Source organism: Sorangium sp. KYC3313 (assembly GCF_052075895.1).
Taxonomy (GTDB): Bacteria; Myxococcota_A; Polyangia; order Polyangiales; family Polyangiaceae; genus Sorangium; species Sorangium cellulosum_B.
In genome coordinates, this window is the sequence record NZ_CP197255.1 from 629,931 (window position 1) to 860,616 (window position 230,686).

The window sequence follows — 230,686 nt, forward strand, 5'->3', positions numbered from 1 at the left end:
CGCTGTGACGCGGCCGCCCCGACCTCGACTGGTGGGGGCCCTGTGCCGGAACGCGCCCCTCAGCGCGATCTCCTCATAGGATTCTCGTCCGGCCTGTCTCAAACCCGTTGGCAACTTCCGCCGGATTCCCTTCCGCTGCATGAGGAAGTGCCATGAGTTGTGCTCAACGCCTTCCGGCATCACGGCGGTGATCGCTCGACGAGTAGCATCCGCTGCCCTTGCTGTCGACGAGGTGCTCAACGCCTTCCGGCATCACGGCGGCGATCGCGAGTCAGGCGGCCGCACACGTCCCCGGTCGGGAGACGTGCTCAACGCCTTCCGGCATCACGGCGGCGATCGCACGTGTGGGCCAATTACGACGCGAGCCGCGACGAGTGCTCAACGCCTTCCGGCATCACGGCAGGGATCGCCCGCGGCAGGCAGAGCAGGTCTAGGCCAGGGCGGTGTGCTCAACGCCTTCCGGCATCACGGCGGGGATCGGATGGGCTCGCGCGGGATGGTGGGGCTGGGCGCGTGCTTGTGCTCAACGCCTTCCGGCATCACGGCGGGGATCGGCGGATATTACGGCCCTTCGACCGCGAAGCTCAGCAAGTGCTCAACGCCTTCCGGCTTCACGGCGGGGATCGGCCACGTCGCCTCACGTAGAGCGCGTAAGGCATCGTGTGCTCAACGCCTTCCGGCATCACGGCGGGGATCGGGAAGCTCGGCAGAGCGCGCAAATGGGTTGACCAGGTGCTCAACGCCTTCCGGCATCACGGCGGGGATCGGAACCAGCAGAACCGCACGATCCAGGTCGGCGGCGAGGTGTGCTCAACGCCTTCCGGCATCACGCCGGGGATCGGGTCGCCCCGCATCCGCAGACTGGCCCGGCACCCCGGGTGCTCAACGCCTTCCGGCATCACGGCGGGGATCGGATGGTCACCGGGGCGATGGTCGGCGGGATCCCCTTGTCGCCTTCCGGCATCACGGCGGGGATCGGACGGGGGCGCGCTTGATCTTCGCCCACGCGAAGATGTGCTCAACGCCTTCCGGCATCACGCCGGGGATCGGTTGCGCAATTCCGGAAGTCGAACGTATCGGATGTTGTGCTCAACGCCTTCCGGCATCACGGCGGGGATCGGGCGAGTACGCGGACGACGCGAACCTGCGCTGGTTGTGCTCAACGCCTTCCGGCATCACGGCGGGGATCGGAGCCCTTGCCGAGGGTGGCGTCCTGCCCGACGAGCGCGTGCTCAACGCCTTCCGGCATCACGGCGGGCAGCGCCGCCGCCGCCAATCACGTTGGGACCATGGGGCAAGTAGTGCTCAACGCCTTCCGGCATCACGGCGGAGATCGCAGCGAAGCGGGCGACGCGGCCAGCGAGTTCGCGCACATGTGCTCAACGCCTTCCGGCATCACGGCGGGCAGCGCTCGGCGCCCGGCGATCAGGCCCTCGATCCCGCCCTCGAGTGCTCAACGCCTTCCGGCATCACGGCGGGCAGCGCACATCGGGCGCAGGAACCGCGGATCCTCGCCGTTGGGGTGCTCAACGCCTTCCGGCATCACGCGGGGAGCGCCGCGAGCTTGTGGGAGGATTCTGACATCGAGAGAGAAATGTGCTCAACGCCTTCCGGCATCACCGCGGGGAGCGCGTGGGATAGCTGCGGAGTTCCAGAAGCTGCCCGAGGTGCTCAACGCCTTCCGGCATCACGGCGGGCATCGCGGCATCGACCCGGGCGAGACGAGCGGCTGGTGCGAGTGCTCAACGCCTTCCGGCATCACCGCGGGGAGCGCGAGGTCGTCGGGGCGGGAAGCCCGCGCGACTGGGAGTGATCAACGCCTTCCGACATCACGGCGGGGATCACGAGGTCAACGCGCCCGACGAGCCGAACCCGGGGTGGTGCTCAACGCCTTCCGGCATCACGGCGGGGATCGGAAGGATCTCGGGGTGTTGATTCGACACCGACGCGAGGTGCTCAACGCCTTCCGGCATCACGGCGGGGATCGGCGGGGCACCTGTACGCCTGGGCAGACCAGACCGAGTTGTGCTCAACGCCTTCCGGCATCACGGCGGGGATCGGCCGACGCGACCGTTTCGGCGACGGGCGGCGGGGGCGAGTGCTCAACGCCTTCCGGCATCACGGCGGGGATCGGCGCTTCTCGTCGACGCTGGCCACGCGCTCAACGCGCTTGTGCTCAACGCCTCCCGGCATCACGGCGGGGATCGGTGGGTCGGCCGGTACACGTGGGCGAGCTTCGGCTAGTGCTCAACGCCTTCCGGCATCACGGCGGGGATCGGTCATCGTCCCGGCGGGTCTCCTCGTGGTCACGTGGTGCTCAACGCCTTCCGGCATCACGGCGGGGATCGGGTCAAGTGGCAGAGCGCCGAGAAGCTCTGGGACAAGTGCTCAACGCCTTCCGGCATCACGGCGGGGATCGCATCCGCCGAGGGACGAGCTACTCCGAGGTCCAGCGCTGCTCAACGCCTTCCGGCATCACGGCGGGGATCGCTCCTGCTGACCGACGACGGCGGCGCCCCATACGACTGCTCAACGCCTTCCGGCATCACGGCGGGGATCGCGATCGGCCTCATGGGCGGCTGGTACCCCATGGGCATCTGCTCAACGCCTTCCGGCTTCACGGCGGGGATCGGATCAGCACCACCTCGGCGCCCATCTGCAGGGTCTGGTGCTCAACGCCTTCAGGCATCACGGCGGGGGTCGGCTGAAAGACCTGGCGGAACGGTCCGGGGTCTCCCTGTGCTCAACGCCTTCCGGCGTCACGGCGGGGAGCGGCCGAAATCGGACGTTGCGGCGCCGCGCATCCCGCTCTGCTCAACGCCTTCCGGCATCACGGCGGGGAGCGGACAGGCGCGGTCGGTGCGGGTGGCGAGCGCAGTCTGGTGCTCAACGCCTTCCGGCATCACGGCGGGGAGCGGACAGGCGCGGTCGGTGCGGGTGGCGAGCGCAGTCTGGTGCTCAACGCCTTCCGGCATCACCGCGGGGATCGGACGGACTGCTTCAACGACGCGCTCTGGCGGCACCGGTGCTCAACGCCTTCCGGCATCACGGCGGGGATCGCCCCGCCCCCCACAACCCATGGATATGACTCATCAATTCCCACACTCCAGCAAGCACCTCCCTTCCCGGCCCCCGTCCACGCCCCGCTTGCGTGCGCGCTCCACGTCCAGCAGCGCCTTCCCGCGCGTCGGGGCCCATTCACGCACCTGCCCAGCCCTCATCACGACGTAAATCGTCGTAATCACTGGGTTAGAATGTCAAAGACCAGGGCGCGCGAGCCATCGCACGCCGGTGCTTGATCCTCCGCATCACACCATCCGGAACGGCGGCGGCTCCAGATCGAGCGGCGTCAGATCGTGGCCCTGAACGGTGACCCTGGTGGCGCAGTCCGTGCAAAGTCGGATGACCATCAGGCGGTCCGTCGGGGCGATGAGCCCGGTCAGCTCGAAGCGCAGGCGCGCCAGTTCGCGCGCCGTCCCGCGCACGCGGAAGACCGAGTACTGAACGGGCTTGCCCCAGGCGCTCAGCACCTTGTGCACCTTGCGCAGCGCCTTGGGCTCGGAGACGTCGTACCCGACGAGATGCCAGTGACGGGGCTCGGGCATGGGGACCTCTACCGGATTCGAAAACGGGCAAACAGACCAGGCTCGCTCAACCATTCTTTCTCCAGGAGCCGCGCTTCGAGCTCCATCGTCCGCGCACAGGAGAGAGAGAAGCCGAGCACGTCGTGGCGGTATTCCTCGTGCTTGCGGCGCTCGTACACCTCGATGAACGCACGGCGGCCAGCGTCCGACAGCCAGACCTGCCGGCCCGTGATCACGAAGTCGCGCTCCGCGTCGAACGTCCGGCGGTTGACGGCGCCGAGGGCCGCCATGTCGACCACCGGGCCCCGGAACAGCTCCGTCAGATCCAGGGCCAGCGGGAACGCTGCGGAACGTGGCTGGTGCAGCACGCCGAAGCCGGGCTCCAGCCCCACCCAGAGGATCGCGCTCAGCACGTCCCGGTAGAGCAGCGTGTAGCCGAAGGAGAGCGGCGCGTTGAAGCGATCCTCCGGCGGCCGGCGAGAGCGACCGCGCGGCCGCAGCGCGTCTCCAGCCTCCGGGTGAACGAGCGCCGCGAGCGCGCCGAAGTAGCCGCGCGCGGCGCTGCCCTCCTGACCGATGAGCGATGTACGATCGACCGCCTTCGCCGCGCGGCGAAGGCCGCCGCGCAGGATCTCGATCGGCTCCTCGATGCCCGCGCGCACCGCGCCGTCCTTGCGCGACGCTTTGAGGACATGGCGAAGCTGCATCTCGATCTTCGCCATCACCGCATCCCGTAGGTAGGCCGCGGCCTGCGGCGCCAGGAAGCAGGCGCCTTCGGCGGCTCATTCGCGACGGCCGGGGCGCGGATCCTCGATCGCCACGAAGTGCTCCGGCGGAGGCGAGGGCGCGCTCTCCTTCGGCTCTGCATCGAAGTGGAATCGACGCCAGCGCGTATCGAGGGAGCCCACGTGATCGACCCACGTGGGCAGCTCCACCTCCCCGGCCTCGTCCGGCACCAGCGACCGCCACCGCCCCTCGGGCCGCCGCACCAGCGTCACCGCGTCGACCGCGTCGTCGCTGAGGCCCAGGCACACGATGCCGCTCCGCGTGACGGTCTCCGGCGACAGCAGGGCGCGCTCCACGCGCTCCTCCAGCCGCGCGACCCCCGCGCCGTGGCGCGCCGCTCCGACCTCGCCGGAGCTGTCGATCCAGCAGAGGAAATCGAGCCCGCAGAGCGTCTCGACGAAGTCCGGCGCATTGCCGAGCTTCTCCTGCTTGGTGGCCACCCCGTACTTGTAACGGCTCAGCTTGCGGAGCGTCGTCGCGACGGCCGGCTGGCGCGCGTACGCGAACGCGAGGCGGACCCCCACGTGGCGCGCGCGCGAGCGCTCGCCCACGAGCGACAGCAGCATGCCGTAGACCGTCGCCGGCGGCGCGAACGGGTAGCTCTCCGCAAACGAGCGCGCGTACGATCGGCGAAAGCTCGCGTACGGCGCCTGGACGCGTACGGTGATCATCCCCTCGCGCCGGGCGCGGCGACCGCCGCGAACAGGCCTCCGAGCTTGGCGATGCGCGCGCGCGCCTCGGCTCCTGCCGCCGCGATCCCGGGCAGCACGGTCGCGCCGAGCTCTCTGAGCCGCGCGCCGGCGGGTGTGGCGACCAGCTCGCCGGCCACGATGAGCTCCCCCGCGGGCACGTCGCCGCTCTCCACGCGCTGGAGCAGACGATCGACCTTGTAGGTACGGCGCGCCTCGTCGTGCTCGAAGCAGTTCTGGATCCGCGGCGAGTGCGCCTGGGTGAGGCGGAGGACGATCGACGCCGGAGAGAAATCGTACGCGAAGCGCGCGTGATTCCCGGCGACCGGCGGCGGGTCGAGGATCGCATCGACGAGGTGGCCGATGTTCCTCTTGTCCACCACGTCGCCGAGGTTCAGCCCGAACGAGTACTGATACTCGGTCGTGTGCATCTCCGCGCTGTAGAGCGAGAGCTTGCCCTTCTCCTTCTCGCCGCTGACAGCGTTGTACGAGAGCTCTCCGCGGTACGGACGCAGCGACACGGCGCGACCGATCGCGAGCGGACTCGGGCGCTTCGTGGTCTTGCCCTTCACCTTCGGTTTCGCGACCTGCTTGCCCTTCTTGCCGCTGCTCCCCTTCGCGCCGGCAGCGTCCGCGTCCACCTCGCCCTCGTCGGCGTCCTCTTCCTCTCGCTCCTTGGCCGCCGCCGCCGCATCCATGAAGCCCATGAGGTCGTCGTCGACGAAGACCTCGCCGGATGGGTCCCACCCGGCCCGCTTCTCGTCCGCGTACTCCAGCCTGCCGAGGGTGCCGCTATAGCTGCGGTTGACCCGGAGCTCCTGGAGCTGAAAGCGGTAGCGGATCGCGAAGCGGATCGACTCCGCCGACACGCTCGTGTGGAGGTCGTCGTGAAGGAAGACCTTCTGCAGCGTCGTCGTGTTCCCGATGTTCTCGCCGCGGTTGTTGGCAGCAACCGCCTCACCCGTCAGCACCGTGCCATAGAGATAGTTCGTGGCCATCGTTCACGCCTCTCGCTTGATCTCACGCTTGGTGTCGTCCTTCGCGTAGCTGACGAGCGCGAAGAGGAGCAAATTCTGCAATCGACTCGCATTCCGCTCGTTGAAGAGGAACTCGCGCAGCGTCGCGGCCTCCTTCCTCGCCGCCGCCAGCGTCCCCCCTTGCGTAGCATCGGCACAGAAACGTAGGAACCAGCCAGCGAGCGCCTCGGCAGTCTTGGCGCGCAGGATCGAGTTCCGGATGCGCTCCTGCTCCCGCTCAACCGCCCACTCAAAGGGCGCCTTTTCGCTGCGCGCCCGCTCCCCGAGCGCGCCCATCTTCCTGTGCCACGCCTCGTGAAACATGTTGATGACGGCCTGATCGACGCCGTCCTTGATGACCTCCTTCATCGCCTGCAGCCCTTTCCGCGCGAAGCGCATCCTGCTGAAATCCTTCGACTCGCTCACCAGCTCGCGGAAGTGCGCCGCCCAGTGCCGGCCGGCGGCGAGGTTCGCGGCGATGACCTCCGGGATCGGGCTCTTCGGTACAGCGTAGCCGTCGCCCTTGCTCCCCGGGACGATCCTCGCCTTCCCGAGGTCCTTGTGCTTGCTCGCGCACAGGAACACATCGAGCTCGGGATAGGTCAGCCCGAGCCGGATCGACGCGCTCCGGTTGACCTGGTTCTTGTCCCACGCGACCTTCCCCATCGCGATCGCCTGGAGCCCCGCCACGGCGGGGTCCTCGCGCAGGTCGTCCGCTGTCAGATCGATGAGCAGCCGCAGCGCCGCCTCCTCGACGCCGCCGGCGACGCGCCCGAGGTAGCCGCCGCTGAGCCGCGGCCGCTCGACGTCCACGCCCGCCACCGCGCGCATCGCCCTCGAGAACGCGACGAGATCGCGCACGTCGGGCACGACGACGCACGCCTGCATCTTCTCCTTGTACGTCCGCGGACGCAGCAGGAACACCGCGCTGCCGACCATCAGGTAGAGCAGCAGGATCGCCTCCTCCGGGGTGGTCTGGAGCTGCTGCATACCCGCCACGGCGCCCGGGACTACGGACTGCGGGATCGTCGCGACCGCGGGAAATCGCCCAGCCGGCGAGCCCTTCTTCGCGGGCTCGAGCAGACCGGTCCCCTGCGCCTTCTGGTGGGCGTACGAGGTGATCGCCTTGTACGTGAACAGCCCGCGCGACTCGTCGTCCGCGCTCCTGATCTCGACGCGCCTCGGCTCCTTCTCCGACGGGCGCATCTTGTTGTGCTGCAGGAACGTCGCGCAGAGGCCGTTGTGGATGGCGACCCGCAGCGCGACGTCGTCCACGGCCACAGCCTGACCGACCAGATCGATCAGCTTGCCCTCGGTGAGCCGGAACGAGGCGTCGAGGATCCGCTGCAGCGCCTCCTGATCGGAGAGCTTGTCGCCCCACGCGAGCGTCACGCGGTCGCGCTGGACATCGTGCTCGATCCCGGCCGGAGCACTGCCCCGCTTCGATTGCCAAGCGAGCACCGTCGCCGCGAGGCCTCCGAGCGCCGCGCGATGGTAGACGGTGTAGTTCGGGTTCGTGAGCCGGTAGATCAGCTCTCTCGCCATCGCGCGCCGGTCCCTTCTCCTGTGGAGTCATCGTAGTCGTACGTGACGGCGTCCTCGGGCGCGACGGGCAGCCCGGCCACGCGCGGCCAGCTGCCCACCCCTTGGGCGATCGGGATCGACACCTCGTGCTCGCGGAGCCACTCGGCGGCCGGAACCCGCGCGCCGTGCTCCCGCCGGTGCGCGTCCATGTCGCGCTGGAGCAGCACGGTGACTGTGTACCCGACGCCGCGGGTGCTACCGGGCCGCGTGCGCCAGAGGCCGGTGCGCTCCGGGACCCCCAGAAACACGGCCGCCTCCTCGGCGGCGCTGTAGTCGAGCGAGCGCCCGGAGGCGACGAGAGCGAACTGCTCCGAGAGATCGCGCTGGTGCAGCGCGCGCCCGAGCTTCACGAGGCCGCTCCGCCAGGTGCGGCTCGCCTCGATCTCCTCCTCGCTGTAGGGGGCGATGTCTCGCTTCGCGGTGATGGGCACGATCAGCGCCCGCTTCGGGCTCCCCGGGGACTCGGGCGTGGCGCGCCGGTTCAGACGTCCAAGGCGCTGGATCAGCGCGGGGACGGACGCCTCGTCCGTGACGAGCAGGTCCGCCGAGAGATCGAGCGACATCTCTGCCACCTGCGTGGCGACCAGGAGGGCGGGCGCCCCCGGGCGCTTGAAGCGATCGATCACGCGGCGGTGCCGGTGGCTGCGATCCATGTACCGCAGGCGCGAGTGATACACGTCGACGTTCGTCTCGGGGAACCGCTCGAGCGCGCCGCGGTAGGCCGCGTTCGCCCATTCGACGCGGTTCCTCACCCAGAGCACCTTGCCGCCTCGCCGCAGGCAACCGTCGATCTCCGGCCAGCAGGCATCGAGCCCCTCGACCTCGACGAGGAGATAGCGCGGGAGCGTCTCCAGGTCGGGCGGCCCGGGCACGACGTGGAGATCGGGGCGAACCTCGGCCAGCGCCCGACGCCGCGCCTCGGGCAGCGAGGCGGTCATCAGCAGCACCGGGACACCCGGGAAGTTCCTTAAGAACACCAGCAGGTGACCGAAGAGCTGGTCGTCGAACGCATGGATCTCGTCGAAGACGATCGCCGACTGCACGATCGCCGGGAGCGCGCACAGCGCGCGGCGTGCGTTCGCCATCAGCCCGAGCACGGTGTCGGCGGTCGTCACCGCGACGCGGGCGTTCCACAGCGCGAGCGCCTCGATCTTGTCGCGCTCAGCCCTCAGCGCGCTCTCCGCCGGCGCGGCGCGATCGCGGCGCGCGGCGCCGGCTCGTGCGTCCTCGTCGTCGTCCTCCTCCTGATCGGCGGTCGTGGCCAGCGTCTGCAGATCGACGGACGCCCGCGAATGCACGAGCTCCGCCGGGACATCCGCCTCAAGGGCGTAGTCCTTGAAGTGCTCGGTGCTCGTGCCCGTGGTCGGGAGGCAGAAGAACAACCGGAACCCCGACGCGCCCGCGGCCTCGCGGCGCGCGGCCCATTCGCGCGCCCAGAGATACGCCGCGACGCTCTTTCCGGAGCCGCACCCCGCCTCGGCCAGCGTCAGGCGCGAAGGGGACGCCGCCACGCGCTCCTGAAACGGCCGGTAGCCGAAGCCGGGTGGGAGCTGCGAGAGGTCGACCGGCGCATCGCGGTCGTACGTGCGCCACGCCCAGCGATGGATCAGCGCGGTCAGGTCGCCGCGGGTGAGCGTCGTCGACAAGCTGCGGCCAATGCTCTCGGGGAGCGAGTAGCGCGCGGCGGTGACGCCGCGACGAGCCACGGCGCTCGCCACCACATCCGCGGCGATGCCGAACCCCTTGACGAGCGCGACGAAGCGGCGCGCAGGTTCGCCCTGGAACGCAGCCTCGGCGTCCCGGAAGCCGTCGACCATCTGTTGCCGCATCGGCCCAGCAGCACGGTCGGCGTCGCCCCGCCTGTTGCGGCCAATCGTGAAGTCGCGGGCGAAGCTGGGCGGCGCTGGCAGCCCGAGGTCGGCCGCCATGTCCCGGAGGATGGTCGCGAAGTCCTCGTGGGCTGCGTGCACGGTGAGCGCCGTCCCCAGGTTGATCCCAGGCTCGTCGTCGAACTTGCGGTGATGGCCGAGCGCGCCCCACGTCGCGACCAGGAGGATCTCTTCCATCGGTGCGAGCCAGCCGCGGATCGCCGGGTCCAGCCAGACGAGGAAGCCGGAGACGAGCTCATGACGAACGAGCTGCTGGATCTGCGTCTGGCCGCGCACCATCGCCTGGAAATCGCTGTTCGCCTTCCCGAGGTCCTGCATCCAGCCGCAGAGCCGCAGCGTGGAGGCGAAGCGCTCGCCCTCCCGCGCATCGAGCCCGGCGGCCTCGAGGGCGGCCGGGCCGACCACCTCGGCCAGCGAGGCACACGCTGCGGCCACATCGCGGCTGTGCTGGGTCAGGAGCGCAAAGTCGGGCGGGGCTCCCTTGAAGTCACGGTGGTCGTAGGACTTCGCGAGGAGCGGCGGGCGCATCACGCCTCGACCGGCGGCTGCGCGGCGCGCCCACCGCGACCACTCGCCACGAGCACGCCGCACCCCATCCGCTGCTTGCCTCCGAGCCCCGCGTACTGCGCCCGCAGTGACCCCTCCGCGGTCAGCTCGTGCAGCGTGGTCTCGAAGCCCACGACGGTGTATCCGTTGACGGTCATCGTGCGCCGCCGCCCGAGCTCGATGCGCGCCGCGACCTCCATGGCGTCGAGCTGCCGCCGCAGCGCGTCCCGGAACGGCTCCGGCTCGGTGAACCCTTTGATGACGACGATGCGGGCGCGGAGCGTCCTGGCAGGTTCGATGGCGTGCACCGTGGAGACGCCCACGCGCACGGAGTGCCCGTCGAGCTCGAGACGCTTGCCGGCAAGGCACAGGATGCGAGCGATCTGACCAGGCTCCAGCCGGAGGCGAAGGCCGCGGCGCGCGTCCACCGCGAGCAAGCCGTCAGGCCGTGGCACGCCGGGGAGCGGGTGCACCGCGAGCCACCCCGCGCCGTGCAGATCGCCGGCGATCCGGCAGATCGCGCCGAACAGGGCATAGCCGTGGTCGAGCGGGACGAGATTCGCAGCGAGGTGAAACGCGATATCGACGCGTGGCGCGATCTCCTGGGACACCGGCATCTCCTTGAAGAACAGGTGGGGTATTCATGCCACAAACGGCGGCTCAGCCTTGTCGACGAAGCAGAGCAGCCGCGCTCGCCTGCGTTCCTCTATTAGCAGATTACAGATGACAGAGCGCTTGTGACCATCTCTCGATTGCTGGAAGAATCAACAGCCTGCCTGTCCGCAGCTGGAAGGCATGGTGCTCGTGAGAATCCGCGCCGTGATGCCGGAATGCGCTCCTTGTCCGAGCCGCTGCTCAGCCAACCGAGCCAGCTGCCACAGCACGACCGTCGTCTCCGCATCCTGCCCCCGCCCACGAGGCTGAACCCGGGCCACGCGCCTCCCGCATCCCGGCGCCACATCCGCCGAAGCCCCGCGCACTTCCCTCGACGTCCTCCACCACCTCCGGCGAAGCCCCGCGCACTTCCCTCGACGTCCTCCACCACCTCCGGCGAAGCCCCGCGCACTTCCCTCGACGTCCTCCACCACCTCCGGCGAAGCCCCGCGCACTTCCCTCGACGTCCTCCACCACCTCCGGCGAAGCCCCGCGCACTTCCCTCGACGTCCTCCACCACTTCCGCCGAGGTCCGGCGCTCGCGCCTCATCGCCTTCGTCTCTCACGCCTCCCCGCACCACCGCGCCGCTTGGGCGCAACCGCGCGACGTTGCTCCAGAAGTGCGCTCAATTCGTGCTCCCACGCGGCATTCTTCCCTGGGCGACTTACTCCTTGTGCTTATGCCCAAACCCAAAAACCCGAACAAATCAGGGACACCCGCCGTTGAATCCACCCAGCTCCACACCGCGGAGGCGGCCTTCCAGCGCCTGCAGCCCGAGCTGGACGCCATCCCGCTCGCAGGGCTTGAGGTGCCGCGGCTCGATCTCCAGGCAGCCGCCGTGCAGGCCATCGGCGTGGCCGAGGCGCTCTCCGCGCCGCAACTCCGCCAGCGCATCGCGGCCATCGCCGCGACGGGCGCGCTCGATGCCGCGCTGCTCGGTGGGCTCGAGGGCGTCGCCTGGGCGACATGGTTCGCCCGGTACAAGTTCCTCCTGACCTCGGCCACCCACTCCGGGGCAGCGCTCCCGGCCCCCCTCGTCGAGCGGGCGTACGAGACCCGCGCGCGCATGCTGAAGACGCTCGAGTATCATCTCGACGGCGACGCGGAGGCGGTCGCGCAGCTCGCGCACCTTCGCGCGGGCAGCGGCCACCTCGACCTCGCCAACGACCTGTCCGGCGCCGCCGAGATGTACCGGAAGCACCGCGAGGCCATCCAGGACGACAAGCGGAACTTCCGCGGCGAGGACGAGCAGGAGGCCGCCGCCCTCGCGGCGCAGCTCCTCCGCCTCCTCGGCGCCACGGCGACGCCCGAGCAGACGCTCTGGAAGGGCTACCAGGCGCGCGCCGCCAAGCTGCTCTTCCGCCATTACGACGAGGCCGTCCGCGTCGGCCGCTTCCTCTTCTACTACGACGATCCCGAGGGCCGATTCCCCAACCTGTACACGGCGACGCGCTCCACACCGACGTCCCCTCGGACCGAGAAGAAGCCAGACGCCAGTCCCGTGAAGCCCGAAGCCGCCCCCGTCGATCCGCCGGTCGGCATCGCCTGATCTGATCCGGACGCTCACGCTCCCCTTCGGCGCTCCTCCGGTCGCCGCTTACCACGCCTGCGCACGCCCTGCGGCCACAGCGCTGCTGCGACCGCAGGGCGCCGGCACGGCGGTCACCTCCTCGCCCTGCGCCCGATCCCGCGCGCGTCGCGCCCGATCGGCTCGCCCAGCTCGAACGCCGGCTCGCCGGTCCTCGCCGGCGGCGCTTGCGGCTCGCCCGCCTCGAGCGGGCCGTGCGCGTTCTCGGCGTCGGCGATGGATGGATAACGCTCCACGTCGCCGTCGACCCTGAAGCCCCCCTCGCACGCCGGGCGCACCACGCGGCCGAGGACGAGCCCCTCGTCCCAGATGCCGCGGTGCTCGACCGCGATCGCGGCGCCCACGGCCACCTCGGAGAGCCGCGAGAGGGCGCCCTCCGGCCGCTTCGGCGTGGGCCGCCAGCGCAGGATCGTGTCCTCGTGAAGCACGACCACCGCGCGCTCGCCGGGTAGCTCGGAGATCCCGAGGGCAAAGCGCACGCGGTGCCCCGGGGCCTCAGAGCCCGCGCCGCGCCCGCCGCGGGCAGCGCTCTCCGCCTCGTCGATCGCGGCGAGCTGCTCCGGTTGCCGATCCTCGAGCGGAGCCATGCGCCGTGTCCTCCTCCGCGGATCTCGGACGAGGTCGCCGCGCCGTCAAGCCCGCTGCGTCGCCCGCCCCCTCGCGCGCGCCAGCTCGGACGGCGCGCGTCCTCCAGCCTCCAGCACGCACAGCGCTCGCCCCTCGCGCAGCGCGCGACGCCCACGACGCACAGCGAGGGACGCACGGCGAGGATCGGGATCGCAGGCCGCTCCAGGCGAGCACCGCTCCAGTCGAACGCCGCCCCGGACGGCGGTGGCCAGCGCCGTGTCCGACGCTTGACGTCCGCCGGACCTCCGCCCATCCCCTCGCCCGATGGTGTCGTTCGATCCGTTCCCCGTCCTGATGACGCCGCGCCTCCGCCTCCGCGCGATCGAGCCCGCCGACGCCGCGACCATCCTCCGCATCCACTCCGACCCGGAGGTGACGCGCTACTTCGGCCGCGCGCCCGACAGCTCGCTGGCCGACGCGGAGCAGCGCATCGCTACCATCCTCGCCGGGATCCGCGACGCCACATCCATCCGCTGGGGCATCACCCTCCACGAGAGCGGAGAGCTCATCGGGACCACGGGCTTCTGGCACTGGCACAAACCCCATCGCTGCGCGGAGATCGGCTACGAGCTGCTGCCCGCGCTCTGGAACCGGGGCATGATGACCGAGGCGCTGCGCGCCATGCTCCCCTTCGGATTCGACGTGATGGGCCTCCACCGCATCGAAGCGCACATCGATCCCGAGAACCGCGCCAGCATGCGCGTTCTGGAGCGGCTCGGCTTCGTGCGGGACGGGCTGCTCCGCGAGAACTGCTATTACAATGGGCGGTACACCGACACCGCGATCTGCGGGCTCCTGCGCCGCGACGCCGACGGCGCCGCGAGGTGACCCGAGATCGCCCGAGCGGCCTGCGCGCGCTCCCCTCCCGCGCTACCTCGGCGCCGGCGCGGCCTTGCTGCCCGGCGGCGCCGCGGTCCCGGCCTCGCCCTTGCGCGCCAGGTTCAGCTGGATCCGCGCGGGGGACTCCGACGTGATCTCGACCGCCTGCGAGACGCCGTCGCTCGTTCGCACGTCCACCAGGAGCGACACCCCCGGCATCGGCCGCGCGATGACCTGGCTGCCCACGCCGAGCACCACGCCGTTCAGCCGCACCACCGCGGCGCTCGGCTCGATCTGCACCACGATCGGATCCACGAGCGACCGCTGATCCCTCGGCCGACTCAGCGCGACGAACATGAGCGACGCCACCGCGACGCCCGTGGAGACCGAGGCCACGAGCCACGGCAGCGCCACCGGGCGCAGCGCGTCGCCGCCGGCGCGCATCAGCCCGCCGAGCCCCCGCCGCGGCGCAGGCCCCACGCTCCGCCGGCCCTCGGAGGACGGCCCCGCCGACAGCGTCGCGCCCGGCTTCGGCCGCCACCCCGCGCGCTGCTGCGGGGCGACGGCGGCAGCGATGCGCTGCCGCTCCTCCTCCATGCTCTCCCCGCAGCGCTCTAGGAGGAGCTCCGCCACGTGCGCGGGCGTCACCACGCCCGACCTGCGCATGAGGAAGTCCTCCAGCGCGCTCGCCATCTCGCCCGCCGTCTGGAAGCGCTGCCGCGGATCGCGCGCGAGCGCCTTCACGATGATCTCCTCCAGATCACGCGGGCAATGCGGCGCGATCAGCGTGGGCCGCGGCGGCTCCGGCACCCCGGTCTGCGGCAGCACGAGGTCGTGCAGCACCTGGAAGGGGAGCGCGCCCGTCACCGCCTCGAAGAGCACCACGCCGAGCGAGAAGATGTCCGAGCGGCGATCGACCGGCTGGCCCTGCGCCTGCTCCGGCGACATGTACTCGCCCTTGCCCTTGATCTCGCCCGTCTGCGTCGTGTCGCCCAGGCGCTCGAACGCCTTCACGATCCCGAAATCGGCCACCTTCACCGTGCCGTCGCGATCGATGAGGATGTTCTGCGGGCAGACGTCGCGGTGCACGATGCCGAGCGGCTCCCCGCGGTCGTCGTGGAGCTCGTGCGCCGCGTGCAGCCCGTGCGCCGCGTCGGCCACGATGCGCGAGGCGATCGCCGGGGAGAGCGGCATCGGACGGAGGCCCGGACGGAGCAGCTGCTGCATCGTCTGCCCGTCGATCCACTCCATCACGAGGAAGAGCACGCCGTCCGTGTCGCCGAGGTCGAGGATCTCGACCACGTTGCGGTGGTGGATCTTCGAGGCGAGGTTCGCCTCGTCGAGGAACATGCGCTGGAACTGCGGATCACGCGCGAGCGCCGGGATGAGCGTCTTCAGCGCGACGACCTTGTGAAAGCCGCGGGAGCCCTCCATGCGGGCGGCCCAGACCTGCGCCATCCCACCCTCGCCGATGAGGCGCAGAAGCTCATATCGCCCGAGACGCTGCCCCGGACCGGGGTCCTCGGAGATCCGCATGGCTCACCAGATGCTGGCGCTCGGGGAGCCGCGACCGCGGTCCCCAGGAGCAGCCCGGCCGCGGGTCGCGGCCCCTCTCTCCAGACGATCACCATAGCCAAGCGCGACCGCGCCGGAAAGGCTCGTGTGGCGCGCCCGCGCCCGCGACGCCTCGATCCAGGCGTCCGCAACGCCCGGATCCCCCGCGCCCGGCATCCGCGATGCGACGCCCCGCGTCCTCCGCGTCGTCCGCGTCGTCCGCGTCGTCCGCGTCGCCCGCGTCGCCCGCGTCGTCCGCGTCGTCCGCGCCCGCTTCCCCTCGCCCGCGATCCGCGTCGCTCCCCCGCCTCTCCCCTGCTATGGCCGGAGCACGATGACGAACGCGACAAGCGCTCCGCCCGCCCGCGCGGACCGGGCCCCCGCCTCCAAAGCCCTGTTCGACCGCGCCGCCGCCGTCCTGCCGGGCGGCGTGAACAGCCCCGTGCGCGCCTTCCGCGCCGTCGGCGGCGACCCCCTGTTCATCGCGCGCGCCCGGGGAGCGCGGCTGTTCGACGCCGACGGGGCCGAGTACATCGACTACGTCGGCTCCTGGGGGCCGGCCATCCTCGGCCACGCGGACCCCGCCGTCATCGAGGCCGTCCGCGAGGCAGCGCTCGGCGGCCTCTCGTTCGGCGCGCCGACCGAGCTCGAGGTCCGCTTCGCCGAGAAAGTCCGCGAGCTCTACCCGAGCATCGACATGCTGCGCTGCGTCTCGAGCGGCACCGAGGCCACGATGAGCGCCATCCGCGTCGCGCGCGGCTTCACGCGCCGCGACACCATCATCAAGTTCGAGGGCTGCTACCACGGCCACGCCGATCACCTGCTCGTCAAGGCGGGCAGCGGGCTCGCTACCTTCGGCGCCCCCGACTCCGCCGGCGTCCCCGAGAGCATCGCCCGCACCACGCTGTCCTTGCCCTACAACGACCCGGCCGCCCTCGAGGCCGCCTTCGCCGCCCGCGGCGGCGACATCGCCGCGGTCATCCTCGAGCCCGTGGTCGGCAACATGGGCTGCGTCCCGCCCGAGCCCGGGTTCCTCGCCCTCGTGATCGACCTCTGCCGCAAGCACGGCGCGCTCTCGATCTTCGACGAGGTGATGACCGGCTGCCGCCTCGCCCGCGGCGGCGCGCAGGAGCGCTTCGGCCTCCGGCCGGATCTGACGACGCTCGGCAAGATCGTCGGCGGCGGCATGCCCCTCGCGGCCTACGGCGGCCGCGCCGACGTGATGCGCGTCGTCTCGCCGCTCGGCCCCGTGTACCAGGCGGGCACGCTCAGCGGCAACCCGCTCGCGGTCACGGCGGGGCTCGCGACGCTCGATCGCCTCACGCCCGCTCTCTACGAGCGGCTCGAGAAGCTCGGCGCTTCCCTCGAGGCGGGCCTCCGGGCCGCCGCCGAGGGCGCCGGCGCGGCCGCGTGCGTCCAGCGGGTCGGCTCGATGATCACGCTGTTCTTCACGAAGGGCCCGGTCCGCTCCTGGGCCGACGCCGCCACGTCCGACACGAAGCGCTTCAGCGCCTTCCACGCGGCGATGCTCGCGCGAGGCGTCTACTGGCCTCCGTCGCAGTACGAGGCGGCGTTCCTGAGCGGCGCGCACTCGGAAGAGGACATCGAGCGGACGATCGCCGCCTGCCGCGAGGCGCTCGCGGCCTGAGGGCCGCGCCGGCCTCTCCCGGGAGGACCCCCGCGACGGCGAGGCCAGGACGGCGACGGGCCGACCGCCGCGGCGATCGGCCCTCCCCGAGCGTGTCAGTCCGCCGCGCGGACCCAGCCGTTTCGGTAGTAGTTGCCGCGGGCGGTCGGCCAGAGCAGGCAGTTCGTCGCCGATCCCGGCACCGTGTACACGTACGTGTTCGGCTCCGGGTCCGCCCCGTCCCACCCGATCTCGCGGAGCGACACGACGATCTCGATCGTCCCGTCGCCGTTCACGTCGGCGAGCGTCGGCACCGGCATCGCGCCGAGCCGCGGCAGCGCGATCCGGTGGAGGATCGTGCCGCCGGCGTCGAGGACGAAGAGGTGGCTCCTGTCCTCCTCGGTCGAGTAGGTGTTGAACACGACCTCCGGGATGCCGTCGCCCGACAGATCCCCGACCACGACGCCGCCCGTGAGCACCCGCGTGTCGTCCGTGTAGGTGACGTCCCAGAACTCGGTCTTGTCGGCGTAGACCGCGTGGATCCGCCCGTCCAGGCCCGCGAAGATCATCTCGGGCCCGGCGTGCGTCGCGTCGAGATCGGCCACGGTCACCTGCTGCGTCATGGCCACGATGTTGCCGCCGAGATCCTCGCCGCCGGACAGGTAGTCCGGCGCGTAGAACGGGCTCTCCCACCCCTCGATGCGGCTCGCGTCGTTGCGGACCGCCCACAGGCCGACGCCCTGGGACTGGTCATTCATGGCGACGTCCTCGGCCGCCGCGAGCATGATGATCTCCGGCGTGCCGTCGCCGTCGAGGTCCGCGATCGCAGGGGCCGAGTTCTTGAAATAGGCCTGCAGGTCGCGGCTGTCGCCGAAGCCCTGCTTCGCGAGCTCGAGATCGTGCATGTACCGCACGCCCGGCGTCTTCGGGCGGCCCTCGAACATGGGATTCGCGTCGAAGGCCTCCCCCGTGCCGTGATAGAACCCGGCATAGGAGTTATCCATCGGCGAGACGATGTCCTGCGCTCCATCGCCGTCGAGATCGCCGATGGCCAGGTTCTGGTCGTAGCCGCCCACGATCCAGCACTCGGCGTCGTCGCTGCGGCGCGCGTCGCAGCCGATCGTCTGGCTCTCGATCGGCGGGAAGCCGGCGACCGCCGACCCGCTCGCGTGGAAGGCCATCAGGATGTCGGAGTAGTCGGGGGACCTGTCGGTGCTCGCGGCGACGACGTCGAGCTGACCGTCGCCGTCGATGTCCCCCGCGGCGAGGGAGCGGATCTCGTCGTTCCAGGTGACGGGCCAGCCGCTCACCAGCCGGCCGCTCGCGTCGAGCATGTAGATCGTGGTGCGCGCCGCGAAGACCACCTCGAGCTGCCCGTCGCCGCGGAAGTCCGCGACGATCGGGCTCGCCCAGATGCGGCCGTTCTGGCGAGACTCGTCGTACCGCCACTTCTGCTCGCCGTCGGGGCCCCAGACGACGACGTTGCCGTTGTGCGTCACCAGGATCTCCTGCTCGCCGTCGCCGTCGAGATCGGCGACCACCGGCGACCCGAGCCACGCGCTCTCGTCGTCGTCGGACAGCTGGAGGAGGAGCTGGGGCTCCGCGACGTCGGAGGAACCGCTCGACGCCGGAGCGCACGACGCGGCGGCCGGCAGCGGCTTGGAGCCCCCACCGACGGGGGGGCGGTAGCCACCGGAGCCAGAGGAGCCACTGCCGCTGCCGCTGCCGCTGCCGCTGCCGGTGGTGGGAGAGGTGCCGTCGAGGTTGCCGAGCTGCCCTTCGCAGGCCGCGAGGGCGAGGATGCTGGTGAAGAGAGCGATTCTACCGGGAATTACAAAACCTCGGTTGGAGACAAGGGAGTTCATCATGCCAGGGAGCTTACCAGCGCTCCGGGCCCTACAAGGAGGTGGAAGCGGAAAATTGACGCAGTCACGCACACGCCGAACGGTACGTTACGCTCCTCCTTCTGGCGCGCAGGTGGCACACGTCATTGCAGGAGGGAGGCAAGTACACGTTCGTGACGTAGCGCGCACGCGCGCTCCACCCCCGTTCCCGTTCCCGTTCCCGTTCCCCACCTCCGCTCGCGCCCCCGCGCGACGTCGGAGACGCATGGCGGGGGTATGGGTGCGGGTAGGTGCTGTGCTAGGCTCCGCCGCCATGAACGTATCGCGACGGCTTTGGATTGCTGGCGCCGCATGTGCCCTCCTGATGGGGACGACGGCGCTTGGCTGCAGCTCGAATCCCGCGCCCAAGACGGCCAAGGTGCAAGCCGGTGACATGCCCGAAGGCGGCGACTGGACGGGGGTCTATTACAGCGAGCTCTACGGCTACCTGCACCTCGTGCAGGACAACGACGCCATCGAGGGGCGCTGGATCCGCCCCGTCAAGGATCGCTGGGGCGTGCTGCACGGGACGGTGACAGGCGACCTCATCAAGTTCACATGGACCGAGCACACCATCGGCGCGATCGGGCAGAGCGCGACCAAGGAAGGCCGGGGGTACTTCAAGTACCAGCGGCCGGAGGGCGACAACGTCGACGACCGGCTGGCGGGCGAGATCGGCCGCAACAAGGACGAGGTCGGCGAGCCCTGGGAAGCGGTCAAGCAGCGCAACATGCTCCCGGATCTGAAGTCGATCGGCGGCTCCGGCGCCTCCGACATGGGCGGCGGCGACTGGGACAGCGCCAACCAGGAGGAAGGCGCGCCCGAGCCGCCCGCCGCTCCCTCCGACGAAGCACCTGCCGAGCCCCCCGGCCTCTGACATAACAGCCCCCGATGACCCAACCGCAGCCTCGAGGCATTCAGTTCCGCGAACCCCCCATCTTCGAGCGTGGCACGCCGGGCAGGACCGGCGCGTCGCTACCCCCGCTCGACGTGCCCGAGGTCGAGCCCGCCGCTCACTACGGCGCGCTCGCCCGCAAGGAGCCAGCCGGCCTGCCGGAGGTGAGCGAGCCGGAGGCCTTCCGGCACTTCATCCGGCTCTCGCAGTGGAACTTCTGCATCGACGGGCAGATGTACCCGCTCGGGTCGTGCACGATGAAGTACAACCCGAAGATCAACGAGTGGGCCGCGCGCATCCCCGGGTTCGCGAAGCTGCACCCGATGACGCCCGACGAGCTCAGCCAGGGCTCGCTCGAGGTGATGTGGCGCCTGCAGGAGGCGCTCTGCGAGGTCAGCGGGATGGACGGCTGCTCGCTGCAGCCCTCCGCGGGCGCGCAGGGCGAGCTCGCCGGGCTGATGATGATGCGGGCGTTCCACGAGTCGAAGGGGCGCTCGCCGAGGAAGGTGTTCATCCCGGAGAGCGCCCACGGCACGAACCCGGCGAGCTGCGCGCTCAACGGGCTCGTGGCCGTCCGGATCGAGAAGACCGCCGACGGCATCACCCACCCCGAGCAGGTCCTCGCCGCGATCGAGCGCGAGGGGTCGGACGGCGACGTCTGCGGGCTGATGATCACGAACCCGAACACCCTCGGGGCCTACGAGACGCACCTGCCGGCGATCATCAAGCTCATCCACGACAAGGGCGGGCTCGTGTACGGCGACGGCGCGAACACGAACGCGATCATGGGGCACGCGCGCCCGGGCGACGTCGGCATGGACGTCATCCACATCAACCTGCACAAGACGTTCACGACCCCGCACGGCGGCGGCGGCCCCGGCTCCGGGCCGGTCTGCTTCAAGAAGCACCTGGAGCCGTTCCAGCCCTCGCCCGTCCTCGTGCGGCGCGGCGACGCGTTCGCGTGGGACCGCGACCGGCCCCAGAGCGTCGGGCGGCTCCGGGCCTTCACGGGCAACTTCGGGATGTTCATCCGGGCGTACACGTACATCCGCGAGATGGGCGGCGACGGGCTGACGGCGGCGAGCAGCCTCGCCGTGCTCAACGCGCGCTACCTGTGGGCCAAGCTGAAGGACCACTACCTCGCGCCGGTGCCGCAGCCGTGCATGCACGAGGTGGTGCTCTCCGACAGCCAGCTGGAGAAGGAGACCGGGGTCAAGACGCTCGACGTCGCCAAGCGGCTGCTCGACTACGGCTTCCACGCGCCCACGGTCTACTTCCCGCTGGTCGTGCCCGGCGCCCTGATGATCGAGCCGACGGAGACGGAGACCCGCGAGACCCTCGACGAGTTCGTGGCCGCGATGCTCAGCATCCTCAAGGAGGCGCAGGAGACGCCGGAGGTCGTGAAGCAAGCGCCCCACGGCACGGTGGTCGGCCGCCTCGACGAGGCCCGCGCCGCGCGCCAGCCGCGCCTGCGATGGTCGAAGGCCTGAGCTCCCGGAGGAGGCGGCCCGCGGTCGGCCTCCTCCGGCGGGCGGCGCCGGCCGGCTGCGCTCCAAATTCGCGAATCTCCGCCGGACGCGACTACAATGAGCGCCGAGGGGCCGCGGTGAGGCACCTCACGGGACGAGCGACGCGTGGCCGATACCGTTGAGAATGAAGGCGACATCGAGACGATCAGCCAGACCACCCCGGTCTCGGTCGGAGACGCCGTGCGCCTCGTGTTCCGTGCCTACGACGAGGCGACCCCGCCCTTCAACATCAAGATCCGCTCCCCTTCCGGGAAGATCATCATCGAGCGCGTGCTGCGCGATCTGCCCACCGGCAAGCCGCAGAGCGCCTCCCCCGTCGAGTTCAGCGCGTCGTCCCCCGGCGAGTACAAGATCGAGATCAAGCAGCTCTACGGCAAGGCGAAGGGCACGGCCGTCCTGCGCGTGAAGCCCTAGAGCGCCCGCCGGCCCCCCTCCCCTTCCCCCTACCGTCGCCGAAGCGGGTGAGCCCGCTAGAAGCCGGGGAGGAGCATCGCGGTCATCCGATCGGGGCTCACGATGCCCTGCTCGTGCATCCAGCCGTTCGCCGCCTCGACGGCGGCGCGGCCCTCGTCGCCCTTCAGCAGCTCGCCGTGGCGGCGCCGCGCCGCCGCGGCGTAGAGGGCCATGCCGGCGGCCTCGAAGCCGCGCACCGCGTCGGCGAGCTGCTGGACGGCCGCCTCCCCCTCGCCGCGCGCCGCGGCGATCGCGGCGCGCACCGCGGCCGCGAGCGGGTCGGCCCAGGGCATGTGCTCCGCGTCGATCTTGCGGGCGGCGCGCGTCGCCTCCTCGTACAGCGGCTCCGCGTCGGCCGGCGTGGACGCGGCGGCGGCGGCCAGCGCGGCGCAGGCCCGGAGGTGGGTGATGATGATGCGCACGGCCTGGATGCGCAGGACGAGCGAGCTCTCGAGGCCCGCCCGCTGCTCCGCGAAGAGGCGGTACGTCGCCTCGCCCTCGCCCCGGTACAGGCCGATGTGCGCGCGGGCGACGAGATCGAAGTAGCTCTGCAGCTGGAAGCCCGCCTTCGACCAGCTCCGGATGGCGTCCTGCGCCTGGCGCAGCGCGGAGTCGGGGTCGTCGCCGACGAGCCAGTAGGCGTTGCTCTGCGAGGAGCGGAGGCTCGTGGCGAGGTAGCGGTCGCCGCGCTCGTCGGCCGCCTGCAGGTACATCGGGACCCGGCGCATGAACTCGCGCGTCTCGCCGCCGTACCAGAGCGCCCAGACCGAGAAGGTGTGCGCCCAGCTCCGCTCCCACGTGACGCCGGTGCAGCGCTCGCGAAAGATGGTGTCCGCCCGGTCGAGATCGGCCGCGCCCTGCTGCCAGCGGCCGAACAGCGTCGCGGTGACGCCGCCGACGAAGCCGACGAGGCCGAGCGCGTGAGGCCTGCCGATGCGCGCCGCGATCGCGCTCGCCGTCGAGAGCAGGTCGGCGACGCGGGACGCGGACGGGCCGCCGTCGATCGCGAGGTAGCTCGCCTCGAAGGCGAGGGCGCGCGTCACGCGGTACGGCTCGCCCGCCTTGAGCGACAGGAGGAGGTTGCGCGCCTGGAAGTCGGCGCCGCGCGTGGGGTCGACGATGGCGAGCCCCATCGCCGCCGACCAGCAGACGTCGATGCGCATGAGGTCCTCGGGCGAGACCTCGTCGGCGGGGCGCTCGACGAAGTTGAGCCCGCGCAGGCGCACCTGCGCGCGCCGCAGCATCAGCGACGCGACCGCGAGCTCCGGCGTCTTCGGCACCTGCATGCCGACCGCGCCGAGCACCGAGCGCAGGCCCGCCATCCCGGCGTCGACGTAGCCGGCGCGGAGCAGGTTCTCCGCGGCCCGGCGGCCGAGATCGATCGCCTCGGACTCCGGGGCGCCGTCGCTCGCGGCCATGTAGGCCTCCGCTGCCTTGGCGCCGCGGCCCGCGCTGCTCAGGGCGTCGCCGAGCTTGGCGAGCACGACCCGCCGCTCCGCCGCGCCAGGCAGGTGGAGGTCGATCGCCATGCGGTAGAGGCGCGCCGCGTGGTCGAACGCGAACGCGGCCTCGGCGTGCTCGCCGGCGCGCACGGCGTAGCCGGCGGCGCGCTCGGAGTCCCCGGCGGCGCGCCAGTGCTCGGCCAGCGCCTCGAGCTCCGCGCGCCCCGAGGCCTCCAGCGCCAGCGCGAGCCGGCCGTGCCAGCTGCGCGCCGCCTGCTCGTCGAGCCGGCTCGCCACCGTCTCCCGGATGCGGTTGTGGAACGGCTCGAGGAACTCGTCCTGACCCGAGCCGCCGGTCCGCACGAGGTTCGCCGCGCGCAGGGCCGAGAGCACCCGCGTGAGCTCCCCGAAATCCGCCGCCATGGCGTGCGCGGCCACCGACGTCAGCACCGGCGCGCCGGCGCACACGACGAGCTCGAGCAGCAGGCGCGCCCGCGCGTCGAGCCGGCTGATCCGCGCCCAGAGGACGTCGTCGAGGCGCACCGGGCCGCCGTCGGCGTCCGGGGACATCATCCGGTGGCGCAGGAGCGCGTCGATGAACAGCGGGTGGCCGCCGGCCTCCTGCGCGATCGCCTCGATGCTGAGCGGGCGGCCCAGCTGGGTGCCGCGGAGGAGGAGCGCGCAGAGCTCCTGCGCCTCCGCGAGCGACAGGCGGTGGAGGATGATGTGCCCGAGCGAGTCGATCGGAACCCCGAGCTGCCGCGAGACGGGCGGCGCGGTCTCCGAGGCGGTCCGCACCGTGGCCACGAGCATCATCGCGCGCGGGCGCGAGGGGTCGATCAGCGCCCCCGAGGACACGGGCCCATCGAGGCCGGCGAACGAGCCGGGCCTGTTCGCGGCGTGGAGATCGGCCTCGGTCCACGGGCGCATCACCTCCGAGAGCAGCGCGACGCTGTCGGCGTCCGCCCACTGGAGATCGTCGATCGCGAGCACGAGCGGCCGCTCGGCCGCGAGCCGGCCCAGCAGCTCCCGGAGCGCGGCGAAGACGAGGGCGCGGATCTCGGGCGGGTCGATCGCCTTGCGCCGGGCGCGCGCCTCCGTGATCGCCGGGACGGTCCGGAACACCGGGAAGACCGTGCCGAGCAGGCCCGCGTTGGGCGGCAGCAGCGCCTTGACCTGCTCGGGGGGGCGGCGCACGAGGTGCCGGCTCAGCCCGTCGATGAGCTCGTCCACCGCCTTGTAGGGGACGGCCTCGCGCTCGTAGCAGCGCCCCGCGAGGACGAGCGCCTCCTTGTCGATGCGCTCCAGGAACCGGCGCAGGAGCGCGCTCTTGCCGACGCCCGACTCGCCCTCGATGAACCGCGTGACCGCGCGCCCGAGCTTCGCCTCCGCGAACGCGCCCTCGAGCGCGGCGAGCTCGCTGCGCCGGCCGACGAAGCCGATGCGCTGCGAGAGGACGGGCGGCTCCTCGATGAGCTCCTGCACCTGCAGCCGGCGCAGCACGTCGCGCGCCGTCGGCCGGGCGGCCGGGTCGATGCGGAGCATGTCCACGCAGAGCTCGTCGATGTCGGGGGGCAGGTCCTCGACGAGCCGGCTCGGCGGCGGAGGCTCCGCTCGCCGCATCATGTCGAGCGCCGCCCTGGGCGCCGTCTGGAACGGGTAGACGCCGGTCAGCGCGAGGTAAAGCATGACCCCGACACTGTAGATGTCCGCCTCGGGCCCGGCCGCCTTGGCCTCGGCCTGCTCGGGCGCCATGTAATGGAGCGTCCCGACGACGGCCTGCTCGCGCCCTGCGCCGCTCGCGTCGGCGACGAAGCCGAAGTCGAGGAGGACCACCCGTTCTTCCGCGGTGACGAGGACGTTGGAAGGCTTGATATCGCGGTGAACCTTGTAGGCCGCATGCACCGCCGCGAGCCCCTGGGCGAGCTGCGCCAGGGCCGAGCGGAGGCGGGCCTCGTGGAAGGGGCGCTTGATCCGGGGCTGTGGCTCCGAGGCAGGGCCCTGCACAGCAGACCACATGGGGCTCGACGGCAGGGTCGAGCGGCGCCCGACGCTCGTGGGCTCGCCCCTCGGCCCGGCGTCGCCCTCCTCGTGGAGCCGCACGTGGACCACGAAGTCGACGCCGCGGATGAGCTCCATCGTGAAGAAGAGCTGCCCTTCTTCCTCGTGAAGCTCGCCGAGGCTGACCAGGTTCGGGTGCTGGATGTCCTGGAGCGCGCGGAACTCGTTCTTGAACCGGAGGCGCGCGTCGGCGCTCAGATTCCGGAGGATCTTGAGCGCGACCCGCCCCTTGCGCTCGCGATCGAAGGCCTCGTAGACAACCCCCATCCCGCCGCGGCCCACGACGCGAACGACCTGGAAGCGACGCGTGCCTCCAAACTCGGGTCTCGCGTTCCTCAGGCCCATGCGTGGGACCAAGAAATCACCGGCGCCGAGCGGTGGCAAGCTGCGCGTGGGGACCGCGCCGGGAACGCGCGGCGAACGCGCGGCGAACGCGCCGCGAAGCGCGCCCGAACGAGCAGGGGAAGCGCGCTCCGAGCGCGCTGGGCGCGCTCCAGCGGCGCGCGAGCCCTGCGCGGCGCTGGAGCGCGCCGCGAGCAGGATCGGCAGAAAGGTGGCACGCCCAGGGGAAGGGCGGTAGCGTACGCCGCCTGCGAGCGAAAGAGCCCGGCCGGGCGCGCGCCGCTCAGCCGGTCAGCCCGGCGCGCACCCAGTTGACAACGGGAGGGCATCATGGTCTGCGTAGTACGCTCCGAGGCTTCGGAAGCGGTTCGGAAAGCGCCACGCGCAAAGGGTTTGCTGGGGTGATCCAGAGGTTGAGAGACTTCTTCTCGTCGCCGGGGCAGCGCAGCATGGCGCCCCTGACCGAGAGCGCGGCCGAGCGCAACCCGGGATGCAGCCTCGTCGTAGAGAACGTCAGCAAGAGCTTCGGTAAGACACAGATACTGAACGACGTGTCGTTCACGGCGGAGGCCGGCGAGTTCGTCACGCTGCTCGGGCCTTCCGGCTGCGGCAAGACGACGCTGCTCCGCATCATCGCGGGGCTCGATCGCGCCGATCGCGGGCAGATCCTGCTCGCGGGCAGGGCGGTTGACCACCTGCCGGCGAACCGCAGGCCGGTGAACACCGTGTTCCAGAACTATGCGCTGTTCCCGCATCTGACCGTGTTCGAGAACGTGGCCTTCGGCCTGAGGTCGCGCAGCTTCCCTGATGCCGAGGTGCGCGAGCGCGTGCGTTCGAGCCTCTCGATGCTGAAGCTCGATGAGCTCGCGGAGCGGTATCCGCACCAGATCTCGGGCGGTCAGAAGCAGCGAGTCGCGCTCGCGCGCGCGGTCGTCAACGAGCCTGAGGTGCTGCTGCTCGACGAGCCGATGTCGGCGCTCGACGCGAAGCTGCGCGCCGAGGTGCAGCTCGACCTGCGCCGGCTCCAGCGCGCGCTCGGGAAGACGTTCGTGCTCGTCACGCACGATCAGGACGAGGCGATGACCGTCTCGGACCGCATCGTGCTGATGAACAAGGGCCGCATCGAGCAGCAGGGGGCGACGGCCGCGGTGTACGAGCGGCCGCAGAGCCGCTTCGCCGCCGAGTTCTTCGGCGCGGCCAACCTCATCTCCGCGCAGCGCGTCGGCGCCACGCTCGTCTTCACGACGGTGGGCGCGCTGAGGGTGCAGACCAAGCCTCAGTGGGAGTACGGCACGCTCGCGATCCACCCCGAGTGGATCGAGCTCTGCGAGAACGAGCCGGCGGAGAACGGCGTGCGCGGCGTAGTGAAGGAGAGCTTCTACCGCGGCGATCACGTGGAGCTCATCATCGAGCCCGGGCCGCTGCGCGTGCAGCTCAGCCCCCGCTCGCGGCTCAAGCCCGGCTCCTCGGTCTGGCTCGCCCTGCCCGCCGAGCGGCTCGAGGTGCTCAGTGACTGAGCCCACGGTCTGGTATGGCCAGCTCACGACGCGGCGCAGGCTCCTCGCGCGGGGGTCCCTGTTCATCGCGGGCGGCATCTCCTGGCTGTCCGTGTTCCTCCTCTTGCCGAGCCTGGCGCTCCTCGTCGTGTCGTTCCTCAAGCGCGACGCGGACGGCGCCCTGCTCTGGGAGCTGTCGTTCGAGTCGTTCGAGCGCATCTTCGGCTCCGCGTCCGGCGAGAACGCGCGCATCCTCATCAGGAGCATCGTCCTCGCGCTGGTCGTGACGAGCGCCTCCGTGATGCTCGCCTATCCGATGGCCTTCTTCATCGCGCGCGGCTCGCGGCGCCGGCGGTTCTTCTGGCTCGCGCTCATCATCGTCCCGCTCTGCACGAACCTCGTGATCCGCACGTTCAGCTGGAAGCTCCTCCTGTCGGCGCAGCTCCTGCCCGCCAAGCTCGCCGCCTGGCTCGGGTGGATCGACCCGGGCCGCGACGTCTATCCCAGCTGGACGGCGGTCACGATCGGCCTCGTCGCGGCCTCCCTCCCGTTCGCGGTGGTCCCCCTCTACACGAGCATCGATCGTCTCGACTGGTCGCTCGTCGAGGCCGCGCAGGACCTCTATGCGTCGCGGCTTCGCATCTTCCTCGCGGCGATCCTGCCGCAGACCCTCCCCGGCCTCAGCGTCGCAGTCCTCCTCACGTACGTCCCGGCGATGAGCGTCTTCGTGGTGAGCGACATGCTCGGCGGCGCGAAGCACTGGCTGATAGGGAACCTCATCCAGCACCAGTTCGGCCCGGGGAGGAACATCCCTTACGGCGCGGCGCTCAGCCTGGTGCTCATCGTCCTGACGCTGGGCGGCGTGTCCCTCTACCGCCGGAATGGGCGCTCCGTGGAGATCCTGTGAAGCTCGGCCGGGGCCTCTGGCGCGCGCTGACGACGATCGCCGCCTTCCTCGGCTTCGCGCTCCTCTACCTGCCGCTCTTCGCGGTCGCCGTCTACTCGTTCAACGCCGCGGAGCGGGGCCTGCTCTGGACCGGCTTCTCGGTTCGCTGGTACCTCGATCTCTTCGCCGATCCCGAGATCAACCGGCGCGCCCTGGAGATCCGCGAGGTCGCCGTGAACACCCTGGTGCTCGGCGGCGCCTCGACGCTCATCGCGACGGTCCTCGGGACGCTGCTCGCCCTGGGGATGCACTTTCCGTGGCCGAGCTCCGTGAGTCGCGTGCTCGAGTCGATCGTGGACATCCCGGCGGTCGCTCCCGACATCACGTTCGCGGCGGTGCTGGTCATGGCGTTCAACGTGCTCCGCCGCGTGGTGGACCAGTGGTTCGAGCCCAGCATGACGACGATGATCATCGGTCATGTGACGTTCGAGATCGCGTTCGTGACGCTCATCGTCCGCAGTCGGCTCATCGCCATCGGGCCGACGCTGAGCGAGGCCGCGATGGACCTCTATGCGTCGCCGTGGATCCACTTCCGGAGGGTCACGCTCCCCCTCCTGTGGCCGGCGATCGTGGGGGGCGCCATGCTCGCGTTCACGCTGTCGCTCAACGACTTCGTGATCAGCTTCTTCACGTCCGGCCCACGCTCGGTCACGCTCCCGCTCTACGTCTACCAATCTCAGATGCGAGGCGTGCGGACCGACCTGTTCGCGATTTCAACGCTCCTCCTGATCGGCGTGGCGGTGTCCATCGTGCTCCTGGAGCGGCTCACCCGCTGGAGGCACAATTGAGCCGCCGGCCCGGGCTCGCGGCGGAGGCGGCGGAGCTCGGTGGAGGCGGCGCGCCGGGCGGCGGGCGGCCAAGGGGCTCGCGCGCGCCGCGCGGAGCCGGGAGGACTCCTGCGCGTCAGCGCAGCGATGCACCGCCCTTGTTCACCTTGGCGCTGGGCCTGACCAGCGCTCCACCTCGCTCTGGCTCGCGCGGCCCGGCCCCGGGGCGCCGAGCTCGAGCGCTCGCCTGACGGCGCCTCCTGCGGGGTGCCGGGCCCGGACCGCGCGCCTCGCCGGGTTCCGCTCACTCTGTGATGCGCTCCGCGCACGGCGCCTACACAGCGGCGTCCACGCCGGCGTGAGGTCCACGGCCGCCTGTGCGAACAGGTTGGATCAGCTGACGGCTTACGGTAAGCTGACCCGGCAATGCGGCTGTTTCGTCCCAAGCTCGCCGGGTCTTTGCGTGACGGCTGGACCCGGCGGACGGCGCTTTGCGCTCCACTTCGACCGTTGGGAATCGAGATCGAAAGATGAGCTTTCGTCGCTCCGCACTCCTACTCATACTCGTAGCACTCCTCACATTCTCCGGTCGGCCTGCCTGGGCGGATGATCTGGCCGATGAGGCCGATCTACACTTCAGGATCGCCACGGAGCGCTATTCGGCGCGTGACTACCGGGGCGCCCTGGAGCACTTCCTGGTGTCGAACCGGCTTGTCCCGAACCGAAACGTGATCTTCAACATCGCCCGAACTTACGAGGCTCTCCAGGAGTATCCAGACGCATTTCGCTATTACGTTCAAGCGCTCGATCTCGAGCCCAACGCCGCGCGCAGGCCGGCCATCGAGGAGGCGCTCGCGCGCATCCGGCCCAACGTCGCCGTCATCAACGTGACGACGGACCCGCCCGGAGCGACGGTGTACATCAACCGCCGCGATCTCGGCGGCCGCGGCAACACGCCCCGCCTCCTCGGCTTCCAGCCCGGCAAGCACAAGATCATCGTCGATCTCGAGGGGTACGAGCCGGCGGAGGTCGAGAACGTCGAGGCGAAGATCGGCGAGCAGACGAACGTCGCGGTCAAGCTGAAGCGCATCGTCGGGACGGTGCGCGTGGTCGGCGAGATGGCCGGCACGACGGTGCGGGTCAACGACGCGGGCGGCCCCCCGGCCTGCACCGCGCCGTGCGATCTCACGCTGCCTCCTGGCCGGCACCGCCTCTACCTCTCGCAGGAGGGGTATCAGCCGTCGGAGCAGGACGTGAACGTGGCGGCCGCGAGCACGGTGACCGCGCGTTACCGGCTCAACCCGCTCACCGGCAGCCTCGTCGTCAACGCGGATGAGCGCGACGCGCTCGTCGAGGTCGACGGAAAGCCGATGGGCTTCACGCCCGCGGTCCTCAACGTGCAGAGCGGCCAGCGCCGCGTGCGCGTCTCGCTGCGCGGCTTCCGCCCGGTCGAGCAGTCGGCCACCGTGGTGGCCGGACAGCAGACCCGGATCGACATCTCCCTCCGGCAGCTCGAGGAGGTCGAGGCCGCGTCGCGTACGGCGGAGGCCGTCGAGGACGCGCCCGGCTCGGTCACCATCATCTCGGGCCAGGAGCTCCGCGCGATGGGGTATCCGACCGTCGCCGAGGCCTTGAGGGGCATGCGCGGCGTCTACACGACGTACGACGGCACCTACTCCTGGGTTGGCATCCGCGGGATCAGCATCCCCGGCGACTACAGCAACCGCGTGCTCGTGCTGCTCAACGGGCACTCGATCAACGACACGTGGGACGGCCTCGCCTTCGCCGATCAATCGGCGCGCACCGACCTGGAGGACGTCGAGCGGATCGAGGTCGTCCGTGGCCCGGGCTCGCTGCTCTACGGTACGGGCGCGTTCGTCGGCGTCATCAACATCGTGACCAAGGGCCGCCCGACGTCGTTCGGCGCGGGCGTCGGCGTGGGCGCGGCGCAGCACGGCTTCATCCGGGGCCGCGGCCAGGTGCAGGTGCCCTTCGGGCGCGACTCCGGCATGTGGCTGTCGGTCGCCGGCGGCCACGGTCAAGGGCGAGACTACTTCCTGCCGATCCCGGAGGGACTCGAGAACAAGTGGAAGGACGGGGATGCCAACGCCCGCGGCGCGGACCACTTCAATGTCGGGACGGTCCAGGGGCGGCTCTGGTACAAGTCCCTCTCGGCGCAGGTGTCCTACAACGACCGCAAGAAGGCGCTCCCGACCGGCGCCAACTTCACCATGGTCGGCGACGACAGGACGTTTTACCGCGACAGGCGCGGGTTCGCCGAGCTCACGTTCTCGCCGCGGTTCTCGGATAGCTTCTCGATGACGACCCGCGTGGCCGTCGACATGCAGCTCTACAATGACACGCTGTGGCTGTCCGAGGCCCAGACGGCCGATGAAAGCACGATTTCTGATGTCGAGCAGTACCAGGACACGTGGCTGCTCGCGGACCAGCGCTTCGAAATCTCACCGTTCCGCGAGCTGAAGGTCACCGTCGGCGCCGAGGGCCAGGTACACCTGCTCGGCAGGATGCGCATCGAGGAGAAGGTTTGCGGTCTTCTTCCTCCGTGCACCGACACGCTCGTGCTGCCCGTCGGCGACCTCGACCCCAACGACGAGAATCTGTTCGACTCGCACCCTTACCAGATCCTCGCCGGCTACGGCGTTGTCGACTTCGTCCCGTCCGACCGCGTCCGCGTCTCCGCGGGTGCTCGTATCGATTACTACAACTATGGAGAGGACGGTCTCAGCTTCAACTCCGGGATCAGCCCGCGCATCGCGCTCGTCGTCAAGCCCTACGAAGGGGGCAACCTGAAGGTCACCGGCGGCCGCGCGTTCCGCGCTCCGCCCATCTACGAGCTCTTCCTGCAGGTGCCCTCGAGCAACTTTGCCCCGGGGTACGAACCGGAAAAGAACGCGTCGGTCGATCCCGAGAGCGTGCTCTCGGGAGAGGTCGAGTTCACGCACCGGCTCTCGTCCACGCTCTCGTTGCTCGGCGCGGGGTACGTGAACTACATGACCGACATGATCGCGCAGACCGGCGACTTCACGCCGGCGCTGCCGGGGAGGTACGACAACACCAAGGAGCCGATCCTCGTGCTGGGCGGGGAGGCCGAGCTGCGCCGCGAGTGGCGCCAGGGCTGGATGGCCTCTCTCTCCTACTCCTATTCACGGGCGCGGTACCTCGATAAAGGAGACGTCGACGATGAGCTCAAGAAGGTGCCCAACTCGCCGGAGCACATGGCCGCCGTCAAGGGAACCGTGCCGCTGTTCGGAAAGGCCCTGATGCTGTCGACGCGCCTCACCGTCGAGTCGTCGCGCATCGACAAGAACCTGACGGAGACCGACCCCGCGGTGATCTGGGACGTCGTCCTCTCCGGCCAGACGGACGTGGCCGGCCTCCGCTACAACATGGGCGTCTACAACGTCGCCGACTGGGAGTACGAGGCCCCCATCTCGCCCCAGTTCACGGCGACCAGGATGCCGCAGGCAGGCCGCACCTTCCTCCTCTCTGCCAACCTGAACTTCTGATCATCGCGCGGCCGTCCTGGCCGCGCGCTCTCCACCTCACGCCCATCACCCCTCGGCGCTCCGCCCCCGCGCCGCCCTGCTCGACCGCGGCGCAGGGCGGCCCGCGCAGCGCGTGGCCTCGCGGGCCATCGGGCGGCGTCGTCCTGGCGGCCTCATCCATTCCGGGCGTGGCGCGAGCCACAGCTGCGCCACCGTTCCACGCTGGCAGGAGCTCCACCGCTGCACGCGGTTCGCGCCACGCTCGAATTCAGCGTCTCGCGTGAACTCAGCGCCTGGACCGGCCTCGCGTGTCATGCAGCGCTCTCGTGTGTTGCGTTGCCCGACGCAAATCGTGCGCCGGGGCGCAAATCACGCACGATCCTCGGCATTCCACGATCGAGGCGCGATGGTGTGGAGCGGTGCGCTCGCCTCATGACCGTCGTCGACAAAGCGGCGATCTTGGCGATGCGCGGCCACGTAACCGTAACCGAGACCAAGTGACCACATCATCGGACGCCCGCACCTCTCGTCGCGAGCGGCGCGGTCATGATTTTGCTTGAAAGCAAAACATCGCTTGTCCATCATGGTCACTCGTGAATATCTGCTCCTCGACCTCGGATCGCGCGGCACACGGCGCGCGCGGCCCGGAGCGACGGCGGAACAACGGGCGCGCCGCTCGGCGGATCGCGCCGCGACCAGGAGCGACCAGGAGCGACCAGGAGAGCGATGGGCGCCGATCTTCGCGCCGAACCCTAGGTCACGAGAGGAGCGCGCGTCGGGTATGTCGCCCGCGGCGCGCCGCCTTGAAGGCGTTTTTGCCAACCTGACCATCGTCAGCCAGCCCGAGCAAGAGGTCCATGTTGCCCGACCGCCCGATCGATGTCCCCGAGCAGTCGTTCGCTTCCGTCTACGACCGGCGTCGCCTCGCGGCCGCAGGGGAGATGTTGCCACAGATGTGGGACACTCTACCTGAGTGGCCGAGCGTCGGCGGCGGGCGCCGTGTCATCGTGCTCGGCGGCGGGATTTCAGGGCTGTGCACCGCATGGTCGCTGCGGAAGGCCGGGTTCGACCCGATCATCCTCGAGCGGAATGACCGTGTAGGCGGCCGCTTCTACACGCTCCGGAACCACTTCGGCGACCAGTACGCGGAGCTCGGCGTCACCCGGATCGCCGACACCCACGTCCTCACGCTGGCCTATGCGCGCCACTTCGGGCTGGAGATCCTCGAGTATCCGCTCGACGCGACGCAGCTGTACTACGTCATGGGCCATCGCTTCCTGAGCACCTCGCGGGGCAAAGCGCACTATCCTGCCGACTTTCCGCTCTCTCCGGAAGAGCGGGACATCGACGCGGAGTCCCTCAACCTGCAGCTCGCGGCGAAGGCGTTCTCGGTGATCGGCGACCCGCGGGACACGCAGTGGCCACCGGCCACCGTCCGCAAGGACTTCTCGGGCGAGACGTTCTTCCGCAGCCTGGATCGGACCGGGGCCTCGCACGCCGCGAGGGAGATCTGCCGCGCGTACGAGGGGACGGAGATCGAAATGTTCAGCGGCCTCGCCTGGTCGGCGAACCAGCGGCTCGACGCCAAGTGGTTCCACACCTACGCGATCGCCGGCGGGAACGACCGGCTGACCACCGCGTTCGCCGACGATCTCGGCGATCGCATCCTCAAGGGGGCCCATGTGCAGCGGGTGATCTCCCGCGAGGACGGCGTGACCGTCGAGTTCCTCAGGAACGGAGACCCCGAGACGATCGAGGGCGACTTCGTGGTATGCGCGCTCCCCCACCGCATCCTGCTCGAGGTCGCGTTCGACCCGCCGCTCTCCGGCCCGAAGCACCGCGCCGCGTCGGAGATCCCGATGTTCACCGTCACGCGCCTCAACTTCCAGTTCTCGCACCGGTTCTGGGCGGACGAGGGCATCGTCGGGCTGCTCGCGGCCTGCACGACCACGCCCATCGAGCGTCTGTGGGACCTGACCTCGCTCCAGTCCGGCACCTCGGGCATCCTCACGGCCTACGTGCAGGACCGCAACGCCGCGGCGCTCGACGAGCTGCCCACCGCGGCCGATCGCATCGAGTTCGGGCTCAAGACGATGGAGTCGTTCTTCCCGAACGCCCGGCAGTACTTCCAGAAGGGGCTGTCGTTCTCGTGGCACCACCAGCCGTACACGCGAGGCGGCTGGCCCGCGTACCGGCCCGATCAGACCGACCTGATCGCGGATCTCCAGCGCGGCGAGGGGCGCATCGTCTTCGCGGGCGATCACACGTGTCTCTACACGGGCTGGGCGCAGGGTGCCCTCGAGTCGGCGCACTTCGCCACGGCCGAGGTGATCGCGGCGGCTCGCGGGTCGATCGAGCCGACCACCTGAGCGAGCTCGCCAGGCGCCCCCCGGCGCGACGTTCGCGACGCCCCTCGGACGCACGCCGCAGAGGGGGTGTATAACGTCGCTGGTATGGCTCGCCTCCTCCACGTCATCGGAGTCCAGTCCCGGCCCGTGCCCGGCGACCCTGCTGCGACGCTCGAGAAGCTCGAGCGCGAGGTGCAGACGCTGGGGGCCTCGTTCCCCGAGGCGCAGCTCTACCTGTTTCCCGAGCTGTGGCTCACGGGGGATCACCCGTTCCGCCACACTTCCCCGCCGCACGAGCTCGCCCAGCCGATCCCGGGACCGCTCACGAAGCGGCTCGGCGCGATCGCGCGCAGGGCCGGGAGGTGGCTCTGCGCCGGGTCGATCTACGAGCGCGCGGGCGACAAGCTGCACAATACCGCGCTCGTCTTCTCGCCGAGCGGCAAGCTCGTCGCGCGGTACCGCAAGCTCTATCCCTGGATGCCCTTCGAGACCTGTGCGCCGGGCGATGAGCCCGCGCCCGTGTTCGACATCCCGCGCGTCGGCCGGCTGGGGCTCATGGTCTGCTACGACGGCTGGTATCCCGAGGTCGCGCGCGGCCTGGCGCTGCGCGGCGCCGAGGTGATCCTGCACCCGACGCTCACCACGACGCCGGATCGCGAGGAGGAGCTCGTGCTCGCCCGCGCCCGCGCGATCGAGAACCAGTGTTATGTGGTGAACGTGAACGCCGCGGTGGAGATCGGCGGCGGGCGCTCCATCGCGGTCGATCCCGAGGGCCGCGTCCTCTTCCAGGGCGGCTCCGGGGAGGAGTACCTCGGGGAGGTGCTCGATCTCGACCGCGTCCAGACGGTCCGCGCGCACGGCACGCGCGGGCTCAACCGGGTCTTCCGCCAGTTCACCGAAGACTCGCCAGAAGCGGTCTTCGCGCCGTACCGAGCGCGCCGCCGGACACGCGCGTAGAGCCGACGCAGAGCGGCGGTCACCCGGCCGGCTCCCTTGCTTTCTGCGCCCCAGGCCGGCACGCGATGAGCCCGAGCCCCTCCTGCGCGATCGTCGCGCCAGCCAGCGCCGTGATCTCACCCACGTCGTACGCGGGCGCGACCTCCACGACGTCCATGCCGACGAGCGCGATGCCCTGGAGCCCCCGCAGGATCTCCAGCGCGACCGCGGTGGACATCCCCCCGCAGACCGGCGTGCCGGTGCCGGGCGCGAAGCTCGGGTCGAGGAAATCGATGTCGAACGTCAGGTAAACCTCGTGGTCCCCGACGATGTTACGAACGTGCTCGATCACCGCCCTCGCGCCATGGCGATGAACCCAGGGCGCGTCGAGCACCTGGAAGCCGAGCGTATCGGCGTTGTAGGTGCGGAGACCGATCTGCGCCGAGCGGCTGGGCTCCACGAGGCCCTCCCGCGCCGCGTGGAAGAACATGGTGCCGTGATCGACCCGACCCGAACCGACCTCGTCGCTCCACGTGTCGGAGTGAGCGTCGAAATGGATCAGCGAGAGCTTCCCGCGGCGCTTGGACACGGCGCGCAGGATCGGGTAGCTCACGAAGTGATCCCCCCCGATCGAGAGGGGCGTCACCCCGGCGTCGAGGATCCGGCCGATGTGCTCCTCGATGGCGACAGGGCTCTCCTCCGGACGCCCGTAATCCCAGACGCAGTCGCCATAGTCCACCACGGCGAGCCGGTCGAGCGGATCGAACTCGTAGCCGTAAGGGCGGCTCCACGCGAGGTGCGCCGAGGCCTCCCGCACCGCGCGCGGGCCGAAGCGCGTCCCTGGGCGGTTGCTGGTCGCCGTGTCGAGCGGGATGCCGGTGACCGCCACATCGACGCCGGTCAGATCGCGCGTGTACTTGCGGCGCAGGAAGGAGAGCGCGCCGCTGTAGGTCGGCTCGCGCCGGACGCCATAGAGGCCATCGGCCGTGAACGCGTTGTCTACGACCATGCCTCTCGCGCGAGACGTGGTCTTGGAGCGATGATCTTCCATAGAGGTCCTTACGTTCAGATCGACGCACTCCACCTCGTCGCGTCGGGCGCCTTGGGCGCGATGCGCTCCGGTGGCAGCGAGCTACGCCGCGCGCCAGCCGGGCTCGTCGCGCGCGCGTCGGGGACGCGCCGGCGAGACGAGCGCCGCGCCAGAGTGACAGGTCGGTGGCAACGAAGCATTCGGTCTTGCCAGCGGCTCCACGCAGCGGCCCGGACTCCAGCTCGGGCGCGCGCTCGACACCGGCGCGTCCCGCAGGATCGGCATCGGCGTGATCGGAGGCTGAGCCCCTCGTCGGCGCCATCGCCTCGAGGTCAGTTCGATTTCACGGCCGCCCAGACCTCGTCGTAGAGCTTGGCCGACTCGCCGAGATCACGATGGGCCTCCAGGCGGGTCGCCAGATCGCCCGTCGGGTAGATGAGCTGGTTCGTGCGGTCTTCGGCCGGCAGCTTCGCCTGCGCGGCGCTGTTCGGGGTCGCGTACTTCGTCATCATCGAGAGCTGCGCGCCGCCGTCGGGGGTCAGCATGTAATTGATGAACTTGTGAGCCAGCTCGGGGTGGGGCGACTTGGTCGGCACGGTCATCACGTCGACCCAGATCACGGAGCCTTCCTTCGGAATGACGAGGGCGAGGCGATCCTTGTCCTCCCAGACCACCTTCTGCGCGTCCCCGTTCCAGACGACCGCCATGTCGACGGAGCCGCCCTTCACGTCCTGCGTCGCGCCGATGCCGCCCTTGAAGCCGAGGCACTTCGGGTTGCTCTTGGCCTCCTTGAGGATGCGCCCGGCCTCCCGGATCTCTTCAGGCTTCGACGTGTTGCTGGAAAATCCCTTGTACTTCAGCGCCGCGCCGACCATGTCCCGCATCTCGTCGATCAGCACGAACGTGCCCGGCGTCTTCTGGGCGTCGAAGAGCACGCCCCACGTCGGATCCATGTTGGGGATCTTCTTCTTGTTGTAGATGATCGCGACGGTGCCCCACTGATAAGGGATAGAATACTTGTTGCCCTCGTCGAAGTTCGGGCCCGAGAACCGCGACTCGAGGTTCTTCAGGTTGGGGAGCTGGGCGTGATCCAGGGGGCGGATGAGCCCGCGCCGCGCGAGCCGCCCGCTGGCGTGAGCCGCCATCACGACGACGTCGTACTGCGCGTCGGCGCCCGCATAGGCGAGCTTGCTCTCCATCTCCTCGGTGGAGTCGTAGATCGTGAGCCGCAGACGGGCGTTGTTCTGCGTCTCGAAGTCCTTGATGCTCTTGTCGTCCAGGTAGTTCGGGAAGATGAGGACGCTGAGCTCGGAGGGCTGAGCCGCAGCTTCCTTGGTGCCCGACTCTGCACGTGCTTCAGAAGGAGCCTTATCTTTGCCGCAGGCGGCGACCGATAGGACACCCAACAGAATGGCTAGTACCATCAGGGGTCGACGTTGAGTCTTCATAAGTTGTCCTTTCTCCAGCTGCTCAAGGCGGACAGGCCTGCGGGTGTTCGCTGGCGCGATGCTGGCCTCTGGGATCTCCGGAAGCGAGAACCAGCGGAGCGCGTCTGCGGACCGAGGCCCCCATCGGCCGGTAGGACGCGCAGGATGCCGGGCAGCCCCGGCCGCAACCCTATGGACCGTGGATTGCAAGCGCGCGTCCCCTTGTCAAGGAAAATGTGGTGCGCGGTGAGCAACACAACTGGCCTTCTCATTCGGAGCGAAACCACGACTGTTCGCAAGCTTAGGCGAATCGTACATTCCGTGGCTCTGAATCCGAAAGGGATTGTCGAAATTGCATTCAAATGTGTGTTCGCCACGCATCCACGCGCATCCGGGACAGCGTCTACACGAGATTGTTCTCCCCCGGGTGAAACGGCGCGCGGCACGGCAATGCGTGTTTCGACGTTGCCGGAACACAGGACCGCAATGCTCGCGGGCTGCGCTCGATCGTCGTGCGCGTCGTGCGCGTCGTGCGCGATCGGATCTGCGGGAGCCGGGTGCTCACGCGTGCGGCATTGAAGAGCGGACACGCCGGCTCCCCGGCGCGCGGCGCGCACCGGCGGGATGGGTACTGCCGTCGCACCATGCTGCAAGCGAGTCTCCACGGGAACGCGACGCTCCAGGCCGAGCCGATCGAGTCTAGTTGAACAGCGATTTCACGGGCCCCGTCGAGTGCACGATCCTCCGGGCCAGCAGCGTGACCACGAAGTGATGGAAGGCCGCGGCCAGCTCGGGCGCCTCCTCCGTCATTCGATGCAGCGCCTCCTCCGTGAGCCGGTAGAGCGTGGACTGCCGGCTGGCGGTGACCGTCGCCGACCGCTTCTCGCCCATGTAGAGCCCGGACTCGCCGACGACCGACCCCGGCCCCATCGTGCGGAGCCGCTTCACCTTCTTCCCGTCGATCTCGAGCCAGGCCGTGAGCTCTCCGCTCTCGATGAGGTAGAGGTCCTTCGAGACATCTCCGGCCCGGAACAGATCGAACCCATCCGGGAGCTCCACGCGCTCGAGGTAGTCCTTGAAACGTAGCATTCCCTGGCGACCGCCGAATACATCCTGGAGATCGTAGAACAGCATCGGAGGCGGCAGCATGCTGGGCGGCGCATCTGCGATGATCTCCTTCTCACACGCCTCGAGGCCTCGATCCAGATCCGGGTAGATCCGGCAGACCTCGTCGTCATCGCCGACGAAGACCTCGCCCCGCTCGAGGTGATTGCGGATGTCCACACGCACCTCCGTGAAGATGAGCTTGACGCCGTGCGCCTTGGCGAGCCTGCGGAGCCGGAGGAAGCTCGCGATGGCGGACGAGTCGATGCCGTTCACGTGGCGGAAGTCGAGCAGCAGATAGCGCACCTCACCTTCTTCGCTCTGGATGCGCTGCTGGGCGGTCGAGAGGAGATTGTACGCCGTCCCGAAGAAGATATAGCCTTGGAGCTGGAGCACGTTGAGCTGCTTGGCGCGCTCCGTCAGGGTCATCTCCTCGCCGTCGCTGCGAGCGACGTTGCTGCGCAGGTAGACCCCGGAGATGGCGTTGCGCACCACCTCGATGCGGCTGTAGCTCAGCGCGAAGAGGATGAACGAGACGCCGAGCCCCACGCCGATGCCGACAAGGAAGCCCCGGACGGCGACGACAAGGAGGATCACCACGATGACGAAGTACTCGATGCGCCGCAGCCGGAACCAGCCCTCGTAGAGCGTGTTGATGAGGAAGTGGAATCCGAGATAGGCGATCAGTCCCCCGAGGACGGGGCGCGGGAAGTACAGGATGGCGTCGGCGCCGACGAAGAGCACGACGCAGCTGATCGCCGCCGCGACCAGCCCCGAGATGCGGCTGTTCGAGCCGGCCTTGTAGCTCATCGACGACTCGGCCAGCGACAGGTAGCCGACCATGCCGCCGAAGAGGCCCGTGACGATGTTGGCGACGCCCGTGGCCCGCAGCTCGCGGTCGAGATCGATCTCCTGCTCCGTCGCGAGCTCGACGCCTGACGCGCTGAGCAGCACGGTGATGGCGGCCATGATCGTGACGGCGGCCATGTTGCCCGCGCTGCCGAACAGGACCGACCAGTCCACCTTCCCGAAATCCGAAGCGCCGATCGGCGGCCAGAGCGACGCGGTCGGGAACGGACCGAGGAGCCAGCCGCTGTCGAGCACCTGCTGCACGCTGACGCCGGCGAGGCCCAGCGAGACGTAGAACACCACGATCGAGCCGCCGAGCAGCACGGGGAGGAGCAGGAGCGACGAGAACCGCCGCAGCACCAGGAGGAGCAGGACGCCGAACACGAGGCCCGGGAGGACCCGCTTCAGGAGCTCCGGATCCATCACGACGCTCGGGAAAATGTCGAGCGTCGATGGCTGGCCGGACATCACCGAGATCGAGCCCTGGAGGAGGAGCCAGCCGGCGCCGGCGATGAAGCCGCCGGCGACGGGGTACGGGATGAAGCGGACCAGGATGCCGAGCCGTAAGAGGCCGAGCAGCAGGAAGAAGCCGCCTGCGACCACGGAGGTGATCGCGATGGCGGCCACGACCGTCGGGAACGGGCTCGCCGTCGGGTCCTTCTGCGCGATGCCCGTCGTGATCGCCGCCGCCATCGAGGCGAGAATGACGGCGGCGTCCTCCTGCGGCGCGGCGATCACCGGCTTGTAGGAGCTGAGGAGCGACACGATCACGCCGACGATGACGGAGCTGATCAGGATGATGCCGATCCCTCTCGAGAGGTAACCGGCGAGCCCGTGGTTGAAGATCAGCGCGCCAAGTGAAATATCGAACGAGACGACCAGCGTCCCCGAGACCATTCCGGCGATCACGGCGGGCATGAGCTTGGAAGGCTTCGCCTTCTCAAGGAGCTCCTCGTTCAACAGCGCAGGTGACTCCTTTGTTGCCTGTCGTGTCATGCTCTTGGGAGACCTCGTGATCGATTGTCAGCGGAATTCGCAGGGCGGCGAGGGCCGGGGCGCGCCGGCGCCGCGCGGGCCGGCGGGGCCTCTGCGCCGCGATCTAGGGAACGCGCGACGACGTCGGACGACGGGGTCGCTTTCGCGCGGGCGGAGGGCACCGCAGCCTCCCCCACCGGCTCAAGAGGCCCCCAGCTCACGCTCGATGGCAGCGGCCTGCTCCTGCAGGGCCTCCGCCTCGCCGAGGTGGCCGCTCAGCCGGTGCAGCTTCGCGAACTCCCCGAGGAGCCTCGCCTCCTCGCGCCGGTTCCCGATCTGCCGCTCGACCGTGATCGCGCGCGAGTAGAGCGTCCGGGCGGCGTCGTACCGGCCCTGGACGGCGTAGGCCATCCCGAGGCTCGCGAGCGTGAGCCCTTCGGCCGGCAGGTTGCCCGCCTCGCGCGCGGCGCGCAGCCCCTCCTCCCAGTAGGTGCGCGCGTCGTCCGGCTGCTGCATCGCCCAGTGCGTGCGGCCCAGGCCGAGGAAGCCGAGCGACTCGGACCCGCGATCGCCAAGCTTCTGGGCGTCGGTGAGCACGCGGATGTGCTCCTGCCGCGCCTCCTGGTACCGCCCCCTCGCCTCGAGGACGTCGCGGGCGAACTCGTAGCGCACGACGACGCTCTCGGGCGTCGGCTCCGGCGAGAGCTTGAAGTAGACGCGGTAGAGGCGGGTCGCCTCCTCGTGGGCGTAGCGCGCCGCCGCCTTGCGGGCGCCCGCGAGGAAGTAGCGGCGCGCGTGGTCCACCTTGCCCGCGCGGCGCCAGTGGCGGCCGAGCGCGACGAGCTGGTCCTCGAGGTCGTCGCCGTAGAGGCTCTCGATCGCCTCGGCCGCGAGCCGGTGGAGCTCCTGGAGCCGCGCGCGGGACTGCATCTCGTAGGCCGCGTTGCGGAGGAGCGCGTTGCTGAACTGGAAGCGCCGCTCCGTCATCTGCGACCAGATGCACTGCGCCTCGCCGATGCGCACGTGCTCCTCGAGCACGGAGGCGTCGGGGAGCATCAGCGCGAGCACGCGCAGGTCGAACTCGCGCCCGAGGACGGCCGCGGCGACGATCGTCTGCTTCACCTTCGCGTCGAGCCGGTCGAGGCGCGAGATGAGCAGGCTGTTCACGTTCTTCGGCGGCATGAACGTGTTCGAGATCGAGATGGAGCTCGAGCTCGAGCCGTAGCGCCCGTCCTCGAGCCAGTAGGCGAGGATCTCCTGCGCGAAGAACGGGTTGCCGCCGGCCGTCTCGCAGAGGAGCGTCGCGAGCATGTCCGGCATCGGGCCGCCGAAGAACGGGACCGCGAGCGCGAGGAGCTGCTCGCGCGGCAGCGGCTTCAGCTCGATCACGTTCTCCTTGATGCCCGGGTCGAGCGGGATGCGGACGGGGGTGCCGTCGTCCTTGCGCCGCGTCGTACAGATGATCGCGATGGGCAGCCCCCGGCACGCGCGCGCGATCACGCGCACCGCCTCGAGCGAGTCCTCGTCGGCCCAGTGCGCGTCCTCGAGGTGCAGGATCACCGGCTGGAGCGACGCCTCGGCGAGGAAGACGAAGCTCAGCGCCGAGAGCGTGCTCGTGTACCGGAGCTTCGGGTGCAGGCGCTCGTACGGCGAGTCCTCCCACCGGATGCCGATGAGCGCCGCGAACACCGAGCGCGCGCGATCGAGCTCGCGCTTCAGCGCGGCCTGGCTCTCGGGCAGGCGCTCGAGGAGGTACTCGAACGCGTCGTCGAAGTTCGTGAGCTTCTCTTCCTTGCCGAGCGCGGAGGACTCCCAGAAGTACTCCTTCAGCGCGAACTCGAACGCGTTCAGCGAGCTCTGGAGCGTCTGGTCGCAGCGCGCGTCGATCCACAGGAAGGGCCGGTCGCTCTGGTGCTCCTCGCACCGGTGGCGGAAGCGCTGCACGAGGTAGCTCTTCCCGAGCCCCGGCTCGCCGTCGATGTACGTGATCCCGGCCGGCTTGCCCTCGAAGATCGGCCCGACGTAGCGCACGAGCTGCTCGATCTCCGCCTCGCGGCCGATGAGGCCGAGGTCGTAGAACTCCTTCTGGACCGAGATGCGGCGGCGCTCCAGCGAGTAGACGAGGATGGGCAGATCGAAGCCCTTGAACCGGAAGATGTTCTCCGTCGTCCACTGGTAGCTCGTCTCGCCGGCGCGGAAGACCTGCTCGTCGGCCCAGATCGCCGACCAGGGGGCCTTCGCGACGAGGCGCGCGGCGAGGTTCGTCGCGCGGCCGATGCACGCGAACTCGTGGCGCTCGGTGCCGCCGTTGAAGCCGGCGTACCGGACGTCGCGCGTGATCCCCGCGCGGAGGCGCATCTGCCGGAGGCCGCGCTTCTTCAGCTCCAGCGCGAAGTCGAGCGCGCGATCGTTGTCGTTCTCGTGGGTGATCGGGGCGCCGAAGTGGATCAGCGCGGCGATGCCGAGATCGCCCGCGTCGATGCCCGTGAAGGTGCCGCCGTAGAGCTCGGAGAGCTCGTGCAGGAGGCGCGTGAGCTCCGCGAAGCTCGGGATCTGCTCGAACGAGAGGAAGACGCTCGTGACGTTGCGGAACTCGCCCTCCGGGGGCATGTCCGCGACGCCCCTCGCCACGAACGCGGTCCCCTCGCCGCGCGGCGGGTTCCTCGGGACCTGCGGCATCCTGGGCGCCGGCACGTCGCCGAGCTTGTAGACGCCCTCGCCGTGGTACTTCGCGCTCGCGGGCGGGATGCGATCGCAGAGCGCGCGGTCGAGGAGGATGTCGCCCTTCAGCGCTTGCCGCTCGATCGCGACGCACGCGGCGAGCGCCTGCCCGTGGAAGTGGTAGTACGCGCGCTCCGGGGAGATGCGGACGATGCCCCACTCGACCGAGCCCCACGCGAGCCCCATCCGGAACGAGAACGGGAAGCTGCCGAAGGGCGTGTCGCGCTCGGGGTGCTCCGCGAACAGGTCGCGCATCGCGAGCGCCGCGCCGAGCACGTACTCGGCGACCTTGCGGTCCGGCGTGTCCTGGAACAGCGCCGTGAACGCATCACCCGCGAAGTTCGTGATGAAGCCCCCGGCGTGGTGGACCGCGGCGATGAGCGGGTCGAAGTAGTACCGGAGCGTGCCGGCGAGCGTCTCCGCGCCCGCGCGGCCGTGCTGCATCAGCTTCTCCGTGAGCTCGGTGAAGCCGGGGATGTCGATCATCAGCACCGCCCCCGTGAAGCTGCCCTCGGTGTTGCCGAGAGCGTCTTGCTGGATGATGAAGTCGGGGACGAGCGGGTTCATTTCCTTGCTCCTCAGCAACGGATCCCGCTTGGAATCGGCCTGGGAAGCGCGTCTGCGGGACGCAGAGCCTGGAGTCTACTGCCGGCGGGAACGGATGAATACCGGGATCTTCGATCGATCGTTCGGGCGGTCTGCACGGGCCGGGTTCGCCGCTGGATTTGACGTTCCTCGCGCTGCGCGGACCGGCGGGCGTGCGCGTGTTCCTGCGCGTGTTCGCGCGCGCGTTCGTGCGCGCGTTCGTGCGCGTACATTTGCGCATGTTCCGGAGGATGCGGCACATCGTCTCCTTCGCCGTCGCCGCGCTCACCGCGCGCGGGGTGCCCGCCGACGGAAAGCCTGGAACAAGGTGCCTCCACGCCGGCGAGGACATCCGCCCAGAGCGGCCGCGCGGTGAAGACAGACGGGGAGACGACGATGTGGTGTGTGGGGCGCTGGAGGGTCATCGTTCGATCTGGATATCCAGCGGCCGGGGAGAAGGAGGCGGGGGCGGCGTGTCGGGGGCGGGCGCGGGCCTGGCGGCCGGCCGGCCGGCGTACGGGCGAGGCGCCGGGGCGGCCGGGGGCGGCGTCGGCGCGGCAGGCGCGCTCGTCGGCGCCGCGGCCTGCTTCGTGAGCGTGGCGACCAGGCGCACGGACTGATCGGAGGGGCCCTGGACGATCGAGTACGGCTCGTACCCCTCGTGGCGCACGGTCAGCCGGCGCGGGTTGGCGCGCACGGAGCTGTTCGACAGCGACAGCTGGAGCGGCGTGTTCCCGAGCGGCTTGCCGTCTTCGAGCACCTCGGCGCCGGACGGCATGGACTCGACCATCAGCACGAACGACCCGACGTCGGCGGGCGGCGGCGCGACCTGCGGCTTCTCCGGTTGCGCGGCGACCGGCGCCGGCGGCGGCTCGCTGGAGCGCATCTGCGACATCGCGACCCCGATGCCCGCGACGGCGAGGACGCCCACCGCGACGAGCACGATGCCCTTGCGGCCCTGCGGCGCGGCGTCGGCCGGGCGCGAGGCGGCGCCGAGCGAGGCGTCGTCCACCTGCGAGGTCGTGCCGCCGGACGTCGACGAGGGCGACGACGAGCTGGCGGGGATCGCCGTCATCACGCGCACGGGCGGCATCGGCGTCGGCATCCTGCCGGTGCCGGTGGAGTCCATGGTCACGAGGCCCGTCGAGCCGAACGCCGGGGACAGGCCCATCGCCTGCGCGCACTCGCCGAGCCCGCGGATGAGGGCCTCCATGTTGGCCGGCCGGCCGTCCGGATCCTTCGACAGGCAGCGCAGCACGAACGCCTCGAGCGGCTCGGGCACGTCGGCCTCGGGGTTGCGCTCCTTCATCCGCGGGACGGGCTGCTGCAGGTGGGCGATCAGGATCTGGACCGAGTTCTGCGCCTCGAACGGGACCTTCCCGCAGAGCATCTGATAGAGGATCACGCCCAGCGAGTACACGTCCGTCCGCAGGTCGACCTTGCCGTGCGAGATCTGCTCCGGCGACATGAAGCGCGGGGAGCCGAGGAACGAGCCCTGCTGCGTGAGCTCCTCCGAGTCGTCCGCGAGCACCTTCACGAGGCCGAAGTCGAGGATCTTGACGAGCTCTCCGGTGTCCTCGCCGGGGACGAGCATGACGTTCGACGGCTTCAGATCGCGGTGCACGACGCCGTGCTTGTGCGCCTCGCGCAGCCCGCGGGCGATCTGCCGGGCGACGCCCATCGAGTCGGGCGCCGAGAGGCGGCCGGCCTTGCGCAGCCGCCGGAAGAGCGTCTCGCCCTCGAGGAACTCCATGGCCATGAAGTACCGCTCGGGCTCCATGTTCTCGACTCGGCCGTAGTCGAAGACCGTGACGATGTTCGGGTGCTGGAGCCTGGCGAGGATGCTCGCCTCGAGGAAGAAGCGCTTATGAAAGTTGGGGTCGATCTGATTCGATGAGTTCGTGGGCGTCAGGACCTTGATCGCGACCTGGCGCTCGAGAGCGATCTGCTCGCCGCGATAGATGACGCCCATGCCGCCCGTCGCGAGGAGGGAGTGGATCTTGAACTTCTGATTCAAGACCTTTCCCAGCAGCGGATCGGACTCACCGCTGGCCGAGGCACCGTCCGAAAGCTTCTCCGCCGTGCTCATGGCCTCTGTCTCTTTCCCCTTCCCATCCCGCTGGCCCCCACTGCTGGCAGTCGGGGAAAGCGTACCCCGAGCCCATCACGCACTGCCCAACGCTCGACTTACGTTCGACTTACATACTGGTTTACGTACTGGCTTACGTGCTGGTCAACGTTCAGGTCGACGTGCCGCCTCACGTTCCTGCTTACGTTTCGTCTCACGTTTCGTCTTACGTTTCGTCTTACGTTTCGTCTTACGTTCGGATGCAAATTCTGGTACCCGCCCCGCCGCGGTACCTCTCGCGCTCGTCGGGTTGGCTTTCGGACCGGCTGCGGCACGTTTGAGCTCAGCCTACCGTAAGCCGCGAGCCGATCCAACCCAGCTGCTGAAGATGACATGGGTTGGCTACCCAACCACACGCTGTGGGCGTGCCTCCCCAGCCGGGGCGCTCGCTCCCTGAACGAGCTTGCTGCATGGGCGGATGTACCCGTACTCTGACCGGGTCCCCGATGCCGCCGCAGCACTTCATCCGATGCCAGGCGTGCGGGTTGCCGCACCCGTCGGACACCGAGAGGTGCCCGGTGCACGGCACGGCGCTCACCCCGAGCGTCGCCCCGCCCTCCTCGACGCGGGTACCGCCGACGAGCAGGGGCGAGTCGGGGTGGCCGATGGACGGGCCGCTGCCGCCCGATATCGATCCCGATCAGCCGCGGCCGACGAAGGAAGCGCCGCTCGTCGGCCGCCTGCTGCACGACCGTTACCGCATCCTCGGCGTCATCGCCAAGGGCGGGATGGGGATGGTCTACGACGCGATCCACATCGGCCTGCGGCGCCGGGTCGCGATCAAGACGCTCCGCGGCCAGTACGCTCAGAGCAAGACGGCCATCGCGCGCTTCCACAACGAGGCCGCCGTCGCCGGCCGCTTCGGCCATCCGAACATCGTCGAGGTCTACGATCTGGGCGTGCTCGACGACGGCACGCCCTACCTCGTGATGGAGCGGCTCGAGGGCGAGACCATCACCGAGCGGCTCGCGCGCGAGCGCCCCATGCCCATTCCCGTCGTGCTGGACGTGGCCGTCCAGGTGCTCAGCGCGCTCGTCGTCACGCACACCGAGGGCATCCTCCACCGCGATCTCAAGCCGGACAACATCTGCCTCGTCGGCGGCGACCGCGGCCCGCTCACCGTGAAGGTGCTCGATTTCGGCGTCGCCGAGGCGTTCAACACGGGGGCGGCGCCGTCGATCCTCGTCTCGATGGCCGCCGCGGGGAGCCACGCGATCGCCGGCACGCCCGCGTTCATGGCGCCGGAGCAGGCGCAGGGCGTCCGCGATCTCGACGCGCGCGCGGACCTCTACTCGGTGGGCATGCTGCTCTACGTGATGCTCACCGGGCAGCTGCCGTTCAAGGCGCCGACGGCCGCCGCCCTGCTCGCGGAGATCCAGCGCGTGAAGCCGATCCGCCCGCGCATGCTGCGGCCCGAGGTGCCCCACTCGCTCGACGTCGCGACGATGCGCGCGCTCGCGCTCGATCGCGAGGAGCGCTTCCCGAGCGCGGCCTCGATGATGGACGCCCTCGAGCAGGTGCAGATCGAGGCGGCGATCGGCGGCAACGCGCCGGCCGAGCCGGAGAAGGAGCCGGCCGATCCGGACTCCGAGAAGGTGGAATACTTCTACCGGAAGAGCGTGCTCCCGCCGCCCATGGAAGAATGAACGGGGCGTGAGCGGTACATTGAAGATGCGCGCCGTCGTCATCCGCGAGCCGGGCGGGCCGGAGGTCCTCGAGGTGCGCGAGGTCGATGCGCCCGAGGTGCCCGACGGGCACGTGCGCGTCGCCGTCCGCTTCGCCGGGGTGAACCGCGCCGATCTGCTCCAGCGGCAGGGCTTTTACCCGGCGCCGCCCGGCGCGCCCCAGGACGTGCCGGGGCTCGAGTACGCCGGCGTGATCGAGGCCACGGGGAAGGGCGCGCGCCGCTTCGCGCCGGGCGATCGCGTCTTCGGCCTCCTCGCGGGCGGCGCCTACGCCGAGCGGGTCGTCGCGCACGAGCGCGAGGTCGCGCCGGTGCCGGACGGGCTCACGGACGAGGAGGCGGCCGCGGTCCCCGAGGCGTTCGTCACCGCCTACGACGCGCTCGTGACGCGCGCCCGGCTCGCGCCCGGCGAGCGGGCGCTGGTGCACGCGGTCGGCAGCGGCGTGGGCACGGCCGGCCTCCAGATCGCCCGCGCGCTCGGCTGCTTCGTCGTGGGGACGTCGCGCACGCAGGACAAGCTGGATCGCTGCCGCGAGCTCGGGCTGCACGCCGGGATCGCGACGTCGGGCGCGACGTTCGCGGACGAGGTGCTGAAGGCGACCGGAGGCGCGGGGGTCGACGTGGTCCTCGAGCTCGTCGGAGGCGCGTACGTCGGCGAGGACGTCAAGGCGTGCGCGCTGAGGGCCCGGATCGCGCTCGTCGGGCTGACGGCCGGCGCGTCCGCGGAGCTCGACCTGCGCGAGGTCCTGCGGAAGCGCGTCGAGCTCTTCGGCACCGTGCTCCGCTCGCGCCCGATCGAGGAGAAGATCGCGGCGGCGCAGGTGCTCGAGCGCAACATCTCTCCCTGGCTCGCGAGCCGCGCGGTGCGGCCGGTCGTGGACCGGGTCTTCCCGATCGGCGATGCAGCCGCGGCGCACATTTACATCGCCAGCAACGCGTCGTTCGGGAAGGTGCTGCTCCAGCTCGGCGGGTGAGCGAGCGCCGCGGTCAGGCGCCGCGGCCGGTGAGCCGCGCGAGCGCGCCGGCCTCCGCGTCGTGCGCCTCGGCCTCTTCGGACGGCGTCGGCGTCCACGACATGTCGACCTCGAGGCGGTACGAGCCCTCGAACGCGTGCGGCGGCGAGCCGCCCCACTCCTCCGGCGAGAGCATCGAGAGGTAAGGGACGCCGTCGCCGCGCCGGTACAGGTGGTAGACGTGGCCGGGCCGCTTCTTGAAGTTGCACGCCGCCCGGTGGAGCTCGCCGTCGCGCTGCGCCGCCTCGAGGACCCGCCGCGCCTCCTCCTGGAGCGACCGGATCTGCCGCGCGATCTGCGCGAGCTTGCCGCCGGTGACCGCGCCGAGCAGCGCGTCCGCCTGCTGGATCTCCCGCGCCACGTCGATGAGCTCGTGCGGCGCGGAGAGCCGGCTCAGGGGATACGGAGAGGTGCGGGAGGGCCCCTCGTGGCGGCCGCCGCCGTGCTTCGTGTAGCCGTCGTCGCTCATGCGGTCCACGTCGTCATGGATCGTCCACGGCCCGGCGTCACGGGTCAGGGCACCCGTCTTCATCCGCGACGCCGTCCTCGTCTTCCTTCTGCGTGGGGCAGCGGTCCTCGTCGTCGAAGACGCCGTCTTCGTCGTTGTCCCCTTCGGGGCACCCGTCGTCGTCCTGGAAGCCGTCGCGGTCCTCCGCGAGCTCGCGGCACTGATCGACGTCGTCCGGCACGCCGTCCTCGTCGGCGTCGTGGACGCGCGGGGTCCAGGCCACCGAGAGGACGGCGCGCAGCGGCGTGGTGCCGACGCCGCCGGCCAGCGCCGTCTCGACGCCGGCCAGGAACGAGACGTCGCCCAGCGCGTAGCGCGCGGCGAGGCCTAGCTCGAGCGCGGCCGCCTCCTGGCTCGCGAACGGCGCGATCGGCGAGAGCGGGAGGTGCCCGTGCGCCTCGAGGAAGAACGTGGCGCGCCCTTCCGGGTCGATGCCCAGGATCTGCGGCCGGAACGAGAGGCCGAGGCCGAAGGGGAGCTCGTGGCCGAACACCGTGGGGCACGGATCGCCGCCCGCGGCGGAGGCCGGGGTCGCCTGGCACCCGAAGCGGGCCTCGCCGGCGCGGAGCTTGACCCCCGCCGCGAGGTGCGCGCCGAACGCGATCAGGCGGTACTCGGCGAGGAGCCTGAGCTCGCTCGTGACGCCCCCCTCGCCCACGAACGACGCCTCGTCGCCCGTGGGCAGCGTGAAGCGCTCGTGCAGCGCGAGCGCGAGCCCGCCGAGATCGCCGCCGGTGGGCTGCACGAGCGTGAGCTTGCCGACGAGGCCGAGATCGCCGAGCGCCTGCGCCGGGAGCCACGTGTCGCCGAGCACCCGCGTGGCGTCGGACATGGGCGCGTCGCCCGTCTGGTGGAGGACCACGGGCAGCGTGAGCCCGACGAGCAAGCGCCGCGCGATGCCCACGCCGGCCGCGAAATCCGCGCTGACCTGGTGGCGGATGACGTCGAAGCGGACCTCGCCCGAGGCGGGATCGCGGAGCACGATGGGGCGGTAGGCGTACGAGGCCCAGAGGCTCGCGCTCCACTCGCCCGTGTCCGGGGTCGCGGCGGGCTCGAGGTAGACGCCGGCCCCGGGGTCGATCGAGGCGCGGAACCCGCGGAGATCGGCCGACGGCTGCGCGGCTGCGAGCGGGGCCACAGACGCGGCGAGCAGCGAGGACAGGGCGATGGCGCTCGGTCGCATGGCCGGTCGAGACTAGACGAGCGCACGGGAAGCGCACGGGAAAGTCGGCCCCGTCGCCCGCCGGCCCCGCGCGGCGCGCCGGCGGTGATCGCGCGGCGCGCGGGCGGGCCCCGAAACATCGCGTTCCGCCGCGGGTTGTGCGATAGCGGGGGCATGGACTCCATCCGGATCCGGGGCGGGAAGCCGCTCTCCGGCAAGATCCGCATCAGCGGCGCGAAGAACGCCGCGCTGCCGATCCTCTGCGCGACGCTGCTCTCCGACGGGGAGAGCTTGCTCCGCAACGTGCCCGCGCTGCGCGACATCGAGACGACCTCGGCGCTGCTCCGGTTCCTCGGGCGCAACGTCGAGACCGCGCCGCCGCTCGTGAAGGTCGGCGCCGGCGGCAACGTGCGGCCCGAGGCGCCTTACGAGCTCGTCAAGCAGATGCGCGCGAGCGTCATGGTGCTCGGCCCGCTGCTGGCGCGCTTCGGCCGCGCCAAGGTGTCGCTCCCCGGCGGCTGCCAGATCGGGACGCGCCCGGTGGATCAGCACCTCAAGGGCCTCGAGGCGCTCGGCGCGACGATCCGGCTGTCGCGCGGCTACATCGTCGCGGAGTGCAAGCGGCTGCGCGGCGCCGAGGTCGTGTTCGACCTGCCGACGGTGACCGGCACCGAGAACCTGATGATGGCCGCGGCGCTCGCGAAGGGGCGGACCACGCTCGTCAACTGCGCGCGCGAGCCCGAGGTCGAGGAGCTCGGCCGGGTGCTCAACAAGATGGGCGCGCGCGTGAGCGGCGCCGGCACGGACGTCATCCACATCGAGGGCGCGGACGAGCTGGAGCCGTTCGACCACGCGATCATCTCCGATCGGATCGAGGCCGGCACGTACATGGTCGCGGCGGCCGCGGCCGGCGGCGACGTGCTGATCGAGAACGCGCCGCTCGAGGACCTCGAGGCGGTCGCGGCCAAGCTCCGCCAGGCGGGCGTCGAGGTGGGCCGCGAGGGCGACTGCGTGCGCGTCCGCCGCGAGGGGCGGCCGCTGCGCGCCGTCGACGTCACGACGGCGCCGCACCCGGGCTTCCCGACCGACATGCAGGCGCAGTTCATGGTCCTGATGTGCCTCGCGCAGGGCACGTCGCGCATCGTCGAGACCATCTTCGAGAACCGCTTCATGCACGTCCCCGAGCTCGCGCGGATGGGGGCGCACATCGACGTGGACGGCCACACGGCGCACGTGCACGGCGGCGCGCCGCTGTCGGGCGCGACCGTGATGGCCACCGATCTGCGCGCGAGCGCGTCGCTCGTCATCGCCGGGCTCGTGGCGACCGAGGGCGAGACCGAGGTGCTGCGCGTCTACCACCTGGATCGCGGCTACGAGTTCATGGAGCGCAAGCTCGCGCAGCTCGGCGCCGACACGGCGCGCGTCGAGGGGCGGGCCGGATGACGAAGCCCCTCACCATCGCCGTCCCCAAGGGGCGGATCCTGAAGGACCTCATCCCGCTCGTGCGGCGCGCGGGCCTCGACAGCACGCCCCTCGAGGAGAACGATCGCCGCCTGGTCCGGCCGACGGCGGACGGCGCGTTCCGGTACGTGTTCCTGAAGCCGGACGACGTCCCGACCTACGTCGAGTACGGCGCCGCCGATCTCGGGGTCTCCGGCCGTGACACGCTCCTCGAGCGCCGCCACGATCTCTACACGCCGCTCGATCTCGGCATCGGCCGCTGCCGCCTCGTCGTGGCCGGGCCGGAGGACACGGAGGTGCCCGATCTGCCGCGCGTCGCCACGAAGTACCCGCGGATCGCCGGGGATCACTTCGCGAGCAAGGGCGTGGTGGCCGAGATCATCCCCGTCCACGGCTCGGTGGAGCTCGCGCCGCTCGTCGGGCTCTCCCACCTGATCGTCGATATCGTCGAGACGGGCTCGACGCTGCGCGAGAACCGCCTCGAGGTGCTCGAGACGGTCACCGAGGTGAGCACCCAGCTCATCGCGAACCGCGCATCGTACAAGCTGCGGAGCGACGTCATCCGGCCGCTGGTCGAGCGCCTGCGGGCCGCGACGGCCGGCGCGGGGCGGTGATCGCCGCGGGGGCGCTCGTCGCCGCTCACTGATCGAGGACATCCGCCGTCCGGAGACCCAGAGAGAGAGAGGAGGCCCAGCTGCTACCGCACCTCGCCGCGCTCCCGGCCGACATCGACACCTGGGTGGGAGGGGGGACCAGCGTCGTCGCGGGCGTGCACCGCGAGCAGCCCGCGGCCCTCCGCTTCGACGCGCTCGCGCAGGCCGAGGTCGGGCTCCGGCTCGCGAGCGGCTCGCTGTACTTCCGGCTCGATCTCGACGTGCAGGCGACCACGGCGCCGCTCGGCCTGCCGGCGTTCGGGCTGCCTGCGTTCGTTTACCCCGCGTGGTCCTTGCCGACGCCGGGGCTCAAGATCGGCCCGCCCGAGTGGGCGATGCTCCAGATTGGCCGCGAGGATCACCACCTCCGGCTGGGCATCATCACGCACCCGATTGGCATCGAGGACTGGGACGGCTGGAGCAACTATTTCCCGACAACCTCGACCATGATCAGCACCGTCCCGGGCCGGATGCTCGGCGTCGAGCCCGGGCTCGTCCTCGGCGAGGGATACGAGATCAACCTCTTCGGCGGCTTCGATCTCGACGTCGACGCGCCGACGTTCGGCGCCGGTCTCACCACGATGCAGCCGCTCTGGTCGACCTGGTCGGGCGTCGCGCTGTATCCGTCGATCGATTTCTACTCGGCGGTCGTCGCCCTGGAGCTCTACCCGGCCGAGGCGCTGTCCGTGTCGATCGACGGCAGCGCCGGGCTGGTCGGCGCGGCGGACGAGGCGGGAGCGATCGCGCTGAGTCCCTGGGTGGGAGGCGAGATCATCGCCAATGTCCTCCCGAAGGTGGCAATTCATCCGGTCTTTCGAATCCAGGCTCTCCACGAGCCGGAAGGCGCCCTCTCTGCCTTTCTGTTCGCGCCTCAGCCGAGCGTCTCCGCGAGCGCCGGGCTCACCTGCATGCCGTTCGACGAGCTCAAGATCAGCCTCGAAGGCAAGGTCTCCAGGGTCGAGGACGACCTCCTGCCCGGCCTGTTCGCCCTCGTGGCGCTCCGCCGGCCTGAGCCACCGCCCTACGCCGCCAAGTGAGGCGACGGAAGCGGCGCTGGGACGCCCCGCGCCGCCCGCGCCAGGGCGCAGCGCCGCGGCCTGAACGCGACGGAGGCCGACGACGTCGTGCACCACCGAGGCAGACGACGTCGAGCGCTGCGCCGCCGCATTTTTCCATGGATGGGTGAACCTGCGCGAAACACTCGAAACGTAACGTGCCGGAGCGTAACCAAACGTAACACGTAACTCACACGCGCCCGCGCCCGCACTGACGTCCGTCGACCCTGTTTTTCGAGTCTCGCGCTGGCGCGGCCTTGTGATAGGGTGGCGGCCCCTCTCATGAAAATCCACGAGTATCAAGGCAAGCAGCTCTTCGCTCGCTACGGAGTGCCGGTACCGAAAGGGGAGCCCGCTTTCCAGGCGAGTGAGGTGGCGCCGATCGCCGATCGGCTGATCGCCCAGACAGGCAACCCGGTCGTCGTCGTGAAGGCGCAGATCCACGCGGGCGGCCGCGGCAAGGGCGGCGGCGTCAAGGTCGCGAAGGGTGGCAGCGCGGAGGCGACCGCCCTCGCCGAGAAGATCCTCGGCATGCAGCTCGTCACCAAGCAGACGGGCCCCGAGGGGCAGAAGGTCCGGCGGCTCTACATCGAGCAGGGCCTCGACATCGCGCGCGAGCTCTACTTCGCGATGCTCGTCGATCGTGAGCGCCGCCGCATCGCGGTGATCGCCTCGACCGAGGGCGGCATGGACATCGAGGAGGTGGCCCACAGCACGCCGGAGAAGATCTACAAGCTCTTCATCGATCCGGTGCTCGGCCTCGCCCCGTACCAGGGGCGGCAGCTCGCGATCGCGCTCGGGCTCACCGCGAAGGAGACGCAGCGCCAGTTCCTGAAGCTCGTGGCCTCGCTCTACGCGTGCTTCACCGCGGAGGACTGCTCGCTGCTCGAGATCAACCCGCTCGTCGTGACCGGCGCCGGCGACGTCTTCGCGCTCGACGCGAAGGTGAGCTTCGACGACAACGCCGAGTTCCGGCACGCCGAGTGGAACGGGATGCGCGACGTCGACGAGGAGGATCCGGTCGAGCTCCAGGCGAAGCGGGCCGGGCTGTCCTACGTGTCGCTCGACGGCGACATCGGCTGCCTCGTGAACGGCGCCGGGCTCGCGATGGCGACGATGGATATCATCCTCCATTACGGCGGAAAGCCGGCGAACTTCCTGGACGTCGGCGGCGGCGCCTCGCAGGAACAGGTGAAGACCGCGTTCCAGATCATCCTCCGGAGCGAGCGGGTCCGCGGCATCTTCGTGAACATCTTCGGCGGCATCATGCGCTGCGACGTCGTCGCGGCCGGGGTCATCGCCGCGGCGAAGGAGCTCGGGCTCAAGGTGCCTCTCGTGGTGCGCCTCGAGGGGACGAACGTCGAGGCCGGCCGCAAGCTGCTCGACGAGAGCGGCCTGACCATCCAGTCGGCGAGCTCCATGGCCGACGGCGCGCAGAAGATCGTGGCCGCCACGCGCGGCGGCAAGGCCGGCGCCTAGGGCGCCCGCGAGCACCGAGCCTCGAACCCAGTTGAGCAGCGAGCCAGCGGCGGTGGCCGAGCTCCTGTCCACGTTGAAGGTAGAGTAATCAAGCGATGAGCATCCTCGTCAACAAGGACACGCGGGTCGTCTTCCAGGGCATCACGGGCGCCTACGGGTCGCAGCACGCCCGCGCCTGCATCGAGTACGGGACGAAGGTCGTCGCCGGCGTGACGCCGGGCCGCGGCGGCCAGCGATTCGAAGACAAGGTGCCGATCTTCGACACGGTCGAGCAGGCCGTGCGCAACGAGGGCGCCGACGTCTCGTGCATCTTCGTGCCGCCGGTCGGCGCTGCCGACGCGATCACCGAGGCCATCGATGCGGGCTGCAAGCTCGTCATCTGCATCACCGACGGCGTGCCGGTGCTCGACATGATCCGCGTCCGTCGCTTCCTCGAGGGGAAACCGGCGCGCCTCATCGGGCCGAACTGTCCCGGCGTGATCACCCCGGGAGAGTGCAAGATCGGGATCATGCCGGGCCACATCCACAAGAAGGGCCACATCGGCGTCCTCTCCCGCTCGGGCACGCTGACCTACGAGGCGGTCGGCCAGCTGAGCGCCCTCGGCATCGGGCAGTCGAGCTGCGTGGGCATCGGCGGCGATCCGGTCGGCGGCATGGACTTCATCGACGTGCTGGAGCTCTTCAACCAGGATCCCGACACCCACGGCGTGGTGCTGATCGGCGAGATCGGTGGGACGGCCGAGCAGCGCGCGGCGGCGTGGATCAAGAAGAACATGAAGAAGCCGGTGGCCGCGTTCATCGCCGGCCGCGCGGCGCCTCCGGGCAAGCGCATGGGCCACGCTGGCGCGATCATCGCGGGCGGCGAGGGCACGGCGGCCGAGAAGATCGCGGCGCTCGAGGCGGCGGGGGCCAAGGTGGCCGCCACGCCGGCGGAGATGGGCATCGCGATGCAGGCCGCGATGGCGGCGGCGCGCTGATCTGATTGCCCGAGAGGGCGCCGAGCGTGCGGCGGCCTTGCTGTGCGCGATCTTCCGAATTGCCCGGCCTGGGGCGAGGGTGCTCGTTGGGCGGGGTGGGGGCCCCGCCGAACTCGCCCGAGGCATCTCCCCTCCAGCTTCGCTGGAGGAGAGATGCCTCGGGCTCAGACATCGGCCCATCCCCCACCCCGCCCAACGAGCACCCTCGCCCCAGGCCTACCGCTGTCCTTTTTTAGCCCACCTCGGACATCGGCCCATCCCCCCGCCCGATAAGCACCCTCGGTACGAGGCGACGGAGGTCGCGTGAACATGCGCCCTTCAACGGCTTCTCAATGCAAGCAGCGGTTTTCCTGCGCAGCGTCGATCACGCCCCCAGCGATATCGTCCGCCGCTCGGCGGCGCTCTTCATCGCGGCCTCGATGACGCGGATCACGTCGCGCGCCTCCCCGGCGCGCACCGGCGGCGGGGCGCCGTCGAGGATCGCCGCCGCGATGCCCTCGTAATAGGCCTCGTAGGCGCCGGGCAGGCTCTCGATGACGCGGCGCTCGCCGCTCGCCGCGACGAGCGTGCCGAACCAGCGCGGGTCCTCCCGCCCCCACTCCGGGACACCCGGGCGCGCGCCTGCCTTGAGGGCGTCCTCCTGGCCGTCGATCCCGTGCTTGAGGAAGCTCCCGCCATCGCCATGGACCGCGAAGCGCGGCCCCGGCTCGGGCACCAGCGTCGAGGAGCGCACGATCACCCGGCGCTTGCCGTAGTCGAGCGTCACGTGGAAATAGTCCACCGTGCGCGCCCCGGGCCGCTGCGCGAGGACGTCGGCGGTCACCGCGCGCGGCAGGCCGAAGAGCACGAGCGCCTGGTCGATCAGGTGCGCGCCGAGGTCGTACAGGATCCCCGATCCCGGCGCCTCCTGCTCTCGCCACCCCTGCTTGATGGCGGGGCGGAAGCGATCGAAGTGCGCCTCGTACGAGGCCACCTCGCCGAGCAGGCCCTGCTCGATGCAGCTGCGCACGGTGCGGAAGTCCGCGTCCCAGCGGCGGTTCTGAAAGACCGAGAGGAGCCGGCCCCGGCGCGCAGCCAGCACGATGAGCTCGTCCGCCTCGGCGCTCGTGATCGTGAACGGCTTGTCGACGACGACGTGCTTGCCCGCCTCCAGCGCGGCGCGCGCGAGCGGGAAGTGGGTCTCGTTGGGCGAGGCGATGACCACGAGGTCGATCCCCGGCTCGGCGATCAGCACCTCGGGCGTCGGATGCACGGCGACGCCCGAGTGGTCGGCCATGACCTGGCCCTCCCGGCGGGTCGCAATGGCGGCGAGGCGCAGCCGTGGGACAGACCGGATCAGCGGGGCGTGGAAAACGGCACCGGCGAGGCCGTAGCCGACGAGGCCGACATAGACGCGCTGGGACATGGCAGGACCGGCTCGTCCGGGACGCTAGCCCGAAGAAGCGCTGGGGGGAAGGCCTGGCGCGAAGACGCCGTGGAGCCTCCAGAGGCGCGTGACGGCGGCTGGCGAATCGCCACAGGCATCCCCGCAACACCACGCACGCTCGCGCCTGGCGTGACGGCGGCTGGCGAACCGCCACATCCGCAACACCACGCACGCTCGCGCCTGGTGAGCCGCCCCAGAGCATCCGGCACGCCGCGTTTGCGCCTGCCGAGCTGCCACAGGCCCCCACCGCGTTCGCCATCCCGCTCGGCGATATGCCCAGAGCATCCACATCGCTCGTCATCCCACGAGGCACTCCGCACAAAGCTTCTTCGAACCCTACGAGCTCACGCCGGAGGCACGCGCGAGCGACGATCACGGGCGAAGTGGTCACCGCGGATCCAATGTCGTCGCCCATGACCCCCTTCGCCGCAACGCGAGGCGGTTCGTGCAGACGCGGCGCGGCGGTTGCGATACCCTCCTGCGCTTGGAGGCTTTGATGCAAGCCAAGAGCATCCTTTCCGTGGTGGCCCTGGCCACCTTGATCGCCGGCAGCCCCTTCGCGGCAGGGTGCAAGACCACCGCCGAGGCCAGCGTGACCGAGGAGTCGGTCCAGGCGGTCCCCGTGGCCATCGAAGATCCGCTGACCGAGGAGCACGACGGCGGCTCGGTCGGGTGGGATTTCGCGCCCGACGGCACCGTGAGGGCGATCGTGAAGGCGCCTGACGGCAAACCCATCGACAAGGACGTGAGCGGCACGCTCACCTGGAAAGGGCCGAACGGCGACGCGCAGGCCCCGCTCGCGCTCGACGCGAAGACAGGGCTCCTCGTCGCGACCGGGCCCAAGCTCGAGGCCGATCTCACCGAGGTGAAGTACGACATCATCGTCTCCGGGAAGCCGTGGAATGGCACGCTCCACGTGCCCTCAGGGGGCACGAAGGTCATCGTCGAGGGCGCGAGAAAGGCCGAGAAGAGGCCCATCCCCCCCGGCAAGACGGGCCCGAACGGCGGGGTGATCCAGGTGGTCGGCGACGACACGATCGAGGTCGTCGCAGACAAGGCCTCCGGTCAGGTCAGGGTCTACGTCCTCGACGCGGACCTGAAGCCGGTCCCCGTCGGCGACCGCAAGATCAAGCTCGGCTTCGTGGGACAGGGCTCCGAGCTCGTCGTGCTCACCCCCGGCCCGGGCGGCCTCTACTGCGTCGGCAAGGTCGCGGCGAAGGTCAACCCGGTGAAGCTCACGGTCGTCGTGGCGCGCCCGACGCACGCCGACGTGGTGCTCGTCGGCTACCGCCCCGGCGTGCACGTCATCGTCGGCCCGAGCGCGCCGGCCGTGAACGTCGTGGTGGCGACGTCGTGGAACGTGGATGTGAAGGTCAGGACGCCTCCAGGCGTGGTGGTGGTCCACGATGACGACGATGACGACGGCCGGCCGGTCCACATCCACGTTCACGGCAAGCACAAACACAAGCACAAGCACAAGCACCACCCCCACCATCACCACGACCACTAGGAGCCCCCTCGCGCGGCGCTGGGCGGCCTACCTCACCGCCGAGGTCGACGCCGCCTCGCTCGCCGTCTTCCGCGCCGGCTATGGCGCCCTGATCGCGTGGGAGGTCGTCCGGTACGCCCTCCACGACCGGATCTACCGCTATTACATCGAGCCAGGCTTCTTCTTCAGCTTCGTCCCCTTCGTCCGCCCGTGGGGCGGGACGGGGATGTACTGGCACTTCGGCGCCCTCTTCGTCCTCGCGCTGCTCTGCGCCGTCGGGCTCTTCTACCGGGTGAGCGCCGCGCTCCTCTGCGCCGCGCTCACCTATGTCTTCCTCCTCGACAAGGCGCAATACCTCAACCACCTCTATCTCCTCTGCCTCCTCGGGCTGCTGCTCGCCGCCGCCCCGGCGCACCGCGCGCTCTCGCTGGATCGCCTCCGCGCGCGGCGCGCCTCGCCCGCCGGGGCGGCCCCCGGCGCGCCGGCGGAGACCGTGCCGCGCTTCTATCTCTTCGCGCTGAAGGCCCAGATCGCCATCGTCTACTTCTACGGCGGCGTCGCGAAGCTGAACGGCGACTGGCTCCGGGGGCAGCCGCTCACCATGTGGCTCGCCGCGCACGGCGACGCGCCCCTCGTCGGGCCGCTCCTTGCCTCACATGCAGCGGGGCTCGCGCTCTCGTATGCAGGGCTCTTCATCGACCTCTCGATGGGCTTCCTGCTCTTCTCCCGGCGCACCTTCCCCTTCGGCGCGGCGCTCGCCGTGGCGTTCAACCTCGCCAACGCCCTCCTGTTCACTATCGGTATCTTCCCCTACGCGATGATCGCCGCGCTCGCGCTGTTCGGCGATCCCTCGTGGCCGAGGCGGCGCCTGCCCTTCCTGTTCAAGGGCGCGGACTCCCCCAACGATGTCGCCCGCGTCCCCTCGCCCGCCGCGTCGCGCCGGAGCGCGCTGCCGCTCGCGCTGCTCCACGGATATCTCCTGTTCCACCTCGTGGTGCCGCTCCGCCACTGGGTCTATCCGGGCGACGTCGCCTGGAACGAGGCCGGACACCGCTTCTCGTGGCGCATGAAGCTGCGCGACAAGAGCGTGAGCGAGCTCGGGATTCACGTGCTGGATCCGAGGACCGGCGTGCGCGAGCCGCTCGACGTCGAGGCGTGGCTCACGAGCCGCCAGCTCGGGGAGATGTGCGCGCGGCCCGACATGCTCGTCGACTTCGCGCACCACGTGGCCGACCGCTTTCAGGCGAACTTCGGGGTGCGCCCCATCGTCACGGCCAAGGTCGTCGCGTCGCTGAACGGAGGTCCCCTCCAAGACCTCGTCGATCCGACGCTCGATCTCGCGTCACAGCCGCGCGGCCTCCTCGATCACCCTGGCTGCGCATCGCCAGAGGCGTCCTTGATTGGGCGCACACGGTAGGCCCTCGGGGGGCGGCCCGGAAGTGCCTCGCCCGCGCCGAGGAACGAACCCGGGCGCTCGCGTCGAGTACTCCGCATCACACACGACGACAAGCAACGCGACATTGCAGCGTGGCACAGCACACGTCGAGGCCCCTCTCCTGTGCACTCCCTGGGTGAATCCGCAGAAGACCGCCGTATACTGGTCCCCCCCGGACGTAATCGGCCGCACGCTACGCGCGGGCGAGGCGATCACGAGGTGGAGCGCAAGGACGTATGACCGCCACAGCACCGTTCGATCTGCCAGGACACGTCGTCGAGCAGCTGATCCATGAGGGCGGCAAGACCCACGTTTACCGCGGGCGCCGCGCCGCGGATCAGCGGCCGGTCGTCATCAAGACGCTGAAGGGGGAACACCCGAGCGTCCGCGATCTCGCCCTGCTGCGGCACGAGTTCAGCCTCCTGCGCGATCTGGATCTCGAGTCCGTGGTGAGGGTGTGCTCGCTCGAGAGGACGCGCGGCGGCCTCGCCCTCGTCACGGAGGCGGTCGAGGGCACGACCCTGAGGGCGATCCTCGACGATCGCCGGCTGGATCTCCGCGCGGCGCTGGCGCTCTCGGCGGCGATCGCCGACGCCATCGGCGCCGTGCACCGCTGTCACGTCACCCACAAGGACATCAATCCCAGCAACATCATCGTCAGCTCGGACCTGCGCCGCGCCACGCTCATCGACTTCGGCGCCTCGTCGCGGCTCAAGCAGGAGTTCCAGCAGTCGACCTCGGCGTCCACCCTGCAAGGCACGCTCGCGTACATGTCGCCCGAGCAGACAGGGCGCATGAACAGGGGCATCGATTACCGCGCCGACCTCTACTCGTTCGGTGTCACGCTGTATGAAATGCTGACCGGAGCCCTGCCGTTCCCGGACGGCGATCCGCTGGACGTCCTCTACAGCCACATCGCGCGGCAGCCCGCCCCGCCGCACGAGCTCCGCGAGGATGTCCCCCGGCCGGTCTCCGAGATCGTCATGAAGCTCCTCGCCAAGGCGCCCGAGGACCGCTACCAGAGCGCGTACGGCGTCAAGGCAGACCTCGCGGAGTGCCTCCGCTCCCTCGAGCAGACAGGCCGGGTCCACCCCTTCCCCGTCGGTCAGCGCGATCGCAGCCACGAGCTGCGCGTCCCGCAGAAGATCTACGGCCGGGACGCGGAGCGGGACCGGCTCCTGGCCGCGTTCGAGCGGGCCCGCGCGGGCGCCGCGGAGCTCGTGCTCGTCTCCGGCTACTCCGGCGTCGGCAAGAGCGCGCTGGTCCACGAGACCTACAAGGCCATCGCCAGGGTCGGCGGCCACTTCGCCCACGGCAAGTTCGATCAGCTGAACCGCGGCGTGCCCTGTGCCTCGGTCGTCCAGGCGTTCAGGGGGCTCGTGCAGCAGCTCCTCTCCGAGCGGACAGACGCGCTGGCCCGCTGGAGAGCGGAGCTCGGCGCGGCGCTCGGCCCGAACGCCGGGCTCCTCGTCGACCTCATCCCCGAGCTCGCGCTCATCGTCGGCGAGGCGCCCGCCGTCGCGGCGCTCGGCCCCTCCGAGTCGCAGAACCGCTTCGACATGGTGTTCCGGAGCTTCCTTGGCGTGTTCGCCGCGCCGTCGCACCCGCTGGTCCTGTTCCTCGACGACCTCCAGTGGGCGGACCCGGCGTCGCTCAGGCTGCTCAGGCTCCTGCTCACCGACGCCGACACACGCCATCTCCTGGTCGTCGGGGCCTACCGCGACAACGAGGTGAGCCCGGCGCACCCGCTCGTCATCACCCTCGACGCCGTCCGCGCCGCGAGCGCGGCCGTGACCGACATCCCCCTCGCTCCGCTCTCGCAGGGCGACGTGACGGCGCTCGCCTCGGACGCCCTCGGCCGCGCGGCGCAGGACGTCGCCCAGCTCTCCGAGCTCATCCACGACAAGACGCTGGGCAACCCGTTCTTCATGGGGCAGTTCCTGCGCATGCTGGGCGACGACGGGCTCCTCCTCTGCGATCCGGAGACCGGCAGATGGACATGGGATCTCGCAGCCATCGAGTCGCGGGCCGTGACGGACAACGTCGTCGACTTCATGATCGCCAAGCTGCAGAGGCTCGCGCCGCCCACCCAGCGCGCCCTGACGCTCGCCGCGTGCATCGGGCACCGGTTCGACCTGCGCACGCTCGCGACGATCTCCGAGCAGCCGGCCGCGCAGGCGGCGCAGGATCTCTGGGCGGCCATGCAGGAAGGGGTCTTGCTCCCCATCGACGCCGACTACCGGCTCGTGCACGCGGAAGACCCCTCCCAGGGCGAGCCCGCGACCGGCGCGTCGCTCGCCGTCTCCTACCAGTTCTTGCACGATCGCGTCCAGCAGGCGGCCTACGCCCTCATCGCGGAAGAGCACAGATGCGCCGCCCACCTGCGCGTCGGCCGCCTGATGCTGGCCAGCCAGCGCGGCGAGCCGCAGGAAGAGCAGCTCTTCGACACGGTAAACCATCTTAACTATGGTGCCGCCCTCATCGCCGATCCCGGCGAGCGCGATCTGCTCGCGCGCCTGAACCTGCGCGCCGGGAGGAAGGCCAAGGGCTCGACCGCCTACGGGACCGCGGCGGAGTACTTCAGCGCCGGGCGGAGCGCGCTCGGGGACGACGGCGCCGCGGGGGATCACGCGCTGCGCTGGGCGCTCACGCTGGAGGCGGCCGAGTGCGAGTACCTGTGCGGCCGCTTCACCGAGGCCGAGGCGCTGTTCCAGCGGCTGCTCGAGGTGGCGGCGTCGGACCTCGATCGGGCGCGGGTCCAGAGCCTGCGGATGAAGCTCTATCAGGTCGCCGGCCGCTACGACGAGGGCGTCACCGTCGGACAGGAGGCGCTGCGCCTGTTCGGCGTCGAGATCCCGGGGGCGAGCGAGGAGATCGGCGCCGCCGTCTCCGCCGAGGTCGCGCAGATCCCGGAGAGCATGGCGGGCAGGAGCATCGAGGACATCCTGCACGCGCCGCCGCTCGCCGACGAGCAGATCCGCGCGGTCATCAACCTGCTCGCCGACTGCGCCCCCTGCGCGTACATCGGGCGGCCGGGCGTGTTCCCGCTCATCGCGCTGAAGATGCTGAACCTGTCGCTGCGGCACGGCAACACCGAGGCGTCGTGCTTCGCCTACAGCGTTTACGGGTTCATGCTTGTCGCGGCGTTCGGCGATATCCCGTCGGGATTCCGCTTCTCGGAGATGTCGATCCGGCTGAACGAGAAGCTCGGGGACGTCTCGCTGCGGGGGACGCTGCTGCACCTCCACGGCGATCACATCAACTTCTGGGTCCAGCACATCCGGAACGATCTCCCCATCCTGGAGCGGGCGTTCCTCGCGTGCATCGAGGCCGGGGACCTGGTGTACGCGAGCTACCTGGCCTTCGAGACCGTCTGGCAGGTCTACGAGAAGGGCGATCCGCTGGCGGAGGTCGACCGCGTCGCCGAGCGCTTCGCGTCGTTCGCGCGCAAGACAGGCAATCACGCCGTCCTCGAGACGATCCGGCTGGAGCAGCAGTTCCTGCGCAGCCTGAAGGGGCTCACGGCGGCCGACGCCTCGCTGAGCGAGGAGGGCCTTGCCGAATTCTCGGAAGAAGCGTGCCTGGCCGCGCTCACCCGGGCGAGCTTCGGGTGCGGTATCGCCTTTTACCACATCATCCGGCTCATCCTGCTTTATTCCCACGGTCGCCCCGAGGAGGCGCTCGCCGCCGCGGAGGCGGCGCGCCCGGTGCTCGGGGCCGTCATGGCGATGCCGATCGAGGCGACCTACCACCTCTATCTCGCGCTCACGCTGGTCGCGCTCGGCGAGCGCGACGAGCGCGAGCGCGAGCGGCACGCCGCGGCGCTCTCCGCGTCGCTCGAGAAGCTCGAGCTCTGGGCCCGCCATTGCCCCGACAACTTCCGCGTGAAACTCGTCCTGGTCCTGGCCGAGGCGGCGCGCGCCGCCGGCCGCAACGTCGAGGCGATGGGGCTCTACGACGACGCCATCGACGCCGCCCGCCAGAGCGAGTTCGTGCAGTACGAGGCGCTCGCGTCGGAGCTGGCCGGCCTGTACTACGCTCGCAAGGGCCGGCGGCGCATCGCCACGCTCTACCTGGACGCCGCGATGCACGCCTACCGGCAGTGGGGGGCAGAGCGAAAGGCCACGGAGCTGATCCGGCAGCACGGGCTCGACCCGCTCCCCATCGCTCGGGGGCCCGCGGCGGAGCACGAGAAGGCCGCCGCGAGGACGAGCTCGATGTCGGTGAGCCACCCGCTCCTCCACAAGCTCGCCGACGTCGCGGCGGTGCTGCAGACGACGCACGCGATCTCCAGCGAGCTCGTGCTCGGCAAGGCGCTCGACCGCGTGATGCGCGCCGTCCTCGCGAGCGCCGGCGGCCAGCGCGGCTTCCTGGTGCTCGCGCGCGAAGAGCGGTTGTTCATCGAGGCGTCCGTCACCATCGATCCGGAGTCGATCGAGGTGGACCTCCGGCGTCCTCTGGAGGAGTCGTCGGCCCTGCCGGTCAGCGTGGTCCACTACGTGGCGCGCACGCGAGAGCTGCTCATCCTGGACGACGCCGCGGCGAGCCCTCGCTTCGCGGCGGATCCCTACCTCGCCGCGCGCCGGCCCAAGTCGGTGATGGGCCTCCCGCTCGTCCACCAGAACCGGCTCACGGGCGTGCTGTACGTGGAGAACACGCTCGCGAGCGGCGCCTTCACCCCGGAGCAGACCGAGCTGCTCCGCCTCCTGGGCGCGCAGGTCGCGGCGGCGCTCGAGAACGCGCAGCTCTACGGCCGGCTGCAGGAGGTGTCCGACAGGCACCGCGACATGAACGATCGGCTCGAGCGCGAGGTGCAGCGGCGCACCGAGGAGCTGTTCTCGGTCAACGAGCGCCTGTCGCAGAAGGCAGATGAGGTGAACCGGGCCAACGAGCTGCTGCTCGAGGAGCTCCGCGAGCGCGAGCGCGCCGAGCAGGCCCGGGCAGCGCTCCAGGAGGAGATCATCGGCGTGCAGCGGCTGCGCCTCTCGGAGATGGCGACGCCCATCATCCCGATCACCGATCGCGTCCTGGTCCTGCCGCTCATCGGGACGATGGACGCGGCGCGCGCCGCGCAGGTGCTGGAGGCGACCCTCGCCGGGGTGGAGCGCCACAACCCGTCCACCGTGATCATCGACATCACGGGCCTGAAGCGCGTCGACGCCGGGGTCGCCGACTCGCTGATCCGCACCGCCTCGGCGCTGCGGCTGCTCGGCGCGCAGGCGATCTTGACCGGGATGCAGCCGGAGGTCGCCCGCGCGCTCACGCAGGGCGGGATCGATCTCCGCGGCCTCGTCACCCGCTCGACGCTCCAGAGCGCCATCGCCCACGCGATCACGCCGGCCCCTGGCGCACGCCCCCGCTGAGCGCGCGGCGCGCTCCGCCGCCGCCCCCGCCCGTCGGTGAGGTCTGCGCGGGCCGCGCGCGCGGCCACCTTTCGGGCGCTAGCGCGACGCCTGCTTGTCCTCGCAGCGGCCCAGCACGAAGATCCCGCAGACGCGCTCGTTCACCAGGCACTGCTGCCCTTCCGGGCACTGCGACGGATCGAGCACGGCCGGGTCGCACGGCCTCGCGCAGAACGGGGGCGGGCCGCGCGGAGCGTCGTAGACGCCGTTGCCGTCGCGATCCAGGAAGATGGGGTTCGTGACCGCGTAGGGCGCCACCGGGTACCAGTCGGGGACCGGGGGCGACGCCGTGAAGAACCGGGAGAGCGCCTTGACCTGCGTGAACGCGAGGCTCGCGACCCGGGGCAGCTGGAGCTCGCCGAACGACACAGGCAGCGCGACCGGCGTGAGGAGGTTCTCGTCGCGCAGGCCCATCGCCACCACCACGACCCAGCCGTCCGACGGCGGCGCCGGCAACACGAGCCGCTCGTCGACGTCCACGATCGCCGACGGCCCCGAAGGCGGCTCGAGCACCCGGACCAGGCGGCCGCTCACGTAGACCTCGACGCGATCCACGCCGAACCAGCTCGCCGTCTCGATCCGCAGATCGAGCGGCACCGTGTCGCCCTCGACGCGCGCCACGCCGCCGAACGTCGCGCCGCCCACGCTCGCGCGGACGAACGGCCCGTAGGTAGCGAACGCGCTGCCCGCGCGGAGCGCCCCGGTCGCCTCCTCGAGATCGAGCGCCGCCGGCTGGTCGGTCCGCGAGCGGAAATAGGTGCGCGGGAAGCCCGGCTCCAGCGAGGCGCCGTGGCTGTCGCTGCTCCCCACCTGCGTCGGCGAGAAGCCGTGGTCGAGGTAGCGGAACAGGTCGTCGACCTGGCCCGCGTGGAAGGTGCACGGCCGATCCGCGTCCTCCGGCGGGACCGCGCCGCCCTCGCCCCCCAGGCAGAGCGCCTCCCCGTCGGCCGCGGTCCTGTCGAAGTCCCAGACGGCGTCCTGCTCCTCGGGCGTCCTCGTCAGGATCCGCTTGGTCACGCTCCAGGCGAGCGCCGAGCGGGCGCGCTGCTGGCACGCCGCGTACCGCTCGCCGGGCTTGCACGCCGGCAGGCCGAAAGGAAGCTCGGCGCACGCCGCGCGGAGCGACGCCTCGTCCGTCGCGGCGTCGATCCGGGACAGGCACCTGTTGAAATCGACGACCTCCTGCACGGTGGGGGTCCGGAGCAGATCGAGCCGCTTCCCGTTGAAGACCTCCATCGCGTCGAAATCGCAGCTGCCCGCCTGGAACAGCGGGTTGCTCGCCTCGAGCGTCGGGATCGACCGGCGCAGCGTGAAGGGGTCGACGCCGAGCTGGTCGATGTACCCGATGAACCCGTCGCGCGGGTGAGCGACGACCACGAGCGCGTCCTCGCCCTCCGCCGCCGTGCCGCGCACCCCGTCGATCACGTCCCCGCCCGCGCGGCACACCCAGTCGAAGACGCCGTGATCCGGCACGTCGAGCTCGTCGTAGCGGAGCGGGAAGCCGATGAAGTGCCCGAGCTCGAGCGTCGAGACCTCGGCGCCGACCGCCGTCTTCAGGTGCGGCTCGAGCCCCAGCTGCCTCACCGCGGGCGCGAGATCCGTGTGCACGTCGTGGTCGGTGGTCACCGCGACGTCGAGCCCCTCGACGACCGCCGAGGTCACCCGCTCCTCGAGCGGCAGGCCGCTGTCGAAGCTCGGGCGCTGGTGCAGGTGCATGTCGATCGACATCCAGCCCGTCGAGTCGACCTCGCGCGGAACGACCGCCTCGATCCGCCGGACCTCCCCGGCGCGCACCTCGAGGTCGGGGACCTCGAACCGGCCGAACTCGGGCCCGCGCGTGGCGAGGACGCGGTAGCGCCCGGGCTCGATCTCGACAGCGCCCTCGCCCGTCGCCGATCGCTCGATCTGCCGGACGCCGCTGCCGAGGCGGCCGTGGCCCAGGTAGACCCGCCTCGTCCCGTCGCCATCGAGCGGTTGCCCCGCAGCGTCGAGCGCCACGAATGTCAGCTTGGCGGGCGCGAGCCGGCCGCCCTCGTCGACCACCCGGTACGCGAGCCGCGCGGGGCTCGGCAGCTCCGCCGCCACCGAGACCGTGGCCCCGGCGCCGAGCGCCACGCGGATCGGCGCCGACACGGCGGTGCCCTCGGGGTTCTCGGCGACGAGCAGGTAGCCGCCGGGCGGGAGCCGCGCGTGGAAGTCGCCGTCCTCCACCGGATCGAGCCCGAGGTCGGCGTCGATGGAGCTGAGCAGCCCCACGTCCCCCGAGCGCGCGAGGTTCGCCTCGACAAGCGCGTCGACGCTCGCGAAGGCGGCGCCCGGGTCGGGGTCGCGGAAGACGTGGACGCGCGCGTTCGGCACGGGCGCGCCCGTCGATCGCCACCGCACGGCGCCCTCGAGCGCGCCGGTCGGCGTGCCCCGGGCGCCGTACACCACCTCGGCGACGCTCGCGACGTCGCCCTCGCCCACGGCGAAGTAGCGCTCGTAGGTGAACGATCGCTTCCGGTCGCACGCCTCGTCGTCGGAGCCCGCGGCGAGGCAGCTCCGCCCGGCGCTCAGGAAGGCCGTCGCCGCGCTCGTGAAGACGGGGACGTTGACCGTGGAGGGCGGGCCGCCCTCCGGCGCCTTCGTGAAATAGCCGTAGCTGACGTCGCCGCCCGCCGCGGCGACGAAGTCGAAGCTGAGCGGCTGCTGGAACGTGTCCCGGCCGGCGAAGAGGGCGTCGAACACCGCCTTCTCCTCGTCGAAGCCCATGCCGGGGCCGAAGATGTCGTTCTGGTTGCCGAAGAAGACGAAATCGCCGGCGACGATCCCGCCCTTGCGCTCGGGAGCTCCGTTCCGCTCGTCGCCAAGGATGCCCCTGAAGATGTCCGAGGGTCCCGCGTAGTTGTCGAGCGAGAGCGGCTCCCCGCAGGCGCACGCGGGGCAGCCGTCGTCGCCCGCCGCGAGGCCGTCCTCGCACTCGAGCGCGCACGAGGCGACGCTCGGGCACCCGAGCACCTCGTCCGGCAGGAGGAGCGTCGTGCGGATCGTGACGAACCGCTCGCCCGGGCGCAGGACGTAGTCGGTGCGGAAGCGCATCGCCGGCTTGAGGCCGTCGAAGAGGAGGCCGAGCAGGTCCTCCTGGGTCTTCAGCACGCCGAGCGCGTGAAAGAGGAAGCCGCCGTCGCCCTCGACCCGGACGACCGCCTCCTGCCCGTCCGAGCCGTCGTTGACGACGAAGACCTCGGCGGCGCCCGGATCGGGCACGAGCAGGTTGGCGACAGGGAACGACTCGGCGAAGCGGTCGCGGCCCGACGCGCTCGCGAAGCGCGGATCGGGGCGGCGCAGGTCGGCGTCGACAAGCGACCCGCCGTAGACGCCCGGCCCCGGCGAGTGGCGCGGGCCGAGGATCGCGACCCGGATCTCGTCGTTTTCCAGCAGGAAATCGCCGACATCGGCCATCGCCACCGGGCCGCCGACCAGCTCGAACCGGTTCTCGATCGGCTTGGCGCGCAGGAGGTTCGGATCGTCGCAACCGACCAGGCCGGCGAGGCCGACCAGGCCGACGAGGCCGAGGGCGCCGCGCGGCGCGGGCAGGGCGAGGGCGGGGCGGCGTTTTCGCATGGCGGGCCGCTAGAGGTTGAGCTGCAGCTGCAGCGCCACGGCGTCGTTGTCGAGCGGGACGCCGTGGCGCTCCTGCCGGTGGGTGAAGTCGGCCTGCGCCTTGAGCGTGTTGTCGATGAAGTGGTAGCTCGCGCCGGCGGTGAGGGCCCAGCTGTCCGTCTCGTCCAGGAGGTCGAGGTTGGGATCGAGCCACTCGAACCGCGCGCTCACCCCGAGCTTGATGCGCCTCACGAAATAGCCCACCTCGCCGACGAGCCCTATCGACGTGACCGGGGCGAGCTGGCCGAGCGGCTGCGTCGGGGTGCTCTCGGGGTCGCTCTGGTTCCAGAGGAGCTCGGCCAGCGCGTGCGCGCCCGCGGCCTGGACCAGGACGTCGGCGCCGATGCCGTGGATGTCGCGCGTCCCGCCGTCGCTGAAGAAGTAGCTCGCGCCTGCGCCGACGCGGAGGCGCGAGACGGCGAGGTCCTGCACCGAGCGAGGGAGGGGGCCGAGCGGCTCGGTGGCGAGCCGCGCGACGTAGGCGATGTGGTCGAAGCGGTTGCCGAAGCTCGCCGCGTTCTCGACATAGCCGGCGAAGAACTGATCCGAGCGCTGGAAGCCGTTGAACATGCCGGCGAAGTAGCTGAACGCCCTGCCCCGGAAGTGCCCCTCGACGTGGAGGCCGACCTGGCGTGAGGGCGCCATGGCGCGCACGGCGAGCGGCCGCTCGATGAGCGCGCCCTCGCCGGCGCCGGCCATCGCGGAGCGGCTGAACGGCACGTCGTGCGCGCCGAAGTAGAGGTTCGCGAACGGGAAGTGGGCGTAGCCGATCCACGCCTCGGAGAGCCGCGCCGAGCCGTCCGCGCCCCCGGCGAGCTCGCCCGAGATCGCGAACGGCACGTACCCGGCGAGCCTCCCCGCGAAGCCGACGCGGGCGCGCCGCAGGCGGAACCCCTGGCCCTCGGCGACGTCGCCCGCCTGGAGGAAGGCGTCCTCCCCCACATAGGGGACAGCCTGCGCCTGCACGAGCACGAGGGGAGAGAGCACGAGGCGGCCGATGGCGAGCTGGAACGGCGGCTCATCCGCGGACGGCGCAGCGGCCGACCTGGCAGGTGACGGCGCGGCCGCGGCGGGCGGCGCGGCGCTGGACGGCGCGGCGCCTGCCGGCGACGTGCTGGCGGCGGGTGCTCCGGGTCCGGCGACAGCGGACGGCGCGACGGTGGCAGGCGGTGCGTCCGGCGTGGCCGCGGGGGTGCCGGACGTGGCCCCGGCAGGTGGCGTGGCCGGCGCGCCGCTGGGCGGCGCAGCTCCGGCAGGTGGCGTGGCCGGCGCGCCACCGGGGGGAGCCGCGCCCGGCGGCGGCGCGACCGGGATGGTCGGCGCGACGGGCGGGGGAACCGGAAGCGCGTCGGCGGTTGGAGGCTGCGCTGGCAGCCGCTGGGCGGGTTGCGCGCCGGCCTGCGGACACCAGAGCGCCACCGCTGCCGGGAGGACAAGGGCGAGCACAGCGCCGTCCAGCGCCGTTCTGCCCCCGCGGCGCCGCGGCCGGGTACATCGAGGATCCGCACCGCGACGAGTCCATGCGCAAGGTGTCATTGGCGTCCGTGCTGGCCGGCGGGCGAGAGGAATCGCGACGAACTCGGCGACAGCGCCGCTGGCAGGCGCCTTCGTCTATCCCACGTGGCGACAGGGTGTCAACGCGCCGCCTCGCACCCGCGCGCACCAGGCGTGTTGCCCTTTCCGGGCACCTGCGATGGGCGTACACTGATGGCTCCCGAACCCCGCGACGATCGACGTCGATCGCCGCCCGTTCCCGGAGGCGGGCTCGCCCCGCCGCCGCGCGGAAGGCCGGAATGACCGGCGCTCCGCGCGGTCGACCTCTCGCTGGATGTCCGTCAGCCGCGCGAACGCGCGCAAAGGAGGTGGTGAATGAGGGTGTGCAGGAGAACGCACGGAGCTGCCGTGGCGCTGCTCGCGGTGCTGGTTGCGCCTGGCCTGGCGCAGGCGCAGGAGGTCGGGCCGCCGCCCCGGTCGCCCGCAGAGCGGACTGCGACGGTGCTGTCCGACGCACAGTTCAAGGCGCGGTTGGAGGCGCTCGCAGCGGAGCTTCCGTCCGCGCAGATGGGACGTAACTGGAAGCGGGTGGTCGACGAGGCGCTACAGCGGGTGAGCGACCTGCCGCAGGCGAGCGCGCCGGAGCTTCCGTCCTCGGACATTCTTGAGGATCCTGAGGCGCTGGTGGGGCTCGACGACCCGACGCAGGGGTTTCCGGAGGCGGGCGCGACATTCGAGCTGGGCCGCTATGAGGTCACGCTTGCGCCGGTGGTGCTGCCCGTGTCGCCGGTGGTCTGGAACCTGCCTGGCGAGCAGGGGATCCTTCCCAGCGCGCACGTCCGGCTGCCGTGGGCCGTTCCTTAGTCCAGCCTCCCGGTTGAGAAAAATCTCTGACCGAAGGCTCTCGACAGCCTCCCGGTTGAGAAAAACCTCCGACCGGAGGCTCTCGACAGGGCTTTACCCCAAGATCCTTGTTCTTGGGCAGGGTTTCCGGGCGAGCGGACGGCTTCTAGAGCCCCCACATCGCCCGAAGAGGGCGCTGGCTCCCCCCGGGCACCGTTCGCCACTGGGGGCGGCACGGCGAGATCGAGCGGGCCATGCTGATGAAGCGGGCGTGGGGCTTCGACTTGCTCCGCTACCCCAAGTGCGATCGCAAGGTTGCGGGCGCCCGCCAGCGCCTTCCACTGCGACAGAGAGGTTGCCGTCTCCGCGGCCCCTGGTGTACGTCGGCAGACGCGGGCAACGGTTGCCCCGCGTTCGTGAGCGACGCCGCCACAATGCCGGGCACCCTCGACAAGAACCCGAAGCAGATGAAGCGAGCCAGCGCCCATGCTTGAGTCGATTCACCTCAAGAACGTCGGCCCCGCGCCCGAGATGACGATGGATTTGGCGCCGAGGCTGAACCTCGTCACGGGCGACAACGGGCTCGGGAAGAGCTTCCTGCTCGACGTGGCATGGTGGGCGCTGACGCGGACGTGGGCCCGCCATCCCGTCGTCCCCACAACGAAAGGCGCGTCGATCTCGTATTCGTACACGAAGAAGACGCCCAGGCCCTACACCTACACGAGCAAGTACGACCCCGCCGCCGAGCGGTGGAGCGTGAACCAGGGTCGCCCCGCGATCCCTGGGCTCATCCTCTATGCGCAGGTGGACGGAGGGTTCTCCGTCTGGGATCCTGCGCGGAACTACTGGACGGAAGACACGCCCAAACGCCCGAACGCCTACCTCTTCTCGGCGTCCGAGGTCTGGGCAGGGAACCCATACTGCGAGGGCCTGCTTCGCGACTGGGGCTCGTGGCAACGCGAGAAGAGCCGTCCCTTCGAGCTCTTGAGCAAGGTCCTCGAGACGCTGTCGCCGTCGAGCGACGAGAAGGAGAAGCTCCAGGCGGGCGATCTACGCAAGCTCACGGTGAGCGATCCCCTCAGGTACCCGACCTTGCGCATGCCCTACGGTGAAGACGTCGCCGTCATCCACGCCTCGGCCGGGATGCGCCGGATCATCGCGCTCGCCTACCTGCTCATCTGGACGTGGGAGGAGCACCTCGCCTCTGCGGAGGTGCGCGGCGAGCGACCGGCGAAAGAGGTCGTCTTCCTCATCGACGAGATCGAGGCCCACCTGCATCCGCAATGGCAGCGACGCATCGTACCGGCGCTCTTGCAGGTGATGGACATCCTCACCGGGCAACACGGTTCGCGTGTCCAGCTCGTCGCCGCGACTCACTCCCCGCTCGTCTTGGCTTCGGTCGAGCCTCACTTTGACGCCGACGAGGACGCCTGGTTCGATCTCGATCTGGACCGCACGAACAAGCGCTATTCCGTCAAGCTGACGCAGCGGACCTACGTGCGCCACGGCGAGGTCGGCAATTGGCTCACGAGCGAAGCCTTCGATCTGAAGGAGCCCAGATCCCTCGAGGGCGAGCGAGCCGTGAAGGCGGCTCTAGCGCTGATGGACCAAGAGGCAGCTTCCGACGCCGCCGTCGCCGCTGCGGACAAAGCACTGAGAGACGCCGGTCTGCCCGACATCGACCCGTTCTGGGTGCGATGGGGGTACTTCCGCGACCGTCGAGCAGAACAGGCACCGGCGAAGCCGAGGCGGAGGAGGACGTGATCCGGGTTGTCCTGACCGCCGAGCCGACCAGCTTCGAGAAATACGTTCGCAAGCGAGGCAACGAGGCGATCGCGAGACTCTTGGGCAAGCCGGTGAAGGGCAAGGGGGGCCGCAAGCCGAAGAAGACCTACGCTCGCCAAGAAGATATCCCTCCGAAGAAGTTCCCGGCCCTTTGGATTCAGCCTCGCGAAGCCGATGGCAAGAGCACACTCGACGACATGATGGACCTCTACGGCCAGCGGTGTGCGTACCTCGCCATGCACATCGAGAAGGCGACGGGGAGCCCGACGGTCGACCATTTCATCCCCCTCTGTGCCAACGTCGGGTGAGACAGGCTCCCCCTGGAAATCTGTGGTGAGAGGGCGGAGAATGGACCTGACCCGTGCCGAAGCCTTCCCATCTCCGATCCGTCGATCCTACCCCCGCCCCAGCGGCGCAGGGCGCTGCTCCACGCCCGAGTGGCGTCGCCGTCGAGACTGTGCCGAAGCCGGGTAAGAGGCGGAAGTTCTCGGCGGCGGAGAAGCTGCGCATCGTTCGCGAGGCGGCCGCATGCACCCAGCGCGGCGACATCGAGGCGCTGCTGCGCCGCGAGGGCATCTACAGCTCCCTGCTGACGGCGTGGCGCAAGCAGCTCGCCCTCCACGGCAGCGAGGCTCTCGCGGGGCGTAAGCCCGGCCGCAAGCCGAAGCAGGACGCGAAGGATCGGCGCATCGCCGAGCTCGAGAAGCGCTCGGCCCGGCTCGAGGAGAAGCTCGCGCTCGCTGAGAAGCTCATAGATCTCCAAAAAAAAGTCTCTGCCATTCTGGGCATCAACCTCACGAACGACGAAGAGCGCTGATGGACGTCATCGAAGAGCTCGATGACCCGCACGTCCCCATCGCGCAGGCGTGTGCGGCACTCGGCATCAGCCGCGCCACGCTCTACCGGCAGACCCAGCCCGCGATGCCGCGTGCGCTGCACGGGAGCGCTCCGAGCCCACGCCGGCTCAGTGACCCCGAGCGGCAAGCCGTGCTCGATGTGTTGCACAGCGACGAGTTCGTCGACCAGCCCCCGCCGGAGGTCTACGCGACGCTGCTGTCGCGCGGCGTCTATCTCGCCTCCATCCGCACGATGTACCGCCTGCTCGCGGCGTCGGGCGAGAGCGGCGAGCGACGCGCGCAGCGTGGGCCGATGAAGCATGCCAAGCCGACGCTCACCGCCACGGCCCCCAACCAGATCTGGACGTGGGATATCACCAAGCTGCGCGGGCCGCTGCCTGGGGTCTTCTACTGCCTGTACGTCGTCCTCGACCTGTTCAGTCGCATGACCGTTGGCTGGCTGCTCGCCGAGCACGAGAGCGCCGAACTCGCCGAGCAACTCTTCGCAGAGACGGTCGCCCGCCACGGCGTCGAGCCCGGCTCGCTCACGGTGCACGCCGACCGCGGCTCCGCGATGAGGTCGGAGGGGCTCGCTCAGCTCCTCGGCTCGCTCGGCGTCGTTCGAAGCTTCAGCCGGCCTCACGTCAGCGATGACAACGCCTTCTCCGAGTCGCAGTTCAAGACGCTCAAGTACCAGCCCGACTATCCGGACCGCTTCGCCTCGCCGGCTCATGCACGAGCGTGGTGCCAGGAGTTCTTCGGCTGGTATAACGACCTTCATCAGCATTCTGGCCTTGCGCTCTTCACACCTGCTGATGTATTCTACGGCCGAGTCGAAGATGTCGCGGCTCGGCGCCAAGTCGCCCTCGACACAGCGTACGCCGCGCACCCGGAACGCTTCCCGAACGGTCCGCCCGTTGTGCGTCGGCCGCCCGCTTCGGTAGCCATCAATCCGCTGTCCGTTGACGACGCTGCCGACGAGGCCGCGGGGCCGCACACGGGCACGACCAGCGCCGCGGCCGAACCTGGCGCAACGCCCGCCGCTGTGACGCGGCCGCCCCGACCTCGACTGGTGGGGGCCCTGTGCCGGAACGCGCCCCTCAGCGCGATCTCCTCATAGGATTCTCGTCCGGCCTGTCTCAAACCCGTTGGCAACTTCCGTCCCGAAGTCGTCGAACTGGCGGCTCGTCTACGAGTGGTCGAACTATCGGCTCAGCGCCGCCTGCGTGAACACGGCCAAGGATGTGCTGGATGTGGTGGATCCATTCGAGGTGCAGGCAGGGTGGTTCGAGCTCGACTTCGCGACGTTTCACGTTCAGCGAGGACGCGGCGCGCCGAACGCGCAGCATAAGAAAATCGACAACACCCTTCCCATGTTGAACCTTCGTGAATGTTGGCAACAGCGGGAAGAATATGTGAAGCTCTATCGGCTCGGCCCGGGCAACAAGGGGATCGATCTCCTGTTCCTGGAGCACCGCGCGCCCTTCATCGCGCACGAGCTGCGGCGCCAAGGGATGCTCGTGCGAGGTGACGCCTGAGGCTCGCGCCCGGTTGGCGCTTCCGTCCGCCGCGCCCTCACTCGCCCCCAGAGGGCCCGATCATCCTCTCCGGCCGCACGATCTCGTCGAACTTCCCCCCGTCGAGGATCCCGAGCGCGACCGCCGCCTCGCGGAGCGTCGTCCCTTCCGCGTGCGCCTTCTTGGCGATCTTCGCTGCGTTGTCGTACCCCACGTGCGGGTTCAGCGCGGTCACCAGCATCAGGCTGTCGCGCAGGTTCCGCTCGATGCGCTCGCGGTTCGGCTCGATACCCCGCGCGCAGTGCTCCTCGAACGACGCGCAGCCGTCGGCCAGCAGCCGGATCGACTGCAGCACGTTGTGCACGATGAGCGGCTTGTACACGTTGAGCTCGAAGTTGCCGCTCGCCCCGCCGATGCCGACCGCGACGTCGTTGCCGAGCACCTGCGCGCACAGCATCGTCATCGCCTCGGCCTGGGTGGGGTTCACCTTCCCCGGCATGATCGAGCTGCCCGGCTCGTTCTCCGGGATCGTGATCTCGCCGATCCCGCAGCGCGGCCCGCTCGCGAGCCAGCGGACGTCGTTCGCTATCTTGGTCAGGCTGCAGGCGAGCACCTTCAGCGCGCCGTGCGCCGCGACGAGGGCGTCGTGCGACGCGAGCGCCTGGAACTTGTTCGGCGCGGTGACGAAGGGCGCCCCCGTGAGCTCGGCGATCCTGGCGGCGACCTTCCCCGGAAACTCCGGGTGGGCGTTGAGCCCCGTCCCGACCGCCGTGCCCCCGAGCGCCAGCTCGCGCAGCGGCGGGAGCGCCCGCTCCACCGCGGCGATGCCGGCGTCGAGCTGCGCCACGTAGCCGGAGAACTCCTGCCCGAGCGTGAGCGGCGTCGCGTCCTGCAGGTGGGTGCGGCCGATCTTGACGATGTCCGCGAACGCCGCGCTCTTCTGCGCCAGGGTCTCGCGCAGCCGGCGGACCTCCGGGAGCAGGCGGCGCTCGATCTGGAGCGCGGCGACGACGTGCATGGCCGTCGGGAACACGTCGTTCGAGCTCTGCGACCTGTTCACGTCGTCGTTCGGATGGACCGGCGATTTCGAGCCCATCACGCCGCCGCTCATCTCGATCGCGCGGTTCCCGATGACCTCGTTCACGTTCATGTTGGTCTGGGTGCCGCTGCCCGTCTGCCAGACGACGAGCGGGAAGTGGTCGTCGAGCTTGCCCTCGATGACCTCGTCGGCCGCCGCGACGATGAGCGCGCACCTGTCCGCCGGCAGGAGCCCCAGATCGCGGTTCACGAGCGCCGCCGCCTTCTTCACGGTGGCGAGCGCGGCGATCATCTCCCGCGGGAAGCGCTCGCCCCCGATCCGGAAGTTCTCGAGGGAACGCTGCGTCTGCGCCCCCCAGTAGCGGTCGTCCTGCACCGCGATCGGCCCGAAGCTGTCCTTCTCGATGCGCGTCCCCATGGCCGCGTCTTAGCGGCGGCGAACGCGCCCCTCAAGCGGCGCGAAACCCTGTCGCCGGCGCCCGCGCAGGCGCGTAGGCGTATTCGCGCCGCGGGGGCAAAAAGCGGGCGTGCTCTTGTTTTCCCGCCTGTTTTTTGCGAAGTTCCGGGCCGCGCACGCGCGAGAAACACGGAGATCAGCATGGCCGGCATGGACACAGTACCGCGGGAGCTGCTGCAGGCTGCCTACAGGCGCAACCCGATTCACCTGCTCAAGATCCCGCTTCATTTCGGCATCTGGGCCGCGGTCACGTGGGTGCTGTACGCGACGCAGCACCACCCGCTCGCCGTCCCGATCGGGGTCGCCTGCTCGTGGTTGATCGCCAACCTCGTCCGCGGCCTCGGCGCCGTGGCGCACGACGCCGTCCACGGCAGCTGCTCGCGCTCGAAGCTCACCTCGTACGTCATCGCCCTGCTCTGCTGGGCGCCGACCGGCATGAGCGTGACGCTGTACACGAACTACCACCTTCATCATCACAAGATCGCGAACACGTACCCTGACGTCGACAACTTCGTCGTCACGGATTACACGCGGAACCCCGTCCTCGCGAGGCTCCTGCTCCTCGCCGTCTACACGTTCGCCTATCCGCTCTACTTCCTCGGCTGCATGGCGCGGTACGTGAAGCGGCTGTCGCCGCTCCAGCGCGTCAAGATGAACGTGGAGCTCCTCGGTTTCTACGGGCTCATGGCCTTCTTCTTCTGGGTCATGCCGCTCCAGGTGTTCTTCTTCTTCTATGTCCTGCCGTTCGTCTTCGGCGCCATCCTCGCCAGCGTGACCTCGATGATCGAGCACTACGAGATGCTCCCGGGGGAGGACGCCTACAGCTCTCGCACCTACGGAACGAGCGCGCGCGTCACGAACTTCCTCTGGAACAACGTCACGTACCACAACGAGCACCACAAGTTCCCGGGCATCCCGTTCTACAACCTGCGCAGCTTCCACGAGGCGGCGTACCCCTACTACGATGAGCGGGTGAAGTCCGCCTGCCACCCGTCGATCGTCGGTATCGCCCTCTCGCTGTACGGCCGTATCCTGAAGCTCGATATCGCGAAGCTCGACGAGCGGTACCGCGGCCTCAACAAGGACGACGAGCGGCGGAAGATGATGGCGCTGAACGGCATCCAGCCCGGCGCGACCGCCTGAGCCGGGCGAAGGCTCAGTCCGCGGCGAAGCAGTAGATACGGCCCGCGCCGCCGACCGCCACGAGCTGCTGCTGGCTGCAACCGGCGGGAGCGTGCACCGAGTTCCACGAGTTGTAGGGGGCGCTGCCGTTCATGCCCGGACCGAGGCCGTCGGAGTGCCCCACCTGCGGCCCAGGCGTGGCGGTGGACGACGTCCAGTCGTTGCACGTGGCGGCCAGGGCCGTGCCGTCCGCCGCCGAGCCCGTGAGGATGTCGTGCTCGTTCGGCGTGGGAGAGCCCTGCCACTGGCCGTTGATGGGGTTGCCTTTGTGATCGACGAAGAGCTCCGGGTTGCCCCCGGGCAGGGCGTGCAGCGCCTCGACACTGGCGGCCACCGTGACGCCCTTGGCGTTGACCCAGGGCCCCTTGCCGATGCGATCGCGGGCGTTCTCCGTGCTCGTGCTCAGGTACGCGCGCCACGTGCGACCGCCGGCGCCCACCTCGGCCGCCAGCGCCTGGCACGTCGCGTCCGCGCCGGCGATCCCTCCGAGATCGCCGCCGCTGTCGCTCGGGGTGGACACGAAGAAACCCAGCGATGACGTGCCCGGGTCCCCGCCGGCACCGGTGGCGGGCCCGCCTGCGGTCCCCGCGCCGCCCTCGCCTGCGCCGCCCTCGCCTGCGCCGCCCGAACCGCTCGTCGCGCCCGCCCCACCAGCGCCGCCTCCTCCGACGCCCGAGCTCCCCGACCCGCCGCTGCCCCCGGTACCGCTGCCCGAGACGCTGCTGGTCGAAGTGCTGCTGCTGCTGGTCTGATCATTACTCGTACCGCTAGAATCGGATTCATCCGAGCAGGCCGTAGAGGTGACGAGGAATGTTGCGGAAAGGACGATGTAGATCTTGTGCACGGCAGAGCTCCTGAAGGGGCGAATGGCGCGCACGATACCGACAGCTCGCCCCTTGCCGCAACCTCGAGCGCGAATATGCGCGAAACGCGCAGGAATGCGCGAACATGCCAGCGGGATTGAGACAGGCCGAACGAGGAGGCAGCGCGATGGGCCTCGCGGCTGACCGGTCGGGTCAACGTGCTCTCCAGTGCGAGTGCGACCATGGGGAGAAGAGGCGCCTTTCAGGTGCTGTGCCCCCCCTGTTACGCTCGATCCCATGGCGCGCACAGCCCCCGTCCCGAATATCCCCGCGATCCCCGGCATGAATCCCGGTGTCTTCATCATGGGCGGCGGCGGAAGCAGCGGCGGCGGCAGCGGCAGGGGCGGCAAGGGGAGCGGCAAGGACCAGGGCGCCGACGGCTCCAACGGGGGCAACGGCGCCAGCGGAGGGGGGAAGTCGGCCTGCGGCGGCGCGGGCGGCGACGGCTCCGGCTGTCCGAATCACCACGGGTCGAAGAAGAGCGGGAAGGTATCGAAGGGCGACCCCGTCGACGTCGCCACCGGCCGCGTGTTCACCGATCCCGTGGTCGACCTCGAGCTGCTCGGCCCCCTCGGCTTGCGGTTCGTCCGCCGCTACAGCACGAGCGCCCGCGAGCGCGACGTCGGCCTCGGCTTCGGCTGGGTGCACTCGTTCGCGTGGGCCGTCGAGGTGCGGCGCCAGACCACCGTGCTGTGGACCGACACCGGCGCGGAGCTCTCGTTCGACCCCATCGCCGAGGGGGACGCGGGCATCGGCCCCGACGGCTGGGTCCTGACCCGCGACGCCGGCGGGTTCGTGCTCGATGACGCCGCTGGCACGTTCTACCTGTTCTCCGAGCGCGACGGTTCGACATACCGCCTCTCCGCCGTACGCGACGCCCACGGCAACACGACGCGGCTCACCTACCGCGAGGGGCGTATCGAGTCGATCACCGACGCCGCCGGCCGCGTCGTGCGCGTGCGGCGGACGCCCGACGGCCGCATCGCCGCGATCGAGGTCAAGAACGCGCCCGAGCGAGGGAGGTGGGTGGCGCTCCGGAGTTATACCCACGACGAGCGCGGCGACCTAATCGCCGATATGGACGCCGAGGGCTGCGTCACCCGCTACACCTACGACGATCACCGGCTGACGTCGCGCACGGATCCCGAGGACCTCACCTTCCATTTCCGGTACGACGAGCGTGGCCGCTGCGTCGAGACCTGGGGCGATCACCCCGATCCCAGGCGCCTCGGCCTCGCGGAGGGTGTGTCCGATACGCTCGCCGACGGCACGAAGGCCCGGGGGATCTATCACTGCACGCTCGTGTACGGCGACGACGGGTACTCGGAGGTGGCGGACTCGATCACCGTGCACCGCTACTTCGCCAACGAGTTCGGAAAGCTCGACAAGGCCGTGTCCGGCGGGGCCGTCTACTGCCGCACCTACGATGAAAACGGCAATCTCCGCTCGTTCACCAACCCGCTCGGAGCCACCACGACCTGGGTCCGCGACGCCCGCGGCCGCACGCTCCGCGTGAGCGATCCGCTGGGCCGCATTACCGTCATCGAGCGCGAGCCGGACGGGCACATCCGCCGCGTCACCGACCCGGGCGGCGGCGTCACGGAGGTGACGCGCGCCGCGGGCGTCCTGTACTGGACCGATCCGATCGGCGCGACCTTCGAGGTCCGCGTCGAGGCGCGCGGGCTCATCACGGAGACCGTCGCGCCGAACGGCGCGCGCACGCGCTTCCTCCACGACGCGCAGGGCAACGTGATCCAGAAGATCGACGGGACAGGCGCCGTCACCGAGCACGTCTACGATTATTGGGGACGCTGCCTGTCGGTGCGCGACGCGCTCGGGCACATCTCGTCGTACGCCTACAACGACCGGGGCGATCGCATCGCCGTGCGCCACCCGGACGGGGGCGTGACGCGCTATGCCCACGATCGCAATGGGGACGTCGTGCGCGTCGACCACCCGGACGGCACCTCGACGCGCTTCGATCGCGGAGGTCTCCACAAGGTCTGCGCGATCCGGCGCCCGAACGGCGAGGTGAACCGGCTCGGCTACGATCGCGAGGGCCGCCTCGTGCACGCCAAGAACGCGCGGGGGGACGTGTACCTCATGCGCTACGACACAGCGGGCCGCATGGTGTACGAGCGGACGTTCGCCGGGCTGGAGAAGTACTATCGGCACGACATGGCCGGGCAGCTCCTCCACGAGAAGACCGGCATGGGCGAGATGACCGAGTTCGCCTACGACGCGGCCGGACAGCTCGTCCAGCGCACCCTGCCGGACGGCGCCACGGAGTCGTTCGAGTACGATCATTGCGGCCAGCTGATCGCCGCCGTCACGCCCGCTGGGGAGCTGACGTTCACGCGCAACGCCGTGGGCTGGGTCGTGGAGGAGCGGCAGATCGCGTCGGGGGACGCGTTCTTCGTGCGGCGGACGTACGATCTCATGGGCAACGTCGTGCAGCGGACGACGTCGCTCGGCCACTCGGCCGCCTTCGCGCGGGACGCCTGCGGCCGGGCCACGCAGGTGGTGCTGGACGGGCGCGCCACGGTCGGGGTCGCGCACGACGCGCTCGGGCGCGAGATCGCCCGCGCGCTGCCGGACGGAGGGCGCATCCAGGTCGTCTACGACGCGCTCGGCCGCATGGCGCAGCGCTGGGTGGGCCACCCCGGGCAAGCCAGCGCGGGCGCCGGCCGGCCCGAGTGGGTCGGCCCTCGCCCGCCGGGGACGACGGTGTACCAGGCGTTCCGCTATGGGCCGTGCTCGGAGCTCGTCGAGTCGTGGGACGACGCGCTCGGCCGGAGGCTGTTCGAGCACGACCCCGCGGGGCAGCTCCTGGGGATCCGCGACGAGCGGGGCCGGGGGCAGCGCTTTGCTTACGACGCCGCGGGCAACCTCCACGAGCCGGACGGCGAGCAGCGCGCTTACGGCGCCGGGAACCGCCTGGTGCAGAAGGGCGGCACCACGTACGCGTGGGACGAGTCGGGCAGGCTGATGAGCGCGCGCGACGCGGAGGGCCGGCTGACGCGGTACACGTGGAACGCCCTCGGGTTGCTCGCCGCGGTCGAGAAGCCCGACGGGAGGGTGGTCGAGCACAGCTACGATCCGTTCGCGCGACGCATCGGGAAGCGCACGTTCGAGCGAGCGCCCGACGGGCGGCGGCGCGAGGTGTCGAGCGTGCGCTTCGTGTGGGACGGCGGCGTGCTCGTCCACGAGATCAAGCGCGTGGCGCAGGCGGCGGGGGATCCCGTGGTGGAGGAGCGCACGTACTGCTTCGAGGAGGCCCGGTACGCGCCCTGGGCCCACCGCGACACGCGCGTCGCGGGCGGGCGGCGCGAGGAGAGCCCGTGGTTCCATTACCTCAACGACGACGTGGGCGCGCCCGAGCGCCTGGTCGGCCCGGCCGGCGAGGTGGTGTGCGAGCTCGACCGAGCCGCGTTCGGCGCGAAGGTGAAGGAGGGCGGGCGGACCACCACGCCGCTCCGCTTCCCGGGCCAGTACGAGGACGAGGAGACGGGGCTCGTCTACAACCGCTACCGCTACTTCGATCCCGCGATGGGCCGGTACCTGAGCGCGGACCCGGCGGGGCTCGACGGCGGGTTCAACGGCTTCGACTACGCAGGCAATGCGCCGACGCGGTTCGTCGATCCGAGCGGGCTGATGCCGTTCTCGACCGTCCGGAACGCGGCCGGGAAGAACCCTGAGGGCAAGGATTTCACCGATCCGAAGAACCGTCGCGGGGTGCCGGGCGATATCGAGGGCAAGAGCCAGGGAGAGCGCGGCGGGAAAACAGCGGAGGACCATCGCGAGAAGCACTACAAGGACCCCGCGATCACCGAGGCCGTCAAGAATGCGCAGAACGCGCGCAATCCGAAGCAGACCGCGACGGGGGACACGACGTGCGCAGAGGTGGACGCGCTACACAAGATGGCGAGCCAGATCCGCGCCGAAGGAAACGCCCAGCGAGACGCGAAGGGGAAACCCAAGATGACCAATGAGGAGGTGCGCGCCGAGCTTCAGAAGCGCTTCAGGAACGGCGCGACGATCGAGACCACGAACGGGGATGGTGAGGGTATGGCGCCCTGCCCCATGTGCGCCCAGATCTTCCGCGAGCTCGGCCTCCACCCGGCGAACATCGGAGAGGACGCCAAGGGCGGCGTGATCGGCCCGAACAACAAGGATGAAACCAAGGTGAACAAGATGGGCCGGTGGGACGGGACCTGGACGCAGAGCAGCGAGCGCACGAAATCTCGGGAGAAGAACATCACCACGGTGCCCTCCTCGACGCCTCCGTTCGCCGGCGCTTGACCCGCGAGATGACGATGTCCCCGCCCCAACTCCTCGCCCCCGCCCCCGTCGAGCGCGCCTTCCGTTGCGCCTGGAATGAAGGGTCTAGCGCTGCGCTCGACCCCGCGGAGCAAACCGCGCTGGCCGCGCTCAGCCGGTGGCTCGACGAGCCAGAGCTGCCCTATGCGATCTTGCATGGCTCGCGCGCGAGCCGGCGCGCGGTCGTGGCCGCCCACCTGGTCCGTGCACAGAACGAAGGTGTCGCCTACGGTGCGCAGCTCGTGCCAATCGGGCCTGATCTCAGGCTCGAGCGTGACATCCTCGCCCTGCTGGTCTCGCGGGTGCTCTCCGACTACGCAGGCGGCGAGCCTCGGCTGTTGCGTAGACAGATCGCTCAGGAACACCTGCGCGTCGGGCCGACCGAGAACGAACCCTCGCTGCTGCTCGCGATCACCGACGTCGAGGAGGCGGAGCCGCTCGTCTCCTGGCCGGCGCTGTTCTCCGCCGTTGGCCCCCGCGTCAAGGTGCTCGCCACCGTCGAGGGCGACGACGCCGCGGCCCGCGCGTGGATCCAGCGCCTCGGCTTCGACCCGGCGCGCACGCAGATCCATCGACTGCCGGTGCGGCCCTGGCCCACACCGGGCGATCCCGCGGAGCTGCTCGCGACCGCGGGCGCCTCATCAGCCAAGCTCCTCGGCCTGCTCTCCGTCGCCTACGGCCGGCTCCCCGAGGACGAGATCACTGCCGCCCTCGGGGCGCCCATCGAGGGCGCCCTCGCCGGGATCGAGCCGCTTGTCACGGCCGTCGATGGCACCTACGCGTTCCGCTCGAACGCGGCCCGCCGCGAGGTCGAGGAGCGCCTCGTCCTCGGCGCGCGCGAGACGTCGACCCGCCAGCTCCTAGCGCTCCCGCCAGACGGCTATCCCTGCGCCTACGTGCGCGCGCACATGGAGCAGAGCGACGCACCGCTCCAGGCATTCGCCGCGCTGGTCACCGAGGAGCACCTCGCCCGCTGGATGGCTCGGCCTGAGGCCTACCTCGGCTTCGTCGCCGACCTCGAGCGCGTGCGCCGTCGCGCCGTCGTGGTGCTTCCCGTGGGTCGCGAGGCAACGGCCCTCGCCGTACGCGCGGCCCTCGTCGAGGCGAGCCTAAACTGGTGCGCCCGACGCAAGGACCGTGATGCTCCCGTCGGCGTCGAGCCCATCGACCGGCAGAAACGGATCGCCGACGAGCGAGATCAGGCCAGGGCGCTCACCGCGCTCGGCGCGGCGATGGCGGCCGGCCCGGCGCGCGCCGAGGTGCTCGCGTGGGCCGCGGACGCCGCACGGCGCATCCAGGAGACCGAATTCCGCGGGGATGTCCTCCTGAGCCTCGCCGAGTGCGCCGGGGGCGAGACGGGACACGCGTTCGCGCGGGAAGCGCTCGCCGCGTTTTGGAGCACGGAGGACGCTGAGAAGCGAGCGCACCAGATGCTTGTCGCGACAGGAGCACTGCCGCCGGAGGAAGGGGTTGCGGTCGCACGTGAGGCGCTCAGAAGCCTCCGCGACGGCGGCGGCGATCCTGGCGATATCGAGGTCTTCGCCAGGCATTTCCCGCGTGCTGTCGCCGAGGCGCTCTGGCCCGACGCGGAGGCGCTGCCTGGACCCGCGCGGGCGCGAGCGCTCGCCGCGCTCGCGCGGGTCCTCGGCGATCCCGAGCGCGTACGCGCCGCCTTCCGCGCGGTGGAGCAGCACCTCGAGCCGTACGACCTGGCCGAGCACTGGACGCTCGCGCGGCTCGTGCCGCACCTTGACGCCCCGGAGGCTCGCCGCGCCGCGGCGCTCGCTCCCCAATTCGGCGAACAAGCGGCCGAACTCATCGAGAGCCTGATCCCGCGCCTCAGGGCGCTGGGTGATCCCGCCGACGACCTGATCGAGGCGCTGCCGGCGGCGCCGCGCGTGCGGGCGCTGGCCCGCAGCCTCCCCTTCGCCGCGGAGCCGGCGCGGCTGCTGGCGCGGATCGACGAGGCCATCCAGCAGGCCGAGCCGCGCGACCGCTACGGGCTGCGGATGTTCGACGTGGGGGCCTGGTTCGCGGCGAGGGGCGACAGCGACACGCTGCTCGCCGCGGTCGGGCCGCTCAGCGACGCCGGCCGTCTGGGCGCCTTCGGCTTCCTGGCGCGCCACGACCCCGTACACGCGCCCGAGCTGGTGCGTCAGGCCCTCCCCCTGGCCCTGCGCTTCGGCGCCGACGAGCCGGACCGCCTGCTCGACCTGGTCCCGCTGGCCCGCCACTTCCCGCCCGAGGGCGCCGCCGCGGCGTTCGGCATCCTGCTCGACGCGCTCGCTGGCGACTTCCGCCACGCCGCGCTCGCGGGCGACGGCGTGAGCCTCGATCGGCTCGCGCCGCTCATCGCGGCCCTCGCGGGCGACGAGGGCCTGGCCGGCGCGGCGCGCGAGGTGGTGCAGGTCGCAGCGTGGTTCCCATGAGCGCTGCTGTAAACGCGGGCGGCCGAACGCCCCCCTGCCCTGGTGGCGCGGCCGTGGCGCCCTCGGAGCGTTCCGCTACGGGCCGTGCTCGGCGCTCGTCGAGTCGCGGGACGACGCGCTCGGCCGGTGGATTGAGGGGCCGGAGCTGCCGTGTGCGATCCGGCACGGCCCGCGCCCAAGCCGGCGCTCGACCGTGGTGCGGCGCGGAGGTCTCGTCGCAAGGTCCGGTCGCCGGTCACACCGTACGCTGGTTCGATGATTGCGGAGGTCGACAGCCGACATCCCTAGGCACGCCCGATGAGGGCCGGCGGCAGCGTGCGGGCACGGAAGCGCCGGTCGACCGCGGCGAGCTCCCCAAGATCGCGCTGTAGCCGCGGGGAATCGCGATTCTCCTGCGGCAACTCGCGTTCCGAACCGTTCGGCGAGGCATGTGCCACGGGCACAGCCCGTCCGGAGCGCTCGGAAGCCGATGCGCCGCGGGAAAGCCGCCTTCCGGGCCGCTCCAGGCCCGCCTCACCGCCGGATCCTCGGCCTCCGACCGGCTCCAGGCCCGCCTCACCGCCGGATCCTCGGCCTCCGACCGGCTCCAGCCGCCCAAGCCGCAAGGGATAATCCTCTCGGGTCGAGCTGCTCGGCCCCCTCGGCTCGCGGTTCGTGCGCCGCTACAGCACGGGCGCCTGCGAGCGCGACATCGGCCGACGGCTCGACCTACCGCCTCTCTGAGGTGCGCGACGCCCATGGCAACACGACGCGGCTCGCCTGCCGCGACGGGCGCATCGGGAAGCGCACGTTCGAGCGAGCGCCCGACGGGCAGCGGCGCGAGCTGTCGAGCGTGCGCTTCGTGTGGGACGGACCAGCTACCGCTTCTTCGTCGCCATCGCCTTCACGACCGCGTCGACCGCCGTGACCAGCGAGCGCCTGAAGGCGTGCAGCCGCTGCTCCGCCGCCGATCCCTTCGCGACCGGCTGGCTTGGCGCGAAGCTGAACCAGGACATCGACAGCCCGAGGAGGAGGACGAACAGGTCCTCGGCGCACGGCTTCGGCGTCGCCCCGAGGTCGTAGGCTTCGGCGAGCTCCTGCACCTTGGCGGTCGCGACGTCGTGCTGCGCCTCGTCGGGGAGCTCGAGCTGCCTCCACATCATCATCCGCACGCTCTTCGGATTCTCGACCAGGTGATCGAAGACGCCTGCGACGAAGGCCGGCAGGTCCGACGGGTCGAAGGGCACGGCGTCGAACGCGATCTGGCACCGCTCGTCGAGCACGCTGCGGAACAGGCCCTCCTTGGAGCCGAAATAGGCGTAGATGGCCTGCTTGTTCGCCGAGGCCCGCTCCGCGATGCGGTCGACGCGCGCGCCGGCCAGCCCTCGCTCGGCGAACTCGTCGAGCGCAGCGTCGAGGAGCCTCTTCTTGGTCGCCGCCGAGTCGTAGCGCATGGGTGGATCCTTCATGGAGCACACGCCGTGGCGCGCGGCAAGGAGAGCGCGCCGCCGCCTCGCCCAGTTGACACGGCGAAGGCCGCTCCCTAGATTTAAACCATCCAGTTGGTTTAACGCCGATGCGCGCGCCGTCGATGACGATGACGATGACGAGGGCGCCGCGCGGTGTCGAGATTGCAGAATTGCAGACGGCGGCGTCGCCGGAGCGCCGGGGGCGCTGCCGGCCGCGGCGCGGTGGCGACAACGGCGCGCAGAGAACAGATCTTTCCACAGGAGCCACGGAGTAACGCATGAAGATTGCCATTGTCGGTGCCGGTAGGATTGGAAGCACCTTTGCCTTTCAGCTCTCGCGCGCGGGGCACGAGGTGACGGTGGTCGCCCGTGGAGAGCGGCTGGAGCAGCTGCGGCGGGACGAGGCGATCGTGAGCGCCTCGGGCGAGCGCGCGGCGGTGCGCGTGAGCGCCGCGCTCGACGCGACGACGCCCTGGGATCTGGTGCTCGTGACGGTGCTCGCCTTCCAGGTCGACGCCGTGCTCCCTGCGCTGGCCGAGAGCGCGGCGAGGTCCGTGATGTTCATGTTCAACACCTTCGAGCCGCTGGGCCGCCTCCGAGAGGCGGTGGGCCCGGCGCGCTTCGCCTTCGGCTTCCCCGCGATCCTGGCGACCCTCGAGGACGGCAAGCTGACGTCGAAGGTCGTCACCCGGGGCATGGTCACCACGGTGACGGACGCGGCGTGGGCGAAGGTCTTCACGGACGCCGGCATTCCCGCCGTCGTGCACGCCGACATGGAGAGCTGGCTGCGCACGCACGCGGCGCTCGTCGCGCCGGCGATGGTGGCTATCGTCACGGCGCACGCGCGGAACGCAGGCGTGTCGTGGGCAGAGGCGATGCGCCTCGCGCGCGCCATGGAGGAAGGCCTCCACGTGGTGCGCCGCCTCGGAAACACCATCACGCCGGAGCCGATTGTGACGCTGAGCCGCCTGCCCACGCCGGCGGCGGCCGCGCTCCTGTGGGGGCTCAGCAGGGTCGACGCCGTCCGCAAGACGGGCGCCGTCGGGCCCGGCGAGCCGCGCGCGCTGATCGACGCGATGGCCGCCGCGGCGCCGGGTCAAACACCGACGCTGCTCGCCATCCGCCCCTGAAGGAGAAGGCAGCGAGCCCCTCTGGACTGCTCGCTCTCGGGCTTCAAGCGGCGCCTCCGGCAGTCGGACCTGCGTGCTCTCTCAGCCGGCGTGAAGGATCCGAAAGCGATCGGGCTCCGCCGGATCTCGATCGACGACCTGGACTGGCGGCCAAGCCCACTGCCAAACGCTGATGCCTGGCGCGCGGGAGAACCGGATCTGCCCGCGGGTGCCTTCGACCGCGACGCGCGCCCAGGATCCGGCGGTGCGCGCCCGGTCCGCGCCGTGAGAACGCAGCACATCGGTGAGCACGGCGACCGTGTCGTAGCCCTCGAAGGCGACGAAGGAGGGCGCTTCGGCCAGCCGCTCGCGCAGGGCCGTCTCGACCCGGGCGCCGAGCGGGCTGAGGCGCTCGGGCAGGTAGCGCAGGAACGGGATCGCGGCGCTGTCGCCGCCCAGCAACGCCGCCCATTCGGCGAACTCCGGTTGCCCGGCCGGAGCACCGATCATGATCTCGGCGAGGCGCTTGTCGCGGCGGACAGACCTGACGATCGACACCGCCGGCTCCGGGTAGCCGACCAGAAGAAGGAGGGCTGTCGCGCGATTGCCGGCGAGCTCGTCGCACACGGCCGCGGGGGTGAGCGCGCGCATGTCGAGCTCGATGACGGTGCCGCCGCGTGGAGCGAGGTGGTCCCGCAGAACGCGGGCCCCGGACGCCCAGTAGACGCTCGAATCGGCGGCTACGGCGATGCGCCTGTGGCCCGCGCCGAGGAGGAAGTCCGCGTAGATCCGCCAGCCGTGGGACTGCGCCGGGGCGAGGCGCGCGACCCATTCCGCTGGCTGTTCGGTGAGCGCGTCGAGGACCGCTGACGAGCAGAGGAACGGCAGGCCGAGGGCGTCGGCCCTGGCGGCAGCGGCGCGAGCGACGACGCTGTGATACTCGCCCGCCAAGGCAGCCACGCCCAGGCGAGCCAGCTCATCGACGGCCGCCGCGGCCCTCTGCGGATCGGCCGCGGTGTCTCGGACCACCAGCTCGAGGGGTCTTCCGACGATCCCGCCGGCGTCATTGACTTCGCGAACGGCCAGCTCGAGTCCAGCGAGCAAGTGCCGGCCTGCCTCGACCCAGCCGGGCCGAGTTAGCGGAACGAGAGCGCCGATCTGGACGGATGATCCGTCATTCCGCACCGCTCCAGGTGGCGACAGTGGCGTATTCATGCGTTGGCGTCACCCGTGGAACGATTCGTTACACCATGCCTGCAACGCAGAGTAGCAAGGCCCGATAGCACGGGTCCATTCCTTTCGCCGTGGCGGGCGCACCTGGGTGACCATGCCGGACATTGCATCCGCCCACCATCTCCAGCGGTGGACCACGCCAGACGCCGTGTCCACGAGGGTAGGCCCTCGCTCCTACAAGCGCTCGATGATGACGCTCCGGGTCTGGTCGTCGAAGCTCTGGGCGGCGAGGTTCGCGTCTGTCGTGAGGACGCGCGACCCGGTCGAGTATTGCAAGAACCAGTCGTAGAGCGTCACCTGGAAGCCGGGGGGGACGCGGACGGAGCTGACTCTCTGGTCCCAGTTGGCCCAGGGGCCGCCGAAAAAGACGGCGGAGCCGACGCCGTACATGAACGATTCGCCCGAGAAGTTGGCGTGCTCGTAGAAGGTGACGACGTCCAGCTGCGGGTCCGAGGCGTTCGAGACGACGATGCCCGAGAGCACGTCGTTGAAGCCCGCGGCCACGAGATCCGTGTCCGAGGTGAAGATGCGCACCTCGCCCCCGAAGTTGTGGTGGATGAAGGCCGTGACCCGGAGCCCGGCGGGGACCTTGATGGCGCTCGCGCGGTTGTCGCCGATGATCGTCGTGTTCAGGAGGTTGTGGTGGCCGATCCCGAAGCCCTGCGAGATGCCGGAGAAGTTCGAGAGATCGTGGAGCACGACCTGGTTGCTGGGGTGGACGGTGGGGCCGGCGGCGATCGTGGCGTCGATCCACGCCCGGTGGCGCGCCACGTCGACGCCGGTGACCGTCGCGTGCAGGTTCGTCCCGTTCTGTCCGTTCGTGGCCGAGAACACGGCGACCTGACGCCCGTCGACGAACCACGGGCCGCCGGAGTCGCCGCTCCAGCCCGCGCCCGTCACGCCGGTCGCCTTGAGCTCCTCGGCGGAGTGCCAGCCATCGATGTGGAGGGTCGCCTTCTTGAGCGACGGCGCCATCACCAGCGGCGTGCCCTCGCTTCCCCAGCCGTAGGCCGTCGCGTCGCTGCCGATCCAGGTCGACGTCGCCTCGGCGAGCTGGACGAACGGGCCATCGGCGTCCTCGGTCAGGTGGAGCAGCGCGATGTCGGCCACGGCCGAGGGCACCTCGACGGCGTCGACCGCGATGCGCTGGCCCGCGAGGTACGTGTTGCTGCCGACGCGCACGGCCGACGTCTCGCCCTCGTCCGCGATGCAGTGCTGCGCGGTGAGCACCCAGCGCGCCGCGACGAGGGTGCCTGTGCACTGATAGAAGTCGCCCGTGCTCCGCACGTCGAAGACCTGCACGGCCCAGGGGCTCGCCTCGGCGAGCTCGCCGCCGATGATCGCGGACGAATGCGACCCCAATGCATCGAGCGTCTCGTCGGACGCGCCTTCAATCGAGCAGCCCGTGGAGAGGCCGAGCGCGGCGCCCGCGCACACCGCGAGACCAAGCTGATGACCAAGTTCTCTCTTCTTCATTCTGCCTCCACATCATGATTCTGTTCAGACGGTCATTCGCGCCGACGGAGTCCGCCCCCGCCAGGAGCCAGTGCTCGTCAGCAAGCCGAAGCAAGCCGAGTGACGGGGCCTGTGATTGCGTCGTGCCGGGCTCGGCGACGGCATCTCCAAGCAGACCCATGGGGGCACCAGAAACCGGTGAAGGGACAGCCGGAGCGGCAGGCCCGGAGGCGGGCGTACGAAATCCGCCTGCGACGGCTCAAGAATCGCGCCCAGAGCATGCTGCGCTACCCGGAGCGGCGCCAGGCGGCGATCTGGAACGGCCGCGTTCGAGGCGTGGAACGAGGCGACATCCCGCCGCACCTCGCCCGCGCCGGCAGCCGCCAGCGACACGTCGACCCCCTCGGACGTCACCTCCGGCGGACGCGATCGATCAACACGTGGGGCAGTGCATGCCGACAGGATACGGGCGATTTCCCGCGGAGCGAACAGCAGGAAGGCGCGATCTCACGCCACCAGGATCTCCACGGCCACGAGCCGGTCCTCGCGTGTCCCGTCACCGGCCTGCTCGTGCGGGTTCCAGCCCCAGAACCACGCCGTCGGTCGCGGCTGGCTGAATGAGACGCCAAGATATGTGCTATCCTGATGTCTCATCATGGACGTTATCTTTCGACGCACCGGCGAGCGGCGGTACGCCGTCGTCGTGGAGGCCGCCGGCAAACAGCCCCAGGTGATGGATCCCGCGCCGGGGTTCGACGACCACATTCCGCACGACCTCGTCCACTACGTCGTGGAGGCCGAGCTCGGCTTGACGTCGGGCGTCTTCGGTCGTGCCGCGAGCGGCGGCGGCACCTTTATCTCGGCCGCGCTGGGCGGCAGCAGCCCGCGCGAACGGGCGCGCGAGCGGCGGAAGCAGCTGCGCCGGGAGACATCGCTTCGCAACGCGGACGAGGGCGGGCAGCACGACATGGTCACGTCGGAGCGCCTCGCCGGCGTCTGCGACCTGATCTGGAGGCGCCGCCAGGGGCAGCGCCCGGATGCCTCGCGGCCCGCGCCGCGCGAGTCGCTCTCGGGCGAAGATGCCCGGCGAGTCGATCGCGTCGTCGTCCGGCTCGAAGAGCTGGCGCGTTTGTGGAACCAGCTGCCGGTGGGCGGTGAGCTCGCCTTCACATGGCCGAGCGTCGTGCCGAGGGCTCCAGGCCGGCAAGACGAGCGCCGCGTCGTGTGATGTCGGTTCCGCGGAGCGCCCCGTTGGGCCACACCGGGGCCGCCCCCGGCGGCGAAACAGGCGGAAACCACGAAAATCACTGCCATCTCCGGCGACGGCTCGTCATCGACCGGTCTCTCTGGCGGGACTGCTCCGCGGCGCCGGACCGTCGCGATCGAATGCAAGCTTGGGCCGAGCGTCGAGCCCGCCGCCCGCGTCGATCGTCGCGCGCTGCGCGCGACGGCAGGCTGTTCCTCGGCGCGAGCGAGGTGTAGGGTGCCCCCTTGAAGGAACCTACACCATCGGGCCCCGATCTGCTTGACGTCCTCGAGGCGCGGTTCGGCTTCCGCGAGCTCCGCCCAGGCCAGCGCGCGGTCATGGATGCCTTGCTTTCGGGCCACAGCGCGCTCGCGGTCTTCCCGACGGGCGGCGGCAAGTCGCTCTGCTACCAGCTCCCCGCGCTCCTGCTCGACGGGGTCACGATCATCATCTCTCCGCTGATCGCGCTGATGAAGGATCAGATCGATTTCCTCCGCGCGCGCGGCATCGCCGCGGTCCGGCTCGACTCGTCGCTGTCAGCCGACGACGCGGCGGAGGCGCACAGGGATCTGCGCTCGGGCAAGACGAAGCTGCTCTATGTCGCCCCCGAGCGGTTCGTGAGCGAGCGGTTCATGGCGCTGCTGAAAGAGCTCAAGATCGCCCTCTTCGCGGTGGACGAGGCCCACTGCATCTCCGAGTGGGGACACAACTTCCGCCCCGACTACCTGAGGCTCGCGGACACCGCCCGGGCGCTCGGCGTGCCGCGCGTGCTCGCGCTGACGGCCACCGCGACGCCCGGGGTCGTGCGCGACGTCTGCGCCACATTCGGCATCCGCGAGGAGCACACGGTCATCACCGGCTTCTACCGACCGAACCTCGAGCTCCGCGCGACGGCGGTGAGCGCGCCCGCGCGCGACCGGGTCCTGATCGAGCGCCTGCGCTCCCGGCCGCCCGGCTCCAGCATCGTCTATGTCACGCTCCAGAAGACCGCCGAGCACGTGGCCGAGAAGCTCGCTGCTGCGGGGCTGCCGGCGCGCGCGTACCACGCCGGGATGGAGGCGGCGGAGCGCGCGCGGGTGCAGGACGACTGGATGCAGAGCGACCGCGGCATCGTGGTCGCCACCATTGCGTTCGGGATGGGGATCGACAAGCCCGACGTGCGTTATGTCGATCATTACAATCTTCCGAAGAGCCTTGAGAGTTATAGCCAGGAGATCGGCCGCGCCGGCAGGGATCAGGCGCACTCGGTGGTCGAGGTCTTCGTGTGCGGCGACGATCTGCCGGTCCTCGAGAACTTCGCCTACGGCGATACGCCGACCGAGGACGCGCTCCGCGGGGTGGTCGGCGCGGTGCTCGCCGCGCCCCAGGTGGAGCTCGGCCTGCACGCGCTGGGGACGCGCCACGACGTCCGGCCGCTCGTGCTCCGCACCGCGCTGACCTACCTCGAGCTGATGGGCGCGGTCCGGCAGCTCACGCCGTACTACGCCGGCTACGAGGTGCGGCTCCACCGCAGGCTCGAGGAGGTCATCGCGTCGGTGAAGGGCGAGCCGGCGCGGTTCCTCGAGGCGCTCTTCGGCCATGCGAAGAAGGGGCGGGTCCTGTACGCGGTCGACCCGGCCGCCGCCGCCGCCGCGCTGGAGCAGCCGCGCGAGCGGGTGGTGCGCGCGCTCGAGTACCTCGAGCGGCAGGGGCTCGCGGAGCTCAAGGCGTCGGACATCCGGCACCGCTTCGTGCGCGTCGCCTCGACGGACGACGCGGGCGCCCTCGTCGGCGAGCTCCTCGCGCGCTTCGCGAAGCGCGAAGAGGCCGAGATCGGGCGCGTGCGGCAGGTGATCGAGCTGCTCACCTCGGAGCGCTGTCACGCCGCCGCGCTCGCGGCGTACTTCGGCGAACGCCTCGACGCCGCGTGCGGGCGCTGCACCTTCTGCCGCACCGGCGTCGCCGTGACGCTGCCAGAGCCGGCGCACGCGCCGCCGATGCCGGTGGGGCTCGACGTCGCCGCGTTCACGGCGTTGCGCGCGGCGCACGCGGGCGCCCTGGGCCATCCTCGCCAGGCGGCGCGTTTCCTCTGCGGCCTCTCGAGCCCGGCGACCACGCAGGCCAAGCTCGCGCGCGATCCGCTCTTCGGCGCCCTCATCACACGCCGGTTCGCCGAGGTGCTCGACTGGTGCGCCGGGCTTCCCCGCCTCGCCGGCGCCGCAGCGGCGACCTGAGCAAGGGCGGCGCCCCCCTCCCGCAGCGCCGCCCTTCGGTCCAATGGTAGGTGCTCTAGGTGGATCTACCCATGGTGCTGGGCAGCATCGGGGCCTCGCAGCGCAGGACGCATGTTGGGCGGAGAGGAAGAAGGAAAGATTCACAGGGAGGCAGGGAGGCGGGGAGGCGAGAGATGGGGATCAGTCGTTCGAACCATCAGGCTCGACGCCGACGGTTTCGGGCGGCATCGATGCGGGGCAGCTGGAGCCCGGAACCGAGGTGACGGCGTGCACCGCGACGCAGGACCAACTCTGGTTGCGCGAATTGACCTCGCCGGGAACCGCCCTGCAAACGAGCGACCTGAAAGCAGTCGCCCCCAAGCGAGCTGGCTCGAAGGATGGTCCCCACCTCTCGCCTCTCCACCTTGGTCTGTATATATATATCTCCTCCCCGTCTCCCCGTGGACTCTCTCTTGCTCTGCCTCCCGTCCAACAGCCGCTGGTGCCGACCGTGCTTCGCGCGGCGGCACACCGGCAAGACAATCTGCTCGCGCACAACTGGCTCCGGTTACCGGGACGCTGCCAGCTGCTCGCGCACGACCGGATCCGGTTACCGGGAGGCTGCCGGCTGCCTCCGGACGACCGGATCCGGTCGCCAGGAAGCTGCCAGCCGCCTTGACGGCTGCCGTGGCGAGAGCCGGCCCGTGCGGCCGGACCCCGGCACGCCCTACTGCCCGCCGGGGACGCAGATCGCCGTCGCCGAGCCCGCGCCCATGCACGAGAAGCCCGCCGCGCAGTCGGTGTTCGCCGCGCAGGGGAAGGCGCACTTGCCCACGGCCATGTTGCACTTGTGCGTGCCGCAGACCACGTCGCTCGTACACGGGAGCGCGAGCGGGCCCGGCTGCCCCGTCGTCGCCGGAGCGGTCGTGCCCGGCTGCTGGTACTGGCCGGGCTGCTGATACCCCGGCTGCTGGTACTGCCCCGGTTGCTGGTACTGCCCAGGCTGCTGGTACTGGCCGGGCTGCTGATACCCCGGCTGCTGGTACTGCCCCGGCTGCTGGTACCCCGGCTGCTGGTTGTAGGCGTTGTACTGCGGATCCGACGGATCCTCGGCGTCTCGGCCCCGGCTGCACGCGGAGGTCAGGAGCCCGAGGCCTCCGAGGGCAAGGACGACCGAGGCGGCCGAGCGCGCGCTGGTGAACCACATGGATCGCTTCATCAAGGTCTCCTCGAGGTGCGGGCTCTCCCCGCGTGAGCGACGGGCCGGTGACGGCCCGCCGCTGAGATCTGAGCCCCGGCCCCCGGAGGAGGAACCGCAGACCCTTCGCCGGCGAGCGCCGCGCCGCGGGCCCGCTGGACACGAGCGTACCCCCGGTCGGCGGCCGCGCGCCCATCAAAAAGGACGCGCCACCGCGCGCTCACCGCGCCGCAGCCTCCTTGCAGCAACGAAACCCTTGCTCGTAGCCGTAGTCCTCTTCCTTGTGGAACCCCACCGTGGGGCGGCAGCGGCCGCGCATGGGGCCCCACCAGCCGCCCTTCAGCCCGCTCCGCTCCGGCGACTTGCGGCCCGGCCGCATGACCCACTCGTTGATGTTGCCGTTGAGATCGTAGGCGCCGAACGGCGACACACACGCCGGCATCGAGCCCGCAGGCACGCGCTGATCGAGCCGCTCGAGCTCCGCCTTGCACTTGGGGTGCCGCATGCACCGCTCGTAGTGGTAGAGCGTCACCTCGCGCTGGCGAAAGGGCCGGTCGATGTTGCACTTGGTCGCGTCGCGGGCGAAGCCGTACGTGTACGGGAGCATCTCCTCGCCCTCGCAGGCGAAGTTGAACTCGTCCTCCGTGCAGAGGCGCTTGCCGACGCCCTCGCACGCCTTGACGGCCTGGCGCCACGAGACGAGCAGCGCCGGGAGCTCGCCCTTCCTGTTGGGCCACTCGTAGCGGTCGACGCAGAACCGCATCGGCGCGCGCTTCTTCGAGAGGCACTCGCTCGGCTGCCTGTACTCGAGGCACCGCTCGCTGACGCTGGTCGGGCCCTCGGCCTCTTTGTAGGCCGTCGCCCGTCGCGCCTGGTCCTTCTCGTACTCCTTGTGGTGCTTCAGGCAGATCTGCTCGACCACGGGGCAGTAGTCGCCCTCGACGAGGACCATGTCGTCCGGGCACCCCTCGGAGCTGCCGGGCAGCCCCGCGTCCGGAGCGCCGCCGTCGACGGCCTCCGCCGCGGCGTCGGGCGAGCCGCCATCGACGGCCTCCGCCGCGGCGTCCGGCGCTGCCGCGGCGTACGACATCGCTGCCCCGGCGTCCGGCGGCTCCGCCGGGGTGTAGGCAAGCTCCGCCGCAGCATACGGCGGCTCCGCCGGGGTGTACGACAGCTCCGCCGCGGCGTCCGACGGCTCCGCCACAGCGGCGTCGGGCGGCGCCGGCTCGGCATCCGCAGCTGCACCGGCGCGCTCGGGCCCTCCGGAGGCCACGGCGTCGATCCCCGCGGGCGGCGGGCTGTCGCAGGCGAGGATCGCGGCCGTGAGGCCGCAGAGGAAGGCGAGGCTGACCGCGCAGGGCCCGCGTGAGGCCCTGCGCCGTCGAGGTGGCGCGGCCGGCGGCGCGGCGCGGCGAGGGCGCCGGCTCATCGGCCGGGGGCGGGGATGACCTTGAGCGGCACCCGGGTCCCGCCGCGATCCACCTCGATCTCGACCTCGCGGCCCGGCTCGAGATCGCCGAGCGCGAACATGAAGTCGTGGATGTTGGTAACGGCGTGGGCGCCGATGCGCACGATCACGTCCCCCGCCTGCATGCCAGCGCGGGAGGCCGGCGCGTCGGGCCGCACGCCCGTGAGCTTCACGCCGGGCCCCTGGTACGCATAGTCCGGCATCGTGCCGAGCGACGCGCGGAAGCCGCCGCGCATGCTGCGGTGGGGGTCGGCGGGCGCGTCGGTGAAGGCGAGCCGCGCGTCGCGCCCCGACAGGGCGAGCGCCATCCGCGCCGCGAGCACCGAGCAGCGCGAGACGCCCGCGGCGTTGATCTTGTCCGCCGTGTCGCTCGGCCGGTGGTAGTCCTCGTGGACGCCCGTGAACAGGAAGGCGATCGGGACGCGCGACGCCGTGAACGACGCGTGATCGCTCGCGCCGAAGCCCTCGACGCCGAACTGGAGCGTGAGGCCGAGCCCGCGGGCGGCGTCGTCCACGATCGCCTTCCAGTCGGGCGAGGTCCCCAGGCCGTCGACGAGGAGCTTGCCGTCCCGCATCCGGCCGACCATGTCGGCGTTGATCATGGCCACGACCGGCTTCATCGCCGCGAGCGGCGCCGGCGGGTGATCGACGAAGTGGCGCGAGCCGATGGTGCCGAGCTCCTCGGCGCCGAACGCGATGAACAGGAGGTTCCGCGCCGGCCGCTCGGGGAGCGAGGCGAACCGCCGCGCCACCTCCAGGAGCATCGCCGTCCCCGAGGCGTTGTCGTCGGCGCCCGGGTGGACCGCATGCACGCCGGGCGCGCGCGAGAACGACGTGCCCCCGTAGCCGAGGTGATCGTAGTGCGCGCCGACGACGACGTACTCACCGGCGTGCGGCGAGCCGTCCCGCGCCGGGAGCAGGCCGATCACGTTCGACGCCGGCGCCATCCGCGCGGTGACCTTGGTCGTGATCTCGACGGTGGTGCCGCCGAGCGGCTTCGGCGCGGCGGCCTTGGTCGCGGCCGGCTTCACGGCCGCAGGCTTCGCCGCGGCCGGCTTCGCGTCCGCCGGCTTCGCGGGCGGCGCGAGCCCGGCCGCGGGGAAGAGCGCGCGGGCCGCGGAGCGCGTGATCACCACGGCCGGGATGCCCATGCTCGCCGCGTCGTCCGACACCCGCGGGAGCTCGTCGCCCGCCGCGACCAGGATCACCCCGGCGGCCTTGTGCTCGCGGGCGGTGCGGAGCTTGTAGCGGACGCTGCCGAAGTCGCGGAGCGCGTCCGCCGGCCGTGGAGCATGGTGATGAGGATCGGCGGTCGCAGCGCCGCCGGGCGCGCCGGCCTGCGCCGCTCCACCCGGGCCGCCGTCCAGCGTGGGCACGCCGTCGAGCACGATCGCGATCTTCCCCTCGATATCCCGGCCGGCGTAGTCGTCCCAGGACAGCGCCGGCGCGGTCACTCCGTGGCCGACGAGCACCGCGGCCCCCGACACCGTGCCGCTCGCGCTCCCGTCGGCCGTGACCAGCTTGCCGGCCTCGACGCTCTGCTTCCGGCCCGCGCGCTGCACCGCGAGCGCCGCGGGCGCGACGTCGGCGCCGACCCGCGCGTCGAACACCTGCCGGTACGCCTTCGCGTCGCTCCCCGGCCCGCCCAGCGGCGAGAGCTTGAGCTCTGCGAACCGGCGCGCGATGAACTCGGCCGCGAGATCGGCGCCGGGCTCGCCGGTCCCGCGCCCCGCGAGCTCGGGCGACGCGAGGTACGCGACGTCCGCCGCGATCCGCGCCTCCGCGGCGGGATCGACCTCCATCGAGGCCGGCGCGGCGGGCGCCGGCGCGGCAGGCGTCGAGGCCGGCGGCGCGTCAGGCTGGCGGGGCGGCGCGGCCGGCGGAGCGCACGCCGCGACCGCGGCGAGCAGGCCGGCGGCGAGGCCGCGGCGGAGACCCCATGCGCGGGGCGACAGCGGGGCCGCGACGCGCCCGGCGATCACCACGGCGACGCCTTCTGCGCCGCGCGGACCAGCTCGAGCGCGCGGCGGCCGATGTATTCCTCCACGTCGGCGGGCGCGATGTGGCGGTCCTTCGCGAAGTCGAACTCGCGCGGCTTGCCGTCGCCGAACGTCACCCGGACGATCGCGGACTCCCGCAGGAGCTCGAGGGAGAGGCTGAAATCGCCGAGCGCGAGCCGGTGCTTGTCCTGCTCCTGGGCGAACACGATGGGCTGCCCCTTCTCCTGCAGCCTCTCGTGCGCGAACTTCAGCGACTCGGCCCCCTGCGACACGGCCGACTCCGCGGCCGCGAGCGCCTCGGCGACCCGCTTCTTGTGCCGCGCGAGCTCTTCCGCCTCGCGCTCCGCCTTCGATTTCACGGCTTCGATGAGCTCATCACGCCAGGTCGCCACAGTGCACCTCGGCGCGAACACTCTTCCGAAACGTGCGTTTTGTCCAGCCCGACACGCGCCGGTCACCCGACCACCCCGGCCAGCCCGACGCGCGCCGGAGACGGAAATGGCCGCGCTGCCAGCACAAAAACAGGAAGCCCGGGAGCTCCGGAGAGGACGACCTCCTCCTCGAGCGCTCCCGGGCTGCCTGCCCCTGGATCGTGCGCCGCGGCTTCCTGCGCGGGCCGATCCGCGCCGCGCGCCGGCCGCGCCGGACAGCGCGCCGCTACGGCGTGTCGGCGCCCCCGGCCTTCGCCGGGGCGAACTTGCTCAGGTCCTCGGCCACGGTGGCCTTCGGGTTCATGAGCTCGTGGAACGCGCGCTTCGCGAGCGCGCCCGTCTCGCCCTGCTCGTGCCGCAGGGCCATGAGCACGCCCTTCTCCTTCATGAACTTGAGCGTGTCGATCGCGCTCTTCTTCTTCGCGCCGTCGCCGCTCTTGGCCTCCTGGTAGAGCCGGTAGCGCAGCACGACGCGGGTCTCCGAGTGCGGGCCGTTGTCGTACTTCAGGTTGTCGAACTGGGCCTGGAGCCGCTGCCGCGCCCACTCCTGCGGCGCGTCGGCGACCTTCACCCGCGTGATCGCCTCGGCGTTCGCGACGTACCGGTAGAGGTTGCCGCGCTTGAAGTCCTCGTCCGACCAGTAGCCGAAGGCGCGGTAGTAGTGGTCCTTCAGGTCGTCGAGCGCCGACTTGTCGAAGTCGGCGTACATCGCGACCGTCCGCGCCGCGGTGTCGCTCGTGCCGCCGAGGATGAGCGCGAGCGCCGCCGCGTTCCGGACCTCGACGTCCTTGAGCTTCTCGAACAGCTGCCCCTGCACCGCCTCGTCGAAGCCGCCGATGCCGATGGCGCGCGCGATGGCCATGCGCACCCCGGGGTCGACGTCGGCCGTGAGGAGCGTGACGAGCTCGGCGGCCGCGCCGGGCACCGGCCGGAGCGCGAGCGACGACGCGTAGCAGGCGCCGATGAGCTGCTTGCGCGGCTCCTTCTTGCTCGCGAACTCCTTCGCCTTCTTCGCCACCTCGATCATCGTCTTGTCGTCGGCGCACCAGGCGATCGACTCGCAGGCGGCCTGGCGGGCCTCCTCGTGCCACAGCTCGTCCTCGATGAGCTTCGTCAGCTTCTCCACCGCGCGCGGATCACCCCACTCGGCGAGCCCCTGCGACGCGCCGTAGGCGACCGCGCGGAGCGCCATCCCCAGCATCGAGAGTCCCGCGCCCTGGAGCCCGTCCTGGGTGATGTCCATCTTCGGGTCCTTCTTCCGGCTGAGCTGCTCGAGCAGCCGCGGGTAGGAGGGCTCGTCCTTCATGCGCCCGATGTACCGGAGCGCGCTCTGCGCGGTCTCGAAGGCCGTGGGGAACGGCGGCAGCTGCCCCTCCTTGGGGAGCGGATCCGTCGGGAAGGCCCAGTCGCGCATGTCCTTCAGGATCTTCTCGGAGCGGACCGTGGCGAGGAAGCGCAGGCCGTTCGCGTGCGGCTGCGGGCGGTCCTTGAGCCACAGGATGACCGGGGCCTCGGCCGCGGCCTTGAGCTCGGCGGCCTTGTCCGCGTGGATCGTGGCGAGATCGGCGAGCATGCGGGCGCCGACGACGCGCGGCAGATCGGTGCGCGACAGGTGCCCGCCCTCGTCCGCCTCCCAGAACTTCTCGAGCTTGTAGAGCTTGAGCGGGTCGGCCAGCAGCCGCTCGCCGAGGAACTTGGCGGCGCGGATGTCGCCGACCTCGGCGAGCCGCGTCCCCGCCTCGCCCTGCCAGTGCAGCGGCGGCTTCCTGGCCTCGATCCACTTCACGAGCGGGTCGGCCGACCGCGGGTCGGCGAGCTCGCGCAGCATCTCCATGATCTGCTTCGTCTGGAACCAGGTCGTCTCCTCGGGGTCCTGCTTCACGCTGTCGAGGGCGAGGACGAGCCCCTCGCCGCCGATGCCGTCGCGCAGCGCCTCGAGGAAGCGCTGGCGGCTGGCCTTGTCGGCGTTCGCGAGGGCCTCGAGGAGCGGGGCGCGCGCCGTCTCGTCGCCGATCCTCCCGAGGCCGTTCGCGGCCTCGCGCGCGACCTCGACGTCCTTGTCCTTCACGAGCGTGATGAGCGCGCTCGTCCACTTGGGCTCGGCGTTGCGCGACAGGACCGTCGCGACCAGCTGCCGCACCGACGAGCTCTCGTCGGTCGCGAGCTTCGAGAGCTCCTCGAGCGACACGAGGCCGGCGAGCTTCTCGGGGTCGAAGGCGATGCCGCCGCCGAGCCGCTCGACCTTCGAGAGGAACCCCTTCCTGTACTGGTCCATCGCGTCCTTGAACGCGGCCGGCTCCTTGAGCTCGACGAGGGCCCAGACGAGCTGGGGCCGGTCGCTCTCGTCCGCGACCTTGAGCGCCTCGAGCAGCGCGTGCTTGGCGCCGTCGGCCTTGGGCGAGCCGTAGTACGCGAGCACCTGCGCGGCGACGCCCTTCACGCGGTGGTCCGGGAGCGCGAGCGCGTTCTGCGCGTGCGTGACGCCCTCGGGGTCGTCGGCCCACGCGAGCTGCATGAGGGCCTCCTGCTGGAGCGACAGCTCGGAGCTCGCGGCGGCCCACTTGCGCCACAGGGGCAGCTGGTCCTGCTTGGGCAGGACGAAGATGTTCTTCTTCTCCTTGGAGACGGCGTCGACCGTCATCTTCTGGCTGTCCTGCTTGACGCCGAACCAGATGGCGCCCGCGGCGCCGAGCGCGACGAGGAGGCCGACCACGATCGACACGGGGCTGAAGCGCCCGCGCTTGAAGTTGCCGTCGTCCGCGAAGCCGCCGCCCGCGGGCGCCGGCGGGGCGCCGGGCAGATCGTTGTCATCGGGGGGCCACTTGGCCGCCCGCTTGGCCGGAAGGGGCCCCGGCGGCGGGCGCCGTCCGCGCGGCCCCGCGGGATTCTCTCGTGAAAGATTCGGACGATCGAGCATGGTTCCTCCAGCGCGCGGGCGACGACGTGACCCGAACGGCGGTGGCATCGCGCGGCGTGCCGCGCTGCGCCCCCGACCCCTCCCGGCGGCGGCGGCGTCGCGCGGCGTGCCGCGCTGGGCCTCCGACCCCGGGCCAGGCGGCGAAGCGCCCGGCCGGTCGAGGCGCCGGACCGTACCAGAGCCGCTCGGACGTAGGCCCAAAGATTTGCTATGAAGCCCAGGGCCCGTATGGCCGAACCCCACCCCGATTCCGGCAAGATTCTCTATCCTGCAGTCGCGTTGCTCATCGCCCTGAGCGCGCTGATTGGTCTTGTGATCCTGCCGCGCCTCGCGCCGGGGGCCTCGGGCATGGTCGGCGCGGAGGCCCCCGACGTGACGCTGCCGGTCGCGGCCAACGGCGAGCCCGGCGCGCGCATGCAGATCGCCGAGCTGAAGGGCCAGCCGGTGATCCTGGACTTCTGGGCGACGTGGTGCGGTCCCTGCGCGGTCCAGGCGCCGATCCTCGACCGGATCGCGCGCCGCTACGAGAAGAAGGGGCTCGTGGTGCTCGGCATCAACGTGGACGACCCGCCCCAGGTGGCCAGCCAGTACGCGCTCAAGAAGGGCCTCTCGTATCCGATCCTGATCGACGACGCGAAGGAGGCCTCGGCCCACTACGGGGTGGACAAGCTGCCGAGCCTCGTGGTGATCGACCGGCAGGGGAAGGTCGCGGCCTACCTGACGGGCGTCGTCGACGAGGCGAGCCTCTCCGAGATCATCGAGGCGGCCCTCTGATCTCGCTCGACGTGCCCCGCTCGCTCCACGTGCCTCTCTAGCTCGACGTGCCCCGCTCGCTCCACGTGCCTCTCTAGCTCGACGTGCCCCGCTCGCTCCACGTGCCTCCTCCCTCCCGTCCCTTGCACCTCGTGCTGGCGGCGCTCGCCGCCGCCGCGCCCGCCTGCTCCCGCGGCGACGCCGATCGCGGCCGCGACGCCGGCGCGCCGCCTCCGGCCAGCGCCTCCGCGCCGCCTTCGGGCCCGGCGGCCTCCGCCCCGGAGGGGCCGGCCCCTCGGGCCCCTGGCGAGCCCGATGCGGCCGGCAGCGACGCTGGCGCGCCCGATGCGGCCGGCGGCGACGCTGGCGCGCCCGGGGCGGTCGGGGATCCGATGGCGACCCACTACGAGGCGCGCGAGGATCTGGTGCGGCTCTTCTCGCTGAAGGAGTTCTCGGAGCGAGAGCGGAAGCTCAAGAACCCCGAGCTCTTCCTGGAGAAGAACTTCGGCGGCGGCTCGCCTGCCCGGCTCAACCAGGGCAACAAGGAGCTCGCGCGGCACACGCGCTCGAAGGAGCAGTGCCTGGAGGGCCTCCGGGGCGTCGTCCTCCAGACGGAGGAGCAGCGCGCCCGCTGCGGCGGCCACGAGAACATGGTGCCCGTCTTCAAGCACGCGCGCGGGAAGCCGGCGCCGGCCGGGTTCTGCATCGACATCTTCGAGTTCCCCAACAAGCCGTGCGAGCTGCCGATGGTCTGGGCGAGCCCGACGCAGGCGGCGGCCGTGTGCAGCCTGCAGGGCAAGCGCCTCTGCACCGAGGACGAGTGGAGCCTCGCGTGCCGCGGCGATCCCGAGGGCGGCAAGCCAAGGACGTACGCTTACGGCGACGAGCTCGATCTCGCCATCTGCCACACGCAGACGCCGCACCGAGACATCGACGGCAGGCCGTGCGACGGCGACACCGCGCGCTCCGCCTACCAGACCTGCGCGACCGACACCGAGCCCGCGGGGTCCTACCCCGCGTGCCGCTCGCGGTTCGGGGTGTTCGATCAGCACGGCAACGTGGCCGAGATCATGACCCGCCGCGACCGCGACGACGGCAAGCTGTACAGCCAGCTCAAGGGGAGCGCCTGGTTCTACGTCGAGGTCGCCCGCGAGCACGACGCCCCGAGGCCGAAGGGCCGGGAGACCTACCCCGACCACTGCGCCTACAGCCCGCGCTGGCACGTCGAGCCGATGGAGGACGCGTGGCACGCGAACTACCACCTCGGGCTGAGGTGCTGTAAGACGATCCGCTGACATGGCACGCCCCGCGCGCGCGGCTGGCTCGCGCCCGCGTGCCGCCGCCGCGATCTTCCACCAGGCCATGGAGGAGCTCACACGCGGGGTCGCGCCCGACATCGTCGGGGCCGTCGATCTCCGCGGCGCGCGGCAGAGTGTCCGTGCCGTCATCCGCCCGACGCCTTGCCGGCGCAGTGCAGCAGCGCTCGCCGCGCGAAGGGTTACACGACCTGCAGGGTCGGCTTTCCTCGCTTGCGCACGGCTTCCGGGACCTGCCCGAACTGCTCACCATCCAGGTGAAGCCACGCAAGCTTCGGTAGAGTCCATATCTCTTTGGGCAGAACCGAAAAGGGGTTGTCGACAACCCAGAGCTCGACGAGCTCCTTCATCTGCCCCACTTCCCGTGGCAAGAGCTTCAGCTGATTGCCGCTCAGCTCCAGCTTGCGCAGCCTCGGGAGGGCGAAGAGCTCCATCGGCAGTCGCTCAAGCTTGTTGAATCCGATATCGAGCTCCTCGAGCGCGATGAGCGTGGAGATCGAGGCCGGAACGTCCTTGATGGCGTTGTCGCTCGCGTTCAAGCTACGCAGGCTGGTTAGGCCGCACAGCTCCGAGGGGAACCACTTCAGCTGATTTCGGCTCAGATCCAGCTTCGCGAGCTGGCCGAGCCCCACGAGCGACGGCGTTAGCTGTCTCAATGCGTTGCGGGACAAGTCGAGCTCCTCTAGCGTGGTGACGGTCCCGATCTCCTCGGGCAGATCGTCTAGGCCCACCGCGCGAAGATTGAGCGTCTTGCTCCCTTGATCCGCGGCGGCGGAGATCCGCTTGAGCGCGTCATTCGCGGCGCTCTGCCGATCCGGGGGACCACCCGAGGATGATGCGCCTCTCGCAGCCCTCTTCATTTGCTCCTCTCGTTCTTCTGTTGCTGGCGCAGTTTTTCATAGGTGGAATCTGACTTACCGCTGAATGCGACACCATAATACCCCTGTGTCGTCCCGGCCTTCGGGTTGGCAGCAGCACCCAAGTTGTGGTCGTATCCTTTAGCGACCTCCGTGCCCGCCGTCCCCTTCCCCTTGACCTTGCACGAACCGTTCTTGTTGCCCTTGTAGGTGACCTTGTTTTGCACACCCTCTGGCTGCTCCCACATGTACTGTCGGTGCTCATCGCGTCCCGCGTCCGATCGGTGAAGACCGCGGCCCCATGATCGGCAGCGTTCACCGTTCACCGCCGGCACCCACGCCGATCTGGGCCGCGCTCGCCTCCGCGGCGTAGACGTTACGCCCGCCGAAAAGTCGAAGGCCCAAGGGCTGCCACCCTCGGGCCTTCTGGAGCTCCGCGTTGCCGGAGTCCCCCACCTTCATCACAAGCCGGGCTCCAGGTCCAGAAAGCGGCGGCATGGAGCCCGTTGCCTTCGTCCGCCTACCGCCTCGCCCACTGCGCCCGCTGCCGCGTCCAGCTTCGCCTCTGCCGTCGCTGCGATCGCGGCCTGCGCCTCTGCCCCGACTGCCGCCCGCTCCGGCGTCGTGAGTCGCTCCGTCGCGCCGGCGTCGCCTACCAGAGCCGGCCTCGCGCTCGCCGCCTCCATGCCGCTCGCCAGGCCCGGTATCGGGACCGGCAGCGGGACAAGTTCTCCGCGCAGAAAGTGACGCATCACGGGGTGACACAAGCCGCGGCCGCGTCGATGTCCCAGCTCGCGCCGGAGATCACCCCGGCCGAAAGGACAACGATGACGATTGGATCCGAGATGTCGGCCGCTGCTCGCTCTGCGGAGCGCGGCTTCCGCCCTGGGCCCTGCGCGAGCGGCGCGCTCGGTCAGCGGTTCACCGACGCGCTCCCCGCGTCCCACGAAGCCCTCCGCGGTGACGGGAGGCGGTGGTGATCGCGAAAGAGAAGGAGGCCGAGGTTCTGCGCCTCTATCATGGTGAGAAGAGGCCCGTGGGCACCATTGCCGCTCAGCTCGGGCTGCACCACACCACCGTTCAGCGCGTGCTCGGGCAATCGGGCGTCGGCCCGAAGGTCGTCGCGCCGCGCCCGTCGATGGTCGACCCGTTCGTGCCCTTCATCGTCGAGCAGCTCGGCAAGTATCCCTCGCTGCGCTCCAGTCGCCTCTTCGGCATGCTCAAGGAGCGGGGCTATCCGGGCGGTCCCGATCATCTGCGTCGGGTGATCGGCCGTCTCCGCCCCAAGAAACCGGCAGAGGCATTTCAGCGGCTGCGCACGCTGCCCGGCGAGCAAGCGCAGGTCGACTGGGCGCACTTCGGCAAGCTGGCTGTCGGCCGGGCGCTGCGCCCGCTCTGGGCCTTCGTCATGGTGCTCAGCTACTCGCGGCGGCTCTTCCTGCGCTTCTTCCCGAGCGCGGCGATGCCCTTCTTCGTGCGCGGGCACGTCGAGGCGTTCGCCGACATCGACGGCGTCCCGCGCGTGCTGCTCTACGACAACCTCAAGAGCGCTGTCGTGGAGCGCCACGGCGACGCGATCCGGTTTCACCCCATGCTCCTGGCTCTGTCGGCGCATTACCGCTTCGAGCCGCGCCCTGTCGCCGTCGCCCGCGGCAACGAGAAGGGCCGCGTCGAGCGCGCTATCCGCTACGTCCGCGAGGCGTTCTTCGAGGCCCGGACCTACGCCGACCTCGACGACCTCAACCGACGAGCGACGATCCCCGTCACGCGCGGCCAGCACGCCGCCCTCGTCGTCACGCCGCATTCGCTCGCCACCTACGACGCCCTGAAGAAGGACCCGACGCCATGACCGATCTAACGCCCACCGAGACGAAGGCCCGCCTGAAGGGCCTCGGCCTGTTTGGTCTGCTCGCGTGCTGGGAGGAGCTCGCCGACAAGCCCTGGCCTCGCGAGGTGCTCGCCATCGAGGAGCGCGAGCGCCACAAGCGCAGCCTTGAACGCCGCATCAAAAATTCCCGCGTAGCCGCCTTCAAGCCCATGGCCGACTTCGACTGGTCCTGGCCCAAGAAAATCGACCGCGAGGCCGTCGACGACCTCTTCGCTCCCGGCTTCATCACCGCCGGCCACAACGCCGTGCTCGTCGGCCCCAACGGCGTCGGCAAGACCATGATCTTGAAGAACGTCGCCCACCAGGCCGTCATCCGCGGTCACACGGTCCGCTTCTCGACCGCGAGCGACATGCTCGCCGACCTCGCCGCGCAGGAGTCCTCGGCCGCGCTCGCGCGCCGGCTGCACCGCTACACGGTTCCCGCACTTCTTTGCATCGACGAAGTCGGCTATCTCTCCTACGACGGCCGCTACGCCGACCTGCTGTTCGAGGTCGTCACTCGTCGCTACGACGCGCAGAAGCCGATCCTGCTCAGCACGAACAAGGCCTTCTCCGACTGGGGCCAGGTCTTCCCGCACGCCGCCTGCGTCGTCACGCTCGTCGACCGGCTCGTGCACCGGGCCGAGGTGATCGAGATCGAGGCCGAGAGCTACCGGCTCAAGGAAGCCAAGGAGCTGAGCGCCTCCCGCATCAAGCAGCGCCGCGCCAAGAAGCACTGAGCCGCCTCTTCACCGGTGAACTTCACCGGCGTCGGATGCGGGTTTCACCGGCACCGGGCGCGGATTTCACCGGTGAACTTCACCGAACCCCCGCGGATTGCCGCGATCATCAACACCGGCGTCTTCCCGGAAAAGGTCCTCGTCAGCGCCTACACAAACGACAGCGGCAAAGTCGTCGTCGTCGCCATCAACGAGACAACCTCCGCCCAGACCGTTCCCCTCGCCTTCGCAGGCGGCACCGCGCCAAGCGCGATGGTCCCCTTCGTGACCGCCGCTCCGAAGAACTGGGCCGAAGGAACTCCCGTCACCGTAACGGACGCCACGCTCCCGATGGCCCTCGAAGCCATGAGCGTGACGACGTTCGTGAGTCAGTGAAGCCTAGCCAGATCGGCCCCGTCGCTCAGGGGACCTTCATCAGGGCGTTCTGCTCTGCTTGCACGCGGCCATCGGTGCAGAACTTGCAGTTGTCGCCGTAGAAGAAGTTCCTGTTCGCTGTGTCATCCATCAGATGAGCGCGGAACCAGGCCGCGGCCGACGACAGGGACACGCCATTTGCGCCCTGATAGACCCAGCTACCGTGATCCGCGTTGAGCTCGTTGAGGAAAAACGCGGGCTGATCGGTGACCGTCTTGAAGACATCGTGGACCCCGCTGCATTTCACCGTGGAGTCCTTCCCCCCGCAGAAGAACAACATGGGGGTGTGCACTCCCTTGAGGGCAGTGGTGCCGCAAATCGTGCCGAGGGCCGAGAAACGGGGATCGGAGGCCGTCTTGCAAGTCGACATGCCCCCATAGGAATGGCCAAGCTGGCCGATCTTCGTGGTGTCGAGGGCGTGATAGTACGGGCTGCTCGCATCCTCGGCTTGTTCCAAGATCCAATCGAGGCCCGCGGTCGTGGGAAGAGGATCGCCTTCGGCGGTCGCGGTGCTGAGAGAAGCCACCACGACGAAACCGTGGGACGCGAGATGGTTGACGATCGGTCCGTATTGTCCGCACCACTGATTGCTGCCGGCGTTGACGACGCATTTCGGCGGGTTCTGCTCCGGATTGTCCCGGTAGCCATTGGCCCAGATCAGGATCGGATGGCAGTGGCCGCTGGTTGCGATATTGCTCGGGCGGTACACGTGGAAGCGCTGTTGCTCGTCCCCATAGATCGGATCGGGAACGACGCCGGCGAGGGGGCCGACGTTCTTGTCTGCGGTGACCGAGAAGGGGCCCGTCTTGGTAGGATCGGCCGTGGGGAACGGGTCGCCGACGCAGCTACTGACCGAGCCGCCGCTACCGGTCGAGCCGCCGCTTCCGGCATTTCCTTGGCCGCCGCTGCCCGGTTGCCCGCCCGAAGCCGCGCCACCCGTGGCCCCACCCGAGCCGCCCGACGCCGAGCCGCCAGCCCCACCGCTGGATGCGCCGCCGCTGGATGCGCCGCCGCTGGATGCGCCGCCGCTTTCGGCCGTTCCCCCAGAGCCCGTCGCACCACCGGAGGCCGTGCCCCCGCTGCCCGTCCCACCGCTGTCCGTGCCAACCGCGCCCCCGCTCGCGGCAGCGTCCCCATTCGATCCGTTACCACACGCCGCGGTGGAAACGCACACGCCCAAAGCCAGTAGCCAACGCCTCATGGTGACTCTGTCCTCGCCCAGCCGCTCAGCGTCGTCAAGCGCTTTGGCGGATAGGACAAGCAAACGCGTTCCGCAAAGTCAAGTTTCTCGGAGCCGCTCCTGGCTCGTGCAGTCCGACTGTACGAGCTTATTGACAGAACGGGCCTTATGCGATCAGACAGGCCTTCCACTCGTGAAACGCCTGCGATTACCGCGACGTCGCACCAAGCGGAAGGCATCCTACCGTATAGCTGTACACTGCTGGCACCAAGCGGAAGGCATCTTACCGTATAGCTGTACACTACTGAGCTCGTCCAAACGGCCGCCCCGTCACGCGCGGCCAGCACGCCGCCCTCGTCGTCACGCCGCATTCGCTCGCCACCTACGACGCCCTGAAGAAGGACCCGACGCCATGACCGATCTAACGCCCACCGAGACGAAGGCCCGCCTGAACGGCCTCGGCCTGTTTGGTCTGCTCGCGTGCTGGGAGGAGCTCGCCGACAAGCCCTGGCTTCGCGAGGTGCTCGCCATCGAGGAGCGCGAGCGCCACAAGCGCAGCCTTGAACGCCGCATCAAAAATTCCCGCGTAGCCGCCTTCAAGCCCATGGCCGACTTCGACTGGTCCTGGCCCAAGAAAATCGACCGCGAGGCCGTCGACGACCTCTTCGCTCCCGGCTTCATCACCGCCGGCCACAACGCCGTGCTCGTCGGCCCCAACGGCGTCGGCAAGACCATGATCTTGAAGAACGTCGCCCACCAGGCCGTCATCCGCGGTCACACGGTCCGCTTCTCGACCGCGAGCGACATGCTCGCCGACCTCGCCGCGCAGGAGTCCTCGGCCGCGCTCGCGCGCCGGCTGCACCGCTACACGGTTCCCGCCCTTCTTTGCATCGACGAAGTCGGCTATCTCTCCTACGACGGCCGCTACGCCGACCTGCTGTTCGAGGTCGTCACTCGTCGCTACGACGCGCAGAAGCCGCTCCTGCTCAGCACGAACAAGGCCTTCTCCGACTGGGGCCAGGTCTTCCCGCACGCCGCCTGCGTCGTCACGCTCGTCGACCGGCTCGTGCACAGGGCCGAGGTGATCGAGATCGAGGCCGAGAGCTACCGGCTCAAGGAAGCCAAGGAGCTGAGCGCCTCCCGCATCAAGCAGCGCCGCGCCAAGAAGCACTGAGCCGCCTCTTCACCGGTGAACTTCACCGGCGTCGGATGCGGGTTTCACCGGTGAACTTCACCGAACCCCCGCGGATTGCCGCGATCATCAACACGTCTCGCTTCACGCGCAGCTCGTGGCCGAGCGACGTCCGAAGCGCCAAACGATCTCCGGCTTCGTTGCGCCAGCTCTGAACGACGTAGGTCGTCCCCTCCACGGTGATGGATTCCTTGGTAATCCGGCCCTCCCCGTCACGCTCGAACGCGAGCTCGACCTCCGCGGAGGACGCAAACATCAGCTCGCCGCGCGGGTCATACTCGAAGCGCCGCGCGGAGTTGTCGTGTGCGACGTGCTCCAGGATCTGCCCCGCCGGACTGAGCTTCAGCTCATGCAGGCCGTCGCCTTCGTCGTATCCCGTGATGCGCCCGAGCAGATCGCGTCGGTAGCGGACGCTCGCGCCATGAAACTGGCGCTCCGAGGAGAGGTTCCCGTCTGCCAGGTACGAGCGCTCGGATTTCTCGCCTCGCTCGTTCAGATGGTACAGCAGCCATCCCTCGCGGTTGTAGAACGCGCGCAGCTCGGAGCCATCGGGATGCACGACGCGCGTGAGCCAATTCAACCCACCGTATTCATACGTCGTCGTGCTGCCGTTCGGCTCCGTGGTCGAGACCAGGTTGCCCATCCCGTCATAGCGACAACTTGTGGTTCGACCGAGCTGATCCACGATGTGCGTCACCCGCCCCGATCGGGTGTAGCGGAGATGTATTTCGTAACCGAGCGGATTCACGATCCGAAGCAGGCGTCCCCAGTAGTCATACATGAACTGATAACGCGCCCCGTTCGGGAACGTGCGAGCGGTGCAGTTACCGTGATGGTCGTACTCGAACAGATGCCGCCCACCGCGCTCATCGATGACCTCACGCGCGACACCTCGTTCAATATGATTGAACTGAATTAAACCATTTACCTGATCGCGCATCAAGACGACTTCGCCGGAGCGATCGCGGTGAATCGTCGTGCTGCCGCCGGCGGGGTCGATAATCTCGAGCTCTCGGCCTAGGACACCAATCATGTTGAAACCCGGAGAATCTTCACAGGGAGGCGAGGAGGCGGGGAGGAAGAGAGAGAGAGAGAGAGAGAAAAAAAAATTCTTCTTCTCGCCGTCTCTCGCTCCCCGCCTCCTCGCCTCCCTGTGAAACTCCCGCTTTTTCTCGGGGTTTCAACCCGTTTGTCGCTCTAGGGTCTCCCTCGCCATTCTTACCGCCTGCGCTCCGCTTCCCGCCACGCCCTCGCTCCTCTTTTCCGCGTCCTCCGCCGCCTCCACCAGCGATGAAGACACCCGGGTTCATGCCGGGAATTGCGGGGATATTGGGTACGGGTGCGGTGCGTGCCATCGCTGTGTTTCCGGGATATCTGCTGTAGGCGGATCGTCGCGCTCATGCTAATCAGGCCAGCGCGGCGGCGCGACAACAAAACCAATAACGCATTCTCTGGGGGGACGAAAGCCTCAGCCAGCGCGCCGAGCGTCAGCGCGGCGGCCTGGACGTTGCCATGACTGACGCGATCCCGCCTCCGAGGAACGGGATGCATGACCGGTGAACGACGAGGTCTCCCTCGGCCCGGCGCCCCCGTCAGGCGCCCTGGGGCTGCCAGGGAAGACGACACCCCGAACGCGCGGCAACCGGAGGCGAGCCTGGGCCGGGCGGCGCTGGCAAGGAAAAATCTTTGCAATACCCCGACGTTGGGCTCATCGAGGCCGAGGAGCACGATGCCACCTCGGGCTGAGGCGCTGTAAGACGATCCGCTGACACGCCCCGCCCCGCGCGCGCGGCTGGCTCGCGCCCGCGTCGACGGGTACCCTTCCCCCGCGATGGCGATGCAAGCGCTGGCGCCTCGTGCACGGATCGCCCGCGGCAACTCCGGTGAGGGCCGCTGGGAGCTCGCGACGCGGCCCCCGGCGCCGCGCCTCCGCCCGTACATCCGCGACTACAGCGGCTACACGGAGGAGACGCCCGGGCCGCTGCGGCGGCGGGAGCTCCCGGCGCCGCAGATCGTCGTGATCATCGAGTTCGGACCGCCGCTGCGCGTGTTCGACGCGGGGAGCGATCGCCGCCATTCCTCGCACCCCGGCGGCTTCGTCGCGGGCCTCGACGCCACCTTCACGATCACCGAGCACGACGGGTTCCAGCGCGGGCTCCAGGTGAACCTCACCCCCATCGGCGCGCGGCTCTTCTTCGGCGTGCCCATGGAGGAGCTGACCGGGCGCGTGATCTCGGCGCGCGATCTGCTCCCCAGGAAGCACGCCCGGCTGGCCGAGCGCCTCGAGGAGCTCCCGACCTGGGACGCGCGCTTCGACCTGATCGAGCGGGCGCTCGGCGAGCGCGTGGACGAGGCGCGGCTCGAGGTCGGCGTGGTCTCGTGGGCGTTCCGCCGCATCGAGGAGCGCGGGGGCGCGGTCGACATGCGCGCCCTGGCGCGCGAGCTCGGCTACAGCCAGAAGCACGTGATCGGCCTGTTCCGCGAGCACGTCGGCGTCCCGCCCAAGCTCCTCGCGCGCCTCGTGCGCTTCGACCGGCTGGTGCGGCACCTCAAGACGGGCGGCACGGGGACCTGGGCGGAGCTCGCCCAGCGGTTCGGCTACTACGACCAGGCGCACCTCGCGCGGGACGTGAAGCAGTTCAGCGGGACGACCCCGACCCGGACGCGCGCGGCGCTGATCGACGTCGCCGGCATGAGCCCATAACACCGCGTCGGCCTGAAGCTCGCTGCGATCCGTGACATGTCACGCTGCGATCCGTGACATGTCACGCTGCGATCCGTGACATCTCAGGGAGGAATGGGCCGCGCTTCACGTGCGGACGACCCATGATCCGGCGTGTGGAGCGCGACGGTTCGAGAAAGCAAGCGCCCTCTGCGCCCGGCACATGGCTTGCTATGACCTCCGAGCGAGACGGAGAAGGAGCGTCGAGTTTCCGGAGCGCACGCGGTTATTTCCATCGCTTCTCAGCGTACCGCCGATTGGGCCGAACACGGCCGCCTCGCTGGCTCCGGGAGGTTGCTCGAGCGTCGTGGTCGACCCTCGGAGCACGGTGGACCTCGGCTCGGGCACCTGCGTCTCGATGTATTCATCGGCCGGTTCAATCAAGGAGAAATTCATCCATGCGATCCGCGAATCTTATCATCGCAAGTGCTATCACCTTGGCAGCCCCCGTGCTTGGTTGGGAACGGGATGCCCACGCTCACGAAGTCGAGATGAGCGATCTTCCCGAGGGCTGCATCGACGAGCTTCGAGCAGGAACGTTGCCGATCGATCTCGACCTCGGCACGCTGTCCGGCAGCGATTCTTCGGTTCAAGTCCCCGGGTTCACCGCCTCGGAGTGCATGGGCTACACCTGGCTCAATTTCAAGAATGGCACGAACGCCAAGGTGATGACCCCTCATTACGGCCCTAACGTGAATTCGTCGGCATGGGACTGCAATCATACGGCGCTCACGTGGGGCCTTTATTTCAGAGTCGTGATCCCATTCGCCTCAACGACCACTTGGCTCTTCGTCAAGGGGGGCAACATGTACGGAAGTCTCGTGGGCGGAACCTGCACTTACGATCCAGAGAACTTTCCGCACGGAGCTGGAGAGACGAGCAGCCCCCTTCCCGTGACCTCCATCGCTGGTGGATGGGTAGAGTATCGGCTCGCCGTGAGGGCATGGCAGCACGACGACACGCATATCGGCCATCCGGGGACAGCGTGCGGGGGTCTGTCGGAGTGCCATAACAGCGTCGTCGTGGAGTTCGACGCCCCATAGTCCGAGCTCGGGCTACGGCTCATCCGCCTCGTCCTCTCGCCCGGGCCGAGGCGGCGCCGAGCACCGACCCGAGCGCGGCGCCCAGCAACAGGCCGAGCCGGCCCGTCGCCTCGTATCCCCGGAGCCCCCCTGATTCGAAGTCGGTCGCGAAGTTGCCTCCGAAGAGCGCCCCCAGGAGCAGCCCCAAGGGAGCTCCCGTCGCGGCTCCGAGCGCTGCGCCTATCCTGTCCCATGGCGAGCAGCCTAGCTGATTCGGGGTATGGGCGACCGCGGCTCCGGCTCGCCGACGCTCACGGTCCCTGGCGGCGGGGTCCGCGGCCGCGCCGTCGGTCCCGCGCCTCCCAAGCCCCGCGTCCGCCGCCGACGCGCCAGCCGGCGTCGAGGAGGATGGGGATGACCCGCGCCTGCCCGGCGTTGTGGCGCCCCAGCGCCCGTTCCATCTCTCGCCACCGCGCGTCGGCGGTCCTCGAGGCGGCGCGGGCTTGAGCTCCGTCACGACAGCGCCGTATCCTCGCTGCCGAGGCGCACCGCCGTGATCTCTTCCGACGATCTTCGAAAGCTCGCGCTGTCGCTGCCCGAGGCCGAGGAGCAGGACCACTTCGGCAAGCCGTCGTTCCGCGTGCGAGGGAAGATCTTCGCGACCCACTGGGTGGCGGAGGAGCGCGCGGTCCTCAAGCTGTCCCTCGAGGAGCAGGACAGCCTGGTGCAGGCGCAGCCCGACGTCTTCTCCGTGACGCCGTGGGGACACCAGGGCTGGACCCGGGTGGAGCTCCGCCGCGTCGACCGGACGCTCCTGGAAGAGCTGCTCGTGGGCGCCTGGCGCCGCGTGGCGCCGAAGCGCGTTGTCGCGCAGTGGGACGCGGGCCGCAGCGGGGAGCCGGCGGCGCCGCCAGGCGCTCCCTCACCTCCCCGGAGACGCCGGCGCGCGACGTGACCGGCGCCGGGATGCGCGGTCCGGAGAGCGCCTCGGCCGCGCGCGGCGAGCCCCGGGCCGGAGGCCGCCGTCCATTTTCCGATGGTGAGGAAGGAAAGTTCGATCCAGGTCGTAGTAGGTTCACGCATGGGCGCCTGCCCGATCGACGGGGCAGCCCGCCCGCTTGTTCCGGCGGAGCCGTCTCGAGCGCCGCGCGGACACTCAGGTGGACCTTCTCGATGATGGAGTACTCGATGACACGAATGAAGCTTCTTGGACTCTTGATGGCCGGGCTCTCGCTCGTGGCGTGCGGCGATGACGAGGCAGGCAACGGGGCCGAGACCGGCGGCAACACCAGCGGCGGGGGCGCTCTCGACGGCAAGCAGCTCGACGAGCTGACGGCCGCGGAGTCCCAGCAGGTGTGCGCGGACCTCGCAGGGTCGATCGAGCTGTCGAAGGAGGACTCGTGCGAGGTCATCGGGCTGGGCAACACCATCCTCGGGGGGGATTGCGAGACCTTCAAGGAGCAGTGCATCAGCGCGCCGGAGGATCCCGAGTCGATCGGTTCGTGCGATCCGTCCGAGTTCGCGGGGTGCACCGCCACGGTCGCAGAGATGAAGGCCTGTATGACCGCAATGACGAGCGCCATGAGAGCGCTCACGTGTGAATCGAGCATTGCGGACCTGGCGCAGCAGCCCGCCGCGTGCGCGGTCGTCAACGAGAAGTGCCCGGAGCTCGGCGAGACCGAAGGCGAGGGCGAGGGCTCCTGAGGTCGCCGCTCGCCCAGGCGTGACACGCAAGGCCGACGCGGCGATCCGGATGGGGACGCCGCCCGAGAGCGCAAAGCGTTGGTATCTTCGAGGCCAACGGGGCGCCTGCGGGTCCTGAACGGCCAGGAACGCACCTTCCTTGTCAAGGAGAGCTCGAATGAGACAAACGACGCTTCTCGAGGTCCTGGCGGCTGGGCTCGCGCTTGCGGCGTGCGTTGACGATGGGGGCGAGACCGCAAGCGCCCTCGACGAGAACCTGCAGCTCGGCGAGCTGACGACCGAAGAGGCCAGTCAGGTGTGCGACGATCTCAAAGAGCCGATGAAGCTCGCGAAAGCAGACCAGTGCGATCTCATCGGACTGCTCAACTCCTCTGAGATAGAGGAATGCGTGGCCATCTGGCGGGCGTGCCTCATCTCTGCCAATGAACCTCTGACGTCGACCAGGTGCTTCACGTACGACTTCGAGGGGTGCACCGTCACGGTCGCGGAGGCCAAGGCCTGCCTGATCGCCATGGCCGGCACCCTCAAGGCGCTCTCGTGCGGGTCCAGCCTCGACCTCTTGCAGCCTCCTGCGGAGTGCGCGGGCGTCCGCGCGATCTGCCCGTCGATCCTCGAAAACGGCGAAGGCTTCTGAGGTCACCCCTCGCCCGCTTGCCGGCGGCCCGGCCGCTCTCGATCTGACGGCACGCCCGGCGTCAGCCCTGCGTCACCGCATCCCCTCACGCCCATGCCTTCGGTCGCCGAGCGCGAGCGTGAGCTGTCGCGGCGCCTCGCATCCTACATCCGAGCACCTGCCTCGGCCCACGCCCGGACCCGCGCCGGCCGAGCATCCCGGAGCTTGACAGGTGACCGTTTGGTAACATATTAAGGAGGTGACGGACGACGATCGCGTCTTCAAGGCGCTGGCCGATCCCACCCGGCGCTCCCTCCTCGACCGACTCTTCGCGCGTGACGGCCTCACGCTCACGGAGCTCGAGTCCGGGCTCGAGATGTCGCGGTTCGGCGTGATGAAGCACCTTCGGGTGCTCGAAGCCGCGGGGCTCGTCGTCACGGTTCGATCGGGCCGGAAGAAGCTTCACTACCTGAACCCGGTCCCCATTCGCCAGATCCACGATCGTTGGATCGACAAGTACACCGAGGGGCGCATTTCGGCGCTCGTTGATCTGAAGAGACAACTGGAGAAGAACAATGACGACGAAGAGTGAGAAGCCGGTCCACATTTACCGAGTCCACATCAAGGCGACGCCCGAGGCCGTCTGGGATGCGATCACGAAGCCCGAGTGGATCGAGAGGTACGGTTACTGCGCCCGCGCGGAGTACGATCTGCGCCCCGGCGGCAAATACCAGGCATTCGCGAACACGGAGATGGCCCAGCACGGCGGCCCCAACGTGATCATCGATGGAGAGGTCATCGAGGCCGATCCCCCGCGAAAGCTCGTTCAGACGTGGCGCATCCTCTGGGATCCCGAGATGAAGGAGGAAGGCTTCAGGCGACTTACCTGGGAGATCGAGGTGAGCCCCTACGGCATCACGTCGCTGACCGTGACGCACGAGGTCGGCGACGCGCCCAAGACAGCCGCCATCACCTCGGGCGCGATCAAGGAAGCCGGCGGCGGCTGGAGCTACATCCTGAGCGATCTGAAGACGCTGCTCGAGACAGGCAAGACGCTCTCGGCAGCTTGAGCCCCCACGACGCGGCATCCACATCCAGGCGCCGGCGTGGATGCCGCAGGCTCGGGCCCCGCGCGGGTGGAGCGCCACCGCGGTCCGTGCCTCGAGCGCTGCAGCACGCGTCCGGACAGCCGATCGCGCCGTCCGCCCGCGTCACCTGGCGCGGGCCCAGCGCCAGAGCTCACGGAGAGTCGGCGTCGATCCATGGGAGAGGACGCCTATCCGGAAGATCCTTGCAGCGACCCAGACGAAGAGCAGCACGGTCGCGCCGGTGCCGCCGATGGCGACGAGGATCTGCCAGAGCGGCGGCTCGGAGACGAGGACCCGGACGAACATCACCATCGGCGCGTAGATCGGGATCATCGAGAGAACGACGGCGAGCGTCGAGCCGGGGTGACCGGCGATCACCACGAGGAAGAACGGCGGCGCGGAGAGCGCCATCGAGATCGGGCTCATCAGCTGCTGCGCGGCCTTCTCGGAGCTCGCGGCCGCGCCCCCGATGGCATAGACAGCCACGTTCACGAGATATCCCAGGAGAAAGAACACGACGAAGTACACGGCGACCATGGGACGAAGCAGCGTCTCGGCGTCGATGAGGCGCGGGCCTCCCAGCGCGCCTACCGCGACGCCCGCGACAGCCGCCATCCCGAGCCACACGAGGATCTGCGTGAGGCCGGCGGCGGCGAGGCCGAGGATCCTCCCGGACAGGAGCTCGAACGGGGTCACCGAGGAGAGGAGGATCTCCATGATCCGGTCCGACTTCTCCTGCACGATGCGGCGCAAGATCTCGCGACCATTCAAGAGGATCGCGACGAAGAGCAGGCCGCCGAAGCCGAAGGCGACGAGCAGGTCGAGGTCGCCGCCGGGGCCCCCGGGGCCGCGCGAGGAGAGAGGCGCCGGCTCGAACGCAGGAGGCGACAGGAGGCCCTCGATCTCGGCGGCGTCGTGGCCGCGCGCCGTCCACCGCGCCACGGCGACGCCGCGCGCCACCACCGCAGCGGCGTGCTCGACGGCATCGAGATCAGCCCCCGTCGCGTACAGCGCGCCCCGCGCGCCGGGGTCCTCGAGCATCGCGGGCGGGAGCACCACGACGCCGTCCACGCCGTGCCCTCCCGTCTCGACGCCCGCCCTCGCGCCGTCGAGCAGCGCCGCGACGGCCGCGCTCGTGGCGGCGGCGTCCCCGGGGGCCACGTAGGTGAGCCGCAGCCGGGCGGCCCCCGGGAGCACCGCGCCGCCCATCGCGGCGCCGAGCGACCTCGCGGAGGACCGCGCCGACGCCTCGTCGTCGAGGCTCGCGGAGGCGGCCTCCACGACCCCGCGGAGCCGGCCTGTCCCGTCGACAACGACGACCGAGCGATCGCCGGCGCCGACGGCGACGATGAGCGCAGGGAGCAGGCCCACCGCCGCGAAGAGGACCGGCAGGAGGAGCGTCGTGAGGGCGAAGGACGCGGTCTTCACCGAGGCGACGTACTCGCGCTTCAGCACGACGAGGATGCGGCTCACGATGCCTCCAGCGCCGCGCCGCGGGCCGCGCGCGCCCTGTGGGCGAGCGGCGGCGGGGCGCCCTCGCCGACGACGCGAGAGAAGATCTCGCCGAGCGACGGCGACGAGACCTCGAACCGCCGCACCTGGAGGCGCGAGAGCGCCGCCGAGAGCGCCCGCTGCGCGTCGCCGGCGTCGCGCAGCACGAGCTCCGCGACGCCGGCCTCGATCCGCGCGCTCACCACGCCGTCGACGCCGAGGAGGAAGGTCCCGTCGCCGTCGAACTCGATCCGCGCCGTGTTGCCGGCGAAGGACGCCTTCACCTCGCCGACGGGCCCCGAAAGGACGACGCGCCCCCGATCGACGACGACCACGTGGTCGGCCAGGCTCTCGGCGAGCGGCATGACGTGGGTCGAGAGCAACAGGGTCTTTCCGGCGGCGCGGAGCTCCCCGAAGAGCCGCTTCACGACCACGGCGTTGACGGGATCGAGGCCCGACATGGGCTCGTCGAGGACGAGGATCTCCGGGTCGTGGACGAGCGCGCCGCAGAGCTGCACCTTCTGCTGGTTGCCCTTCGACAGCGTCTCGATCCGCGCGCGCGCGACGTGCGTGAGCTCGAGCGACCGGAGGAGCCGCGCGGCGCTCTCGCGCGCGCGGCGCGGGCGGACGCCCTTGAGCTCGCCGAGGAAGGCCAGGTGCTCGGCGACCGGCATCTGCTTGTACAGGCCTCGCTCCTCCGGGAGGTACCCGACGCGATCGCGGATCGCGACGCTGTCGCTCCTGCCTCCGAGGACCTCGACCGCGCCCTCGTCGGGGACGAGGATGCCTGTCACGAGGCGCATCGTCGTCGTCTTCCCCGCGCCGTTCCGGCCGAGGAGCGCGGTGGCGCCGCCGCGCCGCACCTCGAACGACACGGCGTCGACGGCCCGGCGCGACGCGAAGACCTTCGTCGCCCCGCGGAGCGCGATCGCGGGCGTCATCGGCGCTCCGGGGCCGAGGCACCCGCGGCGCGGTCGCCGGGCGCGGCGCGGCGATAACACACCTCGCGCAGCGCCACGCGCTTGAACTCGTCCGCGTCGGCGAAGCCGGCGGAGCGCAGGGCGCCCGCCGGATCGGGCGGCACGGGCGCGCCAAGGCATCGCTCGAAATACCACCGGATCAGGTCGCCTTCGGCCATCCCGGCGTCGGAGAAGGCGGGGTTCGAGAGGCCGAGCTCGGCGAGGCGCTGCTGCTTGTCGCGGGCCCGAGAGAGCAGCTCCGCGTACTCGCCGGAGACCGAGAGGTGGTCGCGGACGTGGCCTTGCGCCACCTCGTCGACCGCCTTCTCGACCCAGCCGATGAGCGCCTCGTCACGGAGCAGCCGCGTCAGCTCGCCCCAGCCGACGCTGAACCGACCCATCCACGCCTTCACGTCGTCCGGCTCGTAGAGCCGCCGCTCGCGGCGGAAGGCGTCGGACGCCCGCTCCAGCGCGGCGTTGTCCACGGTGAGGCCGCGCCGCTCAGCCTCCTGCAGCGCGAGGTACCGAAGCATGGCCCCGCGCTTCGCCCGGCCGTACGCCGCCGCGTCGAGGCGGAGCTCGTCCAGGATGCCGTCGAGGGCGACCGTCTCATACGGCGACGGGTCGCCGGCGCTCGGGCGCTCCGCGGCGACCATCTCGCCGGCGGCCTGCTCGGCGCGGCACCAGAACTCGGTGACCTCGAACCTGTACGTGACGGTCTTCAGCGAGAAGCCCGCCTCGGCGCGCGCGCGGAGGTGCCGGAGCAGCGCGATCGCGTCGTCGCGCTTCTGGTGGACGCGCCCCTTCGGGAGGAAGTCGCGCAGCGACGCGAGCTCGCTCTGCGGGACGCCGTGGCGGGACGCGGCGTCGAGGATCACGGGATAGACGCGGTCGGGATAGTAAAGAGACTTCGCGATCGCCGTGAGCGCGTCGCGCGTGGCGGCGGTGATCACGCCCGCGGCAGCGGCGGCGTCGAACGTCCTGCGGAGGTTGACCATCGCCTCGGAGCCGGCGCGAAAGCCGCTGTCCGCGGGGCCGTGGACGACGGCCACCTCGTCGTCATCCTCGAGGAGGCCGTCGCGGTACGCCTCGAAGATGGCGCCCACGCCTTCCATGCCGAAGGCGGAGAGCTCGGCGGCGCGCAGCGCCCCCATGCTGGAGCTCCCGAAGACGTGGATGCCCTGCGCCATCGCGAAGAGGATCTCCTTGTGCCAGACCGCCGGGACGCGCTCGAAGTAGCCGTCGATGATCGCGATGGCGCTCGGGCGCTTGGCGCATGCCCGGTAGACGTCGCCCTGCGAGACCGGCGGCAGATAGACGGCGTCGAGCTCCGCCCGCGCGGCCTCGAGCGAGAGGGTCGGACCGAGGAAGACGATGATGCTCATACGATCTCCTTCAGGCTCGCCGCGCTCCGGCGCTCGAGCGCGCGGCGGAACCGGCGGCCAGGGATGTAGTTGGGGAACGAGTGGATCCCTTCGAGCCCGGGGATAACGACCTTGACGACGGGGATGCCGAACTCCGGCTTCGTGAGATCGAAGGCGACGACGCTGTCGATCCCGACGGCGCGCAGCCGCTCGAGCTGCCAGGCGACGTCGTCCTCGAACGTGTCGCCCGCGAACGTCGGCGCCGCGGAGAACGGGCGCTCTCCGCGCGCCGTCAGCAGCCGGCGGAGGTGCCGGACGTGATCGGGGCTCCGGTGGCGGTCGTACTCGGTCCGGAGGAGGTCGTCGCGCGCGCCCGAGATGACCGTGAGCCGGGTCTGCGCGGCCTCGGTGAGGGCGCGCAGCAGCGCGACGGCGCGCGACGGATGGCAGCCTTGCCCGCCGGAGCCGTGGAGCGCCCGGACGGCGTCCTCCGTCCGCTCGGCGATCAGGCACTCGTACGAGGGGATGCCGACGTCGGAGGTGGTCTCCCACGCGCCGACGGCGATCCCGGCGGCCGAGAATTTCGCGAGCACCTCGCGGCAGCCGGGATCGTCGATGCTGTCGAGATCGAGCCGCCTCGCGTCCCGCTCCTCGTCGGTGAGGGCCCCCCACACGGCCGTGGCGTCGCGCTCGACCACCTCGCAGATACCGTAGCTCACCGCCTCGAGGAGCCCGTTTCCCGACGAGAGCCCGTTGGTCGAGCAGCAGAAGATACCCGGGTTGACGCGGCCCGTCGCGGTGGCGTTGACGTGCACGAGCTCGTAGGGGACCCACACCGGGGCGCCGCGCAGGAGGTCGTAGCCCTCGGCCCACAGGAGCGGGGTGTCCTCGTCGAGCGGCATGCTCGAGGTCCGCGGCAGCGCGGAGACGTCGGCGATCGCGTGGGAGCGCGAGAGCTCGCGAGAGGAGCCGAGGAGCAGCGGCCGGACGATGTTCTCGCCGTGATAGGCCTCGATCGATTCCATCAGCCCCGAGACCTTCGCCGCCGCGAGCGTCAGCCCCTTTCCCTGGCTGACCGAGAGAGAGCGCGAGTTGGGGCGGCAGACGACGACGACCGGTATCCCGATCGCGTCGAGCCCCGTGACGTTGGCGATCCGCGTGATCCCCATCGCCGGCATGAAGCCCTTGATCCGATCGAAGGTCTCCTCGGGCGAGGCCGCGCGGTGGGTGCCGTTCATGAAGCGCTTCTTTTCGGGGCCCGAGAGCCCCGGCATGGGCGGAAGCTTGGTCTGAGTCTCCACGATGCGTCTCCTTCGCTCTGCGCCCGTGGCGGGCGCGGCTCGAGTTCGTTCAGGGGCTTTGCAAACCGAGGACCACCGGCATGTCGCGGCGACCGTCGCCGCGGCAGGCGTCGCGCCGCGCGCGGGCGATGGCCGTGACGAGCCGCAGCTCCTCCGGCGGCACGCCCGGGGCGAGCTCCGCGGCGCGCGCGAGCGCGGCCGCCCTGCCGGCGTCGTCCCCCGCGGCGGCGGCGACGTCGGCCTCGAGGTGCGCCGCGGCGAGCGCGAGCAGGGGCGCGCTCCGCGGGGCGGCCCCCCCGAGCGCGGCGAGGCGCGCGCGCAGGCGATCGAGGTGCGCCCCCGCCGCGCCGGCCTCCCCTCGCGCGAGGGCCGACTCGGCGCGCGCGTAGAGCACGGCGAGCTCGCCGTAGGGCGAGCGCCACACGCGGGCGCGCGCGGGCCGGGCGCCGTCGAGCCACGCGCGGACCGGGGCGGCGTCGCGGCGCGCGAGGCCGAGCGAGATCGCGTTCTGCGCGGCGAGCGACGCGAGGTCGAAGAGGCCGATCCACGCCGCGTGGCAGGCCGCGATCTCGAAGAGCGCCGCCGCTTCGGCGAGCTCGCCCGCGGCCGCGACGCTGCTCGCGAGGCGCACGCGCACCATGAGGGCGCGGCGGAAATCGGCGAGCTCCTCGGCGAAGGCGAGCGCCCGGCGCTGGTGCGCGAGGCCGCGCCCGTGCTCGCCGCTGGCCGCGTGCGCGGCGCCGCGCCACGCGTGCGCGGCGGCGAGGCACTGCGGCGGCGCGTCGCCGCGCGGCGCGGCGAGCAGGGCGTCGAGCCGCGCCTCGTGCTCGGCGCGGCGCTCGTCGGTGGCGCACGCGAGCGCGGCGTCGAGCTCCGCCCAGCAGCGCTCCGCGGCGGACGCGCCGGACGCAAAGCGCTGCTGAGCGACCTCGTCCCGGAGCGCGTCGAGCGCGGCGGTCTCGCCCAGGTTGTGGAGCGCGGCGAGGAGGACGCGCCGCGCGAGCGCGCGGCGGCGCTCCGGGAGGCCGAGGCGGAGCGCCGCCTCCGCCGCCTGCCGCGCGAGGGCGGGGCGCGACATGCGGAGCATCGTCCTCGCGAGCGCAACGAGCGCGTCGGCCCGCGCCGCGGGAGAGAGGCCGGGCGACGCCAGGGCGTCGCCGAGGATCGCGGCGGCCTCGTGCAGCGCGCCGGCGCGGCAGAACGCTTCGCCCCGCGCGACCGTCGCGGGCCCCGGCGTCGCCGCGGGGGCGGCCGCTTCGCCTTCGAGCGCGGGCGCGGGCGCGACGCGGAGGAGCCCCGGCCCCTCCTCGATCTCGGCCACGATCGCGGCCCACCCGGGGCTCGGGCGCCCGCTCGCGGTGAGGACGAGGGCGAGCGGCTCCGCCTCCAGGGCGCGCGCGAGGAACGCGACGGCGTGCTGCGTGTCGGCGTCGACGCCGTCGACGCCGCGGAGGACGAGCACCGTGGGCTCGAGCGTGTGCTCCGCGAGGAAGCTGCGGAGCGCCTCGGCCACGGAAGCCGGGTCGGGCGGCAGCGGGCACTCCGGCGCGTCGTGCGCGGCCTCGATGCGGCCGAGGGCGGCGAGCAGCGCGCCGCCCGCCGGGTGGGCGTCCGCAAGGGCGCGCAGCAGCGCGAAGGGCGCGGACATGCCGCCGGCGGGCGCGGCGGGCGCGATGAACCGGAGGCCGTCGCGGCGGGCCGCGTCGCGGAGCGCGTCGAGCGCGGCGCCTTCGCCGGGGTCGAGGAGCGCGGTGACGGGCCGGCGCTGCTCGGCCGCGCGGGCGAGGCGCTGCCACGCCTCGCCCGGCGAGACGCCCGGCGGGCGAGCCCGGGGCGGCTCGTGCGGGGCGCCTGCCTCGGCGAGCGCGTCGGCCACCCACACCTCGAAGGCGAGCGTGAGCCCGAGGCGGTTATGGAACGTGTGGGCGAGGTTGGTCACGACGGTCGCCAGCGGCACGCCGAGCGCTCCGCGCCGCGACGCCTCGGCGAGCTCGGGCAGATCGGCGTCGAACGCGGTGAGGAGCGCGCGCTCGCCGTCGACGAGCTCGCCGAGCGCGGCGAGCCCCTCTCCCCGCACGAGCGCGCGCACCAGCGCGACCGACTCGGCGTCCGGCGCTGCGCAGGCGAGCTCCGTGCCCGAGATCGCGCGGGCGAACGTGCGCCAGTGCCGCGCGTACCCCGCGAGGAACGACCGCCGCGCGACGCCCGCGCGCGCGAGCAGCGCGTCGAGCGCGCACGCCGCGACGAGGGCGCGCGCCCGCGGCCGCCCCGCCGTCTTGCGGACGCAGCCGAGCGCGAACCTGCTCGACGCGAAGAACTGCCGCTCCGCGATCTCCATCCCCGCGGGCCCTCCGTGCTTCTCGAGCTCCGGCTCGTACGCGGCGGCCTCCGCGCGCGACACGGCGGCGCAGCACGCCGCCGCGGCGTCCACGCGCGCCGCCACGTCGACGGGGTCGTGCCCGGGCGCCACGCGCACGCGCAGCCGCAGGTGGTCGCCTCCCTCGGCGTACCGGAGGAAGAAGAAGCGATCGATCGCGCCGCGCTGCTCGAGCTCGGACACGAGCGGATCGATCAGCCCGAGGAGGAGCGCGTCGGTCCCCTCGCCCTCGGGGCCCCGATCATGGAACAGCTTCCGGTAGATCCAGCTCATCGCGCGCTCCTCTCGGCGTCGATCTCGACAAGCAGCTCCGCCGCGTGCGGCCTCCCGTCGAGGCGCAGCCACGACGCCTCGGGCTCCGGCAGGAGCTCGGTGAAGACGAGGTACCCGCTCGTCCCGCCGCCGGGACCGCCGAGCAGGCGAGCCAGCCCGATCAGCGTGAACGGGCTCTCCCAGTCGACGTACATGTTCGTCTCGGTGAAGCCGTAGCCGGCCACATCCCGCCCGACGTACCGGGCGAACCCCCGGCTCGGGAGATCGAGCTCGCGCCGCAGGCGCGCGATCGCGCGGAAGTACGACGCGTACGGCTGCTTCGGCTCCTTGCGCGGGATCGCGCTCACCGGGAGCGCCCACCGCGCGCGCTCCACCACGACGCGACCGACCGTGAGGCGCGGGCGCCGCGGGGCCAGCGCGGCGCCACGGGCCAGCTCGAGGCGATCGAGCACGTTGTAGAGATCCGCCCGCTCCGCCACCGTGTCGTCGCGGAGCCGCGGCGAGAGCGCGCGGAGCAGGAAGTGCGGATCGGGGAGCGCGGCGTCCCGCAGGAAGCCGAGGTGGATCGGCTCGATCTCGCGGCCGAGGCGCCGCGATCGCAGCCGGAGCTCGACCGCCGCCGCGTCGAAGCGGAGGGAGAGATCGCGGAGCGGCAGGACCTTGTCGCCGGGCGCGCTCGGCTCCCACGGGAGCTCGAGCGCCCACGCCGTGAGGCGCGGGTGCACCTGGAAGTTGAGGCCGAGCGTGGGCGAAAGCTCGACGGGCAGCGGGCCGTCCTCCTGCGCGAGGCGGCGGCGAATCGCCTCGAGGGCCTCGGGGGCGCGCCCCGCGGCGTCCGCGAGGTAGCGCGACAGGTACTTCGCGCGCCCGGCCTGCGCGCCGTTGAGCACGACGCGCGGCTCTCCGCCGTCGCGCGGGCAGGGAGGCGCGATCTGGAGGAAGAGCGCCATCGACGACGGCGCGTCCGGGGCGGTGAGCCCCTCGAAGAGCCCTGGATCGAGGCGCACGACGTCGCCCGTCGCCGCGGCGGCGACGCGGCCGAGCTCGGCGTCGATCCAGCGGATCGGCTCGGACGCGCCGCGGATGAGCGCGACGCGCCGCGGGTCCTCGAGGATCTCGGTCACGAAGCCGCCGACGTCGTCGCAGACGCCGTCACGACCGAACCGCTCGACGAACGCCGCGCAGAGCCGGCGGTGCGCGGCCCCGCAGGCGCTCGCGCGCACGAAGCGCGCGACCGGCGCGAGCGACGCGGCGAGCGCCCCGCGTGGGACAGGGAGCTCCGCGCCGAAGGCGCCGTCCACCATGACGTCCTCGAGCACGGCCGAGCGCCCGCGGCCGCGGCCGAGCTCGGCGGCGAGGCGGACGCGCGCCTCGACGCCGGCGGTCGCGTAGTCCTCGAGGCGCCGCGCGACCGAGCGGAGCTCGTCCGGCGCGCCCGCGCACCCGATCTCGCCGAGGGCGTCCGCCGCGGCGCGCAGCGCCGCAGGGGTCGGCCCCATCGGGACGCTCGCCGGCTCGAGCATGCCCGCCTCGACGAGCTGCTCGAGGACGTCGCGGCACGCTCGCTCGTCGGCGTCGTCCGACGCGAGCGCCCGGGCGGCGTCCTCGAGCGTGCGCCCCTCGGCGCCCTCGACGAGGCGAGCGACGGCGGGGGTCCACCCGAGCGACATCAGCTCGCCCGACCCGGCGCGCGAGAACACGACCGACGGCGCGGCGCCCGCCGCGAAGCGCCGGAGCGGGTTCATCCGGAGCGGCAGGCGCGCGCGCGCGTGGGCGTGAGCCGCCGGCTGAGAAGACGACATCGCGCGCGCGACGAGCTCCCCGGCGTGCGCGAGCGCGAGCTGCGGGAGGCTGCGCCACCGCGCCTCCTCGGACGCGCGCGGCACGCGCGGCGCGTCGCAGACACCCGGGGGCGACGCGGAGAGGTCGAGCAGCGCGACACCCGCGAACCCCGCGAACGGCGTCGTCCGCGCCGTCGCGCGGAAGACGTAACGCGCGATCGTGGCCTCGCGGATCTGCTGCGCCGAGGTGAGCGGCGCGCCGCTCGGGATCTCCGAGATCTTCTGCGCCGTGGTACAATGGTCGGCGCTCGAGAGCAGGATCCCGCCGAGCAGGCGCGAGCTCCCGAGCGTCCGCCGGAAGCGCTCCGACGCGGCGATCCACTCCGCGGCGAACGTCGCCTCGTAGCGCTCCTCCAGCGCGGCGCACCGGGCCGCGCGCGCGTCGACGAGCGCGAGCGCGGCGCGCGCCCCTTCCGGCGGCGCGGTCCTCGCGCCCTCGAGCGCGCCGGCCGCCACGGCCTTCCCGTTGAACAGCCGCCGCTTCACTTCGAGCGCCGCGCGGCGCAGCGCCTCGTCCTCGCACCCGCGCACGACGTCGAACATGCGCGCCGCCGCGTCCGCCCGCGCGGCCGCGAGCTCGAGCTCGGCCACGGCGAGCTCGCGCTCGACCGCGGGGCTCTCGCGAAGGCGGAGCCCGACGAGCGCGTCGGCCGGCATCCCCGCGACGCGCAGCGCGCCCCACGGCGCGACCTGGAGCCCGCGGCTCATCGCGGCTGCCCTCCGCGAGGCGCCTCTCGGGAGGTCGGCTGGCGGTGCCCTCCGACGGCGAACGCGAAGAACGCCGTATGCTCGCGGCCGTCGAGCCCGAGGACCTCGTCGACGACCGCGGGGGCGAAGCCGCCGGTCGCCGTGTAGGTGAGCCCGAGCGTCTCCGCGACGAGGTAAAGGCGGTCGGTGAGCCACCCCGCCGCGAACGCCGCGCCCCGGTAGCCGCGATCGCCGAACGCCACGAGCCACCGCCCGATCGGGACCACCAGGAAGAGCACCGCCGCGCCCGTGGCGTGCTCGCGCTGCAGGATCGCCGTCTCGGCCATCCGCGCGCGCGGCGCCGGGCCGATCGGCGCGAGGCGATGCTCGCCGCGGTCGTACCGGTGCGCGCCGGGCGGGACACCGTCGACGTCGAAGACCACCGGAAACAGCAGCGGATCGAGCGTCGCGTCCGCGAGCCCTGCCGGCCGCGCCGCGGCGGCCGCGAGCAGCGTCCCGAGCGTCGCCGCGTCGATGGCGCCCGCCGAGAGCCTTCCGCTCCGCCGCGCGGCGATGACCGACGCGAGCGAGCGCTGGACCGGCTCGAGCGCGCGCGGCGCGGGCAGCGAGAGGGCGCGCTCCGCGTCCCCGGGCAGCGGCGACGGCGCGGGCAGCGCGGGCTCCGGCGACGGCCGCGTCTCGGGGTAGCGGCTCGCGACGACGAGCTCGGCGACGCCCCGCAGGGGCTGGGTCGCCGCGGCGAGCGTGGACGAGATCCTGTGATCAGCGAGAGACATCGCGGGCCTCCGTGGCTGCGCCCCTGAGCGCGATGAGAAGATGCGGTGCGAGATCGATGCCATCGACGCCGACCACGCGCGCGACGACCTCGTCGTCGAACGTCCAGACCGTCGTCGCCGCGAGGCCGAGCTCCTGGGCGAGGAGCTCCACGCGGTGGGCCATCAGGCCGGCGTCGAGCAGCGCGTAGGTGTACCCGCGCGCGTAGTACTTGGAGCACGCGCGCGCGACCGAGCCGACGACGACGATCACGGCGCCCGCGGACTCCACGGCCGCGGCGTGCTCGGCGCTCCCGCCCGCGAGCACGGCGCGCGCGAGGGCGCCCGCGGACACGCCGGCGCGGAGCGGCGCGAGCGCCCGCGCGGCGAGCTCGAACCGGTGGACGCCCGCCGCGATCCCGGGGACCCGCGCCGCGGCGACGTACGCCTCCGCCGAGCCGAGGTTCCCGGCCGACGCGGTGGTGCGACGCACGTGCGCCTCGCCCTCGGCGCGGCGCTCGACGCGCCCGCCGAAGCTCAGCTCGAGCAGCGCGCCGAGCGCGCCCACGTCGAGCGTCCCCGTCGCGTCGCGCGGGCGCGACAGCGCGGCCCCCGCCGGCGCGCCGAACGCCGCGCCGAGCGGCGCGGCGACCTGCGCGGCGTTCGGCGCGCCAACGCCCTCCGGAGGCCGCCGCGGCGACGGCGCGGCCGGCGTGCTCTGCAGCTTCCGCACCTCCGGGCTGATGTGCGCCTGCATCCCCGCGTGCTGGCCGATGTGCCACGGCTGGACGACCGTCGTGTTGTGGAACATCCGCGCGAGGCTCTCCGCGTGGCCGGACGAGAGCGTCGCCGTCCGCGGCGGCGCGTCGCCGCCGCAGAGCGGGCAGCTGGGCAGCCTGGTCATGAAGGGGTGGAGCGCCGTCTCGCCGGCGCCGGGCCGCCACACCTCGACGTGCTCCAGCGGGGCGACCGCGAGCAGCCCGCTCGCGTGGAAGATCACGTGCTGCGCGACCCGGCTCACGAGCGCGCGCCCCCAGAGCGCGCGAAGCGCGCCGTCGTCGAGCGCCGGATCCGCCGCGGCAGCGCCGATCTGGAGCCGGACGCACGCCGGGCACGCGGACGCCCCGGGGATCGTGAGCGGCCCGATCGTCCACGTGCCGGGGTTCGCCGCGAGCATCGGGACGCGCGCCGCGATGCACGCGCGCGCCGCCGCCTCGAGCGCCCCCTGGTCGCCGATCACCACGGCCAGATCGACCTCGCCCTGCGCGAGCTCCCCGGCGCTCGCGGCGAGGCGGACGTCGGCGACGCCCGCCTCGCGGAGGATCGTCACGAGCATTTCCGCGAGCGGCGCGTCGCCGTCCCCCAGCGCGCGCACGCGCGCGCCTTCGAGCGCCCGCTGCGCTTCTCCCCGGCTGCGGTTGCGCCCGGTCCGGCGGAGGTACCTGCTGAAGAACGCGCGCTGCGCCCGGCGCGGCTCCTCGGCCTCGTCGGCCGCGGCGCCCTCGCCCTCCTCGAGCATGCCGTGCATGTGCATCAGGTGGATCGCGTCCCGCAGGTCGGAGGCGACGACGCCCGGAAACGCGGCCTCGACGTCGCCGACGGTGCGCGTCCCGTCGAGCAGCGGCACGAGGTTCTCCATCACCCACGGGAGCGACGCTCCCTGGATGATCTGCGCCTCACCGCCGAGGACGTGGAGCTCTCCGCCCGGGAGCGTCACGCGGAGGAGATCCTCGACGAAGCGCGGGCGCTCCGGGCAGCGGAGCTCCCAGTAAAGCTCGGCGAAGCGGCTGAGATCGCGGGCCTCGTAGGCATCATCGGACGGGCTCATCGGTCACCTCCCACGCCGGACGATCCGGCGATCGCGAGCGGGTGCTCGGCGAAGTACCCCGCGAGCGACGCCTCGCGCCCCGCCGCGTGCTCGCCGGCGGCGCACCGCCCGCACAGCCCGACCCGGGCGAAGCGCCGCGCGCGGAGCGCGCCCGACGTGACGTCGCACTCCCAGAAGCGCCCCATGCGCGCGGCTCCGGCGCCGGGCGGATCCGGCGCGCCGCGCTCCTTGGAGAGCGCGAGCGCCTCCGCGGCGAGCAGCGCCGCGGCCTGCTCGGTGACGGCCGCGAGCTCGCCCTGGAACCAGGGGCCAAGGTCGCCCGAGGCCCCGAGCGCCTCGAGGGCGTCGTGCGCCTCGAGGTCCAGCGCGACCGAGCGCACGCGCCGCGAGAAGCAGGCGAAGCACGGCGTGCGGCCGGGGACGATCGACGGCCCGATGCGGAGCTCGTGCGCGAGCAGCGTGCCCGACGTCCAGGCGACGCGCGCCGCGAACGCCGCCGCGTCGAGCGCGAGCGCCGCCGCGGGCCGGGGGCGATCGGTCGCGAGGACGATCACCGCGTCGGGCAGCGCCTCCGGCGCGCCCGTGCCCAGCGCCGACGTCGTGACCCGCGCCCCCGCGCCGGTCAGGAGCTCCGCGCAGCGGGCGCCGAGCTTTCCGTCACGGAGGACGTGCACCGCGGGCGCGCCGGCGGCGCGCTCCGAGGCCGGGCTCTCCTCAGGCGAACGGGATCGGATCATCGGTGATCGACTCCTCTTTGCGAGCGCCGTACCCGAGCCTCTCCGGCGCGTCGTACAGGCGGGGGTGCGCGAGGTACCGCGCGTGGTGGGTGAAGCTGATGGGCAGGAGCTCGGGCACGATCACCTTCACGACGACGATCCCGAAGTCGCGGACCTCGGGCATCGTCACGTCGACGGCGACCACCTCCATGCCGAGCGCGGCGAGCCGCGCGACGATCGCCGCGAGCGGGTCGTCGCCCTCGATCGGGCGGGGGAAGGCGGTCGCGACCGGCGCCTCGCGCGTGGCGAACGCGAACCGCGCCGGGCCGTCGGGTCCCGCGTAGAGGCGCCCGAACGACTCGGGTGTCTGATCGGCGTCGGCGAAGAACGACGCCCGGGTGACCGGCGGAGCGGGCTCGCTCAGCGCCACCCGCAGGCTCCCCACCTCTTCGAGGACGCGCGCCGCCGCGGCCTCGCCGTCGGGGCGGCAGGCGGCCATCGCGATCGCGTGCGGCGCGCTGTGCGCGCACGTCTGCACGGCGCCGATCACGGGGACGCCGACGTCGGTCGTGAGATCGAGCAGCGCCGTCTCCGTGCCCGCGGCCTCGGCGCTGCGGAGGAGCGCCGCGACGAGCGGGCTCCGCGCGCTCCCGGGCGCGATGCGCGGCATCCGGAGCTGGTGCAGCCAGAACAGCGCGAGGCTGTCGCGCTCGATCACCTCGCACAGGCCGGAGAGGATCGCCTGCCGGAAGCTCGCGCCCGCCGCGAACCCCGTCGAGAGCGGGAAGAGCGCGTGCTCGCGGATCGGCAGCGGCAGCCCCATGTACGTCGCCGTGAGCGGCACCCAGATCGGGCGCCCGTGGGTGAGCGAGAAGCCGCGCACCCAGAGCTCGTCGCGATCCGGATCGGGCTCGCGCAGGCGGAAGGCCGACGGCGCGCGGGCCCGCTCGCGCGCAGAGCAGCGCGGCAGCCGCGCGGGGTCGAGCGCGCGATCGCCGAGCGAGCGCGGCGTCGCGCGCAGCACCCCCTCGGTCGGGTACATGACGCCGCAGTAGCGCTCGAGGGCCTCGCAGACGGCCCGGATCTGGGCCGTGGTCTCGTCGACGGCCGTGCCGGAGCCGGTGAGCGACCCTAGCTTCGAGCCCGTGCGGGACGGGCCCGGGTGGAGCGCCGGGGGCCTGCCGAGGAACGCGGTGAAGCCGTGCATCTGCCCCTCGAACCCGGGGGGAAAAATGAAACGCCGGACCCGGCGGATGATCCCGCAGCGCTCGTCGATGAGCGGCGCGAGGCGATCGATGAGCGAGATCTCCGACATGGTGGCGACTCCTTGAACGGGGCAGGCGGCGCCCCAGGAGCCCGGACGCGCGACGCACGTCCAGGCCGCCCAGGGCGCGCCTACGGGTTCACTTCTTGTCGGCGCCGAGCTCGACGCCCTTGGCGATCGCGGCCGAGACGAGGGCGTCCTGGCCCATGACGTCGAGCGCCTTGTCGTGCATGCGAATGACGCTCTCGAGCTGCCCCTCGTCGAGGCTGTCGAAGGACGAGTTCGACGAGACGCCGATCGAGCTGACCGAGGAGAAGCACCCGCTCGTACAGGCGGAGCTTATGGGGACGTCCCGCAGCGTCTCGTTGCTCTTCTCGCTGATCTTCTTGAGGGTGAGCTCGAGACGCTGCACGCCGGCCTTCGTGTCGACGACGTCGGTCGCGCCGGCGGTCGTCTGCGTCTCGATCGTCGACTCGGTATTCTGGATGGTGAGCATGGCAATCTCCTTACAGACGTTGACTACGTATCGACGCGCGCGGTCGCTCGCGAGGATTCGCGAACGACCGCGCGCGCCCTCTCGGATGCGCTCCGAAGAGTCCTTGAGGTCCAAGGCGGCATGTCGCCTGTGACACCCCGTGATCGTCGAGCCGGACAGCGAGCGTGCCTTCCGGCGCCGCGCCAGCCCCGAAGCTCGCGGTCCTTCAAGCAACGCGCATGCCGCGGGGCCCGAGCTCACGACCGCAGCCCGGGACCGGCGGAGCGCCGGCCAGGGCGCGGGCGGCATCCCCGGGGTGCGGCCCTCGATGCGCAACTACGCGCGCAAGTGAGCGAGGTTTCGCTCAACATGCGCACGCAGGTCTCCGAGGGCGCCTCGGGGACGGGGAGCGCGTATCGTTCCCGCGAGGCACCGAAGCACCATGCGAAAAGACCGGCTCGCCCTCTCTCTCCTGCAGATCGCGCTGCTCGCGGCGTGCGTGCAGCGCCTTGACCCGGCCGGCGGCGCAGGGACGGACGCCGGGCCCGCGTTCCCGTGCCCGCCGGGCGCGGTGGAGACCGACGCGGGCTGCGAGCCGGCGGGGGTCCCACCCGGGCGGTGCGGGAGCGGCTTCACGCCCGATGGAGCGCGGGGCTGCGTGCCCGTCCTGCCGGCGGAGGCGGGCCCGCCAGGTCAGATGGCCGTCCCCGGCGAGGCGGCGTGGCGCGAGGTCGCTCCGTGCGGGGCGAGCCCGTGGGGCAGCGCGCCGATCGATGAGACGACCGAGTTCGTCGACGCGGCCTACGCCGGGGCGGACAGCGACGGCACGGAGGCCAGACCGTGGACGACGATCCAGGAAGCGATCGATCACGCGGCCGAGGGCGCCCTGATCGCGATCGCGGAGGGCAGCTACGCCGAAGAGCTGCTGATCTCAGGGCAGCCCGTGCGGCTCTGGGGCCGGTGCCCCGCGCGCGTCGAGATCGTCGGGCCGCCCGCGGCGATCGCCGTCCAGGTCGACAGGGGCGCGAGCGCCACGGAGATCCACGACCTCGCTGTCCGCGGGCAGGGCATGGGCCTCGGTGTGGCGAACGCGCGCGATGTCCTGATCGAGCGGGTCTGGATCCACGACACCAGCGATGTCGGCGTCCTCGCCGCAGGCCTTCAGTCCGAAACGAGCCTGACCGTGCGCGGGGCGCTCGTGGAGCACACGACGGGCGCGGGCATGGTCGTGGCGGACGCCGCCGTGACGCTGGAGGGCACGGTCCTGCGCGATATCGATCGCGCCACCGGGGACCGGGGGCACCCGTTCGACGGCCACGCGATCGCGATGCAGGTCGAGTCGTTCGAGCGCCGCGCGAGCGTGACGGCGCGATCCGTCGTCATCGAGCGCGTCGGGGGGCTCGGGTTCAGGTTCTCCGGGGCAGACGGCGTCGTCGAGGACAGCGTCGTCCGCGACGTCGCCTGGCTCGCGGCGGAGCTGCCTGGCACCGGGCTCGCGGCGACCCATATCCCGGACTTCGATCCCGGGACCCTCACGGTCCGGGGCAGCGTCCTGGAGCGGAGCCACACCGCCGCGATCGCGATGATCGGCGCGGAGGCGACCATCGAGGCGACGGTCGTGCGCGACACGGGTCTGGCGCTGACGGAGGGCGATCCGGGCCACGGCATGGGCCTCTACACCGAGCCGAGCCGCGTCGACGGCCGCCCCGCCCGCGTGGCGCTGCGGCACGTCCTCGTCGAGCGGAGCCGCGAGAGGGGGGTCGTCATCAACGGCTCCGACGTCGAGATCGGCGGCCTCCTCGTGCGGGAGATCCTCCCCGGCGCGCCGGACTACGGCGCGGGGCTCGAGATCGCGCACGATCGACGGCGCGCGAGCGCCCAGGTGCGCGGCAGCGCGGTGGAGGGCAGCTACGGGATGGGGATCGCCGTCTTCGGGGCCGACGCGACCCTGGACTCGACCGTGGTGCGCGACACGAGGCCGCTGCCGTCGAACGAGGAAGTCGGCCGGGGCGTCAATGTCCAGTCGCTGCCCGACCTCGGCGAGCGCGCGAGCGCGCGCCTGCGCAACGTCCTAATCGCGTCGAGCAGGGACGGCGGCCTCTTCCTCAGCGACTCGGACGCGACCGTCGACTCGACCACGATCACGGACACCCTGGGGCGCACGCTCGACGGCGCGAACGGCTACGGCTACGGCATCATCGCCTACAACAACGAGACGGGCCATGCGGACGCCCTCGTCCGGGACAGCGTGATCGAGCGGAGCACCGCGGCCGGCATCTACAACGTCGGCGCGACGGTGCGGCTCGCGTCGACGACCTTCACGTGCGAGCCGCTCGACCTCGTGAGGTACGTCGATGAGCGCTCCCCGGCGGTCTACGAGGATCTGGGCGGGAACGTCTGTGGCTGCGATGGCCGCACCATCGGCTGCAAGGCGGAGCCGACGCGCCTCGAGCCCCCCCGCGCGCTGCCGCTGCCTCCGCCGCTGCCCGAAAGCGAGGATTGAGACTCCGCGAAAGCTCGTTCAGGCGTGGCGCGTCGGCGCCGCTGCGCTCGCTGGTCTCGAGCTTGCATGAGCAGGAGCAGCGAGCATCGCATCGCCCAGGTTGCCGACGAGGAGCGGGACGGTCTGCTCGCGTCGCACGGGGCGATCCTTGAAAGAAGGGGACTACGCCATGTTCTCGAGCCAGCACTTCAGCCGATCGGTTTCCAACATGTCAGCACGGGAGGGACGGCGTGGAGCGCGCACGCTGGGATTGATGCTCACGGCGCTGAGCCTCACGGGCACCGCGTTTGCCCTGCCCCCCTTGCCGCCGCCCGGCGAGGGCGGGCCGGTGCTCGACCCGGTCGATCCCTCGACACAACCGCCCGCGGCACCTTCCGGTGTCAGCGTCGGCACGCGCACAGCGACGACGGTGGCGCTGTCCTTCCGCGATTCTTCGCCCTACGAAACGGGCTATCAACTGCAGCGGCGCGGCGGGGGCTCGACCAGCTGGGTAACGCGGCGCAGCTTGAGCGCCCTGAGCTCTGGCGCGACAGCCAGTTTCACCGATTCGGGCCTCACCCCGGATACGTCCTATTGCTACCGTGTGCGCGCGTACAACCAGTACGGCCAGCGCTTCTCGCCGGAGCGCTGCGTGTTCTCGCGCGACGGCCGGGGGTTTCGAGTCTGGCGGGCGCAGCTCGAGGTGCGCGTGGCCGATCGCAGCGACGCCAACACGGATGACGCGGTGTTCGCGCGCCTGAACGGCGGCGCCGTGCCGTCCGGCAACATCACGTACATGGACTACGGGCGTGACGACTTCGAACGCGGCAGCACGTTCACGTACGACCTGAACCTCGACTCCATCGACGACATCGGGGACATCACGCAGATCACCCTGTCCAAGGAGGGCGATGACGCTCTCTGCGTGCAGGGCTTCTCGCTCCTGGTGAACGGCATGGAGGTCTTCGATCGCGACTTCGGGTCTGCCTCCAGCTGCCACTGGCTCGACACCGACGGCGGCCATTCCCCGACGCTCACCGTCACCCATGCGGAGCTACGCGCCCATCCGGCCTGGGCGGGCTACAATCACACCGCCGCCCAGTTTCTGCTGGCGTTCGGCATCCCCAACGAGGAGCTGGTGAGCCGGGTCGAGGCCCTGGTCGGTGACTCGCTGCACGGGGAGGATCTGTACTGGGGCAACCTGTACGGCCCTGCGGTGGAGATCACCCGCGGCTGCCCAGCGAGCGAAGCCGAGTGCACGACGGCCCACGTCGACCTCGATCTGGCCTACAGCACGTGGCTGCCCGACCCCGAGGTGGACGTCGATTTCGATCTGGATTTCGTGTGCGCTGACGGCGCGCTCAGCATCGTCACGAGCAACCTCGAGGTCGATGCGGACTCCGATTGGTACTATGAGGTTTTGGGTCTCGGTCTGCTCGAGATACTGGACTACAAGGTTCGGCGCGGCGTGGAGGCAGCCTGGGAGGAGATCTCGCAGACGCTCGACGTCGGCGCGGAGTGCCGCGTCAACGTGACATCCGAGGGCGGCCTCTCGATCGAGGCCGTGCCGAAGTCGAGCGGGCCCCGCGTGCGACCGGGGCTCGGGGTCTTCGAGGGCGCCGTCAATTCACGGGTCGTGCGCCCCTGATGCAGCTCGCGCCAGTGCGGGACGCCCGCCACGCGAGATCGCCCCTCGCCCCGCTCACCTGTCGATCTCGGGCGCCACGACGTCGAAGCTCGCGATGAGCGCCACGAGGTCGGCCAGGAACAGGCCGGGGCTCTTGGCCTCGATCATCGCCATCGCGGTGAAGCTCCCCGTCCGGAAGCGCGCCCGGTACGCCTCCTCCGCGCCGCGCCCGATGACATAACAGCCCATGTCGCCGCGGGCGCTCTCGATGCGAGCGTACGCCTCCCCGTCGGGCCGCATCTTCTTCGGCAGCTTGCCCAGGATGTCGTCCTCCGGGTGCTCGTCGATCTTGTCGAGCGCCTGGCGCAGGATCTTCGCCGACTCGCGGCACTCCTCGACGCGGACGTAAAACCGGTCCCAGCAGTCTCCCACGGCCCCGTAGCGCCCGCGCCCCACGGGCACGTCGAACTCGAGCTCGGGGTAGACCGAATAGGCGTCCTCCTTGCGGAGATCCCATTTCACGCCGGACCCGCGCAGGTTGGGGCCGACGAGCCCCCAGTCCTTCGCCTCCTCGGCCGTGACCACGGCGACGTTGGCGAGGCGCTTGATGAAGATGTCGTTCAGGCTGATGAGCCGGTCGAACTCGACCATGATCGGCTCGAAGCGGTCGAGCCAGTGCCTCACCTTGTCGGCCCACCCCTTCGGCATGTCGAACGACACGCCGCCGATGCGGTGGTAATTGAAGGTGAGCCGCGCGCCGCACAGCTCCTCGATGAAGTCGTTGATGTACTCCCGCTCTCGCAGCGCCCACGGGAAGGGCGTGACCGCGCCGACGTCCATCGCCATCGCGCCGAGCGCGATCATGTGGCTCCCGATCCGGTTGAGCTCGCAGGAGATGACGCGGAGGTACTGCGCCCGCTTCGGCACCTCGATGCCCATCAGCTTCTCGCAGGCGCTCGCCCAGGCCTCGTTGGCGAACATCGCGGCGATGTAGTCGACGCGATCCGTGTACGGCATGAAGCCGCTGTAGGTGCAGCGCTCGCCGATCTTCTCGATGCTCCGGTGCAGGTAGCCGACGTCCGGCACCGCCTTCCGGATGATCTCGCCGTCCGTCGAGATGACGAAGCGGAGCACGCCGTGGGTCGACGGGTGATGAGGCCCCATGTTGAGGGTCATCTCGTCTTCCATCTCGGCGCCCGGCGCCGCGCCCCCGCGGTCGACGCTGAAGATGACCTGGCTCATGACGCCTCCGCGTCCTTCTTCGGGAGCTTGATCTTGAAGAGCTCGACGGGGTTCGGCCGCTGCGTCGGGATGCCGCGGTACTCGGCCTTCTCCTGCCAGTCCTTGCGGAGGGGGTGCCCCTCCCAGTCGTCGGGCAGGAGCAGGCGGCGGAGGTCCGGGTGCCCCTCGAAGCGCACGCCGAGCAGGTCGAAGCACTCCCGCTCCTGCCAGTTCGCCGCCGACCACACGTCGACGAGCGTCGACACCGCCGGGCTCTCCCGGTCGAGGAACACCTTCAGGACGACCCGGTGCTTCTTCGCGTACGAGTAGATGTGATAGACGACGGCGATCTTCTCGAGATCGGGATAGTCGACCCCGGTGATGCACTCCAGGTAATCGAAATCGAGCTCCGGCGCCTCGCGCAGGAGCCGGCACACGGGCTCGATCTTCGCGGGCGCGACCTTCAGCCAGGCGTCGCGATCCTTCGGGGACACGGGGTGGAAGTCGAAGACCGCGTCTTCGCCGAGCTTCGCCTGGAGCGCCTGGAAGATAGCTTCGGGTGACATGGGAGATCCGGGAGGTGTCGAGAGGAGAGGGCTCAACCGCCCGTCGCGCCGCGGCGGCCGAGGGCCCGCTCGCTCTTGATCTTCTCCTGGATCTTGAGGAGCCCTTCGAGCAGCGCCTCGGGGCGCGGGGGGCAGCCGGGCACGTAGACGTCGACCGGGATGATCTGATCCACGCCCTTGCAGACCGAGTAGGCGTACTGGAAGAGGCCCCCGCAGTTCGAGCAGCTGCCCATCGAGATGACGAAGCGCGGCTCCGACATCTGGTCATAGAGGCGCCTCACGCGGGTCGCCATCTTGTACGTCAGCGTCCCCGCGATGATGAACAGGTCGCTCGACCGGGGGCTCGGCCGCGGCGCGGCCCCGAAGCGCTCGAGATCGCCGCGGGGGCCGCCGGTCTGCATGAGCTCGATGGCGCAGCAGGCCAGGCCGAAGAGCATGTACCAGACGCTGTTCGACCGGCCCCAGTTGAGCAGCCAGTTGACGGTCTGATCGACGCTCGTCGTGATGACGCCGCCGCCGTCGCTCTCGTACTTCGCTTCCCACCCGCGGGGCGGGGCCATCAGGTTCAGGTTCGATGTCATGACTCCGCACCTCCCTCGGCGACCGCCGCCTGACCCGGGAGGCCTGCCGGCGCGCCTTCGCCCGCGCCCGCGAGCGGCGTGTGCGGCCGAGCCCGGCTGCTCACGTTCTGAGCCCCGCGCGGATCCCCCTTGATGGATCGGATCCAGTTGAAATCGCCCTTCACCCAGACATAGGCGAAGCCGAGCATCAGGATGGCCACGAAGAGGAAGATCTCGATCAGCGCGAAGAGCCCGCTGCCCTGGTCCACCCAGCGCTTGAACACGGCCGCGACCGGGTAGATGAACGCGATCTCGACGTCGAAGATGATGTAGACGAGCGCGATGATGTAAAAACGCGGGTTGAAGTTGAACCACGCGGGCCCGACAGGCGCTTCGCCGCACTCGTACGTCTCGACCTTTTCGGCGTACATGTTGTTGGGGCGCAGCAGCTTCCCGAACAGCAGAGAGCCGAGCATGAAGCCGATCGCCACCAGAAAGAACGCGGCAACGCTGGCGTAGGCCATCAACATCGGGCGGAACCTCGCTCGGCCCGCCCCCCTCGTTTCAGGCGAGAGGGGTCGGATCCAGGGGTGATTATGTAGGTGAAAAGCTGAACCGCGGCAAGCCGGCAGACCCCGGTCTCGCCGGCGCTGCTGCTCGGGATCGACAGGACGCGCCGAGCTGAGATATCGCTCGGGCGTGGGTCTCGTTGACGTGACGGTGCTCGCGGCCGTGCAGGGGGCGGCGCAGGCGCTGCCCATCTCGGCGACCGGGCATGGCGCGGCGGCCCGGCTCTGGCTCCGCGCGGCCGACGGCGACGCCTGGGTCGCCGCCGCGCAGGCGCTCGCGGCGGCGGCGGCCTCCGCGCTCCGCGCCCTCGCCGAGCGGCGGCGCGTCGGCACGCTCTCGTTGTGGGTCGTCCCCCTCGGCCTCGCGATGGTGGCCTACGCGCGCGCGCTGCCCGGCCTCGCCTGAGCGCCCCGCGGCGGCCGCACCGCAACCGTGCGACCCTCTTCGCCGTCCAAGCCGCACGTCCAAACCGCGGAGATGCGCCGATGACCCCGACCGACCCCTCCCTTCATGTCCTGATCCTCGCCGGCGGCGCGGGCACACGCTTCTGGCCGGCGTCGCGCGCCGCGCGCCCGAAGCAGCTCTTGCCGCTGCTCGGCGGCGAGCCGCTCCTCGCCGCGACGGCGCGCCGCGTGCTCCCGCTGTGCGCCCGCGCGGGCTGGGAGCGCGTCTGGATCGCGACCGGCGAGCACCTGGTCGCGCCTACCCGCGCGGCGCTGCCCGAGGTGTCCGAGCGGCGCCTGCTGGTCGAGCCAGCGCCGCGCAACACGGCGCCGTGCATCGGCTGGGCGGCCGCCACCATCGCGCGCGACGACCCCGGGGCGGTCGTCGTCGTGCTCCCGAGCGACCACCACATCGCCGACGTGCCGCGGTTCCTCGAGGCGCTGGGGGCCGCCGTCGCCTCGGCCCAGGGCGGCGCGATCACGACGATCGGCGTCCGCCCGACGCACCCGGAGACGGGCTTCGGCTACATCGAGGTGGAGGCGTCCGCCGGTGCGGAGGGCGCGGCGCCCACGGAGCCCCGCCGCGTGCGGCGCTTCGTCGAGAAGCCGAGCCGCGAGCGCGCCGCGGAGTTCGTGGCGAGCGGCCGCTTCCTCTGGAACGCGGGGATGTTCATCTTCCGCGCGGGCGACATGCTGGCCGCGATCCGCGACCACCTGCCGGCGCTCGCCGCGGGGCTCGACGAGATCGACCGCGCCGCCGCGCTGGGCCCGGGCGCCGAGGCGGAGGCCGTCCTGCGGGTGTTCCCGGGCCTGCCGGCCGTCAGCATCGATCACGGCGTGATGGAGCACGTCGCCGGGCTCGCCGTGGTGCCCGGCGACTTCGGCTGGAGCGACGTGGGCAGCTGGCAGAGCGCCTGGGAGCTCGCCGACAAGGACGAGCGAGGCAACTGCGCGCCCGCGGGGTCGGTGCTGGTCGACGCGCACGGAAACCACGTGGTCGATCTGCGCGCGCGCGCCGCGCCCGACGATCGCCGGGTGATCGCGCTCGTCGGCGTGGAGGGCCTCGTGGTGGTCGAGACCGACGACGCGCTGCTCATCGTGCCGCGCGATCGGGCCCAGGAGGTGAAGCACGCGGTCGACGCGCTGAAGGCGCGAGGGCAGGGCCGGCACACGTGACCGCGCTACTCTCGCGGCGCTGCCCGCCGCGCCACCGCCCGCGCGTAGATCTCGCGCCGCGGTAGCCCGAGCTCCACCGACAGCTCCTCGGCGATGTGCTTCGCCCGCCTCCCCTGGGCGAGCTCCCGATCGATGCGCGCGTCGAGCTCCTCGTCGCTCGGGCGCGCGCCCTCCGCGGCCGGCGCCGCGGGCGCGAGCACGAGCGTGATCTCCCCGAGCCACTCGCGCTCGATCGCCGCGAGCTCCTGCACGCTGCCGCTCAGGATCTCCTCGTGCACCTTCGTCAGCTCGCGCGCGACGACGGCGCGCCGCCCGGGCATCCGCTCGGCGAGCTCGGCGAGCGTCTCGCGGAAGCGCCGCGGCGACTCGAACAGCACCACCGCCTCCGGCGTCGACGTGACGACGGCCAGCGCCTCGCGCCGCTCGCGCCCGCCGCGGGGCAGGAACCCGACGAAGCGGAAGCCCCCCGTCACCAGCCCCGACGCGCTCACCGCCACCATCACCGCGCTCGGCCCGGGGATCGCCACGACGCGCGCCCCCGCCTCCGTGGCCGCGCGCACGAGCGCCGTCCCCGGATCGCTCACGACCGGCGTGCCGGCGTCGGTCATGAAGGCGATCGACTCGCCCGCCGCGAGCCGCGCGGCCGCGCGCGCCGCGTCCGCCTCCGAGGCGTGCGCGTCGAACCGGTCGACCGGCTTGCCCGAGACGCCGAGGTGGCCGAGGAGCGCCCGGGCCCGCCGCGTGTCCTCCGCGAGGATCCGGTCCGCCCCGCGCAGCGTCTCGACCGCGCGCAGCGTGATGTCGCCGAGGTTGCCGATCGGCGTCGCCACCACGTAGAGGCACCCGCGATCGCTCGACCCGCCCTGCTCGCCGCCGCTCGACACGGCCTAGTCCATCTCGACGGCGTCGCCGAGCTCCTCCTGGAGGTACGTCCGCAGCTTGGACTGGAGCCGCGCCTCGAGCTGGCGCACGCGCTCGCGCGAGATGCCGAACTCGTTGCCGAGCTCCTGGAGCGTGAGCGGGTCCTCCGCGGCCATGCGCTTGTCGAAGATGATCACGTCCTTGCCCTTCAGCGTCTCGCGGAACTTCGAGAGCCGATCGTGGACGAGCCTGCCCATCTCGCGCGCCTCGAACGCGATGTCCGGGCTCGCCCCCGACGACACGAGCAGCTCGACGCGCGGGATCGTCCGGCCCTCGAGATCGCCGACCGGGGCGTCGAGCGAGGCCTCTCCGCTCGAGAGGCGGCGGTCCATGTCGACCACCTCCTTCTCCTCGACCGACAGGCGCTTCGCGATCTCCGCCGCCGTGGGCTCGATGCCCATCGCCGAGAGCTTCGCCTTCTCCTTGTTGAGGTTGAAGAAGAGCTTCCGCTGCGCCTGCGTCGTGCCGAGCTTCACGAGGCGCCAGTTGTTGAGGATGAAGCGGAGGATGTACGCGCGGATCCACCAGGCCGCGTACGAGGACAGCTTCACGCCGCGGTACGGGTCGTAGCGCTTCACGGCCTGCATCAGGCCGATGTTCCCCTCCTGGATGAGGTCCATGATGTTCTTGTAGGCGCGCCGGTACTCGTACGCGAGCTTGACCACGAGCCGCAGGTTCGCCGTCACGAGCCGCGCGGCGGTCGCGACGTCCTGCGTCTTCGTGTACTTGATCGTCAGCTCCTTCTCCTCGTCCGGCGTGAGCAGCGCGTGGCGCTGCACCTCGCGCAGGTAGGCCTGCAGCGGGTCCGTGCGCGACAGCGCGACGTCGCCGCCGCCGCGGCCCTCGCCGCCGCTGACCCGCGCGGACTTCGGGAGCTCGATGTCGTTCAGATCGACGCCCGCGTCGTCGATCACCTCGCCGACGACCTCCACGACGTCGCCCTCGTCGACGTCGCCCGTCCTCGCGCCGCCGCTCTCGGGCGCGCCGTCCGCCTCGTCGTCGTCCTCGCGCGGGCCCTCGTCGTCGCTCGCCGCGGGCTGCGCTTCGCCGCCGCGCGCGGGCCCGCCGTCCTTCGCGGCGGAGCGCGCGCGGCGCTTCGCGGCGGGCCGGGGGGCCGCGTCCGAGCCGGGCCGGGCGGCCGCGCCGTCATCCTCCGCTCCGGCCTGGAGCCCCGCCTTCGCCACCCCGTCGGGCTGGGGCGCTCCGGTCCCCTTCGTTCGCTTCGTTCGCGGCTCGCTCTTGCTCTTCGCCACCCGGACCTCGTCCTCGAAGTTCTAGTACAGCCCCGCCGCACCGCGCCACCTGCGCCGGCGCGCAGGCGCTTCGCGATCCGCAGGCTACCCGCTCCGCGATCCGCAGGTAAGGAAGAGAGCGCGCAAGATCGGAGAACGTGCTACACGCCAGCCTCCTCCACGTGGACTCGCACCGCCCTCCGCGCCCGCGCTCGCTGCGCCCCTGGTACCTGGTGGCCACCATGCTGCTCACCTGGCTCATCGGCGTGCGCGGCTTCATGGCCGGGTGCGGGACGGCCATGTACCTGCGCGCCGGCATGGCCCCCGACGTCATGGCCGTGGCCGAGCAAGCGCGCGACCAGGGCGATCCGTTCCAGTTCACGTTCCTCGTGCTCGAGGCCGCGCAGGCGCGCGCGCTGAGCCTGTACCAGGACGTCACCTTCCCCCTCAGCATCGGGAAGCTGCTCCTCGGCGGGCTGCTCGTCGTCGCGAGCGGGCTGGCGCTCGGCGGGCGGCCCGGCACGCGCGGCTTCGTCCTCCAGGTCCTCGTCGCCAACCTGGCCTTCGCCGCGCTCGAGTACGCGCTCACGCGGGGCGTCCGTGGGGCCTGGATCGACATGGTGGCGCAGGCGGGGGCGCTCCTTCCGCCGGACATCCCCGAGCGCGCGGGCCTCACGAACACCGGCCTCTGGTGGACCGCCGAGCGGGTGCGCTTCGTGATCTTCGAGCTGGCCGTCCTCGGCTCGGCCGCGGTGGCGCTGACGCGGGAGCGCACCAAGGTGTACTTCCAGGCGGTCGCCCGGGCGGTCGACCCCGGCGACGAGCCATGAGCACCGCGGAGAGGATCGCCGGCGCGGATCCTCGATCGACGCTCACGCAGGCGCAGGCCGAAGAGCGGAAGGTCGCCATCCTCCCGGACGACCTCGCCAACCAGATCGCGGCGGGCGAGGTGGTCGAGCGGCCGGCGAGCGTCGTGAAGGAGCTCGTCGAGAACGCGCTCGACGCGGGCGCGCGCCGCATCCGTGTCGACATCGAGGGGGGCGGCGTCGGCCTGGTGCGCGTCGCGGACGACGGGCGCGGGATGAGCCGCGAGGACGCCTCCCTCGCGGTGCTCCGCCACGCCACGAGCAAGATCGCCCGGCTCGACGACCTCCGCAGCATCCAGAGCTTCGGCTTCCGCGGCGAGGCGCTCCCGAGCATCGCCTCGGTGAGCCGCTTCTCGCTGCGGACGCGGCGCGACGGCGAGTCCGAGGGGACGGAGATCCGGATCGAGGGCGGCGGCGCGGCGCAGGCCATCCCCTGCGGGTGCGCCGCCGGCACCGTGGTCGAGGTGCGCGATCTCTTCTTCAACGTCCCCGCGCGGCGCAAGTTCCTGCGCGCCGTCGGCACGGAGTCGGCGCACGTGTCCGAGATCGCGCAGGCGGTCGCGCTCGGCGAGCCGGGCGTGACGCTGGTCCTCTCGCGCGACGGGCGCGTCGCGCGGGAGTGGCTGCGCACCTCGAGCCGCGCGGAGCGGGCGCGCGCGATGCTCGCGGGCGAGGAGCTCGCGACGTGCGCGGGCCAGCGGGGGCCGCTCACGGTCGAGGCGTTCGTGTCGCGGCCGGAGCGCGCCCGCTCGGGCGCCAGCTGGCTGTGGATGTTCGTGAACGGCCGGCACGTTCGCGACCGCTCGCTGGCGCGCTCGATCGCGCTCGCCTACGGCAGCGTCCTCGAGCCGGGCCGGTACCCCATCGGCGCGGTGTTCATCGATCTGCCCGCCGAGCTCGTGGACGTGAACGTCCACCCCCAGAAGGCCGAGGTCCGCTTCGCCGACGGCCGCGCCGTCGCCGACGCGCTCTACAAGATCGTCGCCGCGCAGGTGGCCGCGGCGTTCGGTCTGCCCGCGCCGGCCCCCGGCGGCTTCCAGGGCCGCAAGGGCAAGCTCTTCGAGGACGCGGCGTCCCCGCCCGGAGACGCCTGGGTCTGGTCGAGCGGCCCCGCGGCGGAGGCGCCCGCGGCAGGTCCATCGACGCCCGCCGCGGGCGCATCGGGCGAGCCGCAGGCGCCGCCGGCCGATCCGTGGGGCCTCGGCGGCGACCTCGGCGGGGTCCCGCCGGCGCGCCCTCACGCCGCGCCGGCCGGGCCGGCAGCGCCGGCGCAGCTCGCGGCGTGGGCCGACATCGCTGCGCTCGATTTCCCGGCACGCGGCGGGCCGGGCGAGCCGCCCGCGCCCGCGCCGGGGTCGCCGCCCGTCCCCTACCCGACCAGCAGCGGGCCGGTGCTCGCCGCGGCCGAGCGCGTGGTCGCCTGGCGGTCGCTGCGCTTCCTCGCCCAGGTGCGCAACACCTTCTTCGTGTGCGAGGGGCCGGACGGCATCTACTTCCTCGATCAGCACGCCGCGGCGGAGCGCGTGACGTTCCACCGCCTGCGCGCGTCGTACGACGGGCGCGACGTCGCCACGCAGAAGCTGCTCTTCCCCGTGATCGTCCAGGCGGCCCCCGCGGAGGTGGCGCTCGTCGAGGAGGCGCAGGAGGCGATCGCGCGGCTCGGGCTCGACGTGCGCCCGGCGGGCGCGGCGCAGCTCGCGGTGCACGCGGTGCCGACGCTGCTCCGCCGCGCGGCGCCCGAGCGCCTCGTGCGCGACCTCGTGGACGAGCTCAGCCACTCGGGCGAGCGCGCCTTCTCGGGCGCTGTCGACCTCGCGCTCGCGACGATGGCCTGCCACGGCTCGGTGCGCGCGGGCGACCCGGTGGCGCCGGAGGAGGCGCGGGCGCTGCTCACGGCGCTCGACGAGGTCGACTTCGCCGGCCACTGCCCGCACGGTCGGCCCATCGTGATGCGCGTCGGCTGGCCGGAGCTGGAGCACCGCGTGGGGAGGCGGTGAGCGAGGCGGCGCTCGAGCTCGCCCCGGACGCCGGCGCGGCCGCGCCGCCGTCGTGGGAGACGATCGCGCCGCCGGCGCCGGGTGAGCTGCTCGTCGTGGTCGGCCCGACGGCGAGCGGCAAGACCGAGCTCGCCATCCGGCTCGCGGAGCGGTTCGGCGGCGAGGTGGTGAGCGCCGACAGCGTGCAGATCTACCGGGAGTTCGACCTCGGCTCCGGGAAGCCGACGCTCGCCGAGCGGGCGCGCGCGGCGCACCACCTGGTCGACGCGGTCGATCCGCTCCAGGCGATCGACGCCCAGCGCTTCGCGGAGCTCGCCGAGGCGGCGATCGACGACATCCGCGGCCGCGGCCGGGTCCCCGTCGTCTGCGGCGGCACGTTCCTCTGGGTGAAGGCGCTCGTCCTCGGCCTGTCGCCCGCGCCGCCCGCCGATCCCGAGGCGCGCGCGCGCCACCGCGCGATCGCCGACGCCGAGGGGCGCGCCGCGCTCCACGCGCGCCTCGCCGCCGTGGATCCGGAGAGCGCGGCCCGCCTCGCGCCCAACGACCTCGTGCGGGTCAGCCGGGCGCTCGAGATCTACGAGCGCTCGGGCCGGACGCAGAGCGCGTGGCACGCGGAGCACGGCTTCCGGGAGCGCCGGCACGCCGCGCGCCTGCTCGCGGTGCACCGGGACCGCGCCGAGCTCGACCGCCGCATCGAGGCCCGCGTCGCCGGGTGGCTGGAGCAGGGCTGGGTGGAGGAGGTCCGCTCGCTCCTTTCCCGCGGCCACAGCGACGCGCGGGCGATGGGCTCCGTCGGCTACCGGCAGGTGCGCGAGCACCTGGAAGGGCGCCTGCCCGCCGACGAGCTCGCGCCGGCCATCGTGCGCGCCACGCGCACCTTCGTGCGCCGGCAGCGCACGTGGTTGAGGGACCAGGCGGTCGCGTACGTCGCGCTGTCATGAGCCATAAACAATAACAATTACAACAATTTAAACCAGGACCCCCCGCCGGCGAGGGCCCGCGGGCACCGCTCATGCGCGCTCTTCGCCGGTCCCGCCGCCGCGGCGCCGGCCCGCTCCGGCCAGGGGGAGGCGCCACCGGACCTCGCCGTCGCAGCGCGGGCAGGCCGCGGTGGACGGCCGCGCCTCCTGGGCAAACGCGACGCGCCCGCAGTGCGAGCAGACGGTCATGTGGCGCTGATAGATGTCCGGGCCCGAGAGGATCGCCGCGGCGAAGAGGCTGAGCACGACGTCGCTCAGGAAGTCGCTCTCGCGCGGCGCCGGCAGCCAGCCGGATCGGTCGCCCACCACGGTCCAGCGGACGCGCGCGCTGTACAGCGCTGCACGGAGAAACCTGCCGTCGGGGTCCGGCGCCACGAAGTCGAGCAGCGCGCTCCCCACGCGCCGGCGCGCGCGCCCGGTGAGCGCCGCGACCGCCTCGGGCCGCTCGTCCAGCTCGCCGAGCGCCACGGTCTCCGCGCCCGGCTCGCGCACCGCGCGCGGGGGCCTCATCCACCCCGGAGCGATCACGTGATTGTCGAGCCACGCCCTGAGCTCATGGGGCTCCCAAGGGCGGTTCGTCACCTGCATGAAATGGAGCGCCCCGGCCAGGCTCGGGCTCGCGAGCATGCGCCCGCGCAGCGCGACGAACGATCGGGCCCTCCCGGCATCGGCGCGCGCGCTCCACCCGAGCCTCCTGCTCCGGCTCGCGAGGTCCGTCGGCGCGGCGCCGGGCATCGGGATCTTCAGGGAATTGCTCATGAGTTCCATGGGGTCTTCCGCCCCGCGGTGCGCCGCGGGGAGCGGCCGGCGAGCCGGCGATGTGCGACGCGGTAAGCGCCCGGCGTGCCAGCCGCCGCGGAGGCCCGGATCTCCTCGCGCGCGCGGGCGGCGCGCGCAGATACGGCATGTTCGCGCGCCCGCCGGCGGCGCCGCTGAGGCCTCGAAACCGCCGTTTGCCGAGCGCGGTTGCGGGGTCCAAGCATCAGGGGGCCACCAGCGCGTCATCGACACCGCAGCTCGCCGGGCTTCATGGGCTCACCCCGGCGCCGCTCCGGGTCGACAGCCTCCCTCGAACGACGTCGAACCCCAGACGGCGAGGGGGCGGGGCCCTTCTCGCCATTTTACGTCCATGCTAACCGCATCTCTCCTCCCGCCAGGAACGGCTCGAGAGAGCTCACCACGGAGCACGGCGCCTCCTGCTCCATGCGACGAAAGGACGACCATGACGCGAGAGTTGAGTGACGTGCAGGCGATCCAGAATGTCGTTGTGCGGATCGCCCACCACATCGATAAGCGGCGCTGGACCGAGCTCCGCGGCCTCTATGCCGACGTCGTGGTGGCCGATTTCACGTCGATCTTCGGGGGCGAGCCGCAGGAGCAGAAGACGGACGATCTGCTCGCGGGCTGGAGCAAGTTTCACGACGCGATCGACGCATCACAGCATTTCCTCGGCCCCCTGGACATCGAGGTGAAAGGAGAGCACGCCACCGTGGAGTGCCATGTCCGCGCCCACCATCGGTTCGCGCGCGCGCCGGGCGGCGAGGACTGGCTGGTCGCGGGCCACTACCGCTATGAGCTCGCCAGGCACGCAGGCGGCTGGAAAGTCTCCAAGGTCAGGTTCGAGATATCGTACCAGACCGGCAACACGAGCATGTTCGAGGAAGCGCTCAGGTAGGCCCGCCGCGGGTCACCGCGGGTGGGGCGGCGCGATCGCCAGGCCGAGCGCGTGCGCCGCGCGCAGGGCCGCGACGCGGAGGTGGCCGTCCGGCAGGCGCTCGCGCCCCGCGACGAGCTCGATCAGCGGCACCCACGAGAGCCGCCGAGCGGCATCGGACCCCGGCGCGAGGCCGGGCGCGGCGGCAGCCGAGGCGGGCGCGCCGGCCGAGGCAGGCGCCGCGGTGACCACGAAGGCGAGCGGCTGGACCAGCTCCGGGGTCAGCCCTGCCGAAGGGCGGTAGGCCCCTCCGAGCTCGACGGCCGCCCCCACCCGAAGGCCGTACTCGGCCTGAAGCCGCTCGCGCACGAACGCCTCGGCGGCCGCCAGCGCGCTCACGTCGCGCGGCAGCCGCCACGCCGGCGCGACCAGGATGCCGCTGTCGCCCGAGAAGCTCTGGGCGGCCGGGAGATCGTGATCGTCCACGCCGAGCACGACCTCCCCCGACGGCGCCCGCGCGAGCAGCGCCGTCGAGACCGTGAGCACCCCGAGCGGCCGAGGCACCACGTACTCCAGCTCCCGCGCGGCCACCACGCCGCCGTCTGCGGTCAGCTCCTCGAAGCGCGCCCGCCGCACCTCGAGGAACCCCGCGCTGGCGCCCGGGTCCACCCGCGAGAACCTCCGGCGGCTCGGGCGCCCGAGCAGCGCGGCGAGCGACGTCGGCTGCACGGCGGCGCCCGCGCCGGCCGCCGCGAGCGGGATCTCGTCGCCGATCCACGGCCCGAACGGCAGGCCGAAGCGCGCCAGGAGGTCGTAGACGTTCAGCTCGAGCCGCGCGTCGGGCAGGCCGCCGACCTGCGCGGCGCGGAGGAGCTGGCGCGCCTCGATGGCGCGGATGCGCCCCGAGGTGCCGAACCCCGACACGTTCTCCGAGGGCGCGTTCACGAACGTGGGCTCGACCTCCACCAGCATCGAGCGCACCTCTTCGAGGATGCCACCCGGCGACGGGTAGTACGTCGTGCCCGGGATCATGCGCTGGATCGCCGCCGCCCGCACCCCGGCCGCCCGCTCCAGCGCATGCTCGACCGTGTGCCCGACAGGGAACTCGGTCTGCACGACCGCGATCGGCTCGGCCAGATAGTCCGCCGGCCCGCTGCCGTCGAGGGGCGGCGTCTCCTCCCGGCAGGCGCGCGCGATCGGCCGCGGATAGCTTGTCCGCGCCAGCACATACGCCGTCTCACCCGCGAAGAAGAACGGCACGATGTCCAGCGTGGGGTGCGGCCGCGCCGCCAGGTCGAACACCTGCCCTGTCGCCCGATCCTGGTGGTGCTCGATCCGCAAGAACTGCCGGGCGCTCTCCGCGGGCGCGAGCCGGAACGCGACCCCTTGACCGGCCTTCACCTTCTCTCCGACGATCAGGTAGTTGGTCGGCGGATGAGGCAGTCGGGCGCCCGTGGCGTCCCGGAGCTCGAAGCGACCGGCGAACCTGTTCCGCACGATCCAGGGGTTGCGCAGCGGCGTCGACGACAGCACGCGCAGGCCGAGCCGGGCGAAGAGCGCCTCGAACTGCGCTTGAGAGAAATAGGTGTACTCCTCCTTGACCTCGGCTTCCCAGTCAGCGCGGTAATCCTTCCTCAACACGAACTCGACAGCATGCTTGTGGGCGAGCCGGTACCGGCGCCACCCCGGGCGCGGCGCGGGGAGCGCGCCGGACGGCTCGCGCGGGGCGCGCGCCAGCGGGAACCCCGGCTCCGGCGAGAGCGCGCGAAACTCGCCCGCGAACCGCTCGAGCAGCGCCGCCGTCGAGGCGCCGCGGGGATCGCGGCCGTCGTCGCCGTCGTCGGCGGGCACGTCCAGAAACACCGTCTCCGGCCCGGGATCGACGAAGTCCCTCACCACGAGCACCCCGCCCGGCGAGAGCTGCTCCACCTGCGCCGCGAGCGCTTCGGCGGCGTTCGCGTGGCGGTAGCCCCCGTACGAGGTGACGTGGTGGAGCACCGACGAGTCGAAGATCCCGTCGAGGCTCTCGGGCGGGAATACCGTCCTGGCGATGTCGCCCAGCTGAAAGCCCAGGTTCGGGTGCTGATGAGCGCGGCGCGCGAGCTCGACGACCGTCGGATCGATGTCGACGCCGATGACCTCGAGGCGCGGGTAGAGCTGGGCCAGCGCGGCGCTGCCCTGCCCCGAGCCCATGCCCATGTCGGCGACGCGGCCCTCGCACAGGAGGTGCGCTGCCGTGAGCGCGACCTTCTGGCGCATCGACGCGTCCATCGCGGACAGGTACCGCGCGTACGCGGACAGGTCGTCTCGCCGTTGATCTGCCTCGTACCCCGCCGGCGCGCGCGTCGTCATGGTGACGAGTGTACGCCGGGCGCGGGACGGGGATCGACGGCGGCGTGCGCCCGGGAGCGCGCAGGCGCCCGGCGCGACGCGGCGGTCGCGGGGAACCGGAGCGCGCGCCCGCCGGTCGCCTCAGTTGGCCGAAAGGCCCGGGAGCGGCGACTTGGACCGCAGGTTCGGATCGCCGAAGCCGGCGAAGTCCGTGATGCCCATCGCGTCGCACAGGCTGAGCAGCACGCGCTCGTGCCGCTCGCTGCTCTTGATGTACCGGCCGCCAGGGGCCGTCTTCAGATAGCCGCCTTCGCCGCTCGCCAGGACGAACTTCATCTCGTTCTGGTTGTGGTTCGGCGAGTCGCCCATGTCGCGGCACCACGCGATCAGCGTGTTGTCGAAGAGCGTCCCGGAGCCGTCGGCCTCCGGGATCGCCTTCAGCTTGTTGATGAGGTCGACGAACCGCTGCGACAGCCACTTCTCCAGCTTGATCAGGTCGAGGTGCGCAGGGGCGCCGGTGTGGATCATGGCGCCGTGCTCGTCGCCCTTCAGCCCGATGTCCGGGAGATCGACGTTCATGGCCTGATCCGAGCCCCACTGGATCGCGCCGACGCGGGTGATGTCGCACGCGAACGCGCCGACGAGGAGATCCATGTGGAGCAGGTTGGCCTGGAGCGGGTTGGCCGGATCGGTGGCCGGCTTCGTCGGCACGCTGCAGCCGCCGGTCTGGCCGGACGACGCGTTGGACAGCCGCTCCTCGATCTGCCGGATCGAGTCGATGTGCAGCTCCAGCTTGTACTGCTGCTCGGAGCCGAGGTTCCCCTCGAGCGCCTTGATCTCGTTCTTCAGGTGATCGAGGACGCTCTTGCGACGGCGCAAGAGATCGCTCGACGACGTGTTCGACGGGATCGCCGAGCCGAACAGGGTGGAGTAGGCGGACGTCGGAGAGGCGATGCCTGGCAGGTTGTCCTTGCGATAATACGGCGATCTCCCGCCGCTCACCGTGCTCTCGGCCCCCAGCAAGAGCGAGGGGATCTGCGTCTTCGTGCCGGCGGCGATCAGCTGGTCCGCGATGAACTGGTCGACGGAGATCAGCTTGGCGGGGTCGCTGAAGCCGAGCCCCGTGAGGGCGTCGGGCGCGCCGTGGTTGTTCCCCGGATTCCCGGTGGGGAGGCCGTCCACGAGCACGACGTGCTGCTTCACGTCCGCGAGCGGCGACGTCGACTCGCTGAACGTGGGGGTCTCGCCGGAGACGCTCGTGGGCTTCCAGATCGACGGCGCGGTCCCCATCGTGCAGAACAAGAGGAGCCGCTTGGGCTTCCGCCCGGGCGCCGCCTCGGCGATGGAGTCGAGGAAGGGGTTGAACAAGAAGCCGGCCCCGACGCTGGCCCCCAGCCCCTTGAGGAAATCTCTACGACGATGGCTGCGCATGAACGACCCTTTCACGCTACCGATCTCGCGCCGACGGAGCTCGCCGCGACAGGTGCGTGGGGGCGCACCTGTCGCGGCGAGCGGCCTCGCGCCCTCGGTGTCAGGTCGCGGCGATGCCGGGGAGCGGCGTCTTGTTGCCCATAGCCGGATCCCCGAAGCCGGAGAAGTCCGTGACGCCCATCGCGTCGCACAGGCTGAGCAGCACGCGCTCGTGCCGCTCGCCGCTCTTGATGAACCGGCCGCCGGGGGCCGTCTTCAGATAGCCGCCGTTGCCGCTCGCCAGGACGAACTTCATCTCGTTCTGGGTGTGGTTCGGCGCGTCGCCCATGTCACGGCACCAGGCGACCAGCGTGTTGTCGAGGAGCGTCCCGGAGCCGTCGGCCTCGGGCGTCGCCTTCAGCTTCTTGATGACGTCGACGAACTGCTGGTGCAGCCACTTCTCGAGCTTGATCAGGTCGAGGTGCGCAGGGGCGCCGGTGTGGATCATGCCGTTATGCTCCTCACCGCTGAGCCCGATCTCGCTCAGGTTCGCGTTCATCATCTGATCCGAGCCCCACTGGATCGAGGCGACGCGGGTGATATCGCACGCGAACGCGCCGACGATGATGTCCAGATGAAGCAGGTTGGCCTTCAAGCCATTGGTCATGTCGCCGGTGGGCGTTCCCGGGACGGAGCAGGCGCCCGTCCCTCCTCCTCCGCCTCCTCCCGGGGTCATGGTGTTCGAGAGCCGCTGCTCGAGCTGGCGGATCGACTCGAGGTGCAGATCCAGCTTGTACTGCTGCTCCTTCCCCAGGTTTCCCTTGAGCGACGTGAGCTCTTTCGTGAGGTTGTCGAGGACGCTCTTGCGCCGCTTCAGCAGGGCCTCGGCGGCGCTGTTGTCGTTGCTGCCTTGGTTGTTGGACGGCGTGAACCCCGTGAACACGGTCGAGTAGGCGGACGTGGGGGAGGCGATCGGCAACAGGTTGGTCCCCTTGTAGAACCCCGTCTTGCCGCCCTCGACGGCGGCGCCGAGCAGGAGCGAGGGGATGGGCGTCGACAGCCCGCTGCCCTTCAGCTTCTCGACGATGTACTGGTCGACCGAGATCAGCCCGTAGGGGCCGTTGCTGTAGTAGCCCATCCCGGTGAGGCCGTCGGCGGACCCGTGGTTGTTGCTGGGGCTCCCGCTGGGGAGGCCGTCCAGCATCACGATGTGCTCCTTCACCTCCTCGAGCGGCGAGGTGGACTCGCTGAACGTGGGGGTCTCGCCGGAGACGCTCTTGGGCTTCCAGATCGAGGGGGCCGTCCCCATGGTGAAGAAGATCAGGAGCCGCTTCGGCTTCTTCCCGGGAGCCGCGTTGGCGATGGAATCATAGAAGGGAGAGAACAGAAGACTGGCGCCCAGGCTGGCCCCGACACCCTTGAGAAACTTCCTACGACTGTGGCTGCGCATGACCGATCCTTTCACTCGCTACCGATCTGTTCTTGGGTTGCAGCCGTGGGGTCACGGACCTTGAACTCTGCGGGTGAAGTGCGGCGCGCGCGTCAGCGCGAGCCACACGCTCTTGAGGCGGAACTCGTCCGCCGCGGCGTCCTGCTGGACCGTCTCGTACGTGCAGCCGTCCTGCTCCCAGGTGCCGCCGAACGCGTAGTACGACCAGTAACGGACCATGCACGCCTTGACGTCCTCGCTCGCCGCGAGGTAGTCGGCCAGCTCGGTGACGCCGCTGAAATTGAAATCTTCGCCGCTGGGCGGATCGACGACCGTGCCGGTCACGTCGACGGGGATCCCGTTCTCGTCGTTCCGCCACCGACCGAACGTGTCGTAGTGCTCGAAGCCGACGCCGATCTTGTCCATGGGCACATGGCAGGTCGCGCAATACCCGGGCTCCGTGTGCTGCTCGATCATCTCGCGCGTGGTCGCCGGGGTCTCCAGGGGCTTGACGTTCGGATCCACGCCGGGCGGCGGGGGTTCGAGCGGCTGGCAGAGGAGGCGCGTGCGGACCATCTTGCCGCGCTGGGTCGGCGAGGACAGCTTCGCGCTGCCATGCCCCGTCAGGAAGCTGCCGTGGGCCAGGATGCCCCCGTCGCGCTGCCCCGGGGTGAGCGTCACCTTCGTCAGCTCGGTGCCCCCGGCGCCGTTGATGCCGTAGTGCGAGCCCAGGCTGGCGTTGATGAACGTGTAGTCCGCCTGCAGGAGGTTGGCGAACGTGCCGTTCTGGTTGAACGCGGTGTCCACGATGAGCGCCTGCGTCTCGGCCATCATGTCCTTGCGCATGGCGTCCGTGAGATCGAAGATCGTGTTGTCCTTCACCGCGGTGACGAGGCGGTTCAGCTGGAGCCAGCCGCGCATGAACCGCATCATCTCCTTCTCGGCCAGCGGCCTTGTCGCCGAGTCCTCCAGCAGGCGCAGCGCGTGCTGGGCGATCTGCTCGCTGGTCAGGTTGGCGCCCTGGGCGGCGGCCGCGTCGGCGGCCTGCAGCAGCGCCTCGTCCGGCATGGTCCCGGTCAGCAAGTACGAGAGGTTGCTCGCGATCTCGTGCGGGGTGAGCTCGTAGACGCCCGAGCCGCTCGCCGCGGTCCCGATCTCGTGGCGGTAGAGGAAGTACGGCGACTGCAGCATGGCGCCCACGACCACCTTGGCGCCGTCCTCGAACGACTTCTCCGCCCCGAACAGCGCGTCATAGGACGCGATGCGCTCGTCCGTGAGCTTGTCTCGGAACGCGCGGCGGCCGAAGTCGCGGATGAACTCGGTCCGGCAGCTCGCGTCCAGGGTCCTGCACGTCGTCGTGGTGATGCTGGCGAGCTTGTTCGTCACCGCCCAGTCGGCCGTCGTCTCGGCCCAGTCCATGATCTGCTGGGCCGTCAGGTCGCGAATCACCAGCGCGTTCGCGTCGGCCGTGAACCCGAGCACCTGCGGATCGTTGAAGATGCTGGGGAGGGCGACGCTCTGGTCCTTGAAGAGATCGCGGACAGTGGCCTCGAATTGATCCACCGTCAGGCGACGCACCACGCGCGGGCCGGGGGTGCTCTTGTCCGCGACCTCGCAGTGCGACACCTCCGGGATCTCCGTGTGCACCTCCGGCGGGTCGCCCGTCGGCGGGCCGCCAGCGTCGCCGCCGCTGCTGCTGCCGCTGCCGCTGCCGTTGCCGCTGCTACTGGTCTCGGAGGGCGTCTCGTCGTTGGGATTGCCGAGGTTGCCCAGGCAACCGAGCGGGCCGGCGAGGAGAAGCGCCACTGCGGAGTAGCGGCGACACGCTTTCGCCGAAACTAAGCCATTAAGCGTGCTCATCATTGCTTGAGAAAAGCTGATGTCTCTCATGTTGTCAAGCCCCGATCAAGCGGTGTCGCCTCGATAATCCATGCGCATACCCGCGCGCTTCAATGGCCTGTCACCGAATCGCCCGCGTCATTCGTGCTGTTTGCGTTGATTGCGTCGAGTGCGCTGGTCGCGTTCGAATCGTTTTCAGCGTCGTTTTCAGCGTCTTTGCCCTGCCTGCTCGCCTGCATGCGTCATGGTGGGCCCGTGGTGGCTCTCCCCGGAGCGAAGTCGAGTTCGACGCTCCGCGTTGAGCCGACTCACCGTGTCACCCGCCACGCCAGAGAGCTCGACCTCCCACCGGATCCGAGGTCGAACCGGAGCCGCTGGATCGCCAGGCGCGTTACGACCTCAGGGCTCTGGGCGAGCCGCTGGGCAAGGCCTTCGTCGTCCGTGAGCGTCGCGAAGCGATCCACAGCAGGCGGTAAAGCAACCCTCGTGCCGAGTGTTCTCGCGGGGATACCCGGCGCCGCCATGCCCGGTTTCTGGATTTTTTCGAAGGTTGCGAGGGGTGGACGCCGAGGGGTCCAGGAAGGGCGATCCACCGCTTCCGCGATCCATCCGTGCGCCGCTGCAACCGCGCCCCCAGGGCCAGCCGCGTCAGCCCTTGGACCAGGCGCTGATCGAGCGATAGCTCGCGACGGACTCCTCGATGACCTCCAGGGCGCGGCTCCTGTCGTACATCGTATCCACCTCTGCGAGCTTGTTCTCGAGCGTCTTGTAGTCGATGAAGAACCGCATGAGCTCCTTGGTCACGTGCGGCGGCAGCTCCTCGTGGGTCAGGTAATGGGCCACGGAGGGGTCGTCGACGGCGACCGCGATGATCTTGTCGTCGACGCCCTTGTCGTCGCGCATGAAGAAGCCGCCGATGGCGCGCGCCCTCACGATCGTGAGCGGCACGACCGGCTCCTGCATGAGGACGAGGACGTCGAGCGGGTCGCCGTCGCCCGCGTGCGTCTGAGGGATGAAGCCATAATTGGCCGGGTAGTGCACGGACGAGTAGAGCACGCGGTCGAGCATCAAGAGCCCGGTCTTCTTGTCGAGCTCATACTTGCACTTCGATCCTTTCGGGATCTCGATCACCACGGGGAAGAAGTCGTGTCGGCTGTCGGGGAGCAAGATGTCGTGGAGCGGATGGGTCATTGAATCGTCCTGGGCTTTCGCCCCCGCCCGGGAGGCGGGCGAGGGGCGCGCAGGATACCAGGAGTTCGATTCGGTGAGATCGGGGTCCGGACACCCCCGCATTCCCGCTCTGGAACGAGATGAGCCCGCCGCCGTTGGGGCCCTCCAGGCGCGGGGCGGCGGGGGACGCACGACCGACGTTGGCGGGCATGGGCAAGGGCGGGCGCTCGTGCGATGAGCTAGCCCGAAGCCGCCGGGGCAGACTCGCCGGCGGATCTCCGGATTCCAGGTGCGCTCCCCATGAGACCGTTCCCCACACGCGCCCCGGCCGCGCGACCAGCGCGAGGGCCCGCGCTCCGACGCACGGCGCCCTGGGCGCTGGTGGTCCTCGCCCTGGGCGCGGTCCTCGGCGGCCCCCCCGCGGCAGCGGCGCGCGCGCCGGACGCGCCGTCGGCCAGGCCGCCCTCGCACGTCGCGAGCGCGCGGGCCGGGGCGCCCCCCGACGACGGCGCCTCAGCGGCCGCCGCCCCGCCGGCCGAGGGCCGGCCCGTGGTCTCGCCGGTGCAGCGCCCGGACGAGCGCGACGTCCGCGACGCCCAGCAACGCGCTTGCTCCTTCACGCTGCCCGTCTGCGTGCACGCGCCCGCGGACGTCCCCGGCGCCGCGCTCCTCGAGAGCCTCACCGACCTGGAGGCCGCGATGCGGGCCTACGACGCGCTCGGTCTGCCGCGCCCGCTCCCCGACGGCGCGCGGGGCGGCGGCCCATCGTACGATCTCTACCTGGAGCGCGGCCCGCGCCGCGGCCCGATGCGCGTGGGGTACGACCCGCGGGCGCTCGGGGAGCGGTTCGACGCCGCGAGCGCGTTCGCCATCATCGCCGCGCCGGGGCGCGGCGGGTGCGCGAGCGCGTCCGACGCGGCCTACGCGCTCGCGCACGCCGTCGCCATGCGCCTCGACGCCGGGGCGGAGCAAGGCGCGATCGCCATGACGGCGAGCTACCTCGCCGCCATCGCGGCGCCCTGCGCGGCCGAGGAGCTCGCCGCGGTCGACGCCTTCCAGCGGGCGCCCGAGCGGGCGCTCACCGGCGCGGCGCTCGGCGCGCTCGACGGCGGCCTGCTCTTTCCGTGGTACCTCGACGACGCGTACGGCACCGGGACGCCTGCGCAGGTCGCGACGTCGCTGCTCGCCATCGCGGCGCAGTCCACGCCCGCGGGCGCGGCGCGCTTCGACGCCGAGCCCGACACCTTCGATGCGCTCCGGGCGTCCCTGCGATCCCGCGGCGAGGACCTCGACGACCTGCTCCTCGAGTTCGCCATCGCGCGAGCGTTCGTGGGCAGCCGCAGCGACGGCGCGCACCTCTCCGACGCCGGGCGCTTCGGCGATTTCGGCCGGGTTCGCTTCGAGTGGTCGCTGCCCTACGCCACGCTCCCGCGGCGGGTCGCGCCCCTGCGCCCGATCGAGCCGACCGGCGCGACGTACCTCTGGCTCGATCTCTCGGCGGAGAACGCGGCCGCTCGGCCGGATCTCAAGGCGGCCGAGATCACCTTCGTGGCCGACTGGGAGCTGCCCGCGCTGTTCCGCTGGGCGATCGTGAAGGTCGACGCGCACGGCGCCGAGGCCGGCCGCGTCGACGTGGCCGGCGTCTTCGGCAGCAGCCGCGCGCAGCGCACGGTGGTGGGGCTCGACGGGCTCTCGGGGCTGCTCGTCGTGGGCGTCAACGCGGGGAGCATGATCCGCAGCCTCCCGTTCGATCCCGACGACGCGCCGTTCATGCCGCACGCGTACACGGTCTGGCTCTCCAGGTAGGCGCCGCGCCGGCCGGCGCTCCCGCCGGGCGCCGGCAGGCGGCGCGCTCGCCGCGGCCTGCCCGGGCCGCCGGCCGGCGCGTCACGCCCTCGCCTCGGCTCCTCGCGCGCTCAGGTGCTGCGCGAACCACTCGCCGGCGAGCCGGGCGACCGCCGCGAGCGCGCCCGGCTCCTCGAACAGGTGCGTCGCGGAAGGCACGACGGCGAGCCGGCGCGGGCCCGCGAGGCCGTCGAGGGCAACCTGGTTCAGCGCGAGCACCTCGGTGTCCGCGCTGCCCACGATGAGCAGCGTCGGCGCGCGCACCATCGCCAGGGCCGCGCCCGCGAGGTCGGGCCTGCCGCCGCGCGACACGACGGCGCCCACGACGCGCGGCCGCGCCGCCGCGGCGATGAGCGCGGCCGCCGCGCCGGTGCTCGCGCCGAAGTAGCCGACCGCGAGCTGACGGAGCTCGGGGCGCGCGAGCGCCCAGTCCGTCGCCCCGATCAGCCGCCGCGCGAGCAGATCGACGTCGAAGCGGATTTGCGCGCTCCGGCGATCTTCCGCCTCCTCCTCGCCGGTGAGCAGGTCGAAGAGCAGCGTGGCCAGCCCCCACCGCCAGAGCGCCTCCGCGACCGAGCGGTTGCGAGGGCTCCTGCGGCTGCTGCCGCTGCCGTGCGCGAAGATCACGAGGCCGCCCGCCCTCTCCGGGATCGCGAGGTCCCCGGGCAGCGCCGCCGTCCCTGCCTCGACGAAGAGGGGCCGCTCCGCCTCTTCCGGCGTCGCGACCTCGCGCCGCGCCTCGGCGAGCAGCGTGGCGACGGCGTCGTCCGACGTCTGCGAGAAATCCTCGTAGTAGGCGCCGATCGCCTGGAGGCCCGGGTCCTCCTCGATGCAGGCGATGCCGTCGACCTCGCGGCTGAGCGACGACAGGCTCGACGGCGCGGCGACCGGCACGGCGAGCACGAGCCGCCTCGGCGAGCGCTTGCGCAGGTCGCGCAGCGCGGCCCGCACGGTGCCGCCGGTCGCGATGCCGTCGTCCACGACGATCACCGTCCGCCCCTCGACGCGGGGCATCGGCCTGTCGCCCCGGTACCGGCGCACGCCGCGCTCCACCTCGGCGGCCTGCTGCTCCGCGATCTCGGCGAGCTCCGCCTCGGAGATCCCCAGCAGCGCGACGAGGCCCCGATCGATGTACACCTCGCCCCCCTCGGCGATCGCGCCCACGCCGAGCTCCGGCTGCGCGGGTGCGCCGAGCTTGCGCACGATCCACACATCGAGCGGCGCGCCCAGCGCGCGCGCCACCTCGTAGCCCACCTCGACGCCGCCGCGCGGCAGGGCGAGCACGAGCGGCGCCTCGCTCCTGTACCCCGAGAGCAGCTGCGCGAGCCTGCGCCCGGCGTCCCTGCGATCCTCGAACAGCTTCGCTCGCCCCATCGCCCCCTCCCCTCACGTCCGCTCCTGGGACCCCTTCAAGAGCGGTGCCGCGGGGCGCGCGGCGCGGGCTCGGCCGCGCGCGACGCGACGAGTGGCGGGGGGTTGACCGCGACACGGGCAAGGCCGCGCCCGTCAGCGCCTCATCAACCGAACAGGCTCCACTCGTCCTCGATGAGCGATAGCGCGTTGATCAGCTCGACCGCGAGCTCGCGCTCGAGCCACTCGTCGATGCGCTGGCCTGCGGCGATCGCGCTGAAGCCCGCGCGTGGGATGCGCTTCGCGAGGTGCGAGAGGCACGAGCCGGTCCGATCGAGGCGCGCGACCCAATCGGTGTCGCGATAGGCATACCTGGCCTGGTGGAACAGCGAGTCGCTGAGCGCCGAGATCCTGTCGCGCACGACGTCGGCGGGCTCGGCGCGGGACGCGATCGCCTCGCGCACCTCGCCGATGGCGCGCAGCACGAGGCAGACCGGCGCGCCCGGGTGGAACGAGGTGCGCTTCGGTGAGAACGTCAGCCCGTCGAGCGCAAGGAAGTACCAGGCCTGCGGCGAGGACACGCGATAGAGGTAGGCGGCGTTGCAGGCGTCCGCCGCCCTCATCGCGATCTGCCAGGCGCCTTGCTCGTCGATGCCGTCCTGCTCCGCGGGCATCCCGTCGATGCGCCCGATCCCGGCGCCGCTGGCGAGCGGGTCGGCCCACGCCATGACCAGGACCGAGGTCGCGCACGACCAGCTGCACAGGAGGCGCGCGCTCGCCTCGGCGGACACGCGCCCGCTCGGCGCGATCCAGACGAAGCGCCCCTCCTTGAGATCGGCGCGGTACTCGTGGAGCGCGGCGCCGTGGCCTTCGAGCTGCTGGAAGAGCTCCTCCCCCCGCGCCGCCCAGCGCTGGGCGAGGGCCTCCTCGGCGCCTTCAGACGGCGTGTCGTCCCAGTCGAGCTCAGGCGGCCGGGGCGGCGAGAACTCCGCGTCATCCGCCCCGCTCTTCGCCTTCGCGTTCCGGGGTCGGCGCTTCGGCGGCGCGGCGCTGGCCTGCTCGCCGGCGCGCGCTCTCGGGGGGCGCATCCTCGGCGCCGCCGGTGGCTCGGCCGCCGCGCGCTTCCCCGGCGCCGCCGGTCGCTTCGCGGCGGCGGCCTCCACGAGCGAGGTCGCGCCCTTCGCCTTCCTGGGCCTGGCTCCCGAGCTCGCGGGCGCCCGCTCCTGCCGGTCGCGCAGCGCGGCCGGCGGGCCCGCCTTCGCGCCCCCGCGCTCGCCCGCCTTGCCATGACGCCGCGCGCGCGCGGATCCGCTCGATGCCTTGACGGTGCGCCTGGGTTCGGCCGATGTCCCTCGACCGCGCGGTTTGGGCATTGCGACAGGCTATCACGAGCTCGAAGCGCAATATCGAGGGAGGCGCCCGAGAAACGCACACGGTGAGCCGAGCGCCAGACCGCTCGGAGCGCAGGTTCTGGAGCCCTGCGCCGGAGCGCGCGCCGCCGGGAGGCGCGTGTCGCGCGTGTTCAGGTGGTGTTCAGTTCGCTTCGCTGAGGGCGCGCCGGACTACCTTCTTGAATTTCGCGAGCGGCTGGGCTCCGCTGACCAGGTAACCGTTGATCACGAACCCGGGAGTCCCGGTGATGCCGGCGCTCCGCGCGGTCTGCGCGTCGGCCTCGACGGCGGCGCGATGGGTGCGCTCGTCGAGCGCCTTTGCGAAGCGCGCCGGGTCGAGCCCGAGGCTCGCGGCGTGCTGCTCCAGGGCCGCGCGGTCGAGGTTCGAGGCGTCGTTGGCCTTCAAGAGCAGGTCGTGCATCTTCCAGAACCCGGCCGGCCCCTTCTGCGCGAGCGCTTCCATGGCCGCTTCGGCGGCCAGCTGCGCCTCCGGGTGGAAGGGGAGCGGCAGGTGGCGGTAGACGACACGGACCTTGCCCGGGAACGCCTTGACGAGCTCGTCCATCGTGGAGGCGGCGCGCGCGCAGAAAGGGCACTGGAAGTCGGAGAACACCTGGATGACCACCTTGCCCGCGGCCGCGCCCTTGCTGGGGTGGCCCTTGGGCACCGGCGGCACGGCCACCTTCGGCGGCGGCGCCGGCGGGACCGCCTGCTTCTGGATGGCCTCGTACACCTTCGCGCGCGGCGTCCCGGCCACGACCATCGCCTCCGCCTTGGCGATCTCCTCGTCGATGATCGCCTGGAACTTCTCGATCGGCTGCGCGCCGACGAGGCTGCGGCCATTGATGAAGAAGTGCGGGGTCCCCTGGGCGCCGAGATCGTCGGCGAGATCCACGTCGGCCTCGATCTTGGCGGCGTGCTTGTGCGAGGCGACGGCGCGCTTCACCGCGTTGACGTTCAGCCGGAGGTCCGCGGCGACGGCCTCGAGGGCGGCGTCGTCGAGGGCGGCCTCGCCGGCGAGGAGGCGATCGTTGGCCTGCCAGAAGGCGTCGTTTCCCTTCTGGGCGCGGGCCTCGCGCGCGAGCTCTGCAGCGGGCTCGGCCCGGGGGTGGAACGGGAGCGGGTGGTCCTTCCAGACGACGCGCAGCTTGTCGCCGTACTGCGCCCTGAGCTTCTCGACCGTCGGCGTGACCCGCCTGCAGAACGGACACTGATAGTCGCTGAACAGCACCATCGTGACGAGCGCCGTCTCCGCGCCGCGCACGGGCGAGTCCCCGACGGGCACGAGGTGCACCACGCCGCCGTCGCTCTCTTCATCATCGGCGTCGTCGGGCTCCTCGGCAGGAGGGGCGAAGTTCTTCTTCGCGAGCGCCGCGTAGATCTTCTCCGGCGGCGTCCCCTCGGCGCGGAGCGCCTGCGCCGCGGCGAGCTGCGCGTCGATGATCTCCGAGAACCGCTCCGCCGGCTGCGCGCCGGCGAGGAGGACGCCGTTGATGAACGACGCCGGCGTGCCGTTCACGCCGAGCCGCCCGGCGAGCGCCATGTCCGCGTCGACCTTCTGCGCCGCCCCGCTCTGCTGGACGAGCTGCTGGATCTGGCCGGGGGTCACCCCGGCCCGCCGGAGCGCGGTGGCCTGGACCTCCGGCGAGAGCCGCTCGTCGGCCGTGAAGATGGCGTCGTGAAACGCCCAGAAGGCGCTGGGCCCCGCGTGCGCGAAGACCGCCGCCCCGGCCTCGGCCGTCGGCCGAGCCTGCTTGTGGAAGGCGAGCGGGAAGTTCTTCCACACGACCCGCAGCCGCTCCGCGCCGTACCGCTGCTCCAGCTGCCTCAGCGTGCCGCCCAGGTGCTTGCAGAAGGGGCACTCGAAGTCGGAGAACACGACGATCGTCACGGGCGCGAGCCGGCTGCCGCGCGCCGGATCCGCGCGGGTCACCGGCACCGGGCCGGGGTCGCCGTCCGCGACCATCACCTCGTCGAGCGCCGCTCCCGGATCGGCGGCTGGGCCCGGCTGCCGCGCAGGGGCGCCGCTGGTCTTCGCCTGCGAGGCGTCTGGAGGGGGCGGCGGCAGCGCGGAGCTGCAAGCCAGGACGAACAGCAACGAGAGCCAGGCGACGGCGGCGATGGCGCGGCGGGACATCGCGCGAGTGTACTCCGGTTCCGCGATGACGCCTTCGCCGTGCGGGCGTCGCTGTGCCCAGCGCGGAACGCCTCGCCGCGCCGCCAGGCGCGATTGACGCCCTCGCCGCCTTCGGCCATGACGGGCGCGGCGCGCCGCTCTGCCGCGCCAGGAGAGCGCACCGGAAAGCCATGGAGAAGGTCTACAGCGCCGCCCGCATCCAGCCGGAAGAGCACAGGGACGCCCTCGCGCAGCTCTGGAAAGAGAACCTCGCCCACGGCGAGGTATCGCAGGAGCTCGTGGAGCGGCGGATGCGCTGGTTCCAGGAGCAGAACCCGGCCGGCCCCCCGCGGACCTGGATGGGCTTTCACGGACCGGAGCGGGAGATCATCGGGAGCGGCTCGTTCTACCCGCGCGACCTGGTTGTCGACGGGCGCAAGCTCAAGGCCGGCGTCCTCGGCGACTTCGGCGTGACCAAGGCGCACCGCATCGCGGGGGCGGCCATGAGCATCCAGCGAGAGCTCGCGAGGGGCTGCCGCGACGCCGGGGTCGATTTCGTGTTCGGCTTCCCCAACAAGGCCTCATTCCCGATCTTCCAGCGCGCCGGCTACAAGAAGATCGCCGATTCCACCATCTGGGTCCGGCCCCTCATGGCCGCGTACAAGCTGAACGAGCTCGCGGCCTCGTCGGCCGGCGAGCAGCGGAACACCGTGGGCGCGGTGGTGCAGCGGATCGCCGAGCGGGCCGCGTCGGCCGTCCCCCACCCTCGCTGGCGCGCCCTCTGGGAGGCGGCGGAGCCGGGCGCCCCGCCCGCCCCGCTCGCGCAGGCGCTGTCGACCGCGGCGGAGCGCGCCGTCCAGCGGGCGACGGTGAAGCCGGACAACCTCCTGGTCCGTGCCGCGGGCAGCGCCCTCGACGCCTCGATGGCGCTCCGGGACACCGCCGCGCTGCTCGCGAAGGGGAGCCGCGTGCGCACCGAGCTCGTGGACACAGCCGATCACCGCTTCGACGCGCTGTGGTCGCGGGCGAAGCTCTGGCCGGTCGTCGGCGAGCGGAGCGCCCGGTTCCTGAACTGGCGCTATGCGCAGCTCGGCAACGTCCGATACCGCTTCTTCTGCATGCTCGATCGGCATGACGGGCGGCTGCTCGGCTACGCCGTCTATTCGGTGAGGAACAACAAGGTCGAGATCAGCGACCTGTTCTGCGAGGACAACGGCCCCACGTTCGACGCCCTGCTGCTCGAGTTCTGCCAGGCGATGCGGCGAGAGGGGCACGTCTCCGTGGGCATGCTCCTCGTGGCGCCCCCTTCGTTCAGCGCCCGCCTGCGGGCGCTCGGGTTCTTCTCCCGCCCCCACCCGCCGAACGTCGGCTCGCGGTGGCTCATCGTACACCTCGATCCCGCCTTCCCCGACGAGCTGCGGCGCATGCTGCTCGACGCGGAGAGCTGGTTCATGACCGACGGCGAGCTCGACGTCTGATCGCCCGGGCTCCCGCCGCCCGGGGGATCCCACCGATCCGCTGGACCACCTCCTCCCGCCGGTTACCCTTGCCTCTCCATGGATAACGAGGCGCCGGCCCTGTCCATCGCGCGGCTGCGCTCCGTCTGGGATGCGGAGGTGGGCCCCTCCGCGCGCCGCGCGCTCACCGCGGCCGCTTGCGCAGGGCTGTTCGGCGCGGCGCACGTGGCGCGCGTCGGGTCCCCGCTCGCCCGCGGGCTCGCCGGCGCCGGGCTCGCGCTGCTGCTCGCCGCGATCGCCGCGCGGGCCATCGTCGTGCAGCGGCGGCGCGGCGACGCCAGGCGCACGGTGCGCGAGATCATCGGTCGCACGGACGAGGCGCTCGGCGCCGCCACGCTGCGGGCGCTCACGCTCGCGGATCGCGCCGCGGCCGACGATCGCGTCGGCTCGCCGGAGCTCGCCGGCCTGCACCTCCGGCGGCTGCTCGGCCGCGCCTCGCAGGCGCGCGTCGTCGAGCGCGCGCGCCAGGCGGCGACGCGGTGGGCGAGCGCGGGCCTCGCCCTCGGCGCGGCGGCGCTCGCGGCGGCGGCGATCGAGCCGTCGCGCGTCGTCGAGGGGCTCGACGTCCTCGCCGCCCGCGGCGGCGAGGCTCCCCTCGATCTGCCGTGGATCGAGGAGGTCGAGATGACGGCGGCGCCGCCCGAGTACCTGCACCAGGGCGCGGAGGAGCTCCTGCCGTTCGCCCCGACGATGCAGCCCCGAGGGACCGTGATCACGGTGCGCGGCCGCCCCGTCCGCGCGGGGCGCGCGCTCGTGCTGACGGACGGCGGCGCCGAGGTGCCGTTCGTCGACGACGGCAAGGGCAGCGTGGTCGCCCGCTGGACGCTCGGCGAGTCGACGACCCTCCAGGCGGCCGCGCGCTTCGGGCAGGTGCGCGTCCGGCAGGCCGACGCGCAGCGCGTCGTGTCGATCCCGGACGACGCGCCGCGCGTCACGCTCGAGGGCGCGCCGCGCACGGTGAAGCTCCTCGACGAGCCCAGCATCCCGCTCCGCTACGAGATCACCGACGATCACGGCCTGCGCGAGGTCGATCTCGTCCTGCGCGCCGGAGCGAAGGAGGAGCGGCGGGTGCTCTCGCGGCCGGCGGCGGACGCGAAGGTCGACCGCGGAGGCTACGAGCTCCGGGCGCGCGATCCCTTCTTCCGCAGGACGTACGTGCCCGTCGAGGTGCGGATCGAGGCGCGGGACAACGATCCGATCGAGGGCCCGAAGTGGGGCAGGAGCGAGGCCATCCTGGTCGTCCCGCCCCAGGTGGGCGAGCCCGAGGCGCGGCGCTACGCCGCGCTCGTGAAGGCGCGCGACGCCCTCACGGATCTGCTCGCCGACCGCATCGGCCAGAGGCCGCCGGAGGCGGGCGGCGCCGCGGCGCACGCGGCGCACGAGGCCGAGGTGCAGGCGGCGGCCAAGGCGGCGGTCGAGGCGGCGCTCGCCGCGGATCACGGCGGGCTGCGGGTGCGGGGGCGCATCGCGTCGCTCGCCCGAGGTCAGCTGGCCCGGCTCGACGCGGCGCTCGCCGCGGAGCGGAAGTCGACGACCCGCGCGGCGCACCACGAGCTGCTCGACGAGACCGAGGGCGCGCTGCTCGCGTTCGACGCCGGCCTGCGCGGCCTGGGCCACCGCGACGCCCGGGCCGTCGCGCAGCGGCTCGCCGACGTCGCAGACGAGGCGGCGGCGGCGGCCGAGCTCCTGGACAACGGCGACCGCGAGGGCGGCGAGGTCCGCCTGGAGGCGGCCGTCACGGTGCTGGGCGGCGGGGGGGTCGAGCTCGGCAAGCTCGGCGAGCTCGGCCTCGACCTCGGCGAGATCGTCGCGAACGACCTGCGCCGGATCGCGCGCGCCCGCGGCGCCAGCGACTGGCTGCACGCCGAGCTCTCGGCGCGCGACCTCGCCGCGCGGCTCAGGCGGCCGGAGCCCTCGTTCGGCGGCGGCGGCCGCGGCGGGGTGGAGTCGGGCGCGCCGCGCGGGCCTGACCCCGGGGACGCGTCGAACGCCGACGAGAGCGTCGCCCAGAGCGAGCGGGATCTCGAGGAGCTCGCGCGCGATCACGCCGCCGAGACGAACGCGGTCGCCGAGGAGCTCTCTCGCGCGTCGCGGCCCGAGGACATCGCGGCGCTCCGGGAGGAGGCGAAGAAGCACGCGGAGGCGATCCGAGAGGCCGTGCGGGACCTGCCGCAGCCGGGCGCGGCGCCGGGCTCCGCCGAGGCCGCCGCGGCGGCTGGCCGGGAGCAGGCCGAGGCGATGGCCGGCGCGCTGGAGCAGGGCCGCGCCGAGGAAGCGGTGACGAGCGGCCGGGGCGCGATGCGCTCGCTGGGCGACGCGAAGCGGCTCGGCGCGCAGGCCGGCGGCTTCTTCCCCGAGGAGCGCGCCGCTCGCGAGGCCGGCGAGGCGCAGCAGGCGCTCGCCGAGGAGCTGGCCTGGGCCGAGGAGGCGCTGCGCAAGCTGCGGCAGGCGGCGGCGGAGCGGGCGCGGGACGGCCTCGGGCGTTCGAGCCAGCGCGAGGGATCGCTCGCTGACCGCGCGCGCGATCTCCGCAAGCGGGGCGAGCGCGGCGACGGCCGCATGCCCGAGGAGATGCTCGATCGCCTCGACGAGGCCGAGCAGGCGATGCGCGACGCCCAGCGCGCCCTCGCCGAGGGGGACGGCGAGGGCGGCAACGAGCGCCAGCGCGACGCGCAGCGGCTGCTCGAGATGTCGCGCAGCGAGGACCAGGGTCAGGACAGCGACGCCGAGTCGGAAGGGGAGCGGAACATGGCGAGGAAGGCCGACATCCCGGACAAGGACAAACACAAGGGCCCCGAGGAGTTCCGCCGTCGCGTGCTCGAGGGGCTCGGGGGGGCCTCGGAGCCGCGGTTGCGAGAGGCGGTCAAGCGTTACGCGGAGGGGCTCCTGAAATGACGCGCACAGGCGGCGGGGCGGCCACGGCCCGGCGCGGGGCGACGGCGATCGCGAGGCGCGGCCTCCGGGCGGCGATCCTCGCCGGGCTCGCGACGGCGTCGGCGACCGCGTCCGGACGCCTCACGGTCGGCGATCTCGATCGCGCGGCGCGGGCCCGGGCCGCGATCCTGGAGATCGACGTCCCCGCGGCGCGGGACGCCCTGAAGGACGCGGACCCGGCGGACCTCGCGCTCGCGCTCGAGCGCGGCCGCCTCGCCATCTACGAGGGCGACTGCGACGCCGCCTCGGCGATCCTCGCGCGCCCCGATCTCGCGGCGACGGCCGAGGGCGCGGCGCTCGGGGACATCGCGCGCGGCTGCGCCCGGGCCACCGCGGCGACGGTCGTCGTGAACGACGAGGAGCGCGGCGTCTGGGTGCGGCTCCAGGACGACGACGATCGCGCGCTCGTGCCGCTCCTCGTCGACGTCGCGGCGAGGACGCGCGAGGTGCTCGCGAAGGACCTCGGCGTCGAGCTCCTCCGGCCGCTGCGGATCGATCTCGTCCGCGATCAGTTCACGCTCTCCGCGATGACGGGGCTGCCCGAGGACGCGGCGCGGACGACGGGCACGGTCGCCATCGCCAAGTGGGGGCGGGTGACGATGCTCTCGCCGCGCGCCACGCCGAGCGGCTATCCCTGGCTGGACACGCTCGCGCACGAGATAACGCACCTCGCCCTCTCGCGCGGGACGCGCGACAACGCCCCGCTGTGGCTCCAGGAGGGCGTGGCCAAGCGCGAGGAGGTCCGCTGGCGCGAGCCCGACCCGCTGGACGACGTACCGTCCGCGGACGCGATCGCCTTCCTGGGCCTCCAGCGGGGCCTCGGGCGTCCGCTCGACAAGATCGGCCCCTCGATCGCGATGCTCCCGAGCGCGGAGGAGGCGGCGGTCGTGTTCGCCGAGGTCGCGAGCTTCATCCGTTACTGGACGAGGGAGGCGGGCGACACGGCGCTGCCGCAGCTCCTGCGCCGGCTCAAGGACGCGAGCAGCGACGCGGACCTCGAGCGGGCGATCGCCGAGATCTCCGGCGCGGACCTCGCGGCCTGGGACAAGCGCTGGCGCGCCTACCTCGCCAGCGTGCCGGCCGACGTGCCGCCGGACCTCGCGCCCGGCGCGGACATGCCGCACCGGCAGGAGGTGAGCAAGCGGGTGCGGCTCGGCCAGCTGCTCCACGACCGCGGCCACCACGCCGCCGCCGCGGTCCAGCACGCGCGGGCGCAGGCGCTCGCGCCGCACGAGCCGGCGGTGCGCTGCTTCCTCGCCGCCGCCCTGCTGGCGTCGGGCGAGCGCGCGAGCGCCTCGCCCCTCGTCGAGCGGGTGGAGGACGTGCACAGCCGCTACGGCCGGTGGTGGTCGCTGCACGGGCTGCTCCACGGAGGCCCCGACGGGGGCCGCGCCTTCTCGGCGGGCACGGCGCTCGATCCGCTGAACCCCGACGTGGCCTGCGAGGAGAAGCTGCCGCCCGATCTCCCCGGCGACCCCCGCCGTTCGGCCCTCTGCGAGGCCGCGCGCCGCAGGGCGCGCTAGCCCGTCGCATGCGAGATCCAAAAAAAAGACGGCGAGCCGAGGAAATAGCGCCGCTCGACGCAATGGCGCGCGAGCGGCGGTTTGTTCGCGAGCGGGCCCGCTCCGGATTCCGTCGCGCCGGAGCGCGCTCCTACGGTGCGCGGGATGCCGAACCCTGGTCGCATCCCCTTGATGATCGCGCTGGGCCTCGCCCTGCCGGCCCCGGCCTACGCCCAGGGCACGCAGCGCGCGCCGCAGCCGCGCGTGCAGAGCGAGTTCAGCGCGTCCTCCGTGCTGGCATTTGGCCTGACGCCGACGGCGGGCCTCGGCCTCTCGCCCGCTGCCGCTCTCCGCTGGTCCGACCTGTCCGTGTCGCTCGAGGCGCGGGCGCTCGTCGCGCTGGGCGGCCCTCCGAGCGATCTGCCGAGCGGCGGGCCGCGGCGCATCAGCGCCGGGCTGGGGGTCATGTCGCTCTGCAGGTACCGGGACGACGTCTTCCTGTGCAACGTCTTCCAGCTCGGCGCTGTCCGCGCGTCCGCCCCGGAGAGCGTCACCCAGACGGCGGGCCACGTCCTCTGGCTGCTCACCTCCGGCGCGCGCGGCGGCGCCGAGTGGCGCATCGCGCGACACCTCCAGCTGCGCAGCTTCCTCGAGCTGCACCTCGTCCTGGCGCGCCCTCTGCTCTCGGCCGGCCCGGCCGGGAGGTGGAAGACCTCGGCCGTCGCGGCGATCGCCGGGATCGGCCTGACGTTCCCGGTGGACCCGGGGTAACCCGGGGTGAAGAGCGTCGCGCGCGCGCCCAGCGGCCCGCGCCTCCGCGGGCCTCGCGCGGCGCGGGCGCCGGGCCGGAGGAGGTCGCGCGCTCCGCGCGGCCTCAGTGCTTCGCGCGAAGCGCGCGCGCCAGGGTGTTCCTGCCGACGCCCAGCCGCTTCGCCGCTTCCGTCTTGTTCCCCTCGCACGCCCGGACCATCGCCTCGACGTAGCGCCGCGTCGCCTCGTCGAGGGTGAGCCCGAGCGGCAGCGCGACCCGCGCGTCGCCCTCGGGCGCCGCGGCGGCGTGCGGCGGGGCGCCTTCGCCCCGGCGCGTCGGCAGGTGCCCCGCGGAGATGCGGCCGTCCGGCGCGAGGGCGATGGCGCTCTCGACCCAGTGCTCGAGCTCGCGCACGTTGCCTGGCCACGTATGAGCGCGGAGGTGGCGGAGCGCGTCCGGATCGAAGCGCGGCGACGGCCTGCCGTACCTCGTCGCGTAGACGTCCGCGAAGTGCCGCGCCAGCGTCTCGACGTCGTCGGGGCCGCGCTCACGCAGGGCCGGCAGATCGATCTCGACGACGCGCGCGCGGTAGTAGAGGTCCTTCCGGAAGCGCCCCTCGGCGACCGCGCGCTCGAGGTCGCAGTGCGTGGCGCACACGACGCGCACGTCGGCGCGGAGCGACTGGCGACCGCCGACGCGCTCGAAGGAGCGGTCCTGCAGGAAGCGAAGGAGCTTGCCCTGGATGTCGAGCGGCAGGTCCCCGAGCTCGTCGAGGAACAGCGTGCCGCCCTCGGCGAGCTCGACCTTGCCCGGCACACGCCGGTCCGCGCCGGTGAACGCCCCCCGCTCGTGGCCGAAGAGCTCGCTCTCGACGAGCTGCGCCGGCAGCGTCGTGCAGTCGACGGTGACGAAGGGCCTCGTCTGGCGCCGCGAGTTGACGTGGATCGCCCGGGCGAACAGGCTCTTGCCGGTGCCTGTCTCCCCGCGGAGCAGCACGGTCGCGTCGGTCTGGGCCGCGAGCTGGACCTTCTCGTACACGGCGGTCAGCCGCTCGCTCCGGCCGACGATCCGGTTGAACGGCCCCTGCAGCACGACCCCCGGGCCGCCGCCCTCGGCGGCGCGAAGCGTCGTCAGCGAGAGGGCGCGGGCGAGCTGCGTCGCGAGGGCGACGAGGTAGCGCTGGTCCTCCTCGTCGAAGGGCGCGCCCGCGCGGTTCAGCAGCTGGACGACGCCGCGGACCGGGGCGGCACCGTCCTCGCGGATGGGCGCGACGAGCATCGAGCGCGTCGTGTAGCCCGTGGCCCGGTCCGCCGACGGATCGAAGCGCGGGTCGCGCGAGGCGTCGTCGACGCGCACGACCTGTCCGGTCGTGGCCACGTGCCCGGCGATGCCGCGCTCGAGCGGCTGCCTGAGCGAGGGGAGCTCGGGCAGCAGGGCGACGCGCGTCACGAGATCGCCGCGCTCGGCGTCGACGAGCCAGATCGTCGCGCGGTCGGCGCGGAGCGCCTTCGCGAGCCGCTCGCACGCCGTGCCGAGGAGAGCGTCGAAGTCGACCTCCCGGGCGAGCAGGGAGGCGAGATCGACGAGCAGCGAGAGGCGCGACATGGATAGCGGAGCAGTATCCAGCATAGATTGCGCCGCGCTCGTCGTCATCCGGGTCATCACGCGGCCCGCGCGAGGGCCTCGACGTGGATGCAGAGCCCCTCGCGCGCGGCGACCGAGGCAGGGAAGAGCTCGCGGGAGAGGCGCTCGATCTCCGCGACGCCGGCGTCCGTCCGCTGCGGGTCGTGATGGAACAGGACGAGCTTCCGCGCGCCGCACGCCCGCGCGATCTCCGCGCCCGCGACGTACGTCGAGTGCCCCCAGCCGACCTTCGAGCGCCCGCCGTCGCCGCGGTACTCCTCCGGGGTGTACTGCGCGTCGTAGATGAGCACGTCGGCCCCGTCCGCGAGCGCGCGCAGCGCCGGATCGACGCAGGCGTAGTGCTCGGTGTCGGTCGCGTAGACGACGCTGCGGCCCTCGTGCTCGACGCGGTAGGCGAGGACGCCGCCCGGGTGGTTGAGCTTGGCGATCCGCACGTGGACCTCGCCCACATCGAACGCCTCGCCCGGCCGCGCCTCCCGCACGGCGATCTGCGCGCAGAGCTCGTCCATGCGGACGGGGAAGCTCGGCGCGGCCATCTGCGTCGAGAGCACCTCGCGGAGGCTCCCGACCCCGTGCGCGCTGCCCACGAACGACAGCCGCGAGCTCGGCAGGTACGCCGGCACGAAGAACGGCAGGCCCTGGATGTGGTCCCAGTGCAGGTGCGACAGCAGCACCGTCGCCTCGACCGGCCCCTCCCGGAGCAGGGCATCTCCGAGCTTGCGTACGCCCGTCCCTGCATCGAGGATGATCCGCGACGAGCCGCAGCGAACCTCCACGCAGCTTGTGTTTCCGCCCACCGCAGCCGTCTCCGGCCCAGGCGAAGCGATGCTCCCGCGAACTCCCCAGAACTTGATCTCCATCGTTGTTGCGAGCCTCCTCGGCCGCTCTTCAGCGAGCGGCGTGCCAGGACGCAGGCCCTTGAAACCGCTCCGCTTTTCTGCTGCGCCCGCGGAGGTCGATCGAAGTCGCAGCGCGAGGTCCGGATCGCCGCTTCAGAATGGAGCGCCTCGAGGGGACGGCCCGCGGGCCCTCGCGCCCCCTTTTGCGCGGAGCGGCGCTTCGCGATTGACGCGCTCGCAGCGACGTGGAGAAACGTGGGGCGCGGGGGACGGGCCTGGCGTCGCGCCTCGGATCGCGCTGTGCGTCGCGTCAAGGCTGAGCTCCCTCGCAGGTTGGGGACCGCGCCGACGCTGGAAGGTTCGTCTGACCCGAGCGTTGACCAAGGTCGTTCCTGAGGCCTAGCATTCCTGCACCGCTCTCTTTCCCGCATCGTTACCGCTGCTCCGCACAATGACCGTTGCCACCTACGCCGCCGCACAGCTGTTGCGGGTGCTTCCGCGAGAGCGCATTACCCGGGCCGTTGGCCGCCTCTGCGACGCCAGGGCACCCGCCGCCGTCTTGAACGCGGTGGTGAAGCTCTACGCGCGCGCGTACCGCGTCGACATGGACGCCGCCGAGGTGCTGACGAGCCCTTACGAGAGCTTCGACGCGTTCTTCACGCGCAAGCTCCGCGAGGGGATGCGCCCTGTCTGCTCCGATCCCGGAGCCATCACCAGCCCCGCCGACGGACGGGTCGAAGCGCTCGGCCCCGTGACCGAGGGCGGGCGGCTGACCATCAAGGGGCGGCCCTACCGCGTGGAAGACCTCGTGGGCGACCCCGCAGAAGCCACGCGCTATGACGGCGGGCAGTTCGCGATCGTCTACCTGTCGCCTCGCGACTACCACCGGGTCCATTCGCCCGTCGCCGGGCGGGTGAGCCTCATCCGCTCGATGCCGGGGGAGCTGTTCCCGGTGAACGCGATCGGCGAACGCCACGTCCCGGGCCTCTTCGCGCGCAACCGGCGCGTCGCGATCGTGATCGACACGGAGCGCCAGGGGCGCGTTACGGTGGTGATGGTGGGCGCGATGATCGTCGGACGGATCACGGTGAGCGCCGTCGACGCGCGCGACGTGCCGCTCGGCCTGCACGCGATCTCGCCGGCCCTTCCGGTCGCGTGCGGCGAGGAGATCGGCAAGTTCCACCTCGGATCCACCGCGGTCATGTTCGTGGAGCGCGGGGTGGCGCCCCCCTGGAGCAGGGCTCCTGGGCCGATCCTCTACGGCGAGCCGCTGGAGGGAGGGGGCCGGCGATGACGAGCGAGCGGCCGCGCAACCCCCTGGCTACGCCCGCCCAGGAAGGCGGCGCCCCCGGAGAGCCCGGCGCGCCGCTGCCGGACGAGGCAGGGAACGCGGCCGCAACGGCGCCGCAGGGAGAGCAGGGCTCGCTCCCCGCGCGAGCGTCCGCTCCACGGCCCGAGCGCTCGCCCAGCGCGCGCCCGCAGCTCGCGACGACGACGCCGCTGCCGCGCCTCGATGTCGTCGCGGGCATCGCGGACGGGGGCTCCGGCGGGCAGATCGCGGAGATCCCGGACCTCGATCTCGACCCGCGGATCGCCGGACCGCCCACGGAGCGCTCGCGGCACGGCGCTCCCCTGCCGACGAGCACCGGCTCCAGGCGGTCCTGGCAGTCGCTCGCGACGGAGGTGGAACGGGTGGCGGAGGTGGAGCGCGGCGAGGGCGCGAAGACGGGGCGACGGCGCTCGCGGCGGCTCGTGAACGTGTCCGGAGACGCAGCGCAGCAGGACGACGAACAGGTCGCCACGCGCGACCGCGCCACCGTGCCCGAGGATGCCGCGGCGCAGCGCTCGCGCACGCTCGACGAGGCGGACGACGACGGGTGGCCGAGCGCCTCCGAGAGGCGGCCCAGCTACCCGACGCTCGACGCGCCCCGGCATCCCAGCGAGCCCGCGCTGGATGGATCCAGGCCTCCCAGCAAGCCGGCGGCAGCGACGGCGGCGGCGGCGAACCTGGCCGAGCTGGTCGCGCCCCGCGCCGTCCCGCGCCCGTCACCGAAATCCTCGAGCGTGCCGCCGATGCCAGCGCCGAGCGGGCTCATCATCGATCCCGATTCGGTCGCGGTGATCCGGCCGCTCCAGATTGTCAGCATCGAGTCGGACCTGCCGCCGGTACCGCCGGTCACCTCGGCCGCCGAGCCCGCCAGGCCGCCGCTCTTGACCGATCCGGCGGAGCACGAGTGGCCGCCGCTCCAGTTCAGGATCCGGCCGGACGACGCTCCCACCGGGATGGGCCTCGAGTCGTTCCAGGAAGGCCTCTCCGAGGGCCCGCCGACGGCGCGCGACGCCGCCTTCGACGCCCTCCAGCCGCAGCCTCGAAGGCGGTCCAGGAGGCAGGCCTCTGCGCCGGAGATCGACGCGCACCCCTTGGACTGGCCCCCGCCGGGGGCGGGCGCGGACGAGGTCGCGGAGGTCGAGCCCGAGCCCGAGCCCGTCGCCGAGGCGAAGGTCGAGCTATCGGGCGCTCCTCCGGCGGGCGGCGAAGGCCAGCAGGCGCAGGGCGACGCGACGCGCATCACCGTGCCGCCGAAGAGCACCGAGGTCGAGCTCGAGGAGGTCGAGCCCGAGCGCGACGCCGAGCTCGCCGACGCGGGCGCGGCCGCGCAGGCCGATCTGCAGGCCGGTCAACCCAAGAAGCCACCGCCGCCTCCCTTGCCGCCGCGGCGCCCGCGCGCGCAGGCGCTGGCATCGCCGGATCTCGCGACGTTCACGAGCTCGGTGCCGCCGCCGCCCGCGTCGGCGCCGCCCGCGTCGCACGGCGAGCCGTCCGCGCCCGCGCGGCCCGCCGCTCCCGCCGCGGCGCCCGCGGCGAAGCAGGTCGAGCACGATTCCGGCCCGTCGACCGAGCCCGCCGCGCGCCGGAAGCGCCCGTGGTGGGAGGAGCTCTTCGGCGACGACTTCCTGCGCACGCTCGACAAGATCGACAGCAAGGTGGTTCGCCGCGAGGTCGATTTCATCGAGGAGCGGCTCGGCGTCGAGAAGGGCGCGGTGATCCTCGATCTCGCGTGCGGCGCAGGCGGCCACGCGATCGAGATCGCCAGCCGCGGCTACAGCGTGGTCGGCTACGACCTGTCGCTCGCCATGCTCGCCCGCGCCGCCGACGAAGCGCAGGACCGCGGCCAGAAGCTGAACTTCCTCCAGGGCGACATGCGCGAGATGACGTTCGAGGAGACCTTCGACGGCGTCTACTGCTGGTCGACGAGCTTCGGCTACTTCGACGACGAGAAGAACGCGGATGTCCTCGCCCGCATCCGCCGCGCCCTCCGCCCCGGCGGAATGCTCCTGCTCGACATCGTCAACCGCGACTATGTGGCGTCCCGCCAGCCGAGCCTCGTCTGGTTCGAGGGGGACGGCTGCGTCTGCATGGATGAAATGCACGTGGATTTCTTCACGAGCAGGCTCAAGGTGAAGCGCACCGTCATGTTCGAGGACGGCCGCTCGCGCGAGCTCGACTACTCGCTCCGCCTCTACGGGCTGCACGAGCTCGGCAAGGTGCTCCACGAAGCGGGCTTCAAGGTCACCGAGGTGACCGGACACCCTGCGCACCCAGGCGTCTTCTTCGGCTCCGAGTCGCCGCGGCTCATCGTCCTTGCCGAGCGGAGCTGAGGCGCTAGGGCTCCCCGCGCATGAGCTTCGAGGCCGCGATCGCGCGCGCGTTGCCGGGGATCCCGCGCAGCGCCTCCCCCGTCGATCAGATCGCCTACGCCCGCGATCTCTGGCCGCGGCACCACCTCGCGGTGTCGGAGGGCCGCATCGCCGAGCACCGGCCCGGGATGATCGTCTGGCCGTCCTCCACGGAGGAGGTCGCCCAGGTGGTGCGCTTCTGCGCGGACGAGGGGCTCCCGCTGGTGCCTTTCGGGGCGGGCTCGGGCGTGTGCGGCGGCGTCTTGCCGGACGAGCGCACGGTCGTGCTCGACCTCAAGCGGCTCTCCCGCCGCCGTTCGCTCGATCGTCAGGCCCCGTCGGTCGAGGTCGAGGCCGGCGCGCTCGGCATCCGCTTCGAGGAGGAGCTCAACGCCGAGGGCTTCACGCTCGGCCATTTCCCGTCGTCCATCCTCTGCTCGACCGTGGGGGGCTGGGTCGCGGCGCGCAGCGCCGGCCAGTGCTCCGGGCTCTACGGCAAGATCGAGGACATGGTCGCGTCGCTCGAGTGCGTCGTCGGCCGCGGCGAGATCGTCCGCTTCGATCGGCGCGCGCGAGGCCCGGATCTCACGCCGCTCCTCATCGGCAGCGAGGGCGTGCTCGGCGTGGTCACCGCCGCGACGCTCCGGCTGCACCCGGCGCCGCCGGCGCGCGCGTTCGCCGCGTTCTCGTTCCCCAGCGTCGAGGCCGGATGGGACGCGATGCGGGCGATGTTCCAGGCCGGCCTCCGCCCGGCGGTCTCGCGGCTCTACGACCCGTTCGACTCCTTCATGGCCCGGCTGGGCGCCGTGCGCCGGCAGCGCGCCCACGCCGGCGCAGCCGATGAATCCTCCGAGGGAGCGGCCGCGCGGGGGCACGGCGCGCGCGGCCCTGGGGCCGGCGCCGCGGTGCTGCGCGGCCTGCTGCGCGCGCCGGGGCTCCTCAACCAGATCGTCGACGGCGTCGGGTCGCGCGTGCTCCGCGGCGCGACGCTCATCCTCATCTTCGAGGGCACGGCGCGCGCGAGCGCGGACGACCTCGCCCGCGCCGCGGCGATCGCGGAGCGCGGCGGGGCCAGACCGCTCGGCGAGGAGCCCGCGCGCCACTGGCTCGCGCACCGCTACAGCGTGAGCTACCGCCAGGCGCCCGTGTTCATGGCGGGCGCGTTCAGCGACACCATGGAGGTCGCCGCGCCCTGGTCGCGCCTCGACGGGCTCTACCGCGCGGTGCGCGGCGCGCTCAGGCGCCACGTGTTCGTGATGGCTCACCTGTCCCACGCGTACCCGGACGGCTGCAGCATCTACTTCACCTTCGCTGGCAGCGCGCCGAGCGTCGCGGCGGCCGAAGCGAAGTACGACGCGGCCTGGCGGGCGGCCCTCGACGCCGCGATCGACGCCGGCGGGACGCTCTCGCATCACCACGGGGTCGGCCGGAGCAAGGCGCCGCGGCTCGGCGCCGAGCTCGGCCTCGGCGTCGACGTCATCCATGCGCTCCGCGGCGTCTTCGACCCCGCCGGCGTCATGAACCCCGGCAACCTGCTCCCGCGCGAGGCTCCCTCCGCCGCGCGCCGCCCGCTGCCGCCGCCGCCCGCGGCGCCTGTCCTCGACGGCGACTCCATGCTCGTGCACGCCGCCGGTACCGCTCGCCTCGGCGACATCGAGCGCGCCCTCGAGCAGCGCGGCCTCACGCTGGCGATCGACTTCGGCGCGACCTCGCCCGAGCTGACGCTCGACGCGTGGATCGCGGCGGGCGCCCCCGGGGCCCCGGATCCGTGGAGCGATCCGGTCGATCACCTGGTCGCCGGGTTCACCGCGCGGCTCGCGTCCGGCGCCGAGCTCGCGGTGCGGCCCGCCCCGCGGCGCGCGGTGGGCCCGGATCTCTTCGCGCTGTTCCTCGGCGTGGGCGGGCGCGTCGGCGCCATCACGTCCGCGCACCTCCGCGCCCACGGCGCGTCGCGGCCCCGCGCCCTGCCGACCGCGCTGCCGCGGCAGCCGTCGCTCCGCGACGACGAGGCGGCGTGGCTCGACGCAGTGGTGAGCGCGGCCCGCGGCGTCCGCTGAGCGCGGTCGGCGCGGCGCTCGCTCGGAGCGCGGCCAGCGCGGGCGGCGTTCAGCCGGGAGGCCAGGCCATCGGCCTTCCACCCATCACGTGGACGTGGATGTGGAAGACCGTCTGGCCGGCGTTCGCGCCGCTGTTCACCACGGTCCTGAAGCCGCTCTCCGCGATGCCGGTCAGCTCTGCCACCCGCCGCGCTGCGAGGAGCAGCCGGCCGAGGACGGCCTCGTCCTCGGGCGTGGCCTGGACGATGCCCGCGATGTGGCGCTTCGGGATGACGAGCGCGTGCGTGGGCGCCTGCGGGTTCACGTCGTGGAAGGCGATGACGTGCTCGTCCTCGAACACGACCTTCGACGGGATCTCCTTGTTCGCGATCTTGCAGAAGATGCACATGGCCACCTCCTACTCCCAGGGTGCTTGCGAGTCACGCCGCGCCCGGTCACGCGGCAGCGCCCTGGTCCCGGGGTCCGGCTCTCCCGGCTCCCCCTGGCCAGGACACTCCAGCGCTCCGCCGGCCTTCCCCTCGGGCAGCAGCCGGGCGAGCGCGCGCTCGATCCGCGACGTGTCCGCCGGCTCGGGGAGGAGCTCCTGCGGCAAGGCGGCGCCCGTCGCCGAGCTCGGCGCGGCGCCCCCGCCGCCCGGCAGCTCGGCCCGCGGGACCGCCCCGCGCGCGACCGCGATGCGGAGCACCGCGAGCTCCAGGGCGTCGAGCGCGGCGGTGCGCTTCAACCCGAGCGACGGCACGTCGTAGGTGAGCAGCGCGCCGCCGCTCGCGGCGGGCGTGAGCCCGGCGCGATCCGCGCCCGCGACCAGCTGCCGCACGATGCTCCTGAGCAGCGCCGCCCGCCGCCGCACCCGGCGCGCCGCCGGGTCGGCGTAGAGCGAGAAGAAGCGGTTTCGCGAGAAGGTCGACGGCGCCAGCACGAGCGCGACGAGCAGCGCCTCCGGATCGACGGGCGGCGCCCCCCTCTCGACGGACGGCGCCCCCATCACGTGGCGGGCTCCAGCGCGGGCCCCGAGAGCCCGCCGCGCCGGAGGAGCTCCGCCTGGCGGTGCGTGCGCAGCGCGCCGATGAGCTCGTCGAGGTCCCCTTCGATGATCTTGTCGAGCTTGTGCAGCGTGAGGCCGATCCGGTGATCCGTCACGCGGTTCTGCGGGAAGTTGTAGGTCCGCACCTTTTGCGCCCGCTCCCCCGTGCCGACCATGGTCCTTCGCTCGGCGCTCTGGGCCTCCTCCTGCCGGCGCTGCTCGAGCTCGAGCAGCCGGCTCCGGAGCACCTTCATCGCCTTCGCCTTGTTCTTCAGCTGGGAGCGCTCGTCCTGGCACTTCACGATCATGCCCGTCGGCAGGTGCTTGATCTGCACGGCGCTGTTCGTCGTGTTGACGCCCTGACCGCCGGGGCCGCCCGACGCGGCGATCGAGATCTCCAGGTCCTTGTCGTCGATGTGCACGTCGACCTCGTCGGCCTCGGGCAGCACGGCGACCGTCGCGGTCGAGGTGTGGATCCGCCCCTGCGTCTCCGTCGAGGGGACCCGCTGAACGCGGTGGACGCCGCCCTCGTACCGGAGGTGGGAGTAGACGTCCTGCCCCGTGATCAGCGCCGCGACCTCCTTGTAGCCGCCGGCGGAGGCCTCGCTCAGGTTGAGCACCTCGACCTTCCACCGCTTCGTCTCCGCGTAGCGGCAGAGCATGCGGAAGAGATCGGCGGCGAAGAGCGCCGCCTCCTCGCCGCCCTCGCCGCTGCGGATCTCGATCACGGTGTTCCGCGTGTCGTTGGGGTCCTTCGGGAGGAGGAGCACCTCGAGCTCGCCGGCGAGCCGCTCCCGCTCGATCTCGAGCTCGGGCAGCTCCGCCTGGGCGAGCTCGGACAGGTCGGGATCGCTCAGCGCCTCGCGATCCTCGGCGATGCGCCGCTCGACGTCCCGCAGCCGGGCGAAGGCGGCGACCACGGGCTCGATCTCGGTCCGCTCGCGGTTGAGCCGCTGGAGCTCGGCCGGCGCGGAGAGCACCGCCGGGCTGCACATGAGGTGCTCGAGTTCCTGAAAGCGGCGCTGAACCGCCTCGAGTTTCGCGATAGGTAGCATCTGCAATCCGAAGACGACGCGGGGTTGGACGGCGGCGAGGGGCCCGGCGGAGCCGGCGCGCGCTAGCCGTGAGCGCCTGCGTAGCCGGGGTCGGCCAGCAGCTTGGAGTAGTCGGCGAACACCCGATCGGGCTGGACAGGAGCGGCCACCGAGGCCTCGCGCCAGAGCGTCGCACGGAGCGACGCGAGGGCGATCTCCAGCTGCGCGTCGTCGGGCTCCGCCGTCGTGATCTTCTGGACCAGGAACCCCGGCCAGAGCAGCGCGCGGAGCGGGCCGGTGGTGCAATAACGCGCGAAGATCCGCTGGATCTCGAAGGTGACCGCGGCAATCAGCGGGAGGAACGGCAGCTTCATCAGGAAGAAGGTGACGCTCTCGACGAGCCGGCCGCCGGGCAGCTTGGGCAGGAGCGCCCCGAGGGACGCCCCGGCCACCGAGAACACGACGATCGACACGAGCGCCACCATGACCAGGAACGTCGTCCCGCAGCGGGGATGCATGGCCGTCTTCCGGCGCGCGTTCTCGACCTCGAGGACCTCGCGCGCCTCGTAGGTGGAGATCGCCTTGTGCTCGGCGCCGTGGTACTGGAAAACGCGTCGAACCTCGGGGATCTGGCGGATCAGCAGGAGGTAGCCGACGACGATGGCGAGCTTCGCCACGCCGGTGATCGCCTGGAACGCCGGCGACGTGACCTCGAGACCGAGACCCAGGAGCTTGTTGACCAGCTCGGCGCCGGCCTGGGGCGCCGCCACGAAGAGCAGGACCGCGAAGAGGATCGGGATCATGCCCATCCCTCCTCCGCGCTTCTTCCCCTCTGCGCCGCCGTCCGGCGCGGGGCTGCCCGTGACCTGCGCGGGCTCCGCGTCCTGCGCCGCGATCGCCGCCATGCTGAGCGCCAGGGAGGTGAGGTTCACCCCGCCCGCCTGCCCCGCGCTCGGGCGCTTCGACTCCGGCCCCTTGGCCGAGCCCGCCTCCTCGGCCGAGAGATCTTGCTCGTAGAGGTCCGCAGACCAGCGGAGCGCCTGGGATCCCAGGCGGAGCGACTCGACGAGGGTCGCGACCCCCCGCACGAACGGCCACGTGCGCGGCCCCTTCGAGACGGCGGTCATCGGCTGCTCGCGAACGACCAGCTCTCCCGAGCGGCGCCGGCAGACGATCGCGACCGAGCTCGGCGACCGCATCATGACCCCTTCGATGACCGCTTGGCCGCCGATATACGGACGTGCAGGCTGATCGCTCATACGCGTTCCAATCTAGCGCATAACACGGCCAGCGCATCGGCCCGACCGACCAGCGCCGCACAGGTGAATGTGCCGACGTCGTTCGATCCGCGTCCGCCCGCGTCCGCCCGCGTCCGCGGCGCGCGACGTCTCGGCCGCTTCGGCCGCTCACGCGCTGCACAGGGGCCAGCGAGCTCGACGCGAACCAACCCATCCGCCACGCCCCGGGCGGGCGCGGCATGACGGGCAAATCCGGTGAAAGAGGGGATATCGGGGGTGGAGGGACGATCGGCCCGGCTACTTGCCTGCGGTCGCGTACTTCCTGCGGAAGCGGTCGACGCGGCCGGCGACGTCCATGATCTTGTGCTTGCCCGTGTAGAACGGGTGGCAGGCGGAGCAGACATCGGTGGTGAAGCTGCCGCGGGTGGAGCGGGTCTCGACGATGGCGCCGCACGCGCAGGTGATCGTGGAGGCCTTGTACTCGGGGTGGATGCCGGGCTTCATGGTGAGTCCTTCGGGTGTTGCGAGGGAGGGCGCCTATAGCTCAGCGCGTCTTGGACCGCAAGAAGCCCTTCAGACGCGCCCGCTCTTCTATCTCTCGTCCGGCCTGCTCGGCGGCGTTTGCGCAAGGTTGCGCGGGTTTAGACAAAGCCGCGCAGCGAGGCGGCCCTGGCGCTGCCGGCCGAGCCCGCCGCGCTTCCCCCAGGAGCTAGGCCCCCGGATCGAGACGCTGGCGGCGCGAAGCGCGGACCCCTTAGGTGCGGCGCGACCGGGCTCTGGTCAAGGTCCAGGCAGCGCCGGCCCGCGCGCACGGCAATTGCTAGAGGCGGCGTTGACGCTCGGGCGCACATGGTTAGCTTCGCGGTCGCGAGCCAGCGAGCTCGCGAAAACTCGGCGAAAGTATCCGGATTCCCAGCGGTTTTTGACGGCTCTGGAGCGGTGGCTCGCGGCAGCTGTCAGCTGAGCCCTGCTGGCCGGTCGGGTCTTCTCGCCCCCCGTGGTCATCAGGCCGTCGCGTAAACAGTTCTCGGAGGGTTCAACGTCATGGGCAAGATCATCGGCATCGATCTCGGCACGACCAACAGCGTCGTCGCGGTGATGGAGGGCAAAGAGCCCAAGGTCATCGTGAATGAGGAGGGCTCGCGCCTCACGCCGTCCGTCGTGGCCTGGGACGACAAGGGCGAAGTGCTCGTCGGGCAGATCGCCAAGCGCCAGGCGGTCACGAACCCCACCAACACCATCTACTCGGCCAAGCGCTTCATGGGGCGCCGCTACGAGGAGGTGCAGGAAGAGGCGAAGCGCGTCCCGTACACGGTCAGCAAGGGCAAGAACAGCGACGCCTCGATCGCGGTGCGCGGCAAGCAGATGTCGCCCCCCGAGGTCTCCGCGAAGGTCCTCCAGAAGCTGAAGAAGGCCGCGGAGGACTACCTCGGCGAGAAGGTGACCGAGGCCGTCATCACCGTGCCGGCGTACTTCAACGACTCGCAGCGCCAGGCGACCAAGGACGCGGGCCGCATCGCCGGGCTCGACGTGAAGCGCATCGTCAACGAGCCCACGGCCGCCGCGCTCGCGTACGGGCTCGACAAGAAGAACGAGCAGGTCATCGCCGTCTACGACTTCGGCGGCGGCACGTTCGACATCTCGATCCTCGAGGTCGGCGACAACGTCGTGCAGGTCATCTCGACCAACGGCGACACCCACCTCGGCGGCGACGACGTCGACCACCTCGTGATGGACTGGCTCGCGGCCGAGTTCAAGAAGGACACCGGCATCGACGTCTCGAACGACAAGATGGTCGTGCAGCGGCTCAAGGACGCCGCGGAGCAGGCGAAGATCGAGCTGTCGAACGTGCAGGAGACGACGATCAACCTGCCGTTCTTGACCGCGGACGCCTCGGGGCCGAAGCACCTCCAGAAGCAGCTCACCCGGGCGAAGCTCGAGCAGATGATCCGGCCGCTCATCGACCGGACGCTCGAGCCGACCCGCAAGGCGCTCGCCGACGCGAAGAAGTCGCCGCAGCAGATCGACGAGATCGTCCTCGTCGGCGGCTCGACCCGCATCCCGCTCGTCCAGGAGACGGTCAAGAAGTTCTTCGGCAAGGAGCCCCACAAGGGCGTGAACCCGGACGAGGTCGTGGCCGTCGGCGCCGCGGTCCAGGCGGGCGTGCTCTCGGGCGACGTGAAGGACCTCGTGCTGCTCGACGTCACGCCGCTCTCGCTCGGCGTCGAGACGCTCGGCGGCGTGATGACCGTGATGATCTCGAGGAACACCACGATCCCGACCCAGAAGAAGGAGATCTTCTCGACCGCGACCGACAGCCAGCCCAGCGTCGAGGTCCACGTGCTCCAGGGCGAGCGCACCGAGGCCCGCTACAACCGGCCCCTGGGCCGCTTCCACCTGGAAGGGATCATGCCGGCGCCCCGCGGCGTGCCGAAGATCGAGGTGACGTTCGACATCGACGCGAACGGCATCCTCTCGGTCCACGCCAAGGACACGGCCACCGGCAAGGATCAGCGCATCACGATCACCGCGTCGGGCGGCCTGAAGGAGGACGAGATCAACCGGATGGTCAACGAGGCGGCGGCGCACGAGGCGGAGGACAAGCGCCGGCGCGAGGAGATCGAGCGGCGCAACAAGCTCGATAACCTCTGCTACACGCTGGAGAAGACGATCAGCGAGAACAAGGACAAGCTGCCGGAGGGCGACGTCTCCGCCCTGAACGGGATCATCGCCGAGGGGCGGTCGGCCATCGAGAAGCAGGACGACGCGGCCGTGAGCGCGGCGCTGGAGAAGCTCGAGAAGGAAGCGCACCGCATCGCGAGCGTCATGTACGAGAAGGCCGGCCCGCCCCAGGACGGCGGCGGCGCCGCGCCCGGCGGCGCGCCGGGAGGCCAGCAGCCGCCCCCCGCCGGCGGCAAGGGGAAGGACTCGGTCATCGACGCGGAGTTCGAAGAGTCGAACTGATCGCCGCGAGGAGCCCGCTCCTCGACGGTGTGCGACGAGCGCGGATTCGTCCGCGCTCGTTCGCCAAGCGGCAAGCGCCAAGCGCAACGAGCGCGGATTCGTCCGCGCTCGTTCGCATTTGGAGCGACCGCCGCGCGGGAGGCTGCGCATGCGACCGTCGCCTGCGCGGCGCGCTCCTTGGGCGTCGACTCGGATGTCCGGGAGCCGTATAACCGGCGCTCATGCGAACTCTCCTGCCGATCGCCCCCCTGGTCCTCATGGCCGGTTCCCTCGCCTGCGGGCCGTCCCCCGCGCCTGTCGCGCCGACAGCAGGACAGGGCGAGGTCAAGGGCGGGCCGGCCCAGGTCGCCGCCGGCCCAGCGTTCGATCTATCGCCCGTCGCCGAGCCGGCCGACATCGTCGGCGTGCTCCGCTGGAGCAACCCCGCGGCCACGCTGTCGAGCATCGCAACGTGCGCGGGGCTGCCTCCGGCGCTCGCGGAGACGGGCGCGCAGGCGTTCTCCTCGGGTGTGCTGGGCGAGCTCGTGAGCCCTTCCATCGACACGGACCAGCTCGCCACGGTGCTCGCGCTCGACGCGCCGGTGCACCTGATCGTCGCGCTCGATGACAGCTCGAAGCGGGGCAAGCCCGTGGCGGCCGTGTCGTTCGGGCTCACGTCGCTCGAGCGGGCGAGGGGCGCGCTCGAGGCGGGCGCCGCGCTCACCGAGGTGAAGCCCGGCATGTGGAAGATCGGCGGCAAGGAGCCCTCGTCATCGAGCTGCTTCCTCGCCGCGTCCGCCGGCTCGGCGCCCGCGCGGCTCCTCTGCGGCGATCGGGACCGCGACGTCACGACGCTCGGGCCGTACCTCGCGCGCACGCTGCCGACGCTCGCGCCCGAGGCGCGCGATCTCCATGGCGAGGTCCGCTTCGTCCCGCTCAGCACGAAGTTCGGCGGCATGGCGAAGCAGCAGCTCGGCGGGCTCCCGATCCTCGCGCAGAGCCAGCTCTCGATCGGGCAGCCCCAGTTCGACCGGGCGCTCACCGACGCGGCGACCTCCGTTCAGCAGGAGCTCGAGGCGCTCATCAACGACGCGAGCAAGGCGGTCGTCGATCTCCAGGTCGACAACCAGTCCTGCGTGAACCTCACCGCCGCCCTGGAGCTCCGGGGCCAGTCGTCGTGGGTCGCCAAGACGATGGCCGACAGGGCGACGCGCGCCGGGGCCGCGCCGGCGCTGTACTGGCGCGCGCCGAAGGACAGCGCCGGCGCGTTCTTCGACCACGGCTACGACCCGGCGCACTACGGCGGCATCCTGAAGACGCTGCGCGAGATGCTCGAAGGGTGGCTGGAGAAGGAGAAGATCGGCAAGCCCGCCGATCGCAAGGCGCTCGCCGACCTCCTCGCGCTGCCGATCAACCAGGGGCCGAGCGTGTCCGCCCACGGGTACCCGGACGCGCCTCCTGCCGCTGCCCAGGCCGGAAAGCCGACGCCGAACGAGGCGCTCGACAAGATGATGGGGGGCTTCGTCGGCTGGAACCTGCTCGGGTTCGAGGAGGCGCCCGACGCGCTCATCAAGTACGTGAAGAACGCCGTCACCGCCTACAACACGCCCGCGCTGCGCAAGCGACTCCCGGAGATCGACGTCGATCCGAAGGATCTGCCGACGGTCAAGGTGGTCCAGGCGCCGAAGGAGCTCGGGAAGACGTCGCTCGCCGTCGAGATCCAGATCGTCCGCGATCTACCGCCGCTCGACGACGACGCGGGCTCGACCCCCGCCGCCAAGGGCAAGCCGAGGCCCAAGCTGACGATGACGCTCCACCTCCTCGTCATGGGTGAGGAGAAGACGACGTGGATCGCCTTCGGACACGACAAGGGCGATCTGCTGAGGCGGCTCGCCACGGTGAAAGCGGGCGCGCCCGCCGCGGCGACGCTCGCGTCACGTCCGGGGCTCGAGAAGCTGAAGACCGGGAAGTTCGCCTGGGGTGGATTCTCGACGCTCGCCCCGATCACCCGCACGTTCCAGAGCGTGCTCTCGACGCTGGATCAGCCCGGCGCGGCGCCGGTGGCGCTGCCTCAGGAAGCCCGAATCTTCGGCGAAGCGCTGGCAAAGCTCCCCCACAAAGGGGAAGGGCTGATGTTCGTCACGACCCAGCAGCAGGGCGGCGCCGCGCCGCGGGCCGAGCTCTCGATCAACGTGTCGAAGCCCGTGCTCGAGGACATCGGCGCGCTCGTCGCGGCAGGGCTTCGAATGGCCGGCATCACGAAGCCATAGGCTCGTGGATGCGCTATCACCACAGCCAGTAAGCTGGCGCGGCTGCTCCTGCTCGTTCGTGTTCCCTGGTCACCGCGCCGCGCGCGTGCTTCGTCCGCCCATGTTCAAGATCGGTACGCGAATTGCCACCGAAAAGATGAGAGGAAACAATGAACAACCGTGAAGGTGCGAGTCGCGACGGAATGAGCCCGGCGCGGCCAGAGACAGCCGCCACGACGGCAGCCGCCATGCCGAGGCCGCCCGTGCGCCGCGCGGCGCCCGAAACGGACGACTCCGATCTGCCCGATCTGACCCCGGAGCAGCTCGGCGAGCTCAGGCAGGCGCTCGAGGAGCGCCGGGCGAGCCTCGTCGCCAACATCGATGAGCGGCAGCACGCGGAGCGCGACATCTCGCGCGAGGTGGGCGACGAGATGGACGAGGCCAACGCCGAGGGCGCGACGTCGCTGACGTCGAAGCTCCTGGAGCGCGATGTCCGCGTGCTCGCCGAGATCGACCGTGCTCTCGCGAAGATGAAGGAGGGGAGCTACGGGATGTGCGAGGGCACCGGCGAGCCCATCGGTTACCGCCGCCTCAAGCTGCGTCCCTGGGCGCGCTACAGCGTCGCCTACCAGGAGCAGATCGAGCGCGAGGAACGGACCGGCGGCGGCGCCTGATCGCTCCCCGCCAGCAGGCACCGCACGTCCCTCCCCGCCAGCGCGGGCGAGAGGCGTGCGGCCTGCGCTAGCGGAGGCGCATGTCCGCGGGGCGCTCGAGTTCGTGCCGAGCGCCCTGGTCCGCGCAGCGATCACACGCACGAGCAGGACCCGTGCGACGAGGCACCTCAGCCGCCCATCCGCTGGATGAACGGGACGATGCGCTCGACGAAGGGCTGCTTGTGATAGCGGTCGAACTCCGCCCACGTGCAGAGCGTCCGCGGATCCTTCACGCGATCGACGAAGAGCACGCCGTCGACGTGATCCTTCTCGTGCTGGAAGGTGCCCGCCGACAGCCCGCGCACGATGCGGTCGATCGGCCTCCCATCGCGATCCAGGCCGGTGAGCCGGATCTCGGTGGTGCGGTCGACAACACCCCTCAGGTTCGGGACGCTCAGGCACCCTTCGTAGTTCTCGAACGTCTCCTGCGTGAGCGGCTCGATCACCGGATTGACCACGACGGTGAGCGGGATGTTCGGCTTGTACGGATAGCGGGGGTTGTTCTGCACCTCGACCGCGAAGATGCGCACCGGCACATGGACCTGAGTGGCGGCGATGCCGGCGCCGTTCGCGTCGCGCATCGTCTCCACCAGATCGTCGATGAACGCCTGCATCGCAGGGGAGGAGAGCTCTTCTGGCGTGACCTCACGCGCTCGCTGCCTGAGGACAGGGTTGCCGATGTGGGCGATTTTCAGGAGCGTCACGCGGCGATCGTACCACGGGCGCGCGCCGTCGGCCTGGCCGGCCATGGCGGCGCCCAGGCGCTGGTCCATGCGGCGCGCGGCGGCGTCAGCTATGGAGACGGGGCATGCACCACTTCCCTGACGAGCCTTGCGTACCCGAGCCGCAGCAGGCGACCGCCGTCATGCACCTCCGCTTCGAAGACGTCAGCCAGAACGGACGGGTGATGCTGGACGCGCTGCCGCACGGCCTCGGGCCCGCGGTCTGGGTGAAGCTGCTGCGGGCGAGCCCCATCGAGGCGCTCATGCTCACGCAAGGGATCGTCCCGATCCTCACCCGCCTCATCATCGAGGGCGGAGAGGGGCCAATCGCGCCGCGGGAGCCGCTGGAGCTGCAGGGCCGCTACCAGCTGGCGCACACGGAGGACGCCACCTCCCAGGTGAACCGGCTGATCCTGGCCATGTGGCTCTCGGCCAGCGGGCGCCGCAGCCGGACCTACGGCCCGCCGCCGCCAGGCGCGGGCGAGCGGATCCAGGTCGGTCGCGTGTTCGCGGAGCACGTCTTCACGCGGCTCTTCGCGGCGCCCGAGGCGCGCAAGGTGCTGCGCTTCGAGTCACCGGATCTGCCGACGGTGCCGCCCGAGCGCTACGACTTCCACTCGCCGGAAGCGTTGATGGGCCTGCCCGAGGGCGCGGAGCCGCTCGACGCGAAGCCGACCCTGGATCCGATCCCGGTGGTGTTCGGCCTGGATCACACGGACGGGAACCAGCACGTGAACTCGCTCGTGTACCCGCGGCTCTTCGCGGAGGCCGCGCTGCGACGTCTCTCGGCGCAGGGCCACAGCACGGCGGTGCTCGCCCGGAGGGTGGAGATCGCCTACCGCAAGCCGTGCTTCGCGGGCACGCAGGCGAGGATCCTGCTGCGCACGTTCACGCTCGGCGGCGCGCTCGGCGCGCTCGGTGCGTTCGTGCCGGACTCGCCGGAAGACCCCGCCAGCGCAGCCCCCGGGGCGCGCGCGACCTGCTACATCCGCACGCTGTTCCAGGGCTGAGCCGGCGCGAACGCGAAGACGGCGCGCCCTCTGGAAGGACCGGCCTTCCGGGCCGGCGCCGCGCGCAGCGGCGCGCGCGATGACCGGCCCGCTACGCGCTCACCGTGCGGGGAAGGCCGGCGCGATCGGCGATCTCGTCGTGGAAGGCGCGGAACGTCGACTCCTGGGGCCACGAGGGCGCGTTGGCGAGGAGCTCTTCGACGCGGGTGAGCTCGCCCTCGTCGATGGCGACGACGGCCGCGGCGTAGCGCATGGCCCAAAAGATGAGCGGGCTGGCCTCGCTCGCGCGCTCCAGCAGCGCGCGGTCGCCCGGCACGCTCGTGTGAGCGAAGGCGCGTGCGAGCGCGCCGGCCGCCGATCGCAGGGTGACCACCCGGCTGCGAAAGGGCGAGCTGATGTCCGGGAGAGGGAGGCGCGCCAGGCGACGCGCCTGCGCGAGCGCCGTGTCGCGATCGCCCTCGAAGGTGCAGAGGAGCGTGTCGAGGAAGAGGCGGTGCTCGAGGGCCGCTTCCCACGCGGGCCCCCGCTCGGCGGCGGCCATGGCCGCGCGCGCATTCTCGACCCAGCCATAGGCCGCGAACGCCGTCGCCGTCATGAGCGGCGCCATCGTGGCGGGGTGCGGGATACGGTGAAGCGACGTCGACCAGCGCCGCAGCACCGAGCCCACATCGCCCGAGCGCAGCAGCCGGCGCAGCTTGCGGCGCGAGAGCCAGCGGGCCGCGGCGAACACGAGAACCACGCTGAGCACCGCCCCCATGATCACCGGCTGCTGCCAGGTGAACCGGAGCGCGGCCGCTGCCAGCGCTGCGGAGCCGATGAAGAGAAGCGCCGGAATCAGCCGGTCGCCCCGTCCCTCGTCCTCGGAATCGAACGGATTCACGACAACTCCAAGCGTACGGGGCTTCCTGAACGAGGCAAGTCCCGGCCGATGCCGCTCCAGGTCGATCGCTCCGCGCTCACACCACCACCCTTTGCACACCCCGATCGCCCCCTGCTCACGCGCACACCCCACTCGCCTCGCACCGCGCTCACCCCCCCGATGGCTCCGAGGAGGGAACCGCGACGTGGGCGACGTGGGCGACGCTGCGTTCGCGAAGGAGCCGAGACGCCATGGCCCACGAATCGCCGCCGCGCGCGCCGTGGGGCTCGACATGGGGACGAGGTTCGACTACGAAGTCCCTGCGTCAGGCAACAGCGCCTGGACCTCATGGGTCCGCCGACAGCGCGCCGTGAACCCCGCCAGGCCCGGAAGGGAGCAACGGTAGCGGAAAGCGAGTGTGGCGGGCCCACTTACTTTTTGTCGGCCCAGGCGTGGGCCCGACGCGCTCCCGCGCTCACCTCGGGACGCGCCCCCAGGGCCGGGTCGTCGCCGCGCTGATGCAGGCCTCACGGGGCGTCGAGCGCCGCCGGCGCGGTGGGCGCGACGGGCACGGAGAACAGCGCCTCCGGGCTCGTCACGATGCGCGGGACCTCCGCGTCGCGCAGCGGACTGAGGCCGTCAGGGGGCAGACGCTGCTGCACGATGCCCGCCGCTTCGTCGCCGCCCTCCAGCGTCACGGCGGAGAGGCGGCTGTCCAGACCGACGCCGCCGTCGATGAGCACGCTCGCGCGGCGTGACGGGCTGATGGAGGGGTTGAGGGACTCGAGCCCGTTGCCGCTCAGGGCGAGCCCGAAGATCGCGGCCTGCGCGCGCTCCTGCCAGCTCACGCCGTCGCCCACGACCTCCTGGGCGAGCCCGCCGTCCGCGCTCACCACCGCCGAGTCGGCGAAGGTCCCGGCGATGCGCATGCCGTCGATGATGATGCCGCGCGCGTCGCCGCTCATCCCCAGGCCGATGGCCCGGTTCTTCTCGAGGAGACCTCCCGTGAGCTGGACGGTCTGCTCCGGCGTCGTGTGCTGTATCCAGATCCCGGGCTGGTTGCCGCTCACCTCGAAGCCCTCGCCGCTCTCGCCGAGGGATGCGCTCGCCCGATCGATCAGGAGACCGAACCCGGTGTTGTCGGCGACCTTGAGGGCCGTCGCGTCGAGGGCCGAGCAGCCGGACACGGAGATGCCGCCGCTCGGATCGAACCCGCTCAGGCCATTGCCGCTGATTTCGACGCCAGACATCGTGGCGCGCGCCCCGACGAGCGACACGCCGACGACCTTGCTGTCGCGGACGAGCGCGTCCTCGACGTGGAGCTCCAGCGGCGCATCGCAGTCACAGCCGCCGGCGCACTGCGCCCACAGCCCCGGCCCCTGCGAGCCCGAGACGACGGACCGCACGACGGAGACGCGGCCGGCGTCGAACGCGCTCAGGCCGTACCGCGCGGAGCCCTCGATCGCCGACGCGACGAGGTCGAGCGACGCGCCGAGGCCGAGCGTCACGCCGTCGGACGCGCTGCCGACGACGCGCACCGCCTCGATCCGCGCCCGGGCCCCGGCCGCGATCCGTACGCCGCCCGCGCCCACGGTCAACGCCCGGAGGACGGCGCCGTCGCCGGCCGCGAGCGAGACCGCCGCGACGCTCACGGAGCCGGCGCCGCGGCCGAGCAGGCTCACGCCGGGGGGCAGATCGATCGGGCCGTAGGCGCCCGGGCCGAGCGCGATGCACACCCCAGGTCGAGCGGCCTCGGTGGCCTGCGAGAGCGCGGCGGCGCTCGAGACCTCGAGCACCTCGGCGCAATCGACCGAAGCGGCGCAGAAGTCCCCGTCGCAGAGCGCTCCCGCGGGGACACCGATGCACGCGCCGGACGCCGCGCGCGCGCCAGGACATCCGCCCGGCGCTGCGGGATCCGACGCGCACCCGAGCGCCGCCGAGCCGAGCGCGGCCGCGGCGGTCAGAACGATAGCTGCCTGATTCCAAGCCTTGATCATGACGAACGTCTCCCGCGCGGCACGTCGCGCTACCTGACGAGAAAGGGTCAGCGCCTCAGGGATCCGAGAGCAGCGCGCGGCACTCGCCCGCCCGCGCCGCGAGCTCGCCGTCCCGGAAATGCGCCGCCAGCGAGGCGGAGAGCTGCGCCACGGCCGCCTCGGCGCGAGGGCGGGTCGAGGCGTCGCGGAGGGCCGCGCGGCAGATCCGCGCGAGGCCGAGCGCGACGTCCGCGAGGTACACGCGCCCGCCGCCCACCTCGGCGAGGCGCAGCGCCGCGCGGCCGGACTCGAGCGCGTCGCCGACGTGGCCGGCCGCGAGCAGCGCGGCGGCGAGGTTGCGGTACGCGTCCGGGAGATCGGCGCCGGCGCCGGCCTGCTCGCCCAGCCTCACGGCGCGCCGCGCGTGCTCCAGCGCGGCGTGCGGGCGCGCGAGGCGGAGCTCGACCTCCGCGAGGTTGTTGTGACCCGACGCGATCGCCTGGAGATCGCCGAGCCGCTCCTTCAGCGCGAGCGCTCGGGCGAACACCTCCCGTGCGCCGCCGAGATCGCCCTTCGCGAACAGCACGGCCGCGACGCCGTTCAGCGCGAAGCCCAGCGCCTCCGGGTACGCGCGCTCGTCGACGGCCCGCGCGGCCTGGCGGTAGCAGCGCTCCGCCTGCACCAGCCGACCGCGCGAGTAGAACACCGTCCCGAGCGCGAGGAGCAGCTGCGACGCCGCCACGCGGCGGCGGTCGTCGCCTCGATGCAGCGTCCGGCAGATGCGCAGGCTCCGGAGCGCGACCGCGCGGCACGCGTCGAGATCGCCGGCGCGCCGGTGGAGCGCCGCGAGCAGCCCGTGCATGGGGAGCGTCTCCGGGGAGGCGCCGCCGCGCTCCGCGAGCGCGATCGCGCGCTCGACCAGCGCGCGCGCGTCGGCCGTCGCGCCGCGCACCTTGAGCACGAGGGCGAGGCGGAAATCCACGCGCGCATCCCAGAGCAGCGCGGCCTCCGGGCCTTGCGCGGGCGGCGCGGAGGCGCGCCGCTCGACGCGGAGGATCCGCGTCCGCGCCTCGAGGTACGCGCGCTCCGCCTCGTCGAGTCGGCCCGCCCTGCGGAGGGCGTCGCCGACGTCGAGCAACAGCGCCGCGCGCTCGTGCCAGGCGAACAGCCGGCGCTCGTCGCCCCCCGGCGCGGCGGCCGACGGGGCGCGCGCCGCGGAGCCCCCCGCCGGGGCGCCGCCCGCCGCGCTCGCGTGGATCTCCCGGGCCCGCTCGAAGTGCCGTAGCGCCTCGGCGTTCTGCCCGAGCGACGACGCGCTCGCCGCCGCGCGCGTGTAGGCGAGCGCCGCGCTCCGCGCGTCGCCGCCGCGATCATGGTGGAGCGCCGCGAGCGCCTCCCCGAGCCCCCGCGGCGCGCGCGCAGGCGAGCGCCCCGCCGAGACGCCGTCGACCCAGGCGGCGACCGCGCGGTGCATGGCCCGGCGCACCTTGAGGCTGAGCGTCTCGTAGGCGATCTCCTGGGTCGCCGCCTCGGCGAAGACGTACTCGCAGTCCTCGGGGAAGGTCGACGCGTCACGCGCCTGGATGATCTGCTGATCCCGGAGCCGCCGCAGCACGTCCGCGGTGCTCGATCCGCCGCCGTCGAGCGGCGCGGCGCCGCGGAGGTGGTCGATCGCGCCCTTCCAGAACGTCCTGCCGACCACGGCCGCCTGCGCCAGGACCGCGCGCGCCTCGCCGTCGAGCCGATCGAGCCGCGCCTGGACGATGCCCTGGATCGTCGCCGGCAACGAGAGCCGGGCGAGCTGCTCCTCGTGCAGGATCCAGGGCTCGCCGAGGCGCCGCTCGAGCGCGCCGGCGTCGATGAGCAGGTACAGCGTCTCGGTCAGCGTGAGCGGGTTGCCCTCGGCGCGCTCCGCCAGGGCGCGGATGGCCTCGGCGGAGCAGCGCGCGACGAGGCGGAGGCGCTCGCGCGCCATGTCCTCGACGTGCCGCCGCGGCAGCGGGCCGAGATCGAGGCGCGCGTGGCTCGCCTTCCCTTCGCCCCAGTGCGGCCGCCGCTCGTAGAGCTCGGGCCGCGCCGCGCCGATGATGAGCAGGGGCGCGTCCGACAGGCGCACGGCGAGATCGTCGAAGAGGTCGAGGCTGGCGTCGTCCGCCCAGTGGATGTCGTCGAGCAGCACGACGACGGCTCCGCGCGCGGCCATCGCTCGCAGCAGCATCGCGACGGCCGCGGCCACCCGCTTCCCCACCTCGGCGCCGCCCTCGTCGGGGACGATCGCCGTCGCGGGCGCGGCTTGCGCCGCCGGGCACGGGCAGAGCACGGCCGCGACCTCCGCCAGCGCGTCCTCCAGGGCGAGCGGGTGCGGCGCGCCGCCGGCCTCGCCTCCGGCGTCTGCGCCGAGGACGCCGCTCGCGAGCATGCTCCGCACGACGTCGCGCGCGTCGCCGTCCTGGACGCGGAAATGAGCGCGAAGGAGCGACGCGGCGAGGTGGTAGCTCGCATCCATCGACAGCGACGAGCACGCCGCGCCGAGCACGATGCACGGTTCCGCGCACGGTTCCGCCTGCGACAGCGCCCTCGTCCGGACCTCGGCGAGGAGGCGGCTGCGGCCGATGCCGCCCGCGCCGATCACCGAGACGAACATCGCGCGCCGCTCCGCGATGACCGTCTCCAGCGCCTCCGAGAGCCGCTGCACCTCCCCCGCCCGCCCGACGAAGCGGGTGTCGAGGCCGAGGAAATCGGATCCCGCGCCCGATCCGCTCGCGAGCTTCAGCACACGGAAGCCCGGCGCGCCGTCGCCTTGCGGCTCGACCTGGAAGAGCCCGGCCACCTGCCGGAACGTGGGCTGCGCGATCAACACCGCGCCGGGCACGGCGACCTGCTGGAGCTGCGCGGCCGCCTTCAAGGCCTCGCCGGAGGCGTCGACCGGAGCGCCCCGCCCGGTCGCGCCGCTCACGAACAGCCTCCCCGTGCTGATGCCCACGCGCAACCTCGGCCGGGAGCGCGGCGGCAGCTGGACAGGGAGCGACGCGGCATCGAGCGACGCGAGCTCCAGCCCGGCGCGGACGGCGCGCTCGGCGTCGTTGTCGCTCGCGCGCGGCGCGCCGAACAGCGCGGTGACGACGCCCTCCCTCCTGCCCTGCACGACGCCCCCGAGCGCCTCGACGCGCTCGCGGACGAGCTCGCGGCACGCCTCGCGGAGCTCCAGCTCCTGCTCGGGATCGAGCGGCTCCTGCCCGTCGTCGCCGGCGACGATCTCCGCGGAGAGCACGGTGCAGACACGGTACTCCCCCGCGAGCGCCGCGGCCTTCGCGCCGCCCGCGGGCGCCGCGACCTTCGTGGCGCCCGCGGGCGCCGGGGCGGCCGGGAGCGCCCCGCTCGGCCCCCGCGGAGACGCCTGGTCGGCCCTCGGCGAGATCGCGGAGAGCGGGGCGGCCGGCGGCCGGAGCGCGGAGCCGGCGCGCGCGGACGCGAGCGCTTCTCCGAGCTCGCGCGCGTCCCGGAAGCGCGCTGCGGGCTCGACCGCGACGGCCCGCGCGACGACCGCCTCGAGCGCGGGGCTCGCCTCGACGCCGAGCCCCGCGAACGACGGCCGCCTGCGCGGGTCCACGGCGGCGAGGTAGAGCTCGGCCCAGTCTCGCCCGTCGATCGGCTGCTTCCCCGAGGCCAGCTGCAGCAGCACGAGCCCGAGCGCGAACACGTCCGTCCAGGGGCCCGTCGCGCCGAGCTTCGGCTCGAACTGCTCCGGAGCGCCGTAGAGCGGCGTGAACACGTGCAACGTCGGCGACGTCGCGAGCACCTGCGTCGTGTCGCTGGGGCTCACGCCCCGCGCCGCGGCCACGGCTCGCCTCGTCTCCGCGAGCGCCTTCGACATCGGCATCGACGCGTCGATCACCTTGGCGATGCCGAAATCGACGACCTTGATCGTCGTCGCGCCGGGAATCTCGACGAGGAACAGGTTCGCCGGCTTGACGTCGCGGTGAGAGACCCGCTCGTCGTGCGCCATCGCGAGCGCCCCCACCGCGGGCGCCAGGAGCTCGATCGCCTCGTCGACGGAGTACGGCGCGCGCCCGGAGGCGCGCCGCGCCTCGATGTGCTGCGCGAGCGTCTCTCCCTCGAGCCACTCCATGACGATGTACGGCGTCCAGCAGCCCTCCGGCGAGGTCGCGGCAGAGACGTCGAGCGCCTGGACGATCCCTGTCGTCCGGCGCGAGAGCCGGTGCAGCAGCCGGGCCTCGCGCTCGAACGTGTCGAGCAGCGGCCGCCGCTCTTCCGGCAGGAGATCTGCGGGGATCTTCAGGCACTTGACCGCCACCTGCTCCTGGAATCCCAGGTGGGTCGCCCGGTAGACCACGCCGAACGTCCCCTCGCCGGCCACGGCGTCCACCAGCAGCTTGCCGCCGATGGTGCTGCCCACCCAGCCGAACGGGTCCCGCGCGATCATCCGCGGAAATTCTACTGCCCGCGCCGCGGCGCCGGGAGCGCGCCGCCTCGCAGCGATGACGATCGCTGCCCCGCCCGCGCTGGACCACCTCGACCACCGCGGCTGGGGAGCCCTGCGTGCCCCGCGGGCGCGAGGCGAGCGCGACGGCGGTCGCCCTGCGCGCGCGTCCGTGCTACGCAGCCGGCTGCTGGGCGTGCCCTCGGTCCCGGCGACCGTCCCGCGAACGCTGCCGCAACGGTCCCCGGAACGGATCGCACGCGCGCAGCGGCGGGGCGTCGCTCGTCGTCCGGCGCGACTCAGGGGTGCGATGTGGCTGAGCCGGAGATTCTTTCCCGCGATGGTGGCTCGCTCGAGCTCCTGATCATCACCCAGAGCTCGATGAGCACCCGGCAGCTCCCGGGCTCGGGCAGCGTCGTCCTGGGCAGGGACGAGGACGCCGGCATCTGCGTCCCCGACGCCTCGGTGTCGCGCCGGCACGCGGTGCTGCACCTCGGCCCGCCGCTCCGCGTCGAGGACCTCGGCAGCAGCAACGGGACCCGCGTGCGCGCCCGGCACTGCAGCGCGGCGACCGAGCGCCTGATCGATGTGGGCAAGGGCACGCCCGCGCGGGGCGCTGCCGTCGAGCTCTCGCCCGGCGACGTCATCTACCTCGGCGCGGCGCGCGTCGTCCTCCGCCAGAAGGGCGGCGCGCGGGACGCGGGCAAGGACGTCATCGTCAAGGACGACGCGATGCGCGCCGTCTACGAGCTGGCCGAGCGCGTCGCGAACGGCCCGATCAACATCCTCCTGCTCGGCGAGACGGGCGCCGGCAAGGAGGTGCTGGCCGAGTCGATCCACAGGGCCTCGCCGCGCGCGAGCCGCCCGCTCCTGCGCCTGAGCTGCGTCGCGCTGTCCGAGTCGCTGCTCGAGAGCGAGCTGTTCGGCCACGAGCGCGGCGCCTTCACCGGCGCCGTCCGGGCGAAGCCGGGGCTGCTCGAGACGGCCGAGGGGGGCACCGTGTTCCTCGACGAGATCGGCGAGCTGCCGCCCTCGATCCAGGCCAAGCTGCTCCGGGTCATCGAGGAGCGGAAGGTGATGCGGGTCGGCGGGCTGACCCCCATCAAGATCGACGTCCGCTTCGTCTCGGCCACGCACCGCGACCTCGAGGCCGAGGTGAGCCGCGGCGCGTTCCGGCAGGACCTGTATTTCCGGCTGAACGGCGTGACCCTCTCGATCCCGCCGCTGCGCGAGCGGCCCGGGGAGGTCGCGGCGCTGGCGCAGCTCTTCGCGGAGCGCACGGCGAAGGAGCTCTTCCCCGGCGACGCGAGCGCCGCGTCCGTTCCGATCTCGCCCGCGGCCCTGGCCGAGCTCCAGCGCCACAGCTGGCCAGGCAATATCCGGGAGCTGCGCAACGTGATCGAGCGCGCGGTGATCCTCGCCAACGGGGCGCCCATCGGGCCGGAGCACCTGCTCCTCTCCTCTCTGGCCGATCCCACCCGTCCATCGCATGCCATGCCCCTTCCGGCGCGCCCGCCGCAGGCGCCCTCGAACGCGCGTGCGGCGGCGCCGGCGCCGGCGTCAGCCTCTACGATTGCGAGGAGCGTGCCCGACGGCGCGAAGAGCGCGCCGGACGGCGTCGACCCGGGCCCCACCCGGCTGCGCGACGCCATGGAGGCCCACGAGCGCGAGCGCATCGTCCAGGCGCTCGAGCAGTGCATGGGGAACCAGACGCGCGCCGCGGCGCTGCTCGGGATCTCACGGCGCACGCTGGTCGAGCGCATCCGCGTGTACGGGCTGCCGCGGCCGCGCAAGGCCTGAGCGTTGCGTAGATCGCCGCGCAACCTGGCGTCGATTGCGCGAGGGCTCGCTCGACCGAGCGCCCTCCCGCGCAACACCTCAGGCGGGCGTCTCGCGCCGCGCCAGCGGGGCGAGCTCGATCCCGAGCTCGGTGGCGAACCGGAAGATGCGCTCGTCGCGGTAGAACTCGCCGAAGACGACGCGCGAGAGCCCCGCGTTCGCGATCATCTTGAAGCACCCCCAGCAAGGCGAGGCCGTGACGTAGACCGTCGCGCCGTCGATGCGCACCCCGTTCCGCGCGGCCTGGATGATGGCGTTGGCCTCCGCGTGGATCGTGCGCACGCAGTGGCCGTCCTCGATCAGGTGCCCCTCCTCATCGCAGTGAGGCAGCCCCCGGATCGAGCCGTTGTACCCGGTCGCGAGGATGCTCTTGTCGCGCACGATCACCGCGCCGACGTGCTTCCGATCGCAGGTCGCCCGCGACGCGACGACCTCGGCGATGCGCATGAAATATTCATCCCACGAAGCCCGATGCGTCATCGCTCACCTCCACGACGGGGGATCCGCGCCCGCCGCCCCCTCGACGTCCCCTCGACGTCAAGCGACCCGCGCTCGCCGATCCCTCCAGAATGTTCAGGGATCCGCCCTCCGGTCCCCCTCGCGAAGGGCCCGGCGGCGCGCGCCCGCGGCCCCGGCTGAGCCGCGCCGCGCGCCCAGCGGGCGCTTCTATCACGACGCCGGGCGCCGCGGAGCCCCCCGCGGGCGCGGGACCGCGCGAGGCGCCTCGACAGCGAGGCCCGGCGCGTGGTAGCGCGCGGGGGTGAGCTCCGCCGCCCCCCGAAGGTCAGATCGCCGCATCCTCGTGCTCGGCTCCGGGGGGCGCGAGCACGCCCTCGCGCGTGCGTTCGCCCGATCGCCCTCGGTCGCCGAGGTGATCGTGGCGCCCGGGAACGCCGGGACCCACGCGCGAGCGGGCGCCGGCCGCGCCCCGATCCGCCGCGTCGATCTCCCGTCCCTGTCGCCCGCCGAGGCGACCCGGCTCGCCGTCCGCGAGCGCGCCGACCTGGTCGTCGTCGGCCCCGAGGCGCCGCTCTGCGCCGGCGTCGCCGACGCGCTCGCCGCCGAGGGCGTCGCCGTCTTCGGGCCGAGCCGCGAGGCGGCGCGCCTCGAGGGGTCGAAGGCGTTCCTCAAGGAGTTCGCCGCCCGCCACCGGATCCCGACCGCGCCCTTCCGGATCGTGCGCTCCTTCGACGAGGCGGCCCGCGTCATCCGCGAGCGCGGCGCGCCCATCGTCGTGAAGGCCGACGGGCTCTGCGCCGGCAAGGGCGTCGTCGTCGCGACGACCGTCGACGAGGCGCTCGCGGCCGCGAAGGAGATGCTCGTGGATCGCCGCTTCGGCGACGCCGGCGCGACCGTGATCCTCGAGGACGCGATCCAGGGCGAGGAGGCCAGCGTGCACGCCATCAGCGACGGCGAGGCGATCTTCGTCCTGCCGGCCGCGCGCGATCACAAGCGCGTCGGCGAGGGCGACACCGGGCCGAACACGGGGGGCATGGGCGCGTTCGCGCCGAGCGCCCGCGTCACCCCGGCCCTGACCGCGCGCGTCGAGCGCGAGATCCTCCGGCCGACCATCGACGGCATGCGGGCGGAGGGGAGGCCCTTCCGCGGGGTGCTGTTCGCGGGCCTGATGATCACGCCCGCGGGGGACCCCATCCTGCTCGAGCACAACGTCCGCTTCGGCGATCCCGAGTGCGAGGCGCTGATGGAGCTGATCGAGGGCGACGTCGCCGAGCTCTGCGCGTCTGCCGCGGCGGGCGCGCTCGCCCCCGGGGCGGCGCGCGTCGCCCCGGGCCGCCACGCGCTCACCGTCGTGCTGGCGGCGCGCGGCTACCCCACGGCGCCGGTGACAGGCGACGTCATCCGCGGCCTCGACGCCGCGGCCGCCGTGGAGGGCGCCTTCGTGAACCACGCGGGCACGGCCGAGCGGGACGGCGCGGTCGTGACCGCGGGGGGCCGCGTGCTCGCCGTCACCGCCGCGGGCGACTCGCTCGCCGAGGCGCGGGAGCGCGCCTTCCGCGCCGCGGGCGCCGTCGACTTCGACGGCAAGGTGCTCCGCCGCGACATCGGGGTCGACGGGGCGCGCGCGGCCGGGTGAGGCGGCACCATGGAACCCATCGTCGATCTCGCCCCAGGCGCTGAGGAGAACCCGCTCGCGGCCTACCTCGGTCACCTCATCCGCGAGCACCTCGCGCGCGATCCGAAGCGCGCCTCCGATTTCCGCGCGCTGCGCGGGTCGGTGCTCGTCGTCGCGCAGGACGCCGACACGTCCATGACGATGCGCTTCGACCACGGGCGGCTCACCATCCACGACGGCGCCATCGGCATCCCGTCCGTCACGTTCTGCGGCGACGAGTCGGCGCTCCGCCGGCTCCCCGACGTCGCGTTCCACCGCTGGCTGCGCCTCCCGAAGCTGGGGGTGCTGCACCGCCGACAGAGCGGCCCCCTGCGCGACCTCGCGCGCCTCGTGGCCCGCGGGGAGCTCAAGATCTACGGCCTCGTCGCGCACCCAAGGCTCCTCCTCAGGCTGCTCCGGCTCCTCTCGCGCCTCCCCTGAGCCTCCCCGAGCCGGTCGCAACGGCGCGCGACGACACGACACGCCACGACGACAACTGGTGTGATACTGTAAGACGGTAACAGACGTCCCGTCCGCATTGCACGGCCCTTCTTGTGGGCTTGCAAACCAATGCTACGCGGCCCGAAAGCTGTCTTTTGACGGCCTGTTGGGCTGTTGGTATGGCTCGATCATGGGCATCCGACTGCGCTACCTCGCCCACGATCTCGAGGTGCCGCTCGGCGAGTTCTTCATCGGACGGAGCGCGGACTGCCAGCTGTCGCTGGACGACCCGCTGGTGTCGCGCAGGCACGCGCTGCTGACCGTCGGTGAGGGCGGCGTCGCGATCGAGGATCTCGGCAGCCGCAACGGCGTGCTCATCAACGGGGCTCGGATCGCGGGGCGCCAGATCCTGGCGGACGGCGACAAGATCGCGATCGGGGGGCAGGAGATGTTCCTGCTCGGGGCCATCGAGCCGAGCTCGGCGCACTCGCCGCGGAGCGCGCCGCTCTGGACGAGGCAGCAGAACGCGCGCACGGTCGACATGAGCGAGATGCCCGCAGGCGAGGACGACGGCGCGACGGCCATCGCCTCCCGGAGGTCGCTCCCCGGGCTCGTCCCCCAGCACCCGGACAAGCGCGTGCACGCGCTCAGCCTCATCGGCAGCGTCGCCGACAAGGCGCTCGCCCTGGGGCGCGTCGACGAGGCCGAGCGCATCCTCCAGCGCTCGCTCAGCGACATCCTCACGAAGGCGCGGGACGGGGGCGTCGGCGCCGTGCAGCCCGAGCTGGTCGAGAAGGCAAGCATGTATGCGGCCCGCCTCGCCGCGGCGACGGGTCGGGGCTCGTGGATCAACTATATTTTCGAGCTCAATACCCGGCTCGAGCTCCTCCTCCCCGCCTACCTCGTCGATGAGCTGTATAGTGTTCTGCGCAAGGTGAAGGCCGTCGACATGTCCATTCTCCGTGGCTACGCGAAGCGGCTCCGCGAGCGCGCAGGTGAGCGTACGCCGGCGGAGCGGTTCATCCTCCAGCGCATTGAAGGGCTCGAGCGCCTCGGCGCACTGAAATAGACCATGCCTTTCCGCCTCCGGTACTTGGCGCACGATTTCGAGCTCCCCGAAGGGCCCTTCGTGATTGGCCGGAGCGGCGACTGCCAGCTCTCGCTCGATGACCCGCTGGTGTCGCGGCGCCACGCGACGCTGCAGGTGCGCAACGACGGCGTGGCCTTGCACGATCTCGAGAGCAGGAACGGCGTGTACGTGAACGGCACGCGCATCTCCGGCCAGCGCGAGCTGACCGACGGCGACCGCATCATCATCGGCAGCCAGGAGATGCTGCTCTACGGCGGGGAGGAGTCGCGCCCCCACGACGCCTACGGGGTCGAGTTCCGTCGCGCGACGGCGACGCTCGGCGCGATGGCGCTGACCGAGATGCGCAAGATGTCGGACGATCCGACGGAGCTCACGAGCCCGACGGGAGACGGCGGATCCAAGGGCTTCCAGTCGCTGCGCCTGCTCGCGAGCCTCGCCGACAAGGCGCTGGCGATGGGCCGCAGCGAGGAGGCCGAGCGCATCCTGCAGACGGTGCTGATCGACATCCTGAGCCGCGCGCGGACGAACGTGCCGCTGGAGATGCCGGCCGCGGAGCTCGCCGCGCGCTACGCGGCTCGCCTCGCCGGCGCCACGACCAAGGGGACGTGGGTCAACTACGCGTTCGAGCTCTTCACGATCGCGCGCCGCCCGCTGCCCGGCCCCGTCGTCGACGAGCTCTACACCGTCGTCCGGCGCGTCAAGACGCTCGATATCCAGCCGCTCAGGATCTACCTCGACGACCTGCGCCGGATGGCTCCGTCGTTCGGTCCGACCGAGCGGTTCTTGATGCAGCGGATCGAGGGTCTCGAGCGCCTCGTCGCGGCGAAGTAGCCTCCCCATCGCCGCCGGGCGTCGCGGGAGCGGCGGCCTCTGGCGACACGCGCGACACGCGCGGAGCCGGCTGCTGCGCCGCTCGAGCGGCCCCGTGTGGGGCAGGCGGCGGCGACACACGTGGGGCGGGCGCCGCGGAGGGCTGGAGCGGCGGCGGTGCGTAGCGGGGACGCGCGCCCGCCTCGGCTTCCTGCCAGCCGAGGTTCCTCGCGGCGGCCTTCGCGATCGCCTCGCGCAGCTCGGTGTCGGCGACCTTCCCGAGCTCTCGCCGCACCTCGACCGGGAGCGGCGCCTCCTTCGGGGTCGGGCGGACCTCCTCGCGCCACGGCGGCCGCGCGACCGGCTCCACCTTGCCGACGCGGAACCGGAGGGACTGCACCGGGAGGCCGCGCGACCGGAGCTGCGCGGTGATGGCGTCGCCGAGCAGCGAGAGCTCCTGCGCCCACATCGAGCTCGCCGCGCGGACATGGAGCACGCCGCGCTCCAGCTTGAGCGGCCGCGCGCGCGCGGCGATCCGGGACCCCACGGCCGCTTCCCACTCGCGGAACGGCATCGGCGAGGTGTCGACCTCCGCCGGCGCCGAGAGCGAGGATCCGCGCTGGATCAGCGCACCCAGCCGTTCGATCCCACCTCCGCTCCGACGCGCCATGCGCGCCGAGCGTAGCAGCCTGACAGCGCCGTGCGCCGGCAGAGCGCGCCGTCCAGACTCGCCCGGCGTCACGGACGGCCAGCCCCTGCGGCGCCGCCTTGTGACCAAGGCGGCCGCCCGCCAGGGCGAACCACCCGCCCTCGGCTGCCTGGCGACGAACGATCGTGAGGGGCGCTCTCGGTACCGAAGGTGGGACTCGAACCCACAAGCCCTTGCGGACAGCGGATTTTGAATCCGCCGCGTTTGCCATTCCGCCACTTCGGCTCAGCGCTGCGATGTCAGCGAGCTCCTGGAACCGTAGATCACCGGGCACGATCCTGGCAACCGTCTGGGAGCCTGAGAGCCTGCGAGCCTGAGAGCCTGCGAGCGATCGCGCGGGCAGGAGGCGCGGCGAGGCCAGGAGCAGCGCCGCCGCGCCGCGGCCGCCACGCATCGAGGCGCGGCCCGCGATCGCGGCGCGGCGCGAGGTCACACCACGAAATCCAGCATCTGGAGGCGCGTCAGGTAGTCCTGGAGCGCAGAGGCGTACTCGTCGATCAGGAGATCGAGCTGCACCAGCGCGCCGTGATCGTCGACCGCGTCGATGGTCCCGCTCACCGGGATCTCGCGCGCGGGCAGGACGAGCACGCCGCTCCAGTGCGCGCCCTTCGCGACGTCGCGCAGACCGGCGAGGCGCAGCCAGCCGTCCGAGAGCTCGACGACGGGGACGAGGGCGCCGCTGTCCAGGCGGACCGAGCTCTTCAGCGTGTGAGCCGGCTCGACCATGTAGTGGGAGCGCCGGTTCTTCTCGATGAGCTCCTCGAGCGTCGCGCAGATGACCTTGCTCAGCGGCGTCTCCTCGCTGTCGAGCACGAGATCGAGGAGCCGCTTCATCGCCTTCTGCGTGCGGATCAGGTTCGCGCGGGTCTCCTCGAGGCGGCGCGCGTCGCGCCGGATCTTGCCGGCCACGACGTTGAGCAGGTTGTTGTAGAAGGGGTACGCGACGTCCCCGTGGTCCTCGAAGAAGGCCTGGAGCTCGGCGACGCCGATGCGCCAGATCTCCGAAGGCTGCGTCGTCACCGCCGTCGTCGTCCGCCGGAAGCCGGTCAGCGCGCCGAGCTCGCCGATGGGCGAGATGGGGCTCAGGCGGAAGCGCGTCTCGCCCGCCTCGAGCAGCGCGACCTCGCCCCGGACCAGGAGGAACAGGTGCGCCGGGGCGCTCCGGGCCTCGAAGAGCACGTGGCCGGACGGGACTTCCTGGCGCTGGAACGCCTTCATCAGGTCATCGAGGTGATCCTCCGTGATTCTCTCGAACAGCGGGATCGCGTGCAGGTCGGATGGGCGGACCGCCATGGGATGACACTCCTCTTCTACATGGGTCGGGCTCCGCGTCCGCAGCGTCGCGGGACACGGAGCCTTGCGGCGCGCACGAGCTCTGCGTGGACCGCGGGAGCGGCATCCTACTCCAGGTCCCGAGCCGCGGAAGAGGGATGGCCTCGCCGCAGCGAGGTGCGCGCGCAGGACCGCGAGCCCGCGCACCTTCTCGCATCGTCGCCGCGCAGCGCGTCGTCGCGTCGCGCGTCGGCGAGCGGCGAGCGACGAGCGCGCGGCCGGTCGGCGGGCACCGGCGCGCCCGGGCGCCGTGGAGGTTTGCCCCGCTGGCAGGATCGGGTAGGTGCCGGTAACGTCGCCCGGGTGATGCCGTCCGTTCGCCAAGGGCTCCCCGCCGCGATGCGCGTCTCGCCGCCGCGCCGCCCGCTGCTGCGGCTCGTCGCCATCGGCCTCGCCCTCCTCGCCGCCTCGTGCGGCTCCGCGCCGCCGGGAGCGCCGGTCGGCGCGGAGACGCCGCCGCCGCCGAAGCCGCGCAACGCGGCCGCGATCGCGCAGTCGATCGCCGGGGGGAAGGTCTCGGTGCTCGTCTACGGCGACAGGACCCGGGGACACCCGATCATGGCGCGGCTCGCGGCGCTCGATCTGTGGGGCCCCGTGCTCACCGGCACGGGGCTCGATCCGGAGCGGGACGTCGAGCGCGCCTTCGTCACCGCGCCGCGCGCGGACGCGGCCCACGAGGCGGTGGTCGTCGTCCAGCACAGCGTGCCGCCGGACAGGCTGGCGTCCGGCCTCGACGCGCTCCTCTCGCGCAGCCAGCCGCCAGGAACCCGGGAGAGCGGGCTCGGCGTGCCGGCGGTGCGCGTGACCATCAAGGGGCACACGCGCGTCGTGGCGACCGTGGAGCCCGACTTCCTCGTGGTCTTGCCGATCGCGCGGGCGCGCGAGGCGCGGCGCTTCCTGGGCACGGGCGGCTTCCCCGATCCGACAGGCGACGAGGCCGCGATCGCCGCGGCGATCGACCCGGCGCGGACGCTGAAGGGACCGCGGGAGGCGCCCCGGGTGCCGCCCACCCTGAGATCGCTCGAGGCCACCGTGACGCTGACCAAGGACGGCGGCGCCAAGGTCGCGCTCGACGGCGCGAGCGAGAGCCCCGAGCTCGCCGCCCGCGACGCGGCCTTCCTCAACGAGGAGATCGAGCGCGCGACCTCGTTCCGCATCGCCATCGTGACGGTCCGCGTCGTCGACCCGATCGTCTTCTTCGCCGAGGGGGATCGCGTGAAGTCGAACCGGCGCGTGACGCCCGGTGAGCTCGACAAGCTCTTCGGCCTGCTCAGCGCCGTGCTGCCGCGGTAGGCTGCCGCCCGATGCGACTCGTCAAGATCGGAATCGCCAACGTCAACGCGACCGTCGGCGCCGTCCGCTCGAACACCGACCGGTGCCTCTCGCTCGCCCGCGCGATGGCGCGCGACGACGTCACCCTGGCGGTCTTCCCGGAGCAGGTGATCGGCGGCTACGCGGCCGAGGACCTCGTGCAGTGGCCGGCGTTCGTCGCGAGCCAGCAGCGCGAGCTCCGCCGGTTCGCCGAGGAGACCGCGCAGCTCCGCACCGTGTTCGTCATCGGCGTGACCGTCGGCGTGGGAGGCGACCTCTTCAACGCCGGCGCCGTCGTCCACGCCGGCCGGGTGCTCGCCTTCTCCCCCAAGGAGAAGCTGCCGACCTACAACATCTTCTACGAGGCGCGGACGTTCTCGCGCGGCATGCCGCTCATGGAGCTCGACGCCGACGGCGTGCTCTGCGGCGATCGCGTCTACGCCTTCGATTTCGGGACGATCGCCGTCGAGGTGTGCGAGGACATCTGGTCGCCCGACGGCCCGATGCGGCGCCGCTGCTACGCCGGCGCCGAGATCGTCTGCAACATCTCGGCGTCGCCGTTCCGCGCCGGGGTGACGGGCACCCGGCGCGAGATGATCGCGACCCGCGCCTCGGACAACCAGTGCACGATCGCCTACGCGAACCTGGTCGGCGGCAACGACGGGCTCGTCTTCGACGGCGGCGGGTTCATCAACCAGAACGGCCGGCCGATGCTGGAGGCGCCGCGGTTCCGCGAGGGGTTCTCCGCGGCCGTCGTCGACCTCGACCGGACCACCCGCTGCCGCCGCGAGGCGAGCACCTGGCGCAGCGATCTCGAGGAGTTCCGCCGCGCCTCCGCCCGCATGGTGCAGGTCCTCCGGATCGACGGGGAGACCGCGGACCGCGCGCGGCTCGCTTACCCCGCCCCGCCGGCCGGCACGACGCCGTTCCTGCCCTCGGCGGCGCTGCCCGCGATCTCCGCGCGCGACGAGCTGCTCGACGATTTCTACGACGCGCTCGCGCTCGGCGTCGCCGATTACTACCGCAAGATCGGCGCCTTCAAGAGCATCGGCCTCGCGCTCTCGGGCGGCCGCGACTCGCTCCTCACGCTGCTCGTCGCCTGGCGCGCGGTGCAGCTCATCCACCCGGGCCTCGAGGGCGCGGCGCTGCGCGAGCGGATGAGGGCGTCGCTGCACGCGTTCTTCATGCCCTCCCGCTACTCCAGCGACGCCACGCACCGCGCCGCCGCGCAGATCGCCGACGATCTCGGGGTGTCGTTCGCGGTCGTCCCGATCGAGGACGCGTTCCCCCGGGAGCTCGAGGCCGCCCAGGCGATGGTCGGCGAGGGCGGGCAGCTCACCGAGCTCACGAAGCAGAACGTGCAGGCGCGCATCCGCGGCGGGCGCATGTGGAACTGGGCGAACACGAGCGGCGCGCTGTTCCTGCAGACGGGGAACATGAGCGAGAAGGCGCTCGGCTACACCACGGTGGGCGGCGACCTCGAGGGGGCGTTCAGCGTCATCGCCAACCTGCCGAAGACGGTGGTCATCGCGCTGCTCGAGCGCCTCTCGCAGCGCTTCCGCTTCCAGGGCATCCAGCAGACGCTCGCCACCACCGCCGGGCCGGAGCTCGCCGAGAACCAGTCGGGCGAGGCCGAGCTCATGCCGTTCGAGGTCCTCGACGCGTGCCTCCACCTCTACGGCGCCGAGAAGCTCGCCGCCGACGAGGTCGCTGCGGCGCTCCCGAGCCTGTTCCCCGACAAGGACCCCGCCGCGCTGCGGGCCTGGGCCGAGAAGTTCGCGACGCTGTTCTCGAGATCGATCTTCAAGTGGGTGCAGTCGCCCATCGCGATCCACCTCGGCTCGCTCGATCTCGACCGCGAGCGCGCGCTGCAGCTGCCCGTGGTGCAGCGGACCGAGTGGAAGGGCGGCTGAGCCCGCCCGGAGGGCGCGGCCGCCGCGCGATCGGCGCTTCGATCCGCGGCGCGCCGCGCGTCGGCGGGCGACGCGTCAGTTGGCGGCCTCCTCGACGGAGGCCGGGGGCCCCTGCCTGCCGTCCTTCCCGTCCCTCGAGGCGCTCTCGATCCCGTCGTGGCCGGCAGCCATGCCAGAAGCCACGGACGCCGCCGCGGGGCGGATCGAGCCGTCCGCCGAGAAGCGCTCGAGATCCTCGGTGACGCGGCGGAGATAGGCCTGCTTGATGTGGAACGGCAGGAAGGCGCTCTTGAAGCCGGCCACGATGGTCGCCTTGATCTCCTTCAGCCCGAACCCCATCTTCGTGTGACAGTGCCAGAGCTCGTGCGACACCGTCGTGTCGGTGACGAGCCGGTTGTCGGTGTTGACGGTCACGCGCAGGCCGAGGCTCTGGTAGAGCTTGAGCGGGTGCGAGGCGAGGTCGCGCACGGCGCCGGTCTGCACGTTCGACGACGGGCAGCACTCGAGCGGGATGCGGTGATCGTTGATGTAGTGGAGCAGGTCGCCGTCCTCGCGCAGGCGGCAGCCGTGGCCGATCCGGTGCGCGCCGCAGACGTGGAGCGCCTGCGCGATCGACTCGGGGCCGTACGCCTCGCCGGCGTGGATGGTGCAGTTGATGTTGTTCTGCCGCACGAGCTGGAACGCGGCCTTGTGGTGCTTCGCCGGGTGGTCGTACTCGGCGCCGGCCAGGTCGAACCCGACGACGCCGCGGCCCTTGTACGCCACCGCGAGCTCCGCCATCTCCAGCGACGACTCCGGCGAGATGTTGCGGATGCCGCAGACGATGACGTTGCTCTCGATGCCCAGCGCGTCGCGCGCCGTCCTGAGCCCGGAGAGCACCGCCTCGACCACGCTCGTGAGCCGCAGGCCGAGGCGGGTGTGCAGCATCGGCGAGTAGCGGACCTCCATGTACCGCACGTTCTCGCGCGCGGCGTCCTCCGCGAGCTCGTAGGCGACGCGGTGGAGGGCCTCCTCGGTCTGCAGGACGCGCAGCGTGATGTCGAACGCCTTGAGGTACTCGACGAGCGAGCCGCAGTTCTGGCCCAGGTTCATCACCCTGCGCAGCTCCGCCGGCTCGTACGTGGGGAGCTCGACGTGGTGGGTGCGGGCGAGCTCGATGATCGTCTCGAGGCGCAGCGAGCCGTCGAGGTGGACGTGCAGATCGGTCTTGGGTAGTTGCCGGAAGAACTCCAGGGGGAGCTTGCCGGCTAGCTCGGGATGATCACTCATGAGCTATTCTGTCACCCGGCGACCGGCCGCGAAAGGCAGCGCGGGGCGCGACGTCGCTCACGATCGCTCTGGCGAGGACGACGAGGGCGCGGCGCCGCCCTCGCCCGCCGCGCCGCGCGAGCGATCCCTTCCGCCCGCGAGCACGGCGACAGCGGCCGCGCCGAAGAGGGCGACGAAGAGCCACGGGAGCGGCAAGCTCATGTCGTCCCCGGCGGCCTCACGGCGCAGCGCATCGCGGATCCGCTCGGGGTTGTACGCCACCACGAGCCGCCGGCCGACGTAGGTCGTCGGGAGCCCGCGCGCCTCCATCCGCCCATACAGCGCGACGTCCGCGTCGATGGCGGCCTGGGTCTCGGGCGCGGCGAGGCAAGCCGCGAGCTCCGCGGCGGAGAGGCCGATCGGCGAGAGGACGGACGCGACGCGCTCGTCCGTGAGCTTGCTCGGCGACGCGCTGTAGAGCAGCGCCGCGGCCTGCTCGCGCTTGTCCTCGGGCGTGCAGACGTAGGCCTTCGCGGCGGGGAGCGCGCCGGGGTGGTTCGGGAGCGGCACCATCTTGCGCACGTGGCGCACCCTGTCGCCGTAGGGCTCCTCGATCTTGCTCAGCTCGGGGTGCAGCCTGCGACAGAAGGGACACTCGAAGTCGGTGAAGGCCACGATCGTGATCTTGCCCGGCTCCTGCAGCGCCGCGAGCTCCGGCGGGAGCGGCGGAATGACCGGGTGGCTGCCCCAGAGGAACGGCAGGCCGATCGCGGCCGCGGCGGCCGCGCCCCACGCCGTGACGCCCAGCGGCCCGCCCTGCGCAGCGCGCTCGAACGCCGCGGCCGGCATGCGCCGCGCCTGCCGCGCGACGAGGGCCGACGTGATCGCGGCGGCGAAGGCCGCGAGATCGACCGCGACGCACCACGCGCAGAACGCCCCGATCACGAGGCTCTGGAGCCCGAGGAGCACCACGGCGGCGAGGCCGCCGACGGCCGAGGCGGCCGCGAGCGCGGCGTGGTGCCAGCGCGCCCGCGCGAGCAGCGAGGCGGTGAGGAGCGCGGTGAAGGCGGCGAGGCCGAGGTTCGGCAGCGGGACGCCGAGGAGGCGGCTGTACGGCGAGATCCTGACGGCGAAGCACCCCGACGTGACGCCGCAGAACGCGGGATCGCCCGCGTTCTGGTACTCGACGACGAGCGCCGCGCTCGCCGCGATGGCGGCGAAGAGCGCGAGCCGGAAGAGCGTGACGAAGAACCGGACGCGCCCAGCCTGCCGCTCGTCGCTCGAGGACAGCGACGCAGGCGCCTCGGGGCTCGCCTGAGGCGCCTCCGCGCGCCCAGGCCGTCCGTCGCGTCCTTCGCGTCCTTCACGCCGGTCGCCGGCCGGACGCACCGCGAAGACGTTGCCCCTGCCGGCGAGGGCGACGAGGAGCACCAGCGCGAGGAGCAGGGCGATCGAGTTCAGCAGCATCGGTCGTTGCGGTCGGTGAGAGGTGGGTTCGAGGCATACCGGACCCGGGCGGAGACAGCCAGCGCGAGGAGACTCGTGCTAGTCGAGTTTCATGCGTTCTTCATCTCGCGGAGATCCCCCGACGACCGGCTCCGGCGCGCGCCGCCGGGAGGCCGTGGTCGACCTGCTGTCCTCGTTCAAGCGCGCCCTGCACGCGAACGAGATCGCCGAGCGCCTCGGGGTCGAGCCGAGCCGCTACGCGAAGCTGCAGCGGCTGCTCGAGGAGCTGTCGCTGGAGGGCAGCATCGTGGCGCTCCCCGGGCAGCGCTTCCGCACGAGCCAGAAGCAGGTCGAGGCGCGCGGCGCCGAGCGCGAGGGGACGCTGACGGTGCACCCGCGCGGCTTCGGCTTCGTGGCGCTCGGGGGGGCGGCCGAGGACGTCTACATCTCGCCCGAGGCGATGGGCGGCGCGCTCCACGGCGACACCGTCGTCGTGCGCATCTCGACCCGCTCGCGGCGCGGCGTGGAGGGGGAGATCGTCCGGGTCGTCAAGCGGCGCCACGCGCGCGTGGCGGGCGTGCTGCGGCGGCGTGGCAGGAGCGCGTGGCTCGAGCCGGACGACGGGCGCGTCCGCGGGCCGATCGTGATCGTGCCGCGCGAGCCGGGCGGACCGCTCGTTCCGCCCGGCGCGGAGGACGGCGCCGCGGCGGTCGTGTCGATCGCCCGCTTCCCTGACCTGGCCGATGAGAACCCGGAGGGCGTGCTCGAGGCCGTGCTGGGGACGCCCGGCGACCCGAACGTGGAGGTCGCCAAGATCCTGCTGCGCGAGGGGATCGAGGAGGAGCACGCGCCGGAGGCGATCGCCGAGGCCGAGGCGTTCGGGGGCGAGGTGCCGGCCGAGGCGCTCGAGGGGCGCACGGACCTCACCCACCTGCCCATGCCGACGATCGACCCGGAGGACGCGCGCGACCACGACGACGCGGTGTGGGTGATCCGCGAGGATGACGGCTCGTACCGCGCCTGGATCGCGATCGCCGACGTCTCGCACTACGTGCGGCCGGGCACCGCGCTCGACCAGGCGGCGCTCGCGCGGGGCAACTCGGTCTACCTGCCCGATCGCGCGATCCCGATGCTGCCGCGGGCGCTGTCGTCGAACCTGTGCTCGCTGCTGCCGGGCGTGATCCGCCTGTGCCTGTGCGTCGAGGTCGAGCTCGACGCGACGGCGGCGGTGCGGCGGGCCCGCGTCATCGAGGGGTACATCCGCTCGAGCGCGAAGCTCACCTACCCCGGCGTGGCGCGCGCGCTCGGCTTCACCCCCGAGCCGCCGCGCAGCCCCGAGGCCGAGGCGCTCAGGAGCGACCTTCAGGTGATGTGGGACCTCGCCCGGCTGCTCCGCGGCAAGCGGATGCGGCGGGGCGCGCTCGACCTGGACCTGCCCGAGGCGAAGGTCGTGCTCGACCCGGAGACGGGCGCGCCCGTCGACGTGCAGAAGCGCAGCCACGACCCCGGCGTGGCAAAGGCCTACCAGCTCATCGAGGAGATGATGCTGCTCGCGAACGAGACGTGCGCGCAGTTCGTCGTCGACCAGGGCATCCCCACGGTCTTCCGGTACCACGCGCCCCCGGACCAGGCGAAGCTCGAGCGCTTCGCGACGATGTGCGGCGAGCTCGGGCTCGCGTTCGACCCGGAGGACGCGGCCGACCCCAAGCGGCTGTCGGTGTTCCTGAAGAAGCTCGACGCGCACCCGCAGAAGCAGGTGCTGCACATGCTGCTGCTCCGCGCGATGAAGCAGGCGGTGTACGACGTCGCGAACGTGGGCCACTTCGGGCTCGCCTCGAGCGCGTACCTGCACTTCACCTCGCCCATCCGGCGGTACCCGGACATCACGGCGCACCGGGCCATCCGCGCGGTGCTGCGCGGCGAGCGCGTCGACAGGAGCGAGGCGGCCACCGAGCGGCTGCGCGAGGCGGCCATCACGGCGTCGGAGCGCGAGCGAAAGGCGATGGAGGTGGAGCGCGAGGTCGTCGACCTGCACCGCGCGCTCCTCATGCGCTCCCGGCTCGGCGACACCTTCGAGGGCACCGTCACGGGCATCGTGGGCGGTGGCGTCTACGTCAACATCGAGGATCCCTTCGTCGACGTGCTCGTCCGCATGGAGTCGCTCGGCCCGGATCAGTACGAGATCGACGACGAGGGGCTGCGCGTCATCGGCCGCCGCTCGGGGGACCGGATCGCGATCGGCGACGCGATGCTCGTGCAGATCGAGGACGTGGCCATCCTCCGGCGCGCCGTCTATGGCCGGCGCCTCGCCGGCGAGCGGGCGGCGGACGAGGCGAAGCCGCGCCGGCAGCGGCGCGACGCGGCGGACGCACGGCCCCCCCGTCGTGTCAAGATCAGCAAGAGCACCAGGCCCCTGAAGGCCATTAAGACCAGCAAGCGCACCAAGGGCGGCAAGAGCGCCAAGGTGCGAAAGAAGCAGCGGTAGCAGCCCGCCCGAGGGCTCGATTCCCTGCAGGCTTTACCGCGCGAACACACGAGCGCGCAGCACCCTCCCAGCCACGCTCGATACGCGCGGACAAGCGCGCGAAACCTCGTCGAAATCGTCGAGACGACACGACGAAACAGAACGAGTCGGCCCCGTCGAGACACACGCGACGACCCAGGCCAATAGCCGAGCAAAGTCACGCCCCCTCTGCGACTGACACCCGCTCAAAAGAGGGAGGGCTCCTGCATTTTCCTTGCGCCCAGAAAACCACTATGTTTTCAACTAACTCATTCTAGGAGAGAGGTAACCAATGCCCAAGCCGACGTATCCCGCTTACAACGCTGGTGACTTCCTGGTCGATTACGAGGAGAAGGTCTTCGAAGACGTCAAGGCGAAGCCGGGAGAGAAGGCGCTGGTTACCTTTCACACGGTGGCCTTCGAAGGGTCGATCGGCCTCGTCAACGTGCTGACGGCGATCCGCCTGCAACGTAAGGGGTTTGAGACATCCATCCTGCTCTATGGGCCGGGCGTCACCCTGGGGCTCCAGCGCGGCTTCCCCAAGCTCGGCAGCGAGGCGTTCTCCGGGCACCTCGCGGTGAACCAGCAGATCGGCCGGTTCATGGAGGAGGGTGGCAAGGTGTACGCCTGCCGGTTCGCGCTGCAGGCGCTCTACGGCCACGGCGAGCACGCGCTGATCCCGGGCATCAAGCCCATCAGCCCGCTCGACGTGCTCGACATCCAGCTGATCCACCGCCGGGACAACGCGTTCATGGTCCACTCCTGGACGCTCTGATCCGAGCGCGGTCCATGGAGTTCAACCGCAAAGTCCGGGCGGCCGCGGTGCAGGCCAGTCCCGTCCTGGGCAGCCGGGACGGGACGACCGAGCGCGTCGTCGCCGCGATCGCCAGGGCCGCGAAGGAGGGCGCCGAGCTGTGCGTCTTCCCCGAGGCGTTCGTCCCGTATTACCCGTACTTCTCCTTCGTGCTCCCGCCGCCCGCGATGGGGAAGGAGCACATGCGCCTTTACGACGAGGCGGTCACCGTCCCCGGCCCGGTGACGCGGGCCGTGGCGGCCGCCGCGCGCGCGCACGGGGTGGTCGTGGTGCTCGGCGTGAACGAGCGCGATCACGGGACGCTCTACAACGCGCAGCTCGTCTTCGACAGCGACGGTTCCCTGGTGCTCCACCGGCGCAAGATCACGCCGACCTACCATGAGCGCATGATCTGGGGACAGGGCGACGGCTCGGGGCTCAGGACGGTGGACACCGCGGCCGGGAGGCTCGGCGCGCTCGCCTGCTGGGAGCACTACAACCCGCTCGCGCGGTTCGCGCTCATCGCGCAGCACGAGCAGATCCATTGCAGCCAGTTCCCCGGCTCCCTTGTCGGGCCCATCTTCGCCGAGCAGATGGAGGTGACGATCCGGCACCACGCGCTGGAGTCGGGCTGCTTCGTGGTGAACGCCACGGCCTTCCTGACGCCGGAGCAGGTCCGGGAGGTCGCTCCGAACGAGCAGATCCAGGGCGTGCTGCGCGGCGGGTGCATGACGGCGATCGTGACGCCCGAGGGCGTGCACGCGTGCCCGCCCGTGACCGACGGCGAGGGGATGGCCGTCGCCGAGCTCGATTTCGCCCTGATCACGAAGCGAAAGCGGATGATGGATGCGGCGGGGCACTACGCCCGGCCCGACTTGCTGCGGCTTTGGATGGATACGGCGGAGCGCTCGATAACGCTCGGCGCGGGCAGCCCCAAGGCCTCCTCCCTTGCCCCTGCGGCGGTGGACCATGGATACCCAGACGCTGATCACCGAGCTCCAGTCGTTCGGCCTGAGGCTGGCTGAAGCCCCCGAGGGCGCCCCCGAGGCGGGCGCCGCGCCCTCGCCGGAGCCGGCCTCCGGCGAGGCCTCCGGCGAGGGCGGCGGCCGCCGCGCGGCGTGGACCTCGCGGCGCGGCGGCGCGGGGCCGACCCAGCACGTCGCGGCGACGCTGCGCGGGGCCACGGTGATGATCCCGATCCACACCGACCAGGCGGCGGCGTCGCCGTTCGTCGCGCGGCTCGGGCGCGACGGCGCGGGGACCGTGGAGCGGGACGGCCAGGAGCTCGCGCCCATCGCCCTCGTCAAGACGCCGCGCTTCTACGCCCTCTCGACGAAGGACGGCGTCCCCTACCCCAAGATCGCGCTGCTGCACGGGGCGGACGTCCTCGCCTCGACGGTGCTCCAGACGTGCATCCGGTACACGGAGCGCGAGAAGGCCTGCACGTTCTGCGCGATCGGGCAGTCGCTCGCGGCGGGGCGCACCACCGCGAAGAAGACGCCCGAGCAGCTCGGCGAGGTCGCCGAGGCGGCGGCGCGGCTCGACGGGGTGCGGCACGTGACGCTGACGACGGGCACGCCGCGGTCGGCGGATCGCGGCGCGGCGCACCTCGCCGACTGCGCGCGCGGCATCAAGGCGCGCGTCGCTCTGCCGGTGCAGGCGCAGTGCGAGCCGCCCGACGATTTCGCCTGGTTCGAGCGGATGCGCGCCGCCGGCGTCGACAGCCTGGGCATGCACCTCGAGGCGGTCGAGGACGAGGTGCGCGCGGCCGCGATGCCGGGCAAGGCCGAGGTGAGCGTGGCCCGCTACTTCGAGGCGTTCGAGGCGGCCGTGCGGGTGTTCGGGCGCGGCCAGGTGTCGACGTACCTCATCGCGGGGCTCGGCGACTCCCTGGCGTCGCTGCTCGACGCGAGCGAGCGGCTCATCGCGCTGGGGGTCTATCCGTTCCTCGTCCCGCTCGTGCCCATCCCCGGGACGCCCGGGGCCGATCGCGCGCCGCCCTCGGGGGACTTCATGCGGGCGCTCTACGAGCACATCGGCCCGCTGCTCGCGCGGGCGGGGCTGCGCTCGACCGACGTGAAGGCGGGCTGCGCCCGCTGCGGCGCCTGCTCGGGGCTCTCGGGCTTCGAGGCAGAAGGCCGGCCCGCGGCGCGGCCGGGACCCGGCGCGGCATGGACACCAACCTCGGAGAGCTCCGATGACGCCACGTTACAGCTTCGAGCTTGTGCAGAGCAGGGACACGTACCTCGAGTACCTCCGCTTGCGCCGGGCCATCTTCTGCGACGAGCAAGGGCTGTTTAAGACCACCGACGAGGACGACTGGGACGGCTCCGCGTTCCCCATCGCCGCCCTGGAGCACGGGGCGCCCGGGGGCCCGCGGCTCGTCGGCACCGTGCGCATCTACGAGGCGGAGCCCGGCCTCTGGTACGGCGGCCGGCTCGGCGTCGAGCGCGCCCACCGCAAGCAGGGCGTGGTCGGCCGCGGCCTCGTCCACAAGGCGGTCACCACCGCCCACGGCTGGGGGTGCCGCCGGTTCCTCGCGCTCGTCCAGGCGGCCAACGTCCCGTTCTTCGAGGGCATCCACTGGCGCTCCCTCGAGGAGCGATCGCACCGCGAGCGGCCGCACCACCTGATGGAGGCCGACCTCGACAGCTACCCGCCGAGCGACGAGCCCCGCCCGCCGCCCGGGCAGAGGTTCCGCTGATGCTCGGCGGCGTCGCGGCCGAGCTGCGCGGCGCGATCGGCGTCCTCGCGAAGCGGGACGTGCAGATCCCGGCGCGGCACCTGTCCGGCGCGCCGGGCGCGGCGCTCGCGGCCAGCGCGGGCGACGCGGCCCGCTCCGTCGAGCGACCCGCGGCGCTCGGCGACGACTGCGCGGCCATCCCCGACGGGGACGGCTACCTGCTCCTCGCCGCCGAGGGGATCTGGCCCGCGTTCCTCGAAGGCGACCCGCGGTTCGCGGGCTACAGCGCCGTGATGGTCAACGTCAGCGACGTCTACGCGATGGGCGGCCGCCCCATCGCCGTGGTCGACGTCGTCTGGGGGACCTCGGCCGGCGCGCTGGAGCCGGTCTGGGAGGGCATGGTCGCCGCCTCGCGCGCCTACGGCGTGCCGATCGTCGGAGGGCATACGAGCGCGCGCAGCCCCTACAACGCCCTCGCCGTCGCCATCGCGGGCCGTGCGCGGCGGCTCATCACGAGCTTCGCGGCGCGCCCCGGCGACGTGCTCGTCGCGGCGATCGATCTGCGCGGCGAGATGCACGCGGAGCACCCGTTCTGGAACGCCTCGACGGGCGCGGACCCGGCGCGGCTGCGCGGCGACCTCGAGGTCCTGCCCGCCCTCGCCGAGGCGGGCCTGTGCGACGCGGGCAAGGACATCAGCATGGGCGGCGTCGCGGGGACGCTGCTCATGCTCCTGGAGACGTCCTGCGCCGGCGCGGTGCTCGATCTGGAGGCCGTCCCGAGGCCGCGCGACGTCCCGCTCGCGCGCTGGCTGCTCGCGTTCCCGAGCTACGGCTTCCTGCTCAGCGTGCGCCCGGGGGTCGCCGGCGAGGTGCTCTCCGCGTTCGCGCGGCGGGGCATCGCGAGCGCGGCGGTCGGCGCGGTCGACGGCTCGCGGCGGCTCACCCTCCAGGCCGCCGGCGAGCGGCAGACGCTCTGGGACCTCTCCGCGGAGCCGCTCACCGGGCTCGCGCGCGAGGGCGCGCGATGAGCGCCCGCGCTGCGCCAGCCGACGACGCGCCGCTCTCGGTCGCGCTCCTCACCTACTCGACCAAGCCGCGCGGCGGCGTCGTGCACACGGTCGAGCTCGCGGAGGCGCTCCACGACCTCGGCGTCTCGGTCTGCATCTACGCGCTGAACAAGGACCAGGGCGGCTTCTACCGCGCGCCGCGCTGCCCCTCGGTCCTCGTGCCCGCCGCGCCCCCCCAGGCGGGGATCGACGCGGTCGTGAAGCAGCGCATCGCGGAGTTCGAGGACGGCCTGCGCCGCCTCGGGGCGCGGCACGACGTCTGGCACTCCCAGGATTGCATCAGCGCGAACGCGCTCGCGGCCCTGCGCGCCGAGGGGCGCGTCCCCCACTTCCTCCGGACGGTGCACCACCTCGACGACTACGACAGCCCGTACCTGCGCGCCTGCCAGGACCGCTCCGTGCGCGAGGCCGACGCGTGCCTCGTGGTCAGCGAGGCGTGGAGGGAGGCGCTCCGGGCCGAGCACGGCGTCGACGCGGCGATCGTCCCGAACGGCGTGAGCCTGCGCCGCTACACGGCCACGCCCGACGCGCGGGACGCGGCGCTGCGCGCGCGCCTCGACGCCACCGGATCGCCGCTCTACGTGACCGTGGGCGGCGTCGAGCCGCGCAAGAACTCGATCGGCCTGCTCAAGGCGTTCCTGTCGGTGCGGAAGCGGCTGCCCGGAGCCCAGCTCATCATTGCCGGCGGAGAGACGCTGTTCGACTACGAACCTTACCAGCGCGAGTTCGAGGCGATCGCGCGCGAAGGCGGCGTGTGGCCCTCGCCTGCGGGCGCGTCGCCGCCGCCGCTCGTCCTCGCGGGCGTGCTCCCCGACGCGCTGGTCCCGCCGCTCTACCGGCTGGCCGACGCGTTCGTCTTTCCGTCCGTCCGCGAGGGGTTCGGGCTCGTCCTGCTCGAGGCGATGGCCTCGGGGGCGCCGGTGGTGAGCTCTGCGCAACCTCCCTTCACCGAGTTCCTCGCCGACGGCGAGAGCGCGCTGCTCGTCGATCCCTCGAGAACAGACGATCTCGCCGGCGCAATGGAGGCTATCCTGGACGAGGGCGTGAGGCGGCGCCTCCGCGCCGCGGGGCTCGAGACCGCGGCCCGGTACACGTGGGAACGTTCGGCCCGCACCGCGGCCGGCGTGTACCGCGAGTTCCTTGGATCCCGCCAAACCTAGAGCGAGCGAGCAAGCGAGCGACATATGCCGGAGATGCGCTTCGTTATCGAGTGGCCGAGCGGCGAGCAGCAGGTCTGTTACTCTCCGTCGCTCGTCGTGAAGGAGCACCTCGACGTCGGGGAGAGCTACGATCTCGACGACTTCGTGTCGCGTTGCCGGACGGCGCTCGATATCGCGAGCGAGCGGGTCTTCAAGAAGTATGGGTTCCCCTGCAGCCTGGCGCGGGCCGAGGCGGCGCGCATCGCGAGCGCGGCCGCGCGGTTCCACGGCCGGAGCGGGGCCAAGGTCCGGGTCCTCAGGTTCGTCGAGTGACGGAGTCCTCAGGTTCGTCGAGTGACGGAAGGAGCAGGAGATGGTGACGAAGTCGAAGATGGAGCGCCTCCTCAGCGAGCGCCAGTTCCTCGTTTCCGCCGAGCTGACGCCCCCGCGTCACTACGATCTGGAGAAGCTGCTGAAGCACGCCCGAAACATGGCGGGCTGTGTGGATGTGGTGCAGATCAACGATCACCTGCTCTCGCAGGCGCGCTGCGCCAACATGGCAGTCGGCCATTTCGTGAAGCAGGAGGGGCTCGAGCCGGTGCTCCAGTTCTCGCTCCGCCACAAGAACAAGATCGCCCTCCAGGGCGACCTCCTCGGGATGGCGGCGCTCGGGCTCTCGAACATCATCGTCCTCGGCGGCTACCCGTGCGCCATCGGCTCCGATCCCGACGCGAAGGAGGTGAGCGACGTCGACAGCTACGCGGCGATCGAGCTGACCCGCCGGCTCACGCGCGAGGGGAAGCTCTTCAACGGCGACGTCGTCTCGCCGGCGCCCTACTTCCACGTCGGGACCATCGATTTCCCGTGCGCGGAGCAGGCGATCGCCGGGGCGATGGACCGGCTCGCCGCGAAGATCGACGCGGGCGCGAGCTTCATCCAGGTGCAGGCGGTGTTCGAGCTCGCGTCGATGCGCCGCTGGATGGCCGCGGTGGTGGAGCGCGGGCTGCACGAGCGGGCGCACTTCATCGCGGCGATCTTCCCGTTCGCGGGCGTGGATCGGCTGAGCTTCCTGCAGAAGGTGCCGGGCCTCGTGGTCCCCGATCACCTGATCGAGCGCGTCCGCCTGAGCGGCGACGCGGAGGGGGAGAGCTACCGGATCACGCTGGAGCTCATCCAGGGGCTCCGCGACATCCCCGGGCTCTCGGGCATCCACATGCGGTCGATCGGCGCGGAGGACTGGGTGCCCCGGCTGGTCGACGAGGCAGGGCTCCGGCGGGCGGCATGAGCCTCTAGCGCGGGGCGCTTCGGGCGGCGCGCTCAGGCCTTGCGGGCGATCCAGAGCAGCGCGAGGCCGTTCATCCGGCGCTCGCGGCGGTCGACCTGGAGCCCTGCGCCGCCCAGCTCGCCGCCGAGCTTGTCCTCGGTGTGGCGGTAGGTGACCTCCGCCGCGTCGGCCCACGCCAGCATCGCGTGGGCCGTCGACGGGTTGTACCGGTGGCCGCGCAGGTAGCCGGCCATCGCGGCGCGGCTCATCGTGGCCGCGGGCTCGAGCAGCGCCAGGCGGCCGCCCGGGCGGAGGACGCGCGCCGCCTCGGCCAGCACCGGGCCCGGCTCGGGCAGGTGCAGGAGCAGGTTCGACGCGGTCACCACGTCGAACGAGGCGTCGGGGAACGGGAGCCGCGTCGCCAGCGCCTCCCGGAACGTCACGTTGTCCAGGCCGAGCGCCTTCGCCCGCTGCGCGGCGCGCTCCACCATCGCCGCCGTCGCGTCGATCCCGATCGACTCGTGGCAGCGGCGACCCATCTCGCGCGTCAGGCGGCCCGTGCCGCAGCCGAGGTCGAGGCACCGCTCCTCGACGCCCGGATCGACCAGCGTGACGAGCTCGTCGATGAGCGTCGCATAAGGGCCCTCCGCCTGCATGCGATCGAAGAAGTCGACGAGCTCGTGGAACGGGGTCGCCTGCTCCCGCGCCGCGTAGCGATCGCGCCACCGCCAGACGTCGTCGAGGGCCTGGTACGTGCCCCGGTAATACAGGAGCGGCGCGCCCGCCTCCCCCCGGCCCGACGCGAGCACGCGACCGACGTAGATGACGTGATCGCCCCCGTCGTACGTGTGCTCCAGCTTGCAGTCGAGGAAGGCCAGCACGTCCTTGAGGATCGGGCTGCCCGACTCGGCCACGTGAGCCTCGGTGAGCACCGCCTGCCGATCGATGTCCGTGCCCTTGCCAGCGAACAGGTCCGAGAGCTCCCGCTGCTGGTCCCGCAGGATGTTCACCGCGAAGACCCCGGACGCCGCGATGGCCGCGCTCGTGCGCGACCGCCTGTCCGCGCAGAACAGCACGAGCGGCGGGTCGAGCGAGACCGCGCTGAACGAGTTCACCGTCATCGCCTGCGGCGTGCCGTCCTGCACCGTGGTCACGACCGTGACCCCGGTCGCGAACTGGCCCAGCACCTTCCGGAACTCCGCGGGATCGAAGAGCATGGGGCATAGTACGCGCTCGGCGCCCACCAGGGATCCAGGATCTGCGCGGCGCGCGCGCTGGCGCCGCGCACCGCGCTGCGCGCGCAGCGCGGCGCCGCGCAGATCACGCGCCGCCGCCGCGCAGATCACGCGCCGCCGCCGCGCACTGCGGAGCTCACTCGGCGTCGCGCCGCGCCAGGTCCGGCGCGAAGGCCGGTATGCAGAGCGCGAAATACTCGCTCTCCTCGTCGAACGGGTTGCTGTAGCGGACGCGCTGATCGGGCTCCGTCCAGAGGGCCTGGCCGGCCGAGACGTCGACCGTCTCGCCCGCGATCTCGGCGCGCACACGGCCGCGGATCACGAGCGTCAGCTCGCCGAACGAAGGCGTCTGCGCCGGCTCGCCCCAGCCCGGCGGGGCCACCATGTGCGCCAGGCTGAACCCCTCCGTGCCGGTGTTCACGCGGCCGAAGAGCTCCTCGATGAGCTTGCCGCCAGGGACGGGGATCCGGGCCCTGGAGGTGACGAGACGGTAGGGATGCGCCATGGGGTACCTCGCGATCACATCGCGCGCGTCCGGTCATCGGACACGCGGTAGAGCTGCATGAGCAGGTGACGGCCGCCGTACGGCTGCAGGTAGCGGATCGCGCCGGCCTTGCTCGCCATGAAGCGATGGTAGCGCCGCGCCGGCACGGCGATGAGATCTCCCGCGCCGACCCAGATCCGCAGCCAATCGTCGTTCGTGCAACGGATGTCGTAACAGCCCTGTCCCTCCACGAAGAGCCGCACCTCGTCGCCCAGGTGGCAGTGCTCATCCGCCTCTCTCGCGCTCTCCGCCTCGTCGCGCGGCTTGCTGCCGTCGCGGCGGACATCCTCGTGCTCCGTCCATCCGCGGTCCGCGACCACGCGCTGCAAGGCGAGCGCAGCTGCGCCCGGGTCGAACGCGCCGCACCGGATCCCTTCCGCCTGAAGCTCCGCCTCGGTGGCCTCGCCCTCGCCGTCAGCACTCATTCGGATCGCACGCATGCGCACCCCTCCGGGACTGCGCTCTTCGAACCCTGCGCGCGCGCGACGTCAAGACGCTAAGAGCGCCCCAGCAGCCACAACAGGCCAGCAATGCTGAGCGCCAGCACACCAAGCGCGAGCAGGGCAATGAGCGCCTCTGTGAAGCCCCATCCACTTCCCTGCGCCGCGCGAGACGCCGGAGCCGCTTCAGCGGGCTGCGCGAGCGACGAACTCGTGCTCACCGAGGCAGGCGGAGGCGTCGGCGTGGAATGCGCTGCCTTCGGCTCCTCGAGCGACGGCGGCTCGAACACCGCGTCTGGACGGAGCGGCTCACACGGGCTGCGCTCGATCTCCGCGAGCGCCTCGGCGGCCGGGTGCTCGAAGATGAGCCGATCGCCCGAGATCGCGAGCACCTGTCCAGGACGCCAGATCGTATCGAACTGAGGCACCGGCACGCCGTCGAGCGAAGCGCCCGAGCGCGATCCGAGATCTTGAACCGAGAATTGATCGCCCCTGCGGGTAATGGCCAGATGACGGCGAGAGACGTCCGGGTCGTCGAGGACGAGATCGGTGTCCCTGGCGCGCCCGAGGATGTAGGGCCGCGCCGCCACCTCGATCCGCAACACGCGGCCGCTGTCGGGGCCCTCGACCACGAGCACGCGCGGCGCCGGATCCTCCCCTTGCGCCGCGAGGCCGCGCGCGACGAGCTCGAGGGCGAGCTCCTTGGCGGCGGCCGCCGGGGCGGCCTTCGCGACCGCCGGCTCGATCCGGAGCAGGAGCCACACGCGCCCGACGCGGATGCGGTCGCCGGTCTTCAGGGGCATCGCCGTGCGCAGGGCGATGCGCGTCTTGCCGAGGAACGTGCCGTTCTCGCTGCCCTCGTCGAGGAGCAGGTACGTGGCGCCCCGCTGCCGGATCGACGCGTGCCGGGGGCTCACGCTCGTGTCGGGGAGGCGCACCTCGCAGCTCTCCGCGCGGCCGAGGATGACGCGGGGCGCGTCCAGCGTCAGGGAGAGCTCGCCCCCGCCCGCCTTCCCCGCCCCGTCGGGCGCGAGCACCACGATCGTCAACGCCATCGATGCTGCCTGCGCGCGAGGGGGCGGCTCGGCCTCAAATCGCCGCCGTACGGCGCATCCGCTCGGACGCGCTGAGGAGCTGGCGCACCGCCTGGTCCTGCTGCCGCGCCGCCTCCTCGATGCGCTTGCCGGCCTCGACGAGCTGCTCGCCGCCGCGCGTCTGGCTGCGGTGCGAGGTGTTGAGGCTGTTGACCATGTGCGAGATCTGCTCGATCGCGCTCGTGATCTGGCGACCGCCGCGCGCCTGCTCCTGGCTCGACCGCTCCACGTGCTGGGTGATGGTCCGCATCTTCTCGGCGCTCTTCATGATGAGCTCCGAGCCGCGCGCCTGCTCCGCCGTGGCGGCGGCGATCTGCTGCACCGTCTCGGCGATGCGCCCGATCGCGTCCGTGACCTGCTTCGACCCCTTGGCCTGCTCGACCGTGGCGCGGGCGATCGCGCGCACCATGTTGGTCGACTTCTGCGAGCTCTCGAGGATCTTCTTGAGGGCCCGCTCGGCCTCGTTCGAGACCTCGACGCCGCGGTCGACGTTGTGAGCGCCGCGCTCGACGGCGGCGATCGCGTTCTTCGACTCGGACTGGATGGTCTTGATGAGCTCGGCGATCTCCTTCGTGCTGCCGCCGGCGCGCTCGGCGAGGTCCTTGATCTCGTCGGCGACGACGGCGAAGCCCTTGCCGTGCTCGCCGGCCTGGGCGGCGATGATCGCGGCGTTCAGCGCGAGGAGGTTCGTCTGCTCGGCGACGTCGTCGATGACGGCGAGGATCTGCCCGATCGCCTCGATGCGGAAGCCGAGGTTCGAGATGACCGCCACGGCCTCCTGGCTCGACTCCTTGATGCGGTAGATCTCGCCGATCGTCTTCAGGATCGCCTCGGCGCCCTTCTCGGCGTCGGTCGCCACCTCCTCCGAGAGCCGGGCCGTCTCGTTCGCGTTCGACTGGACCTGGTCGATCGAGACGTCCATCTGGTTCATCGAGGAGCTCGTCTCCTCGGCCGTCAGCGCCAGGGCGTCGACGTTCTTCGCGACCTCGCGGATGGAGTAGGCCATCTCCTCGATCGAGGAGACCGTCTCGCGCACGCTCGACCCGAGCTCGCCGACGTTCTCGGCGACCTCCTCGTTCGTGGCCGTCATCTCGAGGATGCTCGAGCTCGACTCCTCCGCGCTCGACGCGAGCGACTCGACCGACTGCGCGATGTTGGCGAGGGCGGTCGTCATCTCGCGGATGTACACGGTCGCCTGCTCGCTCGCGTGCATGACGCTGCTCACGCCGTCGCTGAGCTTGGGCAGCAGCTCGTCGAGCAGCACGGTGGCCTGCGCCAGCTCCGAGCGGCGCTGCTTGTCGCGCAGCTCCGCCTGGGTGATCCGCTCCGCGATGCCGCTGAGCTCCGCGTAGAGGCGCGAGAGCTCGGGCGACGAGCCCGGCGGGACGCGCACCCGCTCGCCGGCGGTGGCGCGGAGCACGGCGTCCACGAGCGCGTCGACGTCGATGTCGGGGCCGCGCTGCGCGAGATCGTTGACCTTGCGGGTGAGCGTCGAGCACTCCCGCTCGAGGGTGTCGCGCTCCTTCGCGATGCCGTCGCGCTCCCGGCTCAGGTTGTCCCGCTCCCGCTCGAGGGTGTCGCGCTCCTTCGCGATGCCGTCGCGCTCCCGGCTCAGGCCGTCGCGCTCCCTCGCGAGCTTGTCGCGCTCCTCGGCGAGCGCGTGGCGCTCCTCCGCGAGCTCGAGCTGGCGGCCGGCGATCTCGGCGATCTGCTCGTAGGTCTCGGCGACGTCGGCGGGGGCGCCCTCGGGGAGCTTGGGCCGCTTGCCCCGGGCGGCGCCGCGGAGCGCGTCGCGCAGGCCTCCCAGGGGGACGCCGCCCTTGCCCGCGAGGCTCGCGTACACCACCGCCACCGCCGCGGAGAAGCCGAAGACCATGAACAGCTGGCCCGAGAACTCCGCCAGCCACTTCGACGCGAAACTCAGCCCGAAGCCGATGAGCGCGAGGATGACGGCGATGGGGATGGAGAGCTGCTTGGAGTTCATTTCGTGCGTTCCAGCGCGGTCGAGCTGTGGCGCGCGTTGGCCGGCGCGCCAAGGGCGACCCCGAAGGACGACCGAGCGTAAGAGGCGAGTGCCCCCCGGTGCAAGGAGAGCGCGCGGCAGAGGCGCGGCAAGCTCCGGCAAGCGCGGCAAGGAACCCGAGGGCAGGCGAGCCGCGAACCGAGATCTCCTGGGCAGAGGCGCAGGGGGCGGGCCCTCGCGGCTGGGGGAAACGCGATGAACTTGGACGATCTCGACCCGATGGCGTATGCACGGAGGTTGCGGCGGAGAAGGAGCCCGCCGCGGGGGCTCGGCGCCGGCGCCGATTCCTCTAGGTTCGACCGCACCGACCCTGAACACCGCCGCGGACCGCGGCGGCCGCCCGGCCGTACCGGCGGCCGCGCGGCCGGGCGGGCGTGGCCGTCCCGCCATGTCCCTCGCCGCTCGCCTCCTGCTCGCCTTCGGGCTCGTCGCGATCATCGCGACGGCGTTCGTCGGGCTGACCCTCCGCGAGGCGTCGCGCGAGATCATCGAGGGCGGCTTCGCCGAGCGGATCGACGCGGCGCATGCAGGCGTCCGGCAGCTGCTCGCGTGGGAGGCCGACGCGCTGCGCGACCTCCTGCCGCCGCTCTGCCGGCACGACACGTTCGTCGACAAGGCCCATGTCGAGCTGGAGCGCGCCAAGGGCGACCCGGACGCGATGGACCCGGGGAGCCGCATCGCCCTCGGGCGGCTGGTCCCGAGCCAGGCGAAGGCGCTGCGCCTCGACGAGCTGTCGCTCGTGGCGGGCGACGGGAGCGTCCTCGGAGCCGAGGACGCCGCGCGCATCGGCGCGCGCGACAAGCGGCTCGCGGAGCTGATCCAGGCCCCCGGGGGTGCGCCGCGGCTCCGGCCGGCGAAGGCGGGCGGCGAGCCGTCGCTGGAGGTCCACTGCGCCCTCTCGAGCCACGGGGTGACCATCGGCCTCGTGGGGGCGCGGCGGATCGGCCCGGTCCTCGCGCGGATCGGCGAGGCGTACCATGTGCGCCTCACGGCGGCGCAGGAGGGGGAGCTCGCCCCTCGGAGCAGCGAGGCGGAGGTCGTGCGCGTCCTCCATTTCGCCGAGATCCCGGGCCTTGACGTTGTCGCGTCCGTTCCGCGCGATCCGCTGAGGCAGGCGCTCGCCCGGCTCGATCGCGCGATCGCGCTGACCGGCGCCACGGTGCTGGCGATCGCCGTCGCGATGGCCGTCGTGCTGGCGCGCAGCCTGTCGCGGCCGCTCGTGGCGCTGGCCCGCGAGACGCGCGAGGTGATGAGCGGCGCGCCGCGGCGTGTGGAGGGGCGCGGGGGGCGGGAGATCGCGGATCTCGCGGCGGCGTTCAACGCGACCATCGACGAGCTCGCGGCGATGCGCAAGCGCCTGGCCGCGACCGAGCGCATCGCCGCGCGGCGCGAGGTCGCGCGCCAGATCGCCCATGAGATCAAGAACCCGCTGGCGCCCATCCGTGCGGCGGTGGAGACGCTGCGCCGGCTCCGTCAGCGCGACGACCCGGCGTTCGACGACTACTTCGCGGAGGCGACGTCGACGGTCCTGAACGAGGTCCACCGGATCGCGAACATCGTGACCGAGTTCACCCGGTTCGCGCGCCTGCCGCCGCCGAACCTCACGCCCATCGACCTCGTCGCGGTCGCGCGCGGGGTGGTCACGCTGCACGCCGCCCCGGCGTCGGGCGAGGCGACGTCCGGCGCGGGCGCCACCTCCGGCACCGGCGCGCCGTCGCCGCGCGTCGAGCTCGTGGCGGATTCGATCCCGGAGGTCTCGGCCGATCGCGATCAGCTGATCCAGGTCCTCACGAACCTGGTCCAGAACGGGCTGGACGCCGCGAGCGCCATCCGGCGCGACCCGCGCGTCTCGGTGACGATCGGCCCGCTGCCGAACGACCGCGTGCGGATCGTGGTGCGCGACAACGGCCCGGGCGTGGCGGAGGAAATGGTGCCGCGCCTGTTCGAGCCCTACGCGACCAGCAAGGAGAAGGGGACGGGGCTAGGCCTCGCGATCGCGCAGCGGATCGTGTTCGAGCACGGCGGTGAGATCACCTACCGCAAGGCCAAGAAGGGGGGAGCAGTCTTCGAGATCTGGCTGCCCATCGCGGGCCCTCCTCTCCTGGAGAAGCCGCTGGGTGACACCACGGTGCGCCCGCGCCCGCCGGACGCGCCGCGCTCGTGAGCGTCCGCGCTCCCAGGTGAGCAGAACCCCCGGGAGCTCTCCCGCCTCCCGTCCCCCCTCCCCCGAGCCACGCCGACGGCCTCGGTCTCGGTCTCGGTCTCGGTCTCGGTCTCGGTCTCGGTCTCGGTCTCGGTCTCGGTCTCGGCCTCGGTCTCGGTCTCGGTCTCGGTCTCGGTCTCGGTCTCGGTCTCGGCCTCGGTCTCGGTCTCGGCTTCGGCCGAGCCACGCCGACGGTCACCCGCACAGGAGACGGGCCCAGATCGGCGTTTTCGGCGCGGAAGCGTACTCTTGTACGCTGAGCACCGAAAACGCCGAGGTGGGCCCGGATCCGCAGCGGGTGACCGTCTCTTCTAGAGAGGTTGGCCGTCGTGCTTGCAGGCCGAGCTGCAGCCGTCGCCGCTCGTGTTGTTCGCGTCGTCGCACTCCTCGTACGGGGCCTGGCGCTCACCGTCGCCGCAGTACGGGCCGTACACGCACCCCGGCGCGCACTTGCCGTAGCCGCCGGTGTTGTTGCCGTCCCCGTCGTCGCACTGCTCGGGGCCGTTGACCACGCCGTCGCCGCAGCGCGGGCCGTACAGGCAGCTGGGGCCGCACTCGCCGTAGCCGCCGTCGTTCACGCCGTCGTCGCACTTCTCGCCGAGGTTGGCCTGCACCACCCCGTCGCCGCACTGGGCGCCGAGGCGGCAGTTCTCGCTGCAGCCGGTCGCATCGTTCGGGGGATCGCACTGCTCGCCCCAGTCCTCGTCGACGCGGCTGTCGCCGCACTTGGCCGCCGGCGTGCAATCGGGGAAGCAGCTGCCGTAGAAGCCGTCGTTCACGCCGTCGTCGCAGGTCTCAGCGCCGTTGACGGCCGCGTCGCCGCAGTACGGCCCGTACGAGCAGTGCTGAGTGCACCCGTTGTAAGCGCCGTTGTTGTCGGCCTCGCCGAGGTCGCAGTCCTCCTCGTCGGGCTGCACCACGCCGTCGCCGCAGCGCGGGCCGTAGAGGCACATCGGCGCGCACTCGCCGTAGCCGCCGTCGTTGACGCCGTCGTCGCACTCCTCGCCGTAGCTCGCCTGCACCACCGCGTCGCCGCAGAGCGCCCCGAGCTGGCAGCCCACGCAGTTCGGGTCGGCCGGGTCGTCGCA

General features: G+C 71.7%; 168 protein-coding genes, 1 tRNA gene, 1 other RNA gene, 2 pseudogenes and 1 CRISPR repeat array (1 of these 173 running past the window's edge). Of the genes and pseudogenes, 85 read left to right on the forward strand and 87 right to left on the reverse strand.

Features of this window, described 5'->3' with window-relative positions:
- Nucleotides 1–1,014 precede the first annotated feature (1,014 nt).
- Nucleotides 1,015–3,049: a CRISPR direct-repeat array (repeat unit 24 nt; unit sequence GTGCTCAACGCCTTCCGGCATCAC).
- A 259-nt stretch (nt 3,050–3,308) separates the two neighbouring features.
- The 7 genes from cas2 to cas6 are packed head-to-tail and all read right to left on the reverse strand — an operon-like array spanning nt 3,309 to nt 10,705.
- Nucleotides 3,309–3,605 (reverse strand): CRISPR-associated endonuclease Cas2, encoded by a 297-nt coding sequence (gene cas2, locus ACSRUE_RS02530; RefSeq protein WP_441289620.1) that lies wholly within the window; start codon nt 3,603–3,605, stop codon nt 3,309–3,311.
- Nucleotides 3,606–3,613: 8 nt separating this feature from the next.
- Nucleotides 3,614–4,306, reverse strand: a complete 693-nt coding sequence (gene cas1, locus ACSRUE_RS02535) for a type I-MYXAN CRISPR-associated endonuclease Cas1 (protein WP_441289621.1) — start codon at nt 4,304–4,306, stop codon at nt 3,614–3,616.
- A 60-nt stretch (nt 4,307–4,366) separates the two neighbouring features.
- Nucleotides 4,367–5,041 (reverse strand): CRISPR-associated protein Cas5, encoded by a 675-nt coding sequence (gene cas5, locus ACSRUE_RS02540; protein WP_441289622.1) that lies wholly within the window; start codon nt 5,039–5,041, stop codon nt 4,367–4,369.
- Nucleotides 5,038–6,057, reverse strand: coding sequence for a CRISPR-associated protein (locus ACSRUE_RS02545; protein WP_441289623.1), 1,020 nt, complete (start codon nt 6,055–6,057; stop codon nt 5,038–5,040). Before ACSRUE_RS02545 ends, cas5 begins: the two co-directional genes overlap by 4 nt.
- Before the next feature lie 3 nt (nt 6,058–6,060).
- Nucleotides 6,061–7,620: a type I-MYXAN CRISPR-associated Cas8a1/Cmx1 gene (gene cas8a1 / locus ACSRUE_RS02550; protein WP_441289624.1), complete on the reverse strand. Its 1,560-nt coding sequence runs from the start codon at nt 7,618–7,620 to the stop codon at nt 6,061–6,063.
- Nucleotides 7,605–10,076, reverse strand: a complete 2,472-nt coding sequence (gene cas3, locus ACSRUE_RS02555; protein WP_441289625.1) for a CRISPR-associated helicase Cas3' — start codon at nt 10,074–10,076, stop codon at nt 7,605–7,607. Before cas3 ends, cas8a1 begins: the two co-directional genes overlap by 16 nt.
- Complete coding sequence (gene cas6 / locus ACSRUE_RS02560; protein WP_441289626.1) at nt 10,076–10,705, reverse strand: type I-MYXAN CRISPR-associated protein Cas6/Cmx6; 630 nt, start codon at nt 10,703–10,705, stop codon at nt 10,076–10,078. Before cas6 ends, cas3 begins: the two co-directional genes overlap by 1 nt.
- Nucleotides 10,706–11,428: 723 nt before the next feature.
- On the opposite strand from cas6, the gene ACSRUE_RS02565 reads away from it, so the two are divergent.
- Nucleotides 11,429–12,298 carry a hypothetical protein gene (locus ACSRUE_RS02565; protein WP_441289627.1) on the forward strand — a complete coding sequence of 290 codons (870 nt, stop codon included), beginning with the start codon at nt 11,429–11,431 and terminating at the stop codon, nt 12,296–12,298.
- 113 nt (nt 12,299–12,411) lie between these two features.
- On the opposite strand, the gene ACSRUE_RS02570 is transcribed toward ACSRUE_RS02565, so the two are convergent.
- Nucleotides 12,412–12,924: a hypothetical protein gene (locus tag ACSRUE_RS02570; protein ID WP_441289628.1), complete on the reverse strand. Its 513-nt coding sequence runs from the start codon at nt 12,922–12,924 to the stop codon at nt 12,412–12,414.
- A 304-nt stretch (nt 12,925–13,228) separates the two neighbouring features.
- On the opposite strand from ACSRUE_RS02570, the gene ACSRUE_RS02575 reads away from it, so the two are divergent.
- On the forward strand, nt 13,229–13,792 hold the full coding sequence (locus ACSRUE_RS02575; protein WP_441289629.1) for a GNAT family N-acetyltransferase: 564 nt from the start codon (nt 13,229–13,231) through the stop codon (nt 13,790–13,792).
- A 42-nt stretch (nt 13,793–13,834) separates the two neighbouring features.
- Here ACSRUE_RS02575 and ACSRUE_RS02580 read toward each other — a convergent pair whose 3' ends face one another.
- On the reverse strand, nt 13,835–15,241 hold the full coding sequence (locus ACSRUE_RS02580) for a serine/threonine-protein kinase (RefSeq protein WP_441289630.1): 1,407 nt from the start codon (nt 15,239–15,241) through the stop codon (nt 13,835–13,837).
- Between the two features lie 430 nt (nt 15,242–15,671).
- Between ACSRUE_RS02580 and hemL the strand changes: the two genes are divergently transcribed.
- Nucleotides 15,672–16,985 (forward strand): glutamate-1-semialdehyde 2,1-aminomutase, encoded by a 1,314-nt coding sequence (gene hemL / locus ACSRUE_RS02585; protein WP_441293048.1) that lies wholly within the window; start codon nt 15,672–15,674, stop codon nt 16,983–16,985.
- A gap of 95 nt (nt 16,986–17,080) precedes the next feature.
- Here hemL and ACSRUE_RS02590 read toward each other — a convergent pair whose 3' ends face one another.
- A complete protein-coding gene (locus ACSRUE_RS02590) occupies nt 17,081–18,832 on the reverse strand; it encodes an FG-GAP repeat domain-containing protein (protein ID WP_441289631.1) in 1,752 nt (583 codons plus the stop codon).
- 394 nt (nt 18,833–19,226) lie between these two features.
- On the opposite strand from ACSRUE_RS02590, the gene ACSRUE_RS02595 reads away from it, so the two are divergent.
- The 3 genes from ACSRUE_RS02595 (at nt 19,227) to ACSRUE_RS02605 (ending at nt 21,685) form a co-directional block, all read left to right on the forward strand.
- Nucleotides 19,227–19,724: a hypothetical protein gene (locus ACSRUE_RS02595; RefSeq protein WP_441289632.1), complete on the forward strand. Its 498-nt coding sequence runs from the start codon at nt 19,227–19,229 to the stop codon at nt 19,722–19,724.
- A 14-nt stretch (nt 19,725–19,738) separates the two neighbouring features.
- Nucleotides 19,739–21,232, forward strand: a complete 1,494-nt coding sequence (gcvPB, locus tag ACSRUE_RS02600) for an aminomethyl-transferring glycine dehydrogenase subunit GcvPB (RefSeq protein ID WP_012241772.1) — start codon at nt 19,739–19,741, stop codon at nt 21,230–21,232.
- A 144-nt stretch (nt 21,233–21,376) separates the two neighbouring features.
- A complete protein-coding gene (locus ACSRUE_RS02605) occupies nt 21,377–21,685 on the forward strand; it encodes a hypothetical protein (protein WP_437548151.1) in 309 nt (102 codons plus the stop codon).
- Between the two features lie 56 nt (nt 21,686–21,741).
- Here the strand turns inward: ACSRUE_RS02605 and ACSRUE_RS02610 are convergent, their stop codons facing one another.
- Nucleotides 21,742–25,572 (reverse strand): serine/threonine-protein kinase, encoded by a 3,831-nt coding sequence (locus tag ACSRUE_RS02610; RefSeq protein ID WP_441289633.1) that lies wholly within the window; start codon nt 25,570–25,572, stop codon nt 21,742–21,744.
- 398 nt (nt 25,573–25,970) lie between these two features.
- Between ACSRUE_RS02610 and ACSRUE_RS02615 the strand changes: the two genes are divergently transcribed.
- The 4 genes from ACSRUE_RS02615 (at nt 25,971) to ACSRUE_RS02630 (ending at nt 32,305) form a co-directional block, all read left to right on the forward strand.
- Nucleotides 25,971–27,086 (forward strand): ABC transporter ATP-binding protein, encoded by a 1,116-nt coding sequence (locus tag ACSRUE_RS02615; protein WP_437762504.1) that lies wholly within the window; start codon nt 25,971–25,973, stop codon nt 27,084–27,086.
- Nucleotides 27,079–27,972, forward strand: a complete 894-nt coding sequence (locus ACSRUE_RS02620) for an ABC transporter permease (RefSeq protein WP_441289634.1) — start codon at nt 27,079–27,081, stop codon at nt 27,970–27,972. Before ACSRUE_RS02615 ends, ACSRUE_RS02620 begins: the two co-directional genes overlap by 8 nt.
- Complete coding sequence (locus ACSRUE_RS02625) at nt 27,969–28,799, forward strand: ABC transporter permease (RefSeq protein ID WP_441289635.1); 831 nt, start codon at nt 27,969–27,971, stop codon at nt 28,797–28,799. Before ACSRUE_RS02620 ends, ACSRUE_RS02625 begins: the two co-directional genes overlap by 4 nt.
- Before the next feature lie 677 nt (nt 28,800–29,476).
- On the forward strand, nt 29,477–32,305 hold the full coding sequence (locus ACSRUE_RS02630; protein WP_441289636.1) for a TonB-dependent receptor domain-containing protein: 2,829 nt from the start codon (nt 29,477–29,479) through the stop codon (nt 32,303–32,305).
- 348 nt (nt 32,306–32,653) lie between these two features.
- Here ACSRUE_RS02630 and ACSRUE_RS02635 read toward each other — a convergent pair whose 3' ends face one another.
- Nucleotides 32,654–32,869: a hypothetical protein gene (locus ACSRUE_RS02635; protein ID WP_441289637.1), complete on the reverse strand. Its 216-nt coding sequence runs from the start codon at nt 32,867–32,869 to the stop codon at nt 32,654–32,656.
- A gap of 272 nt (nt 32,870–33,141) precedes the next feature.
- On the opposite strand from ACSRUE_RS02635, the gene ACSRUE_RS02640 reads away from it, so the two are divergent.
- The gene (locus tag ACSRUE_RS02640; protein WP_441289638.1) at nt 33,142–34,653 is read left to right on the forward strand and encodes a flavin monoamine oxidase family protein; all 1,512 of its coding nucleotides are present in this window, start codon (nt 33,142–33,144) and stop codon (nt 34,651–34,653) included.
- A gap of 84 nt (nt 34,654–34,737) precedes the next feature.
- On the forward strand, nt 34,738–35,589 hold the full coding sequence (locus tag ACSRUE_RS02645; RefSeq protein WP_441289639.1) for a carbon-nitrogen hydrolase family protein: 852 nt from the start codon (nt 34,738–34,740) through the stop codon (nt 35,587–35,589).
- 19 nt (nt 35,590–35,608) lie between these two features.
- Here ACSRUE_RS02645 and speB read toward each other — a convergent pair whose 3' ends face one another.
- The 5 genes from speB to ACSRUE_RS02670 all read right to left on the reverse strand — a co-directional run bounded on the left by speB (nt 35,609) and on the right by ACSRUE_RS02670 (nt 46,348).
- Complete coding sequence (gene speB, locus ACSRUE_RS02650; protein WP_441289640.1) at nt 35,609–36,577, reverse strand: agmatinase; 969 nt, start codon at nt 36,575–36,577, stop codon at nt 35,609–35,611.
- A gap of 353 nt (nt 36,578–36,930) precedes the next feature.
- Nucleotides 36,931–38,022, reverse strand: coding sequence for a polyamine ABC transporter substrate-binding protein (locus ACSRUE_RS02655; protein WP_441289641.1), 1,092 nt, complete (start codon nt 38,020–38,022; stop codon nt 36,931–36,933).
- A gap of 702 nt (nt 38,023–38,724) precedes the next feature.
- On the reverse strand, nt 38,725–40,938 hold the full coding sequence (locus ACSRUE_RS02660) for a SulP family inorganic anion transporter (RefSeq protein WP_437762512.1): 2,214 nt from the start codon (nt 40,936–40,938) through the stop codon (nt 38,725–38,727).
- A gap of 216 nt (nt 40,939–41,154) precedes the next feature.
- The gene (locus ACSRUE_RS02665; protein WP_437762513.1) at nt 41,155–44,241 is read right to left on the reverse strand and encodes an AAA family ATPase; all 3,087 of its coding nucleotides are present in this window, start codon (nt 44,239–44,241) and stop codon (nt 41,155–41,157) included.
- Nucleotides 44,242–44,680: 439 nt separating this feature from the next.
- On the reverse strand, nt 44,681–46,348 hold the full coding sequence (locus tag ACSRUE_RS02670) for a protein kinase domain-containing protein (RefSeq protein WP_441289642.1): 1,668 nt from the start codon (nt 46,346–46,348) through the stop codon (nt 44,681–44,683).
- 524 nt (nt 46,349–46,872) lie between these two features.
- On the opposite strand from ACSRUE_RS02670, the gene ACSRUE_RS02675 reads away from it, so the two are divergent.
- Complete coding sequence (locus ACSRUE_RS02675; RefSeq protein WP_441289643.1) at nt 46,873–48,033, forward strand: serine/threonine-protein kinase; 1,161 nt, start codon at nt 46,873–46,875, stop codon at nt 48,031–48,033.
- A 25-nt stretch (nt 48,034–48,058) separates the two neighbouring features.
- Complete coding sequence (locus tag ACSRUE_RS02680; protein ID WP_441293049.1) at nt 48,059–49,045, forward strand: NAD(P)H-quinone oxidoreductase; 987 nt, start codon at nt 48,059–48,061, stop codon at nt 49,043–49,045.
- A 13-nt stretch (nt 49,046–49,058) separates the two neighbouring features.
- Here the strand turns inward: ACSRUE_RS02680 and ACSRUE_RS02685 are convergent, their stop codons facing one another.
- Together ACSRUE_RS02685 and ACSRUE_RS02690 are read right to left on the reverse strand one after the other, a co-directional pair.
- The gene (locus tag ACSRUE_RS02685; protein ID WP_441289644.1) at nt 49,059–49,616 is read right to left on the reverse strand and encodes a DUF2452 domain-containing protein; all 558 of its coding nucleotides are present in this window, start codon (nt 49,614–49,616) and stop codon (nt 49,059–49,061) included.
- Nucleotides 49,591–50,775, reverse strand: a complete 1,185-nt coding sequence (locus tag ACSRUE_RS02690) for a hypothetical protein (protein ID WP_441289645.1) — start codon at nt 50,773–50,775, stop codon at nt 49,591–49,593. The genes ACSRUE_RS02685 and ACSRUE_RS02690 overlap by 26 nt, the downstream gene beginning before the upstream one ends.
- Before the next feature lie 153 nt (nt 50,776–50,928).
- On the opposite strand from ACSRUE_RS02690, the gene murA reads away from it, so the two are divergent.
- The 5 genes from murA to sucD all read left to right on the forward strand — a co-directional run bounded on the left by murA (nt 50,929) and on the right by sucD (nt 56,379).
- Nucleotides 50,929–52,197 (forward strand): UDP-N-acetylglucosamine 1-carboxyvinyltransferase, encoded by a 1,269-nt coding sequence (gene murA, locus ACSRUE_RS02695; RefSeq protein WP_437762518.1) that lies wholly within the window; start codon nt 50,929–50,931, stop codon nt 52,195–52,197.
- Nucleotides 52,194–52,829 carry an ATP phosphoribosyltransferase gene (hisG, locus tag ACSRUE_RS02700; RefSeq protein WP_012241753.1) on the forward strand — a complete coding sequence of 212 codons (636 nt, stop codon included), beginning with the start codon at nt 52,194–52,196 and terminating at the stop codon, nt 52,827–52,829. Before murA ends, hisG begins: the two co-directional genes overlap by 4 nt.
- 125 nt (nt 52,830–52,954) lie before the next feature.
- Nucleotides 52,955–53,905 carry a hypothetical protein gene (locus ACSRUE_RS02705; RefSeq protein WP_441289646.1) on the forward strand — a complete coding sequence of 317 codons (951 nt, stop codon included), beginning with the start codon at nt 52,955–52,957 and terminating at the stop codon, nt 53,903–53,905.
- A gap of 300 nt (nt 53,906–54,205) precedes the next feature.
- Nucleotides 54,206–55,402 carry an ADP-forming succinate--CoA ligase subunit beta gene (gene sucC / locus ACSRUE_RS02710; RefSeq protein WP_441289647.1) on the forward strand — a complete coding sequence of 399 codons (1,197 nt, stop codon included), beginning with the start codon at nt 54,206–54,208 and terminating at the stop codon, nt 55,400–55,402.
- A gap of 95 nt (nt 55,403–55,497) precedes the next feature.
- Complete coding sequence (gene sucD, locus ACSRUE_RS02715; RefSeq protein WP_437548122.1) at nt 55,498–56,379, forward strand: succinate--CoA ligase subunit alpha; 882 nt, start codon at nt 55,498–55,500, stop codon at nt 56,377–56,379.
- 364 nt (nt 56,380–56,743) lie between these two features.
- Here sucD and ACSRUE_RS02720 read toward each other — a convergent pair whose 3' ends face one another.
- Nucleotides 56,744–57,784 carry an oxidoreductase gene (locus ACSRUE_RS02720; protein ID WP_441289648.1) on the reverse strand — a complete coding sequence of 347 codons (1,041 nt, stop codon included), beginning with the start codon at nt 57,782–57,784 and terminating at the stop codon, nt 56,744–56,746.
- A 517-nt stretch (nt 57,785–58,301) separates the two neighbouring features.
- Between ACSRUE_RS02720 and ACSRUE_RS02725 the strand changes: the two genes are divergently transcribed.
- From ACSRUE_RS02725 to ACSRUE_RS02735, 3 genes are all read left to right on the forward strand, one after another.
- A complete protein-coding gene (locus ACSRUE_RS02725) occupies nt 58,302–59,315 on the forward strand; it encodes a hypothetical protein (RefSeq protein ID WP_441289649.1) in 1,014 nt (337 codons plus the stop codon).
- Nucleotides 59,221–60,711 carry an HTTM domain-containing protein gene (locus ACSRUE_RS02730; RefSeq protein ID WP_441293050.1) on the forward strand — a complete coding sequence of 497 codons (1,491 nt, stop codon included), beginning with the start codon at nt 59,221–59,223 and terminating at the stop codon, nt 60,709–60,711. The genes ACSRUE_RS02725 and ACSRUE_RS02730 overlap by 95 nt, the downstream gene beginning before the upstream one ends.
- A gap of 254 nt (nt 60,712–60,965) precedes the next feature.
- The gene (locus ACSRUE_RS02735; RefSeq protein WP_441289650.1) at nt 60,966–66,092 is read left to right on the forward strand and encodes an AAA family ATPase; all 5,127 of its coding nucleotides are present in this window, start codon (nt 60,966–60,968) and stop codon (nt 66,090–66,092) included.
- 78 nt (nt 66,093–66,170) lie between these two features.
- Here ACSRUE_RS02735 and ACSRUE_RS02740 read toward each other — a convergent pair whose 3' ends face one another.
- Together ACSRUE_RS02740 and ACSRUE_RS02745 are read right to left on the reverse strand one after the other, a co-directional pair.
- Nucleotides 66,171–69,734: a PHP domain-containing protein gene (locus ACSRUE_RS02740; RefSeq protein WP_441289651.1), complete on the reverse strand. Its 3,564-nt coding sequence runs from the start codon at nt 69,732–69,734 to the stop codon at nt 66,171–66,173.
- Between the two features lie 9 nt (nt 69,735–69,743).
- The gene (locus tag ACSRUE_RS02745; RefSeq protein ID WP_441289652.1) at nt 69,744–71,219 is read right to left on the reverse strand and encodes a porin; all 1,476 of its coding nucleotides are present in this window, start codon (nt 71,217–71,219) and stop codon (nt 69,744–69,746) included.
- Nucleotides 71,220–71,675: 456 nt separating this feature from the next.
- Between ACSRUE_RS02745 and ACSRUE_RS02750 the strand changes: the two genes are divergently transcribed.
- From ACSRUE_RS02750 to ACSRUE_RS02770, 5 genes and pseudogenes are all read left to right on the forward strand, one after another.
- Complete coding sequence (locus ACSRUE_RS02750) at nt 71,676–72,131, forward strand: hypothetical protein (RefSeq protein WP_441289653.1); 456 nt, start codon at nt 71,676–71,678, stop codon at nt 72,129–72,131.
- Between the two features lie 465 nt (nt 72,132–72,596).
- Nucleotides 72,597–73,874 (forward strand): AAA family ATPase, encoded by a 1,278-nt coding sequence (locus tag ACSRUE_RS02755; protein WP_441289654.1) that lies wholly within the window; start codon nt 72,597–72,599, stop codon nt 73,872–73,874.
- Nucleotides 73,871–74,203 (forward strand): hypothetical protein, encoded by a 333-nt coding sequence (locus tag ACSRUE_RS02760; RefSeq protein WP_441289655.1) that lies wholly within the window; start codon nt 73,871–73,873, stop codon nt 74,201–74,203. Before ACSRUE_RS02755 ends, ACSRUE_RS02760 begins: the two co-directional genes overlap by 4 nt.
- Before the next feature lie 143 nt (nt 74,204–74,346).
- A pseudogene (locus tag ACSRUE_RS02765) lies at nt 74,347–75,686 on the forward strand (IS3 family transposase); the annotation flags it as partial.
- A gap of 193 nt (nt 75,687–75,879) precedes the next feature.
- Nucleotides 75,880–76,269, forward strand: coding sequence for a hypothetical protein (locus tag ACSRUE_RS02770; RefSeq protein ID WP_441289656.1), 390 nt, complete (start codon nt 75,880–75,882; stop codon nt 76,267–76,269).
- A gap of 37 nt (nt 76,270–76,306) precedes the next feature.
- Here the strand turns inward: ACSRUE_RS02770 and fumC are convergent, their stop codons facing one another.
- Nucleotides 76,307–77,704: a class II fumarate hydratase gene (gene fumC, locus ACSRUE_RS02775; protein WP_441289657.1), complete on the reverse strand. Its 1,398-nt coding sequence runs from the start codon at nt 77,702–77,704 to the stop codon at nt 76,307–76,309.
- A 189-nt stretch (nt 77,705–77,893) separates the two neighbouring features.
- Here fumC and ACSRUE_RS02780 point away from each other — a divergent pair, with 189 nt between their 5' ends.
- The gene (locus tag ACSRUE_RS02780) at nt 77,894–78,886 is read left to right on the forward strand and encodes a fatty acid desaturase family protein (protein WP_441289658.1); all 993 of its coding nucleotides are present in this window, start codon (nt 77,894–77,896) and stop codon (nt 78,884–78,886) included.
- Between the two features lie 13 nt (nt 78,887–78,899).
- Here the strand turns inward: ACSRUE_RS02780 and ACSRUE_RS02785 are convergent, their stop codons facing one another.
- Nucleotides 78,900–79,445 carry a hypothetical protein gene (locus tag ACSRUE_RS02785; RefSeq protein WP_437762534.1) on the reverse strand — a complete coding sequence of 182 codons (546 nt, stop codon included), beginning with the start codon at nt 79,443–79,445 and terminating at the stop codon, nt 78,900–78,902.
- Between the two features lie 19 nt (nt 79,446–79,464).
- Between ACSRUE_RS02785 and ACSRUE_RS02790 the strand changes: the two genes are divergently transcribed.
- The 3 genes from ACSRUE_RS02790 (at nt 79,465) to ACSRUE_RS02800 (ending at nt 86,537) form a co-directional block, all read left to right on the forward strand.
- Complete coding sequence (locus ACSRUE_RS02790; RefSeq protein WP_441289659.1) at nt 79,465–79,677, forward strand: hypothetical protein; 213 nt, start codon at nt 79,465–79,467, stop codon at nt 79,675–79,677.
- Nucleotides 79,678–80,025: 348 nt separating this feature from the next.
- Nucleotides 80,026–84,090, forward strand: coding sequence for an RHS repeat-associated core domain-containing protein (locus ACSRUE_RS02795; protein WP_441289660.1), 4,065 nt, complete (start codon nt 80,026–80,028; stop codon nt 84,088–84,090).
- 14 nt (nt 84,091–84,104) lie between these two features.
- A complete protein-coding gene (locus ACSRUE_RS02800; protein WP_441289661.1) occupies nt 84,105–86,537 on the forward strand; it encodes a hypothetical protein in 2,433 nt (810 codons plus the stop codon).
- A gap of 857 nt (nt 86,538–87,394) precedes the next feature.
- On the opposite strand, the gene ACSRUE_RS02805 is transcribed toward ACSRUE_RS02800, so the two are convergent.
- Nucleotides 87,395–87,970: a TetR/AcrR family transcriptional regulator gene (locus ACSRUE_RS02805; protein WP_441289662.1), complete on the reverse strand. Its 576-nt coding sequence runs from the start codon at nt 87,968–87,970 to the stop codon at nt 87,395–87,397.
- A 293-nt stretch (nt 87,971–88,263) separates the two neighbouring features.
- On the opposite strand from ACSRUE_RS02805, the gene ACSRUE_RS02810 reads away from it, so the two are divergent.
- A complete protein-coding gene (locus tag ACSRUE_RS02810) occupies nt 88,264–89,115 on the forward strand; it encodes a ketopantoate reductase family protein (protein ID WP_441289663.1) in 852 nt (283 codons plus the stop codon).
- An 81-nt stretch (nt 89,116–89,196) separates the two neighbouring features.
- Here ACSRUE_RS02810 and ACSRUE_RS02815 read toward each other — a convergent pair whose 3' ends face one another.
- The 3 genes from ACSRUE_RS02815 to ACSRUE_RS02825 form a co-directional block, all read right to left on the reverse strand.
- Nucleotides 89,197–90,309, reverse strand: coding sequence for an ABC transporter substrate-binding protein (locus ACSRUE_RS02815; protein WP_441289664.1), 1,113 nt, complete (start codon nt 90,307–90,309; stop codon nt 89,197–89,199).
- Nucleotides 90,310–90,501: 192 nt separating this feature from the next.
- Entirely contained in the window at nt 90,502–91,803 is a 1,302-nt protein-coding gene (locus tag ACSRUE_RS02820) for a trypsin-like serine protease (protein WP_441289665.1), read from the reverse strand.
- Nucleotides 91,804–92,289: 486 nt separating this feature from the next.
- Nucleotides 92,290–92,439, reverse strand: a complete 150-nt coding sequence (locus ACSRUE_RS02825; protein ID WP_441289666.1) for a hypothetical protein — start codon at nt 92,437–92,439, stop codon at nt 92,290–92,292.
- Here ACSRUE_RS02825 and ACSRUE_RS02830 point away from each other — a divergent pair.
- Together ACSRUE_RS02830 and ACSRUE_RS02835 are read left to right on the forward strand one after the other, a co-directional pair.
- Nucleotides 92,438–93,010 carry a hypothetical protein gene (locus tag ACSRUE_RS02830; protein WP_441289667.1) on the forward strand — a complete coding sequence of 191 codons (573 nt, stop codon included), beginning with the start codon at nt 92,438–92,440 and terminating at the stop codon, nt 93,008–93,010. The genes ACSRUE_RS02825 and ACSRUE_RS02830 overlap by 2 nt on opposite strands.
- Before the next feature lie 263 nt (nt 93,011–93,273).
- The gene (locus ACSRUE_RS02835; RefSeq protein ID WP_441289668.1) at nt 93,274–95,241 is read left to right on the forward strand and encodes a RecQ family ATP-dependent DNA helicase; all 1,968 of its coding nucleotides are present in this window, start codon (nt 93,274–93,276) and stop codon (nt 95,239–95,241) included.
- A 706-nt stretch (nt 95,242–95,947) separates the two neighbouring features.
- Here ACSRUE_RS02835 and ACSRUE_RS02840 read toward each other — a convergent pair.
- The 5 genes from ACSRUE_RS02840 to ACSRUE_RS02860 form a co-directional block, all read right to left on the reverse strand.
- Nucleotides 95,948–96,439: a hypothetical protein gene (locus ACSRUE_RS02840; protein WP_441289669.1), complete on the reverse strand. Its 492-nt coding sequence runs from the start codon at nt 96,437–96,439 to the stop codon at nt 95,948–95,950.
- A 199-nt stretch (nt 96,440–96,638) separates the two neighbouring features.
- Nucleotides 96,639–97,691 carry a formylglycine-generating enzyme family protein gene (locus ACSRUE_RS02845; RefSeq protein WP_441289670.1) on the reverse strand — a complete coding sequence of 351 codons (1,053 nt, stop codon included), beginning with the start codon at nt 97,689–97,691 and terminating at the stop codon, nt 96,639–96,641.
- Nucleotides 97,692–97,843: 152 nt separating this feature from the next.
- Complete coding sequence (locus ACSRUE_RS02850) at nt 97,844–99,871, reverse strand: M20/M25/M40 family metallo-hydrolase (RefSeq protein WP_441289671.1); 2,028 nt, start codon at nt 99,869–99,871, stop codon at nt 97,844–97,846.
- Nucleotides 99,865–100,245: a hypothetical protein gene (locus ACSRUE_RS02855; protein WP_437762547.1), complete on the reverse strand. Its 381-nt coding sequence runs from the start codon at nt 100,243–100,245 to the stop codon at nt 99,865–99,867. The genes ACSRUE_RS02850 and ACSRUE_RS02855 overlap by 7 nt, the downstream gene beginning before the upstream one ends.
- A gap of 298 nt (nt 100,246–100,543) precedes the next feature.
- Nucleotides 100,544–103,234: a HEAT repeat domain-containing protein gene (locus ACSRUE_RS02860; protein WP_441289672.1), complete on the reverse strand. Its 2,691-nt coding sequence runs from the start codon at nt 103,232–103,234 to the stop codon at nt 100,544–100,546.
- 228 nt (nt 103,235–103,462) lie between these two features.
- On the opposite strand from ACSRUE_RS02860, the gene ACSRUE_RS02865 reads away from it, so the two are divergent.
- A complete protein-coding gene (locus tag ACSRUE_RS02865) occupies nt 103,463–104,008 on the forward strand; it encodes a TlpA family protein disulfide reductase (RefSeq protein WP_441289673.1) in 546 nt (181 codons plus the stop codon).
- A gap of 83 nt (nt 104,009–104,091) precedes the next feature.
- Entirely contained in the window at nt 104,092–105,282 is a 1,191-nt protein-coding gene (locus ACSRUE_RS02870) for an SUMF1/EgtB/PvdO family nonheme iron enzyme (RefSeq protein ID WP_441289674.1), read from the forward strand.
- Nucleotides 105,283–105,485: 203 nt separating this feature from the next.
- On the opposite strand, the gene ACSRUE_RS02875 is transcribed toward ACSRUE_RS02870, so the two are convergent.
- Nucleotides 105,486–106,163 carry a leucine-rich repeat domain-containing protein gene (locus ACSRUE_RS02875; RefSeq protein WP_441289675.1) on the reverse strand — a complete coding sequence of 226 codons (678 nt, stop codon included), beginning with the start codon at nt 106,161–106,163 and terminating at the stop codon, nt 105,486–105,488.
- Nucleotides 106,160–106,387 (reverse strand): hypothetical protein, encoded by a 228-nt coding sequence (locus ACSRUE_RS02880; protein WP_441289676.1) that lies wholly within the window; start codon nt 106,385–106,387, stop codon nt 106,160–106,162. The genes ACSRUE_RS02875 and ACSRUE_RS02880 overlap by 4 nt, the downstream gene beginning before the upstream one ends.
- Nucleotides 106,388–107,133: 746 nt before the next feature.
- Here ACSRUE_RS02880 and istA point away from each other — a divergent pair.
- The 3 genes and pseudogenes from istA to ACSRUE_RS02895 form a co-directional block, all read left to right on the forward strand.
- Nucleotides 107,134–107,913: pseudogene (istA, locus tag ACSRUE_RS02885) on the forward strand (IS21 family transposase); the annotation flags it as partial.
- Nucleotides 107,914–108,005: 92 nt separating this feature from the next.
- Nucleotides 108,006–108,767, forward strand: a complete 762-nt coding sequence (locus ACSRUE_RS02890; RefSeq protein WP_441289677.1) for an ATP-binding protein — start codon at nt 108,006–108,008, stop codon at nt 108,765–108,767.
- A gap of 72 nt (nt 108,768–108,839) precedes the next feature.
- Nucleotides 108,840–109,142, forward strand: coding sequence for a glycoside hydrolase family 30 beta sandwich domain-containing protein (locus ACSRUE_RS02895; RefSeq protein WP_044965132.1), 303 nt, complete (start codon nt 108,840–108,842; stop codon nt 109,140–109,142).
- A 25-nt stretch (nt 109,143–109,167) separates the two neighbouring features.
- Here the strand turns inward: ACSRUE_RS02895 and ACSRUE_RS02900 are convergent, their stop codons facing one another.
- Nucleotides 109,168–110,382, reverse strand: coding sequence for a poly(ethylene terephthalate) hydrolase family protein (locus ACSRUE_RS02900; RefSeq protein WP_441289678.1), 1,215 nt, complete (start codon nt 110,380–110,382; stop codon nt 109,168–109,170).
- A gap of 391 nt (nt 110,383–110,773) precedes the next feature.
- Here ACSRUE_RS02900 and ACSRUE_RS02905 point away from each other — a divergent pair, with 391 nt between their 5' ends.
- Nucleotides 110,774–111,535 (forward strand): ATP-binding protein, encoded by a 762-nt coding sequence (locus ACSRUE_RS02905; RefSeq protein ID WP_441289679.1) that lies wholly within the window; start codon nt 110,774–110,776, stop codon nt 111,533–111,535.
- Between the two features lie 22 nt (nt 111,536–111,557).
- Here ACSRUE_RS02905 and ACSRUE_RS02910 read toward each other — a convergent pair whose 3' ends face one another.
- Nucleotides 111,558–112,586, reverse strand: coding sequence for a hypothetical protein (locus ACSRUE_RS02910; RefSeq protein ID WP_441289680.1), 1,029 nt, complete (start codon nt 112,584–112,586; stop codon nt 111,558–111,560).
- A gap of 798 nt (nt 112,587–113,384) precedes the next feature.
- Between ACSRUE_RS02910 and ACSRUE_RS02915 the strand changes: the two genes are divergently transcribed.
- Entirely contained in the window at nt 113,385–114,257 is an 873-nt protein-coding gene (locus ACSRUE_RS02915; RefSeq protein WP_441289681.1) for a helix-turn-helix domain-containing protein, read from the forward strand.
- 416 nt (nt 114,258–114,673) lie between these two features.
- Complete coding sequence (locus tag ACSRUE_RS02920) at nt 114,674–115,318, forward strand: hypothetical protein (protein WP_441289682.1); 645 nt, start codon at nt 114,674–114,676, stop codon at nt 115,316–115,318.
- 19 nt (nt 115,319–115,337) lie between these two features.
- Here the strand turns inward: ACSRUE_RS02920 and ACSRUE_RS02925 are convergent, their stop codons facing one another.
- On the reverse strand, nt 115,338–115,505 hold the full coding sequence (locus ACSRUE_RS02925) for a hypothetical protein (protein ID WP_441289683.1): 168 nt from the start codon (nt 115,503–115,505) through the stop codon (nt 115,338–115,340).
- A 345-nt stretch (nt 115,506–115,850) separates the two neighbouring features.
- Here ACSRUE_RS02925 and ACSRUE_RS02930 point away from each other — a divergent pair, with 345 nt between their 5' ends.
- The 5 genes from ACSRUE_RS02930 (at nt 115,851) to ACSRUE_RS02950 (ending at nt 118,684) form a co-directional block, all read left to right on the forward strand.
- Nucleotides 115,851–116,252: an MmcQ/YjbR family DNA-binding protein gene (locus tag ACSRUE_RS02930; protein WP_441289684.1), complete on the forward strand. Its 402-nt coding sequence runs from the start codon at nt 115,851–115,853 to the stop codon at nt 116,250–116,252.
- 242 nt (nt 116,253–116,494) lie between these two features.
- A complete protein-coding gene (locus tag ACSRUE_RS02935) occupies nt 116,495–117,001 on the forward strand; it encodes a hypothetical protein (RefSeq protein WP_441289685.1) in 507 nt (168 codons plus the stop codon).
- Nucleotides 117,002–117,158: 157 nt separating this feature from the next.
- Entirely contained in the window at nt 117,159–117,635 is a 477-nt protein-coding gene (locus ACSRUE_RS02940) for a hypothetical protein (protein WP_441289686.1), read from the forward strand.
- A 238-nt stretch (nt 117,636–117,873) separates the two neighbouring features.
- A complete protein-coding gene (locus ACSRUE_RS02945; RefSeq protein WP_437762556.1) occupies nt 117,874–118,206 on the forward strand; it encodes an ArsR/SmtB family transcription factor in 333 nt (110 codons plus the stop codon).
- Entirely contained in the window at nt 118,190–118,684 is a 495-nt protein-coding gene (locus ACSRUE_RS02950; RefSeq protein WP_437762557.1) for an SRPBCC family protein, read from the forward strand. The genes ACSRUE_RS02945 and ACSRUE_RS02950 overlap by 17 nt, the downstream gene beginning before the upstream one ends.
- A 141-nt stretch (nt 118,685–118,825) precedes the next feature.
- Here ACSRUE_RS02950 and ACSRUE_RS02955 read toward each other — a convergent pair whose 3' ends face one another.
- The 11 genes from ACSRUE_RS02955 to ACSRUE_RS03005 all read right to left on the reverse strand — a co-directional run bounded on the left by ACSRUE_RS02955 (nt 118,826) and on the right by ACSRUE_RS03005 (nt 134,072).
- The gene (locus tag ACSRUE_RS02955; RefSeq protein ID WP_441289687.1) at nt 118,826–120,175 is read right to left on the reverse strand and encodes an ABC transporter permease; all 1,350 of its coding nucleotides are present in this window, start codon (nt 120,173–120,175) and stop codon (nt 118,826–118,828) included.
- Nucleotides 120,172–121,134 carry an ABC transporter ATP-binding protein gene (locus tag ACSRUE_RS02960; protein ID WP_441289688.1) on the reverse strand — a complete coding sequence of 321 codons (963 nt, stop codon included), beginning with the start codon at nt 121,132–121,134 and terminating at the stop codon, nt 120,172–120,174. Before ACSRUE_RS02960 ends, ACSRUE_RS02955 begins: the two co-directional genes overlap by 4 nt.
- Nucleotides 121,131–122,537 carry a TfuA-like protein gene (locus ACSRUE_RS02965; RefSeq protein ID WP_441289689.1) on the reverse strand — a complete coding sequence of 469 codons (1,407 nt, stop codon included), beginning with the start codon at nt 122,535–122,537 and terminating at the stop codon, nt 121,131–121,133. Before ACSRUE_RS02965 ends, ACSRUE_RS02960 begins: the two co-directional genes overlap by 4 nt.
- The gene (locus ACSRUE_RS02970; RefSeq protein ID WP_441289690.1) at nt 122,534–123,817 is read right to left on the reverse strand and encodes a YcaO-like family protein; all 1,284 of its coding nucleotides are present in this window, start codon (nt 123,815–123,817) and stop codon (nt 122,534–122,536) included. The genes ACSRUE_RS02965 and ACSRUE_RS02970 overlap by 4 nt, the downstream gene beginning before the upstream one ends.
- Nucleotides 123,818–123,866: 49 nt before the next feature.
- A complete protein-coding gene (locus ACSRUE_RS02975; RefSeq protein WP_441289691.1) occupies nt 123,867–126,467 on the reverse strand; it encodes a thiopeptide-type bacteriocin biosynthesis protein in 2,601 nt (866 codons plus the stop codon).
- A complete protein-coding gene (locus ACSRUE_RS02980; protein ID WP_441289692.1) occupies nt 126,464–129,016 on the reverse strand; it encodes a lantibiotic dehydratase in 2,553 nt (850 codons plus the stop codon). Before ACSRUE_RS02980 ends, ACSRUE_RS02975 begins: the two co-directional genes overlap by 4 nt.
- A complete protein-coding gene (locus ACSRUE_RS02985) occupies nt 129,013–129,792 on the reverse strand; it encodes a nitroreductase family protein (protein ID WP_441289693.1) in 780 nt (259 codons plus the stop codon). Before ACSRUE_RS02985 ends, ACSRUE_RS02980 begins: the two co-directional genes overlap by 4 nt.
- Entirely contained in the window at nt 129,779–131,596 is a 1,818-nt protein-coding gene (locus ACSRUE_RS02990) for a SagB family peptide dehydrogenase (protein ID WP_441289694.1), read from the reverse strand. Before ACSRUE_RS02990 ends, ACSRUE_RS02985 begins: the two co-directional genes overlap by 14 nt.
- Nucleotides 131,593–132,333, reverse strand: coding sequence for a hypothetical protein (locus ACSRUE_RS02995; RefSeq protein ID WP_437762566.1), 741 nt, complete (start codon nt 132,331–132,333; stop codon nt 131,593–131,595). Before ACSRUE_RS02995 ends, ACSRUE_RS02990 begins: the two co-directional genes overlap by 4 nt.
- On the reverse strand, nt 132,311–133,627 hold the full coding sequence (locus ACSRUE_RS03000) for a YcaO-like family protein (protein ID WP_441289695.1): 1,317 nt from the start codon (nt 133,625–133,627) through the stop codon (nt 132,311–132,313). The genes ACSRUE_RS02995 and ACSRUE_RS03000 overlap by 23 nt, the downstream gene beginning before the upstream one ends.
- A gap of 88 nt (nt 133,628–133,715) precedes the next feature.
- Nucleotides 133,716–134,072: a hypothetical protein gene (locus ACSRUE_RS03005; protein WP_437762568.1), complete on the reverse strand. Its 357-nt coding sequence runs from the start codon at nt 134,070–134,072 to the stop codon at nt 133,716–133,718.
- 421 nt (nt 134,073–134,493) lie between these two features.
- On the opposite strand from ACSRUE_RS03005, the gene ACSRUE_RS03010 reads away from it, so the two are divergent.
- Both ACSRUE_RS03010 and ACSRUE_RS03015 read left to right on the forward strand, forming a co-directional pair.
- The gene (locus ACSRUE_RS03010) at nt 134,494–136,554 is read left to right on the forward strand and encodes a hypothetical protein (protein ID WP_441289696.1); all 2,061 of its coding nucleotides are present in this window, start codon (nt 134,494–134,496) and stop codon (nt 136,552–136,554) included.
- 169 nt (nt 136,555–136,723) lie between these two features.
- Entirely contained in the window at nt 136,724–138,181 is a 1,458-nt protein-coding gene (locus ACSRUE_RS03015; RefSeq protein WP_441289697.1) for a fibronectin type III domain-containing protein, read from the forward strand.
- Between the two features lie 54 nt (nt 138,182–138,235).
- On the opposite strand, the gene ACSRUE_RS03020 is transcribed toward ACSRUE_RS03015, so the two are convergent.
- Genes ACSRUE_RS03020 through ACSRUE_RS03035 form a run of 4 tightly spaced genes read right to left on the reverse strand, consistent with a single transcriptional unit; the run spans nt 138,236 to nt 141,037 of the window.
- Nucleotides 138,236–139,402: an NADH-quinone oxidoreductase subunit D gene (locus ACSRUE_RS03020; RefSeq protein ID WP_441289698.1), complete on the reverse strand. Its 1,167-nt coding sequence runs from the start codon at nt 139,400–139,402 to the stop codon at nt 138,236–138,238.
- The gene (locus ACSRUE_RS03025; RefSeq protein ID WP_437762572.1) at nt 139,399–139,947 is read right to left on the reverse strand and encodes an NADH-quinone oxidoreductase subunit C; all 549 of its coding nucleotides are present in this window, start codon (nt 139,945–139,947) and stop codon (nt 139,399–139,401) included. The genes ACSRUE_RS03020 and ACSRUE_RS03025 overlap by 4 nt, the downstream gene beginning before the upstream one ends.
- Nucleotides 139,948–139,979: 32 nt before the next feature.
- The gene (gene nuoB / locus ACSRUE_RS03030; protein WP_437278754.1) at nt 139,980–140,528 is read right to left on the reverse strand and encodes an NADH-quinone oxidoreductase subunit NuoB; all 549 of its coding nucleotides are present in this window, start codon (nt 140,526–140,528) and stop codon (nt 139,980–139,982) included.
- Entirely contained in the window at nt 140,525–141,037 is a 513-nt protein-coding gene (locus tag ACSRUE_RS03035; protein ID WP_437762573.1) for an NADH-quinone oxidoreductase subunit A, read from the reverse strand. Before ACSRUE_RS03035 ends, nuoB begins: the two co-directional genes overlap by 4 nt.
- Before the next feature lie 169 nt (nt 141,038–141,206).
- Between ACSRUE_RS03035 and ACSRUE_RS03040 the strand changes: the two genes are divergently transcribed.
- Both ACSRUE_RS03040 and ACSRUE_RS03045 read left to right on the forward strand, forming a co-directional pair.
- Nucleotides 141,207–141,482 (forward strand): hypothetical protein, encoded by a 276-nt coding sequence (locus ACSRUE_RS03040; protein ID WP_441289699.1) that lies wholly within the window; start codon nt 141,207–141,209, stop codon nt 141,480–141,482.
- Between the two features lie 80 nt (nt 141,483–141,562).
- Nucleotides 141,563–142,696, forward strand: coding sequence for a mannose-1-phosphate guanylyltransferase (locus ACSRUE_RS03045; RefSeq protein ID WP_441289700.1), 1,134 nt, complete (start codon nt 141,563–141,565; stop codon nt 142,694–142,696).
- 5 nt (nt 142,697–142,701) lie between these two features.
- Here the strand turns inward: ACSRUE_RS03045 and rsmI are convergent, their stop codons facing one another.
- Together rsmI and ACSRUE_RS03055 are read right to left on the reverse strand one after the other, a co-directional pair.
- On the reverse strand, nt 142,702–143,580 hold the full coding sequence (gene rsmI, locus ACSRUE_RS03050) for a 16S rRNA (cytidine(1402)-2'-O)-methyltransferase (RefSeq protein WP_441289701.1): 879 nt from the start codon (nt 143,578–143,580) through the stop codon (nt 142,702–142,704).
- 3 nt (nt 143,581–143,583) lie between these two features.
- Complete coding sequence (locus ACSRUE_RS03055) at nt 143,584–144,870, reverse strand: RNA polymerase factor sigma-32 (RefSeq protein WP_437762577.1); 1,287 nt, start codon at nt 144,868–144,870, stop codon at nt 143,584–143,586.
- Between the two features lie 137 nt (nt 144,871–145,007).
- Between ACSRUE_RS03055 and ACSRUE_RS03060 the strand changes: the two genes are divergently transcribed.
- From ACSRUE_RS03060 to miaA, 3 genes are read left to right on the forward strand one after another with little or no spacing between them, the layout of a single operon-like run.
- Nucleotides 145,008–145,679: a hypothetical protein gene (locus tag ACSRUE_RS03060; RefSeq protein ID WP_437762578.1), complete on the forward strand. Its 672-nt coding sequence runs from the start codon at nt 145,008–145,010 to the stop codon at nt 145,677–145,679.
- Nucleotides 145,676–147,712: a DNA mismatch repair endonuclease MutL gene (gene mutL / locus ACSRUE_RS03065; protein WP_441289702.1), complete on the forward strand. Its 2,037-nt coding sequence runs from the start codon at nt 145,676–145,678 to the stop codon at nt 147,710–147,712. The genes ACSRUE_RS03060 and mutL overlap by 4 nt, the downstream gene beginning before the upstream one ends.
- Complete coding sequence (miaA, locus tag ACSRUE_RS03070; RefSeq protein ID WP_441289703.1) at nt 147,709–148,653, forward strand: tRNA (adenosine(37)-N6)-dimethylallyltransferase MiaA; 945 nt, start codon at nt 147,709–147,711, stop codon at nt 148,651–148,653. The genes mutL and miaA overlap by 4 nt, the downstream gene beginning before the upstream one ends.
- Nucleotides 148,654–148,722: 69 nt before the next feature.
- Here miaA and ACSRUE_RS03075 read toward each other — a convergent pair whose 3' ends face one another.
- Nucleotides 148,723–149,451, reverse strand: a complete 729-nt coding sequence (locus ACSRUE_RS03075; protein WP_441289704.1) for a hypothetical protein — start codon at nt 149,449–149,451, stop codon at nt 148,723–148,725.
- Nucleotides 149,452–149,914: 463 nt separating this feature from the next.
- On the opposite strand from ACSRUE_RS03075, the gene ACSRUE_RS03080 reads away from it, so the two are divergent.
- Complete coding sequence (locus ACSRUE_RS03080; RefSeq protein WP_441289705.1) at nt 149,915–150,367, forward strand: nuclear transport factor 2 family protein; 453 nt, start codon at nt 149,915–149,917, stop codon at nt 150,365–150,367.
- A gap of 12 nt (nt 150,368–150,379) precedes the next feature.
- Here the strand turns inward: ACSRUE_RS03080 and ACSRUE_RS03085 are convergent, their stop codons facing one another.
- From ACSRUE_RS03085 to ACSRUE_RS03105, 5 genes are all read right to left on the reverse strand, one after another.
- Entirely contained in the window at nt 150,380–152,698 is a 2,319-nt protein-coding gene (locus ACSRUE_RS03085; protein WP_441289706.1) for a methyltransferase domain-containing protein, read from the reverse strand.
- Nucleotides 152,699–152,818: 120 nt separating this feature from the next.
- Nucleotides 152,819–154,108: a DUF1552 domain-containing protein gene (locus ACSRUE_RS03090; protein ID WP_441289707.1), complete on the reverse strand. Its 1,290-nt coding sequence runs from the start codon at nt 154,106–154,108 to the stop codon at nt 152,819–152,821.
- Between the two features lie 100 nt (nt 154,109–154,208).
- On the reverse strand, nt 154,209–155,537 hold the full coding sequence (locus ACSRUE_RS03095; protein WP_441289708.1) for a DUF1552 domain-containing protein: 1,329 nt from the start codon (nt 155,535–155,537) through the stop codon (nt 154,209–154,211).
- Between the two features lie 51 nt (nt 155,538–155,588).
- A complete protein-coding gene (locus tag ACSRUE_RS03100; protein WP_441289709.1) occupies nt 155,589–157,322 on the reverse strand; it encodes a DUF1592 domain-containing protein in 1,734 nt (577 codons plus the stop codon).
- Nucleotides 157,323–158,003: 681 nt separating this feature from the next.
- A complete protein-coding gene (locus ACSRUE_RS03105; protein WP_437762586.1) occupies nt 158,004–158,546 on the reverse strand; it encodes an inorganic diphosphatase in 543 nt (180 codons plus the stop codon).
- A gap of 279 nt (nt 158,547–158,825) precedes the next feature.
- Here ACSRUE_RS03105 and ACSRUE_RS03110 point away from each other — a divergent pair, with 279 nt between their 5' ends.
- The gene (locus tag ACSRUE_RS03110) at nt 158,826–160,331 is read left to right on the forward strand and encodes a hypothetical protein (RefSeq protein WP_441289710.1); all 1,506 of its coding nucleotides are present in this window, start codon (nt 158,826–158,828) and stop codon (nt 160,329–160,331) included.
- 81 nt (nt 160,332–160,412) lie between these two features.
- Here the strand turns inward: ACSRUE_RS03110 and ACSRUE_RS03115 are convergent, their stop codons facing one another.
- The 3 genes from ACSRUE_RS03115 to ACSRUE_RS03125 form a co-directional block, all read right to left on the reverse strand.
- Complete coding sequence (locus ACSRUE_RS03115; RefSeq protein WP_441289711.1) at nt 160,413–161,744, reverse strand: phosphoribosyltransferase family protein; 1,332 nt, start codon at nt 161,742–161,744, stop codon at nt 160,413–160,415.
- Nucleotides 161,745–161,887: 143 nt separating this feature from the next.
- Entirely contained in the window at nt 161,888–163,093 is a 1,206-nt protein-coding gene (locus ACSRUE_RS03120) for a hypothetical protein (RefSeq protein ID WP_441289712.1), read from the reverse strand.
- A gap of 160 nt (nt 163,094–163,253) precedes the next feature.
- Nucleotides 163,254–165,248: a DsbA family protein gene (locus tag ACSRUE_RS03125; RefSeq protein ID WP_441289713.1), complete on the reverse strand. Its 1,995-nt coding sequence runs from the start codon at nt 165,246–165,248 to the stop codon at nt 163,254–163,256.
- 170 nt (nt 165,249–165,418) lie between these two features.
- Here ACSRUE_RS03125 and ACSRUE_RS03130 point away from each other — a divergent pair, with 170 nt between their 5' ends.
- From ACSRUE_RS03130 to ACSRUE_RS03145, 4 genes are all read left to right on the forward strand, one after another.
- The gene (locus ACSRUE_RS03130; RefSeq protein WP_441289714.1) at nt 165,419–166,705 is read left to right on the forward strand and encodes a GNAT family N-acetyltransferase; all 1,287 of its coding nucleotides are present in this window, start codon (nt 165,419–165,421) and stop codon (nt 166,703–166,705) included.
- Nucleotides 166,706–166,783: 78 nt separating this feature from the next.
- Complete coding sequence (locus ACSRUE_RS03135) at nt 166,784–169,639, forward strand: DUF4175 family protein (protein WP_441289715.1); 2,856 nt, start codon at nt 166,784–166,786, stop codon at nt 169,637–169,639.
- Nucleotides 169,636–171,201 (forward strand): hypothetical protein, encoded by a 1,566-nt coding sequence (locus tag ACSRUE_RS03140; RefSeq protein ID WP_437762593.1) that lies wholly within the window; start codon nt 169,636–169,638, stop codon nt 171,199–171,201. Before ACSRUE_RS03135 ends, ACSRUE_RS03140 begins: the two co-directional genes overlap by 4 nt.
- A 144-nt stretch (nt 171,202–171,345) precedes the next feature.
- Nucleotides 171,346–171,951 carry a hypothetical protein gene (locus ACSRUE_RS03145; protein WP_441289716.1) on the forward strand — a complete coding sequence of 202 codons (606 nt, stop codon included), beginning with the start codon at nt 171,346–171,348 and terminating at the stop codon, nt 171,949–171,951.
- Nucleotides 171,952–172,054: 103 nt separating this feature from the next.
- On the opposite strand, the gene ACSRUE_RS03150 is transcribed toward ACSRUE_RS03145, so the two are convergent.
- Together ACSRUE_RS03150 and ACSRUE_RS03155 are read right to left on the reverse strand one after the other, a co-directional pair.
- Nucleotides 172,055–173,536: a sigma-54-dependent Fis family transcriptional regulator gene (locus ACSRUE_RS03150; protein WP_441289717.1), complete on the reverse strand. Its 1,482-nt coding sequence runs from the start codon at nt 173,534–173,536 to the stop codon at nt 172,055–172,057.
- Nucleotides 173,537–173,592: 56 nt separating this feature from the next.
- The gene (locus ACSRUE_RS03155) at nt 173,593–174,351 is read right to left on the reverse strand and encodes an MBL fold metallo-hydrolase (RefSeq protein ID WP_441289718.1); all 759 of its coding nucleotides are present in this window, start codon (nt 174,349–174,351) and stop codon (nt 173,593–173,595) included.
- 634 nt (nt 174,352–174,985) lie between these two features.
- On the opposite strand from ACSRUE_RS03155, the gene asd reads away from it, so the two are divergent.
- Genes asd through ACSRUE_RS03170 form a run of 3 tightly spaced genes read left to right on the forward strand, consistent with a single transcriptional unit; the run spans nt 174,986 to nt 180,149 of the window.
- Entirely contained in the window at nt 174,986–175,708 is a 723-nt protein-coding gene (gene asd / locus ACSRUE_RS03160; protein ID WP_441289719.1) for an archaetidylserine decarboxylase, read from the forward strand.
- Nucleotides 175,705–178,074 carry a methyltransferase domain-containing protein gene (locus ACSRUE_RS03165; protein WP_441289720.1) on the forward strand — a complete coding sequence of 790 codons (2,370 nt, stop codon included), beginning with the start codon at nt 175,705–175,707 and terminating at the stop codon, nt 178,072–178,074. The genes asd and ACSRUE_RS03165 overlap by 4 nt, the downstream gene beginning before the upstream one ends.
- A gap of 20 nt (nt 178,075–178,094) precedes the next feature.
- On the forward strand, nt 178,095–180,149 hold the full coding sequence (locus tag ACSRUE_RS03170) for an FAD-binding protein (RefSeq protein WP_441289721.1): 2,055 nt from the start codon (nt 178,095–178,097) through the stop codon (nt 180,147–180,149).
- 49 nt (nt 180,150–180,198) lie between these two features.
- Here ACSRUE_RS03170 and ACSRUE_RS03175 read toward each other — a convergent pair whose 3' ends face one another.
- From ACSRUE_RS03175 to rpmE, 5 genes are all read right to left on the reverse strand, one after another.
- Nucleotides 180,199–180,537, reverse strand: a complete 339-nt coding sequence (locus ACSRUE_RS03175; protein WP_441289722.1) for a histidine triad nucleotide-binding protein — start codon at nt 180,535–180,537, stop codon at nt 180,199–180,201.
- Nucleotides 180,538–180,546: 9 nt separating this feature from the next.
- Nucleotides 180,547–181,134, reverse strand: coding sequence for a hypothetical protein (locus ACSRUE_RS03180; RefSeq protein WP_441289723.1), 588 nt, complete (start codon nt 181,132–181,134; stop codon nt 180,547–180,549).
- Nucleotides 181,134–182,228 (reverse strand): peptide chain release factor 1, encoded by a 1,095-nt coding sequence (prfA, locus tag ACSRUE_RS03185; RefSeq protein WP_441289724.1) that lies wholly within the window; start codon nt 182,226–182,228, stop codon nt 181,134–181,136. The genes ACSRUE_RS03180 and prfA overlap by 1 nt, the downstream gene beginning before the upstream one ends.
- A gap of 62 nt (nt 182,229–182,290) precedes the next feature.
- A complete protein-coding gene (locus ACSRUE_RS03190) occupies nt 182,291–183,466 on the reverse strand; it encodes a DUF1385 domain-containing protein (RefSeq protein WP_441289725.1) in 1,176 nt (391 codons plus the stop codon).
- Nucleotides 183,467–183,742: 276 nt separating this feature from the next.
- On the reverse strand, nt 183,743–183,949 hold the full coding sequence (rpmE, locus tag ACSRUE_RS03195; RefSeq protein ID WP_437762603.1) for a 50S ribosomal protein L31: 207 nt from the start codon (nt 183,947–183,949) through the stop codon (nt 183,743–183,745).
- A gap of 540 nt (nt 183,950–184,489) precedes the next feature.
- On the opposite strand from rpmE, the gene dnaK reads away from it, so the two are divergent.
- The 3 genes from dnaK (at nt 184,490) to ACSRUE_RS03210 (ending at nt 189,311) form a co-directional block, all read left to right on the forward strand.
- Nucleotides 184,490–186,409 carry a molecular chaperone DnaK gene (gene dnaK / locus ACSRUE_RS03200; RefSeq protein WP_441289726.1) on the forward strand — a complete coding sequence of 640 codons (1,920 nt, stop codon included), beginning with the start codon at nt 184,490–184,492 and terminating at the stop codon, nt 186,407–186,409.
- A gap of 221 nt (nt 186,410–186,630) precedes the next feature.
- Nucleotides 186,631–188,658, forward strand: a complete 2,028-nt coding sequence (locus ACSRUE_RS03205; RefSeq protein ID WP_441289727.1) for a hypothetical protein — start codon at nt 186,631–186,633, stop codon at nt 188,656–188,658.
- Between the two features lie 227 nt (nt 188,659–188,885).
- Nucleotides 188,886–189,311, forward strand: a complete 426-nt coding sequence (locus ACSRUE_RS03210) for a TraR/DksA C4-type zinc finger protein (RefSeq protein WP_044970476.1) — start codon at nt 188,886–188,888, stop codon at nt 189,309–189,311.
- A gap of 167 nt (nt 189,312–189,478) precedes the next feature.
- Here ACSRUE_RS03210 and def read toward each other — a convergent pair whose 3' ends face one another.
- Nucleotides 189,479–190,123, reverse strand: a complete 645-nt coding sequence (def, locus tag ACSRUE_RS03215) for a peptide deformylase (protein WP_441289728.1) — start codon at nt 190,121–190,123, stop codon at nt 189,479–189,481.
- A 35-nt stretch (nt 190,124–190,158) separates the two neighbouring features.
- On the opposite strand from def, the gene ACSRUE_RS03220 reads away from it, so the two are divergent.
- Nucleotides 190,159–191,082 (forward strand): hypothetical protein, encoded by a 924-nt coding sequence (locus ACSRUE_RS03220; protein WP_441289729.1) that lies wholly within the window; start codon nt 190,159–190,161, stop codon nt 191,080–191,082.
- A gap of 91 nt (nt 191,083–191,173) precedes the next feature.
- On the opposite strand, the gene ACSRUE_RS03225 is transcribed toward ACSRUE_RS03220, so the two are convergent.
- A complete protein-coding gene (locus tag ACSRUE_RS03225; RefSeq protein ID WP_441289730.1) occupies nt 191,174–191,962 on the reverse strand; it encodes a hypothetical protein in 789 nt (262 codons plus the stop codon).
- Between the two features lie 325 nt (nt 191,963–192,287).
- Between ACSRUE_RS03225 and ffs the strand changes: the two genes are divergently transcribed.
- Nucleotides 192,288–192,377: signal recognition particle sRNA small type (gene ffs, locus ACSRUE_RS03230), an RNA gene on the forward strand.
- Nucleotides 192,378–192,468: 91 nt separating this feature from the next.
- Here ffs and ACSRUE_RS03235 read toward each other — a convergent pair.
- The gene (locus tag ACSRUE_RS03235; RefSeq protein WP_441289731.1) at nt 192,469–193,938 is read right to left on the reverse strand and encodes a hypothetical protein; all 1,470 of its coding nucleotides are present in this window, start codon (nt 193,936–193,938) and stop codon (nt 192,469–192,471) included.
- Nucleotides 193,939–193,993: 55 nt separating this feature from the next.
- Nucleotides 193,994–198,361 (reverse strand): serine/threonine-protein kinase, encoded by a 4,368-nt coding sequence (locus tag ACSRUE_RS03240; protein WP_441289732.1) that lies wholly within the window; start codon nt 198,359–198,361, stop codon nt 193,994–193,996.
- A gap of 309 nt (nt 198,362–198,670) precedes the next feature.
- Here ACSRUE_RS03240 and ACSRUE_RS03245 point away from each other — a divergent pair, with 309 nt between their 5' ends.
- Nucleotides 198,671–200,158: a sigma 54-interacting transcriptional regulator gene (locus ACSRUE_RS03245; RefSeq protein WP_441289733.1), complete on the forward strand. Its 1,488-nt coding sequence runs from the start codon at nt 198,671–198,673 to the stop codon at nt 200,156–200,158.
- Between the two features lie 78 nt (nt 200,159–200,236).
- On the opposite strand, the gene ACSRUE_RS03250 is transcribed toward ACSRUE_RS03245, so the two are convergent.
- Nucleotides 200,237–200,677, reverse strand: coding sequence for a deoxycytidylate deaminase (locus tag ACSRUE_RS03250; RefSeq protein WP_437762611.1), 441 nt, complete (start codon nt 200,675–200,677; stop codon nt 200,237–200,239).
- Nucleotides 200,678–200,999: 322 nt separating this feature from the next.
- Here ACSRUE_RS03250 and purD point away from each other — a divergent pair, with 322 nt between their 5' ends.
- The 4 genes from purD to ACSRUE_RS03270 all read left to right on the forward strand — a co-directional run bounded on the left by purD (nt 201,000) and on the right by ACSRUE_RS03270 (nt 204,672).
- Complete coding sequence (purD, locus tag ACSRUE_RS03255) at nt 201,000–202,292, forward strand: phosphoribosylamine--glycine ligase (protein WP_441289734.1); 1,293 nt, start codon at nt 201,000–201,002, stop codon at nt 202,290–202,292.
- A gap of 9 nt (nt 202,293–202,301) precedes the next feature.
- The gene (locus tag ACSRUE_RS03260; RefSeq protein WP_441289735.1) at nt 202,302–202,751 is read left to right on the forward strand and encodes a hypothetical protein; all 450 of its coding nucleotides are present in this window, start codon (nt 202,302–202,304) and stop codon (nt 202,749–202,751) included.
- A gap of 190 nt (nt 202,752–202,941) precedes the next feature.
- Nucleotides 202,942–203,820: an FHA domain-containing protein gene (locus ACSRUE_RS03265; protein ID WP_437762614.1), complete on the forward strand. Its 879-nt coding sequence runs from the start codon at nt 202,942–202,944 to the stop codon at nt 203,818–203,820.
- Between the two features lie 3 nt (nt 203,821–203,823).
- Nucleotides 203,824–204,672, forward strand: coding sequence for an FHA domain-containing protein (locus ACSRUE_RS03270; protein ID WP_012241622.1), 849 nt, complete (start codon nt 203,824–203,826; stop codon nt 204,670–204,672).
- Here the strand turns inward: ACSRUE_RS03270 and ACSRUE_RS03275 are convergent.
- The 3 genes from ACSRUE_RS03275 to ACSRUE_RS03285 all read right to left on the reverse strand — a co-directional run bounded on the left by ACSRUE_RS03275 (nt 204,563) and on the right by ACSRUE_RS03285 (nt 206,653).
- Nucleotides 204,563–205,321: a DciA family protein gene (locus tag ACSRUE_RS03275; protein WP_441289736.1), complete on the reverse strand. Its 759-nt coding sequence runs from the start codon at nt 205,319–205,321 to the stop codon at nt 204,563–204,565. The two genes, ACSRUE_RS03270 and ACSRUE_RS03275, sit on opposite strands and share 110 nt — an antisense overlap.
- Before the next feature lie 181 nt (nt 205,322–205,502).
- Nucleotides 205,503–205,585 (reverse strand) — tRNA-Leu (locus ACSRUE_RS03280).
- 204 nt (nt 205,586–205,789) lie between these two features.
- Nucleotides 205,790–206,653, reverse strand: a complete 864-nt coding sequence (locus tag ACSRUE_RS03285) for a Crp/Fnr family transcriptional regulator (RefSeq protein ID WP_441289737.1) — start codon at nt 206,651–206,653, stop codon at nt 205,790–205,792.
- Between the two features lie 345 nt (nt 206,654–206,998).
- On the opposite strand from ACSRUE_RS03285, the gene ACSRUE_RS03290 reads away from it, so the two are divergent.
- Complete coding sequence (locus ACSRUE_RS03290) at nt 206,999–207,985, forward strand: hypothetical protein (protein WP_441289738.1); 987 nt, start codon at nt 206,999–207,001, stop codon at nt 207,983–207,985.
- 11 nt (nt 207,986–207,996) lie between these two features.
- Nucleotides 207,997–209,916 (forward strand): NAD(+) synthase, encoded by a 1,920-nt coding sequence (nadE, locus tag ACSRUE_RS03295; RefSeq protein WP_441289739.1) that lies wholly within the window; start codon nt 207,997–207,999, stop codon nt 209,914–209,916.
- Nucleotides 209,917–209,991: 75 nt separating this feature from the next.
- Here the strand turns inward: nadE and add are convergent, their stop codons facing one another.
- Together add and ACSRUE_RS03305 are read right to left on the reverse strand one after the other, a co-directional pair.
- On the reverse strand, nt 209,992–211,185 hold the full coding sequence (gene add / locus ACSRUE_RS03300) for an adenosine deaminase (RefSeq protein WP_441289740.1): 1,194 nt from the start codon (nt 211,183–211,185) through the stop codon (nt 209,992–209,994).
- A 57-nt stretch (nt 211,186–211,242) separates the two neighbouring features.
- The gene (locus ACSRUE_RS03305) at nt 211,243–212,631 is read right to left on the reverse strand and encodes a vitamin K epoxide reductase family protein (RefSeq protein WP_441289741.1); all 1,389 of its coding nucleotides are present in this window, start codon (nt 212,629–212,631) and stop codon (nt 211,243–211,245) included.
- 91 nt (nt 212,632–212,722) lie between these two features.
- Here ACSRUE_RS03305 and rnr point away from each other — a divergent pair, with 91 nt between their 5' ends.
- The 9 genes from rnr (at nt 212,723) to ACSRUE_RS03350 (ending at nt 222,080) form a co-directional block, all read left to right on the forward strand.
- Complete coding sequence (rnr, locus tag ACSRUE_RS03310) at nt 212,723–215,095, forward strand: ribonuclease R (RefSeq protein ID WP_441289742.1); 2,373 nt, start codon at nt 212,723–212,725, stop codon at nt 215,093–215,095.
- 310 nt (nt 215,096–215,405) lie between these two features.
- A complete protein-coding gene (locus ACSRUE_RS03315) occupies nt 215,406–215,888 on the forward strand; it encodes an MSMEG_0572/Sll0783 family nitrogen starvation response protein (protein WP_012241614.1) in 483 nt (160 codons plus the stop codon).
- 14 nt (nt 215,889–215,902) lie between these two features.
- Nucleotides 215,903–216,931: a Nit6803 family nitrilase gene (locus ACSRUE_RS03320; RefSeq protein ID WP_012241613.1), complete on the forward strand. Its 1,029-nt coding sequence runs from the start codon at nt 215,903–215,905 to the stop codon at nt 216,929–216,931.
- On the forward strand, nt 216,876–218,207 hold the full coding sequence (locus ACSRUE_RS03325) for an MSMEG_0568 family radical SAM protein (RefSeq protein ID WP_441289743.1): 1,332 nt from the start codon (nt 216,876–216,878) through the stop codon (nt 218,205–218,207). The genes ACSRUE_RS03320 and ACSRUE_RS03325 overlap by 56 nt, the downstream gene beginning before the upstream one ends.
- Nucleotides 218,104–218,610, forward strand: coding sequence for an MSMEG_0567/Sll0786 family nitrogen starvation N-acetyltransferase (locus ACSRUE_RS03330; protein WP_373372214.1), 507 nt, complete (start codon nt 218,104–218,106; stop codon nt 218,608–218,610). The genes ACSRUE_RS03325 and ACSRUE_RS03330 overlap by 104 nt, the downstream gene beginning before the upstream one ends.
- Entirely contained in the window at nt 218,610–219,617 is a 1,008-nt protein-coding gene (locus ACSRUE_RS03335) for a sll0787 family AIR synthase-like protein (protein ID WP_441289744.1), read from the forward strand. The genes ACSRUE_RS03330 and ACSRUE_RS03335 overlap by 1 nt, the downstream gene beginning before the upstream one ends.
- The gene (locus ACSRUE_RS03340) at nt 219,614–220,816 is read left to right on the forward strand and encodes an MSMEG_0565 family glycosyltransferase (protein ID WP_441289745.1); all 1,203 of its coding nucleotides are present in this window, start codon (nt 219,614–219,616) and stop codon (nt 220,814–220,816) included. The genes ACSRUE_RS03335 and ACSRUE_RS03340 overlap by 4 nt, the downstream gene beginning before the upstream one ends.
- Before the next feature lie 24 nt (nt 220,817–220,840).
- A complete protein-coding gene (locus ACSRUE_RS03345) occupies nt 220,841–221,128 on the forward strand; it encodes an MSMEG_0570 family nitrogen starvation response protein (RefSeq protein ID WP_012241608.1) in 288 nt (95 codons plus the stop codon).
- Between the two features lie 40 nt (nt 221,129–221,168).
- Nucleotides 221,169–222,080 (forward strand): methylenetetrahydrofolate reductase, encoded by a 912-nt coding sequence (locus tag ACSRUE_RS03350; protein WP_441289746.1) that lies wholly within the window; start codon nt 221,169–221,171, stop codon nt 222,078–222,080.
- A gap of 32 nt (nt 222,081–222,112) precedes the next feature.
- Here the strand turns inward: ACSRUE_RS03350 and ACSRUE_RS03355 are convergent, their stop codons facing one another.
- From ACSRUE_RS03355 to ACSRUE_RS03375, 5 genes are all read right to left on the reverse strand, one after another.
- A complete protein-coding gene (locus tag ACSRUE_RS03355; RefSeq protein WP_441289747.1) occupies nt 222,113–223,276 on the reverse strand; it encodes a flavin reductase in 1,164 nt (387 codons plus the stop codon).
- Between the two features lie 154 nt (nt 223,277–223,430).
- On the reverse strand, nt 223,431–223,799 hold the full coding sequence (locus tag ACSRUE_RS03360; protein ID WP_441289748.1) for a cupin domain-containing protein: 369 nt from the start codon (nt 223,797–223,799) through the stop codon (nt 223,431–223,433).
- A 14-nt stretch (nt 223,800–223,813) separates the two neighbouring features.
- Nucleotides 223,814–224,278: a 1,2-dihydroxy-3-keto-5-methylthiopentene dioxygenase gene (locus tag ACSRUE_RS03365; RefSeq protein ID WP_437762627.1), complete on the reverse strand. Its 465-nt coding sequence runs from the start codon at nt 224,276–224,278 to the stop codon at nt 223,814–223,816.
- 56 nt (nt 224,279–224,334) lie between these two features.
- Nucleotides 224,335–225,333 (reverse strand): FHA domain-containing protein, encoded by a 999-nt coding sequence (locus ACSRUE_RS03370; RefSeq protein WP_441289749.1) that lies wholly within the window; start codon nt 225,331–225,333, stop codon nt 224,335–224,337.
- A gap of 34 nt (nt 225,334–225,367) precedes the next feature.
- Nucleotides 225,368–227,356, reverse strand: coding sequence for a methyl-accepting chemotaxis protein (locus tag ACSRUE_RS03375; RefSeq protein ID WP_441289750.1), 1,989 nt, complete (start codon nt 227,354–227,356; stop codon nt 225,368–225,370).
- Between the two features lie 427 nt (nt 227,357–227,783).
- On the opposite strand from ACSRUE_RS03375, the gene ACSRUE_RS03380 reads away from it, so the two are divergent.
- Nucleotides 227,784–229,559, forward strand: coding sequence for an ATP-binding protein (locus ACSRUE_RS03380; protein WP_441289751.1), 1,776 nt, complete (start codon nt 227,784–227,786; stop codon nt 229,557–229,559).
- A gap of 350 nt (nt 229,560–229,909) precedes the next feature.
- Here ACSRUE_RS03380 and ACSRUE_RS03385 read toward each other — a convergent pair whose 3' ends face one another.
- On the reverse strand, nt 229,910–230,686 hold the final stretch of the coding sequence (locus ACSRUE_RS03385; protein ID WP_441293051.1) for a DUF4215 domain-containing protein. Its footprint extends 3,114 nt past the window's final position; the window shows 777 of its 3,891 coding nt (coding positions 3,115–3,891); its start codon lies beyond the right edge, outside the window; it ends in the stop codon at nt 229,910–229,912.

Coding starts and splice junctions, on each gene's coding strand:
- cas2 (WP_441289620.1), bottom strand. CDS start 3,605: ATGCCCGAGCCCCGTCACTGGCATCTCGTCGGGTACGACGTCTCCGAG.
- cas1 (WP_441289621.1), bottom strand. CDS start 4,306: ATGGCGAAGATCGAGATGCAGCTTCGCCATGTCCTCAAAGCGTCGCGC.
- cas5 (WP_441289622.1), bottom strand. CDS start 5,041: ATGATCACCGTACGCGTCCAGGCGCCGTACGCGAGCTTTCGCCGATCG.
- ACSRUE_RS02545 (WP_441289623.1), bottom strand. CDS start 6,057: ATGGCCACGAACTATCTCTATGGCACGGTGCTGACGGGTGAGGCGGTT.
- cas8a1 (WP_441289624.1), bottom strand. CDS start 7,620: ATGGCGAGAGAGCTGATCTACCGGCTCACGAACCCGAACTACACCGTC.
- cas3 (WP_441289625.1), bottom strand. CDS start 10,076: ATGCGCCCGCCGCTCCTCGCGAAGTCCTACGACCACCGTGACTTCAAG.
- ACSRUE_RS02565 (WP_441289627.1), top strand. CDS start 11,429: ATGCCCAAACCCAAAAACCCGAACAAATCAGGGACACCCGCCGTTGAA.
- ACSRUE_RS02570 (WP_441289628.1), bottom strand. CDS start 12,924: ATGGCTCCGCTCGAGGATCGGCAACCGGAGCAGCTCGCCGCGATCGAC.
- ACSRUE_RS02575 (WP_441289629.1), top strand. CDS start 13,229: ATGGTGTCGTTCGATCCGTTCCCCGTCCTGATGACGCCGCGCCTCCGC.
- ACSRUE_RS02580 (WP_441289630.1), bottom strand. CDS start 15,241: ATGGCGCAGGTCTGGGCCGCCCGCATGGAGGGCTCCCGCGGCTTTCAC.
- hemL (WP_441293048.1), top strand. CDS start 15,672: ATGACGAACGCGACAAGCGCTCCGCCCGCCCGCGCGGACCGGGCCCCC.
- ACSRUE_RS02590 (WP_441289631.1), bottom strand. CDS start 18,832: ATGATGAACTCCCTTGTCTCCAACCGAGGTTTTGTAATTCCCGGTAGA.
- gcvPB (WP_012241772.1), top strand. CDS start 19,739: ATGACCCAACCGCAGCCTCGAGGCATTCAGTTCCGCGAACCCCCCATC.
- ACSRUE_RS02610 (WP_441289633.1), bottom strand. CDS start 25,572: ATGGGCCTGAGGAACGCGAGACCCGAGTTTGGAGGCACGCGTCGCTTC.
- ACSRUE_RS02635 (WP_441289637.1), bottom strand. CDS start 32,869: ATGATGGACAAGCGATGTTTTGCTTTCAAGCAAAATCATGACCGCGCC.
- ACSRUE_RS02640 (WP_441289638.1), top strand. CDS start 33,142: ATGTTGCCCGACCGCCCGATCGATGTCCCCGAGCAGTCGTTCGCTTCC.
- ACSRUE_RS02645 (WP_441289639.1), top strand. CDS start 34,738: ATGGCTCGCCTCCTCCACGTCATCGGAGTCCAGTCCCGGCCCGTGCCC.
- speB (WP_441289640.1), bottom strand. CDS start 36,577: ATGGTCGTAGACAACGCGTTCACGGCCGATGGCCTCTATGGCGTCCGG.
- ACSRUE_RS02655 (WP_441289641.1), bottom strand. CDS start 38,022: ATGGTACTAGCCATTCTGTTGGGTGTCCTATCGGTCGCCGCCTGCGGC.
- ACSRUE_RS02665 (WP_437762513.1), bottom strand. CDS start 44,241: ATGAACCCGCTCGTCCCCGACTTCATCATCCAGCAAGACGCTCTCGGC.
- ACSRUE_RS02670 (WP_441289642.1), bottom strand. CDS start 46,348: ATGAGCACGGCGGAGAAGCTTTCGGACGGTGCCTCGGCCAGCGGTGAG.
- ACSRUE_RS02680 (WP_441293049.1), top strand. CDS start 48,059: ATGCGCGCCGTCGTCATCCGCGAGCCGGGCGGGCCGGAGGTCCTCGAG.
- ACSRUE_RS02685 (WP_441289644.1), bottom strand. CDS start 49,616: ATGAAGACGGGTGCCCTGACCCGTGACGCCGGGCCGTGGACGATCCAT.
- ACSRUE_RS02690 (WP_441289645.1), bottom strand. CDS start 50,775: ATGCGACCGAGCGCCATCGCCCTGTCCTCGCTGCTCGCCGCGTCTGTG.
- murA (WP_437762518.1), top strand. CDS start 50,929: ATGGACTCCATCCGGATCCGGGGCGGGAAGCCGCTCTCCGGCAAGATC.
- hisG (WP_012241753.1), top strand. CDS start 52,194: ATGACGAAGCCCCTCACCATCGCCGTCCCCAAGGGGCGGATCCTGAAG.
- sucC (WP_441289647.1), top strand. CDS start 54,206: ATGAAAATCCACGAGTATCAAGGCAAGCAGCTCTTCGCTCGCTACGGA.
- sucD (WP_437548122.1), top strand. CDS start 55,498: ATGAGCATCCTCGTCAACAAGGACACGCGGGTCGTCTTCCAGGGCATC.
- ACSRUE_RS02720 (WP_441289648.1), bottom strand. CDS start 57,784: ATGTCCCAGCGCGTCTATGTCGGCCTCGTCGGCTACGGCCTCGCCGGT.
- ACSRUE_RS02725 (WP_441289649.1), top strand. CDS start 58,302: ATGCAAGCCAAGAGCATCCTTTCCGTGGTGGCCCTGGCCACCTTGATC.
- ACSRUE_RS02730 (WP_441293050.1), top strand. CDS start 59,221: ATGACGACGGCCGGCCGGTCCACATCCACGTTCACGGCAAGCACAAAC.
- ACSRUE_RS02735 (WP_441289650.1), top strand. CDS start 60,966: ATGACCGCCACAGCACCGTTCGATCTGCCAGGACACGTCGTCGAGCAG.
- ACSRUE_RS02740 (WP_441289651.1), bottom strand. CDS start 69,734: ATGCGAAAACGCCGCCCCGCCCTCGCCCTGCCCGCGCCGCGCGGCGCC.
- ACSRUE_RS02755 (WP_441289654.1), top strand. CDS start 72,597: ATGCTTGAGTCGATTCACCTCAAGAACGTCGGCCCCGCGCCCGAGATG.
- fumC (WP_441289657.1), bottom strand. CDS start 77,704: ATGGGGACGCGCATCGAGAAGGACAGCTTCGGGCCGATCGCGGTGCAG.
- ACSRUE_RS02780 (WP_441289658.1), top strand. CDS start 77,894: ATGGACACAGTACCGCGGGAGCTGCTGCAGGCTGCCTACAGGCGCAAC.
- ACSRUE_RS02795 (WP_441289660.1), top strand. CDS start 80,026: ATGGCGCGCACAGCCCCCGTCCCGAATATCCCCGCGATCCCCGGCATG.
- ACSRUE_RS02800 (WP_441289661.1), top strand. CDS start 84,105: ATGTCCCCGCCCCAACTCCTCGCCCCCGCCCCCGTCGAGCGCGCCTTC.
- ACSRUE_RS02805 (WP_441289662.1), bottom strand. CDS start 87,970: ATGCGCTACGACTCGGCGGCGACCAAGAAGAGGCTCCTCGACGCTGCG.
- ACSRUE_RS02810 (WP_441289663.1), top strand. CDS start 88,264: ATGAAGATTGCCATTGTCGGTGCCGGTAGGATTGGAAGCACCTTTGCC.
- ACSRUE_RS02815 (WP_441289664.1), bottom strand. CDS start 90,309: ATGAATACGCCACTGTCGCCACCTGGAGCGGTGCGGAATGACGGATCA.
- ACSRUE_RS02820 (WP_441289665.1), bottom strand. CDS start 91,803: ATGAAGAAGAGAGAACTTGGTCATCAGCTTGGTCTCGCGGTGTGCGCG.
- ACSRUE_RS02830 (WP_441289667.1), top strand. CDS start 92,438: ATGGACGTTATCTTTCGACGCACCGGCGAGCGGCGGTACGCCGTCGTC.
- ACSRUE_RS02825 (WP_441289666.1), bottom strand. CDS start 92,439: ATGATGAGACATCAGGATAGCACATATCTTGGCGTCTCATTCAGCCAG.
- ACSRUE_RS02840 (WP_441289669.1), bottom strand. CDS start 96,439: ATGAAGCGATCCATGTGGTTCACCAGCGCGCGCTCGGCCGCCTCGGTC.
- ACSRUE_RS02860 (WP_441289672.1), bottom strand. CDS start 103,234: ATGCTCGATCGTCCGAATCTTTCACGAGAGAATCCCGCGGGGCCGCGC.
- ACSRUE_RS02865 (WP_441289673.1), top strand. CDS start 103,463: ATGGCCGAACCCCACCCCGATTCCGGCAAGATTCTCTATCCTGCAGTC.
- ACSRUE_RS02875 (WP_441289675.1), bottom strand. CDS start 106,163: ATGAAGAGGGCTGCGAGAGGCGCATCATCCTCGGGTGGTCCCCCGGAT.
- ACSRUE_RS02890 (WP_441289677.1), top strand. CDS start 108,006: ATGACCGATCTAACGCCCACCGAGACGAAGGCCCGCCTGAAGGGCCTC.
- ACSRUE_RS02900 (WP_441289678.1), bottom strand. CDS start 110,382: ATGAGGCGTTGGCTACTGGCTTTGGGCGTGTGCGTTTCCACCGCGGCG.
- ACSRUE_RS02905 (WP_441289679.1), top strand. CDS start 110,774: ATGACCGATCTAACGCCCACCGAGACGAAGGCCCGCCTGAACGGCCTC.
- ACSRUE_RS02910 (WP_441289680.1), bottom strand. CDS start 112,586: ATGATTGGTGTCCTAGGCCGAGAGCTCGAGATTATCGACCCCGCCGGC.
- ACSRUE_RS02915 (WP_441289681.1), top strand. CDS start 113,385: ATGGCGATGCAAGCGCTGGCGCCTCGTGCACGGATCGCCCGCGGCAAC.
- ACSRUE_RS02920 (WP_441289682.1), top strand. CDS start 114,674: ATGCGATCCGCGAATCTTATCATCGCAAGTGCTATCACCTTGGCAGCC.
- ACSRUE_RS02935 (WP_441289685.1), top strand. CDS start 116,495: ATGAAGCTTCTTGGACTCTTGATGGCCGGGCTCTCGCTCGTGGCGTGC.
- ACSRUE_RS02940 (WP_441289686.1), top strand. CDS start 117,159: ATGAGACAAACGACGCTTCTCGAGGTCCTGGCGGCTGGGCTCGCGCTT.
- ACSRUE_RS02950 (WP_437762557.1), top strand. CDS start 118,190: ATGACGACGAAGAGTGAGAAGCCGGTCCACATTTACCGAGTCCACATC.
- ACSRUE_RS02960 (WP_441289688.1), bottom strand. CDS start 121,134: ATGACGCCCGCGATCGCGCTCCGCGGGGCGACGAAGGTCTTCGCGTCG.
- ACSRUE_RS02965 (WP_441289689.1), bottom strand. CDS start 122,537: ATGAGCATCATCGTCTTCCTCGGTCCGACCCTCTCGCTCGAGGCCGCG.
- ACSRUE_RS02975 (WP_441289691.1), bottom strand. CDS start 126,467: ATGAGCTGGATCTACCGGAAGCTGTTCCATGATCGGGGCCCCGAGGGC.
- ACSRUE_RS02980 (WP_441289692.1), bottom strand. CDS start 129,016: ATGAGCCGCGGGCTCCAGGTCGCGCCGTGGGGCGCGCTGCGCGTCGCG.
- ACSRUE_RS02985 (WP_441289693.1), bottom strand. CDS start 129,792: ATGTCTCTCGCTGATCACAGGATCTCGTCCACGCTCGCCGCGGCGACC.
- ACSRUE_RS02990 (WP_441289694.1), bottom strand. CDS start 131,596: ATGAGCCCGTCCGATGATGCCTACGAGGCCCGCGATCTCAGCCGCTTC.
- ACSRUE_RS02995 (WP_437762566.1), bottom strand. CDS start 132,333: ATGATCCGATCCCGTTCGCCTGAGGAGAGCCCGGCCTCGGAGCGCGCC.
- ACSRUE_RS03000 (WP_441289695.1), bottom strand. CDS start 133,627: ATGTCGGAGATCTCGCTCATCGATCGCCTCGCGCCGCTCATCGACGAG.
- ACSRUE_RS03005 (WP_437762568.1), bottom strand. CDS start 134,072: ATGCTCACCATCCAGAATACCGAGTCGACGATCGAGACGCAGACGACC.
- ACSRUE_RS03010 (WP_441289696.1), top strand. CDS start 134,494: ATGCGAAAAGACCGGCTCGCCCTCTCTCTCCTGCAGATCGCGCTGCTC.
- ACSRUE_RS03015 (WP_441289697.1), top strand. CDS start 136,724: ATGTTCTCGAGCCAGCACTTCAGCCGATCGGTTTCCAACATGTCAGCA.
- ACSRUE_RS03020 (WP_441289698.1), bottom strand. CDS start 139,402: ATGAGCCAGGTCATCTTCAGCGTCGACCGCGGGGGCGCGGCGCCGGGC.
- ACSRUE_RS03025 (WP_437762572.1), bottom strand. CDS start 139,947: ATGTCACCCGAAGCTATCTTCCAGGCGCTCCAGGCGAAGCTCGGCGAA.
- nuoB (WP_437278754.1), bottom strand. CDS start 140,528: ATGACATCGAACCTGAACCTGATGGCCCCGCCCCGCGGGTGGGAAGCG.
- ACSRUE_RS03035 (WP_437762573.1), bottom strand. CDS start 141,037: ATGTTGATGGCCTACGCCAGCGTTGCCGCGTTCTTTCTGGTGGCGATC.
- ACSRUE_RS03045 (WP_441289700.1), top strand. CDS start 141,563: ATGACCCCGACCGACCCCTCCCTTCATGTCCTGATCCTCGCCGGCGGC.
- mutL (WP_441289702.1), top strand. CDS start 145,676: ATGAGCACCGCGGAGAGGATCGCCGGCGCGGATCCTCGATCGACGCTC.
- ACSRUE_RS03075 (WP_441289704.1), bottom strand. CDS start 149,451: ATGAGCAATTCCCTGAAGATCCCGATGCCCGGCGCCGCGCCGACGGAC.
- ACSRUE_RS03080 (WP_441289705.1), top strand. CDS start 149,915: ATGACGCGAGAGTTGAGTGACGTGCAGGCGATCCAGAATGTCGTTGTG.
- ACSRUE_RS03085 (WP_441289706.1), bottom strand. CDS start 152,698: ATGACGACGCGCGCGCCGGCGGGGTACGAGGCAGATCAACGGCGAGAC.
- ACSRUE_RS03090 (WP_441289707.1), bottom strand. CDS start 154,108: ATGCGCAGCCATCGTCGTAGAGATTTCCTCAAGGGGCTGGGGGCCAGC.
- ACSRUE_RS03095 (WP_441289708.1), bottom strand. CDS start 155,537: ATGCGCAGCCACAGTCGTAGGAAGTTTCTCAAGGGTGTCGGGGCCAGC.
- ACSRUE_RS03105 (WP_437762586.1), bottom strand. CDS start 158,546: ATGACCCATCCGCTCCACGACATCTTGCTCCCCGACAGCCGACACGAC.
- ACSRUE_RS03110 (WP_441289710.1), top strand. CDS start 158,826: ATGAGACCGTTCCCCACACGCGCCCCGGCCGCGCGACCAGCGCGAGGG.
- ACSRUE_RS03115 (WP_441289711.1), bottom strand. CDS start 161,744: ATGGGGCGAGCGAAGCTGTTCGAGGATCGCAGGGACGCCGGGCGCAGG.
- ACSRUE_RS03120 (WP_441289712.1), bottom strand. CDS start 163,093: ATGCCCAAACCGCGCGGTCGAGGGACATCGGCCGAACCCAGGCGCACC.
- ACSRUE_RS03125 (WP_441289713.1), bottom strand. CDS start 165,248: ATGTCCCGCCGCGCCATCGCCGCCGTCGCCTGGCTCTCGTTGCTGTTC.
- ACSRUE_RS03130 (WP_441289714.1), top strand. CDS start 165,419: ATGGAGAAGGTCTACAGCGCCGCCCGCATCCAGCCGGAAGAGCACAGG.
- ACSRUE_RS03135 (WP_441289715.1), top strand. CDS start 166,784: ATGGATAACGAGGCGCCGGCCCTGTCCATCGCGCGGCTGCGCTCCGTC.
- ACSRUE_RS03140 (WP_437762593.1), top strand. CDS start 169,636: ATGACGCGCACAGGCGGCGGGGCGGCCACGGCCCGGCGCGGGGCGACG.
- ACSRUE_RS03145 (WP_441289716.1), top strand. CDS start 171,346: ATGCCGAACCCTGGTCGCATCCCCTTGATGATCGCGCTGGGCCTCGCC.
- ACSRUE_RS03150 (WP_441289717.1), bottom strand. CDS start 173,536: ATGTCGCGCCTCTCGCTGCTCGTCGATCTCGCCTCCCTGCTCGCCCGG.
- ACSRUE_RS03165 (WP_441289720.1), top strand. CDS start 175,705: ATGACGAGCGAGCGGCCGCGCAACCCCCTGGCTACGCCCGCCCAGGAA.
- ACSRUE_RS03170 (WP_441289721.1), top strand. CDS start 178,095: ATGAGCTTCGAGGCCGCGATCGCGCGCGCGTTGCCGGGGATCCCGCGC.
- ACSRUE_RS03175 (WP_441289722.1), bottom strand. CDS start 180,537: ATGTGCATCTTCTGCAAGATCGCGAACAAGGAGATCCCGTCGAAGGTC.
- ACSRUE_RS03180 (WP_441289723.1), bottom strand. CDS start 181,134: ATGGGGGCGCCGTCCGTCGAGAGGGGGGCGCCGCCCGTCGATCCGGAG.
- prfA (WP_441289724.1), bottom strand. CDS start 182,228: ATGCTACCTATCGCGAAACTCGAGGCGGTTCAGCGCCGCTTTCAGGAA.
- ACSRUE_RS03190 (WP_441289725.1), bottom strand. CDS start 183,466: ATGAGCGATCAGCCTGCACGTCCGTATATCGGCGGCCAAGCGGTCATC.
- rpmE (WP_437762603.1), bottom strand. CDS start 183,949: ATGAAGCCCGGCATCCACCCCGAGTACAAGGCCTCCACGATCACCTGC.
- dnaK (WP_441289726.1), top strand. CDS start 184,490: ATGGGCAAGATCATCGGCATCGATCTCGGCACGACCAACAGCGTCGTC.
- ACSRUE_RS03205 (WP_441289727.1), top strand. CDS start 186,631: ATGCGAACTCTCCTGCCGATCGCCCCCCTGGTCCTCATGGCCGGTTCC.
- ACSRUE_RS03210 (WP_044970476.1), top strand. CDS start 188,886: ATGCCGAGGCCGCCCGTGCGCCGCGCGGCGCCCGAAACGGACGACTCC.
- def (WP_441289728.1), bottom strand. CDS start 190,123: ATGGACCAGCGCCTGGGCGCCGCCATGGCCGGCCAGGCCGACGGCGCG.
- ACSRUE_RS03220 (WP_441289729.1), top strand. CDS start 190,159: ATGCACCACTTCCCTGACGAGCCTTGCGTACCCGAGCCGCAGCAGGCG.
- ACSRUE_RS03235 (WP_441289731.1), bottom strand. CDS start 193,938: ATGATCAAGGCTTGGAATCAGGCAGCTATCGTTCTGACCGCCGCGGCC.
- ACSRUE_RS03240 (WP_441289732.1), bottom strand. CDS start 198,361: ATGATCGCGCGGGACCCGTTCGGCTGGGTGGGCAGCACCATCGGCGGC.
- ACSRUE_RS03250 (WP_437762611.1), bottom strand. CDS start 200,677: ATGACGCATCGGGCTTCGTGGGATGAATATTTCATGCGCATCGCCGAG.
- ACSRUE_RS03260 (WP_441289735.1), top strand. CDS start 202,302: ATGGAACCCATCGTCGATCTCGCCCCAGGCGCTGAGGAGAACCCGCTC.
- ACSRUE_RS03265 (WP_437762614.1), top strand. CDS start 202,942: ATGGGCATCCGACTGCGCTACCTCGCCCACGATCTCGAGGTGCCGCTC.
- ACSRUE_RS03270 (WP_012241622.1), top strand. CDS start 203,824: ATGCCTTTCCGCCTCCGGTACTTGGCGCACGATTTCGAGCTCCCCGAA.
- ACSRUE_RS03275 (WP_441289736.1), bottom strand. CDS start 205,321: ATGGCGCGTCGGAGCGGAGGTGGGATCGAACGGCTGGGTGCGCTGATC.
- ACSRUE_RS03285 (WP_441289737.1), bottom strand. CDS start 206,653: ATGGCGGTCCGCCCATCCGACCTGCACGCGATCCCGCTGTTCGAGAGA.
- ACSRUE_RS03290 (WP_441289738.1), top strand. CDS start 206,999: ATGCCGTCCGTTCGCCAAGGGCTCCCCGCCGCGATGCGCGTCTCGCCG.
- nadE (WP_441289739.1), top strand. CDS start 207,997: ATGCGACTCGTCAAGATCGGAATCGCCAACGTCAACGCGACCGTCGGC.
- add (WP_441289740.1), bottom strand. CDS start 211,185: ATGAGTGATCATCCCGAGCTAGCCGGCAAGCTCCCCCTGGAGTTCTTC.
- ACSRUE_RS03305 (WP_441289741.1), bottom strand. CDS start 212,631: ATGCTGCTGAACTCGATCGCCCTGCTCCTCGCGCTGGTGCTCCTCGTC.
- rnr (WP_441289742.1), top strand. CDS start 212,723: ATGCGTTCTTCATCTCGCGGAGATCCCCCGACGACCGGCTCCGGCGCG.
- ACSRUE_RS03315 (WP_012241614.1), top strand. CDS start 215,406: ATGCCCAAGCCGACGTATCCCGCTTACAACGCTGGTGACTTCCTGGTC.
- ACSRUE_RS03320 (WP_012241613.1), top strand. CDS start 215,903: ATGGAGTTCAACCGCAAAGTCCGGGCGGCCGCGGTGCAGGCCAGTCCC.
- ACSRUE_RS03325 (WP_441289743.1), top strand. CDS start 216,876: ATGGATACCCAGACGCTGATCACCGAGCTCCAGTCGTTCGGCCTGAGG.
- ACSRUE_RS03330 (WP_373372214.1), top strand. CDS start 218,104: ATGACGCCACGTTACAGCTTCGAGCTTGTGCAGAGCAGGGACACGTAC.
- ACSRUE_RS03335 (WP_441289744.1), top strand. CDS start 218,610: ATGCTCGGCGGCGTCGCGGCCGAGCTGCGCGGCGCGATCGGCGTCCTC.
- ACSRUE_RS03340 (WP_441289745.1), top strand. CDS start 219,614: ATGAGCGCCCGCGCTGCGCCAGCCGACGACGCGCCGCTCTCGGTCGCG.
- ACSRUE_RS03345 (WP_012241608.1), top strand. CDS start 220,841: ATGCCGGAGATGCGCTTCGTTATCGAGTGGCCGAGCGGCGAGCAGCAG.
- ACSRUE_RS03350 (WP_441289746.1), top strand. CDS start 221,169: ATGGTGACGAAGTCGAAGATGGAGCGCCTCCTCAGCGAGCGCCAGTTC.
- ACSRUE_RS03355 (WP_441289747.1), bottom strand. CDS start 223,276: ATGCTCTTCGATCCCGCGGAGTTCCGGAAGGTGCTGGGCCAGTTCGCG.
- ACSRUE_RS03360 (WP_441289748.1), bottom strand. CDS start 223,799: ATGGCGCATCCCTACCGTCTCGTCACCTCCAGGGCCCGGATCCCCGTC.
- ACSRUE_RS03365 (WP_437762627.1), bottom strand. CDS start 224,278: ATGCGTGCGATCCGAATGAGTGCTGACGGCGAGGGCGAGGCCACCGAG.
- ACSRUE_RS03370 (WP_441289749.1), bottom strand. CDS start 225,333: ATGGCGTTGACGATCGTGGTGCTCGCGCCCGACGGGGCGGGGAAGGCG.
- ACSRUE_RS03375 (WP_441289750.1), bottom strand. CDS start 227,356: ATGAACTCCAAGCAGCTCTCCATCCCCATCGCCGTCATCCTCGCGCTC.
- ACSRUE_RS03380 (WP_441289751.1), top strand. CDS start 227,784: ATGTCCCTCGCCGCTCGCCTCCTGCTCGCCTTCGGGCTCGTCGCGATC.